Annotated in this window: 203 protein-coding genes, 3 tRNA genes, 1 other RNA gene and 8 pseudogenes (1 of these 215 only partly in view); 125 read left to right on the forward strand and 90 right to left on the reverse strand. The window is 63.9% G+C overall.

Annotated features, from left to right (window positions below):
- Positions 1-252 precede the first annotated feature (252 nt).
- On the forward strand, positions 253-1,521 hold the full coding sequence (locus QXZ94_RS30060; protein ID WP_315724534.1) for a serine hydrolase domain-containing protein: 1,269 nt from the start codon (positions 253-255) through the stop codon (positions 1,519-1,521).
- 3 nt (positions 1,522-1,524) lie between these two features.
- Complete coding sequence (locus QXZ94_RS30065) at positions 1,525-2,166, forward strand: glutathione S-transferase family protein (protein WP_315724535.1); 642 nt, start codon at positions 1,525-1,527, stop codon at positions 2,164-2,166.
- 330 nt (positions 2,167-2,496) lie between these two features.
- On the opposite strand, the gene QXZ94_RS30070 is transcribed toward QXZ94_RS30065, so the two are convergent.
- A complete protein-coding gene (locus QXZ94_RS30070) occupies positions 2,497-3,777 on the reverse strand; it encodes a TAXI family TRAP transporter solute-binding subunit (RefSeq protein WP_315724537.1) in 1,281 nt (426 codons plus the stop codon).
- A gap of 120 nt (positions 3,778-3,897) precedes the next feature.
- The gene (locus QXZ94_RS30075; protein ID WP_172109990.1) at positions 3,898-4,353 is read right to left on the reverse strand and encodes a DsrE family protein; all 456 of its coding nucleotides are present in this window, start codon (positions 4,351-4,353) and stop codon (positions 3,898-3,900) included.
- Positions 4,354-5,594: 1,241 nt separating this feature from the next.
- On the opposite strand from QXZ94_RS30075, the gene ssrS reads away from it, so the two are divergent.
- The 3 genes from ssrS to QXZ94_RS30090 all read left to right on the forward strand — a co-directional run bounded on the left by ssrS (position 5,595) and on the right by QXZ94_RS30090 (position 7,314).
- Positions 5,595-5,756: non-coding RNA, 6S RNA (gene ssrS, locus QXZ94_RS30080), on the forward strand.
- 150 nt (positions 5,757-5,906) lie between these two features.
- Entirely contained in the window at positions 5,907-6,488 is a 582-nt protein-coding gene (locus QXZ94_RS30085; RefSeq protein ID WP_315726615.1) for a 5-formyltetrahydrofolate cyclo-ligase, read from the forward strand.
- Position 6,489: 1 nt separating this feature from the next.
- Positions 6,490-7,314 carry a TIGR00282 family metallophosphoesterase gene (locus QXZ94_RS30090; RefSeq protein ID WP_315724541.1) on the forward strand — a complete coding sequence of 275 codons (825 nt, stop codon included), beginning with the start codon at positions 6,490-6,492 and terminating at the stop codon, positions 7,312-7,314.
- A 10-nt stretch (positions 7,315-7,324) separates the two neighbouring features.
- Here QXZ94_RS30090 and QXZ94_RS30095 read toward each other — a convergent pair whose 3' ends face one another.
- Together QXZ94_RS30095 and QXZ94_RS30100 are read right to left on the reverse strand one after the other, a co-directional pair.
- A complete protein-coding gene (locus QXZ94_RS30095) occupies positions 7,325-8,755 on the reverse strand; it encodes a methyl-accepting chemotaxis protein (protein WP_315724543.1) in 1,431 nt (476 codons plus the stop codon).
- A gap of 45 nt (positions 8,756-8,800) precedes the next feature.
- Positions 8,801-10,546: a methyl-accepting chemotaxis protein gene (locus tag QXZ94_RS30100; protein WP_315724545.1), complete on the reverse strand. Its 1,746-nt coding sequence runs from the start codon at positions 10,544-10,546 to the stop codon at positions 8,801-8,803.
- A 223-nt stretch (positions 10,547-10,769) separates the two neighbouring features.
- Here QXZ94_RS30100 and QXZ94_RS30105 point away from each other — a divergent pair, with 223 nt between their 5' ends.
- From QXZ94_RS30105 to ybgC, 7 genes are all read left to right on the forward strand, one after another.
- Complete coding sequence (locus QXZ94_RS30105) at positions 10,770-11,516, forward strand: YebC/PmpR family DNA-binding transcriptional regulator (protein ID WP_315724547.1); 747 nt, start codon at positions 10,770-10,772, stop codon at positions 11,514-11,516.
- Positions 11,517-11,600: 84 nt separating this feature from the next.
- The gene (gene ruvC / locus QXZ94_RS30110; protein WP_315724549.1) at positions 11,601-12,128 is read left to right on the forward strand and encodes a crossover junction endodeoxyribonuclease RuvC; all 528 of its coding nucleotides are present in this window, start codon (positions 11,601-11,603) and stop codon (positions 12,126-12,128) included.
- Positions 12,125-12,742: a Holliday junction branch migration protein RuvA gene (gene ruvA, locus QXZ94_RS30115; RefSeq protein ID WP_315724551.1), complete on the forward strand. Its 618-nt coding sequence runs from the start codon at positions 12,125-12,127 to the stop codon at positions 12,740-12,742. Before ruvC ends, ruvA begins: the two co-directional genes overlap by 4 nt.
- A 46-nt stretch (positions 12,743-12,788) precedes the next feature.
- On the forward strand, positions 12,789-13,208 hold the full coding sequence (locus QXZ94_RS30120) for a cytidine deaminase (protein WP_315724553.1): 420 nt from the start codon (positions 12,789-12,791) through the stop codon (positions 13,206-13,208).
- Positions 13,205-14,254 carry a Holliday junction branch migration DNA helicase RuvB gene (gene ruvB / locus QXZ94_RS30125; RefSeq protein WP_315724555.1) on the forward strand — a complete coding sequence of 350 codons (1,050 nt, stop codon included), beginning with the start codon at positions 13,205-13,207 and terminating at the stop codon, positions 14,252-14,254. Before QXZ94_RS30120 ends, ruvB begins: the two co-directional genes overlap by 4 nt.
- Positions 14,255-14,337: 83 nt before the next feature.
- Positions 14,338-15,258: a metallophosphoesterase gene (locus QXZ94_RS30130; RefSeq protein WP_315724557.1), complete on the forward strand. Its 921-nt coding sequence runs from the start codon at positions 14,338-14,340 to the stop codon at positions 15,256-15,258.
- Positions 15,259-15,318: 60 nt separating this feature from the next.
- The gene (ybgC, locus tag QXZ94_RS30135; RefSeq protein ID WP_315724559.1) at positions 15,319-15,768 is read left to right on the forward strand and encodes a tol-pal system-associated acyl-CoA thioesterase; all 450 of its coding nucleotides are present in this window, start codon (positions 15,319-15,321) and stop codon (positions 15,766-15,768) included.
- A gap of 4 nt (positions 15,769-15,772) precedes the next feature.
- Here ybgC and QXZ94_RS30140 read toward each other — a convergent pair whose 3' ends face one another.
- Positions 15,773-20,563 carry a DUF3320 domain-containing protein gene (locus QXZ94_RS30140; protein ID WP_315724561.1) on the reverse strand — a complete coding sequence of 1,597 codons (4,791 nt, stop codon included), beginning with the start codon at positions 20,561-20,563 and terminating at the stop codon, positions 15,773-15,775.
- A 132-nt stretch (positions 20,564-20,695) separates the two neighbouring features.
- Entirely contained in the window at positions 20,696-21,340 is a 645-nt protein-coding gene (locus tag QXZ94_RS30145; RefSeq protein ID WP_315724563.1) for a glutathione binding-like protein, read from the reverse strand.
- A 90-nt stretch (positions 21,341-21,430) separates the two neighbouring features.
- On the opposite strand from QXZ94_RS30145, the gene QXZ94_RS30150 reads away from it, so the two are divergent.
- The gene (locus QXZ94_RS30150) at positions 21,431-22,117 is read left to right on the forward strand and encodes a TetR/AcrR family transcriptional regulator (RefSeq protein ID WP_315724565.1); all 687 of its coding nucleotides are present in this window, start codon (positions 21,431-21,433) and stop codon (positions 22,115-22,117) included.
- Here the strand turns inward: QXZ94_RS30150 and QXZ94_RS30155 are convergent.
- Positions 22,104-23,069: a glyoxylate/hydroxypyruvate reductase A gene (locus QXZ94_RS30155; RefSeq protein ID WP_315724567.1), complete on the reverse strand. Its 966-nt coding sequence runs from the start codon at positions 23,067-23,069 to the stop codon at positions 22,104-22,106. The genes QXZ94_RS30150 and QXZ94_RS30155 overlap by 14 nt on opposite strands.
- A 90-nt stretch (positions 23,070-23,159) precedes the next feature.
- On the opposite strand from QXZ94_RS30155, the gene QXZ94_RS30160 reads away from it, so the two are divergent.
- From QXZ94_RS30160 to QXZ94_RS30180, 5 genes are all read left to right on the forward strand, one after another.
- A complete protein-coding gene (locus QXZ94_RS30160) occupies positions 23,160-23,480 on the forward strand; it encodes a hypothetical protein (protein WP_315724569.1) in 321 nt (106 codons plus the stop codon).
- A 100-nt stretch (positions 23,481-23,580) separates the two neighbouring features.
- Positions 23,581-23,949, forward strand: coding sequence for a YciI family protein (locus tag QXZ94_RS30165; RefSeq protein ID WP_172109975.1), 369 nt, complete (start codon positions 23,581-23,583; stop codon positions 23,947-23,949).
- Positions 23,946-25,217: an RNA polymerase sigma factor gene (locus QXZ94_RS30170; protein ID WP_315724571.1), complete on the forward strand. Its 1,272-nt coding sequence runs from the start codon at positions 23,946-23,948 to the stop codon at positions 25,215-25,217. Before QXZ94_RS30165 ends, QXZ94_RS30170 begins: the two co-directional genes overlap by 4 nt.
- Positions 25,218-25,355: 138 nt before the next feature.
- On the forward strand, positions 25,356-25,724 hold the full coding sequence (locus QXZ94_RS30175; protein WP_315726617.1) for a DoxX family protein: 369 nt from the start codon (positions 25,356-25,358) through the stop codon (positions 25,722-25,724).
- Positions 25,725-25,754: 30 nt separating this feature from the next.
- Positions 25,755-26,174, forward strand: coding sequence for a VOC family protein (locus tag QXZ94_RS30180; RefSeq protein WP_315724573.1), 420 nt, complete (start codon positions 25,755-25,757; stop codon positions 26,172-26,174).
- Between the two features lie 5 nt (positions 26,175-26,179).
- Here QXZ94_RS30180 and QXZ94_RS30185 read toward each other — a convergent pair whose 3' ends face one another.
- The gene (locus tag QXZ94_RS30185) at positions 26,180-26,626 is read right to left on the reverse strand and encodes a hypothetical protein (protein WP_315724575.1); all 447 of its coding nucleotides are present in this window, start codon (positions 26,624-26,626) and stop codon (positions 26,180-26,182) included.
- Between the two features lie 7 nt (positions 26,627-26,633).
- Positions 26,634-27,431, reverse strand: coding sequence for an SDR family oxidoreductase (locus QXZ94_RS30190; RefSeq protein ID WP_315724577.1), 798 nt, complete (start codon positions 27,429-27,431; stop codon positions 26,634-26,636).
- Positions 27,432-28,382: 951 nt separating this feature from the next.
- On the opposite strand from QXZ94_RS30190, the gene QXZ94_RS30195 reads away from it, so the two are divergent.
- Entirely contained in the window at positions 28,383-29,681 is a 1,299-nt protein-coding gene (locus tag QXZ94_RS30195) for a hypothetical protein (RefSeq protein WP_315724579.1), read from the forward strand.
- 54 nt (positions 29,682-29,735) lie between these two features.
- Here the strand turns inward: QXZ94_RS30195 and QXZ94_RS30200 are convergent, their stop codons facing one another.
- Positions 29,736-30,254, reverse strand: coding sequence for a helix-turn-helix domain-containing protein (locus tag QXZ94_RS30200; protein ID WP_315724581.1), 519 nt, complete (start codon positions 30,252-30,254; stop codon positions 29,736-29,738).
- 106 nt (positions 30,255-30,360) lie between these two features.
- Here QXZ94_RS30200 and QXZ94_RS30205 point away from each other — a divergent pair, with 106 nt between their 5' ends.
- From QXZ94_RS30205 to QXZ94_RS30225, 5 genes and pseudogenes are all read left to right on the forward strand, one after another.
- Positions 30,361-30,912, forward strand: a complete 552-nt coding sequence (locus QXZ94_RS30205) for a dihydrofolate reductase family protein (RefSeq protein ID WP_315724583.1) — start codon at positions 30,361-30,363, stop codon at positions 30,910-30,912.
- A gap of 499 nt (positions 30,913-31,411) precedes the next feature.
- Positions 31,412-32,068 (forward strand): glutathione S-transferase family protein, encoded by a 657-nt coding sequence (locus QXZ94_RS30210; protein ID WP_315724585.1) that lies wholly within the window; start codon positions 31,412-31,414, stop codon positions 32,066-32,068.
- 110 nt (positions 32,069-32,178) lie between these two features.
- The gene (locus tag QXZ94_RS30215; RefSeq protein ID WP_315724587.1) at positions 32,179-32,592 is read left to right on the forward strand and encodes a YciI family protein; all 414 of its coding nucleotides are present in this window, start codon (positions 32,179-32,181) and stop codon (positions 32,590-32,592) included.
- A gap of 33 nt (positions 32,593-32,625) precedes the next feature.
- A pseudogene (locus tag QXZ94_RS30220) lies at positions 32,626-33,033 on the forward strand (YciI family protein); the annotation flags it as partial.
- Between the two features lie 39 nt (positions 33,034-33,072).
- Positions 33,073-33,441, forward strand: coding sequence for a hypothetical protein (locus tag QXZ94_RS30225; protein WP_315726619.1), 369 nt, complete (start codon positions 33,073-33,075; stop codon positions 33,439-33,441).
- 96 nt (positions 33,442-33,537) lie between these two features.
- On the opposite strand, the gene QXZ94_RS30230 is transcribed toward QXZ94_RS30225, so the two are convergent.
- A complete protein-coding gene (locus tag QXZ94_RS30230; protein WP_315724589.1) occupies positions 33,538-33,939 on the reverse strand; it encodes a DUF1398 domain-containing protein in 402 nt (133 codons plus the stop codon).
- Positions 33,940-33,987: 48 nt separating this feature from the next.
- Positions 33,988-34,440, reverse strand: a complete 453-nt coding sequence (locus QXZ94_RS30235) for a MarR family transcriptional regulator (RefSeq protein WP_315724591.1) — start codon at positions 34,438-34,440, stop codon at positions 33,988-33,990.
- Between the two features lie 141 nt (positions 34,441-34,581).
- Between QXZ94_RS30235 and QXZ94_RS30240 the strand changes: the two genes are divergently transcribed.
- From QXZ94_RS30240 to ftsH, 12 genes are all read left to right on the forward strand, one after another.
- Positions 34,582-35,307 carry a TetR/AcrR family transcriptional regulator gene (locus QXZ94_RS30240; protein ID WP_315724593.1) on the forward strand — a complete coding sequence of 242 codons (726 nt, stop codon included), beginning with the start codon at positions 34,582-34,584 and terminating at the stop codon, positions 35,305-35,307.
- Positions 35,308-35,436: 129 nt separating this feature from the next.
- A complete protein-coding gene (locus QXZ94_RS30245; protein WP_172184993.1) occupies positions 35,437-35,922 on the forward strand; it encodes a DUF2852 domain-containing protein in 486 nt (161 codons plus the stop codon).
- Positions 35,923-36,378: 456 nt separating this feature from the next.
- Entirely contained in the window at positions 36,379-37,053 is a 675-nt protein-coding gene (gene tolQ / locus QXZ94_RS30250) for a protein TolQ (RefSeq protein ID WP_050886856.1), read from the forward strand.
- A gap of 39 nt (positions 37,054-37,092) precedes the next feature.
- Positions 37,093-37,572, forward strand: coding sequence for an ExbD/TolR family protein (locus tag QXZ94_RS30255; protein WP_172109961.1), 480 nt, complete (start codon positions 37,093-37,095; stop codon positions 37,570-37,572).
- Positions 37,569-38,588, forward strand: a complete 1,020-nt coding sequence (locus QXZ94_RS30260) for a protein TolA (RefSeq protein WP_315724598.1) — start codon at positions 37,569-37,571, stop codon at positions 38,586-38,588. The genes QXZ94_RS30255 and QXZ94_RS30260 overlap by 4 nt, the downstream gene beginning before the upstream one ends.
- A gap of 26 nt (positions 38,589-38,614) precedes the next feature.
- Complete coding sequence (gene tolB, locus QXZ94_RS30265) at positions 38,615-39,949, forward strand: Tol-Pal system beta propeller repeat protein TolB (RefSeq protein ID WP_409998776.1); 1,335 nt, start codon at positions 38,615-38,617, stop codon at positions 39,947-39,949.
- Positions 39,950-40,200: 251 nt separating this feature from the next.
- Positions 40,201-42,540, forward strand: coding sequence for a putative bifunctional diguanylate cyclase/phosphodiesterase (locus tag QXZ94_RS30270; protein ID WP_315724602.1), 2,340 nt, complete (start codon positions 40,201-40,203; stop codon positions 42,538-42,540).
- Positions 42,541-42,825: 285 nt separating this feature from the next.
- Positions 42,826-43,548 (forward strand): N-acyl amino acid synthase FeeM domain-containing protein, encoded by a 723-nt coding sequence (locus QXZ94_RS30275; RefSeq protein WP_315724604.1) that lies wholly within the window; start codon positions 42,826-42,828, stop codon positions 43,546-43,548.
- Positions 43,549-43,857: 309 nt separating this feature from the next.
- The gene (gene pal / locus QXZ94_RS30280; protein WP_172133860.1) at positions 43,858-44,352 is read left to right on the forward strand and encodes a peptidoglycan-associated lipoprotein Pal; all 495 of its coding nucleotides are present in this window, start codon (positions 43,858-43,860) and stop codon (positions 44,350-44,352) included.
- A gap of 187 nt (positions 44,353-44,539) precedes the next feature.
- Positions 44,540-45,580: a tol-pal system protein YbgF gene (gene ybgF, locus QXZ94_RS30285; protein ID WP_315726621.1), complete on the forward strand. Its 1,041-nt coding sequence runs from the start codon at positions 44,540-44,542 to the stop codon at positions 45,578-45,580.
- A 103-nt stretch (positions 45,581-45,683) separates the two neighbouring features.
- A complete protein-coding gene (tilS, locus tag QXZ94_RS30290; RefSeq protein WP_315726622.1) occupies positions 45,684-46,787 on the forward strand; it encodes a tRNA lysidine(34) synthetase TilS in 1,104 nt (367 codons plus the stop codon).
- A 223-nt stretch (positions 46,788-47,010) separates the two neighbouring features.
- A complete protein-coding gene (gene ftsH / locus QXZ94_RS30295) occupies positions 47,011-48,933 on the forward strand; it encodes an ATP-dependent zinc metalloprotease FtsH (RefSeq protein WP_315724606.1) in 1,923 nt (640 codons plus the stop codon).
- Between the two features lie 136 nt (positions 48,934-49,069).
- Here ftsH and QXZ94_RS30300 read toward each other — a convergent pair whose 3' ends face one another.
- Positions 49,070-50,269 (reverse strand): alpha/beta hydrolase family protein, encoded by a 1,200-nt coding sequence (locus QXZ94_RS30300; RefSeq protein WP_315724608.1) that lies wholly within the window; start codon positions 50,267-50,269, stop codon positions 49,070-49,072.
- A 189-nt stretch (positions 50,270-50,458) separates the two neighbouring features.
- Between QXZ94_RS30300 and QXZ94_RS30305 the strand changes: the two genes are divergently transcribed.
- The 3 genes from QXZ94_RS30305 (at position 50,459) to QXZ94_RS30315 (ending at position 54,340) form a co-directional block, all read left to right on the forward strand.
- Complete coding sequence (locus QXZ94_RS30305; RefSeq protein WP_315724610.1) at positions 50,459-51,685, forward strand: glycosyltransferase family 87 protein; 1,227 nt, start codon at positions 50,459-50,461, stop codon at positions 51,683-51,685.
- A gap of 161 nt (positions 51,686-51,846) precedes the next feature.
- Positions 51,847-52,521: a TetR/AcrR family transcriptional regulator gene (locus QXZ94_RS30310; RefSeq protein ID WP_006612221.1), complete on the forward strand. Its 675-nt coding sequence runs from the start codon at positions 51,847-51,849 to the stop codon at positions 52,519-52,521.
- 208 nt (positions 52,522-52,729) lie between these two features.
- Positions 52,730-54,340 (forward strand): glycosyltransferase family 87 protein, encoded by a 1,611-nt coding sequence (locus QXZ94_RS30315; protein ID WP_315724612.1) that lies wholly within the window; start codon positions 52,730-52,732, stop codon positions 54,338-54,340.
- Between the two features lie 5 nt (positions 54,341-54,345).
- Here the strand turns inward: QXZ94_RS30315 and pyk are convergent, their stop codons facing one another.
- Entirely contained in the window at positions 54,346-55,782 is a 1,437-nt protein-coding gene (gene pyk / locus QXZ94_RS30320; protein WP_315724614.1) for a pyruvate kinase, read from the reverse strand.
- The gene (locus QXZ94_RS30325; RefSeq protein ID WP_172109949.1) at positions 55,779-56,372 is read right to left on the reverse strand and encodes a DUF1036 domain-containing protein; all 594 of its coding nucleotides are present in this window, start codon (positions 56,370-56,372) and stop codon (positions 55,779-55,781) included. The genes pyk and QXZ94_RS30325 overlap by 4 nt, the downstream gene beginning before the upstream one ends.
- A 194-nt stretch (positions 56,373-56,566) precedes the next feature.
- Between QXZ94_RS30325 and QXZ94_RS30330 the strand changes: the two genes are divergently transcribed.
- Positions 56,567-56,869 (forward strand): DUF1244 domain-containing protein, encoded by a 303-nt coding sequence (locus QXZ94_RS30330; RefSeq protein WP_315726624.1) that lies wholly within the window; start codon positions 56,567-56,569, stop codon positions 56,867-56,869.
- Positions 56,870-57,124: 255 nt separating this feature from the next.
- Positions 57,125-57,400 (forward strand): DUF2312 domain-containing protein, encoded by a 276-nt coding sequence (locus tag QXZ94_RS30335; protein WP_172109948.1) that lies wholly within the window; start codon positions 57,125-57,127, stop codon positions 57,398-57,400.
- A 111-nt stretch (positions 57,401-57,511) separates the two neighbouring features.
- On the opposite strand, the gene QXZ94_RS30340 is transcribed toward QXZ94_RS30335, so the two are convergent.
- The 3 genes from QXZ94_RS30340 to QXZ94_RS30350 form a co-directional block, all read right to left on the reverse strand.
- Positions 57,512-59,134: a DUF882 domain-containing protein gene (locus tag QXZ94_RS30340; RefSeq protein ID WP_315724617.1), complete on the reverse strand. Its 1,623-nt coding sequence runs from the start codon at positions 59,132-59,134 to the stop codon at positions 57,512-57,514.
- A gap of 271 nt (positions 59,135-59,405) precedes the next feature.
- Positions 59,406-61,526, reverse strand: coding sequence for a murein L,D-transpeptidase (locus QXZ94_RS30345; protein ID WP_315726626.1), 2,121 nt, complete (start codon positions 61,524-61,526; stop codon positions 59,406-59,408).
- A 324-nt stretch (positions 61,527-61,850) separates the two neighbouring features.
- On the reverse strand, positions 61,851-63,350 hold the full coding sequence (locus QXZ94_RS30350) for a sigma-54 dependent transcriptional regulator (RefSeq protein WP_315724619.1): 1,500 nt from the start codon (positions 63,348-63,350) through the stop codon (positions 61,851-61,853).
- A gap of 120 nt (positions 63,351-63,470) precedes the next feature.
- Between QXZ94_RS30350 and QXZ94_RS30355 the strand changes: the two genes are divergently transcribed.
- The 12 genes from QXZ94_RS30355 to QXZ94_RS30410 all read left to right on the forward strand — a co-directional run bounded on the left by QXZ94_RS30355 (position 63,471) and on the right by QXZ94_RS30410 (position 74,359).
- Complete coding sequence (locus tag QXZ94_RS30355; protein WP_315724622.1) at positions 63,471-65,450, forward strand: M3 family oligoendopeptidase; 1,980 nt, start codon at positions 63,471-63,473, stop codon at positions 65,448-65,450.
- 81 nt (positions 65,451-65,531) lie between these two features.
- The gene (locus QXZ94_RS30360; RefSeq protein ID WP_006612211.1) at positions 65,532-65,756 is read left to right on the forward strand and encodes an AbrB family transcriptional regulator; all 225 of its coding nucleotides are present in this window, start codon (positions 65,532-65,534) and stop codon (positions 65,754-65,756) included.
- Positions 65,753-66,169 carry a type II toxin-antitoxin system death-on-curing family toxin gene (locus QXZ94_RS30365; protein WP_315724625.1) on the forward strand — a complete coding sequence of 139 codons (417 nt, stop codon included), beginning with the start codon at positions 65,753-65,755 and terminating at the stop codon, positions 66,167-66,169. Before QXZ94_RS30360 ends, QXZ94_RS30365 begins: the two co-directional genes overlap by 4 nt.
- Positions 66,170-66,254: 85 nt before the next feature.
- Complete coding sequence (locus QXZ94_RS30370; RefSeq protein ID WP_172109943.1) at positions 66,255-66,407, forward strand: aa3-type cytochrome c oxidase subunit IV; 153 nt, start codon at positions 66,255-66,257, stop codon at positions 66,405-66,407.
- Between the two features lie 138 nt (positions 66,408-66,545).
- Positions 66,546-67,673: a Re/Si-specific NAD(P)(+) transhydrogenase subunit alpha gene (locus QXZ94_RS30375; RefSeq protein WP_315724627.1), complete on the forward strand. Its 1,128-nt coding sequence runs from the start codon at positions 66,546-66,548 to the stop codon at positions 67,671-67,673.
- A gap of 11 nt (positions 67,674-67,684) precedes the next feature.
- Complete coding sequence (locus QXZ94_RS30380; protein WP_172109941.1) at positions 67,685-68,002, forward strand: proton-translocating transhydrogenase family protein; 318 nt, start codon at positions 67,685-67,687, stop codon at positions 68,000-68,002.
- A 58-nt stretch (positions 68,003-68,060) separates the two neighbouring features.
- Positions 68,061-69,458: an NAD(P)(+) transhydrogenase (Re/Si-specific) subunit beta gene (locus tag QXZ94_RS30385; protein ID WP_315724631.1), complete on the forward strand. Its 1,398-nt coding sequence runs from the start codon at positions 68,061-68,063 to the stop codon at positions 69,456-69,458.
- An 18-nt stretch (positions 69,459-69,476) separates the two neighbouring features.
- Positions 69,477-70,277 (forward strand): alpha/beta hydrolase, encoded by an 801-nt coding sequence (locus QXZ94_RS30390; protein ID WP_315724633.1) that lies wholly within the window; start codon positions 69,477-69,479, stop codon positions 70,275-70,277.
- Between the two features lie 94 nt (positions 70,278-70,371).
- On the forward strand, positions 70,372-71,709 hold the full coding sequence (locus QXZ94_RS30395) for a sodium:proton antiporter (protein ID WP_315726629.1): 1,338 nt from the start codon (positions 70,372-70,374) through the stop codon (positions 71,707-71,709).
- 104 nt (positions 71,710-71,813) lie between these two features.
- Positions 71,814-72,911, forward strand: a complete 1,098-nt coding sequence (locus QXZ94_RS30400) for an ionic transporter y4hA (protein ID WP_315724634.1) — start codon at positions 71,814-71,816, stop codon at positions 72,909-72,911.
- A gap of 16 nt (positions 72,912-72,927) precedes the next feature.
- Positions 72,928-73,212 carry a cupin domain-containing protein gene (locus QXZ94_RS30405; RefSeq protein ID WP_315724635.1) on the forward strand — a complete coding sequence of 95 codons (285 nt, stop codon included), beginning with the start codon at positions 72,928-72,930 and terminating at the stop codon, positions 73,210-73,212.
- A 238-nt stretch (positions 73,213-73,450) separates the two neighbouring features.
- On the forward strand, positions 73,451-74,359 hold the full coding sequence (locus tag QXZ94_RS30410; protein ID WP_315724636.1) for a hypothetical protein: 909 nt from the start codon (positions 73,451-73,453) through the stop codon (positions 74,357-74,359).
- A 235-nt stretch (positions 74,360-74,594) separates the two neighbouring features.
- Here QXZ94_RS30410 and rpsU read toward each other — a convergent pair whose 3' ends face one another.
- The 3 genes from rpsU to purE all read right to left on the reverse strand — a co-directional run bounded on the left by rpsU (position 74,595) and on the right by purE (position 76,659).
- On the reverse strand, positions 74,595-74,897 hold the full coding sequence (gene rpsU, locus QXZ94_RS30415) for a 30S ribosomal protein S21 (RefSeq protein ID WP_006612200.1): 303 nt from the start codon (positions 74,895-74,897) through the stop codon (positions 74,595-74,597).
- 161 nt (positions 74,898-75,058) lie between these two features.
- Positions 75,059-76,174, reverse strand: a complete 1,116-nt coding sequence (locus QXZ94_RS30420) for a 5-(carboxyamino)imidazole ribonucleotide synthase (protein ID WP_315724637.1) — start codon at positions 76,172-76,174, stop codon at positions 75,059-75,061.
- Positions 76,171-76,659, reverse strand: coding sequence for a 5-(carboxyamino)imidazole ribonucleotide mutase (purE, locus tag QXZ94_RS30425; RefSeq protein WP_172133869.1), 489 nt, complete (start codon positions 76,657-76,659; stop codon positions 76,171-76,173). Before purE ends, QXZ94_RS30420 begins: the two co-directional genes overlap by 4 nt.
- 148 nt (positions 76,660-76,807) lie before the next feature.
- Here purE and QXZ94_RS30430 point away from each other — a divergent pair, with 148 nt between their 5' ends.
- Positions 76,808-77,476 carry a GGDEF domain-containing protein gene (locus QXZ94_RS30430; RefSeq protein WP_315724638.1) on the forward strand — a complete coding sequence of 223 codons (669 nt, stop codon included), beginning with the start codon at positions 76,808-76,810 and terminating at the stop codon, positions 77,474-77,476.
- Positions 77,477-77,506: 30 nt separating this feature from the next.
- Here QXZ94_RS30430 and QXZ94_RS30435 read toward each other — a convergent pair whose 3' ends face one another.
- The 3 genes from QXZ94_RS30435 to QXZ94_RS30445 all read right to left on the reverse strand — a co-directional run bounded on the left by QXZ94_RS30435 (position 77,507) and on the right by QXZ94_RS30445 (position 78,379).
- A complete protein-coding gene (locus QXZ94_RS30435) occupies positions 77,507-77,758 on the reverse strand; it encodes a hypothetical protein (protein WP_172133870.1) in 252 nt (83 codons plus the stop codon).
- 78 nt (positions 77,759-77,836) lie between these two features.
- A complete protein-coding gene (locus tag QXZ94_RS30440) occupies positions 77,837-78,049 on the reverse strand; it encodes a hypothetical protein (protein WP_315724640.1) in 213 nt (70 codons plus the stop codon).
- Positions 78,050-78,172: 123 nt separating this feature from the next.
- Positions 78,173-78,379, reverse strand: coding sequence for a YdcH family protein (locus tag QXZ94_RS30445; protein ID WP_009028242.1), 207 nt, complete (start codon positions 78,377-78,379; stop codon positions 78,173-78,175).
- A 292-nt stretch (positions 78,380-78,671) separates the two neighbouring features.
- On the opposite strand from QXZ94_RS30445, the gene QXZ94_RS30450 reads away from it, so the two are divergent.
- On the forward strand, positions 78,672-78,857 hold the full coding sequence (locus tag QXZ94_RS30450; RefSeq protein ID WP_083839074.1) for a YdcH family protein: 186 nt from the start codon (positions 78,672-78,674) through the stop codon (positions 78,855-78,857).
- A 167-nt stretch (positions 78,858-79,024) separates the two neighbouring features.
- Here the strand turns inward: QXZ94_RS30450 and QXZ94_RS30455 are convergent, their stop codons facing one another.
- A complete protein-coding gene (locus tag QXZ94_RS30455; RefSeq protein ID WP_315724644.1) occupies positions 79,025-80,128 on the reverse strand; it encodes an NAD(P)/FAD-dependent oxidoreductase in 1,104 nt (367 codons plus the stop codon).
- Between the two features lie 212 nt (positions 80,129-80,340).
- On the opposite strand from QXZ94_RS30455, the gene QXZ94_RS30460 reads away from it, so the two are divergent.
- From QXZ94_RS30460 to QXZ94_RS30480, 5 genes are all read left to right on the forward strand, one after another.
- The gene (locus QXZ94_RS30460) at positions 80,341-83,049 is read left to right on the forward strand and encodes an EAL domain-containing protein (protein ID WP_172109931.1); all 2,709 of its coding nucleotides are present in this window, start codon (positions 80,341-80,343) and stop codon (positions 83,047-83,049) included.
- 131 nt (positions 83,050-83,180) lie between these two features.
- Complete coding sequence (locus QXZ94_RS30465) at positions 83,181-84,731, forward strand: glycerol-3-phosphate dehydrogenase (RefSeq protein ID WP_315724646.1); 1,551 nt, start codon at positions 83,181-83,183, stop codon at positions 84,729-84,731.
- 60 nt (positions 84,732-84,791) lie between these two features.
- Positions 84,792-85,958: an ABC transporter ATP-binding protein gene (locus QXZ94_RS30470; RefSeq protein ID WP_315724648.1), complete on the forward strand. Its 1,167-nt coding sequence runs from the start codon at positions 84,792-84,794 to the stop codon at positions 85,956-85,958.
- Complete coding sequence (locus QXZ94_RS30475; RefSeq protein ID WP_315724650.1) at positions 85,955-86,869, forward strand: ABC transporter permease; 915 nt, start codon at positions 85,955-85,957, stop codon at positions 86,867-86,869. The genes QXZ94_RS30470 and QXZ94_RS30475 overlap by 4 nt, the downstream gene beginning before the upstream one ends.
- Entirely contained in the window at positions 86,869-87,684 is an 816-nt protein-coding gene (locus QXZ94_RS30480; RefSeq protein ID WP_315724652.1) for an ABC transporter permease, read from the forward strand. The genes QXZ94_RS30475 and QXZ94_RS30480 overlap by 1 nt, the downstream gene beginning before the upstream one ends.
- A gap of 203 nt (positions 87,685-87,887) precedes the next feature.
- On the opposite strand, the gene QXZ94_RS30485 is transcribed toward QXZ94_RS30480, so the two are convergent.
- The 5 genes from QXZ94_RS30485 to QXZ94_RS30505 form a co-directional block, all read right to left on the reverse strand.
- Positions 87,888-88,874: an alpha/beta hydrolase family protein gene (locus tag QXZ94_RS30485; protein WP_315724654.1), complete on the reverse strand. Its 987-nt coding sequence runs from the start codon at positions 88,872-88,874 to the stop codon at positions 87,888-87,890.
- Positions 88,875-88,881: 7 nt separating this feature from the next.
- Positions 88,882-89,733: a carbohydrate ABC transporter permease gene (locus tag QXZ94_RS30490; RefSeq protein ID WP_315724656.1), complete on the reverse strand. Its 852-nt coding sequence runs from the start codon at positions 89,731-89,733 to the stop codon at positions 88,882-88,884.
- Positions 89,730-90,605, reverse strand: coding sequence for a sugar ABC transporter permease (locus tag QXZ94_RS30495; RefSeq protein WP_315724658.1), 876 nt, complete (start codon positions 90,603-90,605; stop codon positions 89,730-89,732). Before QXZ94_RS30495 ends, QXZ94_RS30490 begins: the two co-directional genes overlap by 4 nt.
- 117 nt (positions 90,606-90,722) lie before the next feature.
- Positions 90,723-92,102: an ABC transporter substrate-binding protein gene (locus QXZ94_RS30500; protein WP_172133876.1), complete on the reverse strand. Its 1,380-nt coding sequence runs from the start codon at positions 92,100-92,102 to the stop codon at positions 90,723-90,725.
- 141 nt (positions 92,103-92,243) lie between these two features.
- Positions 92,244-94,193 (reverse strand): AsmA family protein, encoded by a 1,950-nt coding sequence (locus tag QXZ94_RS30505; protein ID WP_315726631.1) that lies wholly within the window; start codon positions 94,191-94,193, stop codon positions 92,244-92,246.
- A 310-nt stretch (positions 94,194-94,503) separates the two neighbouring features.
- Between QXZ94_RS30505 and QXZ94_RS30510 the strand changes: the two genes are divergently transcribed.
- A complete protein-coding gene (locus QXZ94_RS30510) occupies positions 94,504-95,232 on the forward strand; it encodes a CoA transferase subunit A (protein WP_009030127.1) in 729 nt (242 codons plus the stop codon).
- Positions 95,232-95,882: a CoA transferase subunit B gene (locus QXZ94_RS30515; RefSeq protein ID WP_172109922.1), complete on the forward strand. Its 651-nt coding sequence runs from the start codon at positions 95,232-95,234 to the stop codon at positions 95,880-95,882. Before QXZ94_RS30510 ends, QXZ94_RS30515 begins: the two co-directional genes overlap by 1 nt.
- A 7-nt stretch (positions 95,883-95,889) precedes the next feature.
- Here QXZ94_RS30515 and QXZ94_RS30520 read toward each other — a convergent pair whose 3' ends face one another.
- The 4 genes from QXZ94_RS30520 to QXZ94_RS30535 all read right to left on the reverse strand — a co-directional run bounded on the left by QXZ94_RS30520 (position 95,890) and on the right by QXZ94_RS30535 (position 100,337).
- Complete coding sequence (locus tag QXZ94_RS30520; protein WP_315724665.1) at positions 95,890-97,605, reverse strand: hypothetical protein; 1,716 nt, start codon at positions 97,603-97,605, stop codon at positions 95,890-95,892.
- 169 nt (positions 97,606-97,774) lie between these two features.
- Positions 97,775-98,650 (reverse strand): SUMF1/EgtB/PvdO family nonheme iron enzyme, encoded by an 876-nt coding sequence (locus tag QXZ94_RS30525; RefSeq protein WP_315724667.1) that lies wholly within the window; start codon positions 98,648-98,650, stop codon positions 97,775-97,777.
- Positions 98,651-98,702: 52 nt separating this feature from the next.
- On the reverse strand, positions 98,703-99,797 hold the full coding sequence (gene nirK, locus QXZ94_RS30530) for a copper-containing nitrite reductase (RefSeq protein WP_315724669.1): 1,095 nt from the start codon (positions 99,795-99,797) through the stop codon (positions 98,703-98,705).
- 330 nt (positions 99,798-100,127) lie between these two features.
- Entirely contained in the window at positions 100,128-100,337 is a 210-nt protein-coding gene (locus QXZ94_RS30535) for a hypothetical protein (protein ID WP_172109918.1), read from the reverse strand.
- A gap of 200 nt (positions 100,338-100,537) precedes the next feature.
- Between QXZ94_RS30535 and hemN the strand changes: the two genes are divergently transcribed.
- Positions 100,538-101,890, forward strand: a complete 1,353-nt coding sequence (gene hemN, locus QXZ94_RS30540) for an oxygen-independent coproporphyrinogen III oxidase (protein ID WP_315724671.1) — start codon at positions 100,538-100,540, stop codon at positions 101,888-101,890.
- A 185-nt stretch (positions 101,891-102,075) separates the two neighbouring features.
- Positions 102,076-102,267 carry a DUF1858 domain-containing protein gene (locus QXZ94_RS30545; RefSeq protein ID WP_172109916.1) on the forward strand — a complete coding sequence of 64 codons (192 nt, stop codon included), beginning with the start codon at positions 102,076-102,078 and terminating at the stop codon, positions 102,265-102,267.
- Here QXZ94_RS30545 and QXZ94_RS30550 read toward each other — a convergent pair whose 3' ends face one another.
- On the reverse strand, positions 102,268-102,987 hold the full coding sequence (locus tag QXZ94_RS30550; RefSeq protein WP_315724674.1) for a Crp/Fnr family transcriptional regulator: 720 nt from the start codon (positions 102,985-102,987) through the stop codon (positions 102,268-102,270).
- 165 nt (positions 102,988-103,152) lie between these two features.
- Here QXZ94_RS30550 and QXZ94_RS30555 point away from each other — a divergent pair, with 165 nt between their 5' ends.
- Positions 103,153-104,364 carry an NnrS family protein gene (locus QXZ94_RS30555; RefSeq protein ID WP_315724675.1) on the forward strand — a complete coding sequence of 404 codons (1,212 nt, stop codon included), beginning with the start codon at positions 103,153-103,155 and terminating at the stop codon, positions 104,362-104,364.
- On the opposite strand, the gene QXZ94_RS30560 is transcribed toward QXZ94_RS30555, so the two are convergent.
- Entirely contained in the window at positions 104,349-107,858 is a 3,510-nt protein-coding gene (locus QXZ94_RS30560; RefSeq protein ID WP_315724678.1) for a PAS domain S-box protein, read from the reverse strand. The genes QXZ94_RS30555 and QXZ94_RS30560 overlap by 16 nt on opposite strands.
- A 318-nt stretch (positions 107,859-108,176) precedes the next feature.
- Between QXZ94_RS30560 and QXZ94_RS30565 the strand changes: the two genes are divergently transcribed.
- From QXZ94_RS30565 to QXZ94_RS30585, 5 genes are all read left to right on the forward strand, one after another.
- Complete coding sequence (locus QXZ94_RS30565) at positions 108,177-108,557, forward strand: phasin (protein WP_315724680.1); 381 nt, start codon at positions 108,177-108,179, stop codon at positions 108,555-108,557.
- A 245-nt stretch (positions 108,558-108,802) separates the two neighbouring features.
- Positions 108,803-109,237 (forward strand): phasin, encoded by a 435-nt coding sequence (locus tag QXZ94_RS30570; RefSeq protein WP_172133884.1) that lies wholly within the window; start codon positions 108,803-108,805, stop codon positions 109,235-109,237.
- A 261-nt stretch (positions 109,238-109,498) separates the two neighbouring features.
- Positions 109,499-109,575: transfer RNA gene (locus QXZ94_RS30575), tRNA-His, on the forward strand.
- Between the two features lie 138 nt (positions 109,576-109,713).
- Positions 109,714-109,899, forward strand: a complete 186-nt coding sequence (locus tag QXZ94_RS30580; RefSeq protein ID WP_315724683.1) for a hypothetical protein — start codon at positions 109,714-109,716, stop codon at positions 109,897-109,899.
- Positions 109,900-110,101: 202 nt separating this feature from the next.
- Positions 110,102-110,497 carry a hypothetical protein gene (locus tag QXZ94_RS30585; RefSeq protein ID WP_172185040.1) on the forward strand — a complete coding sequence of 132 codons (396 nt, stop codon included), beginning with the start codon at positions 110,102-110,104 and terminating at the stop codon, positions 110,495-110,497.
- Between the two features lie 217 nt (positions 110,498-110,714).
- Here the strand turns inward: QXZ94_RS30585 and QXZ94_RS30590 are convergent, their stop codons facing one another.
- Positions 110,715-110,954: a hypothetical protein gene (locus QXZ94_RS30590; protein WP_315724686.1), complete on the reverse strand. Its 240-nt coding sequence runs from the start codon at positions 110,952-110,954 to the stop codon at positions 110,715-110,717.
- 344 nt (positions 110,955-111,298) lie between these two features.
- Between QXZ94_RS30590 and QXZ94_RS30595 the strand changes: the two genes are divergently transcribed.
- Complete coding sequence (locus tag QXZ94_RS30595; RefSeq protein WP_315724688.1) at positions 111,299-111,637, forward strand: hypothetical protein; 339 nt, start codon at positions 111,299-111,301, stop codon at positions 111,635-111,637.
- Between the two features lie 231 nt (positions 111,638-111,868).
- The gene (locus QXZ94_RS30600; protein ID WP_172109907.1) at positions 111,869-112,546 is read left to right on the forward strand and encodes a ParA family protein; all 678 of its coding nucleotides are present in this window, start codon (positions 111,869-111,871) and stop codon (positions 112,544-112,546) included.
- A 124-nt stretch (positions 112,547-112,670) separates the two neighbouring features.
- On the opposite strand, the gene QXZ94_RS30605 is transcribed toward QXZ94_RS30600, so the two are convergent.
- The 4 genes from QXZ94_RS30605 to trxB form a co-directional block, all read right to left on the reverse strand.
- Complete coding sequence (locus QXZ94_RS30605) at positions 112,671-112,835, reverse strand: hypothetical protein (RefSeq protein ID WP_172109837.1); 165 nt, start codon at positions 112,833-112,835, stop codon at positions 112,671-112,673.
- A 153-nt stretch (positions 112,836-112,988) separates the two neighbouring features.
- A complete protein-coding gene (locus QXZ94_RS30610; protein ID WP_315724693.1) occupies positions 112,989-113,909 on the reverse strand; it encodes a 4-hydroxy-tetrahydrodipicolinate synthase in 921 nt (306 codons plus the stop codon).
- A 456-nt stretch (positions 113,910-114,365) separates the two neighbouring features.
- Positions 114,366-115,289: a LysR family transcriptional regulator gene (locus QXZ94_RS30615; protein ID WP_315724695.1), complete on the reverse strand. Its 924-nt coding sequence runs from the start codon at positions 115,287-115,289 to the stop codon at positions 114,366-114,368.
- Between the two features lie 7 nt (positions 115,290-115,296).
- Positions 115,297-116,262 carry a thioredoxin-disulfide reductase gene (trxB, locus tag QXZ94_RS30620; RefSeq protein WP_315724698.1) on the reverse strand — a complete coding sequence of 322 codons (966 nt, stop codon included), beginning with the start codon at positions 116,260-116,262 and terminating at the stop codon, positions 115,297-115,299.
- A 286-nt stretch (positions 116,263-116,548) separates the two neighbouring features.
- On the opposite strand from trxB, the gene QXZ94_RS30625 reads away from it, so the two are divergent.
- Complete coding sequence (locus tag QXZ94_RS30625; protein WP_315724700.1) at positions 116,549-117,028, forward strand: Lrp/AsnC family transcriptional regulator; 480 nt, start codon at positions 116,549-116,551, stop codon at positions 117,026-117,028.
- Between the two features lie 119 nt (positions 117,029-117,147).
- On the opposite strand, the gene QXZ94_RS30630 is transcribed toward QXZ94_RS30625, so the two are convergent.
- The 5 genes from QXZ94_RS30630 to QXZ94_RS30650 form a co-directional block, all read right to left on the reverse strand.
- Positions 117,148-117,552, reverse strand: coding sequence for a DoxX family protein (locus QXZ94_RS30630; protein ID WP_315724701.1), 405 nt, complete (start codon positions 117,550-117,552; stop codon positions 117,148-117,150).
- A gap of 249 nt (positions 117,553-117,801) precedes the next feature.
- Positions 117,802-118,278: a transcription elongation factor GreA gene (gene greA / locus QXZ94_RS30635; protein WP_172109902.1), complete on the reverse strand. Its 477-nt coding sequence runs from the start codon at positions 118,276-118,278 to the stop codon at positions 117,802-117,804.
- Positions 118,279-118,489: 211 nt separating this feature from the next.
- Complete coding sequence (gene carB, locus QXZ94_RS30640) at positions 118,490-121,954, reverse strand: carbamoyl-phosphate synthase large subunit (RefSeq protein WP_315724704.1); 3,465 nt, start codon at positions 121,952-121,954, stop codon at positions 118,490-118,492.
- A gap of 246 nt (positions 121,955-122,200) precedes the next feature.
- Positions 122,201-122,277 (reverse strand) — tRNA-OTHER (locus QXZ94_RS30645).
- A 95-nt stretch (positions 122,278-122,372) separates the two neighbouring features.
- Positions 122,373-123,077, reverse strand: coding sequence for a class I SAM-dependent methyltransferase (locus QXZ94_RS30650; protein ID WP_315724706.1), 705 nt, complete (start codon positions 123,075-123,077; stop codon positions 122,373-122,375).
- A 111-nt stretch (positions 123,078-123,188) separates the two neighbouring features.
- Between QXZ94_RS30650 and QXZ94_RS30655 the strand changes: the two genes are divergently transcribed.
- Entirely contained in the window at positions 123,189-123,716 is a 528-nt protein-coding gene (locus QXZ94_RS30655) for a DNA starvation/stationary phase protection protein (RefSeq protein ID WP_315724708.1), read from the forward strand.
- A gap of 104 nt (positions 123,717-123,820) precedes the next feature.
- On the opposite strand, the gene QXZ94_RS30660 is transcribed toward QXZ94_RS30655, so the two are convergent.
- From QXZ94_RS30660 to QXZ94_RS30675, 4 genes are all read right to left on the reverse strand, one after another.
- The gene (locus QXZ94_RS30660) at positions 123,821-124,615 is read right to left on the reverse strand and encodes a sulfite exporter TauE/SafE family protein (RefSeq protein ID WP_315724710.1); all 795 of its coding nucleotides are present in this window, start codon (positions 124,613-124,615) and stop codon (positions 123,821-123,823) included.
- Between the two features lie 91 nt (positions 124,616-124,706).
- A complete protein-coding gene (locus tag QXZ94_RS30665) occupies positions 124,707-125,600 on the reverse strand; it encodes an MBL fold metallo-hydrolase (RefSeq protein ID WP_315724712.1) in 894 nt (297 codons plus the stop codon).
- Positions 125,601-125,629: 29 nt separating this feature from the next.
- Positions 125,630-126,082, reverse strand: coding sequence for a YeeE/YedE family protein (locus tag QXZ94_RS30670; protein WP_315724714.1), 453 nt, complete (start codon positions 126,080-126,082; stop codon positions 125,630-125,632).
- 7 nt (positions 126,083-126,089) lie between these two features.
- A complete protein-coding gene (locus QXZ94_RS30675; RefSeq protein WP_315724716.1) occupies positions 126,090-126,512 on the reverse strand; it encodes a YeeE/YedE family protein in 423 nt (140 codons plus the stop codon).
- Between the two features lie 86 nt (positions 126,513-126,598).
- On the opposite strand from QXZ94_RS30675, the gene QXZ94_RS30680 reads away from it, so the two are divergent.
- The 3 genes from QXZ94_RS30680 (at position 126,599) to QXZ94_RS30690 (ending at position 129,894) form a co-directional block, all read left to right on the forward strand.
- Positions 126,599-126,925 carry a metalloregulator ArsR/SmtB family transcription factor gene (locus QXZ94_RS30680; RefSeq protein ID WP_315724718.1) on the forward strand — a complete coding sequence of 109 codons (327 nt, stop codon included), beginning with the start codon at positions 126,599-126,601 and terminating at the stop codon, positions 126,923-126,925.
- 167 nt (positions 126,926-127,092) lie between these two features.
- On the forward strand, positions 127,093-128,262 hold the full coding sequence (locus QXZ94_RS30685) for an ROK family transcriptional regulator (protein ID WP_315724721.1): 1,170 nt from the start codon (positions 127,093-127,095) through the stop codon (positions 128,260-128,262).
- 45 nt (positions 128,263-128,307) lie between these two features.
- Positions 128,308-129,894, forward strand: a complete 1,587-nt coding sequence (locus QXZ94_RS30690; RefSeq protein WP_315724723.1) for an ABC transporter substrate-binding protein — start codon at positions 128,308-128,310, stop codon at positions 129,892-129,894.
- Positions 129,895-129,903: 9 nt separating this feature from the next.
- Here the strand turns inward: QXZ94_RS30690 and QXZ94_RS30695 are convergent, their stop codons facing one another.
- Both QXZ94_RS30695 and carA read right to left on the reverse strand, forming a co-directional pair.
- A complete protein-coding gene (locus QXZ94_RS30695) occupies positions 129,904-130,398 on the reverse strand; it encodes a PaaI family thioesterase (protein ID WP_315724725.1) in 495 nt (164 codons plus the stop codon).
- A gap of 148 nt (positions 130,399-130,546) precedes the next feature.
- On the reverse strand, positions 130,547-131,743 hold the full coding sequence (gene carA / locus QXZ94_RS30700; RefSeq protein ID WP_315724727.1) for a glutamine-hydrolyzing carbamoyl-phosphate synthase small subunit: 1,197 nt from the start codon (positions 131,741-131,743) through the stop codon (positions 130,547-130,549).
- Between the two features lie 192 nt (positions 131,744-131,935).
- Between carA and QXZ94_RS30705 the strand changes: the two genes are divergently transcribed.
- The 4 genes from QXZ94_RS30705 to QXZ94_RS30720 all read left to right on the forward strand — a co-directional run bounded on the left by QXZ94_RS30705 (position 131,936) and on the right by QXZ94_RS30720 (position 135,622).
- Positions 131,936-132,391: a GatB/YqeY domain-containing protein gene (locus QXZ94_RS30705; protein ID WP_315724729.1), complete on the forward strand. Its 456-nt coding sequence runs from the start codon at positions 131,936-131,938 to the stop codon at positions 132,389-132,391.
- Positions 132,392-132,529: 138 nt separating this feature from the next.
- On the forward strand, positions 132,530-134,137 hold the full coding sequence (locus tag QXZ94_RS30710) for an acyl-CoA synthetase (protein ID WP_315724731.1): 1,608 nt from the start codon (positions 132,530-132,532) through the stop codon (positions 134,135-134,137).
- Positions 134,138-134,305: 168 nt separating this feature from the next.
- A complete protein-coding gene (locus tag QXZ94_RS30715) occupies positions 134,306-135,082 on the forward strand; it encodes a DUF2189 domain-containing protein (protein ID WP_315724733.1) in 777 nt (258 codons plus the stop codon).
- Positions 135,083-135,199: 117 nt separating this feature from the next.
- On the forward strand, positions 135,200-135,622 hold the full coding sequence (locus tag QXZ94_RS30720; RefSeq protein ID WP_315724735.1) for a hypothetical protein: 423 nt from the start codon (positions 135,200-135,202) through the stop codon (positions 135,620-135,622).
- A 6-nt stretch (positions 135,623-135,628) separates the two neighbouring features.
- Here the strand turns inward: QXZ94_RS30720 and QXZ94_RS30725 are convergent, their stop codons facing one another.
- Positions 135,629-136,165, reverse strand: coding sequence for an SRPBCC family protein (locus QXZ94_RS30725; RefSeq protein WP_315724737.1), 537 nt, complete (start codon positions 136,163-136,165; stop codon positions 135,629-135,631).
- The gene (locus QXZ94_RS30730; RefSeq protein WP_315724739.1) at positions 136,158-136,472 is read right to left on the reverse strand and encodes a metalloregulator ArsR/SmtB family transcription factor; all 315 of its coding nucleotides are present in this window, start codon (positions 136,470-136,472) and stop codon (positions 136,158-136,160) included. The genes QXZ94_RS30725 and QXZ94_RS30730 overlap by 8 nt, the downstream gene beginning before the upstream one ends.
- A 128-nt stretch (positions 136,473-136,600) precedes the next feature.
- On the opposite strand from QXZ94_RS30730, the gene QXZ94_RS30735 reads away from it, so the two are divergent.
- On the forward strand, positions 136,601-137,221 hold the full coding sequence (locus QXZ94_RS30735; RefSeq protein WP_172109885.1) for a LysE family translocator: 621 nt from the start codon (positions 136,601-136,603) through the stop codon (positions 137,219-137,221).
- Positions 137,222-137,502: 281 nt separating this feature from the next.
- On the opposite strand, the gene QXZ94_RS30740 is transcribed toward QXZ94_RS30735, so the two are convergent.
- Together QXZ94_RS30740 and QXZ94_RS30745 are read right to left on the reverse strand one after the other, a co-directional pair.
- Positions 137,503-138,339, reverse strand: coding sequence for a PhzF family phenazine biosynthesis protein (locus QXZ94_RS30740; protein ID WP_315724742.1), 837 nt, complete (start codon positions 138,337-138,339; stop codon positions 137,503-137,505).
- A gap of 25 nt (positions 138,340-138,364) precedes the next feature.
- Entirely contained in the window at positions 138,365-138,508 is a 144-nt protein-coding gene (locus QXZ94_RS30745; protein ID WP_172109882.1) for a DUF1127 domain-containing protein, read from the reverse strand.
- A gap of 86 nt (positions 138,509-138,594) precedes the next feature.
- Between QXZ94_RS30745 and QXZ94_RS30750 the strand changes: the two genes are divergently transcribed.
- Complete coding sequence (locus QXZ94_RS30750) at positions 138,595-140,004, forward strand: PLP-dependent aminotransferase family protein (protein WP_315724745.1); 1,410 nt, start codon at positions 138,595-138,597, stop codon at positions 140,002-140,004.
- Between the two features lie 4 nt (positions 140,005-140,008).
- On the opposite strand, the gene QXZ94_RS30755 is transcribed toward QXZ94_RS30750, so the two are convergent.
- The gene (locus tag QXZ94_RS30755) at positions 140,009-140,812 is read right to left on the reverse strand and encodes an N-formylglutamate amidohydrolase (RefSeq protein WP_315724747.1); all 804 of its coding nucleotides are present in this window, start codon (positions 140,810-140,812) and stop codon (positions 140,009-140,011) included.
- 17 nt (positions 140,813-140,829) lie between these two features.
- Positions 140,830-141,063, reverse strand: a complete 234-nt coding sequence (locus QXZ94_RS30760; RefSeq protein WP_315724748.1) for a hypothetical protein — start codon at positions 141,061-141,063, stop codon at positions 140,830-140,832.
- Here QXZ94_RS30760 and QXZ94_RS30765 point away from each other — a divergent pair.
- The 5 genes from QXZ94_RS30765 (at position 141,053) to QXZ94_RS30785 (ending at position 149,639) form a co-directional block, all read left to right on the forward strand.
- The gene (locus QXZ94_RS30765; protein WP_315724750.1) at positions 141,053-141,877 is read left to right on the forward strand and encodes a transglutaminase family protein; all 825 of its coding nucleotides are present in this window, start codon (positions 141,053-141,055) and stop codon (positions 141,875-141,877) included. The two genes, QXZ94_RS30760 and QXZ94_RS30765, sit on opposite strands and share 11 nt — an antisense overlap.
- 35 nt (positions 141,878-141,912) lie before the next feature.
- Complete coding sequence (locus QXZ94_RS30770; protein ID WP_315724752.1) at positions 141,913-142,323, forward strand: gamma-glutamylcyclotransferase family protein; 411 nt, start codon at positions 141,913-141,915, stop codon at positions 142,321-142,323.
- Between the two features lie 263 nt (positions 142,324-142,586).
- Positions 142,587-144,593, forward strand: coding sequence for a DNA primase (dnaG, locus tag QXZ94_RS30775; RefSeq protein ID WP_315724754.1), 2,007 nt, complete (start codon positions 142,587-142,589; stop codon positions 144,591-144,593).
- A gap of 407 nt (positions 144,594-145,000) precedes the next feature.
- Entirely contained in the window at positions 145,001-147,109 is a 2,109-nt protein-coding gene (gene rpoD / locus QXZ94_RS30780; RefSeq protein ID WP_315724756.1) for an RNA polymerase sigma factor RpoD, read from the forward strand.
- Positions 147,110-147,452: 343 nt separating this feature from the next.
- Complete coding sequence (locus QXZ94_RS30785; protein WP_315724758.1) at positions 147,453-149,639, forward strand: tetratricopeptide repeat protein; 2,187 nt, start codon at positions 147,453-147,455, stop codon at positions 149,637-149,639.
- A gap of 113 nt (positions 149,640-149,752) precedes the next feature.
- Here QXZ94_RS30785 and QXZ94_RS30790 read toward each other — a convergent pair whose 3' ends face one another.
- The gene (locus QXZ94_RS30790) at positions 149,753-149,989 is read right to left on the reverse strand and encodes a hypothetical protein (protein WP_006613601.1); all 237 of its coding nucleotides are present in this window, start codon (positions 149,987-149,989) and stop codon (positions 149,753-149,755) included.
- 240 nt (positions 149,990-150,229) lie between these two features.
- Here QXZ94_RS30790 and QXZ94_RS30795 point away from each other — a divergent pair, with 240 nt between their 5' ends.
- Positions 150,230-150,604 carry a thiol-disulfide oxidoreductase DCC family protein gene (locus QXZ94_RS30795; RefSeq protein ID WP_315726633.1) on the forward strand — a complete coding sequence of 125 codons (375 nt, stop codon included), beginning with the start codon at positions 150,230-150,232 and terminating at the stop codon, positions 150,602-150,604.
- Between the two features lie 20 nt (positions 150,605-150,624).
- On the opposite strand, the gene QXZ94_RS30800 is transcribed toward QXZ94_RS30795, so the two are convergent.
- The 3 genes from QXZ94_RS30800 to QXZ94_RS30810 all read right to left on the reverse strand — a co-directional run bounded on the left by QXZ94_RS30800 (position 150,625) and on the right by QXZ94_RS30810 (position 152,930).
- Positions 150,625-150,945, reverse strand: coding sequence for a hypothetical protein (locus QXZ94_RS30800; protein WP_315724760.1), 321 nt, complete (start codon positions 150,943-150,945; stop codon positions 150,625-150,627).
- Positions 150,946-151,387: 442 nt separating this feature from the next.
- Complete coding sequence (locus QXZ94_RS30805; RefSeq protein ID WP_315724762.1) at positions 151,388-151,900, reverse strand: hypothetical protein; 513 nt, start codon at positions 151,898-151,900, stop codon at positions 151,388-151,390.
- Between the two features lie 91 nt (positions 151,901-151,991).
- Complete coding sequence (locus tag QXZ94_RS30810; RefSeq protein WP_315726634.1) at positions 151,992-152,930, reverse strand: OmpA family protein; 939 nt, start codon at positions 152,928-152,930, stop codon at positions 151,992-151,994.
- A gap of 269 nt (positions 152,931-153,199) precedes the next feature.
- On the opposite strand from QXZ94_RS30810, the gene QXZ94_RS30815 reads away from it, so the two are divergent.
- Entirely contained in the window at positions 153,200-154,006 is an 807-nt protein-coding gene (locus QXZ94_RS30815) for a lytic murein transglycosylase (RefSeq protein WP_315724764.1), read from the forward strand.
- Positions 154,007-154,508: 502 nt separating this feature from the next.
- Here the strand turns inward: QXZ94_RS30815 and QXZ94_RS30820 are convergent.
- Positions 154,509-155,345: an SDR family NAD(P)-dependent oxidoreductase gene (locus QXZ94_RS30820; protein WP_315724766.1), complete on the reverse strand. Its 837-nt coding sequence runs from the start codon at positions 155,343-155,345 to the stop codon at positions 154,509-154,511.
- 156 nt (positions 155,346-155,501) lie between these two features.
- Here QXZ94_RS30820 and QXZ94_RS30825 point away from each other — a divergent pair, with 156 nt between their 5' ends.
- Positions 155,502-155,906 (forward strand): response regulator, encoded by a 405-nt coding sequence (locus tag QXZ94_RS30825; protein WP_315724768.1) that lies wholly within the window; start codon positions 155,502-155,504, stop codon positions 155,904-155,906.
- A 139-nt stretch (positions 155,907-156,045) separates the two neighbouring features.
- On the opposite strand, the gene QXZ94_RS30830 is transcribed toward QXZ94_RS30825, so the two are convergent.
- On the reverse strand, positions 156,046-156,192 hold the full coding sequence (locus tag QXZ94_RS30830) for a hypothetical protein (RefSeq protein WP_315724770.1): 147 nt from the start codon (positions 156,190-156,192) through the stop codon (positions 156,046-156,048).
- 305 nt (positions 156,193-156,497) lie between these two features.
- On the opposite strand from QXZ94_RS30830, the gene QXZ94_RS30835 reads away from it, so the two are divergent.
- The gene (locus tag QXZ94_RS30835) at positions 156,498-157,727 is read left to right on the forward strand and encodes a diguanylate cyclase (protein ID WP_315724772.1); all 1,230 of its coding nucleotides are present in this window, start codon (positions 156,498-156,500) and stop codon (positions 157,725-157,727) included.
- Positions 157,728-157,746: 19 nt separating this feature from the next.
- Positions 157,747-158,373, forward strand: a complete 627-nt coding sequence (locus QXZ94_RS30840) for an N-acetylmuramoyl-L-alanine amidase (protein ID WP_315724774.1) — start codon at positions 157,747-157,749, stop codon at positions 158,371-158,373.
- Between the two features lie 75 nt (positions 158,374-158,448).
- Here QXZ94_RS30840 and rpoH read toward each other — a convergent pair whose 3' ends face one another.
- Together rpoH and QXZ94_RS30850 are read right to left on the reverse strand one after the other, a co-directional pair.
- Positions 158,449-159,348: an RNA polymerase sigma factor RpoH gene (gene rpoH / locus QXZ94_RS30845; protein ID WP_009029015.1), complete on the reverse strand. Its 900-nt coding sequence runs from the start codon at positions 159,346-159,348 to the stop codon at positions 158,449-158,451.
- 219 nt (positions 159,349-159,567) lie between these two features.
- Positions 159,568-160,563: an RluA family pseudouridine synthase gene (locus QXZ94_RS30850; RefSeq protein WP_315724779.1), complete on the reverse strand. Its 996-nt coding sequence runs from the start codon at positions 160,561-160,563 to the stop codon at positions 159,568-159,570.
- 31 nt (positions 160,564-160,594) lie between these two features.
- Between QXZ94_RS30850 and QXZ94_RS30855 the strand changes: the two genes are divergently transcribed.
- The 3 genes from QXZ94_RS30855 to QXZ94_RS30865 all read left to right on the forward strand — a co-directional run bounded on the left by QXZ94_RS30855 (position 160,595) and on the right by QXZ94_RS30865 (position 161,951).
- Positions 160,595-160,933, forward strand: a complete 339-nt coding sequence (locus QXZ94_RS30855; protein WP_315724781.1) for a hypothetical protein — start codon at positions 160,595-160,597, stop codon at positions 160,931-160,933.
- A 323-nt stretch (positions 160,934-161,256) separates the two neighbouring features.
- The gene (locus QXZ94_RS30860) at positions 161,257-161,781 is read left to right on the forward strand and encodes a DUF2846 domain-containing protein (RefSeq protein WP_315724783.1); all 525 of its coding nucleotides are present in this window, start codon (positions 161,257-161,259) and stop codon (positions 161,779-161,781) included.
- 95 nt (positions 161,782-161,876) lie between these two features.
- A tRNA-Glu gene (locus QXZ94_RS30865) sits at positions 161,877-161,951 on the forward strand.
- Positions 161,952-162,140: 189 nt separating this feature from the next.
- Here the strand turns inward: QXZ94_RS30865 and QXZ94_RS30870 are convergent.
- Positions 162,141-163,103 (reverse strand): annotated as a pseudogene (locus QXZ94_RS30870) (tyrosine-type recombinase/integrase); the annotation flags it as partial.
- A 752-nt stretch (positions 163,104-163,855) separates the two neighbouring features.
- Between QXZ94_RS30870 and QXZ94_RS30875 the strand changes: the two are divergent.
- On the forward strand, positions 163,856-164,089 hold the full coding sequence (locus QXZ94_RS30875) for a helix-turn-helix transcriptional regulator (protein WP_315724785.1): 234 nt from the start codon (positions 163,856-163,858) through the stop codon (positions 164,087-164,089).
- Between the two features lie 530 nt (positions 164,090-164,619).
- Here the strand turns inward: QXZ94_RS30875 and QXZ94_RS30880 are convergent.
- Complete coding sequence (locus tag QXZ94_RS30880) at positions 164,620-166,002, reverse strand: GSU2403 family nucleotidyltransferase fold protein (protein ID WP_315724787.1); 1,383 nt, start codon at positions 166,000-166,002, stop codon at positions 164,620-164,622.
- A gap of 1,011 nt (positions 166,003-167,013) precedes the next feature.
- Between QXZ94_RS30880 and QXZ94_RS30885 the strand changes: the two genes are divergently transcribed.
- Positions 167,014-168,225 (forward strand): SIR2 family protein, encoded by a 1,212-nt coding sequence (locus QXZ94_RS30885; RefSeq protein ID WP_315724789.1) that lies wholly within the window; start codon positions 167,014-167,016, stop codon positions 168,223-168,225.
- On the forward strand, positions 168,215-169,924 hold the full coding sequence (locus tag QXZ94_RS30890; RefSeq protein WP_315724791.1) for an ATP-binding protein: 1,710 nt from the start codon (positions 168,215-168,217) through the stop codon (positions 169,922-169,924). The genes QXZ94_RS30885 and QXZ94_RS30890 overlap by 11 nt, the downstream gene beginning before the upstream one ends.
- A gap of 122 nt (positions 169,925-170,046) precedes the next feature.
- On the opposite strand, the pseudogene QXZ94_RS30895 reads toward QXZ94_RS30890, so the two are convergent.
- From QXZ94_RS30895 to tnpB (QXZ94_RS34455), 3 genes and pseudogenes are all read right to left on the reverse strand, one after another.
- Positions 170,047-170,781: pseudogene (locus tag QXZ94_RS30895) on the reverse strand (IS66 family transposase).
- A 38-nt stretch (positions 170,782-170,819) separates the two neighbouring features.
- On the reverse strand, positions 170,820-171,311 hold the full coding sequence (locus tag QXZ94_RS30900) for an IS66 family transposase zinc-finger binding domain-containing protein (RefSeq protein WP_315724792.1): 492 nt from the start codon (positions 171,309-171,311) through the stop codon (positions 170,820-170,822).
- Between the two features lie 69 nt (positions 171,312-171,380).
- A complete protein-coding gene (gene tnpB, locus QXZ94_RS34455; protein WP_409998777.1) occupies positions 171,381-171,605 on the reverse strand; it encodes an IS66 family insertion sequence element accessory protein TnpB in 225 nt (74 codons plus the stop codon).
- Positions 171,606-173,132: 1,527 nt separating this feature from the next.
- Between tnpB (QXZ94_RS34455) and QXZ94_RS30910 the strand changes: the two genes are divergently transcribed.
- The 3 genes from QXZ94_RS30910 (at position 173,133) to QXZ94_RS30920 (ending at position 176,300) form a co-directional block, all read left to right on the forward strand.
- Positions 173,133-173,756 carry a hypothetical protein gene (locus QXZ94_RS30910; protein ID WP_315724794.1) on the forward strand — a complete coding sequence of 208 codons (624 nt, stop codon included), beginning with the start codon at positions 173,133-173,135 and terminating at the stop codon, positions 173,754-173,756.
- A 639-nt stretch (positions 173,757-174,395) separates the two neighbouring features.
- The gene (locus tag QXZ94_RS30915) at positions 174,396-175,412 is read left to right on the forward strand and encodes a metallo-hydrolase/oxidoreductase (RefSeq protein ID WP_315724797.1); all 1,017 of its coding nucleotides are present in this window, start codon (positions 174,396-174,398) and stop codon (positions 175,410-175,412) included.
- Between the two features lie 420 nt (positions 175,413-175,832).
- Positions 175,833-176,300 (forward strand): hypothetical protein, encoded by a 468-nt coding sequence (locus QXZ94_RS30920; protein ID WP_315724799.1) that lies wholly within the window; start codon positions 175,833-175,835, stop codon positions 176,298-176,300.
- On the opposite strand, the gene QXZ94_RS30925 is transcribed toward QXZ94_RS30920, so the two are convergent.
- Genes QXZ94_RS30925 through QXZ94_RS30935 form a run of 3 tightly spaced genes read right to left on the reverse strand, consistent with a single transcriptional unit; the run spans position 176,266 to position 180,819 of the window.
- Positions 176,266-176,940, reverse strand: a complete 675-nt coding sequence (locus QXZ94_RS30925; protein ID WP_315724801.1) for a hypothetical protein — start codon at positions 176,938-176,940, stop codon at positions 176,266-176,268. The genes QXZ94_RS30920 and QXZ94_RS30925 overlap by 35 nt on opposite strands.
- A gap of 15 nt (positions 176,941-176,955) precedes the next feature.
- Positions 176,956-177,867 carry a hypothetical protein gene (locus tag QXZ94_RS30930; protein WP_315724803.1) on the reverse strand — a complete coding sequence of 304 codons (912 nt, stop codon included), beginning with the start codon at positions 177,865-177,867 and terminating at the stop codon, positions 176,956-176,958.
- A gap of 21 nt (positions 177,868-177,888) precedes the next feature.
- Positions 177,889-180,819 carry a patatin-like phospholipase family protein gene (locus tag QXZ94_RS30935; RefSeq protein WP_315724805.1) on the reverse strand — a complete coding sequence of 977 codons (2,931 nt, stop codon included), beginning with the start codon at positions 180,817-180,819 and terminating at the stop codon, positions 177,889-177,891.
- A gap of 309 nt (positions 180,820-181,128) precedes the next feature.
- Here QXZ94_RS30935 and QXZ94_RS30940 point away from each other — a divergent pair, with 309 nt between their 5' ends.
- The 5 genes from QXZ94_RS30940 to QXZ94_RS30960 all read left to right on the forward strand — a co-directional run bounded on the left by QXZ94_RS30940 (position 181,129) and on the right by QXZ94_RS30960 (position 197,459).
- Positions 181,129-188,604, forward strand: a complete 7,476-nt coding sequence (locus tag QXZ94_RS30940) for a hypothetical protein (RefSeq protein ID WP_315724807.1) — start codon at positions 181,129-181,131, stop codon at positions 188,602-188,604.
- A 22-nt stretch (positions 188,605-188,626) separates the two neighbouring features.
- Positions 188,627-195,202: a hypothetical protein gene (locus QXZ94_RS30945; protein ID WP_315724809.1), complete on the forward strand. Its 6,576-nt coding sequence runs from the start codon at positions 188,627-188,629 to the stop codon at positions 195,200-195,202.
- A gap of 31 nt (positions 195,203-195,233) precedes the next feature.
- Positions 195,234-196,193 carry a hypothetical protein gene (locus tag QXZ94_RS30950; RefSeq protein WP_315724811.1) on the forward strand — a complete coding sequence of 320 codons (960 nt, stop codon included), beginning with the start codon at positions 195,234-195,236 and terminating at the stop codon, positions 196,191-196,193.
- Positions 196,194-196,257: 64 nt separating this feature from the next.
- Positions 196,258-196,908 carry a hypothetical protein gene (locus QXZ94_RS30955; protein ID WP_315724813.1) on the forward strand — a complete coding sequence of 217 codons (651 nt, stop codon included), beginning with the start codon at positions 196,258-196,260 and terminating at the stop codon, positions 196,906-196,908.
- Positions 196,909-197,261: 353 nt separating this feature from the next.
- The gene (locus QXZ94_RS30960; RefSeq protein ID WP_315724815.1) at positions 197,262-197,459 is read left to right on the forward strand and encodes a hypothetical protein; all 198 of its coding nucleotides are present in this window, start codon (positions 197,262-197,264) and stop codon (positions 197,457-197,459) included.
- A gap of 96 nt (positions 197,460-197,555) precedes the next feature.
- Here QXZ94_RS30960 and QXZ94_RS34460 read toward each other — a convergent pair whose 3' ends face one another.
- Together QXZ94_RS34460 and QXZ94_RS34465 are read right to left on the reverse strand one after the other, a co-directional pair.
- Positions 197,556-197,669: a hypothetical protein gene (locus QXZ94_RS34460; RefSeq protein WP_409998812.1), complete on the reverse strand. Its 114-nt coding sequence runs from the start codon at positions 197,667-197,669 to the stop codon at positions 197,556-197,558.
- Between the two features lie 197 nt (positions 197,670-197,866).
- Positions 197,867-198,106: pseudogene (locus QXZ94_RS34465) on the reverse strand (transposase); the annotation flags it as partial.
- 278 nt (positions 198,107-198,384) lie between these two features.
- On the opposite strand from QXZ94_RS34465, the gene QXZ94_RS30970 reads away from it, so the two are divergent.
- The 4 genes and pseudogenes from QXZ94_RS30970 to QXZ94_RS30985 all read left to right on the forward strand — a co-directional run bounded on the left by QXZ94_RS30970 (position 198,385) and on the right by QXZ94_RS30985 (position 201,801).
- On the forward strand, positions 198,385-199,251 hold the full coding sequence (locus QXZ94_RS30970) for a hypothetical protein (protein WP_315724817.1): 867 nt from the start codon (positions 198,385-198,387) through the stop codon (positions 199,249-199,251).
- 131 nt (positions 199,252-199,382) lie between these two features.
- Positions 199,383-199,532, forward strand: a pseudogene (locus QXZ94_RS30975) (ATP-binding protein); the annotation flags it as partial.
- 782 nt (positions 199,533-200,314) lie between these two features.
- Positions 200,315-200,824, forward strand: a complete 510-nt coding sequence (locus tag QXZ94_RS30980) for a DUF4365 domain-containing protein (RefSeq protein WP_315724819.1) — start codon at positions 200,315-200,317, stop codon at positions 200,822-200,824.
- Positions 200,821-201,801: a response regulator transcription factor gene (locus QXZ94_RS30985; RefSeq protein WP_315724821.1), complete on the forward strand. Its 981-nt coding sequence runs from the start codon at positions 200,821-200,823 to the stop codon at positions 201,799-201,801. Before QXZ94_RS30980 ends, QXZ94_RS30985 begins: the two co-directional genes overlap by 4 nt.
- Positions 201,802-201,900: 99 nt before the next feature.
- Here the strand turns inward: QXZ94_RS30985 and QXZ94_RS30990 are convergent, their stop codons facing one another.
- From QXZ94_RS30990 to tnpB (QXZ94_RS31000), 3 genes and pseudogenes are all read right to left on the reverse strand, one after another.
- Positions 201,901-202,452, reverse strand: a complete 552-nt coding sequence (locus QXZ94_RS30990) for an IS66 family transposase zinc-finger binding domain-containing protein (RefSeq protein ID WP_315726638.1) — start codon at positions 202,450-202,452, stop codon at positions 201,901-201,903.
- A gap of 4 nt (positions 202,453-202,456) precedes the next feature.
- Positions 202,457-202,690 (reverse strand): annotated as a pseudogene (locus QXZ94_RS30995) (transposase domain-containing protein); the annotation flags it as partial.
- A gap of 69 nt (positions 202,691-202,759) precedes the next feature.
- Entirely contained in the window at positions 202,760-202,984 is a 225-nt protein-coding gene (tnpB, locus tag QXZ94_RS31000; RefSeq protein ID WP_244440832.1) for a transposase, read from the reverse strand.
- A 92-nt stretch (positions 202,985-203,076) separates the two neighbouring features.
- On the opposite strand from tnpB (QXZ94_RS31000), the gene QXZ94_RS31005 reads away from it, so the two are divergent.
- Positions 203,077-203,403, forward strand: coding sequence for a hypothetical protein (locus QXZ94_RS31005; RefSeq protein WP_315724823.1), 327 nt, complete (start codon positions 203,077-203,079; stop codon positions 203,401-203,403).
- Here QXZ94_RS31005 and tnpA (QXZ94_RS31010) read toward each other — a convergent pair.
- The 6 genes and pseudogenes from tnpA (QXZ94_RS31010) to QXZ94_RS31030 form a co-directional block, all read right to left on the reverse strand.
- Positions 203,400-203,783 carry an IS66 family insertion sequence element accessory protein TnpA gene (tnpA, locus tag QXZ94_RS31010; protein WP_015669081.1) on the reverse strand — a complete coding sequence of 128 codons (384 nt, stop codon included), beginning with the start codon at positions 203,781-203,783 and terminating at the stop codon, positions 203,400-203,402. The genes QXZ94_RS31005 and tnpA (QXZ94_RS31010) overlap by 4 nt on opposite strands.
- An 86-nt stretch (positions 203,784-203,869) precedes the next feature.
- Positions 203,870-203,923, reverse strand: a pseudogene (locus tag QXZ94_RS34470) (hypothetical protein); the annotation flags it as partial.
- 163 nt (positions 203,924-204,086) lie between these two features.
- The gene (tnpC, locus tag QXZ94_RS31015; protein WP_315724826.1) at positions 204,087-205,613 is read right to left on the reverse strand and encodes an IS66 family transposase; all 1,527 of its coding nucleotides are present in this window, start codon (positions 205,611-205,613) and stop codon (positions 204,087-204,089) included.
- 69 nt (positions 205,614-205,682) lie between these two features.
- On the reverse strand, positions 205,683-206,036 hold the full coding sequence (gene tnpB, locus QXZ94_RS31020; protein WP_315724828.1) for an IS66 family insertion sequence element accessory protein TnpB: 354 nt from the start codon (positions 206,034-206,036) through the stop codon (positions 205,683-205,685).
- Positions 206,033-206,929 carry an IS66-like element accessory protein TnpA gene (gene tnpA / locus QXZ94_RS31025; protein WP_315724830.1) on the reverse strand — a complete coding sequence of 299 codons (897 nt, stop codon included), beginning with the start codon at positions 206,927-206,929 and terminating at the stop codon, positions 206,033-206,035. The genes tnpB (QXZ94_RS31020) and tnpA (QXZ94_RS31025) overlap by 4 nt, the downstream gene beginning before the upstream one ends.
- A gap of 429 nt (positions 206,930-207,358) precedes the next feature.
- Complete coding sequence (locus QXZ94_RS31030) at positions 207,359-208,285, reverse strand: 3'-5' exonuclease (RefSeq protein WP_315724832.1); 927 nt, start codon at positions 208,283-208,285, stop codon at positions 207,359-207,361.
- 199 nt (positions 208,286-208,484) lie between these two features.
- Between QXZ94_RS31030 and QXZ94_RS31035 the strand changes: the two genes are divergently transcribed.
- Genes QXZ94_RS31035 through QXZ94_RS31045 form a run of 3 tightly spaced genes read left to right on the forward strand, consistent with a single transcriptional unit; the run spans position 208,485 to position 210,349 of the window.
- Entirely contained in the window at positions 208,485-209,414 is a 930-nt protein-coding gene (locus tag QXZ94_RS31035; RefSeq protein ID WP_315724834.1) for a Ku protein, read from the forward strand.
- Positions 209,411-209,737: a hypothetical protein gene (locus QXZ94_RS31040; protein WP_315724836.1), complete on the forward strand. Its 327-nt coding sequence runs from the start codon at positions 209,411-209,413 to the stop codon at positions 209,735-209,737. The genes QXZ94_RS31035 and QXZ94_RS31040 overlap by 4 nt, the downstream gene beginning before the upstream one ends.
- 6 nt (positions 209,738-209,743) lie before the next feature.
- Positions 209,744-210,349 (forward strand): cell envelope biogenesis protein TolA, encoded by a 606-nt coding sequence (locus QXZ94_RS31045; protein ID WP_315724837.1) that lies wholly within the window; start codon positions 209,744-209,746, stop codon positions 210,347-210,349.
- Between the two features lie 10 nt (positions 210,350-210,359).
- Here QXZ94_RS31045 and QXZ94_RS31050 read toward each other — a convergent pair whose 3' ends face one another.
- On the reverse strand, positions 210,360-210,623 hold the full coding sequence (locus QXZ94_RS31050) for a hypothetical protein (RefSeq protein ID WP_315724839.1): 264 nt from the start codon (positions 210,621-210,623) through the stop codon (positions 210,360-210,362).
- 242 nt (positions 210,624-210,865) lie between these two features.
- Here QXZ94_RS31050 and QXZ94_RS31055 point away from each other — a divergent pair, with 242 nt between their 5' ends.
- Both QXZ94_RS31055 and QXZ94_RS31060 read left to right on the forward strand, forming a co-directional pair.
- On the forward strand, positions 210,866-211,720 hold the full coding sequence (locus QXZ94_RS31055; protein ID WP_315724841.1) for a DUF3883 domain-containing protein: 855 nt from the start codon (positions 210,866-210,868) through the stop codon (positions 211,718-211,720).
- Positions 211,721-211,817: 97 nt separating this feature from the next.
- Entirely contained in the window at positions 211,818-212,162 is a 345-nt protein-coding gene (locus tag QXZ94_RS31060) for a KTSC domain-containing protein (protein WP_315724843.1), read from the forward strand.
- Positions 212,163-212,182: 20 nt separating this feature from the next.
- On the opposite strand, the gene QXZ94_RS31065 is transcribed toward QXZ94_RS31060, so the two are convergent.
- The 3 genes and pseudogenes from QXZ94_RS31065 to QXZ94_RS31075 form a co-directional block, all read right to left on the reverse strand.
- Positions 212,183-212,917, reverse strand: a complete 735-nt coding sequence (locus QXZ94_RS31065; protein ID WP_315724845.1) for an SOS response-associated peptidase — start codon at positions 212,915-212,917, stop codon at positions 212,183-212,185.
- A 2-nt stretch (positions 212,918-212,919) separates the two neighbouring features.
- The gene (locus QXZ94_RS31070; RefSeq protein WP_315724847.1) at positions 212,920-213,369 is read right to left on the reverse strand and encodes a hypothetical protein; all 450 of its coding nucleotides are present in this window, start codon (positions 213,367-213,369) and stop codon (positions 212,920-212,922) included.
- Positions 213,370-213,379: 10 nt separating this feature from the next.
- Positions 213,380-213,785, reverse strand: a pseudogene (locus QXZ94_RS31075) (hypothetical protein).
- 562 nt (positions 213,786-214,347) lie between these two features.
- Between QXZ94_RS31075 and QXZ94_RS31080 the strand changes: the two are divergent.
- The 8 genes from QXZ94_RS31080 to QXZ94_RS31115 all read left to right on the forward strand — a co-directional run bounded on the left by QXZ94_RS31080 (position 214,348) and on the right by QXZ94_RS31115 (position 225,571).
- Entirely contained in the window at positions 214,348-214,731 is a 384-nt protein-coding gene (locus QXZ94_RS31080) for a helix-turn-helix transcriptional regulator (RefSeq protein ID WP_315724849.1), read from the forward strand.
- Between the two features lie 154 nt (positions 214,732-214,885).
- Positions 214,886-215,083 (forward strand): hypothetical protein, encoded by a 198-nt coding sequence (locus QXZ94_RS31085; RefSeq protein ID WP_315724851.1) that lies wholly within the window; start codon positions 214,886-214,888, stop codon positions 215,081-215,083.
- A gap of 865 nt (positions 215,084-215,948) precedes the next feature.
- Positions 215,949-217,028 (forward strand): SDR family oxidoreductase, encoded by a 1,080-nt coding sequence (locus tag QXZ94_RS31090; RefSeq protein ID WP_315724853.1) that lies wholly within the window; start codon positions 215,949-215,951, stop codon positions 217,026-217,028.
- A 3-nt stretch (positions 217,029-217,031) separates the two neighbouring features.
- Positions 217,032-217,787: a hypothetical protein gene (locus tag QXZ94_RS31095; protein ID WP_315724855.1), complete on the forward strand. Its 756-nt coding sequence runs from the start codon at positions 217,032-217,034 to the stop codon at positions 217,785-217,787.
- An 85-nt stretch (positions 217,788-217,872) separates the two neighbouring features.
- Entirely contained in the window at positions 217,873-220,602 is a 2,730-nt protein-coding gene (locus tag QXZ94_RS31100) for a phosphoenolpyruvate synthase (RefSeq protein WP_315724857.1), read from the forward strand.
- Between the two features lie 19 nt (positions 220,603-220,621).
- Positions 220,622-222,304 (forward strand): nucleotidyltransferase domain-containing protein, encoded by a 1,683-nt coding sequence (locus QXZ94_RS31105; RefSeq protein WP_315724859.1) that lies wholly within the window; start codon positions 220,622-220,624, stop codon positions 222,302-222,304.
- A gap of 525 nt (positions 222,305-222,829) precedes the next feature.
- Positions 222,830-224,095: an MFS transporter gene (locus QXZ94_RS31110; RefSeq protein ID WP_315724861.1), complete on the forward strand. Its 1,266-nt coding sequence runs from the start codon at positions 222,830-222,832 to the stop codon at positions 224,093-224,095.
- A gap of 102 nt (positions 224,096-224,197) precedes the next feature.
- The gene (locus QXZ94_RS31115) at positions 224,198-225,571 is read left to right on the forward strand and encodes a cytochrome P450 (protein WP_315724863.1); all 1,374 of its coding nucleotides are present in this window, start codon (positions 224,198-224,200) and stop codon (positions 225,569-225,571) included.
- 278 nt (positions 225,572-225,849) lie between these two features.
- Here QXZ94_RS31115 and QXZ94_RS31120 read toward each other — a convergent pair whose 3' ends face one another.
- Positions 225,850-225,945: the 3' portion of a thioesterase family protein gene (locus QXZ94_RS31120; protein WP_315724865.1), read on the reverse strand. 687 nt of this gene lie beyond the right edge of the window; only the last 96 of its 783 coding nucleotides appear in the window; its start codon lies off the right edge, out of view; its stop codon occupies positions 225,850-225,852.

The raw sequence follows: 225,945 nt of genomic DNA on the forward strand, positions 1-225,945 counted from the left end.
GCGAACGCCGGGACCCAGACCGCGTGATCTGTCGAGGGACGTGGCTGCCAGTTGTCGCGCTGGTTGGCTGCCAGCATGAACGAGCCAGTGAGATGGCGTCACCTTGTGCAGCCGCGAACGTGATCATCCGCGACGTGATCGTGTTGCGAGCGCTTGTCGTTCGCTGCAGTCTAGCCTACTCCTTGCCCCAAGCGAACCTGTTCGAAATCCGGCGCCGACAAGCGGGATCGAGTTCGCGTCAGGGAGGTGTTCTTGAACAAGCTCATTCTCGCGGCGGCCGCCGCAGCCTTCACCGCGCTCGCCACGCCGCTCGCCGCCGCGCCGCTGCCCGAAGCCAAGCCCGACGAGGTCGGCTTCTCGCAGGCAGGCCTGACGCGCATGGATGACTTCTTCGCGCGCGAGATCGCGGCGAAGCGGGTGCCCGGCGCCGTCGTGGCGATCGCGCGCGACGGCAAGCTGGTGCACTACAAGGCCTATGGCCAGCTCGATCCGGTCAAGGGCACGCCGATGCCGCTCGACGCGATCTTCGCCCTCGCGTCGATGACCAAGCCGATGGCCGCGGTGGCCGGGCTGACCCTGATGGAACAGGGACGGTTGCCGCTGCAGGCCAAGCTCGCCGACTATTATCCGGCTTTTGCCGATATGAAGGTGGGCGTGACGCAGGAGGCCGGATCGCTGCTGCTGACGTCGCAGATCAGGCCGATCCTGATCCACGATCTCTATCGCCACACCTCGGGCCTGATGTATGGCGGCCGGCCCGACAGCTCGAGCGCCGTGGCGCGGCTCTATCCCGACGGCACGGCACCGGCGATCGAGGGCGACACGCAGGCCTTCATCGAGCGCATCACCAAGCTGCCGCTGGCGCATCAGCCGGGCACGCAGTTCGAATACGGCTTCTCGATCGACGTGCTCGGTGCGGTGGTCGAGAAGGTCGCAGAGCAGCGGCTCGGCGAATATCTTGCCAACAATGTCTGGAAGCCGCTCGGCATGGTCGATGCGACCTTCGCGCCGACAGACGCGCAGCGGCCGCGGCTGGCGCGGCCGTTTCCGAACGATCCGCTCACCGGCAAGCCGCAGGCGATCAAGCTGTTGGACACGCCGCTCAAATCGGATTGCGGCGGTGCCTGCGCGTTCGCGACCATCGGCGACTATGTCCGCTTCGGCCAGATGCTGCTGAACGGCGGCGAGCTCGACGGTGCGCGCATCCTGAGTCCGAAGACCGTGCATCACATGACCTCCAACCATCTCGGCCCCGAGATCAAGAACACCGTCGCCAATGTCGAGCCGCATCGCGCCGGCTTCAGCTTCGGGCTGAGCGTCGCCGTGCGCGTCAGCGAGGGATTGTCGGCGGTGCCCGGCAATCCCGGCGAGTTCAGCTGGAACGGCGCCTATGGCACGCAGTTCTTCTGCGATCCCAAGGAGCGGCTCGTGGTAGTGGTTGGCACGGCCGCGCCGGGCGACCTGCGCAAATATTATCGCGAGCAGGTGCAGGACATCGTCTACGGCGCCATGGTCAAGTAGCGCATGCTGACCGTTCATCACCTCGGAAAATCCCAATCCGAACGTATCGTCTGGCTCTGCGAGGAGCTGGAGATCCCGTATGAGTTGAAATGCTACGCGCGCGACGCCAGGACGATCCTGGCGCCGGCGGAGTACAAGGCGCTGCATCCGATCGGCGCTGCGCCCGTCATCACCGACGGCGAGCTGGTGCTCGCGGAGTCCGGCGCTGTCGTCGACTACATCATCGCGAAATACGGCCAGGGGCGCTTACGGCCCGGGCCCGCCGACCCCAGCTTCGCGCCGTTCCTGTATTGGTTTCATTTCGCCAACGGCACCTTGCAGGCGGCGATGGGGCGGCTGATGATCCTGAACCGGCTCAATCTGCCGGACGACAACGCCATGCTCGGCGCGATGCGCGCGCGGCTCGACCGCGCGTTCGCGCTCGTAGAGGCGCGTTGCGGTGAATCGGACTATCTCGCAGGCGACACGCTGACGGCGGCCGATATCATGACGGTGTTCTCACTCACTACCATGCGCTACTTCCTGCCCTACGATCTCGCGCCATACCCCAACATCCGCACATATCTGTCGCGCATCGCCGCACGCTCCGCCTATCAGCGGGCGATGGCGAAGGGGGATCCGGGGATGGCGTTGTTGTTGAGCTGATCTGCAGGACGTTCGTTGGACGAAGAGTCCAGCGGCTTGCTCGGTGCAAACCTCTCCCCGCCCTTTGTGGGGAGAGGTCGGATTGCGTAGCAATCCGGGTGAGGGGCATGGCACGCGCGGAGCCCAGGCTGAAGTGCATCGGACGGGCAGGATGGATCAGCGTCGCGCAACTGGCTGCACCTCCCGTGCGGCTGCCCCTCACCCCAACCCTCTCCCCGTGAAGAACGGGGCGAGGGAGCAGACTGCCCGAGCGGCGAGAGATCGTCTCACTCAACCATTATCGACTGATGAGTTGGAGGCCCGTCCCGTAACCCTTCGGGGGGGGGCTCCTCACCTCTGCCGCTTCCGGCTCCATTCCAGGAACGAGCGATACAGCTCCTCCTTCTCCGCCTTCGACGGCGGCGCCTTGGCCTGCGAGGCCAGGAACGCCTCGAAGCGCTCCTGCTGGGTCAGGCCGCCGGTCGCGGCCGGCGGCAGGCCGATGTCGGCTTCCTTCTTCATGCGCTCCAGCACGGTCTCGACATAGGGGTAGCGCTGCCAGCCCGGCACCTGGGCCTCGAGATTGAGGTCCTTCCAGCCGGGGTGGAACGGCGGCTGCTGCAGCCGGGCGAGGTTGGTGAACAGCGTGTCGACGAAGCGGTTGACGCGGTCGGCGCGGTCGCTGCCCGGCTTCCAATTGTACACGGCGAGCACCGAGGGGACCGCGATCGTCTCGACCGCCGTGTCGGGCGCCACCAGCCCCGGATAGGTCTCGGGCTTGATGCTGGTCGGATAGTAGAAATCCGAGAATTGCTGCGTGTAGGGCACGGGCACGAAGTGGAATCCGGGATCGGCCTTCTTGCCGCTGAACAGCTCGCCGGGCTTGGACGCGACATACACCATCGCCGCGATCTCGCCCTTGTGCAGCTTCTCCAGCGCCACCGGGCCGCCGACCGCGACCGGCTCGATGTCGATGCCGAGGCGCCGGAAGATCAGCGGTCCGGTATGCGCAGCCGCCACGCCCGCCGTGCCCACTGCGATCTTCTGCCCCTTCAGGTCCTGCAGCGTCTTGAACTCCTCGCGCGCATAGATGTGCACGTCGGAGATGAAGAAGCGCAGCACATAGCGGATGCGGTCGTTGATGTTGGAAAGGCCGGCCTGCTTGGCATAGAAGTCGAACGCGTCGGCATAGGTGATCGCGACGTCGACGCCGCGCAGATAGAGCAGGTCGGCGATGTTCGACGTGGTGCCGCGCGTCACCATCGGGATCAGGCGCATGTTGTCGCCGTCATCCATCGTTCGCGCCATTTCGCTGGCGAAGCGCACGAAGCCGCCGTCGGGCAGACCGGCGGCGAGGCCGACGGTCCACTGGTTCATGCGCGCCTTGATCGCGGCTTCGTCGGACGCGCTGCGTGGCTCGGGCGCGCGCGCCTCCGACATGCGCGGTTCGGCGCGCCGCTCGGGCGCGCGCGCCGGCCTGATGGAGAGCGGCGTCGTCGGCGGCTCCGGGGTCAGCGCCTGGGCGAATTCCAGTGGCCGTCCTTCGGCCAGCGCCGCGCCTTGGCAGATGAGCAGGACGGCAGAGATCGATGCCAGCGCCATCAGCGCTGGGCCAGCGAGCGTTCGACGCATGACAGTAGTCCCCCGATCGCGTCTGCCAGCGCGTCCCCACGAGCAGACTGATTAAACCGCGTCAATCTAAGGTCGTGCTCTATTGAGCCCTAAACCTGGCGGATTTGGGGCGGCGACTACTTAAGGTTTCAGATAGCTCCAGCCGCTCTCTTGCAGCTCCATCAGCCTGACGGCGCCCGAAGGCACGAGGCTCGCTTCGGCAACGATCGCGATCGGATGCCCCTCGCGCTTCTCCATGCCGCGCTTGGTGATGTTGCAGGCGGAGAACTTGATCTTGGCGGGAAAGCTGAGCTCGGCGATCTGCTTCAGCCGGTCCTTCACCGGCGAGGTATCCTCGCGCAGCATGTTCAGACCGGGCCCGTAGGTGACGAGCTCGATCTCGACCTCCTCGCCCTTTTCCTTGAACGTCTCCATGATGTTGGTGGCGTTGTTCAGCGCCAGATTCATGATCGCCGGATCGTTCTGATCGACCTGGATCGAGACGCGGTGAATCTTGACGTCGGCCGCGAGGCTCGCGCCCCCCGACGCAATCAGCAGCGCGCAGGCGGCCGTGAGAGTTTTCAGATCGAAACGCATGCCAGGACTCCGATGGACGCAAACAGGAATGCACGATACCAGATATTGGATGTGGGCGTGATCTGCCACAACCCTTGCTTCCAACCGATGGGCCCCAATCATGGCGAGACTATGCGCTGACGGCGCGAGCCCGCCGCGCGAGGGTCGCGATGATGCCGGCTCGTCATCACGCGCGATGGGCCCGGACCGGGAATCTTGTGTGGGCCACCGCCGTTGCAAGGCTCACCGCTGTCGTCCCGGCGAACGCCGGGACCCATAGCCACCGCTGTTAGTTGGCTGCGCTCGATGACTGCCGTTGTGCCCATTGATGGATCCCGCGGTATGGATCCCGGCGTTCGCCGGGATGACGACGGAATGTCGGGATGCGTCACGGCCAATCGATGCACGCGACTCCTGGCAGCACGACACGACGGGCCATCCGCGCATGGGCCTCATGCGCAAACTGCCCGTCGCGTTACGATGTCGCAGGCTGCTTCACTTGTCTCGTCGGGCAAATCAAGCCGATGCTCCGCTCGTCCTGGTGCCGCATGAGGGGCGTGTCGCGACCGTCACGAGACGTGGGCAGTGGGATGCGATGGGCGTGTGTCGACGCAGCGTGAAGCGATTCGCGCGGACGAACGGCGGGACACGACCGGTCAAGTCGCGTGGTCCCGACACCCCGAAGCTGGTGTCCCCCGCGCAACGCGCGTGAGCGCGCTGTGCGACATGGTGGCCAACAAGCCCGGCGCACCAGGGAGAGCGCGAAGCAGCCGTTCAACCGTCGCGCAGGGAAGGCCGGGTGTTTCCGGCTGCACCTGTGGTACCTGCCGCCTGCATTTTTTCTCGCAGGCGGGCCATGGGCGTCAGCCGACGCCCGGCCTTCCCTGCGCCCTCTGTTTCGAAGGGGGCGAACCGTCGAAAAACTCGGACGCCAAGCGCCGCGAGGATGCGAAGCCATGCGTGTTTTGACCTGTTCTGTCGTCGTGGTCAGCTCGGCCCTCACCTCGCCACAACCGTCATCGCCCGCGCAGGCGGGCGATCCAGTACGCCGAGGCCTTTCGGCTCAATCACTGCTGCCGCGGCGTACTGGGTCGCCCGGTCCCGTCTTCGCCTTCGGCTTCGACGCGGCCGCGAATGGACAGGGCGCGCCGAAGCTTCAGCGAAGGCGGCGAGCCGGGCGACGACACCGAGTGGTTGGCCAAGTCTTGCCTTATCCACGTCCGCCGCTGGCAAAATCACTGGGCCATGGTTACATTGCCCCTGCGAGGCTGCGACGCGCGTCCGGAACCAACATATCCCCGGGGCCTTATCGATCCTTTAGGGAACTGTCCCTGGCCAGGTCCGTGGACCTGGACATATGGTGCCCACCTACTTTCGTAGGGAACTCCGGGATCGAGCGTTTCAACGGCGATTGCGGCTTCGCGCTTGTTTCCCCTGCGTCTCTGTTCTGCTCCTCCGTTCTCCTGCCTCTCCGTCTCCTTCGTCTGTCCCCTTCGGTTGCCGACCTGCTACGTTTCTGCAACGTTGAAGTGCCCGCGTCCGCGCGCTCTGAACGGAGGTCCCGTCGCATGCCGATGAAGGCCGCTCAGCACACCAAGCAGCAACTGCGGGCTGCGGCGCTCGCCGCGCGCGACGCCCTGAGCGAGGAGGCGCGCAGCGCCGCCGCGCAGGCCATTGCCGCGCGCGGGCTGCCGTTTGCGCTGGAGGCCGGCACGGTGGTCTCCGGCTACGCGCCGATCCGCAACGAGCTCGATCCGATGCCGCTGATGCTGGCGCTGGCCGCGCAGGGGGCGCGGCTGGCGCTGCCGGTCATCCTGGCGCGCGGCCATTCGCTCTCGTTTCGGGCCTGGTCGCCGGGCGACCGGCTGACGCTGGGTGCGCTCGGCATCCCCGAGCCGTCGCCGGTTGCGGCCGAGCTGGTCCCTCAGGTCATGCTGGTGCCGCTCGCCGCGTTTGACCGCACCGGTCATCGCATCGGCTATGGCGGCGGCTACTACGACTACACCTTCTCGCACTTGCGCAAAGCACACCACGTCACCGGGGTCGGCCTCGGCTTCGCCGTGCAGGAAACCGAGGCGATCCCGGCCTTGGCCCACGACGCGGCGCTGGATTATGTGCTAACCGAGCGTGAGACCTTGGATTTTCGGAGCCATTGAGTTGCGCATTCTCTTCGTCGGCGACGTCGTCGGCCGGGCCGGCCGCAGCGCCGTCTCGGACCATCTTCCAGGCCTGATCCGCGACTGGGCGCTCGATCTCGTCATCGTCAATGGCGAGAACGCGGCCGGCGGATTCGGCATCACCGAGGCGATCTATCAGGAGCTGGTCGATGCCGGCGCCGACGCGGTGACGCTCGGCAACCACTCGTGGGATCAGCGCGAGGCGCTGGTGTTCATCGAGCGCGCGCCGCGCCTGGTGCGGCCTGCGAACTATCCGGCGGGTACGCCCGGCCGCGGCGCGGCGCTGGTCGAGGCCAAGAACGGCGCCCGCGCGCTCGTGGTGAACGTGCTTGGCCGTGTGTTCATGACGCCGTTCGACGATCCGTTTGCCGCCATCGGCCGCGAGCTCGACGCCTGTCCGTTGCGCGAGGCGGCGGATGCCGTCGTGGTCGACGTGCATTGCGAGGCCTCCAGCGAGAAGCAGGGCCTCGGTCATTTCTGCGACGGCCGCGCCAGCCTCGTCGTCGGCACCCATACCCACGTGCCCACGGCCGATCACCAGATCCTGCCCGGCGGCACCGCCTACATGACGGACGCCGGCATGACCGGGGACTATGATTCGATCATCGGCATGCAGAAGGACGAGCCGCTGCGCCGCTTCCAGTCGGGCATCCCCTCGGCGCGCTTCGAGCCGGCGATGGGCGAGGCGACCCTGAGCGGCGTCGCGGTCGAGACCGACGATGCGACCGGGCTCGCCGAGCGGATCGCGCCGGTGCGCATCGGCGGCCGGCTGTCGCAAACCAAGCCGACATTCTGGGGAGCCTGAGGAGAGCGGGTCAGGCCTTGATGCGGAAACCCATGCGGAACGCGCCCCAATGGCGGCCCTTGATGAAGATCGGTGCGGACAGGTCCTTCATCAGCACGAACTGCCCACCGCCCATGTCGCGGCGGTAGGTCTGCAGCAGGAACGGCTTGTTGCTGGCGGCGGCGACCTTCTTCACCGCGCGGTCCTCGAACAGCCGGCGGTTGCGGCAGTTGGCGTTGTTCCAGACCGGGTCGGGTCCCTGCGGCTTGCGGTAGTTCGGATTGTGCGTCGGCAGGTATCCGCCGCGCGCCCAGGCGACGCAGAACACGATGCGCGGGTCGCTGCCCTGGATCGGGTCCTGGATGGCGGGCAGCACGCGGTCGGTGAACTCGACGTAGCGGGTGAGATATTGCTTCGGGTTGGTGCCGGGAATCTCGCGGTAGCTCTCGTCCATCAGGTCGGCGAGCGTGATCTCGCCGCGGTCGACCGCCGCCTCGAACACAGCCGAGATCTGCCGTGCGGTCTCGACGACGGTGCGGATCAGCGGCGCATCGGCGGTCTCGACGCCGCTCTCGGCGATCAGTCCGATCAAGGCTTCGGAATGGTCGAGCAGCTTGGCGATGCGGCCGTCGGCCTGCTTGAGCTCGATCGAGGACTGGTCGACGCCCTTGGCGAGTTCGGCGAGCTCGCTGATGACGGCGTCGCAATGCGCCAGATTGGAGGTCGCGGCCTTGGCCACGCCGTCGATCTCCTGCCCGACGCTGGTGAAGCCGTCCTGGACGCGGACGATGATGCCGCCGATCTGCTGGGCGCCTTCGCCCGCGGTCTTGGCGCGCGAGGAGGCCTGGCCGCTCTCTCCGAGCAGGCTCTTCACCTGCGAATCCAGCCCGCGCAGGGTGTCGCCGATCTGCTGCGTCGCCTGCCGCGTCGCCTCGGCGAGCGACTTCACCTCGCTGGCGACGACGGCGAAGCCGCGGCCGGCGCTGCCGGCGCGAGCGGCCTCGATGGTCGCGTTCAGCGCCAGCAGATTGGTCTGCTTGGCGATCGCCTCGATCGCGACCGAGACCTTGGCGACCTGCGACAGCGCATCGCCGACCGAGCCCAGCCGCTGCTCGATGCGCTCGACCGAGTCGACCAGCTCGGAGATGTGCTGCACCGCGGTTTCCACCACGCTGCGCGACTGCGCGATGTCGCCGACCGCGGCGGAGGTGGCCGTCTGCACCGCCTGCGAGGCGGTGGCGATGTCGTGATTGGCCGCCACCATCGTCTTGGCGGTCGCCTGCAGATGGCCGAAACGCTGCGACTGGTAGCTGACGCGGTTGGCGACCTCCTGGACGTTGCCGGCGACGTCGGCGAGCTCGACGCCGAGCCCGCCGATGCGGTCGGCGATCTCGTCCATCAGCCGTTCGGCGCCGGAGCGCGCATCGTGACTTTCCAGAATGGCGCGTTGTGCGACAGACATGTTCGGGCTCCCGGGCGTCAAGAATTCAGCAGGTCACCGCACGGCTCACAATTTGTAGGCGGTGCGGAAGCCGCCCCAGTGCCGGCCGCGAACGCGGATCGGCACGTCGATTTCGCGCATCATGACGGTGTTGCCGTTGCCCATGTCGCGTGCGTAGCTCTGGATCAGATAAGGCCGCTGGTTGCGGCCCGCCGCGAGCCCGGCCGGATCGTTGAAGATGCGGCGGTTGCGGCTGTTGGCGGTGTTGAAGGCGACATCGCCCGGCCGCTGCGGATGCGAGTAGATTTTGTTGTGTACCGGCAGATAGCCGTTGCGGTCGATCGCCACGCAGAACGCCATTCGCTGATCCCTGGCCAGGAAGGCCTCCTGGAACGACGGCAGCGCGCGTTCGGCCCAGTCGAGAATCCGGCTGCGGTGCTGCTGCGGATTGGTGCCGGGGATCTCGACATAGTTGGTGTCGAACATGTCCTCCAGCCTGATCTCGCCACGGGCGAGGGCGCTCTCGAACATCCGGTTCAGCTCGGTGCCGGCCTCCATGGCGCGGGTGACGAACTCGTTGTTCTCCTCGTGCAGCGCCCAGAGCTTGTCCTCGATCTTCTCGCGCAGCTCGGCTCCGGGCGCGTCGAACCGCGCCTGGGCGCCGGCCTTGACCTGCTCGGTGATCCGCAAGCGGCAGGGACCGACATCCTCCAGCACGGCGTCGAACTGCGCGTTGACGGCAAGGCGGCCGGCCTCCGGACCGCTGATCAGGACGCCGTCCTTGGAAATCTCGTAGACCTGAGCCGTAACCGCGCGTCCGCCGCTCTTGATGTCGAGCTTGAGATGGCACGGCAGGCGCTCGTCCCCGCTTCGCGCGGTGCGGTCGCCCTGGCGCAACAGCACGGCGCAGCGCGCCTTCAGCTTCTGGGCATACATCGTCACCGCGCGGCCGGCGCTGGTGACGCGCTCGCCATAGCTTTCCGCCTGCTGGGTGGCGCTGCCGATATCGGCGGCGCTGTCGACCACCGACGAGATGAACTGCGACGCCTGGGCGGCATTGTCAGACATCTCGCCGGTGGTCTGGTTCTGCTCGGCGACCGCGCCGTTGACGTTGGTGAAGACGGGGCGGATCGCCTCGATCGCCTGGGCGATGCGGTGGACCGCGTCAGCCGAGCCGGCGGCGTCCTTCTGCAGCGCCTCGATCTTGCGGGTGATCTCCTCGGTGGCATTCTGGGTCTGCACCGCCAGCGCCTTGACCTCGGTGGCGACCACCGCGAAGCCGCGGCCGGCCTCGCCGGCACGGGCGGCCTCGATGGTCGAGTTCAGCGCGAGCAGGGTGGTTTGACGCGCGATCTGGGAGATCAGGTTGACGACGTTGCCGATCGCGGCGGAGGATTCGCGCAGACGGTCGACATTCTCGCGCGCCTCGCGGGCGGCGGCGCTGGCCAGGTCGGCGAGCTGGCCGGCGTCCTCGACCTGGGCCCGGATGCCATGGGCGGATTGAGTCACCTTCTCGGCGGCCTGGGCAAACGTCGTGGCCGTTCCCTGCGCGGCGCTGCTGCGTCCGCTCAAAGCATCGGCGCGCTGGCGGATGTCGGTCAGTGTTCCCGCCGTCGCCTCGGCGCCACTCGCGACAGCGTTCGCGGCCCGCTCCAGCTGGCGGATCATGCCGCCGAGCTCGAGCTCCAGGAGATCGAGAATGGCCTTGGCCGAATCATCCGGCGCAGCCGGCGGCTCAGGCGCGGCGACCGGCTTTGGCTCGGCCACCGGTTCGGACGCCGGGGCACGTCTCGCAAACAAACCAAACGCCATTGGGGTGGCCCCCCGGTCGTGCGTGAAAAGGTGCAGAAGCCCGGCATCCTTGCACTTGACAGTGAAGCCATGGTTAACATTTGCCTTATGGGACAAGGCGGCGGGGATCCCCGGGGACCGCTCACCCCCTTGAAACCACCCCAAATCTTTGATTTTGACGATTCCCGGCCTATAAGGCCGCGCTTCCCGCAACTGACCTCCAGACGATTACAAGAGACCTCGCATGGCCGGCCATTCCCAATTCAAGAACATCATGCATCGCAAGGGCCGGCAGGATGCGATGAAGTCCAAGCTGTTCGGCAAGCTGGCGCGCGAAATCACCGTCGCCGCCAAGCTCGGCACGCCGGATCCGGCGATGAACCCGCGCCTGCGCGCCGCCGTGGTCGCCGCCCGCGCCGAGAACATGCCGAAGGACAATATCGAGCGCGCCATCAAGAAGGCGCTCGGCGGTGAAGGCGAGAACTACGCCGAGATCCGCTACGAGGGTTATGGCCCAGGCGGCGTCGCCGTCATCGTCGAGGCGCTGACCGACAACCGCAACCGCGCCGCCTCCGACATCCGCTCCTACTTCACCAAGTCCGGCGGCAACCTCGGCGAAACCGGCTCGGTCTCGTTCATGTTCGACCGCGTCGGCATCATCGAGTTCGAGCGCAGCGTCGCCTCCGATGACGCCGTGCTGGACGCCGCGATCGAGGCCGGCGCCGACGACGTGATCTCGGGCGAGGGCGGCCACGAGGTCTATGCCTCGCCGGACAGTTTTCACGAGGTCGCCAAGAACCTCGAGGCCAAGTTCGGCGAGCCGCGCAAGGCGGCGCTGACCTGGAAGCCGCAGAACACGGTCGCAGTCGATGACGAGACCGGCGAGAAGCTGGTGAAGCTGATGGACCTGCTCAACGAGCACGACGACGTCCAGAACGTCTACGCCAATTTCGAGATCTCGGACGCGCTGATGGCGAAGATGGGCGGTTGACGGACGGTTAACCATTTGGCGGCCTGGGCGGCCGGCTGTTCCGTTTATGTTTCCTCCGGGGCGGCGCGAGGCTATCTCTAACCCATGAAAGCCCAGCCGATTCGCTCAGCCGTCCGCATCATCGGGATCGATCCCGGCCTCCGCCGCACCGGCTGGGGCGTGATCGAGAGCGAGGGCAACCGGCTGATCTATGTCGGCTGCGGCTCGGTCGAGCCGCCCGACGATTTGCCGCTGGCCAACCGGCTCCTGGCGATTCACGAGGGGCTCGCCAAGATCCTGAACGACTTCCAGCCGCTGGAAGCCGCGGTCGAGCAGACCTTCGTCAACAAGGACGGCGTCGCGACCCTGAAGCTCGGCCAGGCCCGCGGCATCGCCATGCTGGCGCCGGCGATGTTCGGAATTTCGGTCGCCGAATATGCCCCCAACCAGGTCAAGAAGACCGTGGTCGGAGCGGGCCATGCCGACAAGGGGCAGATCGCGGTGATGCTGAAGATCCTGCTGCCCAAGGCCGAGCCGCCCTCGGCCGACGCGGCCGATGCGCTGGCCATCGCCATCACCCACGCCCATCACCGCCAGGGTCAGGCGCTGCGCATGAAGGTGGCCGGCCTATGATCGGCAAGCTCAAGGGTCTGATCGACTCCACCACCGAGGATTTCGTTATCCTCGATGTCGGCGGCGTCGGCTACCAGGTGCACTGCTCGGCGCGTACCCTGCAGGCCTTGCCGTCACCGGGGGAAGCCGCCACATTATCGATCGAGACCTATGTGCGCGAGGACCAGATCAAGCTGTTCGGTTTTCGCTCGGATGTCGAACGGGAATGGTTTCGTCTTTTGCAGACCGTGCAAGGCGTCGGCGCCAAGGTCGCTCTTGCCGTGCTTGGCACCTTGCCGCCGGCCGATCTCGCCAACGCGATCGCGCTGCGCGACAAGGCCGCGGTGGCGCGCACGCCGGGCGTCGGGCCGAAGGTCGCCGAGCGCATCGTCACCGAGTTGAAGGACAAGGCGCCGGCTTTTGCCGACGTCGACCCGGGCGTGGTGCGCCTGTCGGGCGCGATCGAGGAATCCCGCGCGCCGCGGCCGATCGCGGATGCGATCTCCGCGCTCATCAATCTCGGCTACGGCCAGCCGCAAGCGGCCGCCGCGATCGCTGCCGCTTCGCGTGCCGCCGGCGACAAGGCCGAGACCGCGCAACTCATCCGCCTCGGCCTCAAGGAGCTGGCGAAATAGCCGCGCGCCGCTGTGACGGGAGCGCAGAAGGACAAACATCTCGACCATGGTGACCAAGAAGGACAAGGAGCTGATCGAGGCGGCGACTTTGGCGGTGAAGAACCGCTACCGCAACGATTGGCAGGAGGTCGGCGCGGCCATGCGCACCCGCGACGGCCGCATCATCACCGGCGTCAACATCGACGCTTATCTCGGCCGCAATGCCGTCTGCGCCGAAGCCATCGCGATCGGCCGCGCCATCACCGAGTTCGGCGATCACGGCATCGAGACCATCGTCGCGGTGCGCCATCCCAAGCCCGGTGAGCCCGGCGAGGTCGCGGTGGTCTCGCCTTGCGGCACCTGCCGCGAGCTGATCCATGACTATGATGCCAAGGCGCGCGTCATCGTGCCGTCCAACGGCAAGGGGCCTGCGGCGGTTACCATCGGCGAGCTGCTGCCGAACAAATACCGGCGCGGCAACGAATGAAGCCGCCCGCGCGCATGGTCAGTCCGGAGCGGCGCTCCGACGATGTCGGGGACACCGCGCTGCGTCCGCAGCAATTGTCGGAGTTCGTCGGCCAGCAGCAGGCGCGCGCCAATCTGTCGATCTTCATCGAGGCGGCGCGCAAGCGCGGCGAGGCGCTCGACCATGTGCTGTTCGTCGGCCCGCCCGGTCTCGGCAAGACGACGTTGGCGCAGATCGTCGCCCGCGAGCTCGGCGTCGGTTTTCGCGCGACCTCGGGGCCCGTGATTGCCAAGGCCGGCGATCTCGCGGCGCTGCTCACCAATCTCGAAGAGCGCGACGTGCTGTTCATCGACGAGATTCATCGCCTCAGCCCCGCGGTCGAGGAAGTGCTCTATCCGGCGATGGAGGATTTCCAGCTCGACCTCATCATCGGCGAGGGCCCGGCCGCGCGCTCTGTCAAGATCGATCTGTCGAAGTTCACGCTGGTCGGCGCGACGACACGCGCCGGCCTGCTGACCAATCCGCTGCGCGATCGCTTCGGCATTCCGATCCGGCTGAACTTCTACACGGTGGAAGAACTGGAAGGCATCGTGACGCGCGGCGCCCGCGTGCTGGGTGTCGGCATGACGCCTGATGGCGCCAACGAGATCGCCCGCCGCGCCCGCGGTACGCCGCGCATCGCCGGCCGGCTGCTGCGCCGTGTGCGCGACTTCGCCTCCGCCGCTGACGCCAGCGCGATCGATCGTGCCATTGCCGATCACGCGCTCAGCGCGCTGGAGGTCGATGCCGCGGGACTGGACGCCATGGACCGGCGTTATCTCTCGACCATCGCGCTGAACTACGGGGGCGGGCCGGTTGGCGTCGAGACGATGGCGGCGGCGCTGTCGGAGCCGCGCGATGCCATCGAGGACATCATCGAGCCCTATCTGATCCAATGCGGCTATCTGCAGCGCACCCCGCGCGGACGGCTGTTGACCTCGCATGCCTTCAAGCATCTCGGCATGGCCGAGCCCGCGAACCGTGATCCCAGCCAGATCGGCCTGTTCGGCAATGACGACGATGATTAACGAATCTGCTGACAATCTGCACAGACGCACCCGAAATCGGTTGCAATGAGCGGGGAAAAGGATTGCGTGCGAGGAGTTCGTCCATGCTGTCACGCCGCCGCTTTCTGAAATTCTCCGGCGCGTTCGCCGCCACCGGTTTTTCCACCGCCACCTACGGCGTCGGCATCGAGCCGCTCCGCCTCGGAGTCACCGACTACCACGTTCGCCCGCGCAATTGGCCGGCCGGTTTGAAGCTGAAGATCGCGGCGATCGCGGACATCCACGCCTGCGATCCCTGGATGTCGCTGGCGCATATCGACGGCATCGTCCAGCGAACCAATGCGCTGAAGCCGGACCTGATCGTCCTGCTCGGCGACTACGTGGCCGGCCACCGCCATCATCTCGGCCGGATCGACGCCGCCGAGTGGGCGCCGGTGCTCGGCGGCCTCAAGGCGCCGCTCGGAGTCCACGCCATTCTCGGCAATCACGATTACTGGGACGACAGGACGGTGCAGCGCGACGGCCATGGCGCGCCATACGCCCAGAAGGCGCTCGAGGCTGCTGGCATCCCGGTCTATGAGAACGAGGTCGTCCGACTCACCAAGGATGGACATGCCTTCTGGCTGGCCGGACTCGGAGATCAACTCGCCTACATGGCCGCGCGGCGGTTTCGCCCGGTGCCGCGGATCGGCATTGATGATCTCGCAGGCACGCTACGCAAGGTCACGGACGGTGCGCCGGTCATCTTGCTGGCGCATGAGCCTGACGTGGCATTGCGCGTCCCGTCGCGGGTCTCGCTGCAACTGTCCGGTCATACGCATGGTGGCCAGGTGCGCGTGCTCGGCTGGTCGCCCGCCGTGCCGGCCCGCAACGGAGTCGACCTTGCTTATGGCCATATCCGCACGCAATGCGACGTGATCGTCTCCGGCGGTCTCGGCTGCAGCCTGATGCCCGTGCGGATCGGGATGCCACCGGAGATCGTGCAGGTCACGGTCGGCGGGGAACCGATGGAGGTGACCTCTTGAGCTTGCGCTCGCGGCTCACTTGCGCGAAACGATCGCATTTCCGGCGATCGAGGAATTCCAGTGACCCAACCCCATCTCGACGGCGAGATCCGCGACGGCCGCCACCACATGCAGGTGCGCGTCTACTACGAGGACACCGATTTTTCAGGCATCGTCTACCACGCCAACTACCTCCGCTTCATGGAGCGCGGCCGCACCAACCATCTGCGGCTGATGGGCGCCGAGCAGCATGCGCTGTTTGCGGAGGCTGCCACCGAAGCGCCGGGCTTCGCCTTCGTGGTCCGCTCGATGACGCTCGACTTCCTTCGGCCGGCGCGGATGGACGATGTGCTCGACGTCGTGACATGGCCGATCGCGGTCAAGGGTGCGTCGATCACGCTGGCGCAGGAGGTGCGGCGGGCTGAGGAGGTGCTCGTCAAGGCCGATGTCCGGGTTGCCTTCATCAGCGGCGGCAGGGCGCAGCCCATTCCGAAGGCGCTGCGCGAGTTGATGAAGGCGGACCTCGCCTAATCGGTCAGGCCGGCGCGGCCGGCGAGATCTCCGGAGGCTTGCTCAGCCGTTCGCCGTCGCGGCGCAGACGTCCCGCTTCGAGAAGATCCTTGAGACCGTCCTGTACGACCTCGCGCAGCTGGGCGCTGGTCGATCCGAAGCCGAACAGCCGGACGACCGCCTGGATCAGCTGGTCCTCCTCTGCGCCGAAATTCTGCTCCACCACCTGCATGATGGCCGTCTTGATCTCCTCCGGCGGCAACATCTCGGGCTTGCGCAGCGTCGACGATTGCACCTCCTCGCGGTTTCGGACAACGATCATCTGGCTCGGGACCGAGTAGAACGGACCTCCGGCGATCTGGCCCTTCGCCACCGCCGCGTTCAACGCCGCTTTCACCGCGTCGCGAATGCGATTGCCGGCGCGGGCGAGGCCCCAGGCCGATCGGATCCGGACGATGATTTCCGATTCATGCACCGGCCCCTCGACGGCGACGATCTCGACGACGTGCCGCGTCATGTTGGAGAGTGACGTCTCGTGCGGCTCGACCTCACGCCGCACCCGCAGCTTCGCCTCCTCGTAAGCAACAGCTGCCGGCGCCTGTGCGACAATCTCCAGGGGCCGGGACTCGGTCTGCTCTGGCGGCGGTTCGGCCGGCTTGGCCGGTGGTTCGGGCTGCGCCTCGGCGGCGCCTTGGTCGACCTCGCGCCAATGCGCCTTCGCGGCGTCAATCGCGCGCAGCACCTTCTCGGTCTCCTCCTTGGGGCGGAGAAACCAGTCCGTCGACCAGATCCGATGCAGCACCCAGCCATGCGCTTCCAGCACGTTCTGCCGCAGCCGATCGCGATCCCGCGCCGAGCGAGAGGCGTGATATTGCGCGCCGTCGCATTCGATGCCGAGCACGAAGCGGCCGGGCTTCTCAGGGTCGACGATCGCAAGATCGACGAAGAAGCCAGCGGTGCCGATCTGCGTCTTCACATCATGGCCTAGCGCCCGCAGCCTGGCAGCGACCTGCTCCTCGAAGACGGAGTCGGGATCGCGACCTGTCTCCTGCGCGATGCCGAGCTGGCCGGTCTGTGCGAAGGTCAGGAATGTCTTCAGCGCCGCGATGCCGTGACCCTTGGCGCGCGACAGGTCGATGTCGTCGCCGGTGATCGATGAGAAAACCTCGCAGCGCAGCTTGGCACGGGAGATGAGCACATTCAGGCGGCGTTCGCCTCCGTCCGAGTTCAGCGGGCCGAAGCTCATCGAAACGAAGCCTTCCTTCGTCTTGCCGTAGCCGATCGAGATGAAGATGACGTCGCGCTCGTCGCCCTGAATGTTCTCGAGGTTCTTGACGAAGAACGGTTCGCTCGTGCCACGGGAGAAGAACTCCTCCGTGTCGGGGTTCTCCTTGCGCAGGATTTCGAGCTGATCCTGAATGGCCTGGCGCTGTGCCACCGAGAAGGTCGCGACTCCCAGGCTTCGTTCCGGGGTCTCCCTCGCATGGCGCATGACGGCCTCGGCCACGAGGCGTGCCTCCCTGGGGTTGGTCCGGCTGCTGCCGCGCTCGTAATGCGCATCGGGGTTGTAGTTGAATTTCAGCCCCATGCCCGCCACGGCGTCATAAGGGCTCGGCACGATGAACAGTCGGTTGTCGTAGAACTGCTTGTTCGACACCGCGATCAGCGATTGGTGCTTGCTGCGATAGTGCCAGTTCAGCATGCGATGCGACAGGCCCTTGGCCAGGCAGAGGTCGAGGATGCTCTCGGCGTCCTTCACCTGGAAGGTCGGCTGATCCTCGTCCTCGGTGTCGTCGTCATCATTGCCGGTCAGCTTCGCGAAGAAGCGCGTCGGCGGCAATTGCCGCTCGTCGCCGACCACCACCATCTGCCGGCAGCGCGCGACCGCGCCGAGCGCGTCGACCGGCTCGATCTGCGAGGCCTCGTCGACGACGAGCAGGTCGAATGCGATCGCGCCGGGCTTCAGGAACTGGGCCACCGACAGCGGGCTCATCAGGAAGATCGGCTTGATCTGCTGAATGACCGGACCCGCACGCTCCAGCAATTGGCGGATCGGCAGGTGATTGCGCTTCTTGGCGAGCTCGCCATTGAGCACGCCGAGCGGGCCGATGCCGCCGGCATTGCGCGGCAGCGCCGCGGCATGCTCATAGGCGATCTGGTCGCGGGCAAGCTGCATGCGCTCGACGTCGAGCTTGCGGAAGCCATCGACCAGCCGGTCATGCGATTCGCCGTCGAATCGCTTGAGCTGCGGATGCTGGGCGAAGATCACGCTGCGCATGGCGTCGTAATAGGAATTATCGAAGGTTTGCTCCAGGGCATCGCCCGGCAGCGAGCCATCCAGCGCACGATCGATCAGCGCCGCGAGGCCATCCGCACGGGCGAGGCGGACGCGCTCCATGAACGCGATCCAGCGGGTCAGGCGCTCGGTGGAGTTCAGCCACTCGGAGAGTGTCTGCGACAGCTCGCCGAGCCGCAGCTGATCGGCTGCGTCGAGCGGGATGCGGCCGGGCTCCAACTGCAGGAATTCGATCAGATGCCGAAGGCCCGAGCTCAGGCTCGCGAGATCGCTCCTGAATTGATCGATCGTTTGCCTGTCGTCAGAGGATAGCGTGAGAGTCGCCAGGCGTTGACGTACGTCCTTGATCGCTGACGGTTTCGGGAAGGCGCTCCACCAGGCCGTCAGCTTTGCAAGAGCATCCCAGTCCGACTGCTCCTTCTGCCACGCGGTTCCAAAGGCCGCGCGGCCGGCACTCTCCACCTCCTCGAAGGATTTGCGCGCGGCTTGCGCGGCGATGAGACCGTCGATCAGCAGAAGCCGCTGATCGAGCGGCTTCGGCATCGGCACCTTCAGGTACGAAGCCAGCAGCGCCATCTGTCCGCGATAGCCGGCGCTGAGAAAGCGCAGCCAGGAACCGCCTTTCTCCGCGATCACCTTGCGGCAATCGACCATCGAGGCCTCCCAGGCGGACTCGACGAAGGCGGATTCGAATGCGGCCTTCAGCTTGGCGTAGCGGAGTCCCTTGTCGACGATGTCGGCAACATCTTGCGGCCGGCTCCAGATCGGGTCGCAGAAGGCTGTCTTGTCGCATTCGGGCATCGCGGCTGTGGCTTCGGCGAAGGCCAGCAGTCCGACAGCGTCAGCGAACGTGACCGGTGGCGGCTCTTCGAGCCGTGTACTCACGCGCGCGGCGCCTGCGGTGGCTCGGCCGAGAACGCTTGCGACGTCGTCCAGCGATGTCCGTAGCTCCGCCATCTCGGCCGGATCGAGCGCGTCACGGCCGACGCCGCGCCACGGGTGCAGATGAGGTGCCCCATCGGCTGCAATCCGCTCGGCGAGCTCTGCGATCAGCTCGCGTCGCCGCTCCAGGTTCAGCGGCGTCCAGGAGGGGGCGCCCTGCAATGGAAGTGCCGGCTGTGTGGAGGTCTCGCCGCAACGCACGAGATGGCCGAGCAACCGGAACGGTGTGAGCTCGCTCGGCCGATGCGGCTGGTGCATCATGTCTGCGTGCTGGTTGAGACTGTCGCGGCTGTCGGTCAGGCGTTGCACCAGGGTTGCCTCGGCACGCGGCGCTTGAGCCGCAGCCGATTTGCAGCGCCTCAGCTCCTCGAGCAGGACGCGCTTGTTCGCCTTGTTGGAGTGCAGTTCGAGCGCGAGGGATCCGAGACCTACGGCTTTCAGCCGCCGATGCACGACGTCGAGCGCCGCCATCTTCTCGGCCACGAACAGCACCGTCTTCCCCTCGGCCGCAGCCGAGGCGATGATGTTGGTAATGGTCTGCGACTTGCCGGTGCCCGGCGGTCCCTTGACGACGAGATCGCGGCCGCGGACGACTTCCTCGATCACCACGGCCTGCGACGAATCCGCGTCGACGACGTGGCTCATCGCGATCGGCTGGATCACGGGATCGATCTTGCCGTTCTCGGCAACGATCGGCGCGGACGCTTCGAAGCCGTTCTGCAGCAGCGCCGTGATCAGCGGATGGCGGTCCAGCGCGCCGTCTGACGGCCAGTTCTCCGGATCGAGGTCGCGATACATCAGGAACTTCGAGAAGGAGAAGAAGCCGAGGACGATCGCGTCCGTCTTCACCTCCCATCCCTTCTTGTTCGCGACCGTCTCGGCGACTCCGGCCAGATATCCCGCGATATCGACATCGTCCTCGTCGCCGAAATCCGCGAGCTTCAATCCGAACTCGGCGTCGAGCTTGGCCTGCAGGGACAAATTCGGCGAGGGTGGCTCGGCGCGCGAGACCAGATGAAACCGATCAGCCGCGCTGCTGCGTTCGAGTCGCACGGGTAGCAGCACGAGCGGCGCGAAGCGCTCGGTGTCCGACTTGTCGTCCTCGAACCATTTCAGCAGTCCGAAGGCGAGATAGAGGATGTTGACGCCTTGTTCCTCCTCCAGCGTGCGCGCGTCGTACCAGATGTCGAGGAGGCGTTTCTGCAATGCCTCGGATGACAGGCGGGTCCGAAGGCGCGTGTCGGCTGGCCGAGGCTGTGGCTCCGAGACGTTGTCGGTCTGTCTTGTACTCGCAGGCGGCGCGCTGGGTTCAGGCAGCGGGAGAGCCGGAGCGGTGTCCGGCGCCTCCGCAGGCCGTTCCCCCTTGTCTGCAGGCATGTCCGCCATTGTGGGGAGGAACGTGAAGCGCTTGCCTTCCCCGAGCAGCTCGAACAACGTCGCCGAGCGTGCGCCGACGATGTCGATGGTGCGGATGGTCTTGGTCTTGAGCGGGATGTGCACGAGCCGGTTGCGCGTGCCCAGATCGAGCAGCGCGCGCCGGTCCGCCAGCAATCGGTCTCTCACGGATGTGCTTGCCACGTGCAATCCTCCTGCGATTCGAGGATTGCAACTCGACGTCTCCGCGGTCAAGCATCCGATACCGAGGCGCCACGTTGATGCGCAGTCTCGTCCCCTCGATCGCTCTGCAGAGGAGGCGAGACAGGCATGCAGCTACGCCGCCGCCTTGTGCCGTGCGAGTTCCGCCTTGTAGAGCACGAACTCCTCGGCGATGGCGCGTGCGATCGTTGGCCGTGCACGCAGACGTTCGTAATAGGCCTTCACTGTCGGCCATTTGGCGAGCTCGACGGGCGGGGTCGCCATGGTCCAATTGATCACCGTCACCAGGTAGGCGTCAGCGACGGTGAAATGATCGAGGAGATACTCTCGGCCCTGCAGATGCTTCTCGAGATGATCGAGCCGCGACAGATTCTTCTTCAGAACGTGCGTCTTCATCTCGTCGGGCGCGGTCTTGTCGAGGATGGGAATGAACAGGCCCTTGTGCAGCTCGGTGCCGATGAAGCAGAGCCATTGATGCAGCCGGCTACGGTCCATGCCGGGGCCGGTGCCGAGCTTCGCCGCGGGAAAGCGGTCTGCGACATATTGAAGGATTGCGGCGTTCTCGGTCAGCAGCTCGCCGTCGTCGGTGCGCAGGGTCGGAACGAGGCCGAGCGGATTCACTGCGCGAAAATCCGCACCATCGTCGAGGACGTTCTTGGTCTTGGGATCCACCTCGAGATAATTCGCCTCTGCACCCGCTTCATAGAGCGCGATGCGGGTGGCGAGCGAGCAGGCGAGCGGCGAGAAATACAGGTCCATGGACGTCTCCCTGGGCTCCGCGACGGGAGCTTCGATTGATTTTTATACTGTCTCGCATAATATAGAGATGGTCAAGGAATTTAGTGCGAAATGGTACAAAAAAAGAAGAGGCCGCAAGGCGGCGCTTCCGGCGAGAAGAATGCGGCGCCTGCCGAGCCGAAGCGGCGCGGACGGCCGCGGGCCTATGAACCGGACGTGGCGCTCGGCAAGGCGCTCGATCTCTTTCGATCGACCGGCTTTGCGGCGACATCGCTGGATGATCTCAGCGCCGCGACGGGCATGAACCGGCCGAGCCTCTACGGCGCGTTCGGCGACAAGCGCGAGCTCTACATCAAGAGCTACCAGCGCTACCGCGACAACGCCCGTGCCGTCATGGGCGGGATCTTTCGCGACGAGCGGCCGGTGCGGGAGCAATTGCAGAAGATCTTCGCAGCCGCGCTCGACATCTATCTCTCCGGCGAGGAGGGACCGCGTGGCTGCTTTACGGTGATGACCGCGGGCTCGGAGGCGGTCGCCGACCCCGACATCCGCGCCATGGTGCAGAACGCGCTGACCGAGCTGGACAAGGCGTTCGCGCAGTGCTTCCGCCGCGCCAAGGACAAGGGGGAGTTGCCCGACAGCGCCGACCCCCTCGTATTGGCGCAACTCGCCTCGGCGACGGTCCACTCGATTGCGGTCCGGGCCCGGGCGCGGGTCCCGCGCCAGGAGCTGGAGGCGATCGTCGCCGGCGCGATCGATGTGATGGTGGGTCGAAAAGAGCCCCTCAGTACCCCCTGACGCGATCGACGAGGTTGCGCAACGCGCCGCCGGATTCGAAGGTCGCGATCTGCTCGGCGACATAGCGCGAGATCGCGTCGGCGTCGGTGTCGGCGGCATTGTGCGGTGTCAGCACCACCTTCGGATGGGTCCAGAACGGGCTGTCGGCCGGCAGCGGCTCCTGGCCGAACACGTCGAGCGACACTCCGCCCAGCGTACCCTCGTCCAGACAGGCGAGGATGTCGGCCTCGTTCTGCAGGCCGCCGCGGCCGGCATTGATCATGACGGGCGCGCCGAGCGGCGAGCTGCGCCGCAGCTTTGCGAACATCTTGCGGTCGAGAATGCCGCGGGTGTCCGGCGTCAGCGGCAGCAGCGACACCAAGATGTCGGTCCGCGCCAGGAACGCATCGAGCTGCGCCGCACCGTGAAAGCACTCGATGCCGTTGGCCTGCTTCTCGCTGCGGCTCCAACCTGCGACCTGAAAGCCGAGCCGCTTGAGCACCTCGGCTGCATCGATCCCGAGCGTGCCCAGTCCGAGAATGCCGACGCCGATCGCGGCGGCGGGCCACTGATATTTCGGTGCCCAGCGCTTCGCGCGCTGCGATTCGCGCAGATAGAGCTCCTGTCGATGATGCATCAGCACGTGCAGCACGACCCATTCGGTCATCCGCTGCGTGAGGTCGTCGACCGCGACCCGGACCAGCGGCAGGCTCGGCAGCGTCTTGTCGGCCATCAGTGCATCGACGCCGGCGCCGAGATTGAAGATGACGCGCAGGTTCGGAAAGCCCGCGAGTTCGCCGGGGACCGGTTTCCACACGGCGGCGTAGTGCACGTCGGCGGGGTCGAGGCCCGCATCGGGCAGCAGCACGACGGGACGGTCGCCGCAGACATCGTCGAAACGCGCCTTCCAGCGCTGTGGCGACCAGTTGTCGGTGCCGCCATGGATCAGGAGCGCCAGCGCGCCTTTGGTCATCGGAGGATCCTCGAGCTTTGAGTGACCTGTCCCACATACCAGATCGCGCGGGCAGGCCAATCTCCGCTCCATCAACACGGAGATAACGCCATGCGCAAATTCCTTCTCGCGACCGCATTGATCATCGCGTCGGCCGCGGCCCAGGCCCAGACCATCGATGTCGGCTCGATCCTGTCGGCCAACGGCATTTCCATCGGCAAAGGCGGCGGGCAGACGCAGGCCGCCGGTCAGCAGGGTGGTGCCGCGCCGGGGACGGCGCAAGGGGCCGGCAACCCCGGCGGTCAGAGCGCTGCAGGGCAGGGGCAAGGCCAGTCGCAGCAACGGCAGGCCGGGCGCGGCAAACAGCCGCGCGAGAGCGCCCAGGAGACGCGTGCGCGCAACATCGCGGCCAAGTACGGCATCTCCTGGTAGGCGGGTCGTTCCTGCCGGCGGAACCTCGCGAAAATTCTTCGCCGGCCTGTCGGCTCCGGGCATACTCCGCCGTCTTGAAGACGAAGGGAGATGTCTGCCGATGCTGTACGCGCTGCTTTGCTATCACGACGAGGATGTCGTCTGCGCCTGGAGCAAGGACCAGGATGCCGCGGTCATGGCCAAGCTCGCGGTGATCCAGGAGAAGCTCGCCAGTCAGGGGCGGCTCGGGCCGGTGGCCCGGCTGCTGCCGACCACGGCCGCGACGACGCTGCGCAAGGAGGATCCACCGCTCGTCATCGACGGCCCCTACGCCGAGACCAAGGAGCAGCTGCTCGGCTTCTACCTCGTCGATTGCGCCAATCTCGACGAGGCGCTCGAGGTCGCGCGCGAGCTCGGCGAGGCCAATCCCGGCGGCTCCTACGAGATCCGTCCCGTCGGCACGTTCAGGCCCGGCGGAGCGCTGGCATGAGCGATGCGGCCTGGATCGACGCGGCCCTGACATCAGCACGTCCCCAGGCCGTCGGCGCATTGCTGCGCTATTTTCGCGACCTCGACGCGGCGGAGGAGGCGTTCCAGAACGCTTGCCTGCGTGCGCTCAAGAGCTGGCCGCAGAACGGTCCGCCGCGCGATCCCGCGGCGTGGCTGATCATGGTCGGCCGCAATGCGGGAATCGACGATGTCCGGCGCGTCCGCCGCGAGCAGCCGCTGCCGGAGGACGAGGCGATCTCCGATCTCGACGACGCCGAGAGCGCCATCGCCGACAGGCTCGACGGCTCGCATTATCGCGACGACATCCTTCGTCTGCTATTCATCTGCTGCCACAAGGAGCTGCCCGCGACGCAGCAGATCGCGCTGGCGCTGCGCGTGGTGTCCGGCCTGACGGTCAAGCAGATCGCGCGCGCCTTCCTGGTCAGTGAGGCCGCGATGGAGCAGCGCATCACCCGGGCCAAGGCGCGGGTGGCGCAGGCCAACGTGCCGTTCGAGACGCCGGGCGCGGTCGAGCGCTCCGAGCGCCTGCTGGCGGTCGCTGCCATGATCTATCTGATCTTCAACGAGGGCTATTCCGCCAGCGGCGAGACCGCGGAGCTGCGCAAGCCGTTGTCGGAGGAGGCGATCCGGCTGGCGCGGCTGCTGCTGCGGCTGTTTCCGGGCGAGCCCGAGATCATGGGGCTGACGGCGCTGCTGCTGTTGCAGCATGCCCGCACCGAAGCCCGCTTCGATGCGGAGGGACTGCCGATCCTGCTGGAGGACCAGGACCGCACGCTGTGGAATCAGCCGATGATCGCGGAAGGCCTGGCGCTGATCGACAAGGCGATGCGGCATCGGCGCAGCGGTCCTTACCAGATCCAGGCTGCGATCGCGGCGCTGCATGCGCGCGCGGCCAAGCCCGACGAGACCGATTGGACCCAGATCGACCTGTTGTATGGCGCGCTCGAAGTGGTGCAGCCGTCGCCGGTGGTGACGCTCAACCGCGCCGTGGCCGTCTCCAAGGTGCGCGGCGCCCAGGCCGCGCTCGACCTGATCGCGCCGCTCGAGACGCGGCTGGCCAACTATTTCTATTTCTTCGGCGTGCGCGGCGCGCTCTTGATGCAGCTCGGGCGCAATGACGAGGCCCGGACGGCGTTCGACCGCGCCATCGCGCTGGCGCACAGCTCGGCGGAGGCTGCGCATATCCGCATGCAGCTCGACCGGCTGATGCGCGACAGCGCGACCGTGCAGGTCCGGGCGAACCCGTAACGGGCGCCTGAGGACCGGCTCGAAATTTTTTGCACCATTGTCGGATGCGCGATAGGTCCGTCGTCCTTGGAACAGCATCACTGAGGGGAGCCTGGAATGTCGATGATCACCCTGGACCAGCCGGTCTCGCGCGCCGAGTTGTGGGGCGGCCGCATCCTGAGCGGGCTGGTCATCCTGTTCCTGCTGTTCGACGGCGCGATCAAGCTCATCCCGCTCGGTGTCGTCACTCAGACCATGGATCAGATGGGCTATGGCGGCAGCGACGGCATGGCGCGCGCGCTCGGGCTGCTCACGCTGCTCTGCACCGCGCTCTATGCGCTGCCGGCGACCTCGCTGCTCGGCGCGATCCTGCTCACTGGCTATCTCGGCGGCGCTATCGCCTCGCATGTCCGCATCGGCAGTCCGCTGTTCAGCCACGTGCTGTTCGGTCTCTATCTCGGGCTGATGGTGTGGGGCGGATTGTGGCTGCGCGACCGCCGCCTGCGCGCGCTGCTGCCGCTGCGCTGAGATGTGACGGGTTCAACCAAGGAGGATGACATGATCTGCCCCTATCTCACCTTCAACGGCGACTGCGAGCAGGCCCTCAAGCATTATGGCGAGGTGCTCGGCGCCAAGGTCGACATGATGATGCGCTATGGCGAGGCTCCGCCGGAGATGCCGTCCGCGCCGGAGCACAAGGACAGGATCATGCATGTCCGCTTCTCGATCGGCGGGAGTGTCGTGATGGCCTCCGACTCGCCGCCCGAATATTATCAAGGCAAGCCGCACGGCATCTCGGTCTCGCTGCAGATCGCAGATCCGGCCGAGGCCGAACGCAAGTTCAAGGCGCTGCTCGAAGGTGGTGCCATCACCATGCCGTTCGGCCAGACCTTCTGGTCCAAGGGCTTCGGCATGGGAGTCGACCGCTTCGGCATTCCCTGGATGATCAACTCCCCGGCTGACGGCTACGAGGCCTGAGGCCGCTAGCGGCAGGAGGCGTACATCGCCTTGAGCTCGCGCCCGCGCAACAGCAGAAGCCGCGACGTCAGGCCGCCGCGGCGCTCGATCCAGCTGCGCACCGGAGTGGGGTAGGTCTGCAGCACCAGCTTCGACGCCTCGGGCTCGGCATAGACGCGGCCGCGCCGGTCGATCGAACGGGCGGCGTGAAAGCCGAGCGAGGCGCGCCGCGTCACGCAGATGCGCTCCTCCGGCACGACGCTCAGCACCAGCGTGCAGGCCGACAAACAAGGGCCGTCGATCACGACGCGCTCGCCGGATGCGCGCACCTTCTCGAACAAGGCGAGGAACGGTCCGACCTCGCCGCCCGGCGAGGAGATGATGCGGACATCGGCACGCGCCAGCATGGTCGCGATCGCCCACAAGGCGATCGCGAGCAGCAGGGTCAGGATGATGCGCACTCGGCTCGGCATCGTCGTCTCATGCGTTCCTGCGTTGACCGCGCAACGTCGGCAGCCCGATTCCGGCGGCATCGAATCCACCGTCCACGGCCAGCACCTGCCCGGTGATGTAGCTCGATCGCTCGGAGCTGAGGAAGAAGATGGCTTCCGCGAGCTCCTCTTCAAGCCCGTAGCGGTTGAGCGGAATGGCATCGTGATAGTCGGCGCGGATCTCCGGCGTATGCACCGCCTTGGCCATCGCGGTCTCGACCGGACCTGGTGCCACCGCGTTGACGCGAATGCCGGCCGAGGCGAGTTCGACCGCGAGCTGCTTGGTCAGATGCGCGAGCGCCGCCTTGCTGGTGCCGTAGGCCGAGCGCAGCGTCGAGGCACGCACGGCTGAGATCGAGGTGATGTTGACGATCGCGCCGCCGTGCTCGCGCATCAACGGCACCGCCGCCCGCGTACACAGGAACGGCCCGGTCAGGTTGACGTCGAGGATGCGCTGCCAGTCGGTCTCGCTGGTTTCCATGATCGGCGCGAAGCGGGCGACGCCGGCATTGTTCACCAGCGCATCGAGGCGGCCGAACCGTCCGTTGATGCGCTCCAGGGCGTCGGCCACCATCGCCGCATCCGAGACGTCGCAATGCAGCGCGAGGGTTCGCTGGGGGCAGTTGAGCGCTGACGTGGCATCGTCGAGCAGCTTCGTCTCGATGTCGAGCAGCGCCACGCGCCAGCCCTCGTCCAGAAATCTCTTGGCGGTCGCCAGTCCGATGCCGCGCGCCGCCCCGGTGATCAGGGCGACCTTTTCGCTCGTCGTCGTCGGTAATTCCGTCACGGCAATCGGCTCCCTTGGCCGGCGGCCCGGCTCTTGCTCTTGTGGTTGCTAATACGGCCTTCCTAACGCGTGGTTCCTAACACGCGCGGTGCGGAGCCGCTGTGAAGGCCGTCACATTTGTCAGTGTGCGTTCAATCCAGCTCCGCCCCCCAGCGCAGCGAAGATCGCGGCCCTTGTCAAACAGCCAGGGGTAGTAACAGGCGCGCCGGTTCGCGTTCTCGCGGCGCGGCAGCGTCCGAGTCTTGTCGGTATCGGTGTCCCTCGCAATCGGAGGGAGCAGGGAAGGCCGGGAGCTCGCCGCCCCCATGGCCCCCGTGCGGAAAGAGTGCACGGGGCAGGAACCACAGGTTCGGCTGGGACATCCCGGCCCTCCCTGCGCGACGGTCTGACGGCTTATACGTGCTCTCCCCGGGGACCGGCTGTCTTGCCCCCGTTTTTGCCACAATGCGCACACGCACCGGACACGGCATCAGCGTCGGGATGCCAGGACCACACGATTTCGCCGTACGCGCCACGTTGTTCGTCTGCGTGTCCTCTTCTGAGCATGATCTTGTCGGAAAGCTGTGGCGCAATGGGCGTCGACAGCCTCCGGTTCCGAATCATGCTCCACGCTGCAACATCGACGCGTCCACCGCATCCCGCTCCCAACGTTCGTGACGACCGCGAAACGTCCCTCTCGATCGGCAGCAGGACATGGTTAAGAGACCAGATATTCTGGAAAAACGAAACGAGAAAATTTTTGCGGGAAGGACTGGACAGAGGTGATCGGCTTGAAAGTCTTCACGAAAAAAGCTCTGTGGCGCAGCGTGGAAGCGGTCGGAGCAGAGCCTTCGGGAAAGCTTTCCGTGGGGCATGCGACGGTCACGCCGCGGGTTGATTTGCCCGTCGGGTCGGCCTTTGGACGAATCCTGAACCCGTAGCGTAGAGTTTAAGAGTCTCGGTAGAATCGACATGGGCGGTCAGGTCATCAGCCACCGAATCATACCTTCCTTCCAAAGCACCGAGCCCCAGGCGCTGCCGGGCGGCTTGCTGCGCGCGCGGCGCGCGCTGCTGCTGTCCTGCGTCGTGCTCGGCCTTGCGGCGACCGGGGCTGTCTCGGCGGAGGTTCCGGCCGCGGCAAAACCCGCAGCCACGGAGCAGGCCGCCTCACCGCCACAGCCATCGCAATCGCAGACGTCGCAATCGCAGACGTCGCAGTCGCAGCCTGCACAATCCCAGCCGCCGCAGTCGCCGCCTCCGCAACAGGCGTTGCAGAAAACGGAGCCTGAGACGGTGGGACGGCCGGCGGAAGCGCCGACGCAGGGGCCCAAGGTCGTCCTGCCGTCGAGCGACCCGGCCAAGCCGGCCACGGCCGAGCGCAAGACCGACTCGCGCACCGCCGGCCGCGACACCAAGGATGGCAAGGACGCCAAGAACCTGTCGGTCCCGCAGCGGGTGCTGCCGGCCGACGTGGCGCAGATGATCGGCCGCAAGATCTGGCTCAATGAAGCCGGCGGCCGGCGCGACGCCATCACGTCGTGGAATGCCGGTGAGCAATTCGCCTCGCTCGGGATCGGCCATTTCATCTGGTACCCCGTCACGGCGAAGCCGCCGTTCGAGGAGGGCTTCCCGGGGCTGGTCGCGTTTCTGCGCAAGGGCAAGACGCCGCTCCCGGCCTGGCTCGACAAGAACCCGGTCCCGCCTTGTCCGTGGAACAGCCGGGCCGAGTTCAAGAAGAATTTCAACTCGCCGCAGATGCGCCAGTTGCGGCAGTTCCTGCTCGATACGATCGCCGAGCAGACGCAGTTCCTGGTGGCGCGCGCGCAGGGCGCGATGGACAAGATCCTGGCCAACACGCCCGACGGTGCCGAGCGCGAGCACATCGTCGCGCAATATTCGCGCGTCGTGCGCGCCTCCGACGACCTCTATCCGCTGATCGACTACATCAATTTCAAGGGCGAGGGCACCAATCCCGCCGAGACCGCGGTCGACAAGGAAACCGGACAGCGTCAGGGCTGGGGTCTCAAGCAGGTGCTGCTCAAGATGAACGGCACCACCACCGAGCCGAAGGCCGTCCTCGCGGAATATTCCGACGCCGTGCAGGTCGTCCTGCAGCAGCGGGTTCGCAACCTGCCCTCCAACCGCGTCTGGGAGGCAGGCTGGCTGCGCCGCGCCGAGACCTACCGCCGCCCGATTGCACAGCTCGAGCAGGTGCCCGAGCGACCGATGCGGAAATCATCGCGCTATAGGGCCGACAACACGCCGTTCTGAGGAAGATCGACCGGCGCGAGCCATTCGATCCACGCGGCTCGGCGCCGCTGCGAATCAGGTGTTGGACGTCCCGGCTTTGTTGGCGGCGACGATCTTCTGATACGCCGCCTGCAGCCGCTCGCCGACGCTTGGTCCAGCCTTCCTGCGCTTTTTCACGCCGAGATGAAGCTCGCGCAGCTCGTCCATGAACTCGGCCCACATCCTGGGCCCGCCTTCCATCAACAGCTTGGCGCGGATACCGAGCTCCTCCGACACCGGCAGATATTTGTATCCCCAGCCGGCCATCTGCGCGAGGATCGGCAACAGCTCGATGCCCTGCTCGGTCAGGGAGTAGATCCCCTTCTGCTTATGGCTCGGATCATCCTCACGGCTGATGATGCCGGCCGCGAGCAGCGTCTTCAGCCGGTCGGCCAGAATGTTCGAGGAGATGCCTTCCTCCGAGCCGGCGAGCAGCTCGCGATAGTGCCGGCGATTCCCGAACATCAGGTCGCGGATGATCAGCAGGCTCCATTTGTCGCCGACCACTTCGAGCGTGAGGTTGATCGGGCAGCCGGAGCGCTGAACGTCTGACATTGAAAACTCATCGGCGGAGTCGCGAATAACCGCTTGCAATATCGCATCGGTCCCGGCATTCTCAAACTGCTTGCAAAATGAAAGCAGTTAGGGAGGCGTGCTGCCGATGGCCAGGCTGGTGTTGTGGAACATGATGACGCTCGACGGCATGGTCGCGGGCGCGAACGGCGACATCTCCTGGCATGAGGACGTCTGGGGGCCCGAGCTGGAGCAGTTCTCCGAGGCGCAGCTGCAGGAGGCGGGCGGGCTGCTGTTCGGGCGGGTGACCTATGATCTGATGGCCGGCTATTGGCCAAAGGAGAGCGGCGTCATCGCCGACTTCATGAACCGCGTGCCGAAATACGTCGCATCACGTTCGCTCTCGCGCCTGGAATGGTCGAACGCGCATCTGCTGGCCCCGGATCTTGCCGCCGACGTGGACCGGCTGAAGAAGGGCAGCGTCAAGGATCTCTTCCTGTTCGGCAGCGCCGACCTCGCCTCAACGCTCATCGCGCATGATCTGATCGACGAGTTTCGCCTGGCGATCAATCCGTGCGTGCTCGGCGGCGGTGCGCCGCTGTTCAAGCCGGGGCAGGCGATGAAGCTCCGGCTGATCGACAGTCGCGCGCTGTCCAGCGGCGTCGTGATCGTGCGCTATGTTCCCGTGCGGGAGGTGTGAGCTTATGTCGGAGCGCGCGCGTCGCCTCCGATGCGAGAATACCGTGTCATTGAGACGCGACTGTCGCGCGGCGCACCCGCGTCCCTCGCCCCGCTCGCGGCAGCGCGATCGCCTTTGCCGAATTGGTCGCCAATTAGTTACTCCCGTCATGCCTGGGCTTTGTCCCGGGCATCCACGTCGTTCCGAGTGCGCAAGGCGACGTGGATGGCCGAGACAGGCGCGGCCATGACGACGTGGAAACAGACGGGCGCCACATGCAGAGCGCCACATGCAGTCGACACATGCGAGAGCTCTACCGCTTGCGAGGGCAGGTCGGATTGCCTTGCAAAACGTGATCCGGGTGAGGGGGACAGGTGTCTGGCCATTTGCACCATCCGTGCGTCTGCCCCTCACCCCAACCCTCTCATCCTAACAACGGGGAGAGGGAGCGCTCCGTCCTCCGTGTGGGAGCGGAGGCTCAAGCGAAGCTGTTCTGCGATGTCTTCATCAGGAGCGAACGATGTCTCTCACCCTTTATTACCATCCCCTGTCGTCATTCTGCTGGAAGGTGCTGATCGCGCTGTATGAGAACGACGTTCCGTTCACGCCGAAGCTGATCAACCTCGGCGATGCGGACGAGCGCGCGGCGTTCTTGAAGCTGTGGCCGGTCGGCAAGTTTCCGGTGCTGCGCGACGAGCAAAGCCGGCGCACGATCCCGGAGTCGAGCATCATCATCGAATATCTCGACCAACACTTTGCGGGTGCGACGCGCTTCATTCCTGAAGAGATCGATCTGGCGCTGCAGACGCGGCTGCGCGATCGCTTTCTCGATCTTTATCTGCACATGCCGACTCAGGCCGTCGTGTTCGACCGCCTGCGGCCGAGCGACGCCCGCGATCCGCTCGGCGTCGCCGATGCCCGTGCCCGGCTGCGCACATCCTACGCGATGCTGGAGGCCGAGCTGCCGCGGGACGGTTGGGCGATGGGTGAGCGGTTCACGCTTGCGGATTGCGCGGCGCTGCCGGCGCTGTTCTATGCCGACAAGGTGGAGCCTTTCGGTGATGAGCTGGCCACGGTGCGGGCTTATCTCGACCGTCTCAAGGCACGGCGGTCGGTGTCGCGGGTGCTCGCCGAGGCCGAGCCCTATTTCCACATGTTCCCGCAGGAGCCGGGCTGAGCCTGAGACTTCCAAAATAATCGCCGTGTCGTGTCGGCGGCACCGGGACCGGATCGTCTTACTGATGAGGGCAGGGGCCATCCTGCCCGACAGCATCAGGGAGAGTGACCATGCGGTTCATGGTGATCGTGAAGGCGACCAAGGATACGGAAGCCGGCATCCTGCCCACCACCGAGGAATTCGCCGCGATGGGCCGGTTCAACGAGGAACTGGTCAAGGCCGGCATGATGGAGGCGGGCGAAGGCCTGCATCCGACCGCCAAGGGTGCGCGGATCGACTTCTCGCAGGGCGAGGCGCGCGTGATGCGCGGTCCATTCGATCTTTCCGGCGATCTCGCCGCCGGCTTCTGGATCCTCAAGGCCGGCTCGCTCGACGCGGTGATCGAGCACATGAAGCGGGCGCCGTTTCCGAGCGGTCAGATCGAGATTCGCCGGGTCTATGCAGCCGAGGATTTCGGCGAGGCGTTCACGCCGGAACTGCGCGAGCAGGAGGAGCGGCTGCGGGCCCAGGGTTCGCAGCGCTGAATGAAGCCGACTCGATCAGGAAGGGAGAACGTGATGCGTTTCATGATGCTGATGATCCCGCTCGGCTATGAAAGCGCGCCGCCGGATGTGCAGCTCGATCCGGAGCGGGTCGCGGCGATGATGCGCTACAACGAGGCATTGAAGGATGCCGGCGTGCTGATCACGCTGGAAGGGCTGCATCCGCCGTCGATGGGTGCCCGAGTCTCGTTCGCAGGCGGCAAACCTGTGGTGACCGATGGCCCGTTCGCCGAGGCCAAGGAGGTGCTCGGCGGCTATTGGATGATTGAGGTGGCCTCGCGCGAGGAGGCGATCGCCTGGGCCAGGCAATGTCCGGCGTCGGACAACGAGATCATCGAGATTCGGCAGGTCCAGGAGATGACGGACTTTTCCGAAGAGGTGCAGCAGGCGGCGGCGGGCTTTGCCGAGCTGCCGCATGCCGGCCGGGCCGGATCATCCATTTCACAGCAGGAGGGAAGCGCAATGAGCGACAACAGCAACACCTATCTCGCGATCTTTCTCGGCAGCCGGACCAGCCCGGCCTGGAAGGCCTGGGATGCGCTGTCGGACGCGGATCGGCATACGCGTGAGCGGGAGGGCATGGCCGCGTGGCACGCCTGGGTCGACACCCACAAGGACGCCGTCGTCGCGATGGGCGGGCCGCTCGGCAAGACCAAGCGGGTCGGCCCGGACGGCATCAACGACATCACCAACCAGATGGCCGGCTTCACGGTCATCCGCGCCGCCTCGCATGAGGACGCCGCGAAGATGTTCGTGAACCATCCGCATTTTACGATCTTCCCCGGCGAGCGCGTCGAGATCATGCCGGTGATGCCGATTCCGGGTGGCTAGGCGGACGTGCGCGGATCGCGTGGCTGACGCCGCGCGATCCACCGCATCCGTTGCGATGAGCCGATTGGAGCGTTTGGCCGCGCTCGTCCGCTCATGTCAGTTGGGAAAATGCTCGACATGAGTCTCGGCGGAGCGGCCGAAATAGAGTACGCGGCGGCCGAGAAACGATACGACGTAGCCTGCGCAGCCGGCAGCTTTCGCCTTCTCGCTGAAGGCCGCGTAGCTGTAGTCGGCTGGATTGGTCTGCGCCCATCGGACGAGGTGCCCGATCACGGGAGCATCGAATGTGGATGCGACGCGTTCGACCGTCGGTCGCATCGCGAGTGTGACATGATCGCCGTCGGGCAAATACCAGGTCTGCGTGTTGCAGCGATAATCGACCGCGTAGCTTTCGAAGCCGGCTGCCATCAGCCGGCCCACGATGTCTGAAAAGCTGAGGCTTCCGTCATGGGCGGCATCGAGACAGGTCCTGGCGACGGCAATCTGGTCCGCGTCCATGTCGGCATCCTTTTTCCGAAACGATCGAGTTGAGTGGGCGGGTGACGTTCAGTCCACCGGCATGACCTTCAGGCCGCGGCTCTCGGCGAGGGCTTTAAGGATGCGACGGAGCATGTCGTGGTCCTCCTTCGCCAGCATGCCGAAATAGGCGGTGTCGTTGTCGTCGGCCAGGATTGCCAGCACCGGCACCTTGGCCTTTCCTTCGGCCGTCAGGGAGAGACGGTGCGCGCGCCGATCCCCGGGCGTCTCGGTCCTAATGATCAGACCCTTCATCAGCAGGCGGTCGGCAAGCTTGCTGATCGCGCCCTTGGTCATCCCCATCAGGCCAGCGAGAACCGAGGGGGACATCGGGTCCTGATCATAGAGCGTCCGCATGAACGCCCACTCCGCGACGGTCACGCCCTGTCTTGCCACCTTCCGGGCGAAGTCCTGCGACACCGCATTGGAGACCATGCGAAGCCAGAACCCGGTGTGATCGGCAAGCTGAGAGACGGCAAGCATAAGAGATCCTATGGTTGACTAGGAAACTATCCCCTACTTGTTTCCTAGTCAACTGTTTGCAGGCCTTCGAGTCGCTATTCCGGTGCACGTCGAAAACTCGCGCTGGCTTCTTTTCACCCCGCTCATGTAAAAGCCCTTCACATGAGCTGGCGCAAGGAAGAGCGCCGCGCCGAGCGCGGCTATCATCACGGCAACCTGAAGGAGGCGCTGCTGCAGGCGGCGCTCGACCTGATCGCGCAGAAGGGGGCCGCCGGCTTCACCTTCGCCGACGCCGCGCGCATGGCCGGCGTCAGCCCGGCCGCGCCGTACCGGCATTTCCGAGATCGCGACGAATTGCTGTCCAGCATCGCCCAGCGCGGCTTCGAGCAGTTCGAGTCGCAACTGTCGGCGGCGTGGGATGACGGCCGTCCCGATACGGTCACGGCGTTCGAGCGTGTCGGCAAGGCCTATCTCGCCTTCGCCCGTTCGGAGCCGGCATTCTATTCGGCGATGTTCGAATCCGGCGTGCCGGCGGATTCCACGGCGGGTCTCATGGCGGCCGGAGAGCGCGCTTTCGGCGTGATCCGCGCCGCGGCGGAGCGGCTGGCGGCGCTGGCGCCGCCGGGCGTGCCGCGGCCGCCGGCGATGATGATGGCGCTGCACATCTGGTCGATGGCGCACGGCATTGCCTCGCTGTTCGCGCGCGGCGATGCCGCCCGGCGCAAGCTGCCGATGTCGCCGGAGGAGCTGCTGGAAGCCGAGGTGCTGATCTATCTGCGCGGGCTGGGCTTCCCCACCGACCGCCGGCCGGCGCCGGCGTCGGGTGCAGAACCTCCGCCGCTGCCGGAGGACGACAAGCCGGCGGGCCCGTGGGGCCGGCCGAAATAAGGTTCAAGCAAACGCGAAAAATAATTCGGGCGGCGCGTCAGGCGGCCGCCTTGACAAAATCCCGGGTTGGTCTAGCTATGTAAATGTTATTTACATTCACACGGCATGGCGCCGCGAATGGAGAGGGAGATGGCCTACACCGCAGATGTCAATCGATGGCGCGGTTCGGAGGAGGAGCAGAGGTATCGGCCCCGCATGATGGAGTCGCCCTGGCATCCCGGCTGGATCGCCGTGACCGTGCTCGGCTTCATCATTTGGTGGCCGATCGGACTTGCCCTTCTCTTTTTCACACTCGGGAGCAGAAAGATGGCGTGCTGGAACGGCGGTGATCGCTGGTCGAACAAGATGGAGCGGATGCAGTGGAAGATGGACCGCATGCGCGACAAGATGGAGCGCCGCGGCTTCGGCTTCGGGTTCGCGCAGCCGGCCTCGAGCGGCAACCGCGCCTTCGATGAGTACCGCATGGAGACCCTGCGGCGCCTGGAGGAGGAGCAGCAGGAGTTCCGGGACTTCCTGACCCGCCTGCGCCACGCCAAGGACAAGGAAGAGTTCGACGCGTTCATGGCCCAGCACAAGCCGCGCCCGACGCCGCCGAACGACCAGCCGCAGAGCTGATCGCCTGCCGATCCTGACGCCGCAGGGCTTTCAGCCCCGCCCTGACGGCACGAGACGCCCGCTTGCGGTTCCCCGCTGGCGGGCGTTTTGCGTTTGCCCGGGTATCGCCGACCTGCGGCGGCTCGCCGCTGCCTGCACGGCCATGATCCGGCAAGGCCCTGATCACAAAGGCTCTATCTGGCTGGCCCGGCTGGACCTTTGACCTCGGTAGAACTCCGCGGTAACCCCGCCTTAACCCCGGAGGGGGTTTGGTTAAGGGGCGCTTACGGGCGCCGGAGCCCTTGTTTTGACACGTTGGCGGAGGAAGCAGGCCACTTGTGGCTTCGGCGGGCCTCTTAAAGCGATCAGTTCAGGGTTTTCTTGCGTAGGCGCAGTGCGCCGCGACGGCATCCGCCGTGGAACGGCAGATGCATGGTCCCGGGGTGCCCGGGATGGTTGGTTGAGAGGATACTGCGGATGGAAGGCGACTTCTCCCTGATCGCGCTGTTCTGGCAGGCGCATTGGGTCGTGAAGGGCGTGATGCTCGGCCTCATCACCTGTTCGGTCTGGGTGTGGGCGATCGCGATCGACAAGCTGTTCCTCTATTCCCGGACGCGCCGCTCGATGGACCGCTTTGAGCAGGCGTTCTGGTCCGGCGAGTCGATCGAGGAGCTGTATCGGGTGCTCTCGGCCAAGCCGACGCAGTCGATGGCGGCCTGTTTCGTGGCGGCGATGCGCGAGTGGAAGCGCTCGTTCGAGGGCCACGCGCGCTCCTTTGCCGGGCTGCAGATGCGGATCGAGAAGGTGATGAACGTCTCGATCGCCCGCGAGGTCGAGCGGCTGGAGCGCCGGCTCCTCGTGCTGGCCACGGTCGGTTCCGCCGGCCCCTTCGTCGGCCTGTTCGGCACCGTCTGGGGCATCATGACGAGCTTCCAGGCCATCGCCGGCTCGAAGAACACGTCGCTGGCCGTGGTCGCGCCGGGCATCGCGGAGGCGCTGTTCGCCACCGCCATCGGCCTGATCGCGGCCATTCCGGCGACGATTTTCTACAACAAGTTCTCTTCCGAGGTGAACCGGCAGGCGCAGCGGCTGGAAGGCTTCGCGGATGAATTTTCGGCCATCCTGTCCCGTCAGATCGACGAGCGGGGATGAGGGCAGGTATAGTGGCGTCGTGATCGTGAGCACCAGAACATGGGCATGAGCATGGGAAGCGCGTCCGGCGGCGGTGGTCGCCGCGGTCGGCGCAAGGCACCGGTGATGTCGGAGATCAACGTCACGCCGATGGTCGACGTCATGCTGGTGCTGCTGATCATCTTCATGGTCGCGGCGCCCCTGCTCACCGTGAACATCCAGGTCGACCTGCCGCAGGCGCAGGGTGGTTCGGCGTCGACCGCCGATGCCAAGCCGCCGCTCGAGGTCACCGTGAAGAAGACCGGCGGCGGTTGCGCCTCCAAGGTCGACGTCTATCTCGGCGAGACCCCGATTGCGATCGGCGAGCTCGGACCCAAGATCAAGGCGATGAAGGACGCCGGCGCCGGCGGCGCCGACAACGTCGTCAAGATCCGTGGCGACCGCGATGCCTGCTATTCCGACATGATGAAGGTGCTGGGCCTGGCGCGCGACGCCGGCTATCGCGCCAGCATCGTCGTGCTGCCGGAACAGGGCTCATGACGGCGAAAGACCTCATCCGGTTCGCTCGTACGCGCAAGGGCACGGTCCTCTCCGTGGCCTTGCACGTGCTCGTGCTGGGCTGGGGTCTGTTCAGCTTCTCCGCGCGCTCGATGGTGGCGCCGCCGGAGGATCTGGTGCCGGTCGACGTGATCTCGGAGGACAATACGTCCAAGGCCAAGGCCGGCGCGCTGACCGGCAAGAAGGAGGTCGCCAAGCTCCTGGCCGACAAGATCGGTGAGAAGAAGCCGACCGAAGACATCGTCGGCAAGGTTGATCCGAAGCCGGTCACCGAGACTGACGCCGCGCCGACGCCGCAGCCCAAGCCGGAAAAGCCGGTCGAGAAGAAACCCGACCCGCCGAAGCCGGTCGAGAAGCAGCCGGACACGCCCAAGCCGGTGGCCGAGAAGAAGCCGGAGCCGCCCAAGCCCGCGCCCGCCGAGAAGCCGAAGCCCGAGGAGAAGAAGCCTGACCCGTTCAATCCGGATCAGATCGCCAGCGTGCTGAACAAGGACAAGCCGAAGCAGCCGCCGAAGCCGCAGCAGACCGCGGCCGCCACGCCGGAGCCGCCGAAGCACAAGAGCGAACGCAAGTTCGACGCCGAGAAGATGGCGAGCCTGATCAATCAGAAGGATCCGACGCGGCAGGCGGTGACGGGAACGGAGCTCAATGCGAATGCGGCGCTCGGCTCGACGCGTGGCATGGCCGACAACAACATCGCGAGCTGGAGCGGGGCGTTCCAGACCGCGGTGCGACGTTGTTTCGGCTTTCCCTATAACGGTCAGGATGCGGACCTGTATGAGGCCGACATCGACATTCCGATGCGACTTGACGGAACTGTCGCGGGCGAGCCGAAGATTGTCGCAGTACGGGGACCGTCTCGGACGGTCGCCATGGCGATGGCTGAGAGCGCGAGGCGCGCCATCATCCAATGTCAGACTTACTCCTTCCTTCCAAAAGGCCAGTATGAATCGTGGAAGCTGATTCAGCTCCAGTTTGGTCTGAAAGATGCACGATGATTTCGAAATTCGGCTCCAAGGTTCCCATGCACTCAATTGCTAGAGTATCACGCCGCGGCTTCATCGCGGGTGCCGGCACGGCTGCAGCAGCTCTCGGATGGTCGGCTGCGCTGGCGCAGGACAAACGTCTGCGCATCGATCCAACCGATTTCAAGCCGATCCCGATCGCGATTCCGCCCTTCGTGCCGGGCGGTCCCGGAGATGCCGACGTCGCCAACGGCATCTCGCAGGTCATCACCAACAATCTCAAGCGCAGCGGCTACTTTGCGCCGCTCGATCCCGCCGCGTTCGCCGAGCGCATCACCAATTTCGATCAGGTGCCGCAGTTCGCGAGCTGGAAGCCGCTCAGCGTCCAGGGGCTGCTGACCGGCCGCGCCACCCGCCAGGGCGATGGACGGCTGAAGGCCGAGTTCAGGCTGTGGGACGTCAATTCGGGGCAGCAGTCGGCAGCCCAGCAATACGTCACCGCGCCGGAATATTGGCGGCGGATCGCCCACATCATCTCGGACCAGATCTACACCACCCTGCTCGGCGAGAAGGGCTATTTCGACAGCCGCGTCGTCTTCGTCGACGAGAGCGGGCCCTCGGATCGCCGCGTCAAGCGGCTGGCGCTGATGGACCAGGACGGCGCCAATGTGCGCTATCTGACGCGCGGCGCCGACCTCGTGCTGACGCCGCGCTTCTCGCCGTCGAGCCAGGAAATCACCTATATGGAGTTCGGGCAGGGCGACCCGAAGGTCTATCTGTTCAACATCGAGACCGGCCAGCGCGAGATCGTCGGCAATTTTCCGGGCATGTCGTTCTCGCCGCGCTTCTCGCCGGATGGCCAGCGCATCATCCTGAGCCTGCAGCAGGGCGGCAATTCCAATCTGTTCGTGATGGACCTGCGCTCGCGCACCACGACCCGCCTGACCGACACGCCGGCGATCGACACCTCGCCGTGCTACTCGCCCGACGGCAGCCAGATCTGCTTCGAGAGCGATCGCGGCGGCAAGCCGCAGATCTACGTGATGTCGGCCAGTGGCGGCGGCGCGCAGCGCATCTCGTTCGGCGAGGGCAGCTACTCGACGCCGGTGTGGTCGCCGCGCGGCGACTACATCGCCTTCACCAAGCAGGGCGGCGGCCAGTTCGCAATCGGCATCATGAAGACCGACGGCTCGGGCGAGCGCATCCTCACCTCCGGCTTCCACAATGAGGGCCCGACCTTCGCGCCCAACGGCCGCGTGCTGATGTTCTTCCGTGATCCCGGCGGTACCGCCGGCCCGTCCCTCTACACCATCGACGTCTCCGGTCGCTTCGAGCAGAAGGTGCCGACGCCGGGCTACGCGTCGGATCCAGCGTGGTCGCCGCTATTGTCGTAACCCGAAGGCGGGCCCGCTCCGGCGTGCTCACGCTTCGGTGGACATGATTTTTCGAGTCGCGCGATGCGTGTTGTTGGAAAAATTGGAACCATTCGTTGCAGGAACTGGGTAGGGTTTGCCTAGTTTGCTGAATTTTCGGCGGTTTTTGTGTGCTCCTGCGCTGCGGCAACGCTCCGCTAACGATGTTCCCTCAGAAAGACTTCACCTGCGAACGGTAATGTTTGCGCACCGAACAGGACGCGTGCGCACGAATGCAGCTTGCTAGTCAAAACGGAGAAGACGATCGAAAGTTGTCGCCTGCGATCCAGGCGGCTCTCGTCGACTCTCTCTTCCAGGATCCCGGCCCGATGTTTGCCGGCGCACTCTGCGCCGCCATCGCCGCCGTCATGACCGCCGTCAAGAGCGGTGATGCCAACCTATGGCCCTGCGCGGTCATACTCATCGTCGTCGGCGCGCTCCGCTCGCTCGACATGCGCTATTACCGCCATCTGTGCGATGCCGGGCGGCTCACCCAGGAAGCCGTGGCGCGCTGGGAGATCCGCTATCAGATCGGCGCGATGCTCTATGCGGTCGTGCTCGGGGTATGGTGCGTCGTCGCTGTCGCCGACAATGGTGATCCGGTCGTCCACCTGATCGCGATCTCGGTCACGCTCTGCTACATGTCCGCCGGCGCCGGCCGCACCTATGGCCGGCCCTGGATCTTTCACGTCCAGATCCTGCTCGCCTGCGGGCCGCTTGCGCTGGCGCTCGCGCTGCACGGCAGTCCCTATTACATGGGGATGGCGGCGTTCTGCGTACTGTTCTTCCTGTCGCTGAAGCACATCTCGACCAATCTGCAGCGCATCTTCGTGCAGGCCTTCGTGGCGCGCGAAGGCGAGGCTGCGCTGGCCAAGCAGTTCGACACGGCGCTGAACAACATGCCGCACGGTCTGTGCATGTTCCGCCCGGACGGACGCCTCGCGGTGATGAACCATCGCTTCGGCCAGATGATGGGCCTGCCGGAGGACACGCTGCAGCGTGACGGCAAGGCGGCCGACATCATCAATGCCTGCGTCATCTCCGGGACGATCTCGGCCTCGAGCGGCCGGATGATTCTGTCCGAGATCGAGAACACCAAGACGCACAACATCATCACCAGCGACCCCGACGTGGTGCGCGACCGCTCGCTGTCCTGGACCTTCCAGCCGATGGCGGATGGCGGCGCAGTGGTCCTGCTCGAGGACATCACCGAGCGGCAGAATGCCGAGGCGAGGATCTCGCACCTGGCGCGCTATGACGAGCTCACGACCTTGCCGAACCGGGTCAGCTTCCGTGACGAGATCGAGCGCCTGCTCAAGATTCCGCAACGCCATGGCGAGTTGTCGGCACTGCTGTTCGTCGATCTCGATCGCTTCAAGCAGGTCAACGACACGCTCGGCCATCCCTGCGGCGACCAGCTGCTCTGCGCCGTCTCCGAGCGGCTGCGCGACATGCTCAGGCCTGAGGATTTCGTCGCGCGCTTCGGCGGCGACGAGTTCGTCGTGTTCCAGCGCAACATCCGTTCCAACGACGACGCCGCCGTGCTGGCGCGGCGCATCGTCGATCAGCTGAGCGAACGCTACAAGATCGACAATCACCTGGTCGAGATCGGCGCCAGCGTCGGCATCGCCATGACGGCGCCGGGGATCAGCGCCGACACGCTGCTCAAGAACGCCGACATGGCGCTCTACCGGGCGAAGGCGGAGGGACGGGGCACCTTCTGCTTCTTCCGCGACGAGCTCGCCCAGACCGTCGAAGCGCGCCGCATCCTCGAGCTCGACCTGCGCAAGGCGCTGGCCAATGAGGAGTTCGAGCTGTTCTATCAGCCGCTGGTCAATCTCAAATCCGGCAAGATCTCGACCTGCGAGGCGCTGTTGCGCTGGAACCATCCGGTGCGCGGCACGGTGTCGCCGGTCGACATCATCCCGGTTGCCGAGGACATGGGCCTGATCGTCGATCTCGGCCGCTGGATCCTGCGCAAGGCCTGCCTGGAATGCATGAAGTGGCCGGAGGCGGTGAGCGTCGCGGTCAACTTCTCCCCGCAGCAGTTCCATCAGCGCGACGTGCTGAGCGAGGTGCGCTACGCCCTCGAAGTGTCGGGCCTGCCGCCGCACCGCCTGGAGATCGAGATCACCGAATCCTCCTTGTTGCGCAACACGCAGCTGACCCACGACGTGCTGTCGCAGCTGCACATGCTCGGCGTCAGGATCTCGCTCGACGACTTCGGCACCGGCTATTCGAGCCTCAGCTATCTGCACAACTTCCCGCTGGAGAAGGTCAAGATCGACCGCTCGTTCCTCGAGGGCATCGACAGTGACCGGCCGCTTACGCTGCTGCGCGGCGTCGCCCGGCTGTCGGCTGATCTCGGTATGTCGGTCGTCGTCGAAGGCATCGAGACCAACGAGCAGCTGGAGCTGATCAGCGTCGACGGCACCGTCACTGAAGCTCAGGGCTATCTGTTCAGCCGCCCGGTGCCCGCAGTGCGCATTCGTCAGCTCCTGAACGCCTCTCACGGGCGGCGATCCGCGGATGAGCCGATCCCGGCCCTTGCCGCCACGCGCTCGATCGCCTGATCTGCCCTGAGCTCAGGGCATGGCTGCGGCTGCAGCCATGCAGGACAACCGCACGTCGTATCATGCGAGGGCAGCGGGCGCGTATGCCAAGCGAATTCGTTTCGTATTGATACGCAGCTGATCTGAAGCGATCCTCTCCCGTCATGTCGCTCCCCCCGTAAGTCACGGTTGCGGCACCGGGATTCTACGTGCCGTTAACTGTGTACCGCCGAAAGCTTTGCATCCGAATTAACGCGCTGTTAATCTCACAACTGCTCGCAGGAGTTGTGTGAAAAGGGGTTGCGAATGAAGTCGGCGGCTAGAGTGACTGCCGTTGCTGATCAGAAGTTGGATGCGCTCGAGAACGTGGACTATCGGCTGGCTCTGACTGCTGAGGACAAGGACGAGATCTATCGGCTGCGCTACCGGGCCTATCTGCGCGAAGGCGCCATCCTCCCCTCGGCCAGCGAGCGCGTCACCGACGAGTACGATGATCTCCCCAACAGCTTCATCTTCGGCGTCTACGTCAATGGCGAGCTCTACAGCTCGATCCGCATCAGCGTGCTGAATTCGCAGTGGCGCAAGTCGTTGTCGTCGGACATGTTCGCCGACCTGCTGCATCCCGAGCTCGATCGCGGCAAGGTGATCATCGACCCGACGCGGTTCGTCGCCGACTATGAGAAGGCCCGGCTGTTTCCGGCGCTTCCTTACGTGACGGTGCGGCTCGGCTACGTCGCCTGCGCTCATTTCCACGCGGACATCGGCCTCGCCAACGTGCGGCCGGAACATCGTGCCTTCTACAAGAAGGTGTTCCTGCAGGAACCCTGGGGTGAGCCGCGGCTCTACTCCGGCCTGACCAAGCCGGTCGGCCTCGTGGCGGCGCACTATCCCAGGATCCGCGACCGTGTGTTCCAGCGCTTCCCGTTCATGCGCTCCAGCGCCTTCGAACGGCGGATGCTGTTCGATCGTCCGACGCCGGACGCCTTCTCTGATTCGTTTCGCATTCAGCCGGTCGCCAAAGCCGGCTGACCACGTCTGATTTGACCAAGACGGCGCCGATCGTTCCCAAGATGAACGGGCGCAGGGGCGGGCGCGCAGCCCGTTTCGCGGCTTTGACGCAAAAATCAGCGAAAAAGCGCCGTGCTGCAGGCGCGCGGCCGCTTGCCTTCACCCTGGCGCCACATTTACAACCCATTAACCATCGCGGTCGCTTTTTCGGGTTTCGTTAGCATTTGACGGGGTTCGGCAAGACCCCATCAAGGTTGACGGAACGTTCGCTTAACCATCGCCCTGTAGACCGGATGGCAGTCTAAGAACGTGAGCGTGGAGGCTCCCGGAATGAAATATCAGATGCGTATCCTCCAGGGATTGAAGTTGGCCGCCGTGCTCGCGGTCGCGCTGTCGATGGGCGCGTGCGCCAACAAGAATCTCACCGGGGCAGATGGTGCGATGGCAAGCGCTGCGACTCCAGGCAGCCAGCAGGATTTCGTCGTGAACGTCGGCGATCGCGTCTTCTTCGAGAGCGACCAGACCGATCTGACGCCGCAGGCGATCGCGACCCTGGAAAAGCAGGCGCAGTGGCTGCAGAGCTATCCGCGCTACAGCTTCACGATCGAAGGCCACGCCGATGAGCGCGGCACCCGCGAGTACAACATTGCGCTCGGCGCGCGCCGCGCGCAGTCGGTCCGCAATTTCCTGGCCTCGCGCGGCATCGATCAGGGGCGGATGCGCACCATCTCCTACGGCAAGGAGCGGCCGGTCGCGGTCTGTAACGACATCTCGTGCTGGTCGCAGAACCGGCGCGCGGTCACCGTGCTGAACGCCAGTTCATAAAGCTGAACGGATTGTTTGCTGACGAAGCCGGCGTCGCCACCGACGCCGGCTTCGTTGTTTTGTCTTCATTGTTTTGTCTTCGCTCGAACGTCATTTGTCTGTATGGCCGTTCTGACGTAGAGCCTCGCGTTCAGGGTTATTATTTCCAACGTCTCGCCGATCCGGTTGTCAGGGCAACATGTCGTTCATGTTTCTTTCCAGGAGCGTCGCCGCGGTTCTCGCAGCGCTCGTCGTTTTCTCGTGCCAGGCCTTGTCGTCGCGGGCGCTCGCCCAGGTCGACGACGACCCTGAGATCCGCATTCAGCGGCTCGAAAACCAGCTCCGGCAACTGACCGGGCAGAACGAGGAGCTGCAATATCGCAACCGCCAGCTCGAGGAGCGGCTGCGGCAGCTGCAGAGCGGGGCCCAGCCAACCGCGCCTGCACCCCAGCCAAGCGCGGCAGCGCCGCCAACCCAGCTCTCTCCCGGCTACGGGCAGCCGGCTCAGCCCGCCTATGGCCAGCCGCAATACGGTCAACAGCAGCAGGCCTATCCGCAGCAGCAGCCAGGCTATGCGCCGCCGCAGGCCGCGGCTCCCGCACCGATCGCCCAGGACCCGCCAGCCGCAGGCGTCGGCGTCCGCCGCCGCGGTGATGCGTTCGACCCCACTCAGAACCCGGCTGCGCCGGGCGCACCGCAGGCGCTCGGCGGCGGCCCGCTGCCGATCCAGCCCGGCGGCGGCCAGCCCGTCGGTCGTCCCGCCGCCGACCCCGCAATGTCCGCCAACACCGCAGGTGGCCGCTATCCGCAGGGCGCGCCGGTCGCTGCGCCGGGCGCCGGCGGCCTCGAGACCGCGCCGCCGCGGCAGACGCCGCGCGACGAATACGATCTCGGCATCGGCTACATGCAGCGCCGCGACTATGCGCTGGCCGAGCAGACCATGCGCAATTTCACCCAGAAATATCCCAACGATCCGATGATCGGCGACGCGCAATACTGGCTTGGCGAGAGCTTGTACCAGCGCCAGCAATACCGCGATGCCGCCGAGATCTTCCTCGCCGTAACGACCAAGCACGACAAGTCGTCGAAGGCGGCGGACGCGCTGCTGCGGCTCGGTCAGTCGCTGGCGGCCCTGAAGGAGAAGGAGGCGGCCTGCGCCGCGTTCGGCGAGGTGACACGCAAATATCCGCGCGCGTCGGCCGGCGTGAAGAGCACGGTCGACCGCGAGCAGAAGCGGGTGAAGTGCTGACGGCGACCTCGCGCGGCGGTGCCATCCGGAGCGTCGACCGGCGGGCATGTCCGCCGCTGCCGGAGTTTGTTGTTCCGGCGTCCCGCGCCTAATGTCCGCTGCCATGGCAGCAAGCAAGACCGCGCAGGACCAAGCTTCCGAGGACGGCGATCCGATCTCCGCAGCCGAAGCCGAGCGCCTGTTCGCACCGCTCGCCACTGCGCCAGCGCTCGTGCTTGCCGTCTCCGGCGGGCCCGATTCGATGGCGCTGATGTGGCTGGCGGCGCGATGGCGCGAAGCGCGGACCGACGGCCCGCGTCTTGTCGCGGTCACGGTGGACCATGGTCTGCGCCCCGAGGCGCGGCGGGAAGCGCAGATGGTCAAGCAGATCGCGCGGCAGCTCGGGATGGCGCATCGGACGTTGCGCTGGAGGGATGAGAAGCCGGCGGCCGGAATTCCCGAAGCGGCGCGCCGGGCGAGATACCGCCTGCTGGCAGCGGCGGCGCGCCGGGCCGGCGCCAGCCATGTCGTCACGGCCCACACACGCGATGACCAGGCAGAGACCGTGCTGATGCGGCTGCTGCGCGGCAGCGGCATCGCCGGGCTCGCGGCCATGGCGGCGATCAGCGAGCGCGACGGCATGCTCCTGGCGCGGCCGTTGCTCGCGCTGCCCAAGGCCCGCCTCGTGGCGACGCTTCGCTCCGCCGGCGTCCTGTTTGCCGACGATCCGACCAATCGCGACCTCGCGTATACGCGGCCCCGTCTGCGGGCGCTGATGCCGGCTCTGGCTGCCGAGGGTGGCGATGCGCGGACGCTGGCGACGCTCGCCGCCCGCCTCGGCCGCGCCAATGCCGCGATCGAGCTCATGGTCGATGGCGCCGAGAAGCACGTCACGCTGCTCGGGGCTGGCGCCCGCGCCGGCGGGCCGGATCAGGGACAGATGTTCGAGCCGCGCGCCTTTGTCGCACTCCCGGCGGAAATCAGGCTGCGCCTGCTGATGCGCGCCATCAATCGGGTGGGAACCGAAGGTCCAGTGGAACTCGGCAAGGCGGAAGCCCTGCTCGATCGCCTGGACCGGACTCTTGCGGGGACCGGAGGCGGTGGTACGCCGACGTCGGGCAGGCTAAAACAGACGCTGGCAGGTGCGCTGGTAAGCACGACGCGCGATGCGATCCGGATCACTCCCGCGCCGCCTCGGCGACCGCGCGGGACCTCGGGCGGACGATAGGTTTCGCGGACCCTTAACCACCTGCCTCGGCGGCGCTTTCCCGCGCCATTTTTTAAGCGGGAATCGGGCTAGGATGCGTTAAATAGTCCTGTCTGGTTCCCTTGGCATTGGTGCGAGTGGTACCTAGATTACGAAGCGGTCGACCGGGGGATTCCCTCGTGGCTACCCAGGGATGAGTCCGAGGATAGACGGCCGCGATCCGCGCGACCACGAAGGAAAATCGATGAACGCCAATCTGCGCAATTTCGCCCTTTGGGTCATTATTGTCCTGTTGCTGTTGGCGCTGTTCACACTGTTTCAGAATCCGGGGCAACGTGCGTCCTCGACCGACATCAACTTCTCGCAGCTGCTGACCGAGGTTGATCAAGGCAACGTGCGCGACGTCGTGATTCAGGGGCCGGAGATTCACGGCACCTTCAAGAACGGCTCGTCGTTCCAGACCTACGCGCCGAGCGATCCGAATCTCGTCAAGCGTCTGTACGACGCCAAGGTCAACATCCAGGCCAAGCCGCCGGGCGACAACGTGCCGTGGTTCGTGTCGCTGCTGGTCTCCTGGCTGCCGTTCATCGCGCTGATCGGCGTCTGGATCTTCCTGTCGCGGCAGATGCAGGGCGGCGCCGGCAAGGCGATGGGCTTCGGCAAGTCGCGGGCGAAGATGCTGACCGAGGCGCATGGCCGTGTGACGTTCGAGGACGTCGCGGGCGTGGACGAGGCCAAGCAGGATTTGCAGGAGATCGTCGAATTCCTGCGCGACCCCGGCAAGTTTCAGCGGCTCGGCGGCCGCATCCCGCGCGGCGTGCTGCTGGTCGGCCCTCCCGGCACCGGCAAGACGCTGATCGCGCGCGCCGTCGCCGGCGAAGCCAACGTGCCGTTCTTCACCATCTCGGGCTCGGACTTCGTCGAGATGTTCGTCGGCGTCGGTGCCAGCCGCGTCCGCGACATGTTCGAGCAGGCCAAGAAGAACGCGCCCTGCATCATCTTCATTGACGAAATCGACGCCGTCGGCCGTCATCGCGGCGCCGGCCTCGGCGGCGGCAATGACGAGCGTGAGCAGACCCTCAACCAGCTGCTGGTCGAGATGGACGGCTTCGAGGCCAATGAGGGCGTGATCCTGATCGCCGCCACCAACCGGCCCGACGTGCTCGACCCGGCCCTGATGCGTCCCGGCCGCTTCGACCGCCAGGTCGTGGTGTCCAACCCGGACATCATGGGTCGCGAACAGATCCTGAAGGTCCATGTCCGCAAGGTGCCGCTGGCGCCGGATGTCAACCTCAAGACGATCGCGCGCGGCACGCCCGGCTTCTCGGGCGCCGACCTGATGAACCTCGTCAACGAAGCCGCGCTGACCGCCGCCCGCCGCAACAAGCGGATGGTGACGCAGGCCGAGTTCGAGGAGGCCAAGGACAAGGTGCTGATGGGCGCCGAGCGCCGCTCGATGGTCATGACCGAGGAAGAGAAGATGCTGACCGCCTATCACGAGGCGGGCCATGCGATCGTCGGCCTCAATGTCCCGAGCCACGACCCGATCCACAAGGCGACCATCATTCCGCGCGGCCGTGCGCTCGGCATGGTGCAGTCGCTGCCCGAGGCCGACCGTCACTCGCATACCCGCGAATGGTGCGTGTCGAAGCTCGCGATGATGTTCGGCGGCCGCGAGGCCGAGGTGCAGAAGTTCGGCGCGGAGAAGGTGACGAACGGCGCCACCGGCGACATCCAGCAGGCCACCAACCTCGCCCGGGCGATGGTGATGGAATGGGGCATGTCCGACAAGCTCGGCCGCGTCCGCTACCAGAGCAATGAGCAGGAGGTATTCCTGGGTCATTCGGTGGCGCGCTCGACCAACATTTCGGACGATACGGCGCGCCTGATCGACTCCGAGATCCGCGGCCTGATCGAGGCCGGCGAGCTCGAGGCACGGCGGATCATCACCGAGAAGCGCGAAGATTGGGAGACCATCGCCCAGGCGCTGCTCGAATACGAGACGCTGACCGGCGAGGAGATCCTCGATCTGCTCAAGGGCAAGAAGCCGAACCGCGAGTCGGCGATTGAGCCGTCGACCCCGCGTGCCTCGGCCGTGCCGCCGGCCGGCAAGCCACGTCCGCGGCCCGATCCGGATCCCGGCCTGGAGCCGCAGCCCCAGGCATAGGACGGGGCAGGGGATCAGCTTCCCTCGCGGTGCAAGATCAACGAGAACCAAGCGATGGCCCGGCTACAGCCGGGCTTTTCGTTGTCTGCGGATGGATGGCATGTTCAACCATCCGGCGAAGGGTGTCGCTTGCTGGTCAGGGCTTGTCGAACCAGGCCTTCCATTGCGGAACGGCGGTCGCGAACGTGCCGCGATGACTGGTCGGTCCGGTCGACACCGCCTCTACCTTGGTGTTGCCCGCGCCGATCGCCTGCTGGTAGGTCATCGCCAATCGGCCGAGGCCGGTCGAGATCGCCTCGTCGGTCTCGCCATAATAGTTGCGCACCGGCGTCTTGATGATCCAGCGATAGGCCTGGGTCTGCGCGACCAGGCGGCCATAGGCCGACGCCGCGAAATATTGCGCGTCGAAATACTCCGGCTTCAGCAGCTTGTGCAGATCGGTCGGGACATCGGCGACGTTGAAGGGCTCGCGCATATAGGCCTTGCGGGCGACCTCGTAATAGGTGTCGCTGATCACCGAGCGCGCCAGGCCCGGCACGGCGTAGTAGTTCTCGAAGGCGAACGCCGACAGGATGAACAGCGAGTTGACCCAGGAGGCGTCGTTGCTGCGCGGGAAGCTGAGGAAGCCGTTGAGTGCGACGAACACGTCCACCGGCGCGCTTGCCGTCGCCGCCGCTGCGACCGGCACGCCGGCGCTTTCGAGCTTCTCCAGATAGGCCATGGTCACGAAGCCGCCCTGCGACCAGCCGGCGATCGACAGTCTGGTGGCCGTCAGGTGCATATCGTTCAGCACGGCCCGGCTTGCGCGCAGCATGTCATAGGTCGCCTGCTGATGGCTGCCCTTGACCATGTAGCCTTCCGGCTCGCTCGAGGTCCCCATGCCGAAATAGTCGGCGCCGATCACCAGATAGCCCTGGCCCGCGAACTGCGCGATCATCAACTGCGTCTCGGGTGACTGCTCCGGGAACGAGGGCACCTCCTGTTTGCCGTAAACCGTGCCGTGCTGATACGACACCATCGGCAGACTCGTGTCGCTGATCTCGGGCACGGCCAGCAGTCCCGTCGCGCTGATCGGCTTGTTGCCGCGTTCGGGGACGACGGACGCGTAGGTCACGCGGTAGAGCCGGACGGCGTTGCGGGCCGGGGTGTAGCTGACCGTGATGCCGGCGAATTTCGGCGTGTCCACGGTCAGGATCTTGTTCAGCCGCTCCACGTCCCAGCGCGCCAGGTACTCGTAGGAGACATCTGACGTGACGCGTACCGCGGCCTTGTCCTGGGCGGAGCCTGCCGCCGGCCAGGCCAGGCAGAGCGCGAGGGCGATGATGATTCGAAGCATGGGCTTGAGAACTCCTGCGTGGCCGACCGTCAGTTGCGCCGGAGCTCTTTGCTACAGAGCGCGCGTAAATAATCGGTACGGCCGGCATCGTCCGCGTCTGCCAGGGCAAGCCCCGCTTAAGCCTTCTTCAAGCCTCCAGGCCTATGTCTCGACGGGAAATGCGCCCGGGTTGGCGCGGGCGAGGGTCAGATGGCCGACGATTTGGATGCCGCCGCGATCTCATCGCAGCGTCGTGCTGTTCCGGCGAGCCTGTTTGCCGTGTGCTTCGCGCTCGCCTGCATCAATGCGGCCTTCTTCCCCTCCGGGCTGCTGTCCGGCATCTGGATCTGGGGTGCGGACGGGCTCGGCATCCCCACCGATTTCGTCAACGTCTGGGCGGCCGGCAAGCTCGCCCTGCAGGGCCAGCCGGCGCTGGCGTGGGATTGGGACGTGCAGCGGCAGATCGAGCTCGATCTCCTGCGGCAGGATTTCCCGGGCTACTTCGCCTGGCACTACCCGCCGCCATTCCTGTTCGTCGCGGCGTTTCTGGCGCAGTTTCCCTACATCGTCGCGTTCGCCGGCTGGGCCTATGCGAGCTTCATTCCGTATGCGCTGGTCATGCGCGCGATCGTCGGCCGCGGCTTCGGCCTCGTGCTCGCGGCCGGCTTTCCGGCGCTGTTCTCCAACACCCTGGTGGGTCAGAACGGCTGTCTGACTGCGGCTCTCGTCGGCGGCACGCTGTATTGGCTGCCAGTGCGGCCGGTGCTGGCTGGCATCTGCCTCGGGCTTCTGACCTACAAGCCGCAATACGGTCTGCTGTTTCCGGTTGTGCTGATCGCCACGCAGCGCTGGACCGCCTTCGTCTCGGCGAGCGTGACCGCCATGGTGCTGGCGCTCGCGTCGTGGCTGGCGTTCGGGCTCGAGAGCTGGCAGGCCTTCATCCACTGGATGCCGGTGTTCTCGCAGGCCTTCCTGACCGAGGGCAAGGCGACCTGGTGGAAGCTGCAGAGCCTGTTCTCGCTGGTACGCTATTTCGGTGGCTCGGAGGCGCTCGGCTGGGCCTTCCAATGGGTGCTGACGGCTGCGGTCGCGGTGGTGCTGGTGATGCTGTGGCGCAGCCCGGTGCGCTACTCGCTGAAGGCGGCGGCGCTCGCCGTCGGGCTGCTGCTGACCACCCCCTATCTGTTCATGTACGACATGATGGTGCAGGCGATCGCGGTGGCGTGGCTGGTGCGGATCGGGCTCGGCGAAGGATTCCGTCGCTACGAGCTGCCCGTGCTCGGCTGCATCGCGGCGCTCCAGATCACCTTCATGCTCACCGGCATTCCCCTCGGCCTGGTCGCCAATTTGATGACGGGCGCCCTGGTGCTGGCCAGGGCCGGAACATGGTGGCGGCGGCAGCCGCTGCCTTCAGAGACCGTGCTCGCTGCGGCCTGACCGTGCCGCTGCCGTAGCGGAGGGGCATGATTCCCCTTGTCTTCTTTCCTGAACAAGTGTTCAGTTCTTCTGAGCCATTTGCGAGGATGGATCCTCCAAAAACACTGAACCAGCGTTCGCCGGGCGTTTCCTGGACGAACGCGTCCGGGACGAGAAACGCCATGGTCTACCGGCGAACCCATCAGGTCGTGAAGCGGCTGGCGGCCCGCCGCAGCGCGATTCTCGCCGCTGCCCGCGAAGCCGCGGCCGAAGGGGGCATGTCGGCCGTTCAGATCGCCCCCGTCGCGGTCCGCGCCAACGTCGCTGCCGGAACCGTCTACCGGTATTTTCCCTCCAAGGCCGATCTGATCTCCGAGCTGATCGCCGAGGTCTCGCGTGACGAGCTGACGGCGGTCCGGCGTGCCGCCGACGCGGCGCCTGGTCCGTCCTCGGCGCTGGCCGCGGCGGTCTCCACGGTCGCCGTCCACGTCCTGTCCCAGCGCAAGCTCGCCTGGGGCATTCTGGCCGAGCCGGTCGACGTCGACGTGACGGCGTCGCGCATCGCCAGCCGCCGCGAGATCGTCGGCGAGATCGCCTCGCGCATCGACGCGGCCGTCCGTGCCGGCCATCTTCCGGCGCAGGACACTCAGCTGGCGGCGACTGCACTGCTCGGCGCGCTGCACGAGGCCCTGGTCGGGCCGCTCGCGACCGACACGCTGGACGATCCCGCCAAGCTCCGGGACACCGTGCAGGCGGTCACCTTGCTGGCGCTGCGCGCGGTCGGTGTGATGGATGCCCGCGCCCGCGGCCTCGTGGTGCAGGCCGTGCTGCCGGTCAAGAGCCTGGTCGGCGCCTGAAGCATGATCCGGAAAACTGCGCAGCGGTTTTCCGAAAACATCATGCGCAAACGACAATCTGGAGCGCGATGACGATTCGCCCTGATCTCATCGCGCTTTAGCGCCGCGGCCGGCTGCGCTTAAGCAAGGATTCACGCCTCGCCGCCATGGTCGGGGGCGGCGCCGGGACGGCTGCCGCGGCTGCAATCCCAGGCGCATCTCACGACCGATGTCGATCGCACGCAAACAACTGGCGATGCCGCTCGTGATCGCCGGATCGGCGGGCGCCGGTGCCCTCTATGCCTATGTCGCCGGCGAGGACATCAACTGGGATTGGCAGAACTACCACGAGTATGCGGGGGTCGCGCTCGTCCAAGGCCGCTTCGATGTCGACGCCGCGCCCGGCGGCTTTCAGAGCTTCCTCAATCCGCTGATCTACCTGCTGCCCTATCTGCTCCGCCACGGACTGCCGGCGCCGTGGTGGGGATTGGCCCTCGGCGCGCTGCACGGGCTGAATCTCGCGCTCATCTGGTGGATCACGCGGGTGCTGCTCGGACGGACCGCCGATGCCGTCACGATCGCCGCGGCCGTGACCATTGCAGCTTTCAGTCCCATGGCCCTGTCCGAGGTCGGCACCAGCTTCGCCGACATCCTGACCGCGATCCCGATCCTTGCCGGGGTCGGGCTGATATTCAGCGATGACGACGAGCGTGGCCGGCGCTTCGTGCTGGCGGGACTGCTGATCGGCGCCGCCACCGGGCTGAAGCTCACCAACGCCACCTTGTTGATCGGCGCCGGAGTGTCGCTACTGCTGGTCGCCAGGCCGTTGCGCGCCATCCTCGGCTTTGCCGCGGGCAGCGCGCTCGCCGGCATCGTCACGGCCGGGCCGTGGGCGCTGAAGATGGCGCGCGATTTCGGCAGTCCGCTCTATCCGTTCTACAATTCGATCTTCCGCTCGCCGGACGCGCCGCTGGGCTCGATCGCGGATACGCGCTTCATGCCGCAAGGCGTGCTCGATGCGCTTGCCTATCCGTTCTACTGGGCGATCGGCCGGCACCCCTCGTCGGAATCGCCGTTCCGCGATCCGCGCTTTGCCGTCGTCATCCTGCTGCTGATGGCGGTCATCGTCACCGGCCTGTGGCAAAGGCGCGAGGTGCTGTCGCTGCGCGACCGGCGCTTCATCGTCTTCGGCTGGGTCAGCTATGCCCTGTGGATGCAGGCGTTCTCGATCCAGCGCTATCTGATTCCGCTCGAGCTGTTGGCGGCGCCGCTGATCGTGCTGCTGCTGACGCGCCTGATCGATGCATGGCGTGAACGGGGCGCGCCGGAGGGGCCGTCGCGAGGCGTGCAAGCCGTCACCGTCGCCAGCGCGCTGGCCATTGCGCTCGCCTCGCAGCCCAGCGACTGGACGCGCAGGCCGTGGTCCGATCCGTATCAGCCGCGGCTTGCGGCGGCCCTGCAGCGGCCGGCGGCGTTCCTGATGCTGCACAAGCCGCTCGGCTACCTCGTCCCGCTGCTGCCGGCCGGCTCGCGCTTCTATCAGCTGTCGGAGATCGTGGTCCCGATCGTCCCGGGAGGTGTGCTCGACCGCCGCATCCGCAGCGGCCTGTCCGAGCCGCTGCCCGGCGGCATCTGGGCCTTGTACTTCGCCAACAGCCGGGCGGACTATCCGCCGCGGCTCGAGCTGCTGGCCGACTACGATCTCAGGATCGACGAGTCCCGCCGTTGTGAGCACATTCCAGGCGTCGACGGCACCGACATCATGGCCTGTCCGGTCGTGCCCGGCGCGATCTCTGCGGCGCCGACTGCAGGCCTGAAGCCGGGCAGCAGGGCCGACTGATCAGCTCAGAGGCTGGCCTCGCTGGACGGCCCGACATAGGCGATGCGCACCATGTTGGTCGTGCCGGGCGTGCCGAGCGGCACGCCGGCGACCACGATGACCCGTTGGCCGGCGCGGACGAAGCCGTCGCGGAAGGCGATCGCGCCGGCGCGCTCGACCATGTCGTCCTGGTCGCGCGCATCTTCCGCCACCACGCAATGCACGCCCCAGACCACCGACAATCGTCGTCCGGTCGCCAGATTGGGCGTGATCGCGACCACCGGTGGCTTCGGCCGCTCACGCGCGACGCGGATCGCGGTCGAGCCTGACGACGTCCAGCAGATGATGGTCGGCAGATCGAGGTTCTCGGCAATCTGGCGTGCGGCTTCCGCGATGGCGTCGCCCGCCGTCGACTCCGGCTCGGGGCGCTGAGCTGCGATCACCGAGCGGTAGACGACGTCGCGTTCGACCTCCTCGCCGATCCGGTTCATGGTCGAGACCGCTTCGACCGGATATTTGCCGGCAGCCGATTCGGCCGACAGCATGATGGCGTCGGCGCCTTCGTAGACCGCCGTGGCGACGTCGGAGACCTCGGCGCGCGTCGGCACCGGCGACTGGATCATCGATTCCAGCATCTGCGTCGCGACCACGACCGGCTTGCCGGCGCGGCGCGCCAGCCGCGTCATCTGCTTCTGCAGGCCCGGGACCCGCTCCAGCGGCAGTTCGACGCCGAGATCGCCGCGCGCCACCATCAGCGCATCGGAGACGTCGACGATGTCGTTGAGCCGGTCGATGGCCTGCGGCTTCTCGATCTTGGACATCACGGCGGCGCGGCCGCGGATGATCTTCTTGGCCTCCAGAACGTCGTCGGCGCGCTGCACGAAGGACAGCGCGATCCAGTCGATGCCGATGTTCAGCGCCGCTTCGAGATCGGCCCGGTCTTTCGGGGTCATCGCCGACACCGGCAGATCGGTATCGGGCAGGCTGACGCCCTTGCGGTCCGACATCTTGCCGCCGATCACGACGCGCGTGACCGCGCGGGTTGGCGAGGTCTCCTCGGCGATCAGGCGCACCTTGCCGTCATCCAGCAGCAGGGCGTGGCCCGGCTGCAGGGCTGCCAGGATTTCCGGATGCGGCAGGTGAACCCGCGTCGCATCGCCCGGCGTCTTGTCGGAATCGAGCACGAAGCTCTGGCCGTTGTTCAGCTGCACCGGACCGCCGGCAAAGGTGCCGACCCGCAGTTTCGGTCCCTGCAGATCGACCAGGATGCCGATCGGCCGGCCGTAGCTCGCTTCGACGCTGCGGATCGTGGTGACCAGCTCCCGCAGCTTGTCGTGCGGGGTATGGCTCATGTTGATCCGGAAAATATCGGCCCCGGCCTCGAACAGCTTGCGAATCATCGCGCTGTCCGAGGAGGCGGGACCGAGCGTGGCGAGGATCTTGATGCGGCGCAGGCGTCTCATGGCTTGGGTGCTTGCCCCGAGGGCAGGCCGGAACCTGCGGGCGGCGTGCCCTGCGGGCCGTTGGGCAGACCAGGCATGTTGCCGCCCGGGCCAAGGGTGCCGGGAATGCCGGGCACACGCTGCTGCGCCGGCTGCTCATTGGCTTCGGTCAGCTGCACCGTCCAGGCGCGCTGGTCACCCGTGTCGACCTCGAAGAAGCCGGTACGGTCGAAGCCGCGGGCTAGGCAATTATCCGTGCCCTTGATGGTGAACTCCTTGTCGCGCGAGCACATGAAGGCCTGACCCGACCATTCACCGCCACGGTCATAATCCAGCGCGTAGATGTAGTAGTAGCGCGCGACGAGGGTGCCCTTGAGTAGGGTTTCGCAACTGCGAGAGGAAACGTTCCACCAGCCTTCGGTGGTCCAGCCCTCCGCATCCTTGTAGCCGAGGGCGATCCCGACCCGGCTGGAGGTGTTGTTGCAAAGCCGGAAGTCGGCTGCGGCAGGGCTCGATGACAGACAGAGCGCGACGAGCCCAAGCAGCGAAAGCAGTCCGAAACCGGGGCGGCGGGGAATGCGATGCAAGATGGAGGAGGTTTCAGGGATCATTGCGCGACGCTATATCAAACGATGATTGATGTCGCGCGACTTGGCTGCGGCTGTCAACGGCAAGGCGATTTCGTGGCGAGGCGGATGCGGTCGAGCGCTCGCGCCGATGAAGGTGCTGCGATATGGCCAAACCTGCGACGATGCCGCATCCTTTAGCAGACAACCGCCCCGGCGCGGAACAGGGAACCAAAGTGATGACTAAGCACAGCACCACCCGGACCGAACTCGAAGCTGCCGCCTTCCGCAGGCTGGTGGAGCATCTGCGAACGAGAACCGATGTTCAGAACATCGACCTGATGAATCTGGCCGGGTTCTGCCGCAACTGCCTGTCCAATTGGCTGAAGGACGCGGCGGACGCCAAGGGAGTGCCGATGACCAGGGATGAGAGCCGCGAGGCGGTCTATGGCATGCCTTATGACGAGTGGAAGGCGAAGCACCAGCGCGAAGCGAGCGCGGAGCAGCTCGAGGCCATGAAGAAGGTGCACCCGGGCCATTGATGCTCGGCGAAGGCGAGGCGCGACGAAGGCTTCGCGCCTGCGAATCGTGCGCTGCGCAGGATGACGGCCCAAACGCAAGCCGCGCGGCCGGCTTGCAGACGCTTCAGACGGTGCAGCCCAACAACATGTGGGCGCACTGTGGATGAGGGCGATGTCAGCTTGACGCAGGGCACGCCAGCTTTGAGGGTCGCGGCCAACACGCGCGCCCTGCCGGGCGCCTTCCTCGGACACATCAGTTCCACTCAGGAGTATCAGATGGCTACCCCCGCCGCCGCGAAGGACGACGACTCGCCCGCGACCCGCTTCGCCGTAGATCAGCTCAAATCGATCATTGAGCGCATCGAGCGGCTGGAGGAGGAGAAGAAGGCCATCTCTGAGGACATCAAGGACGTCTATGCCGAGAGCAAGGGCAACGGCTTCGACGTCAAGGCGCTGCGCACGATCATCCGGCTGCGCAAGCAGGACCCGAATGAGCGCCAGGAAGAAGAGAGCATTCTCGAGACCTACATGCAGGCGCTCGGCATGCTCTGACCGGTCGGTCGGTGAACGGGCTGATCCTGCCCTGACGTCGAATGCCCCCGCGCGCGATCGCCCGGGGGCATTCGTTTCAAGGACGTCAGGTGCGGGGCGTGCAGGCTTCGATCAGCGCAACGCTGCTGCGCGCATCGTGAACGATTTGGTTTCGAGCTTGATGATCGCGGGTCCGGTGAACTGGTCGTAGCTCAATCCCGGGGTCGGATCGGCGGCGAAGCTCATGGCCAGCGCGATCTGCGGCTTGACGAAGTAGCTGCGCATGACGGTCAGATCCGGATCGCCCATTTTCGTGACCGACATCGACGACGAAGCGCTCGGCGTCAGCATGATCGCGCGCATCCAGGTCGAATCGGGACCCTTGGAGGCCGCGAGCCGCGTTGCCATGGTGATCAATCCGTCCTGACCTTGCCCGCTTTTGGCGGCCGGCTCCGGGGCGGGAGCTGCACTGCGGGTCGCAGGACGGGAGTTGCGGACGGGGATCGCCGTCGTCGCCGTGCCGTTGCCACGCTCGGCAGGGGCGGGAGCGAAGGCCATGGCCTGCATCAGGCTCGCGGTTTGCGCCTGGTCGATCGCCGACAGCGCCCGCCGCGCTGTGATGGCGGCGACCTGCTCGGGCGTGGCCTGCTTGGGCGTCGAGGGGTTGTCACCCCAGAAGCCGCGCGAATTGATGATGTCGGCGACGCTTTGCGGTGCGCCGTCCCGCGGCACACCGGAGATCGCGCTCGTGGTCTCTGCCTTCGCCTCCGGCTTGGCGGCCATGGGCTGCGCGACCTGCGAATCAGCCGACGCCAGCTGCAGGGCGTTTGCGATCTTGCCGCGAGCCGTCGATGGCCTGTTGTCCGCGGAGCGGTCGGCGCTCCGATTGTCCTTGTCGGCGGCTTTGGCGGTCAGCGAGGCGGTCTGGACCGGCTTGGTCTCAGCCTTGCTCTCGCTCTCGCCCGACTCCTCGTCATCCTCGCTCGGACGTCCGCGGAACAGGCGGGCAAACAGGTTGGAGCGGCCGGATGACGCATCGTCGCCTGGACCGCGCTTCTCGATCTCGGCCTTGGCGACCTCATAGCCCTTGAGCGGCACGCCGTTGCTCGGGACATGCACGGTCTTGCCGTCCGGGAAGACCCGCGCCAACTGGTCGGCGGTCATGCGCGGCCAGTGGCGGATGTTGCCGGTGTCGAGGTGAACGAAGGGCGAGCCGGAGGTCGGATAGAAGCCGACGCCGCCGCGTTGCAGCCGCAGACCGGCGTAGCGGATCTGCTCGAGCGGCACGCCGGGAATATAGAAATCCATGGCGTGGCCGAGCATGTGCTGGCTGTGGCGGGCCACCCCGGAATGCGCCGAGCGGCGGCGCAGCATCGAATTCGTGGCGGGGGATCGGTACGACGAGATGATCTGGATCGGCTGCTTGCCGTCGACGTCGCGATAGACCTCCCAGAGGATGTCGAACAGCCGGCGGTCCATGACCGTCGAATCCTGGGTGCGCCAGTCGCGCAGGAAGTGGTTGAGCTTCTTCAGCGCGTCTTCGTCGTAGCGGCCTTCGCGCTTGAAGGTGACCGTCAGGTCTTCGCCGGAATGGGTGTGATGGAAGGACAGGGTGCGTGTTTCGTTGAGCGCTTCTGCGTCACGGACGGTGCCCGCTCCCAGCAGCAGGAGCAGGGAAGCGAGGCCGTAGCGGCAGACGGCGTTCCAGCCCGCTCTGGGCAGCGAACGCGATTGGCGCGCGAAAACAGACAGCAAGATGCAGCCCACCCCGTCGACGAGCGTTTACTCAGATACCCTCTTGCGGCCCGTCCGGCGGAAGAGAGAGGAAACGCTTACCTAAGGCGGGATGGTTAAAGGATACTCACCGACCCGCCCCCCAATTACCCTTAACATATACTCTTGAGTGTGGCGAAAAAGAGCCATCGAATCGTGGTTGATCATTGTGGTTAACCCAAAGCAAAGGCCCCGCCGGTGGGCGAGGCCTTTGATCTCAAAACGAAAATTTGGGTCGTGATCGGCGGCCCGATCAGCGCGTGAACACCCGGCGCGACGGGCGTCCGACCGGAGCAGGCGGCGTCGGTTGTCCACCGCCGCCGAACAGCCGTTCGAAGAAGTTCGGGCCGGATGAGCCGGAGGAGAAGCTGTTGTCGCTGACATTGACCGCGTTCGGCAGCGGACCCTTCGGCCGTGAATAGTTCGGCTGGGCGTGGGCGACGACGTTCTCGAGATCCTTGCCGCGGCTGTTCTTGAGGATCGAGATCATGGCGGCGTCGCGACCATAGACGTCCTTGCGGAATTGCAGCTTGCCGGCGTCGTCGACGAAGGCGGTCTGGTAGGTGATGTTGACCGGGATCGGCGTCGGGAATTTCAAGTCGATCTCGCTCCGCCCATACATGCTGCGGATGCGCTCGGGGGTGTAGCGCTCGTTCGGCATCGCGATGTTGAGCAGCACCGATGCGTATTGATCCGGATACTGCACGCGCATGCAGCCATGGCTGAAGGCGCGCTCGTCACGGGCGAACAGGTTCTTGTCCGGCGTGTCGTGCTGATAGACCAGGAACTTGTTCGGGAAGTTGAAGCGGATGCGGCCGAGCGCATTGGCCTCGCCAGGCGGCTGCGAGATGTGGATCGAGCCGTCGCGGGCGCGCTCGAGCTTGAGGCCCATGCGATCGAGCACGGTCGGATCCTGCTGCAGCGCCGGCAGATACTCGTTGTAGATGATCGACGGCGGCACGTTCCAGGTCGGGTTGACCGTGATGAACTTCATCGTCTCGCTGAGCAGCGGCGTCGCGTGCTGGCCGGGCTTGCCGGTCACGACGCGGGTGGTCCACACCTGCGCTCCGCGCTGCATGACCTTCAGCGTGTAGTCGGGAACGTTGAGGATCACATAGGCGTCGCCGAGCGACGGTGCGCCGAGATCGCGCGGCAGCCAGCGCCAGCGCTCCATGTTGACGATGACGGTGTCGATCTGCTTGTCCCGCTTCGGCGTATTCAGCGCCTTGACGGTGCGGTCGTCGAGCACGCCGGTCGGCTTGAGGTCGACGCTCGCCTGGAATTTACGCACCGCGGCCGCGACCTTGGCGTCATAGCGGATGTCGTCGGCGTTCTCGGTGAGGCCGAGCTTGGCGCGCAGCTTCGGCACGCGCGGATCGGACATCTGCGCCTCGGCCTCCGGCGCGTTCTTGCCGCGCGCGGGGGTGTATTTCAGCGGTTCGCCATCGTCGATGAGGACGGAGGGCCCATCCGCGCCGCCGCGCAACTCGGCGAGCTTGGCCTTCAGCAGCTTGTAGAGCTTGTGCGGCGGGTTGTAGCCCTCGAGCGCCGCCGACGCATCCTTGGCGGTGGTGACGTTGGCCAGCACCTCGTTCGGGTCGATCGGATGCTCGGGATACTGGATGTCCGCCGACACCTGCGACCAATGCATGCGGCCGCTCTGCGCCTGCCGCGCATAGTCCATCATGCTCTCGGTGAGCTTGAGGTCGGCTTCGGCCAGTGCGTCCGGCGCCGAGCCTGCGGCGGCAAAGTCCGGCACCGGATAGTCGGCGGGATTGAGGCCGTCGGAGGCCGCATCCTTCAGGCGCGCGATCACGCCCTTGGCCGCGGCGGTCAGGTTGCCGCCCTGGGTCCAGATCGGCGCGTAGTCGCGGCCGGTGTAGAACTTCTCGACGGCGGCGCGTTCGGCCTTGCGGTCGAAATACTTCGTTGCCTTGGTCGCGATCAGGTCACGCAGACGATCGGCGACCGGCTGGTCGGCGGCGGGAACGGTGCTGGCGGTCTTGGCCGGTTCAGGCGCAGGAGCGGTCGCAGTCGCAGGGGCCGCGGCGGGCGGCGGTGAGACAACGGTCTTCGCCGGATCGGCCGCGGGCACCGCCGCAGAGTCGAGCGGCTTTGTGGTCGGTTCGGACGGCTTGGCCTGGGCAGGCGAGACGGTGGCGGTGGTGTCGGGCTTGAAATCGCTGGCGGTCGGCGGCGGCACGTTGGCCGGCTCAGGGAACGGGATCGCCGCATCGATGGCCAGTTCGGCAGCATTGTTGCGAGGGGCGTCGCCCTGGGCGAGGGCCGAGGTCGCGGACACCGCGAGGAAGGTTGCCGCGACAGCCATCAGCACGCGGTCATATCCGCCACGGTTGGTCACACAATCTCGCATCATCAATCCCTCGAATGATCTGTCCCGCCAGGAACAGGGTCGGTAACAAGGTCGATCGCTGCCCGCCAGTTCCGGCTCAAGCACCGCTCGTGAGAATGGATCTCGCCGGTACGCAATGATTCACGCCCAAACGATACCCAAGCCCCTTTTCTGCGGCCAGCGCCACACGGGACAACTCACGACAAACTGACTCTTGGGAAACCCCGGCCAAACCGATCGTGCGTTTGTGCCACGCGTTTTTTCCTTTGTCTGTCACCGCAAGGCAACGGTTCAGATGTTCCAGTATTGCCGAGCCTTGCGGCGTTTTTCGGACAGCGGCGATCATCAGAGCGGCGGCGATTCCGTCGAAGGCGTCTCGCCATTGGCCTCGTCGAGCTTGCGGTACAGCGTCGAGCGTCCGATTTTGAGACGCCGCGCCACCTCGGACATCTGGCCGCGATAATGGGCGATGGAGAAGCGGATGATCTCGTGCTCCATCTCCTCCAGCGGGCGCACGTCGCCGCTCGCGGTCAGCATCGCCAGGCTGCCATGCGAGGGCAGGGGCGAGGGAGCAATGGGTACTTCGCTACCCGGCACCATGGCGGGCAGCGCCGGATGGAGTGGGCGCTCCACCGTCAGCGCCGGCAATGAATCCACCGGCGGCGCGTGGGTCGGGATGAGCGGGAAATCGGTCACGCCGAGCTGGTCGGTCTCGCTCATGACGACGGCACGATAGACGGCGTTCTCGAGCTGACGGATGTTGCCGGGCCAATCCAGCCGGGTCAGATAGGCGACGGCTTCGCCGCTGATGCCTGAAACGGCCCGGTTCTCCTCGGCGGCGAAGCGCGCGAGAAAATGCCGCAGCAGGTGCGGGATGTCCTCGCGGCGGGCGCGCAAGGGCGGGACCGTCAGCGGCAGCACGTGGAGGCGGTAGAACAGATCCTCGCGGAAATGACCGTCCTTGACGCGGTCGAGCAGGCGGCGATTGGTCGCCGAGATGATGCGGACATCGACCTTGACCGGCTTGCGGCCGCCGACCGCCTCGACGGCGCCCTCCTGCAGCGCGCGCAGCAGCTTGACCTGGGCGGTGAGCGGCAGCTCCGAGACCTCGTCGAGGAACAGCGTGCCGCCATGGGCTTCGACGAACTTGCCCATGTGACGCTCGGTCGCGCCGGTGAATGCGCCCTTCTCGTGGCCGAAAAGAATCGACTCCACCAGATTGTCCGGGATCGCGCCGCAATTGACCGCGACGAAGGGCCTCGTCTTGCGCTCGCTGGTGCCGTGGATGGCGCGGGCGAACAGCTCCTTGCCGACGCCCGACTCGCCCTCGATGAGAACGGGAATAGACGACGCCGCAGCCTTCTCGGCGATGCGCAGGATCGGCGCCATCGCTTCGGCACGGGTGATGATGTCGGCGAAGGTCAGCCGCCCCTCGCGGCTGTGCCGGATACGCTGCAATTCGCCTTTCAGCGCCGATGTATTCAGCGCGTTGCGTAAGGACACCTGAAGCCGCTCGATGCCGACGGGCTTGACCACGAAGTCCTGGGCGCCCGCGCGCATTGCCGAGACGACGTTGTCGATGCCGCCGTGTGCGGTCTGCACGATCACCGGAATCGAGATCCCGGCCTCGCGCATCTTCGAGAGCACCCCCATGCCGTCGAGGCCAGGCATCACGAGATCCAGGACGATGGCGTCGATCGGGGCGGCATCGGGATTGGTCAGCTTCTCGATGACGGCGTCGCCGGTCTCGACGACGACCGCCTCGTAGCCGCATTTTTGAACCATGTTCTCCACCAGCCGGCGCTGAACCGGATCATCATCGGCAATCAAAATGCTGGCAGCCATGGCTTTCCTTGCACGCTACGACTATCTGTCTCGAATCGGGGCACTCTCGCCGACGCCGATTAACGCAACCTTAAACCTCGCTGATCGGGATAAACGTTCGAACAACAGGTTACCCATCCGATGACCTCGCGCGCCTCTTCCGCCCTTCGCAAGCCCACCAGATCCGCTCCTCCTTCCAAAGCCGCCAAGGCCAAGCCGGCTAGCAAGCCGGCCAAGAAGCCTGCTGCCAAAACCTCGAAGCCCGCCGCCGCCAAATCCTTGCGTGGCGCTGCGGCCAAATCGTCTGCCAAGCCGGCGAAGAAGACGGTCGCGGCCAAGACGGGAATCGGAGCGCTGCCCGAATGGAATCTCGGCGACCTCTATATGGGCATCGACGCGCCGGAGATCGCTCACGATCTCGCGAAGATGGATTCCGAATGCGTCGCGTTTGAGACCGACTACAAGGGCAAGCTCGCCGAGCACGTCGCACGCGAGGATGGCGGCGAATGGCTCGCAGGCGCGGTGCGGCGTTATGAGGCGATCGACGATCTCGCGGGGCGGCTCGGCTCGTTCGCGGGTCTCGCGCACGCCGGCGACAGCGTCGATCCGGCGATTTCCAAATTTTACGGCGACATCTCGGAGCGGCTGACGGCTGCGTCGACTCATCTGCTGTTCTTCGCGCTCGAACTCAACCGCATCGATGACGCCGTGATCGCACGCGCGATGGAGACGCCTGCGCTCGGCCACTACCGTCCCTGGATCGAGGATCTGCGCAAGGACAAGCCGTATCAGCTCGAAGACCGTGTCGAGCAGCTGTTCCACGAGAAGTCGCAGACCGGCTATTCCGCCTGGAACCGGCTGTTCGACCAGACCATCGCCGGTCTGCGCTTCCAGGTCGGGGGCAAGGAGCTCGCGATCGAGCCGACCTTGAACTTCCTGCAGGATCGCGACGGCGCCAAGCGCAAGGCCGCCGCCGAGGCGCTCGCCAAGACCTTCAAGGCCAATGAGCGCACCTTCGCGCTGATCACCAACACGCTCGCCAAGGACAAGGACATTTCGGACCGCTGGCGCGGGTTTCAGGATGTCGCGGACTCCCGCCATCTCAACAACCGCGTCGAGCGCGAGGTGGTCGATGCGCTGGTCTCCTCGGTCCGCGCGGCCTACCCGAAGCTGTCGCATCGCTACTACAAGCTCAAGGCGCGCTGGTTCAAAAAGAAGAAGCTCGCGCATTGGGACCGGAACGCGCCGCTGCCGTTCGCCGCCAATGCGACCATCGCCTGGCCCGAAGCCAAGAGCATGGTGCTGACGGCCTATCGCGGCTTCTCGCCTGAGATGGCTGACATCGCGCAGCGCTTCTTCGATCAGAGCTGGATCGATGCGCCGGTGCGTCCGGGCAAGGCGCCGGGCGCGTTCTCGCATCCGACCACGCCGTCGGCGCATCCCTATGTGCTGATGAACTACCAGGGCAAGCCGCGCGACGTGATGACGCTCGCGCACGAGCTCGGCCATGGCGTGCACCAGGTGCTGGCGGCCAAGAACGGCGCGCTGATGGCGCCGACGCCGTTGACGCTCGCCGAGACGGCGAGCGTGTTCGGCGAGATGCTGACGTTCAAGCGGCTGTTGTCGGAGACCCGCGACGCCAGGCAGCGCCAGGCGCTGCTCGCCGGCAAGGTCGAGGACATGATCAACACGGTGGTGCGGCAGATCGCGTTCTATTCGTTCGAGCGCGCCGTGCACACCGAGCGCAAGAATGGCGAGCTCACCGCCGAGCGGCTCGGCCAGCTCTGGCTGTCGGTGCAGACCGAGAGCCTCGGCGAGGCGATCGAGATCAAGCCGGGCTACGAGAACTTCTGGATGTACATCCCGCACTTCATCCATTCGCCGTTCTACGTCTACGCCTATGCGTTCGGCGACTGCCTCGTGAACTCGCTCTACGCCGTCTACGAGCACGCCGTCGACGGCTTCGCCGAGCGCTATCTGGCGATGCTCTCGGCCGGCGGCACCAAGCATTATTCCGAGCTGCTCAGGCCGTTCGGCCTGGACGCCAAGGATCCCAAATTCTGGGACGGCGGCCTGTCGGTCATCGCGGGCATGATCGACGAGCTGGAGGCGATGGGGTAGGAGCGTAAAACATTTGTTGAACGAAACGAGAGAGGCGCGTTATACATCTGTATAACGCGCCTCTCTTCCGTGGATTGACCCATGAAGATCGAAATCAAGAAGATCGGCAATTCCGACGGTCTGCTGTTGCCCCGCGAACTGATGCAGCGGCTCGATCTCAAGCGCGGGCAGCAGTTGCACATCGTGGAACTGCCCGGTGGCGGGTTCCAGGCGCTGCCCTATGATCCGGATTTCGAGCGGACGATGGAGATCGCCGACGAGCTCATGGATGAGTATCGCGACACGCTTGCGGCACTCGCCAAATGAGCGAGCAGCGGGAGCCGCTGCGGATCACCTATGAGCAGGCCGTCGCGATCCACGCACGTCAGCTGCGCCGGTTCGGCGGCGCACCGGGGCTGCGCGACGAAGGCATGCTGCGCTCTGCTCTGGAACGGCCCGTCAACAAATGGAGCTACGAGCAGGCTACGCTGCCCGAGCTGGCCGCAGCCTACGCATTTGGCTTGGCCAAGAACCACGCTTTCGTCGACGGTAGCAAGCGCATCGCGTTTATGGCGATGATGACGTTTCTGCGCAGAAACGACATCGCGTTTGCGCCGGACCCGGCTCAGGCCACTGCCATGATCCTCGCCCTCGCCGCCGGCGAGGTCAGCGAGGCCAGCCTGACGCGATGGATTCGCGACAATTGGCCGGGCCAATCAGGCGATCGGAAAAACCGATAAAACTCTCTGGCATACCTGCCGTTGCCCTTGCATTGGCTTTGAGGTATGCGACCTTAACAAAGCAATTTTTCTCTGGGGGACCCCGATGGCAAACCATGGCGAGATCGCCTACTCGACGGCGGACGGCAATGACTATGTGGCGCATGAGGCCACCTATGAGGGCTTCATCAAGCTGGTGAAGTACGGAACGATCGGCGTCGCCCTCATCGTCATCTTGATGGCTATTTTCCTCGTTTAGTGTCGCTATGGGCCCGCCGGCATCCCGCCGGCGGGCCTTCAGCCGACTGCCGCAGCCGACCGCTGGACCGGCGTCACGCTGAAGCCCATGGACGTCCCGCCCTTTTAAGCTCGCGCGCGCATCCGCGCCGGAGGCCTCATGAAGATTGCCGTCGCCAAGGAAATCGATCCGCAGGAGCCGCGGGTCGCCGCCTCTCCCGACACGGTGAAGAAGTTCAAGGCGTTGGGTGCCGAGATCGCGGTCGAGCCCGGCGCCGGCATCAAGTCGGGCCTGCCGGATTCGGAATTCACGGCGGCGGGCGCAACGGTGAGTGCTGACGCGCTCAAGGACGCCGACATCATCATCAAGGTGAAGCGGCCGGAAGCTGCCGAGCTCGCGAACTACCGGCGCGGGGCGCTGGTGTTCGCGATCATGGATCCCTACGGCAACGACGCCGCGCTGAAGGCGATGGCCGATGCCGGCATTGCCTCGTTCGCGATGGAGCTGATGCCGCGCATCACCCGCGCCCAGGTGATGGACGTGCTGTCCAGCCAGGCGAACCTCGCCGGCTACCGCGCCGTCATCGAAGGCGCCGAGGCGTTCGGCCGTGCCTTCCCGATGATGATGACCGCGGCGGGCACCGTGCCGGCGACCAAGGTCTTCGTGATGGGCGTCGGCGTCGCGGGGCTCCAGGCCATCGCGACGGCGCGCCGTCTCGGCGCCATCGTCTCGGCGACCGACGTTCGCCCGGCCACCAAGGAGCAGGTGGAAAGCCTCGGCGCCAAGTTCCTCGCGGTCGAGGACGAGGAGTTCAAGAACGCCCAGACCGCCGGCGGCTATGCCAAGGAAATGTCGAAAGAGTACCAGGCCAAGCAGGCCGCTCTGACGGCGGAACACATCAAGAAGCAGGACGTCATCATCACGACCGCGCTGATCCCGGGCCGCCCGGCGCCGCGCCTCGTCACCATGGAGATGGTGAAGTCGATGCGTCCGGGCTCGGTGCTGGTCGACCTCGCGGTCGAGCGCGGCGGCAACATCGAAGGCGTCAAGCTCGGCGAGACAGTCGAGATCGACGGCGTCAAGATCATCGGCTACCCCAATCTCGCCGGCCGGGTCGCAGCTTCGGCCTCCGGCCTCTACGCGCGCAACCTGTTCTCCTTCATCGAGACGATGATCGACAAGAAGGAAAAGACGTTGGCGGTGAATTGGGACGACGAACTGGTCAAGGCCACGGCTTTGACAAAGGACGGCGCCATCATCCACCCGAACTTCCAGCCGAAGGCTTAAGGAGCAGAGCCATGGAACATGTCGTCCAAGCCGTCGACCCGTTCGTCTTCCGGCTGTCGATCTTCGTCCTCGCTGTTTTCGTCGGCTATTTCGTCGTCTGGTCGGTGACGCCGGCGCTGCACACGCCGCTGATGTCGGTGACCAATGCGATCTCCTCGGTGATCGTGGTCGGCGCGCTGCTCGCGGTCGGCGTTCCCATGCTGTCGAGCGGCAGCGGTCTGGCGCGGGCCTTCGGTTTCGTCGCGCTGATCTTCGCCTGCGTGAACATCTTCGGAGGCTTCCTCGTCACCCAGCGCATGCTCGCGATGTACAAGAAGAAGTCCAAATAACAACGTCGCTTAACAACGCCGCACGACGCGGGATGACAGGCATAACGGGGCATCTGCAATGAACGCCAATCTGTCGGCACTCCTCTATCTCGTGGCAGGTGTGCTGTTCATCCTGTCGCTCCGCGGGCTGTCGAGTCCCGCCTCGAGCCGCCAGGGCAATTTCTTCGGCATGGCCGGCATGGCGATCGCGGTCGCCACCACCCTGGCCGGCCATCCACCCGCGGATGCGGTCGCGTGGATTCTGGTGATCCTCGGCGTCGCCATCGGCGGCGGCATCGGTGCAGTCATTGCGCGCCGGGTGCCGATGACGTCGATGCCCGAGCTCGTCGCCGCGTTCCACTCGCTGGTCGGCATGGCCGCGGTGCTGGTCGCCGCCGGCGCCTTCTTCGCGCCTGAAGCTTTCGACATCGGTACGCCCGGCAACATCCATCCGCAGAGCCTGGTCGAGATGTCGCTCGGCGTCGCCATCGGCGCGCTGACTTTCACCGGCTCGGTCATCGCCTTCCTCAAGCTGTCGGGGCGCATGAGCGGTGCGCCGATCATGCTGCCGGCGCGTCATCTCATCAACATCGCGCTGGCCGTTGCGCTGGTCTTCTTCGTCGTGCGGCTGGTGATGACCGGCGGCGGCTTCGACTTCCTGATGGTCACGGTTCTGGCGCTGGCGCTCGGCGTGCTCATGATCATTCCGATCGGCGGCGCCGACATGCCGGTCGTGATCTCGATGCTGAACTCCTACTCCGGCTGGGCCGCCGCCGGCATCGGCTTCACGCTCGGCAATTCGGCGCTGATCATCACCGGCGCGCTGGTCGGTTCGTCCGGCGCGATCCTGTCCTACATCATGTGCCACGCGATGAACCGGTCCTTCATCTCGGTCATCCTCGGCGGCTTCGGCGGCGAGACGGCTGCGGCGGGCGGCGGCACGGGTGAGCAGAAGCCGGCCAAGCTCGGCTCGGCCGACGACGCGGCCTTCATCATGAAGAACGCATCCAAGGTCATCATCGTCCCCGGCTACGGCATGGCGGTCGCGCAGGCGCAGCATGCGCTGCGCGAGATGGCGGACAGTCTGAAGAAGGAAGGCGTCGAGGTGAAGTACGCCATCCACCCGGTCGCGGGCCGCATGCCCGGTCACATGAACGTGCTGCTCGCCGAAGCCAACGTGCCCTATGATGAGGTGTTCGAGCTCGAGGACATCAACTCGGAGTTCGCCCAGGCCGACGTCGCGTTCGTGATCGGCGCCAACGACGTCACCAACCCCGCGGCCGAGGAGGACAAGACCTCGCCGATCTACGGCATGCCCGTGCTGCAGGTCTGGAAGGCCGGCACCGTGATGTTCATCAAGCGCTCGCTCGCCTCGGGCTACGCCGGCATCGACAATCCGTTGTTCTATCGCGACAACACGATGATGCTGCTCGGCGACGCCAAGAAGATGACCGAGAACATCGTCAAGGGCATGTAGGCGATCCTGTCGGGAGTCATGGTCGTCCTGAAATGGCTCCTGATCGTCGTTGTGGCGATCTACGCCACCGTGCTGGCGGTGCTGTTCGTGCGCCAGCGTGCGATGCTGTTTCCGATCCCTGCGGTCGGCCGCACGGCGCCGGACGCCGCCGATTTTCCGCAGGCTGAAGAGCATGTGCTGACGTCGGCGGACGGTGAGAAGGTCCTCGTCTGGCATGTGCCGGCGCAGCCCGGCCGCAAGGTCGTGCTGTACTTCCCCGGCAATGGCGATTTCCTCGCCGGAGTGGTCTCACGCTTCAAGGCACTCACGGCCGACGGCACTGGCCTGGTCGCACTGTCCTACCGTGGCTATGCCGGCTCGACGGGGAGTCCGAGCGAGCCGGGGCTGCTTCAGGATGCCACAGCCGCCTATGCCTTCACGCGGGAGCACTACGAGGCGCAGCGCATCGTCGCGTGGGGCTTCTCGCTCGGCAGCGGCGTCGCGACCGCTGTCGCGGCAGAGCAGCCGCTCGCGAAACTGATCCTCGAAGCGCCGTATACGTCGACCGTCGACGTCGCCTCCGACATGCTCAAGGTGGTTCCCGTCAGCCTGCTGATGCGCGACCGCTTCCATTCCGACCAGCGCATCACCAAGGTGCACGTGCCGCTGCTGATCATGCACGGCGCGAAGGATCCCGGGATTCCGATCCGCTTCGGGGAACGCTTGTTCGCACTTGCGCATGACCCCAAGCGCTTCGTACGGTTTCCCGACGGCGGACATAATGATTTGGATTTTTTTGGTGCGACTGAGACAGCCAAGAGCTTCATCGACGGCCCCTGATGTCCGTGCGGCGCGCTGGCCGGCAGTGGTCGCCGTCCTGGTCGTTGCTGGTCTGCCGATGCAGGCGATGGCCGCCGAACTGAACGGCGCCGCGATGACCTGGCCCTTCGCCTTGCCGTTCGCCGGATTGCTGCTGTCGATCGCCCTTGGCCCGCTGCTGTTTGCCGGCTTCTGGCATCACCACTACGGAAAGATCGCCGCGGCATGGGCTCTGGTCACGCTCGCGGCCTTGACCTGGAATGCCGGGCCTGGCACGGCGCTCGCTGCCTTCGTCCATGCATTGCTCGCCGAATATCTCAGCTTCATCGTGCTGCTGTTCGCGCTGTACACGGTGGCGGGCGGCATCCTGGTGACCGGCGACATCAAGGGCACGCCGACGACCAACACGGCCATCCTCGCGCTCGGCACGATCATCGCGAGCGTCGTCGGCACCACGGGCGCCGCGATGATCCTGGTGCGCCCCCTGATCCGCGCCAATCTGACGCGGTCCCACAATGTGCATGTGCTGGTGTTCTTCATCATCCTCGCTGCCAATGTCGGCGGCGCGCTCAGTCCACTCGGCGATCCGCCGTTGTTCGTCGGCTTTCTGCGCGGCGTCGACTTCTTCTGGACCACACGCAATCTCTGGCTGCAGACGGCGATCGTCGCCGGCCTGCTGCTCGTGATCTTCGCCGCGATCGACGCATGGCGCTTCCGTCAGGAGAGGCCCCCGGCGGAAGCGTCCGGAACGAAGCAGCCGGTGCGCGTCCGCGGGCTCATCAACGTCGTCCTGATCGCCGCGATCGTCGCAAACACGTTGGTGTCCGCAACATGGAAGCCGGGCGTCTCCTTCGACGTCTACGGCACCCATCTCGAGCTGCAGAACCTCGTCCGCGACGTCATCCTCGTGACCATTGCCGGCCTGTCGCTGTGGCTCACGCCGGACGAGCACCGCGAGGCCAACGGCTTCAATTGGGAGCCGATCCGCGAGGTCGCAAAGCTGTTCGCGGCGATCTTCACGGCGATCGTCCCGGTCATCGCCATGCTGAACGCGGGCCACGACGGCTCGTTCGGCTGGCTGCTGAACGCCGTGACGACGCCCTCCGGTGCGCCACGGGAGGTGGCCTATTTCTGGTTCACCGGCCTGATGTCCGCGTTCCTCGACAATGCTCCGACCTATCTGCTGTTCTTCGAACTCGCCGGCGGCGATCCCAAGGTCCTGATGGCCCAGCTCGGAGGGACGCTCGCGGCGATCTCGATGGGCGCGGTGTACATGGGAGCGCTCACCTATATCGGAAATGCGCCGAACTTCATGGTGGCGGCGATCGCCAATGAGCGGGGCATCAAGATGCCGAGCTTCTTCGGCTACATGCTGCGAGCCGGCGTGGTCCTGATTCCGCTGTTCGTGCTGTTGACCTTGCTGCCGATTCATCCGCTGCTCAGTGCCAACTAGCGCGCAGCGCATGCGTTGGCGCGATCTTGAGCTCGCCTGTCCGGGCCAGTGACGAGCGCCTCGCCGTCACGCATAGTCGTCTGCGACAAATCGGAGCGCGAATCATGAGCGTGGAGGCTGCGGCGCCCGCATCATCGGTGATCTTCCCGGGCTTGGCGGTGGCGCTGGTCGCGGGCGTGACGGTGACGCACTACGATTTCACACCCTCGGCGGCTGGCATGGTCTTCGCCGCGGTGCTGCTCGTCATCCTGTTCGGCACGGTGTTCGCGGCCGTGCATCACGCCGAGGTGATCGCGCATGAAATCGGTGAGCCCTTCGGCACGCTGCTCCTGACCCTGGCGGTGACGGTTATCGAGGTGGCACTGATCGCCACCATCATGCTCGGCGACAAGGCGGCGCCGGCTCTGGCGCGCGATACCGTGTTTGCGGTCGTGATGATCGTCTGCAACGGGCTGGTCGGCATCTGCATCTTCATCGGCGGCCTGCGCTATCGCGAGCAGGACGTCCTGGTCTCCGGCGCCAATCTGTATCTCAGCGTGCTGTTCACGATGGCGACGATTACGCTGGTGCTGCCGAACTATACGCTGACGGCGCCTGGACCGGTCTTCTCGGCGGCACAACTGGCCTTCGTCAGCGTGGTCACGATCCTGCTCTATGCCGTGTTCCTCTACACCCAGACCACGCGCCATCGGGACTATTTCGTCGGCAGTGCGACGGGGTTCAGCGATGACGATGTCCGGCTGCCGCGCGCGAAGCTCCTTCTCAGCATCGGGCTGCTGCTGGTGGCGCTGCTCGCGGTCGTGCTGCTGGCGAAGAAGTTCTCCCTGGTGGTCGACGCCGGCGTCGCGGCCACCGGCTCGCCACCCGCCGTCGCCGGCGTGCTCGTGGCGTTGTTGATCCTGCTGCCGGAGAGCGTCGCCGCGATCTCGGCCGCCCGCGCCAACGATCTGCAGAAGAGCATCAACCTCGCGCTCGGCTCCTCGCTTGCCACCATCGGCCTGACGATCCCCGCGGTAGCGGTCGCCGCCTATGCGCTCGACAAGCAGCTCGTGCTCGGCCTGGACGCGCAAGGCATGGTGCTGCTCGTCCTGACCTTCGTTTTGAGCATGCTGACCTTCGGTACCGGCAGGACGAACATCCTGTTCGGGCTGGTGCACATGGTGGTGTTCGCGATATTCCTCTTCCTGCTCTTCGTACCCTGACTTGAGAGAGATCCCCATGCTGAGCGCCCAGTCCGACGTCCAGGTCGATACGCCCGAGGTCCGCGTCACCGAATGGCGGCTGGCGCCGGGCAGTGCGACGGGCCGGCACGTCCACGAGATGGATTATGTGATCGTGCCGGTGACCGCGGGAGAGATGACGATCGTGGCGCCATCGGGCGACCGCTCGAAGGCGCAGCTCGCGGTCGGGAAATCTTATTTCCGCAAGGCAGGCGTCGAACACGATGTGCTGAACGAGACCGGTTCCGAGATCGTTTTCCTCGAAGTTGAGCTGAAGCCCTAACCATTTGTTTACCGGCATGCCGCTGATTGTGGTATCTCAAGCCGGTGATCCGGAAAGCTGCGGCGGCGCCCGAGCGGTCTCGGATTGCAGCACGGCTCCGGTCTCAAAGGCTTTCAGGAAAACGACTATTCGCGGTTTGCCCGCGCGCATCTTGCGCGGTTAGGAGCCGCGGAGAGTGGGGAATGGTCCCTTAATTGTGCCTCAAAGTTCCCGCAAATACCGCGCGGGAGTGGTCAGCATGCTGAAATATCTCACCAAGTTTGCCCTGGAGATCATCCCGTCGGTGGTCGCCACCATCGTCGGGGCTTACATCGTCAACCACTACATCAATACCAAGCCAGACTCGCCCCCTTCGACGGTGGCGGCGGTGGCATCGGCCGCCTATGCCAAGTTGACGGGCTCCAAAGCTGAGGCCAAGGGCGACGCTCCCAAATCTCTCGACAAGTCCGCCGACGGGGCCAAGGTCGAAACCAAGGCTGGTGCCAAGCCGGCCGAAACATCGGCCGACGTGTCCAACATCCCGGCACCGGGCATCAAGGCAAAGGGCGTGTCCGAGAAGTCGCTGGCCGACAAGGCCGCTGAGAAGGCGGTCGAGGTGAAGCCGACCGAGACCGCGAGTCTGCCGGCCGAGACGCCGCGCCATCCGGTCTCACCGCGCGAGAAGATCATGTCCCGCAACGCGCCAGCGGAGGCGCCGGCGGCCCCGCAGGAGGATCGCCGCGACGCTGCCGATCTCGCCCGCGCCGCCATCGAACGGTTGCGTGCCAATGAAGGCAAGACGGCAGGCGAGAGAGCTGCCGAAAAGCCATCCCAGGTCGATCCGGCGCGCGAGATGCCGCGCATCGTGACTGCGGCGCCGCAGGTGGCTCCGGTGCGTCCGCTGCCGCCACCGATATCGGTCTCTGCGCCGCCCAACGATCAGAGCGTGCTTGCCACCAACGCACCGGGCGTGGCGCCCTCCTACACGGGATCCGTGCAGCCGGATGGCCGCCCGACGCCGCCGGCCGAAATCCCGGTCAGCCAGTTGCGCCCGCTCGACCTGCGGGCCGACAGGGCCGATCCGTCGATCAAGGACCAGATGTCCAGCGTGGCGAAGGACATGATGTCGGCGGCCAAGTCGGTGTTCCACTCGGTGCTGCCCAAGTAGCTCATCGTAGCTCATCCGGTCGATCCTGATCACAATGCAAGAGCGGCGGCCGTCGGGGCCGCCGCTTTTTGCTGTCGGTGATGTCACGGCGGCAGCCGGCCGTTTGCAAGACCAAGCGCGAACTCGGCGGCTGGCTGGATGGTCGGAAGAGGGGGGGCGATCCGGCCAACGCGCAAAGCAAAAGCGCGAGCCGTGGGCCCGCGCTTTCAAATGTCGCCAGATGTATGTGCAGAGATCAGCGCGGCGCGCCAGGGCGGGCGCCTGCGCCCGGACCACGACCGGCGCCACGGTCACCGCCGGCGCCAGCACCGAACACCGGCTTCGGCTTCATCGGCAGCAGACCTTCGCGCTGCAGCTTCTTGCGGGCCAGCTTGCGCGCACGGCGCACGGCTTCGGCCTTCTCGCGGGCTTTCTTCTCAGAGGGCTTCTCGTAATGGCCGCGGAGCTTCATCTCGCGGAAAATGCCCTCACGCTGCATCTTCTTCTTGAGCGCCTTGAGGGCTTGATCGACATTGTTATCGCGAACGAGAACCTGCACGCGGCATCCTCTTTCTCAGTCTATCGGTTTGAAATCGGCTGAAAGTCAGGGCCGGCAAATGGCCTCGCCCTTAACCTTGAGGGCGCCCGTGTATCAGACAACCTCGTTGCTGTCCACCCGCTGACGGGCTCTTAACGGCAAGTTTAATGCGGCGGGCCTGCTTAATTTCGACCTTGCCGGGGAGGAAGAGGCCATACCTGGGTGACGTGCCCCATCTTGCGGCCCGGGCGCGCGGCTCCCTTGCCGTAGAGGTGCACGGTTGCCCCGGGAACGGTGAGCCATTGCTCGTAGCCGTCGATCTCGTCGCCGATCAGATTGGTCATGGTGACGTGACCGTGGCGCAGCGGCTTGCCGAGCGGCCAGCCGGCGATCGCCCGGATGTGCTGCTCGAATTGCGAGATCGATGCGCCGTCGAGGGTCCAGTGGCCGGAATTGTGCACCCTCGGGGCGATTTCGTTGACCAGAACGCCGGGGTTGGGCCCGCCGGAGACGACGAACATCTCGACCGCCAGGACCCCGACATAGTCGAGCGCGGTGGCGATCCGGCTGGCGATGTCCCGGGCCTCGTCGGCGAGCGCGTCCGGAATGGCGGCCGGCGCCCGCGATACTTTCAGGATGTGGTCGCGATGTTCGTTCTCGGTGACGTCGAAACACTCGACCTGGCCGTCGGCGGCGCGCGCCGCGACCACGGAAATCTCGCGCTCGAATGGCACGAAAGCCTCGAGGATTGCCGATTTGGTGCCGAGTTCGGCCCAGATCCGCTCGAGGTCGTCACCAGGGCGAATCTTGACCTGGCCCTTGCCGTCATAGCCGAAACGCCGCGTCTTCAGGACGGACGGCTGCCCGATCCGCAACACCGCCTCGCGCAGCGTGGCGAGCGAGGATATGTCGGCGTAATTGGCGGTGCGGATGCCGAGCGAGGTGACGAAATCCTTCTCGATCAACCGATCCTGCGTGGTCTCGAGCGCCGAACGGCTCGGCAGCACCGGACGCCTTGCGGCCAGCACCATGGCCGCCGCCGAAGGAACGTTCTCGAATTCATAGGTTACGACGTCGACGTCGTTGGCAAACAGCTCCAGCGCCTCCACGTCGGCATATTCCGCGCAGGTGGCGTTGAGGACCACGTCGAATGCCGGCGAGTCCGGGTCCGGCGAGAACACCTGGCAGCGCAGCCCGAGCCGTGCCGCGGCAAGGGCCAGCATGCGACCCAGCTGGCCGCCGCCGAGAATGCCGATGGTGTCGCCGGGCTTGAGCTTGACCCGATTCGATCCGGTCACGCCGCGCCCTCCGGACGTTCAGCGATCGCGTTGGTCTGGGCTTGGCGCCACGCCGCAAGTCGATCGGCCAGCGCCGAGTCCGACAACGCCAGCACGCTGGCCGCCAGCAGCGCTGCATTGATGGCGCCGGATTTGCCGATGGCAAGTGTTCCCACGGGAATACCGGCGGGCATCTGCACGATCGAATAAAGCGAATCGAGCCCCGATAGCGCCTTGGACTCGACGGGGACGCCGAACACCGGCAGCTCGGTGAGCGATGCGGTCATGCCCGGGAGATGGGCTGCGCCGCCTGCGCCGGCGATCACGACCTTGAAGCCGGCTGCCTTGGCGCCCCGGGCAAAGGCATACAGGCGATCCGGAGTGCGGTGCGCCGAGACGATGCGAGCGTCATAGCTCACGCCCAGCGCACCGAGCGTTTCGGCGGCATGGCGCATGGTATCCCAGTCCGACTGGCTTCCCATGATGATGGCGATCGGGGCGGTCATGACCTCAATTCTTCTCGGGAATCCATCAGCATGGGCCGGAGTATAGGATCGGTCCCGACAGCGGCAAGCCATGGCATGGAGGTGTGAATGGACTATCCTGTCTTGGTTAAAGCCGGCAAGTCCAAACCTCGGCGCGGCAGGGAATGGGATGAAAAAGAAGCGCATCAAGAAGGCGGGACCGGCCGGTAAGCGCGGAACCCGCTACCGCAGCAGGGTTTCACGGGGACGCTCGCCGCGGGTAGATCCCGCACCGGCGGGGGCCCGGCAGACCATCCGGCGTCTCAAGGCCGAGCTCGCCGCCGCGCAGGCCCGGATCGCAGAGCTCACAGCCACCGCCGAGCGTGACTTCCTGCTCGACATCTTCAACCGCCGTGGCTTCGCCCGTGAGCTTCACCGCTCGATCGCATTCATCAAGCGCTATGACGCGACCGGTGCCCTGGTCGTGCTCGACGTCGACCGCCTGAAGCCGATCAACGATACTTACGGCCATGCCGCTGGTGATGAGGTCCTGAAAGCCGTTGCGCGCGTTCTCAGCGAGGAGGTGCGGTCCTCCGACGTCATCGGGCGGCTCGGCGGCGATGAGTTCGGCGTCCTGCTGTGGCACCTCAGCGAGACCGATGCGCGGGTGAAGGCAGCCGCGCTCGAGGAGGCAATCGACCGCTTGAGCTTCACCTTCGGCGATCAGATCGTGCGCGCGGGCGCCTCTGCCGGGGTGGCCCTGCTCGACAAGCGCGTCAACCCGGTGCGCGCGTTGGAGGAAGCCGATCGCGCGATGTACATCCGCAAGGCGCAGAGGCGGCACGAGGTCCGCTCCTGACGGGGGGAAGATTGGCGGCCACGCGCGCGATCACAGCTCGCCGAGGTCGTCGGGCAGCTCGCCGAATTTGTGCAGCAGCCGCGCGTCGCTGAACTCGCCCATCAATGGATCACCGCTGCGGCTGAAGGCGATGGCGCCGATGTTGTCCGGCAAGCGCGACATCGCCTCGGCGCGACGAAGGGCCGCCGTCGAGCTCTGGCATTCCTCGGCCGCCCCGGCGATCAGTGTGCCCAGCTCGTCCCGCCTGAAGGGCATGGCGACGTAATAGGTGACATCGGGCATTGCACGCTCCTTGCTCCTTCGAAGCTCCTGGCAAGTGCAGTCGCGCTCGTTGCGGAAGCCCTCGAACTCGTCGGAGGCCTACGCCGCATTGCTCTGCGCGTCGTCCGAGGCCGTGTTCGGCATGCAGCCGCACGAGATCGCGGCGCGCAACTCCTGCAGCTCGAGCTCGAGATATTCATTCGCCATGATCAGTGCCTTGATGGTGGAACGCAGATTGCCATCGCACATCGCGATGGCCTGATCGCAGGCCTGTTCGTAAAGACGATCATGGGGAGAGAAGGGAGCGGGCATCAGAACCATCCTGAGTGTTCGAGGGCGCGCGGAGTTGGTTCTGAGTGTTCTTGATTTGTTCCTGTCTGTCAAGATATCCGTTCGAGGCCGACGTGAAAACGACAAGAGCGCTGACGCTTCGCGTCAGGCGATGATGTCAGGCGTAATCTGGTCTTCGATGAAGGCGATCCGATCGCGTAGCAGGAGCTTCCGCTTCTTCAGTCGTTGCAGCCGCAACAGATCGGGTGCGGGCGATTGATGTAACGCGTCAATCGCCGCATCGAGGTCGCGGTGCTCCTGCTGCAGGCGCGCGAGTTCGGCCTGCAGTTCGCGCTCGTCTTGGTCAGCCATGATCTATGATAGCAAAAAAACGGAAGGAAGTGGGAAGCCTCGCGAAAGGCGGGCGTAAATATTGCGCTTGCGAAGCGTCATACGCAAGCCGCGAACGCCATCATCTCTGCAGCTGTCCCGTGAATTTCGGGTTGGCGCCGGCGCAAGATTCGTCCGCATCTGCTCACGCTTCGTTACACACGGCGCTCAAATTTGCATGTGCGGTCTTTTGGCCCCATCGACAGGTCAAGCGACTTGTGTACACTCATTAGCCCTGGTCGAATCTCAGGTTCACCTACCAAGGAGGTTTCGAATGGCCATTCAGGCGCATCTCGTTGAACTGGAGCGTAAGCATAAAGTTCTTGAAAACGAATTGCATGAAGCTCTCCTGCATCCATCGACTGACGATCTACGAATTGCCGAGCTGAAGCGACGTAAGTTGATGGTGAAGGATGAGATCGAGCGCTTGAGGCAGGTTACCACCGAAACGCTTCACTGATATGTGACGACAATCCCCGCAAACTTCCGACTGCAAGTCCGTGCGCACTGGGATGGCCGCGAGCTCCATCCCAGGCGCAGCTTCGATGACAGTTGAGGCGCAACCGATCGCTTCTCTGGCGCCGGACATCGCCGGCGCTGCGCTTCGCGTCTCACGCGCGGATCGCGTCAGTCTGCGGTGAGATCGACGACATGGGCGGCGATCGCAAGCGATGACGTGAGCCCGGGCGATTCGATTCCGAACAAATTGATCAGTCCCATCACGCCGTGGTCGCGCGGGCCCTGGATGACGAAGTCCTGCGATGCCACCGCGGGTGGTACGATCTTCGGACGGATGCCCGAATAGCTCGGCATCAGTGCGCCATCAGGCAGCGTCGGCCAGTATTTGCGGATTGCCGGATAGAAGCGTTCGGCGCGCGCCGGATCGACCGTGTAGTCGATGGTTTCGATCCATTCGACATCGGGACCGAAGCGGGCCTGGCCGGCCATGTCGAGCGTGAGATGCACGCCGAGTCCGCCGGGCTCCGGCACCGGGTAGATCAGCCGGCTGAACGGGGCCTTGGCGCTGCAGCTGAAGTAATTGCCCTTCGCGAGATAGGCCGTGGGCACCAGCTCCGGCGGCATGCCGTCGATCAGGCGGGCCACCGCCGGCGCGCTCAGGCCGGCCGCATTGACCAGAAGCTCGCAGGATAGCGTCATCGGCTGCTCGCCGCCGGCCTCGATCTCGATCGTCCCGTCCGCCGCCTTGGCGCGCAGCAGCGGGGTGTGGAACGCCAGGGCGCCGCCGGCATCCTCGATCTCGCCGCGCAGCGACAACATGAAGGCATGGCTGTCGAGAATTCCGGTCGAGGGCGACAGCAGGGCCGCCTCGCACGCCAGTGCCGGCTCCATGGCGCGGGCCTCGGAGCCCGTCAGCAGCCGCATGCCTTCGACGCCGTTCGCCTCGGCATGGGCGCGGATGCCCTGCAGCTTCTCGGTCTCGGCCGCATTGGTGGCGACGATCAGCTTGCCGCAATTGCGGTAGGGAACGCCGTGCTCGTCGCAATAACGGTAGAGCATCCGCTTGCCGTCGACGCAGAAGCGGGCCATCAGGCTGCCGGCCTTGTAGTAGATGCCGGCGTGGATCACTTCGCTGTTGCGAGACGAGGTCACGGTGCCGATGTCCTCGGCGGCCTCGAGAACGATGACTTCTCGGCCGGCCTTGGCCAGCTGGCGGGCGACGGCGAGCCCGACGACACCGGCTCCCACGACGACGCAATCGACCTTATCCATTCGGGTTCCTGAGACGATCTGGCGAAGTCACGGTCTTCTGCAATCCCTGGTGGGCGGAACCCCGGTCCAGAGCACGTCGCAGCTTAGCAATCCGTTCATCATAGGAGGTCATTGCGTGAATTTGCTTCGTCTTTTTCGAAGTTTGCGGAAACCGTTTACCTGATCCCAACGGGTCAAGCCAGAGACTGTCATCCGAATACCGCGGGTGATTGATGGCAGGCAAGAATTGGCAGGCGAGCGACCGAAACGCGTTTCGTGCGCGTGTCGTTGCGGCCCCGATGGCCGCCATGGCCACGCTGACGGCTGCCTTGCCGGGGCGTGCGTGGGCGGCTTCGTCTGATTTCTCTCCCTCGAGCTATCTCGGCACCGTCGAGCCGGACGTGCTGTGGAAGGTGCTGATCGGGGGCATCGTCGTCTGCGCTTTCCTGGCCTCGGTCCTGATCTGGATCCATTCGGCATTGCGGCGCACCAAACGGGCGCAGCTGCGGCGTAACGTTTTCATCAGCTCCGCCCTGAACAATCTGAGCCAGGGACTGATGCTGACCGACGCTGCCAACCGCGTCGTCTTCTACAACCAGCGCTTCCTTGAGATCTACGGCATGAGCCGGGCCGACATTCCGCCCGGTTGCACCGGCCGGGATCTGGTCGAGTTGCGGCGGCAGCGCGGCCTGCTTCATCTGACGGTCGAGGACTATGCGCGCCAGGCGCGGGAGCCGGACGGGTGTCTGACCGAGCTGCCCGGCGGTCGTGTGGTGCGCGCACAGATCTTCCGCCTTCCGACCGGCGGATCGATCGGCATCCACGAAGACTGTACTGTGCAGCACCGGCTGGAGCGCGAGCTCGCCTCGACCAAGCAGTTCCTGGAATCGGTGGTCGATCAGGTCCCCGTCTGCGTCGCAGCCAAGAACATCGACGACGGCCGCTACATCTTTGCCAACCGGGCGTTCGAGCAGTTCTCGCAGGTGCCGCGGGATCAGATCATCGGACGGCGCCCGAGCGACCTGTTCGGCGACGCGACGGCGGCCGACATCGCGGCTGCCGACCGCGAAGCGATGCTGGCGCCCGGCACCACCTACTGCAGCGAGCTGGTCGTTCAACGCGGCGACGACAAGCGCATCCTGGAAGCCCATCGCGTCGTTGCCCGCAATGAGAAGAACGAACCGCAATTCCTCATCGCGCTGTTCGACGACGCCACCGAGCGGCGGTCGCTGAGCCGCGAGCTGGAGAACAGCAAGAAGTTCCTGGAGCTGGTCGTCGACAACATTCCGGTGTCGCTGATCGTCGAAAGCGTCGATGACGGCCGCTATCTGCTCGCCAACCGCAGTGCCGAGATCATCCTCAATCGCAAGCGCGAGGATGCGACGGGCCTGACCGCCGCCGATATCTTCAATCCCCGTGAAGCGCGGCTGATCATTGCCCGCGACGAGGCCGCCATCAAGAAGCGCAGCCTGCTGACCGAGGAGCATCCGATCTCGACCAAGGACGGCCTGCGGCTGTTCCTGACCCGGCGCGTGACGGTGCTGGGCGATGCGGGCGAGCCGCAATATCTGATCAAGACCTATGAGGACGTGACCGACCGGCGCCAGACCGAATCGCGGATGGCGCACATGGCCTATCATGACGGCCTCACCGACCTGCCGAACCGCGCCGCCTTCCTGCAGGCGTTGAGCCAGATGATCGAGGCCTGTGCCGACACGGACGAAGAGTTCGCGGTGCTGAACGTGGACCTCAAGGGCCTGAAGGACGTCAATGACGTGTTCGGCCATGCCATCGGCGACAAGCTCCTGATCGAGGTCGCCCGCCGCGTCCATCATGTCGCCCGCGGCGGCGTGGTGGCACGTCTGTCCGGCGACGAATTCGGGCTGATCATCGACGGCAAGCAGCCGGAGGCGGGCAGGGCGCTGGCCGACCAACTGGCCGAGGCGATCGCCGTCGAGTTCCAGATCGACGGCAAGTCGATCCGCACTGCGCTCACCACCGGCATCTCGGTGTTTCCGCACAATGGTTCGGATCCGGCTTCGCTGCTCGCAAATGCCGGCGCCGCGCTGTTCCGTGCCAAGGCGAAGGCGCGCGGCAGCATCACCTTCTACGAGCCCGAGATGGACCAGCAGATCCGCGATCGTCGCGTGCTGCATCAGGAGCTGTCGGTCGCGATCAAGCATGGCGAGCTGTCGCTGTACTTCCAGCCGCAGGCGAGCTCGGGCCGCACCGTCGACTCCAGCGAGATCATCGGCTTCGAGGCGCTGGCGCGCTGGCATCATCCCGTCCGCGGCTTCGTGCCGCCGAGCGATTTCATTCCGCTCGCCGAAGAGAGCGGTCTGATCGTCGAGATGGGCGAGTGGATCCTGCGCCAGGCCTGCCGCGAGGCGGCCTCCTGGCCGAAGCCGCTGCAGATCGCGGTCAATCTCTCTCCGGCCCAGTTCGTCCATGGCGATCTGGTTGCGCTGGTGCATTCGATCCTGCTCGAGACCGGGCTGTCGCCCGGCCGGCTCGAGCTCGAGATCACCGAGGGCGTGCTGATCGAGGATTTCGACCGCGGTGTCGCGCTGCTGCGCCGGCTGAAGGCGCTCGGCGTGCGCGTGTCGATGGACGATTTCGGCAGCGGCTACTCGTCCCTCAGCTATCTGCAGGCCTTCCCGTTCGACAAGATCAAGATCGACCGCGCCTTCGTGATGAATCTCGGCCGCAACCCGCAATCGGCGGCGATCATTCGTGCGGTCATCGGTCTCGGACACGGCATGAACATGTCGATCGTGGCCGAAGGCGTCGAGACCCAGGAGCAACTCGGCTTCCTCGCCGAGCAGGGCTGCGACTCGGTCCAGGGCTATCTGCTCGGCAAGCCGCTGCCGATCGCCAAATATGACGGCGTCGTCGGCCGTGCTCATGACGACGTCGTGGCCACCGTTCGCAAGACCGGCTGACCGTACGAGCCCGGTCAGAGGCGATCGCGCAACAGCACGAATTTATCCGCCGACGTTGCTGCCACGCCGCTACGAGAATCATCGGCGCAGGTCTACGCTCGTTCGTCCTGACACGCTCGAAGACGTTGCGTATGGCGGACTACGATCTTGCGATCATCGGTGGTGGCCTGAACGGCGTCAGCCTGGCGCGCGACGCGGCCGGCCGTGGCTTGCGTGTCATCCTGATCGAGCAGGGCGATCTCGGCGGCGCCGCTTCGTCGGCCACGTCCCGGCTGGTGCATGGCGATCTCGCCGCGCTGGAGCGCCGGAGCTTCCTGCGCGTGCGCAGATCGCTCGCCGAACGTGACGTCTGGCTCGCGACAGCGCCGCATCTGGTACGCCCGGTCCGCTTCGTGATTCCGGCTCATGCTGATGAGCGTCCGCATTGGCAGCTGCGTGCCGGACTGTGGCTGTACGACCGGCTCGCCGCGCGCAAGCGGCTGCCTGCCGCGACGACGCTCGATGTGACGCATCATCCGGTCGGCGACGCGCTGAAGCGTCCGATCGGCACCGCGTTCGAATATTCCGACTGCGTCGTCGACGATTCCCGCCTGGTCGTGCTGACGGCGCTCGATGCCGCCGAGCGGGGCGCCGCGATCAGAACCGGCGCACGCTGCATCCGCGCCGACCGCGACCGCATCTGGCGCCTGGCCATCATCGATCGCGGGCATCGCCGCATCGTCACCTCCCGTGCCCTGGCCAACGCGACCGGCGCCTGGAGCGTCTCGACCGCGGAGACCGTGCTGCGCCAGCCGCCGCCCCGGGTGGCCGCGCGGCAGGTGAGCCAGATCGTGGTGCCCCGGCTGTTCGAGGTCGACGCCGTCTACGTGTTCCAGAACGCGGATGGGCGGCTGATCTTCGCCCAGCCCTATGAGCACGACTTCACGCTGATCGGCACCGTGGCTCATGGCTTCCGAGGCGATCCGGCCGTGGTCGCGACGGCGGCGCCCGACGTCATTTATCTCTGCAAGGCAGCCAACCGCTATTTCCGCGCGGACATCCAGCCCGCCGACGTCGTCAGAACCGTGTCCGGCGCCAACATGATGGTGCTGCGCGGTGATGTGGGGGCACGGCTGGAGACGGTCGTGAGCCTCGATGCCAGCCGGCAGATGGCGCCGCTGCTGACCATGTGCGGCGGCGATGTCACCACCGTCCGCCGGCGCGCGGAGCAGGCGGTGTCCCGGCTCGCCAGATTCTGTCCGATGTCGCCGGGCTGGACGGCCAGGGCACCGCTGCCCGGCGGCGATTTCGATTGGGATCGCTTCGAGGATCTCGTCGACGACGTGCGGGATCGCTGGCGTTTTCTCGGTGACGCCGAGGCACGGCGGCTGGTCGCCGCCTACGGCACCCGGTCCAGGGAGATTCTCGGCGGGGCCAAGAGCCGGGCCGATCTCGGTCAGGCCTTCGGATCGCAGCTGACCGCCGCGGAGGTCCGCTATCTCGTGACCAGGGAATGGGCACGGTTTCCGGATGACGTGCTGTGGCGGCGGAGCAAACTCGGCCTGAGCGTCTCGGCAGCCGAGCGCGATGCGCTGGCCGCGTTCATGGCCACCGCAACCGCCGCACAGACCACGCCGCCCGCGCGCGAGGTGGACGGGGATAGTCCGGCCCGTGCGGTTGAGCTGCAGTCGATCGGCGGCTAGCTTGCCCGCGCCGCGCCGCTGTGAGCCGGCAGGGTGATTTGACTGGACATGGCTCTGGACATGGCTGACGACATCGCGACCCCGGAGCCCGCTGCCGAGCCGGCGCCATCGCCGGAACCCCGTCCTGATCCCCAGCCGCCGATCCTGCGGATCGAGAACGTCGTGAAGACCTTCGGCAGCTTCCGCGCGGTCGACGGGGTCTCGCTCGACATCCGCGCTGGCGAGTTCTTCGCGCTGCTCGGCCCGAGCGGCTGCGGCAAGACCACGCTGTTGCGCATGCTGGCCGGCTTCGAGACGCCGGATGAAGGGCGCATCCTGCTGTCGGGTGAGGACATCGCGCAGGTTCTGCCGCACGAGCGGCCCGTCAACATGATGTTCCAGAATTACGCGCTGTTCCCGCATCTGAATGTGCGCGACAACATTGCCTTCGGCCTCCGCCGCGCCGGCATGCCACGCGCCGAGATCGCCACCCGCGTCGCGGAGATGGTGGCACTGGTCCGGCTCGAAGGGCTGGAGAAGCGCAAGCCCGATCAGCTCTCTGGCGGCCAGAAGCAGCGCGTGGCGCTGGCGCGCTCGCTGGCGCGCCGGCCGCAGGTGCTGCTGCTCGACGAGCCGATGGCCGCGCTCGACAGGAAGTTGCGCGAGAGCACGCAGTTCGAGCTGATGGAGCTGCAGCGCAGGCTCGGCATGACCTTCATCATCGTCACCCACGACCAGGAGGAGGCGATGACCGTGGCGAGCCGCATCGGCGTCATGAACGCGGGAAAGCTCGAGCAGGTCGCCGTGCCGCGCCGCCTCTATGAGGAGCCGGCCTCGCGCTGGGTGGCGCAGTTCGTTGGCGACATCAATCTGTTCGAGGGCGAGGTGACCGCGCGGGAGCCGCACCGGCTCAGGGTCAGCACGACGACCGCCGGCGAGCTGGTGGCGGCGCAGCCCGTTGCTCCGATCAACGAGAGCAAGGTCGCTGTCGCGATCCGTCCCGAGAAGATCCGCCTTGCGCTCCGCCGGCCCGCGGGCGACGCCGCCGCGATCAATTGCGTCGAGGGGATCATCTCCGATGCGAGCTATCTCGGCGGCAAGACCGTGTACAAGATCAGGCTCGATGGGGGCGCCGCCGTTCACGCCGCGCAGACCAACACCGCGCGACTCGATGCCGACGGCTATGGGCTGAACCAGCGCGTCGTGGCCTGGTTCACCCCCGACGATTGCGTGGTGCTGGAGCGATGAGCGCGCGCCGCATCTTCTCGCGTCCGGCGCGTTTCGCGGCGATTGCGCCCTATGTCTGGATGACGCTGTTCTTCCTGGTGCCGTTCCTCTTCGTTCTCAAGATCAGCCTGTCGCAGACCGCGATCGCGCAGCCGCCCTATACGCCGGTGTTCTCGCTGGCGGAGGGCTGGTCGTCGCTCCGCGACGCCTTCGCCGCGTTGTCGCTCGACAATTTCCGCCTGCTGCTCTCCGACGATCTCTATCTCGCGTCCTATCTGCGCAGCGTCGTTGTTGCTCTCACATCGACGGCGATCCTGCTGCTGATCGGCTATCCCATCGCCTATGGCATGGCGCGGCTGCCCAGGCGCTGGCAGGGCATCGCGATGATGCTGGTCATCATCCCGTTCTGGACCTCGTTCCTGATCCGCATCTATGCCTGGGTCAACATCCTCCAGCATGACGGCCTGCTGAACCAGATCCTGCTCGCGCTGCACCTGGTGTCGACGCCGGTGGTGTGGCTGTCGACCGACAGCGCGATGTATGTCGGCATCGTCTACTCCTATCTGCCGTTCATGATCCTGCCGCTGTTCGCGACCTTGACCAAGCTGGAGCCGGCGCTTGAGGAGGCCGCCGCCGACCTCGGCGCCTCGCCGCGCGAGATCTTCTGGCTGGTGACGTTTCCGCTGTCGCTGCCCGGCGTCGGCGCCGGCAGCCTGCTGTGCTTCATCCCGATCGTCGGCGAATTCGTCATTCCCGACCTGCTCGCCGGCTCCAAGTCGCTGATGATCGGCCAGACGCTGTGGCTCGAATTCTTCACCAACAAGGACTGGCCGGTGGCCTCCAGCATCGCCGTGGTGCTGCTCGTCGTCCTGCTGCTCCCGCTCCTGCTCTACGACCGGCTGCAACGCCGGCAGCTGGAAGAGAGCCGGTGATGGCGGCAAAATCCTCACGCCTGTCGCGCTTCAACATCGCCTCGCTCGCGCTCGGGTTCGCCTTCCTCTATCTGCCGATCCTGATCCTGGTCATCTACTCGTTCAACGCCTCGCGGCTGGTGACGGTGTGGGGCGGCTGGTCGCTGCGCTGGTATCACGAGTTCTTCAACGACCGCGCCATGATCGACGCGGCCTGGATGAGCCTGCGCGTCGGCGCGACGTCGGCCACGGTGGCGACGGTGCTCGGCACGCTGGCGGCCGTGGCGCTGTCGCGCGGCGAGGGGTTCCGCGGGCGCATGCTGTTCTCCGGCATGCTGTATGCGCCGCTGGTGATGCCCGAGGTGATCACCGGCCTGTCGCTGTTGTTGCTGTTCGTGGCGCTGGAGGCGGAACGCGGCTTCTGGACCGTCACGATCGCCCACACCACGCTGACGATGTGCTTCGTGGCGGTGGTCGTCCAGTCGCGGCTGGTCTCGCTCGACCGCAGTCTCGAAGAGGCCGCGATGGATCTCGGTTGCGATCCGGTCCGCGCCTTCGTGATGGTCACGCTGCCGCTGATCGCGCCGGCCGTGCTCGCTGGCTGGATGCTGGCGTTCACGTTGTCGCTCGACGATCTCGTGATCGCGAGCTTCACCACTGGCCCGGGCTCTGCGACCCTGCCGATCCGGATCTATTCGGAGGTGCGGCTCGGTGTGAAGCCGGAGATCAACGCGATCTGTACGCTGGTGATCGGGCTGATCGCGGTGGTCATCGTGATCGCTTCGTTGGCGTCGAAACTGTCGAGTGACCGGGGTGAGAGCGCGGCCCCGCTTTAGGCACCTATGGCCGCGTCATCACAGCCGTCATCGCCCGGCTTGACCGGGCGATCCATTACGCCGAGACGCCTGTGAGTCCGCCGAGAGGCCGCGGCGTACTGGATGCCCGCCTACGCGGGCATGACAGCTGAGGTTGCGGGGCCCTGCTGCGTTCACACGAGCGCAACTCGCGAAGATGATCACGAGTGCTGTCGCAGCGTCGATCAGCGCGCGAACAGCTTCAAGGCGGCGGCGACCACCGCGCGGTGGATTGATCCGCGATCGACCGATGCCGGATCGACGCAACTGGCGGGATCGGAACTGCGGCCGAGTTCGGTGCTCTCGGGCAGGAAAACGTAGTGGCCGGCCTCATCAGCGACGATGTCGAGCGTGCTGTGCGGCAATCGTTCCTGCAGCCAGCGCGCCGACGGCAGCAGCGCGTCGGCGCCGCCGACCATGATGTGCGTCGGCACGCGGATCGCGGCGACGCTCTCCTCCGAGAAACCCTGCACCGAGCGGCCCGGCGCCAGCAGCAGCGCCGCCTTGATGCGCGGGTCGTGATACGACGCCGACATCCGGCCCCATGAGTCGCGGAAGATCTGGCTCTCGGCCATCAGGCGCGGCAGATGATCGGCGAGATCCGGAAACTCGCGCGGGCCGCGGCCGAGATTGGCGCCGGGCTCGAACGGCGAGCGGATCATGATGGCGCCGAGCAGGGCGGTGGCCGTGACGCCGCCGAGCGAATAGCCGACCGCGAGGATGCGATCGAGATCGATGCGGCCTGTAAAGTCAGGATGAGTGACGAGGTGGTCGATCAGCACCGAGATGTCGCGCGGCCGTTCCCACGAGCAGAGAAAGCCTTCGGCGCGGAACGGTGCGGCATTGTTGTTGCCGTGATGGTTGATCCCGACCGCGATGAAGCCGTGGCTGGCCAGCTCGCGCGCCAGCCATTCGACCTGCAGGCCGTTGCAGCCGGTGCCGTGCGAGTAGACCACGAGCGGATATCGACCATTGCCGGCCAGCGGCGCGTTCAGCGCAGCAGGTCCTGACTTGAACCAGCCCTGCGGCCACGGGGCAATCGGAAGCGCGGCCTCGATGGCGCCGTCCGCGGCCGGGTACCATGCGAACCAGTCGATCGGGCGCGGGCGGTCGCCATCCCAGCTCGGCCGCGCGGCATCCGCGAACCGACCCTGACGAAATCCGACCTTCATCGTTCCATCACGACTTCACGGCGCCCGCAGTCAGCCCGCCCACCATGTAGCGCTTGAAGGCGTAATACACGGCGGCCGGTGGCAGCGCGTAGATGAAGCCGGTGGTCATCAGGAGCTCCCACGGCGAATCGTCGGCGGCGAGGAAGTTGCCGAGCGCAACGGGCAGCGTGATCTCCTTGTCGTTCGACAGCAGCAGGAACGCGTAGAGGTACTCGTTCCAGGCCAGCAGCACCGCATAGGTGCCGATTGCGACCAGCGAGGGCATCATCAACGGCACGTAGACGAGCCGGAAGATCTGCAACGGGCTCGCGCCGTCCATGACGGCCGCCTCGTCCAGCTCGACCGGGAGCTTGTCGGAGGCCTGCTTCAGCACCCAGATCGCGTAGGGCGACGCGATCGTCACCATCGCCAGGATCAACGACCAGTCGTTGTTGAGCAGGCCGTATTTGCCCATGGTGCGATACATCGGCACTGCAAGGAACGCAGCCGGAATGAAATAGGTGAACAGCGCGAGGTTCATCACCACGCGGCTGCCGGGCACGCGCAGACGCGAGATCGCATAGGCGGCGCATGTTGCGATCACCAGGGTCAAGGCGCCGACGGCCACGGCGATCACGACAGAGTTGCCGAACTGGAGCCAGAAGTCGCGCAGGAAGTAATGCTGCTGGTGAAACACGATCGAGAAGTTGTGCAGGGTCGGATGGTCCGGCCACAGCTTGCCCGAGAACGCGTCCTCCTTGGGCGAGATCGCGAACAGGAACATGTGATAGATCGGAATCATCGTCCAGATGAAGACGGGGATGCCGATCAGCAACAGCCGGGCTTCGGTCCCGACTTCGCGCAGGGTGGGGAGCTTCATCGCGACAACCGCTTCATCATGAAATAGACCAGGGGGAGCACCAGCGGCATCGCGCAGACGATCGAGGCCATCGCGAGGCTGAGCTGGTCGAGCCGGAGATAGCGGATGCCGAGCGTCGAGAGGACGTGGGTCAGATCGGCCGGTCCGCCGCCGGTCAACAGATAGACGCTGTTGAAGTCACCCAGCGTCCAGATCATCGAGAGCAGCGTGCAGGTGATGTAGAGCGTCTGCATCGACGGCCAGGTGATGAAGCGGAACTTCTGCCACCAGGTCGCGCCGTCGACCTCGGCAGCCTCGAACAGATCGTGCGAGATCGCCAGCCGTCCGGTCATCAGGATCAGCGTCCAGAACGGCAGCGACTTCCAGATGTGCATGCCGATGGCCATCGCCAGCGCGACCGTTGGGTCGTTCAGCCAGTTCGGGCCGTCCTCGCCGGTGAACTTGAAGATCAGCTGGTTGATCACGCCCCATTCGGGATTGAGCATGAAGCGGACCGACAGGATGGTCGGGATCGACGGCACCGCCCAGGGCAGGATGAAGATCACCGACAGCCATTTGATCCAGCCGCGCTGCTGGATGAAGAAGCCGGACAGGAACAGTGCGATCAGCATCTTCAGATTGATGCCGACCAGCAGGAAAATGAGCGTGTTGACGGCGGCGCGCGCGAAGATCGGATCGTTGAACAGCGCGACGTAGCTGGCCGGATCTCGCGCCAGCCACAGGCCGTAGCCGACAGGATAGACGACGAAGGCCAGAAAGATCAGCAGGTAGGGCGCGAGCATGACGATGCCCCACACCTGTGACGGTGTCAGCAGCACCGGACGCGGCGCTTCCGCGAGCGCGGAATCGGAAGCTGAGAGCGTGATCGCCATGGTCGTTTCTTCCCGGGTCGTCTTGTCCCGCCTATCGCCAAACCGGCCGCAGACGCTGCGGCCGGCACGTGTTGTCGTTCGTCAGGATCTCAGGCTAGTGCATCGCGTTGCGAGTGACTAGCCGGCGACTTCCTTGAGGCGGGCGATCAGTTCGTCGACGGCCTTCTCGACCGGCACCTTCTCGCTGACCACGCGGTTCATCGCCTTCGCCCAGACGTTCTCATTGTTGAGAATCGTGAACTTGTAGTTCTTGGTGAAGTCGAACGGCGTCGTGCCACCCGTGAACTGGGTGTAGACGGCCTTGCGATGGCGGTCGGCCTGCCAGAACGGGCTCTGCTGGCTTGCCGTGGTCACCGGGAACCAGCGGCCGAGCGCGCCCTCGATATAGGGCCGCAGGTTCTCCTCCTGCATCAGGAATTTGATGAACTCCTTGGCCTGCGCCTTGTTCTTCGCGTTGCTGAAGATGAGACCGGTCTTGACGTCGGAGCGGTACTTGATCGGCGTGCCATCGGGCTTGTTGGGGAAGGACGCGGTGATGATGTCCTCCTCATAGGCCTTCTTGCCGGCCGCGCGCTGCTCGGGGGTCAGCGCCGGGTTGGTGGAGTCCTCGAACCATTTGGCTGCGATCGAGATCGTGAAATTGTGGGTCATCACGATCGTCTTGTTGTGGAAGGCGACGTTGTTGTCGGGATCCTTCCAGGTCGTCGAGGACGGCGGCGTGCAGCCCTTGATGTAGGTGTCGGTATAGTCCTTCATCGCCTTGATGAGACCGTCGCGCACCTTGGGATCGTCGACCAGCAGCTTGCCGTCGTCGTCGACCAGCTTGACGTTGTAGGCGTCCATGAAGGTGTAGAACGACTGGAACGAGTCGGTGGATTCCACGCCCATCGGCTGGCCGACACCATACATGCGCTGGCCGGTCGCCTTGCGAACTGCCGGCTGCACCTTGTCGCACCAGAACGTCCAATAGTCTTCCCACTTGGTCGGGATGTCGCTCTGCTTGAAGCCGGCCTTGTCCAGCAGGTCGCCCCAGATCTGGACGTGCATGCTCTGCTGCTTCAGCGGGAAGCCGTAATAGGCCTTCTTCTTGGTGACGTTGTTGAAGAGATAGGCGGTCTCGAGCGTGTTCGGAGCGAAGGCCGACTTCATCGGCTCCAGGATGTCGGTGAGGTCCTCGAGCTTGCCTTCATAGGCCCACTTGCCCTGGGCCTGGACGTCGTAGGTGTCGGCATAGGCCACGTCGGGCACGGTACCGGAATCGAGCGCGGCGACCGTCTTCGGGATCATGTCCTGGATCGCATATTGCGACAGCTCGACCTTGATGCCGGTCTTGGCTTCGAACTTCTTGACGACGTTGAGCAGCGCATCGTCCTCGGACTTGTAGAAGCCCTTGCTCCACCAGATCGTGATGGTGTCCTGAGCGACGGCCGGTGCTGCAGCGCAAAACAGCCCGGCGGCGACTGCGATTGAAAGCGCACCCATTCCCCTGGATTTCACATGTCTCTCCCTGATCCGCCGATCTTGCTTGATCGGTTGCGCGGACACTAACCCAGGGGCACGGCGTGATCCAGAAGTAATATATCAGACATAGGTCGCGACTGCGGCAGTGCTTCTCCGCCTTTCCACGATGAGATCAGATCAGTTCTGCTTTGTGGAACTGTCGCCCGCCGGCGCATCGGCTTGCGGGGCGTTGTCCGGCTGCGCCGGCCGCAGTCCGCCGCCGGTGAAGCGCTCGAGCACGGAGCGCACGGCATCGCGCGTCTTGCGATCCTTGACGGCGTCGAGCAGAGGGGCGGCGGCCGGAGCACGGCGGATCAGGCTCTCCGGATCGGGAAAGATCAGCGGATCTTCCCAGGGGCCCTGCACGACGAACGGCAGCTCGAAGCCGTTATTGCCATTGCCGGCCGACAACAGGCTGGCCACACCCTTGAAGTCGTATTCGCGGCTCGGCACCGACGCCGTGCCGGTCATGGTGATGCGTGCGGTCGGGCTCTCCACCCTGATGTCCTCGGCGGTGGCGACACCGTCCGCGAACCTCACAGCGATCGTCAGCGAGTCGTAGGGCGTCGAGCCGGTGCGGAAATTGCCGCCGCGCGACAGCGGGCTGCGCTCGAGACGCTTCAGCAGCTGCTCGACGTTGAAGCCGGAGATCGCGCCGTCGCGGCCCTGCAGATTGGCGCTGCCGTCCAGCGACTGCGCGAGCCCGAACGGGCTCGAGCCGGAGGCGGTCAGCGACACGTTGAGATTGCCACGCCCGGACAGCGACGAGATGCCGAACATCTCATTGGCGCAGGCCTGCAGATCGACGTCGTTGAACTGCAGCTCGGCCTTCACGTCGGCGACCGTGTCCGCACGGGCGATTCCAAACGAGCCCCGCACGACGCCGCCATACATCTGCGCTTCGCCGACGGAGAGAGCGAGCACGCCGTTGCGCAAATTGGCGCCGAAGGCGGTGCGTCCGAGCTTCGACGAGCCGACCGTGACCTTTGCGGCCGATAGCCGCATGTCGAGGTCCGTCGTGGACAGCGCCTTGAGGTCGAACAGCTGGCGATTCCAGTCGCGCGCGCCGTTGGCGAGCAGCCGGAACGTCGAGATGTAGGGGGTGAAGTCGAGCGCATCGGCCGCAAGCGTCGCCTGCAGCGCCTGCCGACCGTTGTTGGCGTAGGTCATCACGCCCTCGGCCGTGTTGCCGTCGAGCTCGACATTGACATTGGTGAGCGCGATCGAGGCGCCCACGACATTGGCGCGCGCACGGAGCGCAAAGCGGCCGAAGCCGCCGCCGCCGAGCGGCGTCTGCCCGGTCCAGCGCAGCGCGTCGCGCAGCGATGGGCTGTCGACCGTCAGCGTGCCTTCCATCAGCGCGCTGGTGCGGTTTGCAACCGTGCCGTCGAAGGCGACCTTCAAAGGCGGGCTGGCAAGGCGCATCTTCAGCCCGGACCGGTCTCCCGACAGTGCCGCCAGGAAATCGCTGACGCTGATCGAGCCCTCGATGCGCTGGCCGCGCCAATCGAATTGCCCGGTCGCGGCGAACGAGCGCGAGATCGAGGGCCAGGCCAGCGACAGGTCGATGTCGTCGAGCCGCTCGGTCGCATGATGGCTGTTGTCCTCATAGACCAGGATGCCGTCCTGAATGCGGATCTCGGAGAACGACATCTGACTGTCGGGGCCGGGGCGCATGGTGCGCGCGATGGTCTCGATGAACGGCGTCCAGTTGCTGTTGCCGTCGGCTTCGCGGGTGACGTTGATCTGCGGCCGCAGCATCATGACGTCGGCGATCTCGAAACGCTGCAGCAGCAGTGGCAGGAGTTGCAGATTGGCGGTCAGAACATCGACGCGCAATGCCGGGTCGGCGGTGCCGCTGCCTTTCAGGCCGACATCGTGGAAGGATACGTAGCTGCCGGGGAACAAGGAGACGTCGATGTGTCCCTTGACGACCAGCTCGAGACCCGTCACGGCGCGGATCTGGGTCTCGACGGCGTGCCGAAGTGCCTCACGATTGACCAGCCAGGAGCTCGCGAGCAGGCCCACGAACGCGATCCCGAGCAGCACCGCAATCGGTGTGCCGAGCCGCCTCATTCCTTGGGCCATGGTCACGGACATGTCCTGGAGTCGTCGGATCGCTGTTTACTGGGGATGGGCAGGGCGCGCCGAAAACCCTTGCCAACATCAACAACTTGATGCGTTTTCTTGACGCTTTCAAGGCCGCGCCGCCGGTGTGGCCGGATTGCGGCGAAGCCTGCGGATCCCGTCCCCCGGATCATTCCGGAGCCGCGGGTGGCTCCGACAGCTAACGCACGATCTGCACGTTGGGAAGGCATCATTGACGCATTGCGAAGATTTCGCCTAATAATCCGATCGATATCCGCGCGGTCGCCGCTCTGCATCAGGTCATTCCCGTATGAACAAGGTCTATCCGGACGCCAAATCCGCCCTTGCGGGCCTTCTCAAGGACGGCATGACCATCATGTCCGGCGGGTTCGGCCTTTGCGGCATCGCAGAAACCCTGTCTGACGCCATTCGCGAGTCCGGGGTGAAGAACCTCACCGTCATCTCCAACAATGCCGGCGTCGACGGCATCGGCCTCAGCCGGCTGCTGGAGACGCGGCAGATCAAGAAGATGATCTCGTCCTATGTCGGCGAGAATAAGCTGTTCGCACAGCAATATCTGGCTGGCGAGCTGGAGCTGGAATTCTGCCCGCAAGGCACCCTGGCCGAGCGCATCCGCGCCGGCGGCGCGGGCATCCCGGCCTTCTTCACCAAGACCGGCGTCGGCACGCTGGTCGCCGAAGGCAAGGAAGTGCGCGAATTCGACGGCGAGAAATACCTGATGGAGCGCGGCCTGTTCGCCGACCTCGCGATCGTGCATGCCTGGAAGGGCGACACTGCCGGAAACCTCGTCTACCGGAAGACCGCGCGAAACTTCAATCCGATGATGGCCACGGCGGCCAAGGTCACGGTCGCGGAGGTCGAGCATCTCTTGCCGGCCGGCCAGATCGATCCCGACCACATCCACACGCCGGGCATCTTCGTGAAGCGAATCATCCAGGTTGGAACCGCGCTCAAGCGCATCGAGCAGCGCACCGTGCGCAAACGTGAAGCCGCCGCTGCAGCCGGGGAGGAAGTCTGATGGCCTGGACGCGAGAGCAGATGGCGGCACGCGCCGCCAAGGAGCTGCGGGACGGTTACTACGTCAATCTCGGCATCGGCATTCCGACGCTGGTCTCCAACTACATCCCGCCGGGCGTCGACGTCGCGCTGCAGAGCGAGAACGGCATGCTCGGCATGGGTCCGTTCCCCTATGAGGGCGAGGAGGATCCCGACCTCATCAATGCCGGCAAGCAGACCGTGACCGAGCTGCCGATCACCAGCTATTTCTCCTCGGCGGATTCGTTCGCGATGGTCCGCGGCGGACACATCGATCTCTCCATCCTCGGCGCCATGCAGGTGGCCCAGAACGGCGACCTCGCCAACTGGATGATCCCGGGCAAGATGGTCAAGGGCATGGGCGGCGCGATGGATCTCGTCGCCGGCGTCAAGCGCGTGGTCGTCGTGATGGAGCACAGCGCCAAGGACGGACCGAAGCTGCTCAAGCAGTGCAATCTGCCGCTGACGGGCGAGCGCGTGGTCGACATGGTCGTGACGGATCTTGCGGTGTTCACCATCGACAAGCACGGCAATGACGGAATGGCGCTGATCGAGCTCGCCGACGGCGTGACGCTCGACGAGGTCAAGGCCAAGACCGAAGCCGAATTCCGGGTCGCGCTGAAGAACACCTGAGGCGCGACTACCAGCGCCGGCACAGCATTTCCGCGACCTTGACCGCAAGCCGGCAGGCTGCGTTGTGCCGCGGGCTCGCGTGAGCCTGTGGCGGCGTCAGGCTATGGACCGCCAGACAGGGCACGCCGCGGCCGAGGCAGATCAGTCCCATGACATAAGCCGTGCCGTCCGCCGCGAGGGCGCCCGGAAACGCCGCCGAGACATCGGCGTCGGTCCCTTCGTCATTGCGCGTGACCGTCGTCCCCTCGAAGAACACGCCGATCTCGTCGAGCATGGCCTGCGCCGATTCATGCGCGAGACGACAGAGCTCCGGATCGGCCGGGATCATCATGCCCCCCTCATGGGGAAAGGGCGGCTCGGCGATGCTGAGCGCGTCCCGCACTTGGATGTCGATCCGAAACGGCGCCAACGAGGCCGCGATGACCAGATCGCCCGCGCCGGCGCCGACGAAACGGACGCCGTGGCCGGCTTGCGCGAGGGCCGGCCCCAGGGCCTGCGCACGTGCCGGCATGATCACCCAACGTGCGCCATGCTCCTCGACCGCGACGGCCGTGGCGCTCGCCACCTCGGTCATCGATCGCCCCAGGCAGATGACGGCATGGAAGCACGAATGCCGGATGATCGCCCGCGCGGCGTTGCGCTGCTCGATCAGCGTGCCCGGCCCCATCGCCTGGATCAGGCCTTCGATGTCATCGGGCGTCTCCACCACGAAGCCGACGGTATGCGCCTTGGCATGGAGGAAGCGCAGCGCGTCGAGCATGGCGTTGATGGCGGCCTTGTCGCGGTCGTCGAGCTGCGGCCATAGCGCATCGAGCACGTCGAGGGAGGCCTCGATGCTGGCGCCGATCACGCCCTGACCGAGCGGGCGTCCGGGCGTCTCGCAGCGATAGAGCTCCTCCAGCGATTGCAGGACGGTTCGGCGATCCTTGATCGCGCCGGCGCCCTGCAGGATGCGGGCGAGAACGAGCGCCCGCTTGGCGGGCTCGAGCGGCACGGCCAGCCAAGCGAAATCCGCCAGCTCCGCCGCCTGTTCGCTCGCTGCGCGCTGAAATTCGCCGACGACCTGACCATAATGCCAGCTGAGCTGCCAGGGCGTCACTTGCCGGCCGCGATACCTGCCGCGCTCGATGCGTTCGAGCGCCTGGGCCTGCAGCTCGTGGCGCAGATCCGGATCGAAGCCGGATGCGCGCGTGTCCAGCAGCCGATGGGCACGCGTCGCGACCGCCGGGCCAAACCACTCCTGATCAGCATCGCCGACCGAAAGGCCGCTGGGCATGCGGATGTGCACGGTCCTGCGAAACTGGTCGAGCTCGCGCTTGGCGACTTGCGCCGCCGTGGCGGAGACCGTCTGCACCTCGCAGAAGGCATCGACCACGCCGGCCCAGTCCCAGAAATCATCGCCGTAGAACGGAATGCGGTATTGGCGACTCGCGACGATCCGCGCGCAGACCTCCTCGATCGCCGGCGTTACGCGATCGAGAATGTCGCGTCGCGCGAGCGCAGGGTCCGCAAGACACTGATGAACGACGCGTGCGGCGTTCGCGTTCACCACGTGCCAGTCCCGCGCGGCGAATTTCGGCGACGTCCGCAGATATTCCAGGGCGTCGATGAGGCAGCGTCCGGCCAGCGCGCGTGGTGAATTGTCGTCGAACCAGCTGGTGTTGCCGATTCCGTACCCATGCAGGTCGGACGTGAAGAAGACCGGCGGATGTCGAGAAACCACACTCGCCTCCTGGTCCGCTCATCGCGTCTCTCAACTGCAATTGTCTAACGTTTGTAGCTCGATCTTCGCAACCGAAAGTTGATATTGGGTGACTGTCAATTGTGCCAGTGTCAGGGCACCGCCAAGCGCGCCCATTGGACGCTCAGCGCAAGCCGGAGGGGTCTCGCCGTCAGATGCTGACGGCGCCGAGCAGCCGGCCGAGACGACGCGCCATGCTGCGGCCCCATCCAGGCTGCTCGCGGACCAGCCGGAAGCCCAGATTGGCCGGTGGCTTGCCCGAGGCGCATCCGCCGGCGCGCGCATCGCGGATGAAGTCGGTCACGTAGGCCCGGTGCGCGCCTTCCGCGAGGCGAACGCCGCAATTGCTGACGGTCTTGATGACGCGTCCGGCATCGTCCTGCACCTTGCGTGTGAAGCAGGTCGAGGTCCATTCCCAGACATTCCCCGCGAGATCGGCAACGCCGTGCTCGTTGTTGCCGAAGCCGCCGAAACGGCGGGTCTCGGATTCGTCGGGCAAGGCGGCTTCCCGTTCGTAGCGCGCGATCCAGCGCCGCGACGGGTCAGTGTCGTCGATTGCGACGCCATCGTCCTTGAAACGGCTACCGGCCGCATGAGCCCACTCGGTGTCCGTCGGCAGGCGATAGCGATCGCCGGTCTTGCGCGAGAGCCATTCTGCATAAGCGACGGCATCGTGCCAGCTCACCTGCACGGCTGGACGGTCGATGGCGATGGGGACATCGCGGTCGAGCGCGCGGCAGGCGCGAGCTTCGACACAGGTGTGATAGTCGGCGGCGCTGACCTGGTTGGTCATGATCGTCAGCGGACGATCGAAGCGGACCGTCGCGACGGGCGCCTCGGCGGGGCGGCCGTTGCGCAGATGGTCGCCGGAATCGCGATAGCTCACTACGCCCGGTGCAATCTCGGTGAGGGCTGGAGTGCCGCCGGCGGGGTTTGGGAGGCTCGTGAGGAGGGGCGCCATCGCCGTCGGGCCGGCCAGTCCGACGATGCAGGCGAGGGTGAGCTTGATCTTGAAGGCGAGCAGCATGGCAGCACATCGAGGCGAGCGGGGGCCGGACGGGCCGGCCCCCTTGGGCTGATCAGTTGGTCGATCCGGTGGGGATATCCGCCGGGGCTTTCACCTGCGTCATCAGGTCGTCGTTCCACTTGCCTTCGACCTTGAAATGCGCGGTGGCGCCGAGATTGGCCGCCTCGATCAGATTGTGGGTGACATAGGCGTAGATGCCGGGCTGCAGAAATTTGTAGAGCGCGGCACCCGCCGAGCCACCACGGATGAACCAGGTCTCGAGTCCGGTCTCCGGCGCATTGGAGAACTTGCCGGTCTCCCAGACATAGTCGCCATGACCGCCGATCAGATGCGGGCGGCTGTCGCGGTTGGCCTGCGAGTGCACGATCAGCACGTTCTCGCCGACATTGGCCGTCAGCGCGTCCTTGCCGGTCAGCGCGCCCGCCTTGCCGTTGAACACGACGTGGGTCGGCGTCAGCTTGCGCATGACCTCCTCGGTGTCGGTATAGGCCTCGCCGGGCGAATCGTAGGATTTGAAATTGCCCTTCTCGTCGCGCGGCACATAGAGGTCCTGCTCGCCGATGTAGTAGACGCGATCGTAGCGCAGCGCATGGCCGCGGCCGTCATTGAGGCCGTCGCGCGGCAGCACCATCACGGCGCCGTTCATGCCGGAGACGACGTGCCAGGGGATCATCGGTCCGCCCGGGGCGCAGTGATAGACGAACACGCCGGTGCGCGTCGCCTTCCAGCGCAGCACCACCTGCTCACCCGGATTGACCAGGGTCAGTGCGCCGCCGCCGAGCGCGCCGGTTGCGGAGTGGAAGTCGATGTTGTGCGGCATGGTGTTGGTCGCCGGATTGACCAGCGTCACCTCGACATAGTCGCCCTCGTGAACGACCATCAGCGGACCCGGCATCGAGCCGTTGAACGTCATGGCCTGGAAGGTGGTGCCCTTCTCGTCGATCACCATCTTCTTCTCCTGGACCACGAGCTTGAACTCCATGATCTTCGGTCCCTGCTTGGTGGCCTGCTCGTGCGCATGCACGAACGGCGGGGCCACCAGATCGACCTTCTGGCGCGGCAGCTTGAGGTCGTCGGCAACGGCGGGAGCCGCAAGCATCATCGCGGCGATGGCTGCACTGAGCAGGGCGGTGCGGCGGGTCAACATGGATCGCTCCTTCATTGGATCTGTTGTAGTGCCGCAAACAGCATGCGCCTGTTGGAACCCGGCTTGTTTGTGCTGCAACAAGCAAGTTAGCAATTGCGGAACGGTCGGAGGAGCGCGCGCAGATGATGCCGGCGCAGGCGCACTCGGGGCCGCGAATGCGTGGCATCGGGAGGCCCGATCGAGACGATGATGATTTATCGGCAGTACGCGCGCCTACTCGCGCGCGCGATCGCCGCGCGGCCCCGGTGCGATGCCGTGAACGGACGAGCATCATGGAAGACGCCGATAGCGCGAAGCGCGCCATTCGTCGCGATTGGTCTGGGGAGATCGTCAGCTCATCCAGCGGACCGCCAGCAGCACGACGAAGGCCACTGCGGCTGCCACGCAGAAGAGCGTTGTCAGGAACATCGCGACGTTGCCGAGCAGCCCGGCGGGCGTCTGGTCGTCGCGGAAGGACTCGAAGCCGTCGGATTGGGGAATGTGGCCGCGAATGCTGGCGAGGAGAGCGAAGGAGCGGATGAGCAGTTGCAGAGCTTCCATTGCGGATTCCTCGAATCGTCAATGGGTTGATGATGATGCGAAATAGTCCGGCCACTTTGAGGAAGCGCAAAGTCCAGCACGAAAGCCGGCGTTCTACTGGAATCTTCACGGGCTCTGCCGGCCGCCGCTTTGAGAAAGCTCAAGGTCGCGCCTGTTGCCTTGTGCCAAGAACGTCCGAACCCAAGGTGGACAGGCAGGACATGAGACCAGATCTCGCGGCATGCTACGGACAAGAGCGCCTCCCGCGCTACACCAGCTATCCCACGGCGCCGCATTTCTCCGCTGCGGTCGGGCCATCGACCTATGCGGAATGGTTGCGCGCCATCCCGGCGAGCGCGACGGCATCCCTGTACCTGCATGTGCCGTTCTGCCGATCGATGTGCTGGTATTGCGGCTGCAACACCATGGTGGCCAAGCGCGACGAGCCGATCGCGGTCTATGAATCGGCGCTGCGCTGCGAGATCGATATGGTGTCGCGCCAGATCGGCCGGCGTCTTCCGGTCGGCCACATTCACTTCGGCGGCGGCACGCCCACCATCATGGCGCCGGAGTCGTTGATCGATCTGGTCGGCTCGCTGCGTCATTCGTTCTTCGTGCTGCCCTCGGCCGAGATCGCCATCGAGATCGATCCGCGCACGCTGACGCCTGACATGATCGATGCGCTGGGGGTCAGCGGGGTCAACCGGGCGAGCCTGGGGGTGCAGAGCTTCGATCCGCTGGTGCAGAAGGCAATCAATCGGGTGCAGAGCTTCGAGCAGACCGCGGCGGCGACGATTGGGCTGCGCAGGGCCGGTGTTGCCGGGGTCAATTTCGACCTGATCTACGGGCTGCCGCATCAGACCGTCTTCTCCTGTCTGGACACTGTCCGGCGCGCCATCGATCTGCGTCCCGATCGGCTGTCCGTGTTCGGCTATGCGCACGTCCCCACGTTCAAGACGCACCAGCGCAAGATCCAGGATTCGTCCCTGCCCGACAGCCTGGAGCGGTACGATCAGGCGTGCGCGATCGGCGAGGCGCTGAAGGAAGCCGGCTACGTCCAGATCGGGCTCGATCATTTCGCGTTGCCGACCGACCCGATGACGATTGCCTTCCGTGAGGGCCGGCTGCACCGCAATTTCCAGGGCTATACAACGGACGCCAACGACCTCCTGATCGGCTTCGGCGCCTCGGCGATCGGACAGCTGCCGCAGGGCTACGTCCAGAATGCACCGCAGGTTCGTGCCTATGAGGGGCAGATCGCATCCGGCAGCCTCGCCACGGTGAAAGGCTATGGCCTGACCGATGACGATCGCCTGCGGGCCGACATCATCGAGCGCATCATGTGCGACTATGGCGTCGACCTCGACGTGATCTGCACGCGGCATGGCATCGAGACCGATGCGATGCTGCAATCGGCGCCGCGGCTGCAGTCGCTGATCTCCGATGGCGTGGTCGAGCTCAACGGCAGCGCGCTGGCGGTGACCGAGCATTCGCGGTTCCTGGTGCGCAGCGTGGCCGCGGCGTTCGACGCGCATCTCGACGCCTCGAAGCAGCTGCACAGCCGGGCGGTCTAAAGCGCGATGAGATCAGGATGAATCGTCATCGCGCTTTAGGTTGTTGTTTGCGCATGATCTTTTCGGAAAACCGCTGCGCACTTTTCCGGATCATGCTTTAGCCCGCCGCACGACGCGGTGCTTGTGCCGCGACAAAGACGTTCGACGGGCTACGGGCTACCATTCGCTTTCGAATGGAGGCGCGCATGCCCATCACCTTTGATGAACTGGTCGACGATCTCATGCGGCGCAAGCCGGAGACGATCGGCGTCTTTCTCGCGTTTCAGATGCGATGCGTCGGCTGCCCGATCGCCTGCTTTCACAATGTCGCCGATGCCTGTCGCGAGCACGGCGTCGAGCCCGACGCATTCCTCTCGGCGCTGTCCGCCTGCACGTGATCAGGAGCGCGACGACGCGCTGTCGCCGGAGTTCTGTTCGGCCAGCAGCACGATCTTGTGCGGTTCACGGAGCACGATCTTCTGACGGCCGCTCTCGACGAGGCCGAGCTGCTCCCAGCCAGAGAGGATGCGGCTGACCGTATGCAGCGTGGTGCCGGTCATCTGCGCGATGTCCTGCCTGCTGATCGGAAAGTCGATCTGCACGCCGTGATCGAGCTTGCGTCCCGCCTGGTTGGCGAGCCGCAGCAGCGCATGCGCGATGCGCTGCTCGACCTGCTGCGTCGACATCTCGATCACGCGCGCATGGGTTTCCTGCAGCCGCTGGCCGACGGTCTGCAGCGTATTTGCCGCCAGCGACGGGAACCTCGCGACCAGCCGCGGCCAGGCGGCGGACGGCCAGGCCAGCACGATGCTGTCGTCGACGGCGGTGGCCGTCGCCGGATAATGCTGCAGGCCGATCGCGGGGGCGACGCCGAAGGTGTCGCCGGGCACGACATAGCGGACCACGATCTGGTCGCCGGTCGGCGTGGTCTTGGTGGCGCGGACATGGCCGTGCAGCAGCAGGAAGAACGAGCTCGCATCCGCGCCCTGCTCGAACACCGCGGCGTTGCGGGGCACGCGAATCGAACGGGCCTCCCGCAGCACCTCGGTAAGATCCTCGTTGGAGAGCCCCGCAAACAGCGGCAGATGCGCGACCAGCGAGCGGTCGATGGAAGCCATGATGTTCTCCGGGCCGGGCGCGGCGACATTCGCGCCGCTCAATAACACGTTTTCGCGATCCGTCGGAAGTTTGTGCTGGCGCAATCCGCCGCGAGCCGTCCGCAACTACGTGTGGGAGGCGCCGTCATCGGCGCGGTTCCCGTCGAGCATCGAGCGAGCATGCACATGGCCATTCCGCGCAACTATCAGGGCTTGACCGTTCTCGCCAACGGGTTCCGTCCGTTCTTCCTGCTCGGTGCGATCCAGGCCGCGCTGGCGATCCTGGTCTGGCTGCCGGCCTATTACGGCGAGTTGACGCTGAGCTCGGCGTTCACGCCGCGCGACTGGCACGTGCATGAGATGCTCTATGGCTATCTGCCGGCCATCGTCACCGGCTTTCTGTTCACGGCGATTCCGAACTGGACCGGACGGCTGCCGATCCGCGGCCTGCCGCTGCTGACGCTCGTCACCGTGTGGCTGGCGGGGCGGATTGCCGTGACGCTGTCTGCCTTCGCTCCGTGGTGGGCGGCGCTGCTGATCGATGCAAGCTTCCTGCTGCTGGTCGTCCTTGCCGCGGCACGCGAGATCGTGGCGGGGCGAAATTGGCGCAATCTGCCGGTCGTCGCGGTCGTCGGCGTGCTGTGCGCCGGCAACATCGCGTTTCACCTCGAGGTGCATCTGCGCGGCTCGGCCGATGATGCGATCCGCGTCGGCGTCGCCGTCATCGTGCTGCTGCTCGCCTTGATCGGCGGCCGCATCACGCCGAGCTTCACGCGCAACTGGCTGGTCAAGCACAATCCCGGCCGGCTTCCGGCCCCGTTCGGCCGCTTCGACATGGCCGTCGTGGTCATCAGTGCGCTGAGCTTGTTGAGCTGGATCGTCGTGCCCGACAGCGCCGCGACCGGGCTCGCACTGGCCGCGGCCGGCATGCTGCACGCGGTGCGGCTGGCGCGCTGGGCTGGCGATCGCACGCTGCGTGAACGGCTGCTGGTGATCCTGCATGTCGGCTACGCCTTCGTGCCGCTCGGCTTCCTGATCAATGCGGCGGCGAGCTTCGGATGGGTGCTGCCGAGCGCCGGGCTGCATGCCTGGATGGTCGGCGCCGCCGGAATCATGACGCTCGCGGTGATGACCCGCGCCACGCTCGGCCACACCGGCCAGGCGCTGACCGCCTCGGCCGCCACGCAGGTGATCTATCTCGGGATCATCGTGGCGGCGGTCACGCGGGTCTGTGCCGTGCTGGTGCCGGCGCATGCGGGAGCGCTGCTGCACGTTGCGGCCTTCGCCTGGATCATCGCCTTCTCCGGCTTTGCCCTGGCGTTCGGTCCGCTGCTGCTGGGTCTCAGGCTGCGTGCGCTCGCGGTCCGCTCGACGGGATCGGCTCAGCCGGTGCTCTGATTGCGGGCGACCGCGCGCGAGAACACCACCTCCATGAGCGTGCCGGATTTCGGCGCCGCCTTGACGTGAAACTGCGCCCGGTTGGCTTCGACCAGCGCCTTGGTCAGCGACAGGCTGAGACCCGCGGCCTCGGAGCTCAGCTCGGCGCCGGCCGTCGCACGGAACGGCTCGAGCGCCGCAGCGACGGCCTGATCATTCAACCCATGACCGGTGTCGCGCACGCGCAGCACCACCTCACCGAAATCCGACAGCGCGGTCGAGACGATGACCTGGCCGCCGGCATTGGCCAGCGAGATCGAGGCCGAGATCAGGTTCATGGCGATCTGGCGCAGCGCCCTGGTGTCGGCGATGACGGGCGGAACCGTCTGCGACAGCGAGGTGCGGATGATGATGCGGGCGCGGTTGGCCTGCGGCTGCATCACCGCAACGCAGCTCTCGACCAGCTCGTTCAGATTCTGCGTGGTGAAGGCCAGCTCGAGCTTTCCGGTCTCGATGCGCGACAGCTCGAGCAGATCGTCGATCAGGGACACCACGCGTTCGCCGGAGGTGCGGATGTCCTTCATGTATTCGGCGTAGCGCGCGTTGCCGAGCGTGCCGAAGCGCTCGCCGATCATGACCTCGGCAAAGCCGATGATGGCGTTCAGCGGCGCGCGCACCTCTTGGCTGATCCGCGCCAGCATGTCGGCCTTGGCATTGGCCGCCCGGTCGGCGACGCGCCGGGCCTGCAGCAGCTCGCTTTCGCCGCGGCGCAGCTGCGACAGATCGCGGAACACGGCGAAGAAGTTCGGACCGTCGGTCCGGGTCCGGCCGATCGTCATCGAGAGCGGGATCGCGCCGCCCTGGGCGACCTTGCCGAGCACCTCGCGGCCCTGATCCAGCATGCTGGCGGCGCCGGACTGCTGCACGCAGTCGAGATAGTCCACCACCAGCCGCGCGCTCTCCGGCGCGAACAGCTCGATCAGATTGCGGCGGACCAGCTCCGCTCCGTCGTAGCCGAACAGGGCCTCGGCGCTGCGATTGCAGGCGTGGATGTTGCCGCCGGCATCGAACATCAGGATGCCTTCGGCCGTGACGTCGAGGATGGCGGCCAGGTCTTCGGCTTCGGCATGACCGACGGCCGGAGGCGGGGCGACCACGAGTGCGGGCGGCGCGGACGGCGGCGGAGCCGGCGCTGGCGCGGCTTCGGCGGCAGAAGGAAGAGCTGCCGCCGGGCCCGGCGCCGGTGCGAAGATCAGCGCATGCGCGCTGTCGCCGTCCCAGGTGATCGTGAACAGCCGCGCCTCGGCCTTGATCTCCTCGCTGGAGGAGCCGTCGGCGGCCGAGATCGTCACCGGCGTGCCTGCTTCGGATCTGCCCGTGGCGGATGGCGCGCCGGGCTCGACATAGAGGGCATCGAGCCCGCCGGCCTGCTCCAGCGTCGGCAGGTCCGCATAGCCCATCTGCTTGAAGAAGGCCGGATTGGCGTAGAGCAGCCGGTCGAGCCGATAGATCAGCATGCCGGTCGGCAGCAGATCGAGCAGGATCCGGTCGCGCTGGCTGTCGCCCTGGGCCGGCGGCGCTTCGGGCGTCAGCCAGTCCGTCTGGAGGGCGGCGCCGTGCTCGGTCGCGACGTCGCTCGCCGGCGGCGCATCCGGATGCTGTGCTGGACCAAACGGATCACTCATGCGCGGGGCCGCTTCGAACGTGGAGCCGGGAACATCGGCCGGCATGCTGCGGATTTCACCTTCGAGCCGGGCCGACAACTGGCGCGCAAGTTCATGAAACGCATTGTTCTCCACCGGCGTCAGCGCCGGAAGCTTGGCCTCGCCCGGGGCGCGGAACGGCACGACGTTCCCCGCCGCCTCCAAGCCGACGCCATCGACGTGGGAGGCGTCCGTGACAGCGGAAGCATCACGCGCCGGCACGGTGATGTTGTCCTGGTGCGGCGGCGCATCTGCGGCCGGCGCATGGTCGGATTGGGCATCGTCCGAGAGAGCCTCGGCGGCGGAGGCGACATCGGCTCCGTCCGCTTGCCCGGCATCGGCCATGTTCATCTCGGCCGCAGCCGCCCACCGCGTTTCCAACCGGTCCAACGCCTCGAGGTCGCGGCAGACGCCGAAGCCGCGATAGCCCGCATGGCTCTTGTCCTCGGCGAGGACGGGAAGTCCCGACAGCTCCACGGCCAGCCGCTCGCCATGCCCCGCAGGCCAGGTGACGACGAGCCCGCTCCAGGTTTCCCGGGTCTCGATGGCCGCGGCGACACGCCCATCCAGATCGAGCCCGAGCGCCGCCGCAAGGTCGTGCCAGGGCCGGCCCAGTTGCGCGGCGCCGGATGCGCCGATCAGGCGGGCGAACTCGTCGGAGCCGAGCGAGAACCGTCCCTCGGCATCCATCTGCCACGAAAACCGCAGCGGATGACGGCGGCCGCGTCCGGACGGATCGCCGGCCGCGCCGCCGACGCTGTCCTCCGGGGCGTGCTGCATCGAGGACGCAGCCGTTCCGGCAACGTCGGGAGCACAGGCAACCTCGCTCTCCGCGGCAGTCGAAGCGACCTGCGCTTCGCTGGAGGAGAGCGGTGCTGGTCCGAAGTCGGATGGATGCATGTCGGTCGTCGTCTGCGATGCGAGCGGCTCGAACAACTCGGCTTCGGCGGGGTCGTCGATCAGCAGGAACTCGGCCGGAGCTTCGTTGGACAGCGCAGGGGCTTCGTAGTCGGTCTGGCGTTCGGTCATTTCATCCATCGAAGGAGCAGGCAGAGTCTCGGCCGTATCCGCGAGATCCGCGGACGCTGATGCCGGGGCGGCATCTGCGGTGAGCTCTGCATCAGGCGTCGGCACCGGGCTCGGCGCGTCCAACTCATCGGGCGGGGCCGGTAGCGGCACGGCGACCAGTCCGGTCTGACTGCCACTGCCGATCCGGTAGAGGGTTGCGCGCGCGCTGCCGAGCAAAACCTCGGCGGCTCCATCGGCCAGCGCCGCGTTGCGGATCGCGGCGAATCGCGGATCGCTCAGATCGTGCATGCCGAACAGGTCGCGGCCGGCCGTGCTGATGCCGGCGAACTGACCGTCCTGGGTAAACGCGATCAGCGCATGCGCGCTGCCGTCCACCAGCCGTTTCAGTCGATCCGTCAGCGGGAAGCTGCGGCCGCCGCTGTCGGTGCTGGCGATCAGCACCGCGTGCCTGCCGTCGGGCAGTTCGATTCGGGCGCAGCCGCAGGTCGCCAGCGTGCCGAGCGGCGCGCCGAAGCCGCGCAGACGTTCGAGCCGCAGCGCGCCATTCTCGGGCAGCCGCCGGCCCAATTGCGCGATCTGGCGGCGATGCTGATCGGCGGGACCAAACGTCTTGGCGATCAGCGCCGGCACATTGGTCGCTCCGAGGGCGCGGGCGCCGACCGCATTCGCCCACAGTACGCGGCTCCCATCGGCCGACCAGAGCCACGCCGGCAGCGCGCCCGCGGCATGGACGGCCAGCCGGGGATCGCTGAGGGCGTGCAATTCGAGATCGGCGTGGGTCATGGGCGACGACGGCGAACGGCTCTTGTGGCGTTGATCGGCTGCCGGAGGTGGCAGCGTTAAGAATTCGTTACTATCGCGCGTTTTGAGGGCAGAGGTCCACGGCCGGGCCGGGCTGTGGTCCTGCTAAAGCTTGGATAACCTTAATGTGTTCCTCGGGCGCTCAGGAGGCACCGAACCGGCGGCGAAAGTCCGGGTTGGACGTTGGAAGCGCGGCCGGGCGGTCAGGATGATGGGCAGATGGGCCGAAGCCGCAGTCGCCCGGCCCGATCCAGGCCGGGGCGATGCCAGGGCCGTTACAGGCATCGGATGGAGGGATTCATGACCGAGGACGGGCGCCGATTCGAAATTCCGAAGGACATGCGGGCCATGGCCGAAGCCGGCTTCGACCAGGCGCGCCAGACGTTCGAGAAGTTCCTGGCCGGCGCTGAAGCGACCGCCGGCTCGCTCGAAGAGCGCGGCGCAACCGTGCGTGCGGGCGCGAAGGACATCGGGGCGAGGGTGCTGCAATACGCTGAGAAGAACGTGCAGTCGTCGCTGGACTATGCCCAGTCGCTGGTTCACGCCAAGGATCTCCCCGAGGTGCTCAAGCTGCACAGCCAGTTCGTCCAGGGCCAGATGCGCTCATTGGCCGAGCAGGCCGGCGACATCGGCCAAGCGTTCAGCAAGGCGGCCCTCGACGCCACCAAGCCGAAAGCGTGAGGTTTTGGAGGTGCTGTTGCGTTGTGGCTCGTCACACGCACCGGTGGAGATGGCATTCGGCTCGCCCCCGGGGCGCGACAAACAGTTCCTGATAGTGGAATTTCCGTTGCGTTGCACAAATTCGACACGATATAGCTCTACGCGAGGTTGTTACTCACCTCCCAGGGGCGGTTCCTCTGCGTGATCCGAAGTGACTTCCCGATTGCCGGGGCGGTCCAGTCTCAATGTTTCGAAGGATGCATGCCATGACCAATGCCACCGATCCTTTCTCCGCGTCGATCATCCCGTTCGAGGTTCCCGAACAGGTGCGCGCATTCGCCGAAAAAGGCGTGTCGCAGGCCCGCGAGAACTACGCCAAGTTCAAGGACGCCGCAGAGACCCACAATTCGGCCATCGAGGCCTTCTTCGCCAATGCCAGCAAGGGCGCCGGCGCCTACTCCTCCAAGGTGATGGAGTTCACCAAGGCCAACACGACGGCCTCGCTCGACTTCGCCCAGGAGTTGTTCGGCGTGAAGTCGCCGACCGAGGCGATGGAGCTGTGGACCGGCTTCGCCCGCAAGCAGTTCGAGGCCTTCACCGCCCAGGCCAAGGAGCTCGGCGAACTCGGCCAGAAGGTCGCCACCGAGACGGTCGAGCCGATCAAGGAAAGCGCCACCAAGCTGTTCAAGCCGGCGGCCTAAAGTCCACGGCCTGAGCCCCGCTTGGCGTCCTGAGGCGCCAGCGGATGGCCGCGAATCCCGAGCCTGGCGCGCTACGCGTCCGGGCTCGATCCTATGAGAGCCCGCATTTCGGGCAGGCTCCGAATCCGCTCACAAAGGTGGCAAAAAACGCCGGGGAGGCGGGCGACTTTATCCGTTCTCGGACTTGCCAAATCCCCCCGTTGCACCTAGTTTCCGGCCCGTTCGGGCGCCCCCTCTCGCGGGGCTCTGCCCGTTTCGGATGCAGTTGTAGCTCAGTTGGTTAGAGCGCCTGTCTGTGGAACAGGAGGTCGGTGGTTCGAGCCCACCCAACTGTACCAAATCCCGACATATCCATCGTTTGCATCACCACTAGGTTCGTCCGATCTTGCGACGCAACGAACGTCGGGGGCTGCCGATGAGCTCCGTGGCTGGCGCGGTGCAAATGGGCGCCAAGCGATCTCTGATCCCGAGGACGCATGATGGATTCGAAGTCGGCCGCAGTATTCAAGCAGCATGTCGAGCGGTCCATAGAGCAATTGTCGCTCGCGCTCACGCTTGCCGAAGAAGCCTGTGAAGACCAAGAATTTCTGAGACTGAAGGGGACAGTCGGCGATGTCATTGCTCGGCTGGACGCCATGCTTCAATGTTGTAGGGCGGATTAGCGCCAGCGTAATCCGCCATCTCGAGCAAGATATTCGCGACGACCGTTGTTCCTGCCAGCGCCCTTGAGCAGCCTCTGCCCCATCCATCTCACGGTCTTGACGATGAAACGGCGGATCACGCCGCGCTGATCCGCCCTACGCGCTGACGCATTTGAGGCCATCGTATTAGGATGCCGATCTTCGCCAAGAGACCGGAGCCAACGTGCCGACGTATTTTCCAATCGATGCGGGCGTGAGCTTTGCGTGCGATGACAGCGATCTTCTCGCCGTGAACTGGCAACGGGATCATCTCTCGGCAGATTTCATCCTTCCGGGCGCGGAGAAGCGCGCGCTCCGCGTTCACTTCAACGACGCCACCATCGTCCGTCTCCTCGACGAATTTCCGCTCAGCACCGAGGCGGACACAAAGCCGGAGGGGCTGGCCTCACGCCATTTCGCCTATCGTGTCGAGGGCTCCGTGTTTGCGGAGACGCAATCGGAAGCTTGGAAGTTGAATTTTCATCCTGCCAGCCACTATCGCTTCATCACGGGATGGGGATGCATGGACGTGCTCTCCAAAGCACCGCCTCGCTTTGAAGTCGTTGATCTCGATCTCTGATTAGTATCCGCGTGGGGCCGAAGGCAATCTGCCTGTTTGGGCCGCTTGCTTGTTCGCTAACCTCAAAGACCGGACTCCGCGTCATTTTCCGGTTTTCAGAATAATTCTTGACGCCGCCCCCAAATCAGTGGTCTTATCCGCGCATCCCGTCCCAAGCGAAGGGGCGTACGCGCGGTCGTCACGATACGTGGGGCGGGGATGCGGTGGCCGTGGTGGATCAGGCGCTGTTGCGCGACGACTGATCGATTGCGGACGATGAAGTCGTGTGGTCCTGGCCTCTCGTCGCTGAGGTCAAGTCCGGCAGCGTTGCCTGACGGCGCGCGCGGGCGATGGGGGCAAGAACGCCGATCCCCAGGGAGATCACGTATAAGTCGTAAGCCCATCGCGCAGGGAATGCCGGATGCTCGGCTGAACCTGTGGTGACTGCCGCCTGCTTTTCTTGTTGCAGGCGGGCCATGGGTGAGGCCTTCACCCGGCATTCCCTGCGCCCTCGCGTTGGTCGGGGGCCGTCGACGAAAAACTCGGGCGGATGGCGCCGCGAGGCCGCGAGCGCGTGTCCGTGCTGCCGGTGAAGGTGTGATGTACGCATTGTGATGTACGGATGGTGTCTCGGCCGGTTTGCGTCCCCTGCCGTCACGCATCGGCCGGAGGAGCAGCAGCATCGAGGACGCGCTGGAGATCAATCCATCAGCGGTCCAACCGGGCGTCGCCGGTTCGGCGTCAGGGGCGTGAAGCCGCACGCGCGCGGCTTGCGGATTCGTGGGTGTTGCAACTAGTGTCGCTGAACCGGAGGAGGGCACGATGAGGGGCGTCCTGTTGGCACTGGTCGGAGCGGCGCTGCCGGTCCTGACGATGGTTCCAGTTTCCGCGTATGCGTATACCGCCGAGCAGGAGCAGGCGTGCACCGGCGACGCCTTTCGGCTGTGTAGTTCCGACATTCCCAACGTCGACCGCGTCACCGCCTGCATGGTCCGGCGCAAGGCCGAGCTGTCGCCGCCATGCCGCGCCCAGTTCGGACCGCCGCCGCGCCAGGCGGCAGCGCGTGCCGATAGGCCGATGAGCATTCGCCCGCCGGCAACCAAGAAGCCGGTCGATGCGCGCGCGGGCAAGACGAAGAAGACGCGGCCGGATGAAACCTGACGCGCCGATGCGCACCGCGTCGTGCAGCTTCAGCCTGCAATCACATGCGGTGAAGACCGGATGTTGCCGAAGAAAGCGACACCATCGACTGCATTTTCTGCTGACGGTGTGACTCAAAAACCAATGCGTTTCAGCAATCAGGAGTTACGCCTCGTCAATCGCTAAATTTATCTTCCGCGAATCAGTCCGCTGATTCATTTTCGCGACCGGGGTCAATCTGGAGGCCAAGGTATGAACGTTATTGTTTTCGCATCGCGTAAGGGCGGTTCAGGCAAGAGCACCCTGGCCGCCCATCTCGCTGCGCAGATCAAGGCGAGCAAGTCTTGCCTGCTCATCGATGCCGACCCTCAGGGGTCACTGACGCTTTGGCACAAGCTGCGGGGCACCAACGAGCCGCCGATCAAGACCGCCGTGAACTCGGTGAGCGCGATCGTGTCCGCGGCCCGCCGTGACGGCGTCGAGTGGGTGCTGATCGATACGCCGCCGACGATCTCGGCCGTGGTCGAGGATGCGATCAAGAACGCGACCATGGTGATCATCCCTGCCCGCCCGGGCGTGTTCGACGTCAACGCGGTGCAGGAGACGATCCAGACCTGCCGCGCCGCGCGCAAGCCGTATGCGGTCGTCCTCAACGGCGCTCCGGCGCGCCGCGACGACGCCGAGAGCCCGATCGTGACCATTGCCCGCGAGGCGCTGGCCAAGTTCAAGGCGCCGGTGTGGGGCGGACAGATCACCAACCGCGCCGATCTCTTGATGGCGCTGGGCCAGGGCGAGGGCGTGCGCGAGTATTATGCGGAGGGTCGTGCTGCGGCCGAGATCGCGCGGCTGTGGGCGGCGATCGAGCGTTCGGTGAGGGCGATTCGCGGGACCGTCTCGGCGAATGGGGCCATGCACAAGCAGGCCGCCTGATCGCAATCGTTGCAATGAGGCATCGACGCGCGGTGTTCCGCGCGTTTTTCGCGCCGGATCCGATCGTTGTGATCGCAGCGATCGGGCAGGCCGCGAGGCGGCCACGCCCGCGCGGGACGCGAGGTCAGGCGACCATCAGCAGATAGAATGCAATCGCCGGCGTCAAAGTCAGGATCACCGACCAGATCCCGACCGCCCAGATGATGTCCTCGACGCTAAATCCCTGACGTTCAGGGAATGCATGATCCTGAAAAGCCACGACGCCCCCGCGCTCTTTGGTTTTCAACATTCATAGCGGAACATCTTTAAACAGCAGGTTGCGGACTGCGCGGCTTTTGATCGCCTCTGTTAGTTCGGATTAACTCTGCTGCCTCATGCAGGCGCGCCGTCATTCCGGGTTCGAGCCTGCGGCCCGCCCCGGAATGACGCTGGTCGCGACGGCTCAGGCGACGCGGCCTTGCGTGGCGGACCGGCGGCGTTCGATCTCCAGATCGAGCCGAGCGGCGAGCTCGTCTCCCACCTCCACCATCGGCAGTCGCATCTCGGCGCTGGCGATCAGGCCGGTCCGCGCCAGCCAGTACTTTGCCGGGGCCGGGCTCGGCTCGGTGAACAGCAGGCGCGTGAGATCCTCCACCTGCGCCCAGCATGCTGCCGCGGCGTCATGGCGGCCGGCCTTCACGTGATCGAGAATGGCCGCAAAATTGGTCGTCTCCAGATGCGCGGAGAGCAGGATGGCGCCGTCGGCGCCGGCCTGCAAGGCGTCGAAGCTCTGGGCGTCCTCCCCAGTCAGAACTTGAAAGCCGGCAGGCCGGCGCGCGATCAGGTCGCGGGTCTGCATCCGGTTGGCGCAGCAATCCTTCAGCCCCGCGATGGCCGGATGCGCAGCGAGCTGGAGCAGCGTCGCATTGTCGAGTCCCACCGCCGAGCGATAGGGAATGTTGTAGAGCACGATCGGATGGGCGGCGCGATCGGCCAAGGCGGTGAAGTGCGCCAGCAGTCCGCGCTGTGACGGGCGCACGTAAGGCGGGCTCGAGATCAGATAGAAGTCGATCGACCACGACGCCGTTCGATCGAGCGCCTCGATCAGATCGGCCGTCGCCACGCCCCCGATGCCGAGGCAGATCGGTAGCGGCCGGCCGATGGCGTCCAGCTCATCGCGGACCACGCTGACGAGACGCGCGCGCTCGTCCCATGACAGCGCCAATCCTTCGCCGGAGGTCGCGCCGAGCACGAGGCCATCGATGGGCTTGGCGGCGTAGTGTCGGATCAGATGACGCAACGATCCTTCGTCGAGCGCGCCGTCGCAAAAGGGCGTGATCAGCGGCAGCCAGAGTCCTTGCAGTCGCGTTCTGGGGGCGGTCATGGTCCATCTCCTTGGGTGTCGTGAGCCGGAGACGGGACATGAAAAAGCCCCGTCCTTGCGGCGGGGCTTGGTGAGGCGGCGGTGAACTCTCGAGAGGTTCTAGCGCGCGCGTCCACGGCTCCCCGGAAGGGGAGCTTTTTTCGACGACAGCTTGGCGTACGAAAATGCGGACATGCGTCCTACATGCGCGGCGCCGCTCAGACTGTCAACGTCGCAACATCAGCGAGGCGGATACAAAGGGAAAAACCGAGCAAAAAAATAGCCGGGCCCAATGAGCCCGGCTGGAGGTATTGGCCAACGCGGCCGACACAATCACCTTCCAAGAGGGATTTCTGAGCGTCCGCGCCACTGGAGGAGGGGGACAATGCGCAACGCCGACGCTCAGCACAGAAACAGTATGGTCTTCGTCGCGGCCCTGCAGCAAGCAGGGGTGCCGCATGTCAGACATGCACAATATCAGGCTGGCCAGCGCTGTGCTTTGCTCACGACAAAGTCACGGAACACCTGAACCCGCGCGACCGTTTTCAATTCCTCGGGATAGACGAAGTAGGTGTCGAGCTGGATCGAGTCGGACTCGCCGAACAGCTGCACGAGGCGACTGTTCTCTTCGACGAGATAGTCGGGCAGCGCGGCGATGCCGAGGCCCTGCTGACAGGCACGTACGAGACCGAGGATGTTGTTGACGCGGAAATAGGCCTCGCGCGGACCGGAGCCGTTGCGGCCGGCATCGACCAGCCAGCTGCGGTTCTGCAGGTGCGGAGCGACCTGGCCGTCGGCGAGCATGATGATGCGATGATCGTCGAGCTCGTCGAGGGTGCGGGGCGTGCCGAAACGCTTCACATATTCCGGCGAGCAGTAGGCGTGGAAGCTGATCGCGAACAGCTTGCGCTGGATCAGGTCCGGCTGTGTCGGCTTCCGCGTGCGAATCGCGACGTCAGCCTCGCGCATCGACAGATCCAGCTCTTCGTCGGTGACGATCAGCGAGATCCGGATCTCCGGATACATGGCAGTGAATTCGCCGAGCCGCGGAATCAGCCAGTTGATGCCGACGCCGGGTGTGGTCGTGATCTTGAGGTCGCCGCTGGGACGCTCACGGCTGTCGGTGAGCTTGGCGCGCGCCGCCTGCAACTGCATGAAGACGTCGTGCGCCGTCCGGAACAGCAGGTCGCCCTGCTCGGTGAGGATCAGGCCGCGTGCATGGCGATGGAACAGCGAGACCGCGAGCTCCTGCTCCAGCGCGCTGACCTGGCGCGAGACTGCCGATTGCGACAGCCCGAGCTGCTCCCCGGCATGCGTGAAGCTGCCAGCTTCCGCCGCTGCGTGAAACACCTTCAGCTTGTCCCAATCCATGTCCTTAAATCCATCCCGTGATCGTGGCATCGTCAGTTCATTCCGCAGCGGCGCGTTCGCTCGCGGCATGGGCGAGGAAGCGTTCGGCTTCGAGGGCCGCCATGCAGCCCATGCCGGCGGCGGTGATCGCCTGCCGATAGGTTTCGTCGGCGACGTCGCCGGCGGCGAACACGCCGGGGACCGAGGTCGCGGTCGAGCCGGGCACCACCTCGACATAGCCGGACGGCTTCAGCTTCAACTGACCTGCCACCAGCTCCGTGGCTGGCGCATGGCCGATCGCCACGAACACGCCGTCGGCAGGTAGCTCGGTCAGCGCGCCGGTCTTGACGTTCTTCAGCCGGACATGGGTCACCTTCGACGGCGCGCTGGCGCCGCAGATTTCGTCGAGCGCGCTGTCCCACACGACCTTGATCTTGGGATGCTTGAACAGGCGCTCCTGCAGGATGCGCTCGGCGCGGAAATGATCGCGCCGGTGCACGACCGTGACGGTGGAGGCGAAATTGGTCAGGAACAGCGCCTCCTCGACCGCGGTATTGCCGCCGCCGACCACGATGACCTCCTTGCCGCGATAGAAGAAGCCGTCGCAGGTGGCGCAGGCCGACACGCCGAAGCCCTTGAACGTCTCCTCCGACGGCAACCCCAGCCAGCGCGCCTGGGCGCCGGTGGCGAGGATGACGGTCTCCGCCAGATAGACGTCGCCGGAATCGCAGGTCAGTCGGAACGGGCGCTGTCCCAGCTCGAGCTTGGTCACGAGGTCCGTCTTGATCTGGGCGCCGACATGCGTCGCCTGCTTCTCCATCTGCTCCATCAGCCAGGGGCCCTGGATGACGTCGGCAAAGCCCGGATAGTTCTCGACGTCGGTGGTGATGGTGAGCTGTCCGCCGGGTTGGATGCCCTGAATCAGGACCGGCTCCAGCATCGCTCGTGCCGCGTAGATCGCCGCCGTGTAGCCGGCAGGGCCGGAACCGATGATGACAACTTTGGCATGGATCGGAGCTTGCATGGGGTCGATGACTCGCTGGAAAAGGGAGGATTGACGACGCAGCGAGCGGAATGCGTGGACCAAACGCCCCCGAAGCCCCATCGAAAATGTCAAATCCAAGTCTAAGCCATCTGGCAAGCTATGCAAGAATTGCAACGCATCTCGGCGAATTTTCCCTTCACGACCCGGTCAACAGGGGAAATCTAGAGTAATAAAATTGCGCAAATTGACCGGTGTGCGCTAAGAGAGTTGCCATCCGCCCGGGGGCCGTGCCTCCCGCAAGTTCCCGCCAGACCCCGCTCCCCCTGTGTCCAAGAATCTTGACGAGATCGATCTCAAAATCCTGAGCGAGATCCAGGCCGATGGCCGGATCACCAATGTCGAATTGGCCAAGCGGGTCGGCATCTCGCCGCCGCCCTGCCTGCGCCGCGTTCGCACCCTGGAGGAGGAAGGCTACATCACCGGCTATCGCGGCCTGCTCGACCCGCGCAAGCTCGGCTTCGACGTCACCGTGTTTGCCGCGGTCCACCTGTCGAGCCAAGCGGATGCCGACCTGAAGGCGTTCGAGGAGTTCGTCCGCGCCGAGCCGCTGGTGCGGGAATGCTGGATGCTGTCGGGCGAGGTGGACTTCATCCTGAAATGCGTCGCGCCTGACATGGCGACCTTCCAGGAATTCGTCACGCATCTGACGGCGGCGCCGCACGTGCGCAACGTGCGGACGTCGCTGGTGCTGCACAATTCGAAGTATGAGGCGGCGGTGCCGCTCGAGGTCAAGGGACGCGGCTAAGCCCGCTGTCATTCCGGGGCAGCCCCATAAGGGGCTGAACCCGGAATCTCGAGATCGCACACTCAATTCGGGATTCCGGGTTCGATGCTGGCGCATCGCCCGGGAATGACGACGTGAGATCAGGACTTCTTGCGCAGCAGCGCGTCCAGGCTGATCGGCCCGCCGCCGGCTGTCGCCAGATACAGGCACGAGAAGCAGAACGCGATCGCCGCAGTGCCGTTGTTCAGCAGCGGCAGCCAGACCGGCTCGCCGGTCTTGAACATGTGGCCGAGGAAGTAGGCGAAGGCCATCTGGCCCGAGAGGATGAACGCGACGGGCCGCGTGAGCAGACCGACCATCAGCAACGCGCCGAGCACCAGCTCGATCATGCCGGCCGTGTAGATCAGCGGCGGGACGTTCGCGAAATACGGAATCACCGGAAACTTGAAGATCTTGGCCACGCCATACTGAAACAGCAGCAGGCCGGTGATGAAGCGAAACAGGCTGAGCGCAGCCGGTTGCCATTTCGAGAGCATCTGCTCCATGTCTGATCATCCCCCAATGAAAACATCATGATGTAAGCGAACGCCGCGCCGATCCGAGCGGCACTGTTCGCCCGTCCTGCACTAGCTCATTACCTAAACCCCGTCACCGCAATGAATCTTCCGGTCCCGAGGAATTGACCGCATGCTGCCGAACGGCCCTCGCCCTCGGGATCCTCCAAAACGAGGAAGGGCCGCGCCTTCGCGCAGCCCTGTTGCTCGGCCTCTGGTGGACAATCTAACGTCAGCGCCTCAGCGCCATTCCACCTTGGCGATCTCGTAGGACTTGGCGCCGCCGGGCGCCATGACCTCTACGGTGGTGCCCATCTTCTTGCCGATCAAGGCGCGCGCCAGCGGCGACGTGATCGAGATCCGGCCCTTCTTGGCATCGGCCTCGACCTCGCCGACGATCTGCCAGACCGTCTTCTTCTCGGTGTCCTCGTCGATCAGGGTCACCGTCGCGCCAAACTTGATCGTATCGCCGGAGAGCTTGGCGACATCGATGATGTCGGCGCGGGCGAGCTTGTCCTCGAGCTCGGCGATGCGGCCCTCATTGTGCGACTGCTCTTCCTTGGCGGCATGGTATTCCGCGTTCTCCGACAGGTCGCCATGCGAGCGCGCCTCGGCGATGTGCTCGATGATGCGCGGGCGGTCCACCGACTGGCGCTGCTTCAGCTCGTTCTCGAGCGCGGCGTAGCCGCCCGCGGTCATAGGAACCTTTTCGACCATCTCTTCTCGTCCTTCAGTCGTGCGGACAAAGCGTGCGCACGATCAGCATCTTCAGAATAGGCCTTCGCGGCTCAAAGCAAAGCCGAAAAGCCGGGCCATGCCGACCCGTCAAAGGCCGGACCAACATCGAACAAGGCGGCGAGTTCCTGCCGAGATGGCTTATTGCCGATTGTTGCCAACCGCTTAGCGGGCTCTCGCCCGCGCGACGCGATTAGTTTTCGGAAAAGTAACTCTGCAAGGTGCGGACCTCAAGGTCTCCCCCGAGATAGGCACGGATACCTTGCGCAGCCGCCACGGCACCCGAAAGAGTGGTGTAATACGGCACTTTATGCAAGAGGGCAGCGCGCCGCAGCGAGCGGCTGTCGGCCAGGGCCTGCGGACCTTCAGTGGTGTTGAAGACCAGCTGGATGTCGCCATTGGTGATGGCGTCCACGATGTGCGGCCTGCCTTCCAGCACCTTGTTGATCTTCTCGGCCGGGACGCCCTGATCGACCAGGAAGCGCTGAGTGCCGGAGGTCGCGACCACCTTGAAGCCGTGCTCGTGCAGCATGCGCACCACCTCGGTGATTCGGGCCTTGTCGCTCTCGCGCACCGAGACGAACACCGTACCCTTGCGCGGCACGCGTGTGCCGCCGCCGAGCTGGCTCTTGGCGAAGGCGACCGCGAAGGAGCGGTCGATGCCCATCACCTCGCCGGTCGAGCGCATCTCCGGGCCGAGCACCGTGTCGACGCCGGGGAAGCGGGCGAACGGGAAGACCGACTCCTTGACACCGACATGCTTGAGCGCGCGCTTGGTCAGGCCGAAATCAGCGAGCTTTTCGCCCGCCATGATTCGGGCCGCGATCTTGGCGACCGGCGTGCCGACCACCTTGGCGACGAAGGGCACCGTACGCGAGGCGCGCGGATTGACCTCCAGCACGTAGATGGCCCCGTCCTTGATCGCATATTGCACGTTCATCAGGCCGACGACATCGAGCCCGAGCGCGAGCTCGCGGGTCTGCCGCTCCAGCTCGGCAATGGTGGCCTCGTCGAGCGAGTGCGGCGGCAGCGAGCAAGCCGAATCGCCCGAGTGGATGCCGGCTTCCTCGATGTGCTCCATGATGCCGACGATGAAGGTGTCCTTGCCGTCGGAAAGACAGTCGACGTCGATTTCGGTGGCATCCGACAGATAGCGGTCGAACAGCAGCGGGTTCTTGCCGAGCACCGTGTTGATCTGGCCGGTCTTGTCGTTCGGATAGCGCGCCTTGACGTCGGCCGGCACCAGCTCGGGCAGGGTACCGAGCAGGTAGTCGCTGAGCTGGTTGTCCTCGCGGATGATCTGCATCGCGCGGCCGCCCAGCACGTAGGATGGACGCACCACCAGCGGCAGGCCGAGATCGGCCGCCACCAGGCGCGCCTGCTCGACCGAATAGGCGATGCCGTTCTTCGGCTGCTTCAGATGCAGCTTGTCGAGGATGCGCTTGAAGCGGTCACGGTCCTCGGCGAGGTCGATGGCTTCCGGCGAGGTGCCGAGAATCGGCACCTCTGCGGCTTCCAGTGCGCGCGCGAGCTTCAGCGGCGTCTGGCCGCCGAACTGCACGATGACGCCGTGGACGGTGCCGTTCTTGCGCTCGGTGGCGATGATCTCGAGCACGTCCTCCGCGGTGAGCGGCTCGAAATACAGCCGGTCGGCGGTGTCGTAGTCGGTCGACACCGTCTCCGGATTGCAGTTGACCATGATGGTCTCGTAGCCGGCATCGGCCAGCGCGAAACAGGCATGGCAGCAGCAATAGTCGAACTCGATGCCCTGGCCGATCCGGTTCGGGCCGCCGCCGAGAATGATCACTTTCTTCTTGTCGGACGGGGCGCTCTCGTCGCCGAGTGCGCCGGCAAACGGCGTCTCATAGCTCGAATACATGTAGGCGGTGGGCGAGGCGAACTCCGCCGCGCAGGTGTCGATGCGCTTGAACGCCGGACGGACATCGAGCGCGTGCCGTTTGGCGGCGACCTCGGCTTCGGTGCTGTTGGCGAGCACCGCGAGCCGCGCGTCCGAGAAGCCCATCGCCTTCAGCGTGCGCATTCCGCTCGCATTCGGCGGCAGGCCGTGACGGCGGACCTTGTCCTCCATCTCGACGATGCCGCGCATCTGCGCCAGGAACCAGGGATCGATCTTGCAGGAGTTGAAGATGTCCTCGTCCGTCCAGCCGAGCCGCATCGCCTGCGCCACCTGCAGCAGGCGGTTCGGCGTCGGCGTGCCCAGGGCGGCGCGGATTGCGTTCTTGTCGTCGCCGCGGCCGAGACCTTCGATGTCGATCTCGTCCAGGCCGGTGAGACCCGTCTCCAGGCCGCGCAGCGCTTTCTGCAGGCTCTCCTGGAAGGTGCGGCCGATCGCCATGACCTCGCCGACCGACTTCATCGATGTCGTCAAGGTGGTCGAGGCGCCCGGGAATTTCTCGAAGGCGAAGCGCGGGATCTTGGTCACGACGTAGTCGATGGTCGGCTCGAACGAGGCCGGCGTCGCGCCGCCGGTGATGTCGTTGGCGATCTCGTCCAGCGTGTAGCCGACCGCGAGCTTGGCGGCGACCTTGGCGATCGGGAAGCCGGTCGCCTTCGACGCCAGCGCCGAGGAGCGCGACACGCGCGGATTCATCTCGATCACGACCATGCGGCCGTCGGCGGGGTTGACGCCGAACTGCACGTTGGAGCCGCCGGTCTCGACGCCGATCTCGCGCAGCACCGCCAGCGAGGCGTCGCGCATGATCTGATATTCCTTGTCGGTGAGCGTCAGCGCCGGCGCGACGGTGATCGAGTCGCCGGTGTGCACGCCCATCGGATCGAGGTTCTCGATCGAGCAGACGATGATGCAGTTGTCCTTCTTGTCGCGGACGACCTCCATCTCGTACTCCTTCCACCCGAGCACCGACTCTTCGATCAGCACTTCGTTGGTGGGCGAGGCGTCGAGACCGCGCTCGATGATGTCGAGATATTCTTCCTTGTTGTAGGCGATGCCGCCGCCGGTGCCGCCCATCGTGAAGGAGGGACGGATGATGGCGGGCAGGCCGATCTCGGACAGCGCCATCAGCGCCTGGCCGAGCGCGTGCTCCTGGTACCGCTTGCGGCGCTCGTTCTCGCCGAGCGTCCATTGCCGGTCGAGCTCGTCGCGCTCGGCGCCCGACAGCTTCTCGCGCTCGGCGTAGTACTTGTCGCGGTACTGCTTCTTCAGCGCGGAGGCGTTGGCGAGCCGCGACTTCGGCGTCTGCAGCCCGATCTTCTCCATGGCGTTGCGGAACAGCTGGCGGTCCTCGGCCTTGTCGATCGCGTCAGCCGTGGCGCCGATCATCTCGACGTCGAACTTCTCCAGCGTGCCCTGCCGGCGCAGCGACAGCGCGCAGTTCAGCGCGGTCTGCCCGCCCATGGTCGGCAGCAGCGCGAAGCCGCCGGGGATGACGTGACGTTCCTTCTCGATGATCTTGGCGACGATCTCGGGCGTGATCGGCTCGATGTAGGTCGCATCGGCCAATTCCGGATCGGTCATGATCGTGGCCGGATTGGAATTGACGAGGACGACGCGGTAGCCCTCCTCCTTGAGCGCCTTTACCGCCTGCGTGCCCGAATAGTCGAATTCGCAGGCCTGGCCGATCACGATCGGACCGGCGCCAATGATCAGGATGGTCGAGATGTCAGTGCGTTTCGGCATTCAAGCTCACGGGCAAGAAACGGCAGAGAATTGGGCACAAAAAAAGGGCGCGCGTGCCGCGCGTCCCCCACAGGCCCAGGGAAGGCCAAGGCGCGACCAGTGCTCGCGCGCGAGCGGTCTTTAGACCAGTTTCCTCTGAGCGAAAAGGGTTTTGGGCCGAAATCAACGGCCAATTTGGCCGGGACGGGCGGAAGCCGGCCCGTGAGCGCTGGCTTGCCGAGCCGAAGCTGCGAAAGCCGCGAAGGCTGGAGGCCCGGCCTGGACTTGAACCAGGTTCAAGAGCGTTGCACCGCTCTTCGCGTCGTAGCTTCCGCCACCGGGCCGGGGGCGATCTTACCTCTCACGGCGGCGTGAACCAGCCCGTGTTTCAGTTAACCCTAATCCAATTGCCGGATGTTCGGTTCCAGCGGGCGGGAGGTCAGGCGGTTCCCGTCGCCGGACGTGCCACGAAGGTCATCCGCCACGGATTGTGGCCGATGTTCTTGGGCGCGCGGACGGCAATCAGACCGGCCCTCTTCAGCCGCGCCAGGATGTCGGCCTCGCTATAGCGCTGCAGGCCGACCTTGGTCCGCAGCTGCCGGTAATCGGACAGCGCGGTGGCGACCAGGCCGACCAGCGCATCCTTGAGGAAGCCGTCCCGCGCGGCGAACCTCAGCAATGCAAGCACGTCTCGCCCCATCCCGACGTCCGGGCGCAGCACGTCGCCGAGCACGAATTGCCCCGACGGCTTCAGCAGCCGCCGGATCACCGCCAGCGCGGCATCGAAGTCGGCCTCGCTCATATATTGCGCGACCGAGTTCATGACGATGAGGTCGATCGAGCCTTCTTGCATGTTGCGCAGCTCATCCAGCGAGCGCACGCGGATCTTGGTGTTAGGGGCGAAGCGGGCGATCAGCCGGCCACGCACGCCCGGCGCCGGCTCGGCCAGGATCAGCGTCATGCAGGCGTCCGCGACCTTGGCGGCCGACAAGGCCTCGCCGCAGGAATAATCGAGCACGACGGCATCAGCCGACGGAATATAGCCGACGATGTCGCGCGCGATCCCCTGGAAGTGCAGGTCGCGATGCAGCTTGCTCGCATAGATCGTGTGCGTGGAATCGTAGTAATCGATCCAATCGTCCATGGCGGCGGGTTCCGGCAAACACAGTTCCTTGATGGGAACTTGAAGGGTCAGCGAGCGTTAACGGGTCCGATCACCCGTGTCCATTGCTGGTTCTAACAGGAAGGTTCAGCCGTGAGTAAAGCAAAGACAGACAAGACCGCCCCCGAGCTCGATACGCCGACCGATCTGTCGCCCGACGCCGTGAACAAGATTTCGACAGCTTTGAACACGCTGCTTGCCGACGCCTTCGCGCTGTATCTGAAGACCAAGAATTTCCATTGGCACGTCAGCGGCCGGCACTTTCACGACTATCACGAGATGCTCGACGAGCAGTCGGATGCGATCTTCGCCACCACGGACCAACTGGCCGAGCGGGTGCGCAAGCTCGGCGGCACCACGATCAAATCGATCAGCCAGATCAGCAAGCTGCAGACCATCAAGGACAACAACGAGGAGTATGTGCCGCCGGGCGAGATGCTGCGGGAGTTGATGGAGGACAACAAGCACATCGCGGCCTCGATGCGGAAGGCGCATGAGGTGTGCGACGACAATGACGACCCGGCGACCGCGGGATTGCTGGAAAACTTCATCGACGAGACCGAGCGGCGCACCTGGTTCTTGTTCGAAGCGAGCCGCCAGGAAGGCAGCAACGCGGCGTGAACTGACCGCAGGATGCGATCTGAGCGACGCGCTGCGACGACGTGGCGCGTCTCTTTTCGGTTTGGCCCGCGTGTTCGCCTGGGCGTCGTCGATTGGGTGCGGTGCTAGCCGGCCCCGCTCAATGCGATCACGCTGCGGTAGATCATGTAGGCTGCCACCGCAAAGACCATCGTGGCGAAAACCTTGTTCAAGGTGCCGCGCGTTCCTGACAGGCGAGCTGCAAGCCTCGCGCCGGCAAGGCCGCCGGCGATGCCGGCGACCAGAAAGATCGCCGCCAGGGCCCAGTCGACCAGTCCCGACAACGCGTAATTGGTGGCCGTCGTCAGGCCGAAGGCGGTGACGGAGACGAGCGACGAGCCGATCGCATAGAGGATCGGCATGCCCGTCGCGAACATCAGGGCCGGCACGATCAGGAAGCCACCGCCAATCCCGAAGAAGCCGGACAACGTTCCCGTGCCGAAGCCGAATGCCAGCAGCGGCCACAAATTGTCGCGTGAGAGCTTGACGTCCAGATGGCCGTCGCCGCCGCGTTTGCGCAGCATCAGGAGCCCGATGACGATCATCACCAGGGCGAACAGCAGCAGCAGCTTCTGGCCGTCGACCATTTTGCCCAGGGTCGACCCTGCGAAGGCGCCGATCACACCGGTGGCCGCGAACACCAGCGCGCACGGCCATTTGACGTTGCCGGAACGGGCATGATTGGCGAGGTTGGCGGCCGCGTTGATCGCTACCGCGACCGCGCTGGTGCCGATTGCGACATGCGGATTGGCGACGCCGACCAGATAGACCATCAGCGGCACGGCAAGGACGGATCCGCCGCCCCCGATGAGGCCGAGCGTGAACCCGACCAGCGAGCCGGATAGCGAGCCGAGCGCAAGCTCGGCACCGGAAAAGGTCATGGAAGGAATGCTCCGCCGGAACGTGTCCGGCGCTCGATGGAGGGGGCTGCGGGCCCGGTGGAGGGCCCCGTGCGAAGATCGGTGCGCGTCGTCAAAGCGCGTTGAGCGGGACCTTCAGGAAGCGGCGTCCGCTCTCGTCGGCGCTCGGCAATTGCCCCGCTTTCATGTTCACCTGCAGCGAGGGAATGATCAGCTTGGGCATGTCCAGTGTGCGGTCGCGTGCCTCCCGCGCCGCGACGAACTCATCCTCGGTGATGCCATCGCGCGCATGGATGTTATGCGCGCGCTGTTCGGCGACGGTCGTCTCCCAGCGGATGTCGCGGCCGTTGGGGCCATAGTCGTGGCACATGAACAGCCGTGTCGCAGCGGGCAACTCCAGCACCCGGCGGATCGAGCGATACAGCGTGCGCGCATCGCCGCCGGGGAAATCGGCGCGCGCCGAGCCGCCGTCCGGCATGAACAGGGTGTCGCCGACGAATGCGGCGTCGCCGATCACATGGGTCATGCAGGCCGGCGTGTGTCCCGGCGTATGCATGGCGAACGCGGTCATGCCGCCGATCTGGTAGGTGTCGCCATCCTGGAACAGCCGGTCGAACTGGCTGCCGTCGCGCTGGAATTCAGTGCCCTCGTTGAAGATCTTGCCGAAGGTCTCCTGCACGACCCTGATATTGTCGCCGATGCCGATCTTGCCGCCCAGCTTTGACTGGATGTACGGCGCCGCCGACAGATGATCGGCATGAACATGCGTCTCGATCAGCCATTCCAGATGCCATCCGCGCTCCTTAATCAGGCTGACGATCTTGTCCGCCGAGAGCGGCGCGATGCGGCCGGACGCATAATCGATGTCCATCACGGAATCGATCACGGCGCAGGCGGACGAGTTCGGGTCCTTCACCACATAGCTGACGGTGTTGGTGGCCGGATCGAAGAACGGCGTGATGTCGGGCTTCACCGACAGATCGACCGGATGCGGAATGCTGGACATTTGAACCTCCGTCGAAGACCGTTTCTTGTTCATTCTGAAGCAGCAGTGGAGTGCGACGGCTGGCGGCTCGCGAGCAGGCGCGCCGCGGCCATTCCGATCAGCATGGCGACCACGAACAGCACGATCGCAGGCGAGCCGTAGCCGAGCGCCACGAAGGCCGGGCCCGGGCAGATGCCGGCGAGGCCCCAGCCGATGCCGAAGATGGCGGGGCCGATCGCGATCCGCCAATCCAGCGTCTGCGAGGGCGGCAGATGGAAGCGATCGTCGAGGACAGGCCGCTGGCGCCTGAAGATGAGCCGGAAGCCGACGAAAGTCACCGCCACGGCGCCCGCCATGACGAAGATGAGACTAGGATCCCAGCCGCCGGAGCGGATCGCGGCAAGGTCGAGAAAGTCCAGCACCTTCTCAGGATTGGACATTCCCGACAGCAGCAGGCCAAGTCCAAAAACGAGTCCGACGACGAACTGGGTGAGAACGGTCATGTCAGCCTCACATCACGTGACGTGCAAGGAACGTGGTCGCGACCGCAGTCACCATGAACACCAGCGTGGCCACCATCGACCGCGGCGACAGGCTGGCCAATCCGCACACCCCGTGGCCGGAGGTACAGCCGTTGCCCAGCACCGCGCCAAAGCCGACCAGCAGCCCGGCCGCCACCAGATCGACCGTGCCGGCCTCGAGATTGAGGGGCGGCAGGCCGCCGGCCAGGAGGCGGACGACCAGGGCGGCGGTGACCAGACCCAGAATGAAGGCAAAGCGGCCGGCGATCGCGCCGTTCCAGGGCGGCAGCAGGCGTGCGGCGATCCCGCTGACGCCGGCGATTCGGCCGGTCAGACCCATCATCATCACGGCGGAAGCGCCAATCAGAGCGCCACCCGTGAGCGCCGCTATGAATGTATACTCGCTGATCATCGTTCTCGGGCTCCCGGCAGTCTGCACATTGCAATTGGATGTTATGTGCATTATTGCTTATATGCGAAAATAGAGAAGTAACAATCATGACAACGCGTGTCGCTCGCAAGTCCGGGGTCGCCCTGGTAGCGGGCCTTGAAGAAAAAGCCGAAGAGGCCGCGCGCCTGCTCACGGCCATGGCGAACCCGAAGCGGCTCATGGTGCTGTGCAACCTGATCGAGGGCGAACGGGCGGTCGGGGAACTGGCCGAACAAGTGGGCTTGCGCCAGGCGGCGCTGTCGCAACATCTCGCCATGATGCGCGCGCTCGACCTGGTCGCGACGCGGCGCGAGGGCCAGACGATCTATTACCGGCTGGCGAGCCATGAGGTCCGTGAGATCCTGCAGACGCTGTACCGCCTGTATTGCGCCTGATCGGCGCGCCGGCCGTGCGTCCCAGCCCGCGCACTCTGGTTGGAGGCAGATGGTCGCCGAGAGGCCCGTCATCCGGTCCGCCGGCTCGTCTGGATGTCGTGCCGATTGACAGCGTCATGCCCGCTGAATAGCATTCTTACAATAAGTAAGAATGATGGGGAAGCGGGGTGCGGCTCATCCGCAGTCGGCGTGATACGCGATCTGCAGTCCTTGGTTACCTCTGGTGCTCCGGTGGCTCGTTCCGGCCGGATCTGGCGCAGGGGGTCGCGCTCACCGAAGCCAGCATCTCGCGCATCATCGGCGATCTGAAGGCCGAGGGCGTCATTGAGGAGACGCGGCGCCCGGCGCCCTACCGCGGCGGCCCGAGCCAGTTCGTCACATTGAGCAATCAGATTCGCGTCGCAGCGATCGAGATCTCCAACAACAGTCTGTACTCCGCCGTCGGCACGCTGGCCGGCGAAACGCTGTACTCTCAGCGATACGATCTTCCCGACGGCCTCGGCGCCGCCGATGTCGCGGCGACGATGACCCGGGCCGTCTGCGATCTCGCCGGCTGGGCCAAGCAGCGCGGCATCGCCCTGGAGCAACTCGCCGTCTCGATCCCGGGCTATGATCCCGATCTGCGCACCAGTCCCATCGTTGCAGTGGACGTCGCGCGGCTCGACGACCTCCTGCAGCGCGAGCTTCCGGAGACGCCGGCACGGTTGACCAATTCGATGGTCGCGCGTGCCGTCGGGCATCGGCTGGAGATGGGAACGGGCGTTCTCGGCGGCTCGTATTTCTTCGTGTTCGTCGGCCATGGCGTCGGCGCGGCCATCGTCGACGAACTGGCCGAGAGCGGCGATGTCGAAACCTGCGAAATCGGCCATGTCGTGATCGATCCAGGCGGGGCTCTCTGCCGATGCGGGCACGCCGGCTGTCTCGAAACCTATGTGTCTACCGTCGCGCTGGCGGACATTCTCGTGGTGCAGGAAAGCGAACTGATCAACCGCGGCGACCGTTGGCCTCACGACTACCGCATCTCCGCGCCGGCGCGGGCCGAGATCAGGGCCCGCCTGGGACGGCTGGGCCTCGCGATCGGTAACGCGCTCAATCTCAATCGGCAGCGGAACGTCGTCATCGCCGGATGGCCGGGGTCTCTGCCGGCGGAGGATCGCGCCAACGTCCTGGAATCCATCGGCCAGTCACGCCTGGGCGGCCTGCAAGGCACCGCGCTCACCTTCTCCCCTGCGAGCCTGGGGCGCGAGCCGGTCTCCGGGATGGCGCTGGCCGCCTTCTCCTTCATCCGGCGCAGCGGCGAGCGTCGCGCGCAGGATCGGCACTTGATCTCAAGCTAACACACGTCGGCAGCGCACGTCCGACGATCACGGGAGGGAATGATGATGAAACGACATCGAGCTTTGCTGCGCCAGGTTCTGGCAGGCGCCGTTCTCTGCCTGGCCGCCACGTTGCCGGCGACCTCCGGACGTGCCGATACCGTCCTGAAGGTCAAGCCCTCGGGCGACCTCAAGGTGCTCGACCCGACCATTGCCGCGGATTCGATCGCGCGCAATTTCGGCTACATGATCTACGACACGCTGTTCACCGTCGACGACAAGCTCCAGGTCAAGCCGCAGATGGTCGACAGCTGGACCAACTCCGATGACCGCAAGATCTGGACCTTCAAGCTGCGCGACGGGCTGAAGTTCGGCGACGGTGCGAGCGTGACGTCGGAGGACGTCGTCGCCTCGCTCAAGCGCTGGAGCCAGGCCGATGCGATGGGGCAGATGCTCAATGCCCACGGCGCCTCGTGGGAGGTCGTCGACGCCAGGACGTTCAGCCTGACGCTGAAGGAGCCCTGGGGCTTCGTGCTCGATGCGCTCGCCAAGCCCGGCGCTCCCGTGCCCTTCATCGTCCCGGCCCGGGTCATCGCCGCAACCGCTGCGGGCCAGCCGCTTGCGGACCAGACCGGCTCGGGCCCATTCGTCTTCAAGAAGGATGAGTGGGTGCCCGGCTCGAAGCTCGTCTTCGTCAAGAACCCGCATTACGTGCCGCGCACCGAGCCGGCGGCGGGGCTTTCAGGCGGCAAGGTCGTCAAGTTCGATCGCGTCGAATGGCTGATCATTCCGGACCAGCAGACCGCGCTCGACGCGTTGAAGAAGGGCGAGCTGGATATCGCCGAGGACATTCCGACCGATCTCGTTCCGGTGGCGAAGGCCGGCAAGAACGTGGTCGTGTCCAACCAGGACGAGATCGGCGTGGCGCAGCAGATCCGGCTGAACTCGATCCAGCCGCCATTCGACAATCCCGCCATCCGCCGCGCTGCGCTGCTCGCCGTGAATCCGCAGGACTACATCGAGGCCTGGGGCGGCGGCGACGGCGGGCTGATCAAGGCCTGCAGGTCGTTCTACATCTGCGCCTCGCCCTACTACACGGAGGCCGGCTTCCCCTCGTTCGATCTGGAGAAGGCGAAGACGCTGCTGCGCGAGAGCGGCTATGACGGCACGCCGGTCGTGATCCTCGACGCTTCGGAGAACGCCCAGATCCATCCGGCGAGCCTGGTCGCGGAGCAGCAGCTCAAGGCGGCCGGCTTCAAGGTCGACGTGCAGGCGATGGACTGGGCGACCGTCGTCAGCCGCCGCGCCAAGAAGGAGCCGGTCGGGCAGGGCGGCTGGTCGATCTTCATCTCCGGTCCCGGCGGCCTCGACATGATGCTGCCGATCAGCCATCTCGGCCTGCGCTCGAACTGCGACAAGGCCTGGTTCGGCTGGCCGTGCGATGCCGAGATCGAGAAGCTGCGCGCCGCGTTCGGCGACTCCGCCGACATCGCCGAGCGCAAGGCGCTGGCCGAGCAGATCCAGCAGCGCGCCGTGCAGACCGTGCCGTATATCCCGATCGCGGTGGCCTATCAGTTCCGCGCAGCCCGCTCGGATCTCACCGGCATCCTCAATCCGCCGGCGCCGGTGTACTGGAACGTGTCCCGCAAATGAGGCGGTGGGCTAGCCCTTCGGCAGCTCGAACACCAGGCAGGTGGTGGTGGCGTGCGCCAGCAGCCGCCCCTGCGTGTCGACGATGCGCGCTTCGGCCGTCGCGGCGCGGCGGCCGAAGGACAACGTCTTGCCCTCCGTCCGCACCACGCCCGTTGCCTCGGTCATCGCCTTGACGAAGGAGATCTTGAACTCGAGCGTGGTGTAGCCGCTGCCCTGCGGACAGCGCGTCTGCACGGCAAGCCCCATCGCCGAATCCAGCAGGATCGCGGCATAGCCGCCGTGCACCGAGCCGATCGGATTGTAGTGCCGCAAGCCGGGCACGCTGTGCATCACGACGTGGCCCGGCTCCGCGGTGCAGTCGAACGGCTCGACCGTCTGCATGATCGGCGGCTGCGGCAGCGTCCCCGCAAAGACGCTGCGCACGAAATCGAGCCCGGGCATCGAGGCCAGCACCTCAACCGGTACCACGCCGAATTCGATCCCAGGTACGACCGCTTCGCTCATGTCATGTTCTCCATATAAATGATGACCATCATACAAAGAAGGCAGCCGCAGCGCGAGCGCAAAACGATGCGGCGTCATCACGATGCCAGGGGCGAAAAAAATGCCCGGGAGCGACCCGGGCATTCGATATGCCTCAGTCCGCGCGGCGTCACGCCGCGCTGCGCTTCTTCTCGCGCATCAGCTCGGCGAAGCGCTGGAACAGATAGTGCGAGTCGCGCGGGCCGGGCGAGGCTTCCGGGTGGTACTGCACCGAGAACACCGGCTTGCCCTCCAGCGCGATGCCGCAGTTCGAGCCGTCGAACAGCGAGATGTGGGTCTGCGTCGCACCCGACGGCAACGTGTCCTGATCGACCGCGAAACCGTGGTTCATCGAGGTGATCTCGACCTTGCCGGTGGTCTCGTCCTTGACCGGATGGTTGGCGCCGTGATGGCCCTGATGCATCTTCTTGGTCTTGGCGCCGACCGCCAGGCCGAGCATCTGGTGGCCGAGGCAGATGCCGAAGGTCGGCGTGCCCGAGGCGATCACCTGCTGGATGACGGGCACGGCATATTTGCCGGTCGCGGCGGGATCGCCCGGGCCGTTGGACAGGAACACGCCGTCCGGCTTCATCGCCATGATGTCCTCGGCCGAGGTCGTCGCCGGCACCACCGTCACCTTGCAGCCGACGCCCGCGAGCAGCCGCAGGATGTTGCGCTTGATGCCGTAGTCGATGGCGACGACGTTGAACTCCGGCTTCGCCTGCTGGCCAAAGCCCTCGTTCCAGACCCAGGGGGTCTCGTCCCAGGTGAAGCGCTGCGCCGAGGTGACCATCGGCACGAGGTCCATGCCTTCCAGTCCCGGCCACTCGCGCGCTTCCTTCTTCAGGGCGTCGAGATCGAATGTGCCGGTCTTCGAATGCGCAATCACCGCATTCGGCATCCCCTTGGAGCGGATCAGCGCCGTCAAGGCGCGGGTATCGATGCCCGACAGGCCGATGATGCCGCGGGCGCGCAGCCACTGGTCGAGATCGCGGGTGGCGCGGTAGTTCGAGGGATCGGTGATCGCGGTGCGCAGGATCACACCGCGCGCGCCCGGCGTCGCCGCCATGTTCACCGTCTCGATATCCTCGTCGTTGGTGCCGACGTTACCGATATGCGGGAAGGTGAAGGTGATGAGCTGGCCGGCATAGGAGGGATCGGTCAGGATCTCCTCATAGCCGGTCATCGCGGTGTTGAAGCAGACCTCGCCCACGGCGTGGCCTTCGGCGCCGAGGCCGTAGCCTTCCAGCACCGTTCCATCGGCGAGCACGAGGAGCGCGGTCGGTTTATGGTCCGGCCAGGCGGCGTCATTATCGATGTGTGTCATGAGGCCCCTACATAGTGGGGCAAGCGCCCGGCGTCAAAGCGGGAAGCGGCCGATTCACACGCGATTTCGGTCAATTTGCGCGGAGAATGGCCCATTTTCAGCATCGGCGACCGGAACGGATGCGGAACCGAGTTGTTTCGCGGGGACGAACCGCCTAGACCAGCCGCCAACGGAATTGACGAGGGCGAGATCATGCTGCGCGACGACATCAACAATGCGGTCAAGGAGGCGATGAAGGCCAAGGACGAGCGCAAGCTCTCCACCCTTCGCATGGTCAACTCGACCCTGAAGAACGCCGACATCGCCGCGCGCGGCGAGGGCAAGCCGCCGCTGACCGACGCCGATGTGCTCGCGGTGCTGCAGAAGATGATCAAGCAGCGCCAGGAATCGGTCGAACTGTACGAAAAGGGTGGCCGTGCCGAGCTCGCCGCCGGCGAGCGCGAGGAGATCGCGGTCATCTCGGCGTACCTGCCGAAGCAGATGAGCGACGACGAGGTGAAGTCGGCGATTTCAGCCGCGGTGGCCGAGACCGGCGCCGCCGGGATGAAGGACATGGGCAAGGTGATCGCCGTGCTGAAGGCGAAGTACACGGGACAGATGGATTTCGCCAAGGCGAGCGCCCTGGTGAAGGCGGCGTTGACAGGCTGAGCCTGTTGCCGCCGATTTGAGAACCACGACCGCCACATCGCCATGCCCGGGCTTGTCCCGGGCATCCACGTCTTTAAGACTGCACGAGCAGAAAGACGTGGATGGCCGGGACAAGCCCGGCCATGACGGAGAAAAACAGTGCTCAAGGAAACGTCCGACTACAATCAGCTCTATCGCAACTTCCGTTGGGACATCCCAGCTCAATTTAACATCGCCGGCGCGACCTGCGATCGCCACGCCGACGGCTCGGGCCGCCTGGCGCTGATCGTCGTCGAGGAGGATGGCGCCGCCCGCCGTGTGTCGTTCGACGAGCTGCGCGACTATTCCTGCCGGTTCGCCAATGTGCTGAAGGCCGACGGCCTCGCGCAGGGCGACCGCGTCGCGGTGTTCCTGTCGCAATCCCTGGAACTCCCGATCGTCCATCTCGCCGCCTTCCGCGCCGGGCTGGTCTCCGTGCCGCTGTTCACGCTGTTCGGCGAGGACGCGCTGCAATTCCGCCTGCAGAACTCCGGCGCCAAGGTCGTGGTCACCGACGCCGTGGGCCTCGCGAAGCTCGCGCGCATTCGGGACCGCCTGCCGGAGTTGAAGACGATCTATGTCACCGATGGCGGCGGCACCGGCGGGCGGCCGTTCTGGCCGACGCTGGAGCGCGCCTCCGACCAATTCCCGACCGTGGCGACGTCGAGCGACGATCCAGCGATCATCATCTACACCTCGGGCACGACCGGAAACCCCAAGGGGGCGCTGCACGCCCATCGCGTGCTGCTCGGGCACTTACCGAATGTCGAGATGGTGCACGGCTTCCTGCCGAAGCCCGGCGACGTGATGTGGACGCCGGCGGACTGGGCCTGGATCGGCGGGCTGTTCGATGCGCTGTTTCCGGCCTGGTATCACGCCGTACCCGTGGTGGGCTATCGCGCCAGGAAATTCGTGCCGCAGGCTGCGATGCAGCTGATGGCGGACTATCAGGTGCGCAACGTGTTCCTGCCGCCCACCGCGCTCAAGCTGATGCGGCAGGCGAACGTCAAGCACGACGGCGTCAAGCTCCGCAGCATCCTCACCGGCGGCGAGTCGCTCGGCGCCGAGCTGCTCGACTGGGTGCGTGCCACCTTCGGCATCGACGCGCACGAGATCTACGGCCAGACCGAATGCAATCTCGTCGTCGGCAACAACGCTAAGCTGTTCCCGATCCGCCCGGGCTCGATGGGCAAGGCGACGCCGGGCTTCGAGGTGCTGATCGTCAACGACAGCGGCGAGGAGCTGCCGCGCGGCGAGAGAGGCATCATCGGCGTGCGTCAGCCCAATCCCTGCACCATGATCGAATATTGGCGCAATCCCGAGGCGACGGCCAAGAAGTTCGCACGTGACGTGCTGCTCACCGGCGATCTCGGCACTCAGGATGAGGATGGCTATTTCTGGTACGCGAGCCGCGAGGACGACGTCATCACCTCCGCCGGCTACCGCATCGGCCCGGCCGAGATCGAGGACACGCTGCTCAAGCATCCCGCGGTGGCGCTCGCGGCCGTGGTCGGTATTCCCGACCCGGTGCGCACCGAAGCCGTGAAGGCATGGATCGTGCTGCGGCCGGGCTTCGTTGCAAATGACACGCTATCGCGAGAGATCCAGGACTTCGTCAAGGTGAAGCTGGCGGCCCATGAATATCCAAGACACGTCGAATTCACCGACAGCCTGCCGATGACGGCGACCGGCAAGGTGTTGCGGCGGGAGTTGCGGGCGCGGGGGTAGGGGGTAATAATCTCCGCTTGAGTCTCGGCCATGACGGTGAAGGCAGGCGAGCGCACGGCGATCGTCAGGCGCAATCGCCTTCACGCCCCTGCCTACAAGTTGAAATTGAAATCCCCGGCCTCCCGCTGTTAGCATCCCCCCAACAAAGACAGTTTGGAGGGACCGCCGATGACTGCATCCGTCTCGGGACGAACCGATCCCGTGGTGCGCCGCATCACCACGGCCGACATTGCCGAAGCCCTGACGCAGGGCTTGCGGGACTTCCAGGCGCAGCCGCTGTTTGGCCTTGCTTTCGGCCTGCTCTACGTGCTCGGCGGCATCAGCATCGTGCTGTGCGTGACCGCTTTCGGTATGGTCTATCTTGCCTATCCGCTTGCCGCAGGTTTCGCGCTGATCGGCCCGTTTGTCGCGATCGGTCTCTACGAAGTCAGCCGCCGCCGCGAGCTCGGGCAGCCGATCTCCTATGGCGCCATTCTGCGCACGGTCACCTCGCGCGGCGAGATCGGCTGGATGGCGTTCGTTACCGTGTTCTTCTTCGTGCTCTGGATGTACCAGATCAGGCTGCTGATTGCGCTCCTGCTCGGGCTCAACGCCTCCTTCTCCAGCATCAAGGAATTCATGACGGTGGTGCTGACCACCAATGAGGGTCTGCTGTTTCTCGCGATCGGCAATCTCGACGGCGCGGCGCTGTCGCTGGTGCTGTTCTCGCTGACGGTGGTGTCGTTTCCGCTGCTGCTCGACCGCGACGTCGATTTCGTCACCGCGATGATCACCAGCGTGCGCGCGGTCGTGACCAGTCCAGGGCCGATGATCGGCTGGGCTGCGGTCATCACCGTGCTGCTGATCGTCTCGGCGCTGCCATACTTTCTCGGCCTGCTGGTAACCGTCCCCGTGCTCGGCCACGCGACATGGCATCTCTATCGCCGGATCGTTGCGCCGGCCTGACGGAACAGCAGGTCGGACGAAGGTTGCATGGCCGACGAACGCGCCGCCGCGTAGACTTGGTGCAAAGCGCGGCGGGCCGTCAGCTGTCCCGCCAGTGCAAACCACCGGGGAAGGATGATGCCAGACAACATCGCCTTGTTCGCGACCATCATCCTGCTGCTGCCGATGTTCTATCTGCTGCTGGCCGCGCCGGCTTTTCTGCTGGTGCGGCTCGACATCGTGCCGGTGACGCGGCTGCTGCGCGGCATGTTCGACTCCTACTTTGTGGCTTTGGCCATCGCCGGCGGCATCGGTATGCTCGCCGTGCTGGCCGACGGACGACCCGGTCTGGCGTTCGGCATCGGGCTGATTGCCGGCTTCGCGCTGCTATCGCGCCGCTGGTTCCTGGAGCGGATGGATGCGCGCATCCGCGACCGCGACGCCGGAGACGCGAAGGCCATTCGCCGGCTGCGCTGGCTGCACTGGGCCGGCATGTTCAGCAACGCGGTCCAGGTCGGCGGCGTGCTGGCATGCATCCCGCAGATCGCTGCGGTGTCTTAGGCTCGGCTAACCGGGCAACGCGACGCCCAGCGCCTTCAAGGCCGCAAGCATGCGCGCCGGCGGCGACGTCTTCACGGCGAGTGGCTTCCCTGTTTCCAGCAGGCTCTTGAGGCTCGACAGGATCGTCGGCCAGCCTTGGCGCCCGCCAGATAGAATGTCGTCCGACAGCGGCCGCTCATGCGCTTCGGTCATCGTGAGACGGACGGCCTCGCCGGCTGCTTCGATCTCGTAGGTGACCAGCGTGCGGCCGAGCGCCTCCACGAGGCCGGGCCAGTTGACGTCCCAGGTGATGGTCAGCCGATGCGGCGGCTCGCAGACGATCACCTCGCCGCTGATGTGCTCGGACCCGTCGGGCGCACGGACGATGAAGGCGCCGCCGGCGCGTAGGTCCGCCTCGACGGCGAATCCGAAAAAATATCGCCGGCTGTACTCCGCCGAGGTCAGCGCCTCCCAAACCTTCTCCGGGCTGGCGGCGATGTAGATGGTGTAGACGGTCTCCGGCTTGAACTTGGAGATGTCGACCGCGCGGCTCGTCTCAGTCATCGCCTTCCTCCAATCGCTTCTTCAATTCGTCGAGCGCGACCAGCTTCGCCCGCTCGAATTTCCTGATCCAACGTTCGCCGATCTGATGAATCGGCACCGGATTGAGGAAATGCAGCTTCTCGCGGCCGTGCCGGCGCGTCGTCACCAGGTTGGCCGTCTCCAGGATCGTCAGATGCTTGGTCACGGCCTGCCGCGTCATGGCGAGGCCGTCGCAGAGTTCGGTCAGGGTCTGGCCGTTCCGCGCATGCAGCCGGTCGAGCAGCGCCCGCCGCGACGTATCCGCCAGCGCCTTGAAGACCTCGTCCATGGGGCGACGATACGCAACTAAATGGTTGCATGTCAACTCCTGCGATGTCCGGCGCGATCGCCATACCGCGCTTCCATCGGCCGGCGCGTCATGCATTAGTCGTCACGTCACTCGCATAGAGGCGCCTCATGTCCCTGCAAGTCTATCTCGCCTTCATCGCCGCCTGCATCGGCCTCGCGCTGCTGCCTGGCCCCGTCGTCACGCTCCTGATCGCCAACGGGTTGCGCCATGGAACGCGCGCCGCGCTGATCAATATCGCCGGCGTCCAGACGGGGCTCGCGATTGCCATCGGCATCGTCGCGATGGGCCTGACGACGCTGATGGCCACGATGGGCTACTGGTTCGAATGGGTGCGCCTGATCGGTGCCGCCTATCTGGTGTGGCTCGGCATCCAGCTGATCCGCTCGCCGGTCGAAGGCATCGCCGAAGGCGAGGCGCCGCCTCCGCCGCCGCGCGGCGGCTTCTTCCTGCAGGGCCTGCTGGTGCTGCTGTCCAACCCGAAGGTGATGGTGTTTTTCGGCGCCTTCCTGCCGCAGTTCATGGACATGAGCCGGGATCACGTGCCGCAGGTCGCGCTGCTCGGCGTCACCTTCATGGTGGTCGCGGGCCTGACCGATGCGGTCTACGCGCTGCTCGCCGGGCGCGCGCGAAAGCTGTTCTCGGCCAGGCGCACCCGCCTGGTGTCGCGCATCTCCGGCGGCTTCATGATCGGCGGCGGCGTCTGGTTGGCGCTGACGCGGGCGCGGTGAGGCTGTCCTAACGAGTTCGTCTCTTGAGCCGCCAGCCTGTCTGTTGCTGTCCTTCGAAACGCCTGCCTTCCGCGGGCTTTTCGGCGTGGACTTCATAAGCCTGTCCTCCCGCCGCACGTCGATGCGCCAAGAGTGCTTCCTGCGTCATTGCGAGCGCAGCGAAGCAATCCAGGGCTCCGCACACCACCCCTGGATTGCTTCGCTGAACTCGCAATGACGGAGATGGCGCGAAGTGCCGGGCGGGCTGCAACCAGCCCGAGGTTCACAGGCTGCCACCGCCGCTACAGGCTGATCGTCCCTTTCACCGCCGGCGCGACGTCGCCGCCGATCCAGATCGTGTCGCCGTCCTGCGCGACGTTGACGCGGCCGGCGCGGCCGAGGACGGTGCCCTGAGCGGCGACATATTGCTTCGGAGCAATTCCGGCACCGATCAACCATTGCGCCAGACTTGCATTGAGGCTGCCCGTGACGGGGTCCTCGACGCCGCTCCAGGTGAAGGCACGGACCTCGAACTGGGCGTCGTGTCCATCGCGCGCAGCGTCCCACGGCGCGACCACGCCGATCGGCTGCTGCGACAGGGCCGACATATTGAAACGGATGTTGAGCAGATCCTGGCGCGACTCGATCAGCACGCCGATCCAGCCCGGACCATTGTCGGCCCACTGCACGGCGCGCATTGCCTCTGGCTTGATGCCGAGCGCGGCCGCGATCTTGGCTGTGAGTTCGGCATCGACGGGGCCGGAGCGGCGCAGCGGCGGCGCTGCGAAAGCGAGGCGATCGCCGTCACGCTTGATGCGCACGAGGCCCGCGCCGCATTCCTGCACCACATGCTCGCCTTTCGGCCGGCCGCCGAGCGCCAGCCAGACGTGGGCCGAGCCGAGCGTCGGATGGCCCGCAAAAGGCAGCTCGCGCTGGGGCGTGAAGATGCGCACGCGGTAATCAGCGCCCGGATCCTGGGCACGCGACAGGAAGGTCGTCTCGGACAGGTTGGTCCAGTTGGCGATCGCTTGCATCGCCGCCTCGTCGAGGCCGTCGGCCTCGGCGATCACGGCAAGCGGGTTGCCCTTGAACGGGACCGCGGAGAACACGTCGACTTGTTGAAACGGAAGCGTCGGCATTGCGGTGTTCTCCTGGAGGTCCTGCTCAGTCGCGCCAGAACGGCTTGTTGGCTTCCTCATGAACGACGGTCGGATCGAGCCCGCAGTCGCGCATCTGCTCGGAGTCGAGCAGCGCGAGCTCCGAACGCCAGAACAGACGCTGCAGCCACAGCTGGGGGACCTGGAGCAAATTGCTCTTTCCGTGGGCAACTTGCGGAGTTGCCCAACGCTGCGCCAGGGAATATGCCATGAATCACCTATTGGTCTTCGATTGCGTTGTTCGAAGAGCAATCGCGCAGTACATATCTCGGTGCAATCGAAACATTGCTCTCGGTGCAATATAGCATGAATGCTTCGTATACGACCCTGGTGGACGACATCGCCGAGGACATCGCGCAGGGCCGGCTGAAGGCCGGCGACCGGCTGCCGCCGCAGCGCCAGTTCGCCTATGAGCGGGGAATTGCCGCATCCACGGCAGCCCGCGTCTATGCCGAATTATTGCGCAGGGGTCTCGTGGTCGGCGAGGTCGGCCGTGGCACCTTCGTCGCCGGTGAGCCGGTGCCGGTGCCGTCCTCGTTGCGGCTCGAGCCGTTCGACGGCCGCATCGACCTCGAGTTCAATTTTCCGACGCTGCCCGATCAGGCGGCCATGATCGCGAAATCGATGACGGTCTGGCAGCGGCCCGAGAAGCTCGCGCCGGTGCTGGCCCCGATCACGCAGCGCCGCCTGATCGAGGCCGGACGCACCGCCGCGGCGTTCTTCGCCGGGGAGCGCTGGCGTCCGCGTGCGGAGAACTTCGTGTTCGCCGGCAGCGGCCGGCAATCGCTGGCGGCGGCGATCTCGGCCCTGGTGCCGGTCGGTGGCCGACTCGGCGTCGAGGCCGTGACCTATCCGATGATCAAGGGCATCGCCGCGCGGCTCGGCGTCACTCTGGTGCCGCTGGCGATGGACGCCGAGGGCATTCGCCCGGACGCGCTGACCAAGGCGCATCGCACCAGCGCGTTGAACGCGATCTACATCCAGCCGGTCATGCAGAACCCGCTGGGACTGACCATGAGCGAAGCGCGGCGGGAAGAGATCGTGCGGCTCGTGCGCAAGCACGATCTGATGATCATCGAGGATCTCGTCTACGGCTTCCTCAGCGATCAGGTCTCGCTGGCTGCGCAGGCCGAGGAGCGCGTCATCATCGTCGACAGCCTCGCCAAGCGCCTGGCGCCGGGCATTGCCGTCGGCTTTCTCTATGTGCCCTCGCATCTGCGCGAGAAGTTCGCCGCAACCGTGCGCACCGGCGCATGGTCGGTGACCTCGCTCGCATTGGCAGCCGGCATGGGGCTGCTCGCCGACGGCACGGCGGCCGAGATCACCCGGCGCAAGCGCGCCGATGCCGTGGTGCGGCAGGCGATCGTCGCCGAATGTCTCGCGGGCCATCGCATCGACGCCGACCCACGCTCCTATCACGTCTGGCTGCATCTGCCGGAGGGCTGGCGCGCCGAGGCGCTGACGGCCGCGGCCGCGCGCGCGGGCATCGCGATCACGCCGGCGAGCGCCTTCGCGGTGGCGCATGGCCATTCACCCAATGCTGTCAGGCTCGCGCTCGGCCTGCCCAGCCACGACGACCTGCGTACGGCGCTGTGGCGGCTCGCCGGCCTGCTGTCGCATCACGACGCGTCGGACATGACGGAATAGGCTGCTAAGCGAGCCCCTTGCCGCGCAGTTCGACTTCGATCTCGCCGAGGATGCGGATCAGCCGCTCGGCCCAGCGTTGCTGGCCCTCGGGCTCTGCGATCTCGTTCTGCCGGATCTCGATGCCGGAATTGATCAGGCCGCGGCCCTCGCCGTGCACCGGAATGGTGTAGTCGGTGTTGTCACCGACGGCGTAGGGCTGGTTGTCGCCGACGACGAGGTCCGGCTCTGCGCGCAACGCCTTCAACAGCAGCGGCGGCAGCACCTTGTCGTGCTGATACAGCGTGCCGATGTGCCAGGGCCGCGCAATCCCCGCATACACAGGCGTGAAGCTGTGCAGCGAAACGAGGACGGTCGGGCGTCCCGCTTGCTTGCGCGCATCGAGCACGGCGGTGATGCGGTCGTGATAGGGAGCGAAGATCGCGCGGCGCCGCAGCTCGGCGTCCTCGTGCGTCAGGCCCTCGTTGCCGGGAATCGTGGTCCGTTCGCTGATCATCGGAATCGCGTTCGGCGCCTGCGGCCAGCGGTTGCAGTCGATCACGAGGCGTGAATAGCGCTGCGCCAGCAGATGCGCATCGAGCGCGCGCGACACTTGCTCCGCGACGGCGGCGATGCCGATGTCCCAGGCGATGTGCCGCTCCAGCTCGCTCTCGTCGAGGCCAAGATCGCCGAGCGCGCGCGGCAGCAGCCTGCCGTAATGGTCGCAGGTGAAGACCAGTGCCGAGGCGCCATCGGCGTTCTGCTCGTAGACCGGCGGAACTTCGTCGCCTTGAAGGAGTCTTGCTGTATCGGTCGCGTCGGGAAGCTTCATGATCAATTGCTGCTCATTCAGGCGGCATGACGAACTGCAATTGAGCAGAGGTGAATCTGGATTGCATGGCCGAAAACCGCGATGATGATTCGATGACGATGCCGATCCTGAGAGGCGATCACAAGGCCTGAAATCGCCGGATCCGGCCGCTTCTGTGGGAAGCGCCGCATGGTGCCGGCGCGGCCGATCTGCTGAAACCGATGAACACGCCGCGAGGCAGACAGGCGCAAGGGGGAATCGATGGAGATCAAGGTCGGGTTCGAGATCGCCTACACAGCGCCTGCGGCGACGCCCATGGTGATCATGCTGTCGATCCATCCGTCGCGTCTTCCCGACATCGTCGGCACCGAGACGATCGCGACCGAGCCCAGCGTGCCGATCAAGTTCTACAATGACAGCTTCGGCAATCTGTGCGGACGGCTGGTGGCGCCGGCCGGCGGCGTCACCTTCCACGGCAGCGCCATCGTGCGCGATTCCGGATTGCCCGATATCGTCGATCCCTCGGCGCAGCAGATGCCGATCGATCAACTGCCGGACGAGCTGCTGCTCTACCTGATGCCGAGCCGCTATTGCGAGACCGACAAGCTCACCGACATTGCCTGGTCGCTGTTCGGCAATGCGCCGGCGGGCTGGGCGCGTGTGCAGGCGATCTGCGACTTCGTCCACAAGCATGTCAGCTTCGGCTACGAGCACGCCCATCACATGAAATCGGCACATGACGTCTATCAGCAGCGCACCGGCGTCTGCCGCGACTTCGCGCATCTGGCGCTGACCCTGTGCCGCTGCATGGGCATTCCGGCGCGGTACTGCACAGGATACATGGGCGACATCGGCATTCCGCCGGAGCCTTATCCGATGGACTTCTCCGGCTGGTTTCAGGTCTATCTCTCCGGCCAGTGGTACACCTTCGATGCCCGCCACAACGTGCCGCGCATGGGTCGCATCCTGATGGCGACCGGGCGCGACGCCGCCGACGTCGCGCTGTCGACCTCGTTCGGCCGGATGACCTTGACCAAATTCCACGTCGTGAGCGACGAGATCGTGCCCGCCCGCGGCGCGGCGTAGCTGGCCTTGCCGCGCCGGGACGGTTATGCAGGGCCATGAGCTCCGATCCGACCACCGATCTCCTGTTCGTCTACGGCACCTTGATGCGCGGCTTCGACCATCCGATGGCGCGGCTGCTGTCGGCCAATTCCGATTTCGTCGCTGAGGCGCACTGCCGCGGCCGGCTCTACCGCATCCAGCATTATCCCGGCCTCGTGCTGTCGGAGGATGCAAACGATGTGGTTCACGGCGAGCTGTTCCGGCTGCACCAGCCCGCGCCGATGCTGCGCGAGTTCGACATGTACGAAGCCTGCGGCGAGGGTTTTCAGCAGCCGACCGAATATCTGCGCCAGCGTTTGCGCGTCACGCTTGCGGATGGCTCGGTCCGCGAGGCCTGGACCTACGTCTACAACTGGCCGGTGGACGAAGCCGCCCGCATCACTTCCGGACGCTTCCTGGCGCCTTAGTCTCCGCCGTCATTCCGGGACATCGCGTAGCGATGGGCCCGGAATCCATAACCACGAACCGCACGGAGGCACGCAGGCGGCGCGGCCGTCGCGCCTCACGACCGCTCGTGGCTATGGATTCCGGGCTCGCCCTGCGGGCGCCCCGGAATGACGGCGGAGAGAGCACAGGCTGTGAATAGCCCGGACAAGGCCGAGGAAGTTCACATTTCGTACACGGCTGCCTATATGCGTAAGTCCACCCACACAGGACCACCCCGCCGCCCATGGCTCGCTTCACGCCCGAATTCCTCGATGAGCTGCGCGCCCGGCTTCCGGTGTCGGATGTCGTCGGCAAGCGCGTGAAGCTCAAGAAGGCCGGGCGCGAATGGAAGGGGCTGTCGCCGTTCCAGCAGGAGAAGACGCCGTCCTTCTACGTCAACGACCAGAAGGGGTTTTATCACGACTTCTCCTCCGGCAAGCACGGCAACATCTTCGACTTCGTGATGGAGACCGAGGGCTGCAGCTTCCCGGAAGCCGTCGAGCGATTGGCGGGCATCGCCGGCCTGGCGCTGCCGGTGGCGACGCCGGACGCGGCGCGCGAGGCGCGGCAGCGCAAGACGCTGTATGACGTGATGGAGCTGGCGGCGAAATTCTTCGCCGACACGCTGGCTTCCAGGCATGGCGCCCGCGCCCGCGGCTATCTCGCCGATCGGGCCATCCTGCCGCAGACGCAGCTCCAGTTCCGGCTCGGCTATGCGCCGCCGGACCGCTTCGCGTTGAAGGAATATCTCGGTGCCCAGGGCGTGCCCGTGAACGACATGGTCGAGGCCGGTTTGCTGGTCGGCGGCGACGACATCCCGGTGCCCTACGATCGCTTCCGCGACCGCGTGATGTTCCCGATCACCGATCTCCGCAACCGCGTCATCGCCTTCGGCGGCCGCGCGATGCAGAAGGACGTGCCGGCGAAATATCTCAACTCGCCGGAGACGCCGCTCTTCCACAAGGGTGACAACCTCTACAATCTCCCAGCCGCCCGCCAGGCCGCGCACAACGGCGCGCCGATGATCGTGGTCGAGGGCTATGTCGACGTCATCGCGCTGGTCGCGGCCGGCTTTGCCGGCGCCGTGGCGCCGCTCGGCACCGCGCTGACCGAGAGCCAGCTCGCGCTGATCTGGAAGATGGTCGACGAGCCGATCCTCTGCTTCGACGGCGACCGCGCCGGCCAGAAGGCGGCCCATCGCGCCGCCGATATCGCGCTGCCGCTGCTCAAGCCCGGCAAGAGCCTGCGCTTCGCCCTGCTGCCCGAGGGCCAGGACCCCGACGACCTCGTCCGCACCGGCGGCCGCGGCGCCGTCGAGGAGGTGCTCAAGATCGCAAAACCGCTCGCCGAGGTGATCTGGTCGCGCGAGATCGAGGGCGGCAGCTTCACCACCCCGGAGCGGCGCGCCGCGCTGGAGGCGCGAATCGGCCAGCTCACCGGCGGCATCGCCGACGAGGTGGTACGCCGCTACTACAAGCAGGACCTCAGCGACCGGCTGTACCGGGCCTTCGCCCCTGACGGCGGCAGGGGCTTCGGCCGCGGCTACGGTGCCGAATCAGGACGCCGGTTTGTCCCCCGCGGTCCCGGTTCCGGACAGCAGGGACGGTTATCCACAGGGGGCGGCCGTCGCGGCGGGCCGCCATCCACAGGCCTGGCGATGTCCCGCGGGCCCTACCAGGTGGCGAGCCCGCAGCTCGCGATGAGCCCGATCATGCGCGGCCAGCGCTCGGCGATCTCGCGCCGCGAGGCGCTGATCCTGCAGTGCCTGATCAACCATCCCTGGATCCTGCACGACCACCTCGAGGAGGTCGCAGCGCTGGAACTCGCCCATCCCGAGGCGCATAAGCTGCGCGCCGCCATCATCGCCGCCTTCGCCCACGACCATCACCATTCGCCGGACCCGGACGAGCAGGCCGAGAAGATGCGCGCCGACCTCGAAAAGGGGGGCTTTTCCGAGCTTTTTCAAAGAGTTGAGCGGGCGATCACGACTGCGGCGGTGTGGGCCGCGAAGCCCGGGGCCGCCCGCGATGACGTTCTTGCGACCTGGCACCAGCTCGTCGCCTTGCATCGGCAATGGCACTCCTTACTTAGGGAATTGAAGGATGCCGAGCTGGCCTTGGGCGAGGAGCCGAGCGAGCCGAACATGGGCTGGTTGAGGGACGTGAAGGCCAGGATGGCCGAGATGGACGGCACCGAAGCGCTGATCGAAGGCTTCGGGGAACTGTCCGGGCGTACCAACCGCAACGTGTGAAAATCGGGCCCGGCGCCCTGTCATGGACGAGCACATTTCGGCCTGGTCCGCCCGAGCGGTCTCGGGGCCGCGCGAAAAGACTCGCCAAATCCATGGTTTGGCTGCAAAAACAGGGTTAATCGAAGTTTAAGAGGTCCGGGGCATTTTCTGCAAGTGATGGGTTGGTTTCGCTGTCGGATACCACGCCGGTAATTGGGCGCCGGATTCGATTGCAAAACCGGTATCGCTTTTGCAAGAAACGCGCGCCGGTCCAAAACGGGACGACACCAGCGACAGACCTTTGGGGTGGCGACGTCAGTGTGCGCCGCCCTTTCCGCGTCGAGAACAGTTTGAGTAGAGCAGGCGGGCGCCGCGATGCCAAGGGCTACGATGCCACGGGCGAAGCGGGCGCGTTTCGGGAGCAATGAATGGCCACGAAGGCAAAGACGCTGCAGGTGAAGGACAAGGAAAAGGACGACAAGGCCGCGGACGCTCCCGAAAAGGACTCCGCCGACGCGCCTTCGCCGTTGCTCGACCTGTCGGACGCCGCCGTCAAGAAGATGATCAAGCAGGCCAAGAAGCGCGGCTTCGTGACCTTTGATCAGCTCAACGAAGTGCTGCCTTCCGACACCACCTCGCCGGAACAGATCGAAGACATCATGTCGATGCTGTCAGACATGGGCATCAACGTGACCGAGGCCGAGGAGGCCGACGAGTCCGAGGAGAAGGACGACGGCGAGGACGAGACCGACAACGAGCTCGTCGAGATCACGCAGAAGGCCGTCACCGAGGTCAAGAAGTCGGAGCCCGGCGAGCGCACCGACGATCCCGTTCGCATGTATCTGCGCGAAATGGGCACCGTCGAGCTGCTCTCGCGCGAGGGCGAAATCGCGATCGCCAAGCGCATCGAGGCCGGCCGCGAGGCGATGATCGCAGGGCTCTGCGAGAGCCCGCTGACCTTCCAGGCCATCATCATCTGGCGCGACGAGCTCAACGAAGGCAAGATCTTCCTTCGCGACATCATCGATCTCGAAGCCACCTATGCCGGCCCTGAAGCCAAGGGCGGCATGAACCCGCAGATCGCAGCGCCCGCCAATGGCGAAGGTGCCGCGGCCGAGGGCGGCGAGATCCAGGCGGCGGTCGCGCCGCCGGCAGCGCCGCAGCAGGCGACGCCGTTCCGTGCCGCGCCGAACGGCGCGCCGGCCGAAGAGAAGGATCCGGGCGAGGCGGCGGCCGAAGCCGACATGGACGACGACGAGTTCGAGAACCAGATGTCGCTCGCGGCCATCGAGGCCGAGCTGAAGCCGAAGGTCGTCGAGACCTTCGACAAGATCGCGTCCGAGTACAAGAAGCTGCGCCGCCTGCAGGAGCAGGACATCGCCAACCAGCTGCAGAGCGAGTCGCTGTCGCCCTCGCAGGAGCGCAAGTACAAGAAGCTCAAGGACGAGATCATCGTCGAGGTGAAGTCGCTGCGCCTCAACCAGGCCCGCATCGACTCGCTCGTCGAGCAGCTCTACGACATCAACAAGAAGCTGGTCTCGTTCGAGAGCCGGCTGATGCGTCTCGCCGACTCCCACGGCGTCGCCCGCGAGGACTTCCTGCGCAACTACCAGGGTTCGGAGCTCGATCCGCGCTGGCTGAACCGCGTCTCGAAGCTCTCGGCCAAGGGCTGGAAGAACTTCGTCCATTACGAGAAGGACCGCATCAAGGATTTGCGCCAGGAGGTGCAGTCGCTGGCGGCCCTCACCGGTCTCGAGATCGGCGAGTTCCGCAAGATCGTGCACTCCGTGCAGAAGGGCGAGCGCGAGGCCCGTCAGGCCAAGAAGGAGATGGTGGAAGCCAACCTCCGGCTCGTGATCTCGATCGCCAAGAAGTACACCAACCGCGGCCTGCAGTTCCTCGACCTGATCCAGGAAGGCAACATCGGCCTGATGAAGGCGGTCGACAAGTTCGAGTACCGCCGCGGCTACAAGTTCTCGACCTACGCCACCTGGTGGATCCGGCAGGCGATCACCCGCTCGATCGCCGACCAGGCCCGCACCATCCGCATCCCCGTGCACATGATCGAGACGATCAACAAGATCGTCCGCACCTCGCGCCAGATGCTGAACGAGATCGGCCGCGAGCCGACGCCCGAGGAGCTCGCCGAAAAGCTCGGCATGCCTCTGGAGAAGGTGCGCAAGGTCCTCAAGATCGCCAAGGAGCCGCTGTCGCTCGAGACGCCGGTGGGCGACGAAGAGGACAGCCATCTCGGCGACTTCATCGAGGACAAGAACGCGATTCTGCCGATCGACGCCGCCATCCAGTCGAACCTGCGCGAGACGACGACGCGTGTGCTGGCCTCGCTCACCCCGCGCGAAGAGCGCGTGCTCCGCATGCGCTTCGGCATCGGCATGAACACCGATCATACGCTGGAAGAGGTCGGCCAGCAGTTCTCGGTCACGCGCGAACGCATCCGTCAGATCGAGGCGAAGGCGCTGCGCAAGCTGAAGCATCCGTCGCGGTCGCGGAAGCTGCGGTCGTTCCTGGACAACTGATCGCTTACCCCCAGTTGTCATTGCCGGGCTTGACCCGGCAATCCATCAGACCAGGACGGCGGACCGAAAGGTTCGCCGTTTTTGCTTGCGGCTCGTGAAGGCCAGGGGGGCCCAGCCTGCGCACTGGAGCTGGTCCCATGACGGCGACCGACGTGGAGCCGACTGCGCTGCGGAAGGGCGCATGATCGTATTGCCCCCGCAAATCCCGCAGAAACATGGTCAATGAATTGTTTACGCTTCTCATCGAAGCTCCGGCGGGCGACCGAATGACGCTCGCATTCCGGCACTCTGCCCCGTCGTGACAGAACATGGCGATGGCGGCTGATACCTGGACGTTTTCAGCATGCAGCCAGCCTTGCGGAAAGGCGATGAGATCGCCGACCTGTTCGCCCAAGCGAGTGCGTTTCACCGCTCCGGCGATCTGGTCAAGGCCAAGGCCGGGTACACGAAGATCCTCAAGAAGCGGCCGAACCATTTCGGCGCGCTCTATATGTTTGGACTGTCCGAACACCAGAGCAATAATTCGGTCGCGGCCGAGCGTCTTCTGAAGCGGGCGCTGCTGGTCGAGCCGCAATCCGTCGAGGCGCGCTATGCGCGGGCGGTCGTCCTGTCCGCGCTGCAGCGGGACGGCGAGGCCCTGGCCGGCTTCGACGGTCTTCTCGCCTTGAAGCCGGAGTTTTTCGACGCGCATCTGGAACGCGGCAAGCTGTTGTCACGACGCCAGCGTTTCGCGGAAGCGGTCGTCAGTTTCGACAACGCCATCCGGATCGAGCCGCAGCGACTGGACGTGTTGATGAACCAGGGCGAGGCGCTGCACTATCTCGGCCGGTTCGCCGACGCGATCGCGTGCTACGATCGGATTCTCGCGGCGAATCCCACGCATCTGGCCGCCCTGATCAATCGGGGCTGCGCGTTCAAGGATCTGCGTCGATCCGATGATGCGATCGCCGAATTCAACCGGGCGCTGGCGCTTTCGCCCGACGACACGACGGCGCTGATCAATCGCGGCGAGACGTTCCTCACGCTCAAGCGCAACGACGACGCGCTTTCTGATTTCGACCGGGTGATCGCGCTCGATCCGCAATTTGCACTGGGCTGGCTCGGCCGCGCCAACGTCTTGATGCTGAACAAGCGGGTGAGCGAGGCGCTGGACGCCTGCCGGCGCGCGGTTGCGATCGAGCCGAACTCCGCGAAAGCGCTGAGCCAGATCGGTCAATGTCATGCGTTGCTGGGCGATGCGGAGGTCGCGGTCGCGCTTTTCGATCGCGCGCTCGCGATCGACCCGGCCGACGAAATCGCGCTGGCGAACCGCATCTTCTCGTTGGACTTCTGCGATGTCGGCTATGCCGAGCACCAGGCGGCCCGAGCGGAGTGGTGGCGCCGGATCGGATCCAGGATCGCAGAGATGCATCCGCCTGATCACACCAATGATCTCGACCCTCACAGACGGATCGTCGTGGGATACGTGTCGGGCGACTTCAAGGAGCATTCCGCCGCCCGCACGATCCGGCCCGTGCTGCAGAGCCACGACAAATCTCGGGTCGAGGTGATCTGCTATTCGAACTCACCGGTCCAGGACGAGATCACGGAGACGTTCCGGGCGGTTGCCGATCGATGGCGCGACGTGATGCAATGGTCCGACGATCAGCTCACGGAGTGCATCCGGGCCGACCAGGTCGACATTCTCGTCGACCTGTCGGGACACTCTCGCGGCAATCGGCTGGGCACCTTCGCGCGCAAGCCGGCCCCCATCCAGGTCACCGCCTGGGGCCATGCGACCGGCACAGGCTTGGCGACGATGGACTACCTGTTTGGCGATCCGGTCATGGCGCCGCTCGAGGTGCGTCACCTGTTCACGGAGCAGGTCTATGATCTGCCGTGCCTGATCATCATCGAGCCGCCTCCTTCTGGGCTGCGCAGTCCCGAGGCGCCGGTGACGTCCAATGGTCATGTGACTTACGGCGCGTTCACCAGGGCGAACCGATTGTCCAGCGCCGTCATCGACGTCTGGGCCCGCATCCTGCGTGCCGACGTCACCGCCCGATTGCTGGTCAAGGATTATCTGCTCGGCGACGCCGCGATCCAGGCCAGGCTGCTGGCCGACTTCGCCGCGCGCGGCATCACGCCGGATCGCATCGACCTGCTCGGCCCGACCTCCCGCGACGAGCATCTGGCCGCCCACCGGCTCATCGACATCTGGCTCGATCCATTTCCCAATGGCGGCGGCGTCTCGGCCTGGGAAGCCCTGCACATGGGGGTGCCGGTCGTGTCGAAGCTCGGCAACGGGATGTGCAGCCGGGCCGGCGGCGCGATCCTGTCGGCGATCGGCCTGGCCGACTGGGTCGCCACGACTGATGATGAGTATGTGGAGATCGCGTTACGGTCGACGCCGGACCGGCTCAGCACGCTCCGCCACCAGCTTCCCGACCTGATCGCCGCACGCTGTGGTCCGTCCATCTACACAAGAGACGTCGAAGCGGCCTATCGCACGATGTGGCAGACCTATTGCCGCAGCCGACAAGCCCGATAAGGAGCGCTCATCGAGAAGCGGGGAGCCAATCGATCGTGCCGCAGACGCAGCGGCTGTGACTGCGCCCTCGCCCCTTGCGCTTGCGCGCTTTGCCCGCTCCTACGGCAGCTGAGCTACTTCTTCTTCGCTCCAACCCGTTCCAGCGACTTGATCGCCAGCGGCGGGCGGCCGGACTTCTCGGCGATGTCGCGGTCCTGCTCCATGATGAAGCCGCGCGCGGGTTCGTCGCCGTCGAGGCCGCCGAGGAGCTCGGCCGGGACGCGGCGGTTGGAGCGCTGCGAGCCGTCCTCATAGGTGACGTTGAAGAAGGCGAATTCGCCTTTGGGATTGGAGCCGGGTTTTTTCGCCATGAGGGCGCTTTACGGCGGCGGAGGCGGTCCGGTCAATGCCGGAAAATGCTTATCCGCTGCCCGAATTTGACTTTTTCGTCATATGGTTTTCGTGGAATCGGCAAGCTGGCCAAGCGGGCAGGGGCCGGCCGGCGGCGTCCGAAACTCCTCGATTTTGCCGGATGAAAGTGCGTTCATCGCGGACGTCTCACGCCGCCGCGAATGCAGCCCATCATCCAGCCCGTCATCCAGCCCATGTCGATGCCGCAACTCACCATCTGGTACAACACGCGCTGCCCGGTCTGCGACGCCGGCATCGACTGGCAGCGCAACAAGCTGCTGGCGCTGGTCAAGTCGGGCCGCGTCGCCTTCAAGGACATCAACGAGCAGCCGGAGGCGCTGGCCGCGTTCGGCGCCGACGTCGACGACGTCCGCCGCCGCCTGCATGCGACCGACGAGGAGGGACAGCTGATCACCGGCGCCGACGTCGCGCTGCTGCTGTGGAAGCTGACGCCGGGCGAAAGCTGGCTCGCCACGCTGTTCGGCAACCGCCTGACGCGGCCACTGACGCGGTTCGGCTACGACCGCTTCGCGGACGGGCTGTTCGCCTGGAACAAGTGGAAAGGGCATTGGTGAGGCGTGTGCACGCTTAGGCCCTACCGCCTCCGCACCGTCACCCGCGCGGGCGCCCGCGTGCCGCCGCGCGGCGCATCGTCATCGTCGCTGCGGCCGAGCGCCATGATGGCGGTGCCCATCGCGGTCGAGCCGAAGGTGACGAAGAACGAGCCGAGCAAGAGACCGATGGCGACGCCGGGCGAATGGTCGGCGAAGATCAGGTGACGCAGGCCCCAGGGATCGAGCAGCAGCAATCCGCCGACCAGCACCACGGCCATGCCGAGGCCGAGCGCGAGGTTGATCGCGAGCAGGCGGAACAGCGGGACCTGGAGCAGACGGCGTGGTTGCTGGCTAGGTTGCATCGGCGATCTCCCGAGGGATCGTGAACGATCAGCGCAAGCGTAGCACCGATCACGCCCCGCTCAAGGCCGGAGCCGCCCGGAGCGGACATGGCTGTGGCGCGGTGAAGGCGGATCGTTTTGGGACAGCGGGCATGAGTGGTCGGCGCAAGGCGGCGGGTCGTCGTCTGAGTCCCTCATCTCGGAAGAGCTGTCATCCCCAACTGTGCGCATGATGCCCTGCGATGCACTCTCCTTTCGTCATTCCGGGGCGCGCGCAGGGCGAGCCCGGAATCCATAACCACGACTGTGTGTCTGGCGAATGCTGGAGCGGCAGCCGTGCCTCATCACGGCCGCTCGTGGCTATGGCTTCCGGGCTCGCCCTTCGGGCGCCCCGGAATGACGAAGCAAGGCGAGAGCGCTCGCCGTTCAATGAGGGACCTGAACCGACCAGTGGCCTCGGCCCTCACGCCGCTTCGCCCTCGGCGACGCCGTGCTGCTTGGCGATCACGCCCTGCCACACGCTGGCGATGGCGCGCTGCGTTTCCGGCGCGATCAGGCAATGGCCCTCGTGGTCGAAGCCGCAGAAGCGCGCCGACGGATCGTGCCGGGTCTCGATCAGCGCCTTGTTGATCATCTCCAGCGAGGCCATCACCTGGCCGATGTTCTGCAGTCGGGTGTGATGCAGGATGTCGATCAGCCGGTAGATCATCACGGGCGGCTGGCCCAGCGCGATGCCCGGGCGGCCGAACTCGAAGAACACGTTCATCGCCGGCAGCACGCCCTGGATCTGCGCCAGGATCTTGGCCGCATCGTCATTGGTGCAGGCGACGAGATGCGCGCCCTGCACCGGCAGGCTGGGCGCCGGCGGCGTCTCCGGGCCGAGCCCGAGCCCCGATAACACCTGATGCTCGATCCAGCGTCGCACCTCCGGTGGCGCCGAGCGGATCTGGTCGGCGGTCAGCGTAATCCCGATCATGGCGTCGTCTCCATTTTGGCCGCGGAGCTTAGGGAGCCGTGATGGCACTGTCTTGACGAGGATCAAGCGGCCGCGACTGCGCGCCACCGTCTCAGGGCGCCACCAGCTCGACCCGGCGGTTGAGCGCGCGGCCCGCATCCGTGGCATTGCTGCCGACCGGGGCGAGCAGGCCGACGCCCGCGGTGCGCAACCGCGCCGGCGCAACCCGGTAGCTGCGCGACAGCTCTGCGGCGACGGCCTCGGCGCGGCGCCGCGACAGATCGAGATTGTAGTCGTAGCTGCCCTGGTTGTCGGTGTGGCCGACGATGAAGACGTTGAGCTGCGGCTGGCCGCCGAGCAGTTGCGCGATCTGCTCCAGGGTCGGCCGGCTCTCCGGCTTCAGGGTCGCCTTGTCGGTATCGAAATAGATGCCGTAGAGCGCGATGTGGCCCTTGTCGCCGAGGCCCTTCGCCATCTCGGCGGCGCTGACCATCTTGTTCTCCATCGCGCCGAGCTCGGCGATGGTGAGCTGCGCGGTGATCTGCTGATTGTTCTGGCTGACCAGGAGGCTGGCATAGGTCTCGCGCCCGCCGGCGGTCTTGCGGCCGGCAAAGTAGCGGTAGTCGAAGCCGTCGACCCACATCTGCGGCACCGGCAGCAGGTCGATCGCCTCGGTAAAGGGAATGCCGCCGCAGGCATCGGTGTCGCAGGCGATGAGCGTCTCGAAACCCGCCTTGGCGAGCTGGCTCTCGAAATTGCGCGACACTTCCAGGATCGAGGGACCGGGCGCGGTGCGATAGGCAATGCGGGTGATGCGGCCTTCCAGGCGCCGCTCATCGGTCGCCTTGTCGGCCTTGAACGGCGCTGCCTGCACGCGCACCGCATCGAAATCCTTGGCGACATAGCCGGTGATCACGCTGCCGGCGAAACGGCCGATGCCCGGAACATCCCTTGCGCCCGCGACATCGCCGGGCTGGGCGGTTGCGGGCGTGTGGAAGACGAGAGCGGTGAGGAGGACCGCTTGCACCAGTGCACCGAGCCGGAACGTCATTCTCATGGGGACCTCTGACAGATGGCGGGCCAACGCCGGCATGGTTGAGGCGCGGGACGTCGACGGGTACGGCGCGCAACGCGCCGCTGAAGACGGGGTGCCTTGCATGAGTGCCGGCGAGGACGCGTTGAGTTCAAACAGGATGACGGACCCGCGTCGCGCGATGGCGATCCTTGCCGGCTGGCCTGCCACCGCCAAATCGGGCATTGTGCCTGCGTCTCGGCGCCGTCCTGCCATCATCATGCTCTCATGCAGGGACCTCTCTCCTCATGCTGTGTTTTCGATCTCTCGTCATTGCCGCCATCCTCTTCTTTGCCTCGCCTGCCTTCGCTGCGCGTTGCGGCGGCGACTTCAACACCTTCATCGCGAGCTTCTCCGCGGAGGCGCAGAGCGCCGGCGTGTCGGGCGGCGTGATCAGCCAGGCGTTGTCGGGCGTGACGCTCGATCCGGCCGTGCTCGCCTTCGATCGCCGCCAGCGCTACACCTTCAACAAGAGTTTCGAGCAGTACGTCTCGACCCGCGTCGGCGCCGGACGCATCAATGGCGGCCGGGCGATGCTGCAGCGGCACGCGGCGCTGCTGTCGAAGATCGAGCAGCAATACGGCGTGCCGCGGCAGATCCTGGTCGCGATCTGGGGGCTGGAGACCGATTTCGGCAAGGGCGACATGGGCAAGCTGCCCGTGATCCGCACGCTTGCGACGCTGGCGCATGATTGCCGTCGCACCGAACTGTTCCAGGGCGAACTGATGGCCGCGCTGAAGATCGTCCAGCGCGGCGATCTCACCCTGCGCGACCTCGTGGGCGCCTTCGCCGGCGAAATCGGCCAGACCCAGTTCCTGCCGTCCTCCTACATCAAATACGGCGTCGACTTCGACGGCGACGGCCGCGTCGATCTCCGCCATTCCACCGCCGACGTGCTGGCCTCCACCGCCAACCTGCTGAAGACCAACGGCTTCAAGATGGGCCAGCCCTATGACGAGGGCTCGGCGAACTTCGACGCAATGCGCGAGTGGAACAGGGCGGTGATCTACCGCAAGACCATCGGCTACTACGCCGATCAGTTGGTGGGACGATAGGGGGCATCTCTCGATCGTCTCACCGCGAATGGTGTTTTTAGTCGGGCAAATCAGCCGCACATTTCCTGATGTCCCGGCCCGCCGGAGGGGCGTTTCGCGATCGTCACGAGGCGTGGGCCGTTGGATGCGATGGGCGTAGAGCTCCGCAGCGTGGCCAAGGCCGCGCCGACGAACGGAGCGATGCGCACGCCGAAATCGTGGCGTCCCGACACCCCGACGCTGGTGTCCCGCGCAACGCGCGCAAGCGCGTTGTCGCGCATGGTGGCCAACAAGCCCGGCGCACCAGGGAGACCACGTATAAGGCGTCAGACCATCGCGCAGGGAGGGCCGGGTCTGTCCGGCTGAACCTGTGGTAACCGCCGCGTGCATTTTCTTTCGCACGCGGGCCGCAGGCCTCAGCCGAGGCCTGGCTCTCCCTGCGCCCTCCCTCTTAAGGAGGGCGACGAATGGCACAACTCGGACGCTTCACGCGCCGCGAGGCTTTCTTCGCTCCACCGCAGGTTCACGCGTCCTTGGCGGCCGCCTTCTCCAGCCGCTTCGCCATCACCTTCCAATAGGTGCCGGGCATGAACCGCTGCAACAGATCCATGAAGCGCGCATCGCCGCCGATCAGGATGCGCGGCTCGTTGCGCTCGATGCCCGCGATGATGCGCAGCGCCGCGTCGCGCGGGCTGGTTTTCGCAAGCCGCTCGAAGCGTTCGATCGACTGCACGCGGCGCGCATTGTCGGTCATGCCGTGGCCGGCGCGGGCGTTGCGCGCGATCGCGGTGGCCACGCCGCCGGGATGCACGACCGAAAGCCTGACCGGGCTGTTCGCCATCGCAAGCTCATGACGCAGGCTCTCGGAGAATCCGCGCACCGCGAACTTCGCCGCCGCATAGGCCGACTGGCCGGGCGGCGCGATGATGCCGAAGATCGAGGACAGGTTGACGACATGCGCCTCGCTTTGGCGCGACAGATGCGGCAGGAAGGCGCGGGTGCCGTGCACGACGCCCCAGAAATTGATGTTGAACAGCCACTCCATCTCGGCCTGGTCGATCTCGGTGAACCCGCCGAACAGCGCGACGCCGGCATTGTTGATGACGATGTTGAGGGACGGATGCGCGGCCGTCGCGGCATCGGCGAATTGCGCGATGGCCAGGGGATCGCTGACGTCGAGCCGGTGGGTGGTGACCTTGCGGCCGCGGGATGCGAGCTCGGCCGCGACACTGGCCAGCCCCGCTTCGTCGCGGTCGGCGAGCGCGAGGTCGCAGCCGCGCCCCGCCAGTTCCAGCGCCAGCGCCCGGCCGATGCCGCCGGCCGCGCCCGTCACCGCCGCCGCTCCGTGAAGTGCCGTCATCGTGGTGTCCTCCCCCCTGATGGTTCGCTCGCATGGGCCGGTTCCAAAAGTCTTGTGCGTATTGCGTCACTTTTTCGCATTGGAACCGAACCATCCGGCGGCTTTGCTTTTAACCCACGTGGCTTTTTGGGAAGACAGATTCTTGGAGGTATTTGCATGGGACAGTCGCAGCCCTTTCGCGCAACGGCGCTGATCGTGGAGGACGATCCGGCCCAGCGTGAGATGATCGCTTTGTTGCTCGAGGAGAGCGACTACGATGTCATCGCGTGCGAGAGCGCCGAGGCGGCCGAGCTGGTCCTGAACAAGCCGGGCCATCGCGTCGTGCTGCTGATGACGGACGTCAATCTTGCCGGCCGCATGAGCGGCGTCGAGCTCGCGCACATCGCCCGCGCGCGTCACCCCCACATCAACATCGTGGTCACCTCGGGACGGCCGCTGTCGCAACCCTTGCCCGGCAATGCCAAGTTCTGGAGCAAGCCATGGGCGCCGCTCGACGTGCTGCGCGAGGCCGAGGTGACGCTGGAGCGTGCGCCGGAGCTGCAGCGGAGGCTCGGGGAATAGGAAGGTCGTCACTCCTTGACGGCCTGGGTCGCTGATCCCATTTCTGAAAGCGCGAAGAGCGGGGAATCGCGGGGTGAGGCGGAGGACGCGGCATCAGCAGAGACCGGGTGGAAGCCGCGCTCCCACCCGGGGAGTGCAACTACTTCTTCTTGGCGGCCTTCTTGGTCTTCTTCGCCGCTTTCTTGGTCGCCTTCGCGGCCTTCTTCGCCTTCTTCGCCATGGAATCCTCGTCAGGAGTTGATGGATTGCAACGCGACTTCGAGGCTCGCTGGCGCAGGCCAGCCATGCATCAGCCTCGGGACGCAATCCCAGCAGATTCGCGAAGCTCTGCCTTACGCCGTCACCAGGGCACCTGCGCTTATCCACAGCTCGCTGCACTCAGCAGCACCACGCGGGCCCGACGCGCGGTGCGGCGCGGTTAACGCCGGGCAAATGATGTCTTCATTGATTCAAAACCAAGGCGCAATCTTGGTTGCGCAATTGAGGAAGCATTAAGTGCGCGGCGCTCATGTTACCGCGAACCACAGGGAAGGTCATGAGCGCTGCGTTATTGATCATTGAGGACAGGACTCGTGACGTCCTGCGGCCGGGATGTTGAACGTTCCGACGCTGTGGACGGCCTTCGTGGTCAACTTCCTCGCACTGGGCCTGATCTGGGCCTATGTGATGCGCAGCTATCCCAACCTGGTTTCGGCCCGCTATTGGACGGCCTCGGCCTTCATGTGTGCGCCGGCCGCGCTGTTCGCGCTGGGCCGGTTCTATTTCGGCTCGTTCGCGCCGCTGCTCGCCGGCGGCTCGCTGATGACGTTTGCGATCTGCCTTGCGGCAATGGGAGTGGAGCGCTTCTATGGCCGGAAGGCCTCCTGGCGGCTGAGCCTTATCGTCGTCGGTCTGACCTGTGCGTCGATCGCGTTCTTCTTCTACGCCTACGACAGCAGCCCGCTGCGCATCCTGTGCTACTCGCTCGGGCAGGCCGTTCCGATGGCCATGATCGCGCGGCTGGTGCTGGACTCGCGCCATGGGCCGGTCAATCCGGGCGCCCGGCTGGCCGGCCTGCTGTCGCTCCTGATCATCGCCGTCTTCGCCGCCCGGCCCATCGCGACCCTGATGGGCGCCGATTTCAATTTCAGCCATTCCACCATCGGCCAGGCGGCTGCAGTGCTGCTGCTGATCTTCCTGTCGATGTCGCTGAATTTCGGATTTCTGCTGATGGCGGTGGACCGGCTGCGCAACGAGGTCGCCGATCTCGCGCTGCTTGACGATCTCACCGGCGTCGCCAACCGTCGTCACCTGATGCAGAGGCTCACCGAGGAATGCGCACGGGCGGAGCGGTCGGGACAGCCGTTTGCGCTGCTGGTGATCGATCTCGACGGCTTCAAGCTCATCAACGACACCCATGGCCATGCGGCCGGCGACGCCTGCCTGCAGCACTTCACGCTGATGGCGCAGACCCGGCTGCGGCCCGGCGACATGCTGGCCCGCACCGGCGGCGACGAGTTCTGCATCCTGCTGCCGTCCTCGTCGCTGCGCGAGGGCGCGATGATCGCGCGGCGCATTCTGCAGGTCTGCCGCGACGACGCGGAAGCCTGTGCCGGCGCGGACGTTCCGATCGAGGTCTCCATCGGCGTCGCCGAGTGGACGCCGGATGTCGGCGCGTTCCCGGACCGGGTGATGGCGCGGGCGGACCAGGCGCTCTATGCGGCCAAGAAGGACGGCAAGAACGGCTTTGCGGTCTATCAGAACGACACGCCGGCGCTGGCGCCGGATCAGGTCGAGGCGATCGTCACATCCCAGCCCCGGCAGGATGCCGCGGCGGAGTAGTCGGTGCTATCGTTCGGCCATGAGGCCGGTCTCGAACTCTCTCCAGGCAGCGCTCGCGCTGCTTCTCCTTCTCTCCCAGCCGGCGAGGGCCGAGGACCTCACTACGCTCGCCCGCTCGTCGGGCACGCCGGACGTTCCCGGCCTGAAGATGGTCTGGCTGGCGCCGTGGGGCGAGCCGGCCAAGGCCCATCCCTGGACCAACATCATCGTCCACCAGACCGAGGGTCCGGCCGGATCGGCGAAGGCCGGCGCGCTGGCGCAGGCCAAGAACCCGAAGAGGCGCGGCGTCACCCTGTGGGTGGAAACCGACGGCACCGTGTATTGGGCGGTACCGGAAACCCTGGTCACGCTGCATGGCGACGGCGCCAATCGCAACGACAACCGCTATATCGACAACGGCCCGACCTACCGCAAGGTCGTGCGCGACAATTCCATCGGCGTGGAGTTCGCCGGCAACTATCCCGACGTCACTGCGCCCCCGACGCAAGCCCAGATCGCCGCGTGGCGGATTCTCTCGAAGCTGCTCCGGCTGCGCTATCAGATCCCGCGGGAGCGGATCTATGCGCACAACTGGATCGACTACAAGGACGCCCGCTATTGCGAGGGCTGTGCGCTCGCCGAGCTCGCGCGCGCCATGCCGGACTGATCCCACATAACAAGAAGCCGGCGTCTCCGCCGGCTCCGATCGCATCAAAACCACCTTCAAGCGAAAGCCGCGCCGTTAATGCGCGGCCTCCAGCGCCGCCGCCTCCTGCTTGGCGATGGCGCCCTTGACGGCGGACTGCACCTTCTCGAACGCGCGCACCTCGATCTGGCGAACGCGCTCGCGCGACACGCCGAACTCGGCGGCGAGATCCTCGAGCGTCATCGGCTCGTCGGCCAGGCGCCGCGCCTCGAAGATGCGGCGCTCCCTGGCGTTGAGCACGCCGATCGCGCCGTTCAGCGCCTGCCGGCGGTGGTCGTACTCCTCGTGCTCGGCCATGATGGCTTCCTGGTTGGGCGAGGTATCGACCAGCCAGTCCTGCCATTCGCCCGCTTCGCCGTCGTCGCGGATCGGCGCGTTCAGCGAGGCGTCGCCGCCGAGGCGGCGGTTCATGTCGACCACGTCCTGATCGGTCACGCCGAGGCGCTTCGCGATCAGCTTGACCTGATCCGGATGCAGATCGCCTTCATCCAGCGCCGAGATCTTGCTCTTGGCCTTGCGCAGGTTGAAGAACAGCTTCTTCTGGTTCGCGGTGGTGCCCATCTTCACGAGCGACCACGAACGCAGGATGTACTCTTGTATCGACGCCTTGATCCACCACATGGCGTAGGTGGCGAGGCGAAAGCCCTTCTCGGGCTCGAACCTCTTCACCGCCTGCATCAGGCCGACATTGCCTTCCGACACCACTTCGGATATCGGCAGGCCGTAGCCGCGATAGCCCATGGCGATCTTGGCCACGAGCCTGAGGTGGCTGGTCACGAGTTTATGTGCTGCGTCGCTGTCGTCATGCTCGCGCCAACGCTTGGCGAGCATGTACTCCTCCTGCGGTTCCAGCATCGGGAACTTGCGGATCTCGGAGAGGTAGCGAGCAAGTCCGGATTCTCCGTTGAGAACCGGGAGTGTAGCTGTACGGGCCATCGAGCGCCCTCCAGTTGGTTCAGGCCCCCGATAGCGGCGGGCCAGGCAAAGCGGTCGCTTGGTTAAAGCCGGCCGGTTTGCGACGTTCCATGCGTCGACCATTCGACGCAGGCGCAACATACACCAAAATTCGCCCTCCGTGGAAGGATTCCGGGGGTCACGACCCCGTGTGGCCGCATTAAGTTTTTGACATGCTTGTATTTTTCTGAACGGCCTGCGTCATACCGCCGCTCGCAGGGCCTCCCCCAGGAGAGAAAGATCCTCCGGAAGCTCCGATTCCCAGCGCATGATTTCTCCGGTCCGCGGGTGCTCGATGACCAGGAGATAGGCATGCAGCGCCTGCCGTCCCAACGATTCGAGCGCCGCCCGCGCCCTGGGCGCCAGCTGGTTCGCCTTGGTCTTGAAATGCGGGCCGTAGACGGCGTCGCCCATCAGCGGGTGCCCGAGATGCGCCAGATGCACGCGGATCTGGTGGGTGCGTCCGGTCTCGAGATGGCAGGCGATCAGCGACGCCACCGGCTTGCCGTCGCGGCCGGTAAAACTCTCCATCACCTCGTAATGGGTGATGGCCTCGCGCCCCCGCGGCCGCACCGCCATCTTGTCGCGCGCATGCGGATGGCGGTCGATGGCCGCGTTGATGGTGCCATGCGGCCGGTGCGGCAGGCCCCAGGCGAAGGCGAGATAGCCGCGCTCCATCGCGCCGGTGCGGCCGTGATCGGCGAACTGCGCGCTCAGCGAGGCGTGGGCGTGGTCGTTCTTGGCGACCACCATCAGCCCCGTGGTGTCCTTGTCCAGCCGGTGCACGATGCCCGGCCGCTTGACCCCGCCGATGCCGGAAAGACTGGCGCCGCAATGCGCGATCAGCGCGTTCACCAGCGTGCCGCTCTCGTGCCCGGCGGCGGGGTGCACCACCAGGCCCGCGGGCTTGTCGATGACGATGATGTCGTCGTCCTCGTAGACGATTGTCAGCGGGATCGCCTCGGCGGCGGGCTCGGCCGGGACGGCTTCGGGCACGTCGATTGTGATCGTGTCGCCGGCCGTGACGTGATAAGCGGGGTCCCGCACCGCCGCCGCGCCAAGGCTCCCTTTAATAAGCGACACCTGTCCGGCCAGGATCAGCGCCTTCAGCCGGGACCGCGACAGCTCCGGCAGCCTGGCTGCGAGCACGCGATCGAGCCGCGGCGAGCCTTCGTCGCCGGCGACAATGACCGTCATCAGACCGTGGGATTGTGAAGTCGAGATGTCCATGAACTCTACCGTTGCGCCCGAGCCGTCCTCGCCCGAGCAGGCCCAGCTGATGGCGCGGCTGCGGCGCATGATGATGATCGCGGGCGTGACCACCTCGATCGCGATCGCCGTGCTCCTGGTCGCCATCGGCTACCGCCTTTTCCGCGGCGAGGGAAGCACAGCTTCAGGCCCGGACCTCACCGCCATGCTCCCGAAGGGCGCCCGCATCGTCTCCACCGGCACCGCCGGCGACCGCCTGGCCGTTACGCTGGATGTGGGGGGCACCACCGAGATCCGCACCTTCGACGCCAAAACCCTCAAACCCACCGGCCGCCTCCGCTTCGCGGTGGAGCCGTAAGGGCAGGGGCGGAGCCCATCCTCCCGCCGCCGCCGTCCTTCGAGACGACTTGCCCCCGATGCGCCGCCTTGGTGCCGGACCCTCATGGTGAGGAGGCGCGCGCCCATCGGCGCGTGAGAGCAAACCGACCCACGTTCGCGCGCCGTCTCGAACCATGAGGCCCGAGCTGGGGCCTTGCCCTTCGAGACGCCCGCATGGCGCGGGCTCCTCAGGGCGAGGAGGAAAAACCCGCGCATCCCTCCGCCTCTGCCACTCCCGGTATCATTGTCCCCCGGTTCCATCTCTGCTCTAAACCCCTCCGGGGAACTCTGGAGTGGGGTGGAATGACCGGACATCTTTCGCGCGCGCTGAGCCTGCTCGCCGCGGCGCTGCTGCTGACCGCCTGCGCCGGCTCGTCGGCGCTGGAATCGCAGACCAAGCAGCGCGACGGCCGGATGGCGCGGCTGTATTTCCTGCGCGAGAAGGGCCTCGTTGGCGCCATGGGCGGCACCGCTGCGACCGCCGAGATCAAGATCGACGACAAATCCGTCGGCGTGCTGCGCAATGGCTATTACCTGTTCGTCGACCGTCCCGCGGGCACCCACACCCTCTCGGTTCAGAGCGGGATTTCGACGGCCTACGACACCGAGGTGCAGGTGCAGGCCGGACAGGTCTATTATTTCAGTCTGGGGATCACGCCCTATGGTCCGCCCGGCCAGGTGCTGTTGAACCAGGCCTTCATCGGCGGCGGCCACGGTGAGCTGCTGGAGCCCAAGTCGAGGTTCACCTCGGCCATGGCCGGCACCGTGATCTATCGGATGGACCCCGCCGCCGGCGCCTCGCTGATGGCCCGGCTCCAGGCGCCGTGAGGCCGGCACCGACAACCGTTCCGCAACGTCGGCTATGAAAATTGCATCTGCCGTCTTGCGGCGCGGCGATTTCGAGGCTATGCGGTTCACCTCACGCTCCCTTCGTCTAGCGGTTAGGACGCGGCCCTCTCAAGGCTGAAACAGGGGTTCGATTCCCCTAGGGAGCGCCAGTTCTGCCTTTCCCCCGCTGATTTCTTTGAGCTTTTGGTCGGTTTTCCCAAACCGGCGGATTGCGTTTGGGGAAAGTCGTTCGCCTTGTGTCCTTCAAGGCGCGCCAGAGCATCGACGGCAAGGCTCGCCTGGTCAGCCTCCTCGGTGTATCGCTCAGCCTCTGCAAGAGTGGTGTGGCCAAGCACGGACATGATCATCTTTGCCGTCGCGCCAGCCTCCGCCAGGCGGCGGCCGGTAGCCTTCCGCAGGCCGTGCGGCTGACAACCAAGCGGCAGGCCTGCGTCAGTAATCGCATCCCGCATCCATTGGCTGAAGCCGTCAACGCTGAAGGACTGGCCGTAGGCGGTCGTGATGATCGTCACGTGGTCACGCTTTGCGACGGCCAAGGCCGAAAGCAGGTCACGGTGGAGCGGAATTAACAATCGCCGTCCTGTCTTTTGCTGCGCGACGGCGATTCTATTCTCGGGCGTGATGTGGGACCATGCCATGCGGACCACGTCGGATCGTCGTTGGCCCGTGTTCAGGAACAGTTCGAAAGCCAGCCGCTGTTTGGTTTCCAGAGGCCACTTCTTGCGGAAAAGCTCGATCTCGTCCTCGGTCCAAGATCTGATGCGCTGAAGCTTGGGTCGCTTTATCCCGAGTGACGGATCGTGCTTGATCCATCCGATGTTGATTGCGTGACGGATCAGAATGCGAAGTTTCTTGAGAGTATCGAGAGCCGCGCCGGGCCGGTCGGCGAACGGCTGAAGAATGCCGGTGATGATGCGCTCGCGAGAAAGTCCAGCGACGGTCCGATGCCCGTGCTCGATTCTGAGGGCCTCGAGGCGTCTGCCGTACCCCTCCTTGCTGGTCTTTCGAAGGCCGATGTACTCCGAGCTTCGCATGTAAGAGGCGATCAGCGCGGAGATTGTGCCCTGAACGGGAGAGCGGATTTCGGGTCTCGACGTTGTCACCTGACCTAGAAGGGCGCTTTGGTAGGCTGACATGAACTCAGGGCTGGTCGGGTCATCTGGCAGGCGAATGCGCCGTCCCTTGCCACGCCGAAATGACAGGTACGTATGCCCCTTGACGTGATTGCGCTCAACGTATGGCGGCAACCTTCGAGGCATCGACATCGCTCCACGTCTCGTCAAGGCCAGGATCATTGCCATCTGAAGGCAGCAGATCAATGGCAGTGTCCAGTTCTCGGACGTCCCATGCTTTCCGGCGTTCACCTAGGATTTTGGGCCTTGGCATAGTGCCTGCTCGCACCATTTGATCAAAGACGTTGGCGGAAACGCAGATGTAGGCGGCTGCCGCCTCGCGAGTAATGAGCCGCGGCTTTAGTGATGACGGGAGAGCCGTCTGCCTTGGCATCGATCGGATACCCTTTCCGAAGCCCTGTGCACCTGCCGGAAAAACGCCGGAGGAGGTGTCTAGGCTTTGGATCGGGTAAGAGTGAAGGCCTTTCCGTCCTTCGGAAGCGTCATCGCGCTACCGGAAGCAAAAGGGTCGGTTCACGGGTTCTATCGCGGGTGCTCATCGTCAGCTTTCGAGGCGTCATTCTGCTCGGACATGAGGAGCTCGGAGACGCGAGAAACAGCGTCCGAGTGACTGCGAATCATCCCGCTCCACGTTCTGCTCTCCCGCGTCTCGCCGCGAAGTGGACCTCCCAAAATCGTGGTGATGAAGCCGCAGACCGGGGCGGCGGACACGGTGCGCTCGCACGCTAAGCTTGCGACTGTAATGACCACGTTGCCATGTTCTATCGCGGTCACTGCCACGGCACGACCCTGCGAATTTGGTTCGGCGAAACGACCTTGCGACACAGAACCTCCTCTTAGGCCGATCAGGCGTTACATACTTTAGTGGATACATACTATAGTTGATAAAAACCATGCGCGCAATGGGCTGACTTCTGCCCATGGACATGCGTCGGTTGGTTGGCCGCAACGTTCTGCGGATCCGAAAAAGCAAAGACATGACTCAGGAGCGGCTGGCGGAAGTCTCTGGCTTCAGTCAACAGTACATCAGCGGCTTGGAGAAGGGTCAGCGAAACCCAACGGTCGTCACGATTTACGAGCTATCGGTCGCACTTGATGTGGACTATCTCGACTTATTGAAGCCCGACGCTCAGTCGAAGAGAGAAAAGGAATAGCGATCTCTGCAACAGCTCCCCACACCGAGAATGCGAAGCACAGCGTAGGTGTCCCATTTGACGCCGTTTCCTGACCACGGTACGGCCGGGTATTGGTTTGAACGAGAAGGGGATCGCAATCGGGAGCAGCGCGGTAGGTTCGGCGGCGGCACGACGATCTACCCCTATCCTGATTTGTGCGGTCTGTCCGTGTTTGAAAGGATCGGCTCTCCCGGGCATAAAGAATGCCTCGTCCGTACCGCGACCAAGTTCAGAAACCTTGATGATTGCGTGGCTGGGCAGTCTCTCTGCAAAGACGTTAGTTAAGTCGATCCATTTGATTGCAGATTCTGCAGATCATAGCTCTCGGCCCTTCCACCATCGCTGCTAACGACGCCTGGCTTGCTGGCCGGCCTGTTCTTTCCCCGCCGAAGGGCAACGATCGAAGGAGGCCCATTCCGGTGGCTCAATTGAGTCCGGATCCTAGACGAGCGGGGCATGTCGTGGTCAATGGCGTTACGCGAGGTTGGTCGGTAAATGGGAATGACAATCTACTTCCGCTTTGGATTTGCGGGGCGCTTTGCTGTCTCTCCGTTCGCCAGCGCCTCCTGGGAGAAGCGCTCGACGTCGGACGTCTTGACCAAGATCGCTCCAGGTTCCTCAATGGGAGCGGACAGATATTTGGCGCGTGCGATCGCCTCAATCCTAGACCTGTTGTTGAGGAAAGCCTCGAGCCGGCCCGCTTTTCCTAGTCCGTCACTGCCGAAATGATCGTCCAAGGCCTCGCGGCTGATCGCGCAGTTGACCCGACTGCCGAGCGCTTTGCCGGCAAAGGTCACGACGTCGCGGCTGGAGTCGTAGCGAGCAGGAGGATTGTCGAAGGACAACTCGATCCCGGGAACGATTGAACGGGGCATGCCAATCACATCGAGCACCGCATCTCGCACGGAAGCATCCAGCAAACCAAACCCATCGAGCATGAGCTGACGCCATTTGGGACCCCGGTCATAGGCCTCCTCCCAAGCAAGCTTCAGATCATGCGGACGCTTCTCAGCAAGAGCTGTAAAAAGTATTTCGGCTTGATGCAGGTCCTTGTCGCGTTTTGCGAATCCCTCAGGGCGTCGACGCGAAATGATCAGTTTGTGGACGGCATATCGGGCTGGTGCCGGCACATGCACGTAAATGCCGGCGCCATGCAGGACGACCGCCGGTTCAGGATCGCGGATTAGGAAATCGAGGAAATGCAGTGGTTGAGCGTCTGTTTGGAGCGCTGGTAGCTTTTGTGGACGTCCCATTTCCTTATGATCATCAGATGTGAGAAAATCAACCCGTAGACCGCCCGCAGCCGAGTAGCTTGTCGCGCGACGACCATCGACGACATTGGATACTGGGCGAAAGCTCTTGTTGACCTCCTTGAGGACGTCGAGCACGGGGGCGGTGCGGTCGCCCACGGCGACCGAAACGTTGGTGAACTGCGCGATGTCGATGTCCATCGTAATTGTGCTAGCGGACGGCAAGCGGAGGCCTAGCATCGCGGCGTAGGTCTGATAGGCAACAGTCCCAACAAGTACGCCCCGAAGACGAAAGACGCCGGCGCGAGCGAGAGCTGCAATGATTTCGCCGATCTCGGGGACAGGACGAGGTAGGCCTAGTGAGCGTACAAGGGTGGAGACAAGCGCTCGACGCTCGCGCTCGTCTACGCGAATTTCCTTGTGGCGCTCTATCTTTTCTAAAAGTTCGGGCGTCTCGGGTCCGACATAGCGTTGGGACCGTTCGGAGCCGATGCCGGTTTGGAAATACCAGTACTTGCGGTGATTGACGATCTTGGAGGTGAAAGCGCCGTCTTCCGCGAAAGCTTCCTGGAAGGCAGCGTTGGCAGTGCGCTCGAGGAGCTCGGCATAGGTCGTCTGGGCAACCAAGGAAGGGACCGGCATAGTCGTTTCCAGAGTTTATACTCAATGTTGCAGGTTGAGTATAAGGGGGACGGCGCCCCTCGTCCAGTGATTTATACTCATTTTGCAAAATGAGTATAGTCATATTGCTCGGGATTTCGGTGAGATCTTTCCGCGCTTTCATCAAGGCAGCAGTCTGCAGCCACGTACCCAAGCTGGCGAAGGGCGGTCGATCACGACCCGGTCGCTGCGCGATCTTGGGAAGACGCTGCCGGCGATCACTCAGGGAGTGATTCAGTTTTGGAGGACGCATTCCAGAATTTTCGCTGCGTCTTGAGCAATTTTCAGGAAGACGTTCCGTAAGCAGGCTGAACTCTCAACTGATGGGGAGTGCTGTTCACTCGCAAGTTCTCTCAGATAACGGAGTGGGACGAGGAGCGATACGAGAGGCTGTTCAGAAGTCCGAGTATCACGTCCTTTTGGCCGGAAGACTTAATGCTCGAACTCACCCGGCCGCAAATCCTATCGCTGGCCGAATCAGGCAGCGTCTCTTGCGCAGCTACAGACTCAAGGAGGGGCGGTTCGCGATCGAGTCTGGACCTCTAGAGGGACTTTAGTTCACTCGTGCTGCAGTACAGTTCGGAGGAACGCAAGGTGGAGATGATCTATGCGTGTCTATCGCAATTTTCACCAAGAGGACAGGCCGAGCTTGCCACTTTGGGCAGGAGACCGAGCCCTAATATATCCGCGTGGGGGCGAACCGGCCAGCCTGCTACAGCTGGCAAGCCGGACAATGGGGCGGACGGAGCATCCTCATCTGGGATGATGAGGCCGACCGCAGCGCGACCCATGAGTCTCGCTTATTGAACGCCCGATTTAGATCAGTCGAATACAGATTGGTGCGGTGCTGCCGCAGAAAGCCGGGTGCCCTAGCACATCGGCCCTGCGTCATCCTCTTCCGCGTCATAGACGATTGTGTTGCGCCCTTAATGCAGGCAAAGATAGCATTCGTCCGCGATACCGTAGAGCATGACGTAACTTTAGAGTTTGGTGATGAAAATCAAAAGCGTCCAGACAGGTGGCGGCTGGGTTGAAATAGACGCTTCTGCGGCCGGTCCGAATGATCAAGACCCGGGGCTTGCCGATGTTCGACGGGTGATGTCCGGCGCTGTGCGCGCGCAGAATCTGGTTATTCTTGCGGGTCTTGGAACATCGCTCTGCGTGACAGATGGCACCCGCAGACTAGCGCCGACTATGGCTGACCTCCTTGCTCACATAAAAGAGGCGTTCAACGAACTTGATAGCGCTGACGCGAAGTTCAAAGGGCGGGGCGGCCGGTGGTCTCACTTTCTGACGCTCTCCAATGTGCAACCGGACAACGGCGATCTTGAGTACATACTTTCACGCGCAAAAGTCGCTTCGGACTTTCTACTGGCTTCGCAAGCGGCAGAAGTCTCCGATCTGTTGGCTATTGCCGAAGGCGTCATCAGAGATAAGGTCGACTTTTTGTCCAGCGACACCGATTTGTCGAAGCACGAAGCTTTTCTAAGGCGGGTCGCCCGACGATCGGCGCGCCGTTCTCGTGTCAAGCTGTTTACTACAAACTATGACCGTTGCTTCGAGCAGGCCGCGCAAAGGTCTGGATTCGTTGTAGTGGACGGTTTTGCATTTGCGAGTGAGGCGATATTCGACTCCTCGCAGTTTTCGTTCGACGTCGTACGTAGAACGTCGGGCGAAGAGAAATCTGATTTCATCGAGAACTTGTTCCACCTCCATAAGCTTCATGGATCTATCGACTGGGAGTTTGACAAGAAAGCTGGGCAAGTCGTTAAAAAGGTAGGAACTAAAGCGCCGCTTCTGATCTATCCGCAGTCGACGAAATACGAGATGGCGTTTAGCCAGCCATACATCGAAATGATGGGAACTTTTCAGACGGCCCTTAGAATACCGAATACTACGCTCCTGATTGCAGGGTTCGGTTTTAATGACAAGCATATTGCCGAGCCGATACTTGGCGCGTTCAAAGGTAATCTTGCGTTGAATATCGTTATCGCCGATCCCAATGCGGAATCACTCAGCGCGGCTGGCGGGAACAAATACATTCGGGCCTTTGGCGAGCTAATTGATAATGGTGATGGCCGTACTGCGCTCGTCGCTGCAAGGTTTGAGGATCTGATCTCGGTCATCCCCGATGCAATGGCTGAGACAGAACTCGAACGTCACAATGAGCGCGTACGGAGAATGGGGGCGTCTCTTGGCAAGTGATTTTGCTAGCCCGTTCGAACGTTCGCGCTATCTGGGTTCCGTTTCGCTCGCCTCTCCGTCGATTGTGCGGGTCAATATGCCCTTTGCGACCGAAGTTGCGCCTTCGCAATATGCCGGACATCGTGTTACGCGAGGTCAGGTGGGCGAGTTCGTCGTTATCGAATCCTATGCGGCAGCTGTCATTGGGCGGATCGTCGAGATCCAGCTGCCCGATCGAGACCGCCTTAGCGTAGAGCCCGAGCGGAGGGAAGGCGATGAAGTGGCGAATCCTATTGGAATCGTCCGGCTCCTAGGCTCCGTTGACCTAAATTTCTCGAAGTCGAGCCGAGGCATCGCGGAAGTGCCCCGGATCGGTGACTATGTCTATCTAGCACATCCGGACTTCATGCGATTTGTGATTGCCGCGACGCAGGGCGCCGCCGCAGATCCCATCATCGTCGGACATCTGCGCGGCGCTCCTGAGACGGGCATCGCGCTATCGCCGGCCTCGCTGTTCGGTAGGCACTGCGCCGTGTTGGGATCGACAGGAGGAGGGAAGAGCTGGTCGACGGCGCGACTCATCGAGCAAATTTCCGCGCGCAAGGGTAAAGTTATGCTGCTCGATCCTACGGGCGAATATCACTCCTTGAGTGACATGGCGCAGCACGTCCATTTGGGCGGCCAAAGAGGTGGCGCCGACGATCTCCGACGCTTCGTCTCGTTTCCCTACCGGCACCTTAATGAGATCGATGTCTTTGCGATCCTTCAACCCAGTCCGGGTGTGCAGGCGCCGAAATTGAGAGACGCGCTCACCAGTCTAAAACTTGTTCAGATTGAACCTGCTCTGGCGGATGCCGACGGCTACCTGATTAAATTGAACGCAGCAAAGCAACCAATTAATAGAGCGTTGTTGAAGCACGATGCCGCAATCCGAGCGCCATCGGCAAATTATGACATCACCAGGTTGAGTCGGCAAATACTGCACGAGTGTGTCCTTCCTATGGGCTCGAGCAAATCGCATTTCGGGGCGGTCCACGATTTTTCTCACAGCGGGTGCGTCACTCTCTGTATGCGCGTGGAAAGCGCAGTGAATTCTCCCCATCTCGCGCCAATATTCTCGCCACCGGCTTACATGGAAGACCTTACCGACGTTATCAGATCCTTCATGATGAACGAAAGCACGTCGGTTCTTCGTATCTCCCTGCAGTATTTGGCGTTCGAGCATCATACCCGTGAGCTCGTTGTGAATGCGATTGGTAGGCATCTTCTCGGCATGGCGCGCGACGGGGCCTTCAATAGAACGCCGCTTGTGGTGGCGCTGGACGAGGCGCATCAGTTTTTAAGCAAGACGGTAGGTGATGACGTTAACAAAGTGCAGCTCGACGCCTTTGGCCTGATTGCCAAGGAAGGACGAAAATATGGACTCACATGTCTGTTGGCGACCCAACGCCCGCGCGATATTCCAGAAGATGTTTTGAGCCAAGTTGGCATGTTTGTCGTTCATCGTCTGATCAACGAGCGTGACCAGGCCGTGGTCGTGAATGCGAGCGGCGTACTGGACGGTTCCGCCGCCGTCTTCCTCGCTAACCTGCGAGATGGAGAGGCGTTGGTCGTCGGCGGTGACTCGATAATGCCGCTGCCGATCATGATGACGCCCCCAGTGCGGCGTCCACATCTGCCGGATGTGGAGCGGAAGACGTGGCTTCATGGAGCAGACTAGTTGTCCGCCTCGCAATAGCTTGGCGGCGCCAGGAGTAGCATGGGGACAATAGGAACGCTTAGGCTGCGGTCGTAAAAATTGTTGCCGTTTCCTGTCTGCTCGACAACGGCGCAGATTGCGACTCAGCGTGGCCGCCGTTCAGGAATCGTGTCAAGCCATGCCAACGCAAGAGCGCATAGCGGATCGCCTCGGCAAGCGTGCTGCGGCCGGAAACCAGGCGGAGCTGTGCGTCGAGAGACGTTCCGCACGTCGACGATTGGCCTGGAGAACGTCCTGCGTTCGGCAGGTTGGTACGCAGGCGACTGGCCGCGGATGCGCGACTCGATCGCTAAGAGCTCTCCGATCCGGCGCAGGGCTTCTGTTGCCACAGGAGACGCCGTGGCTTCGGCCACATCGTAGTTGTCGCGTCGCGAGTGGCTCGATCAAGCTGCGAGCATGATTCCCTCTTCGTCGGCGAGTCGCTCGACGCCAGCCTATCCGTCGACATGCAGGACGTCGTCGAAGGTAGCAAGGTCTGCGGCTGGTTGCTCGGCCTTGCGGTCGGGTGCGAACAGGTAGATGGCGGTCGGAAGTTCGGGTGCGCTCCACGGCCGCTGCTCGCGGGCGTACACCCAAATCCGTCCCGTCTTGGTTCGTCTGCGGCCAGGATCAAGCACCGGGATCGGCGTGTCATCGGCAAAGAGATGGTGGGAGGCGAACATGTTCTTGCACAGCCGTTCGTGCAAGGCCTCGAGCCACCAGCATGCGCCGCCAACCCAGCCTGCGAGCGTCGAGCGGCAGAGATCGACGCCATGACGGTTGAACATCTGCGACTGCCGATAGAGCGGAATGTGATCGCAGTATTTGCTGATCAACACGTGCGCGAGCAGCGCCGACGTCGCCAGACCGCCAGCGATCAACCGCTCCGGCGCGCCGCTTGCACAACCTTGTTGCAGGCTCGGCAGGTGTATTTGGGTCGGGTTGTGCGCACGACGCGAAGCTGAGGTGGTACCCAATCCAGCATCTCGCTGACGCTCTCGCCAATCAGATGGAGAGCGCCGCCACAGCAGCCACGGACCCGGTCTTGCACGTCGAGCAGAACGTCTTCGCGTGGCAGATGATCGGGCAGCGGACGGCGTCGCGGCGGAGATTTGGCTTCCGGCGTGACCTTCGGTTGCGCTTCATCGATGGGGCCGATGTCGCCGTCGAGATCCTCCAGACCGAGTGCAAGCTGATCGGGGTCGATGCGGTCGGAGCTGCGGCCGAACTGCATTCGCTGCAGCTGTTTGATGATGGACTTGAGATGCTCGATCTCGGTGTCGCGATGGTCGATCGCAGCGGCAATGTCGCGCACCAAGCGCTGCAGAAGCTCAGGATCGGATGGGAGATTGGTGAGATCGAGCCGCATGTCCGATGGTGCTCGAACCGGCTTCCTCGTAGAAGAATCGGAACTCAGTTCAGCACTACATTTTGCAGATCATCCTGCAATCGCGGGCTTCCATACGCGTCCTGGCGTGCGCCAGTCGATGCCTTCGATCAGCATCGCCAGCTGCGCCGGCGTGAGCGTGATCGAGCCATCATAACCCGCCATCACCGGCCACACGAAGCCGCCCTGGTCGATGCGTTTGGTGAACAGACAAAGCCCGTTGCCCTCCCAGAACAGGACCTTCGGGATCGATGCCCTTTTTGCCGCGGAAGGCAAACAGATGGCCGGAGAACGGATCCTTCTTCAGCGTGTCCTGCACCAGCATTGCAAGGTCTCCATGCCCTTGCGCATGTCGGTGTAGCCGAGCGCCAAGTGCACCTTCACGCCTGCAGGGACGAACATCATTGCGCTTCATCTCCGCTTTCAATCTGCGCCCGCACCGCATCCGGATCGCTGTCGGATGGAGCGAAGAAGCAGGGGAACGGGCACCGGGCAGGCGTTGATATGCTCGGGTTCGGAACAGGTGAAGCTGCCTTTGTCGTACCGGCAGTCGTCGTAGGCCCAATAAGCTCGCAGTTTGGGGCAGGAAGGGGCATGCCTGAGGCTGGTCTCGATATCAGCCCAGGTCGCAATGCCGTGTTTTTCGATGTAGTGCTGGGCTACTTGGTCCGAGATTCCTTGGTAGCTGAAAGCGGTCACGAGCCAATCGAAGATCGGTGGGGTGCGACCGGCCGTCACGGCGCTTAATAGCCCGTCTTGTCGCGCCTCGGCGTCTACGTCGTCGAGGAACGATACTGAGCCAGCGACCGCACAAACCGTACTGACCAATTTTACGGCGCGGACCCAGGCGCCCGCTGATCTCTGTGCGTGGACGGTTTGGCGCGGTCGAAGCGCTCGCGTGACTGTGCTCATGGCAGCTAGCGCTCATCTTTAGATCATCCGAATTACTTCTCGCTGAGCGTCGCTGTCGCCATCAATGTAGCGCTGTGTTGTCTGAATCGAGCGATGTCCCGCCAGCAACTGAACATCCCGCAGGGATCCACCAGCTTTGTGCACTACGCCAGCTGCTCGCGTGATAATGTCCGACGGCCTGAATACGACGAACAGCCGTCAAAGCCAAGCGCCTCGTAGGCCCGGCTAAACCAGACGACGATGCTCATTGTGTCATCGCGCCACCGCGCTCGGATCGGACGATCGGACGATCGGGCCTCGGCCATCGCAGAGTCGGCGTGCTTCGAACAGACTATCTCGAAGATCGGCATGGAGGGGAATTGATCGGCCGCCGCGCATCTTTGCGATCCTGTCCTGCAGCTCGATGGTGCTGCCGACTTCGCCGCTAGGCCCGAGCACCATATCCCACGTCAATTTGGCGATCTGGGCCGCGCGAAGGCCGGCCTTAACGAGAGCAAGACAATCAGGCGGTTGCGAAGCGGATGCCGAGAGCGTTCGGCGAAAAACAGGAGATCGTCGATGTGATCGGTCGATAGAACCTTAGCCTGCTGCCTGCCATGTCGCGTCAAATCGATTGAGACGCGATTCTAGACCAATTGAGTCTGCGCGCAATGAATTTCTCGCGTGGCTCAGGCTTATAAGGTTTTGGCAAAAAGCTCATCAGTAGCTAGAGCGGTGTGCGCTGACTGCTCATAGCGACTCGAGAGAGGCTTTCGACCTTCTCGGGTGCTCAGACCATTTGCACCTTTCCGAGACCGTCGCAGCGTGTCTCCAAAAGCCAGACTTGTAAATGATACCCGAAGCGTCCCGCTTCCCTTCTCGAAACGAGAAGCCATTTACAGGAGAGAACCCGTGAAGAAAATATTCGTCGACCTGTTCACCTTCGAGGTTGCGCGCGCTCTGCATAGAGATTTATCTGGAATAAGCGATGGTGATAGCATTCCGTCGAAGCGGCATGCGTTAGTCGCAACGATCTCTGCTCTGAACGACTTAGGTTTTCTTATCTCTGAGTATCCCGACGGCGCAATATGGTTTTGCTTTAGTCCGAAAGCAAAGGACTTGGATCAATTTGGGAGCGTCCCGGACGAAAAATTGGAGGAGCTAATTTCGCACGAGATTGGGTTCAAGCTAAAAAGGTCGGAAGTGTCGCGCTCACTTGAGCTGTCTAAGCAGTATCGCGACGATCTTGACGATGGTGCGGTGCGAAGCAGCTGGAGAGGAGTAGGCGCGATAATTGACGGAATACTAAGAGGCGATCTTCGCCTATTGGGTCCTGAGGTAGAAGATGGATTAATCCTTCAGGATCTTACTCGCTCCACACCAGAGGAAGGCCATTTTCAGTGGTTCTCGTTACGCAAGCCAGACAAGCGGCCCTCTCTAGTGGATATTGAAAGTCCGAAAGTCATCAAGGGACGACCAGTTCGGATCGCCATAGGAACCGCGGCAGCACGTCGGAACACGGACGGAAATTTGTAACCTTGGGCGCTCCGACGGGTAACGAATAGACACCATTGTGGTCCTCAAGTCACCGCGGATGAGCTGTGATGAGCCATCCGCGGTGCATCGTTTCTATGAACGGAAGTGATCTGGGCGAAATCCGCCGTCGCCGAGCTGTGCGGACAAGTACTATCAACTAGTAAGATCTTCAGAGAAAGCTCATCGGTTCGCAACTGGATAGGTTTGATAGAAAGCTTGCCAGTTCTAGCTTCGCCGTATCAGAACATCGAGATTAGTTTTCGCTCGGACACACTTTCTGATTGCACTAGGCGCAGTTTTGGAACTAGGCTGAGAGCAAATGGTCATGAATCAAACCTGGCGGACGTTCCCGGTCCACTTGCATGGTTTGCGATTGCTGGGTCGATCCCAATGGCGCTGGTTCCGTATGGTCTTCACTTGGATCTTCCTGAAAAGGTTGTAGCCAGACTAAGCAGAATCGATGGGTCTGGTGAAGGTCGTTCTAGAATTTCTTACGAATTCGACGCGTTGGGTCGACATATTTCCGTAGAGAAGCATGCTGGGTGTCTTAGCTCAGGAGAGGTAGGGCCAGGCATCGAAGCCTTACGAGTATTAACGACTTCCAATCGGTTTGCGGCAGTCTGCGGGAACGAGCCCGAAGTGGGCGATTGGTTTGTTTTTTCGTTTGTGGACAAGAAGCCGAAGCACGGAGGATTGCCGGTTTGGCGCGCGCCGCTCGGCGAGGATGGCTTCGTAGATCTCGCTCGAACTTGGATAGGGCAAGGCGAAAAGATCTCCGACGATCGAGAGCCCCATCGGCCACCGCGGTCGCTTGGGGCAGCCGCGCTGTCGGACCATACCTGGGCGCAAGGCATTAAGGCCGCGTCTGTCTTCCCGGCTGGAGCTATCAAGAGCCGCACGGTGTTGAAGAAGATCCTTGAGGCACCGACCAACATTCGACGGATCAGTGTTCGCGACGTTGGTCAAGCTAGCTATGCCTGCCTGCGCTCGTTCGGGGGGTCTGTTGAGCTCTTTTACGACGTAGGATGGCCTCTCCCTTTTAACAGAAGAACCGAACCAAAGCGTTTCTTCCCCGATCTGGGGCGCGCGCCGGTGGTGATCTCTCACTGGGATTGGGATCATCTATGCTTTTGCTTGAAGAAAATCGGAAGATATCTTTTAGAGTGCAATTGGATTGCCCCGGTTCAGAAGTTGGGTCCCGGAGCTGCGCGGATAGCGCATATGCTGCACAAAAAAGGACGCCTCTACTCGTGGAAGGGTTCGGCAGTTTCCTTTGGCGTTGGGAGGATTGGGTATTGCTCGGCAACACCGAGCGACGCTAACAATTCAGGTCTAGCATTGAAGATCCAGCTTTCATCGAAAGCTTCGGTCTTGCTTGTCGGAGATGCCGATTATCAATTCTTACCCAGCGCGCTCTCTGGTAAACTTGATGGCTTGGTCGTAACCCACCATGGCGCAAGATTTGGTGGCTCGCTTAGCTCGGTACCTCAACCTACGACCAAGAACTCCAAGTGCGTCATCTCGTTTGGTCGAGGAAATACCTACAAGCACCCTCATGCGGATTCGTTGCGACTGCATCGATCTGCAGGGTGGCAGCGAATCGAAACTACTGCCGGCTCGAAGTTCAAGTTTAGGTCAGATAAGCACTTCTACTAGGCTCAAACGTTGCGAAGCGAGATGAGGATCGCTAGGTCAGGGCAAAACTGTATTTTCTTGTCAGTTGGCCAGGACCTAAGTTTCATTTGGCACGCGCTCCGGCGCGTTCAATGTTATCACCGTGCTTGGATCGCTACCGAGCGTTTCATGCGTTCGAGATCAGGCCTCTTTCTTTGCGCGAGTGCGTGTTCGCGATGTCGCCGCTGGCGCTGCCGGCTTGTTGAGCTTGTCGATGCTGAGGAGCAGCTGCCGCGCGAACAGGCGGGCTGCCTGGAACGCATATCGCGTGGACGCGCGGCGCGTTCGTCAACTATCGCCCGCTCGACCGCTGCGAGGCCACAATCGTCGGCACCAAGAGACGGGCAGTCATCGCGGTCAACAGCCGGAGCCCTCCGGAGCGGCGCCGGTTCTCGCTCGCTCATGAGCTGGAGCATTGGCACACCACAAGGGCAGGATGCTGTTCTGCGGACGCCGGGACGTCTGCAACTTCGCCAACGGGCCGCTCGACCCGAGCGCCAGGCCGACGCGTTCGCTTCGGACCTGATTCTGCCGAACTATCTGCTCGGACCTCGCTTGCGTCGGATCAAGCGCCCTACGCTCGCGGCGGCGAGGGAGGTCGCCGAGGAGTATTCCGCGAGCCTGACGGCGACGCTCTTCAAGATGACCGTCCTGAATCGCTTTCCTATTATGATCGCCTGCTACAACAGGAAGAAGAGGCGCTGGTTCGAGAGATCTCCGATGAGTCAGCCTTGGTGGTTTCCCGTGGACTCGCTCGATCGCGCCACCTTCAGCGGCTTTTTTGGAGTCGAGGGGATGCCTCGTATCTTAAACGAAGGATTTCTCAAACTCCGACTCAAATCAGTTTGGATGCGCCGTAAAGCAAGTTGAGCAGAACCGCGCAGATTACGATCACCGCAATCGTATGTGGCGCCGGGAAGGTTGTTCTGGTGACTGCGCAGCGCGACAGCTTCAGTACCGCAAACACCAGGAAGACGGCGGCGAACGAGTAGATGAAGAATATCACGAAGCTCGACGGCAGAAGCAGCCTTGGATGATCGTTGCAGTTCAGTTTCTTACAAGCGCAGACGGCGATCTGGACGAGGTCGTCGGTGAGGCCAAAGGCGTAAGCGACGAGATAGGACGCGGCGAGCAGCGTTACCGTTGCCGTCCAGTGCGTGACTAGCGCGACTGACCATGTGCGGAGCCTTATTTCCCAGTTGTTACGCTCCATCTTCATAGGGAATATCAAGGCCATCACGTAGCTCACCAGCAGAACCAGCAGCATGCAGGCGGTAACCGAAACGACAATGGCCAGCCACTGGTTGGAGCGCATGCCGCCCGGAAAGCGCGTCAGTATGAAATACTGTAGAGGAACCGTTACCCAAACCCAGTTGATGATCCAGCGCTCCAGCTTCGGGTTGGAGACGATGGCGGCGTTCGGAAAGCGCACCGCTACGCTACCCAGCGTGACAGGCATAGGGGCCGGTGGCGGTAAGGGCGGCGTGCCCGCCTCGTTCGCAGGGGTCATCGAGGTCGATCCGGCTCAGTTCCGCCAAACGACAGATGGCATCATGCGTTCCCCCTTGGGCACGCGGTGAATGACAAAATCCGTGCGCACGGGCCGCCATGTGCGGGATTGCTCGATGGCATAGTCGTCGCGCCACCAATTGAAGACCTGGCCGCGCAGTGACGATACGGTCGGCCGCGGTGAATTGAAGCTGAAGCATGCTAAACCCGGCCCGTGTACATAGGCGAGTTCAGAAGACAGTCCGGCATATCGTCGCGACAAGGCGGCAGGCGATGCCACCGCACTCGGCATTGGGTCGATGTTGCGAGCTATCAGGCCCGTGGGGGGCGTGACATCGGGAAAACCATAGGCGCTGTGCAGCGGGCCAACCTTGCGCGCATCGTCGGTGCGAAAGCAATTGTTGCCGGCGTCGCTAATCTCGAAATGGAAATAGGTGCGCAGCCCCCGGTCCGGCCGGCGATCCTGCTCGTTATCGGCATGATGGTCAAAGTAGCGTCCGAGGGACACGTACCGGGTGTTGCGATCGAAATCCTCGAATGTGTCTCCCATAAATCCTCCCGCGTACCGTCCGGCGCGGCAGGAGGTCTGCACCTTCGGCCGATAAACGAGTGCTTCGTCCGAGCGCAGATCGGCGTCGGCCGTGGTCTGTGACCGGACGTGGTATGCCGCCTCCTGATTTTCGGCGATCGTGCGCGGGCCGGCAGTGGGAATGAAATAGAATCGCAAGTTGATGTCGTAGGCGAGGGGAGAGCCGTTTATAGGGACTGGCCTTTGACCTAGCCCCCGCTGCACATAGAGGCCTGGCGTGGCATTGGTGCTCGCCAGCTGCGCGCAGCCATCGTCCGACTGCGCCAGAAGTGCCGACGGCGCGCAGACCACGATCAATGCGGCAATGAGGGCGATGCAGTTTGATCTCGATTCGGTCACGGCGATCTCCGTTGGGTATGATCAATCCGGGTATTTGTCTGCAAAGGCGCCGAACAGATCGGCAATCTCCGTACCCTTGCCGATGTGGCTGGCTTTGAGCGCTTCGCCCATGACAAATGCGCCCAGTGCCCGGTAGGCCTCGAACTGCGTCTCGCCGAACCACTGGTTCGTCGTCGATTCGTGCGGGAACTCCGGATGGTCGTTGTGATAGGACATGACGGACGTCGGCTCGCTGCCATATATCCCGGGTTTCACGTAGAGCAGTAGGCCGTGCCGGAGCTCTTCCAGTTCGCGCCTGGCCTCGGGATCGGCCGCCGCCTCCATCGCCTTACGATCAGCCTCGGTTGCCGGATAGTAGATGTCGGCAAGCGCACAGCATTCGCCCTTGTAGGGCGATGACCGCTGGTTCGCTTCAAGCGGCGGGCGAAACTTGATGCACACGCCAAAATCGATGGACACTCGCCGGACCAGATTGCCAAGATCCTCATACCCATATTTGGGATCACAGCCTGCGTCGCTAACCAGGATGAACTTGCAGCCCCTGCGGATCATCTCGTAAACGCCGAGATTTTCGAAGTGGCCACCGTCCGAAAGATAGACGTAGCTGTCGTCTGCTGTCGTCAGTCCCATTGCCTCGCGATAGAGAGGGACGAAGGCAGGCCGCGGCCCGTTCTGCTGGAACGTCGTGCCGCCCTCTGGGCCCGGGTTACCGGCCCACATGCCGAGCCGCACGTTGAACATCGTCATCAGCACGCCGAGCGAGGCTGAGGAGTGATAGCCCATGTTCGGGCTCGCGGCGGCGCCCGAAATCGTCACCGCAGTCCCGAGCGACATGCCGCGGTTGTAGGTCGCCGCGGGGCGGAAGCAGCCCTGGAGGTTCTGCACGTCACCCTGATCCTCGCCGGCTTTCCTGGTCCACCACTTGTCGGCTGTGCCGATGGACAGCGGTGTCGCGAAGAATGACATTGCCTTGCGTTCCTGCAGCTGAAGCTCGCCCGAGGCCAGCGTGTTCAGCGCCATGTTGACGACGAGGAATTGTGGCGGCGGGTTCGGAACGTTGGGAGTAGGCTCGCCTTCGGTCGCAAGTGGGTTCGGCCAAATTTCGCACAGGCGAATATTGTCGTGGTCGTCGAGGTCGGTGAAGCTGTTGGCGGTTTCCTGGCGCTGCAGATGCGAAGCGCCGAGGAAGGCGCGGACCAGCCGGTTGCGATATACGTTGTGCAGCGAGAAGCGGTTGATGTTGATCAGATAGGCCGCGACGAGTCCTATGACGGCGAAAAGCAAGGCGATCGTGATGGTAAGGGCAGTCGCACAGCCGAGCTCCATGGAACCAGGCGTATGCAGGAGTGGCTGCCCAAGGGGGGGCGGCGGCGCGACGTCGGCGAAAAAGTAGCTTTTCGTCAAGGCTTCGCCGAACATGAGCTCATCGAACTTCCAGGAGATCAGCATTGCAAGGCTTGCCAGGAAGATCGGCGTTGCAGCGGCCAAAATCAGCCGATAGGTGGCCGCAGTCCAGGAATACACCTTCTCTTGCACGAGCGCTGCTGTCGACGGCGTCTTGCTGAACACAGCGATCAGGATCCCGGAAACTCCGCCGGCGGCGGCAATCATCTTGGGGCCGTAGGTCGGTGCGAAATTGTTGGTGAACCAGAAAACAAATTGCGATCCGAACAGCACCAGCGCGGTGGCGATCACATAGGTGCCGGCGATCAGCGCGTGATAACCCGCCGCGCGGGCAAGCCACTCGCGTTCAGCGTCGGACCACGGCGTGCTGCTGGTCATGCCCGTATAAACCAGTTCGCCGCAAAACAGGGCGGCTACGGCGAGCGGTGGGGTGAAGACAATGATTGCGACGTCGCGGTCGATCCAGTCTGGCCTAACCAGCGGGAACGCATAGATGGCTAGCGCCGCAACCAGACCCGTCGTCACGCCCATCGCCGTCACGCCCGCCGCGGTGAGCGCCACATAGCGCTTGGCGGTTTCTGTCGCGACCTGCGATTTGGTCGATCCACGCTTGGGAACCGATCCCGTCTCCTGCTCGCGCCGCTTGGCATCGCGCGCGAAGTAGAGCGCCACCAGCCATACGGTGAGACCGATCACGCCACCCGTTACGATCACGCTCCACAGCAAGTTCCGCCAGTTGAATTCGATCCCGCTGGTCAGAGTTGTCGCCGCGGCGAGCATCGCGACGAACGTGCCCGTCATCATCGGTATCAATTCATGCCGGGTGAACTGCAGGTCCTTTGAATCATCCGTTTCCCAGCCGGGGCGCTGACGTAGCGAATCGACCAGCGATATGCCGATCAGGGCCAGAGCGATGCTGGCCAGCAGCGCCGGCATGGCATGCAGCCAGAGGACCTTGTCCATGAGCCAGACACCCATCGCGCCTGCCTTGACGACAAGGATTGCCGTCACGACGAAGGGGAGGATGATCATCCAGTTGAGGAGCAGGTTGCGCGTGAACAGGGCGACCAGCGTCAGTGTGTCCGCGGAAAACAATCCCGAATGTGGCGTGAGGTAGCGGCTGTAGTTGCGCAAATGCGATAGCGGCGAAGACGCCGTTGGCGCGGCGGTGAGATCCAGCTCTTGTTCCACCGCGTCGTACTTGGTGCGCTGAACCCAGGCGGTGAGGAAGCCGCCGACATATCCGCCGCCGGAAACGGTGGAGAGATAGTCGAAGTGCTTGAGGAGCCGCTTGGTCGCCAGCGCCTGAATCACACCAAGTGCAAACGCTGCGCTGCGGATTCCACCGCCCGACAGGCACAGCGCAGAGAGCTGCAACTCCCGCTCGTCGCCGTCCTTGATCCGCGCGCCCACCAGCTCGCGGCGGCAGCGGATCCAATTCAACTCGTCTTTCTTGACGGATGCCCAATCCTGCGGGCTCGGCTCGTTCTTTTTTGCGAACGGCCAGAGATCGCCAACTTTAAATTTTTCTGTTAGCGGCTGATCCATCTCCTCCTCGTGCAGCAAGCACGGGCGCGGGGTGTATCGGTTTTGTTTCCCTGTCCTGCGCCAACGGGTGCGCCCGGCACAACCGACCAGCGTTGGTTAGTTCTGCAACTCTCAAGTGTCGCACGCCCCAAAACTTACAATCCACAATCAACCCATTCAAATCAGCAAAGCCCGAACAACGCAATTGACGCTCGCGGCTATGCGTTGACCTGGCGCAACTGCTTGCAACCAACATACGACCTGGGATAGTATTGCAAAATAATTCCATTGATGCAATTGATGGTTGATTGCGACCCTGGGGGCTGGGTCATGAGTGATAAAGTTACTGCGTTTCGATTATTTGGTGATTTCAACTGGCCGCCGTTACCGAAGGGACCATCGCTCGGATCCTCAGTATCTGGCGTTGTTGAAATTCACTATGTGCACGACGCAGCGACGAACAAGAACGTCGCGTGTGTACGCTGGCTGCCACGAACCGCGCTCGACACGTCTGCGGACGGTTCGCTATACGTGTCGACCGATTTTCCGGATCCGTCGACGATCGAGCATCTGGATGCGCTTAACGATGTGGAGCTGGCGCAGAGGCTGACCGACAGCAGCAAGCCCATCGCGTTTTGGGTCGGTGGCACAACACACCAGGGCGTTCGTCTTGCCTTTCGGGGGGCCTTCCTGCTGGACCAATTCCCGCTCAACGACAGCTCGAACTTCAATGCGGCGGATCTCAAGTCGCGCGACCCACTTCCCGACAGACGCTTTCCACTGGTCCGCTATATCAAGCTCGAAGAGAAGGACTATTACAGTCAACTGTTGGTCGGGCAGCCGACGACCGATTACCTGCGTCTGGATTTGGCGCTGCCCTCCGCGGTCCCGCAATTCAAGGGCCAGCAGGAGCCGTACTTTTTCCCGTTTTCGGCCTTGTACGAGCCGCACATCGCCGACGGCCGGCTTTCCAGAGACACTCCTGCCGCCATCAAGGTCTTTGTCGCCGGCCTGAGCGAACGTGGTTTCTCCACAGAGCAGGTCGATATTGGGCAAGGCAAGGCGATCGGTGACGTCAATTTTTGCAAGGATGGCAGCGCAGATGGATACGTCGCCTATCCGACCAAGAACAACAACCCCGCTTCGAACTTCTGGCCTTCTCAAATCGAAGTCGTATGCGACGCACTCGGGCGTGCCGGGTTCGCCGTCGATGGCCCGTTGGACGGCAAGATCTTCCTGGGCGCGGACAATGAGCGATCTCTGGGTCTGCGATTTGGCGGTCAATCCGGCTATGGGGTGGCTTACACCTATCGGCTGGGTCTTGGCTGGAACAATGTTGGGCTGGATCCCCAGCCGCCGAACCGGGCCTATGGCGACCTGGAGATGCGCGGCGGCCTATTCCTGCTGCGCTTCGGCGTTGCTCATACCGATTGGCTCGATACGCAATCGCGACATCTCTATATCGATTACGAGTTCCGCTTCTCGCTGGCTTCCTCGGCGATTTGGGCGTGGCGCGAAGGCGTAGCCGAAAGTGGACCTGTATCGAAGGCCCTTGTCCGCATCGGATTCACTCAATCGCTGGATTCCGATCCCGCCGACACCATCGGCGAGTCGATCAACCGCATTAACGCGCTGACGATCGGCGGATTGCTGAGGCGAACGGTCAAGGCGATGCGCCTTGCGCGGATCAGTCTTGGAAGTGTCACGCCCGAGCGTCCGCGGTCGTTCCTGCCGGAACTGCGGGTCAAGGACACCGGCGACAAGCAATTTGCGCTGCTTGCCTTGCTTCCTGTCACCCTGGATACGCATGGAGTGCTTTCCTGGGGCACTTTGCTTCCGAAAGTTGGCAAGGTGCAACGCTGGCAGAGGCCGGAATTCCGACTGAGCCTTGCCGACGACGGATATTATCCGCCGCGGCCAAAGGCGAGAGTCATTACGCTGGAGGCCAAACTATCCTTCTTCCGCCCCAGCGGCGGCACCTTCGATCCCGATCTTGATTTCGACCAGGCCTTTGACATCAACCTTGCACATGACGGCAACGCCACCTCGGGATCCCCCGCCGAGCGAGGCGTCATGTTCCGGATCGTGGCGCCGCCGGACGGCGGCACCAGGGCTTTCGACGGACAACTTGGCGGGTTGCGTCTGACCGGATTGACGTTGCCGTCGCCGACGTCTGAGTCCGGGAAGGACGTTGATTACGCCTTTCTCCGCATCGGTCGCAGGAAGCGGATCGATCCGATCCGGAAAGGTAACAGCCGCGAGATTTTCGACGCGGCCGATATCGACATCCGTTGGCGGATTGCGACCTCCAAGGTCGAGCCGATTGCGACGGACCGCAAGCGTGGCGACCGCACCGGTCGCGCGCAGCCGTTGCTGATCAATCTCAACGAATCCGCACAGGCTGTGACGGACAACAAGCCTTTTCTGATCGACATCAGAGAGACGTTGTCCGGCGAATCGGACTGGCGGCTGACGGTTCAACTGGTCGAACAGGATCAAAGCGTTTTCTCAGACGAAGCGGGCGGCGTTCTCGTGTCGACGGAGCCCTTTTCGCTTTTGAGATTCTATTCACGGCCGGCCGGTAGCAGGGGAGACGCCGGGAACAGTATCGTCGCGTCCTATGACAGCGACACCGGACAATGGCAATTCAAGCGAGTCTCCGACTATTTTCACTACGCGCTTCCGCCGCAATCGATCGGCGAGAGTATGGACAAGCCGCGACGGCTTGAAATTCACGATGCTGGCGATCCTGGCGCGGCCGGGTTCCTTCGACCTTATCCGGATTCGAGCACGCATCCGGACCCCGATGATCCCCAATACCCTCAGAGCGGTCTTCGCCGTCACGCGGTCGAATTCCGGCTTACGCCTTCGGCCGAACTCTGGGTCAGGTCGAGCGACGTGGAGCGCGGCTTTCTGCTGCCGGAATGGGCCACCTACGATATCTTCAGGCAGAAGTCGGAACTCGGGCTGGGCGCAGCGATCGATGCATTCCGAGCGGAGTTTCTCTACGGTTTGCCCGTCGGTGTCCTCACCAGCGACGAAACAGGCCCGGCGCGGCGTGCGCGCATTGCCGAGATCGAGGCACTGACCGGGCGTCCCGTCGCCGATTTCACCTCGTCGAATCCAAGTGCGACGCTGCGGGCCCGCTGGCAACAGCTGCGCGGCGCGATCGCGCGCCGGCAAGAGCGCCTCGAGCTTTGGGCCGACGATCCGCAAAGCAACATTCCCTTTGCGCCGGCCAGCTTCGAGAAGGGCGTCCGGTTCGCGCTGCGTGAAACGGCGTTGCACCGTCCGCCCGTTGCCGAACTCGATCCGCCGGTCACGGGCGACGGATCCTGGGCCGAATCCGCGGGTGCCGGCGTGCCCGGCGTGCCGCGCCTGCACAGCCGCGGGCTGAGCGGCGGGGCGCTGTGGCCGTTCGAATCCAGGAACGTCTTCCAATCGCTGCTCGACAATCCAGGCGCGACCGGAGGCAAGATCGAGAAGGTCGCATTCTCCGCGCTCGGTGGCGATGCCGATCAAAAGGCGGAATTCCGAAACGGCATCATCTCCATCATCAGCGAGACGCGAAACGGCTTCGTGCAGCGTCACAAAGTGGAAGTGCTGGGACGTATCGGCGTATTCTGGCATCGCGCCAAGCACGTTGTGGTGTACGAGAGAACCGTCAATCCGACGGCGCAGTTCACGCCGGAATACGGCTTCGAGACGCGAACGCGCAGGCCGGTGCTGCGCAAGGTGTCCGAATACGTCGAACTGCTGCAGCCCGAACGGTTTTATCCCGACAAGGAGGCGGCGGAGCTTCGCACCTCAGGATGCCTTCGATCGCTGCGCTTCAACAGCAAGATCATCAATGTCGACAGCGCGTGGAGCGAAGACGTTGCCGACTACGGCTGGAAGATTCCGCTCTGGAATCATCTCGGCGCCCGACAGCGGCCGCAGGTCTATCCGCGCCCCGATATCGCCTTCGTGACCCAGGCAGAAGGCGAGGGCGACGACCCGCTTGCCGCGCAGGAGTGCATTAATCCGGATAACCTGTACTTCTTCACGGACACCAAGACGAAGTCCAGCGACACGGACAGCTGGGTGCCGCGCAATTCGATCGACTGCGCCGATCTTCCGGCGCCGAGCCACGCCTGGCAGGCCGACAACTCGGATGACGGCAATTCGTCGACGGGTAACGATGCGCAGGCCCGGGCGAAGCGCATTCCGCGAGGTCACCATCGTTTCACATGGCGGCTTGCTCCGCCGGCGCGGCGGACCACGATCAATGGCGGGCGTTCCGCGACGCCGCTGTATGCCGCGCTGGATACGATCACCTTCATGCGGTCGGCGGCCGAGACGGATCCCCAGCTGAAGGCCGGCATCGCGCCATTTGCGCAACTGTCGATCGATGCAAAGCAACTGGGGAGCTATCCGGGATTCTGGAAGAAGGGAGAAAAGCTTGAGCCGGGCGCCATCGCCAGCGATGTCGCCACGTCGCTGGCCGAGTTCACAAATCTTATGCAGAAAAATCCGTCGTTTCCAACGGACGGCGCCGTCCAGCAAGCGATCCGGGACCGTGCTGCGGAGCTGAAGGGAAAATTAACCGCGCTGGCCGCGGACGACCGCCTGAAGAAGGCCAAGGAGACCGCCGACAAGATCAAGGAGGCGGTTTCAAAGGCCGGGAAATTGCCGGCTACTGGAAAGTCCATATGCGATAAATTCACCGACGATTACGCCGGCGCCCTGCAGCGCAAGAAGCTTATCTTGCTCGAGAATGTTCGTTCGGCGCAGCACGACGTGCTGGCCGAACTGGACCGCTTCAACGCGGATCCGACGCGGCTGCCCGACAAGGCGAAGTTGAAAGAATGGATCGTCAACTCCGCCGTGGAGGCGATCCGGCCGGTATTCGTGCAGGTTTCCGCCGACATCGGCAACGTCAAGCGGGCAGCCGAGTCGGGTCGTGCCGCCATCCGCGATTTTGCCCACGAATTGTCAGACGCCTTCGACAAGGCGGCTCGCGACATCGACACCTGCCGGCAATCCTACGACGATTCCAAGCCATGGTCGGAGGGACGCCTGCTCGAGCTGCAGCGGAAGATCAACACCGTACCGCAGCGGCTGGCGTTGAATTTGGGTCCGGCGATCGATGATGCGCATCGCCGCATGGCGATTGACGTTGGCGATATGGGCCAGGATATCGCAAATTTCGCGGCGCGCGCGCTGGGTCAACTCCAGGCCCAGAACTCGCAGTTTACCGGTGCATTGGCTAACGCAGAACTCGATATCGGAGGCCAGATCGGTGAGCTGGAAAGCCGGATCGACGGCGCGCATGACGGGCTCGTCAAGGGCAAGGCCGCACTGGAGAAGGCCAAGCAGGGCAAGAGTCCCGATATCGTCGCGAAAATCGATGAACTGATCAAGGCGGCGGACGCGATCAACGCCAAGGCTGTAGAGGTGAAGCAATCGGCGGAAGCTGCAAAAGCGGATTTGCACGCGTTCGCCGCGACATTGGCGGACACGCTTTCAAAGCTCGCCGCGGCAGTCCGCGACATCAGCGAGCAAGTCACCGCGTTCACACGCCAACTGGCCTCGGCCCTGCAGGACTTCCTGAAGGACGTTGCCGATACGATCAAGGGGGAGATCGGCGACGTCAGTGCCGCGCTGACCGACTTTGCAACGAAGCTGTCCGACAGCCTCGTGGCCGCGATCAAAGAGGCTGGTGCTTGGCCTGACGCTCTGGTGGGGGCCGTCCAGACCAAGTTGTGCGAGGCGCTGGGAGAAGGGCAGAAGGTCGTCAAACAGGGGTTCTCGGCGATCGACGATGTCGCCGCCGATCTCGATGATCGGCTGAGCAAGGTCAACAAGCTGGCCTCGCCGGACTATCTCGTCGATCAGGTTCTCAAGAAAGTGATCGACGACGCAGCGGTCAGCCTGCTCAACAAGGTTGATGACTCCTACTTCGCCGCCGTCGGCGAGACCGAGCAGGCAATCGAGGCGAAACGCGCCCAGCTTCGCAATCTTGTCAACGCGTATGAGCAGGAGTTCGAGAACAAGCTCGACCAAGTCGGTAATTCGGTCAAGGATGTCCAGAAGGAGATTCATGACGCGTGCGGGGAGATTGCCGGCGGGCTCGATCGGGCCGAAAAATATCTGACCGATGAAGCCAACAAGATCGTCAGCAAGGTCGAGCAGCAAGCCAAGCAGTTCGCGGATGATCTGGTTGACAAGCTGAACGACTACCTCAAGCCGGACAAGTACGGGGAACTGCTCACCCTCGCCGACAGGTTCGACAACGATATCCGCAAGGTTGGCAACGACTTTGCCCGCACGAGGGAACTGGCGGCCGGTTACGGCGAGCGCGTGCTGGACGCGGCGGCCAACGTCACTTCCGGCGGGGTGCTGGCGGCTCCCAACAACGTCCTCAAGCTCTACGCGGCGGTGGCCTCTGCGCCGGAAATGCCGAACCTCGACTATTCCCGCGAGCGGATCGGCTATTATTTCAAGCAAATCGACAACGTCATCAACACCACGCCGGTCGAGGCCTGGTTCGGCCGGATGGGTGATGCGCTGAAGGCGCTTGGACTGTCGCTGCCAGTCGACAAGATCGGCGACCGGCTGGTTCCGATCGACCTGTCCAAGCTCGACATCAGCCGCATCTTCCGCAACTTCGGCGGCGTCAAGCTCGACAAGCTGTTTCCCGGCTTCCGCATGCCGAGCGGCTCGGGGGACGGCATCCGGATTTCACATGCCTTCGACAAGAAGGCGTTCCGCGCCTGGGTGCAGATCGACGTCAACGTGCCGATCCCCGGACGCAATTCGATGTTCACGATCGGGCCATTCAAGCTCGACGCTGTCGACAGCAATTTCGTCGGGGCGGTACGGATCGAGGCGTCAAAGGACACCGATACCGTCGAACAGACCGGACATGCGCGGCTGGGCACGCGGCTGGAGGCGGTGATCGCCGGCGAGCAGATGGTCGCGTTCAGGGACGTCGGCATCGTGTTCGCGCGCGACAGCGGCCTGAAGGTCGAGTTCGATCCCAAGAAGATTGAACTGAGCGCGGTGTTCCAGTTCATCCAGAACACACTTGGCGCGATCTTCGGCGACCAAGTGGGCGGGCTTAAGATCGTCAAGCTCGGCGGCATTCCGATCGGCGTATCGCACGACTTCAGTCTTCCGCCGATGAGCCTGATGTTCGGTACCTCGGGCGTGACCAACATCCAGATATCCAACCATTTCGAGCTGGTGGCCTATCCCGACTTCATCATCTCCGACCGCTTCTCGCTGGCGAAGCCGGAACTTCCGTTCATTTTCTCGGTCTTCATCATTGGCGGCACTGGTTATCTCAGCGTCGAAGTCGAGTATCGGCCGTTCAAGAACGAGCTGATGGTCACGGTCGAGGCGGCGGCCGGCGGATCGGCGTCGCTCGGCTTCGCCTTCGCCGGCTGCACCGGTTCGGTGATGATCACCATCAGCGTTGCGCTGACCTATCGCAAGCTCATAGGACATTCGGGCGGCGGTTTGACGATCTCGCTGGTGGTGCTGATTGCCGGCAATGTCGACATTCTTGGCATCGCTACCGTCTACATTGGCATCATGCTGCGCCTGTCCTATCGCGACACCGGCGACATCGACGCGTATGGCACGCTGATCGTCAGCTTGCGGATCACCAGGTTCTTCAAGATTACGGTGCGCCGCGACGTGACGTATCACATGAGCGGCGGCCGCAGCACGACGACAACGTCGGGCAGCACCAAGGTCGAGAGTCCGGTCATCGAAGAGGCGGCCAACAAGGTAAGGAAATTGGCTGGTGGTCAGCACTAGTCACTGAGTAGGCGGGGGCAACGTGGGCGATACCATCATCTGCATGGCGGAACAGGAGCCGGCCGGGTTCCATGTCAACGCGGCAGCGGCATCGATACGCCTTGCCTTCGAGGTTGCCGGAAAGGTCGTCCCGGCTGACAGCGATCAGGATCGGGCAAAGAAGGAGCAGGAAGCGGGCGCGGCGTTCGGGAAATTCCTTGCCGGGCTGAAGGACGTACATTTCAAGGCCTACAAGATCGGCCAGAACACGATTGACGCCTACGCCGCCAGCATCACCGAACCGCCAGCTTTCGATGCGCCGACGTCATCCCGCCTCTTCGACTGGCTCAGTGCCAGATCCGCGGAGGCCATGAAGGCAAACGACAAGAAGGCGTTTTTCGCGGCCCCGGCGCCCGGCAGTTCGAACGTGATCGAAAGCCAGGTCGGCGCCACAGAGACGATGTTCGGCGCAAGCACCTGGACTGCGCCGCTGCCGCACAAACTGGGTCTTGCCCATGTCGTCCGGATAAAGCCGGACGTCCAGGAGGCGTTGCCGGATCTGCTGATCGTTCCGTATTTCGGCAGCGCGACGTTGGGAAACAGCTATTCCGTCACGAAGCAAACGGATCCTGAATCCGGCGAATCGACCTATGAGTTCAAGTACAATCCTTACGACGGTACGGACAGCGGCGTCGAGGTGACGTGCCGGTCCTCGCGCGTCGTGCCGATCGCACCAGATACGACCAGCCTGATCGACAACGATAGCGGCTTCCTTTACGGCGATCCGGAGGGCGAAAATATCCACCGCGCGATCGTGCGGGTCGAGCAACGGGGCGGTTCGCAGTTGGCGACTTTCCCGGCTGTCCTTCACATGGCATGGCCGTGGAAGGATGATCGCTCTGACAAGCCCGAGCCGATCGATGATCTGCGGTTCTTCAGGCGGATGGTCTGGCGCGCCGTGACGGCCCTGGTCGTCGCGCTCGATCCCATTCTGATCGCGCTGAGAACGCCGGGCAATAACCGGCGGGAGGGGCCGCTGCTTTCCGCCTTGTTCGATCAATTGACGGGCGTGTTGGGGAAGGAGGTAGACGCCTACAACAAGCACAACCCGGATCATCCGCTCGAAGTGCCGGACAATGCAGCGCTGCTGGCGGTGTTACGGGGCGCAATCGCCGCACTTCCGCTTTACAGTGATGGAGACCCGCCGGCGAGTTGGAGCGAAACGCTCAAATTCGTCTTCGAACTCGACGAGACGACGTCGGAGCCCGGCCAAACGCCGCTTCTGATGACACTTCTGAAGAATCTCTATGCTTCCGAGCCGGATCAAAACAAGACGATAGGCGAATTGAGAGCGGTGTTCGCCAAGCCGACCCAGACAACGGCTGATCCGCCGCAACCAATTCCTCTCTACGACCTCGAACTGCGGGACGGTACGCTGTACAACCGGCTGAACGCCGGTCTGGGGAAAATCGCCGACGCGCTGGCGGGCGAAGGACCGATCGAGCGGCTGATCACCCGGGTCTTGCAGTGCCGCGGACAGGCTGGCTCGTTCGACCAACGCATCACTCAGGGTCTCAAGACGCTGTTGCCGCCGCTCGTGCCGGGCAATCCGACCGACGTCAACTCGCAGAAGCTGGCGGCGGACGTCCGGGCCGCGTTTGAAAAGGTTCTGGCAGGTCAGTTCAACGGCGCCGAAGCCGTCCGGCAGGCATGCGGCGTTATCTACGTCGACGCCTTGCTGAGGAAAAAATGGCCTGACAAGGTCAGCGATCTCGAACAGTTGCTGGTCAAGAGCGATCTGTTTCACGACCGGCTCCTGGCGAACGATCTCTCTGGCAATCCGCTTGGAGAGGTGCTCAAGATCCTGACCAACCCTGCGCGCAATCTCATCGACGGCGCGGATCTCGACCGCTGGACCACACCGATGTTTGCGGACGTGGTGGCTGAGCTGTTTGCGGAAAAACCCGCGAACAGGTTCGTGCCGACCGCCGCACCGTTGCCGCTGCCATTGCAGATCACGGTCGATCAAAGCACGGCATCGCTGGATACCTTCAACAGCCAGTTCGGCGGCGTAGGCCTGCTGATTCGGCGGATCGACCAGGTCGCTGAAAAAGGTCTGGATCAGGGCTGGGCCTATACCAGCCTTGCAGAGCTGACGCTGACCAAGACAAAGCCCGCGCAGGCGCCCGACATCCCAATGGCGCTGGAGCCGTTGCTGCCGGGCGAAATCGACGGACGGCGTCAGCTGTTTCTCGAATATGCGGGACTGCCGTTCACCACGGCTGCGTTCGCGGACACTTTGCCGGCGACGCAGTCCGCAAAGGGCGACGCTGCTCCATTCTATACGATGGACTTCCCGGCAACGCCGCTGCCGAAAACCTTGCCGCGCCTCGCCTATGGCCGAGAATTCGACGTGGTCGGGCATGTCGTCAGCAAGGGAGGGGTTTTGCCATACCCCTTGCAGAAATCCGACGACGCGCCCTGGCTCCCCAAGGCGACTATTGATTTGAGCCACGTCACGGGCAGTCAGGGTTCGCGCACTCTGCTGCAGAATTTCAGGCATTGCCGGACGACGTCCATCGGCCGGACCCTGATCAGGGAAACCGAGAAATCGGCGTCGCTGATCGGCGCCTCCATCGAAAACACCCGTCCGCTCTCGGTCGACTACCCCCGCATCGGATTTGCTTCCGAGTCGAGCGCATCCCGCTTTCTCGACATCATGCGCAACAGCGACGGCAGCGGTTCGATTGCGATCCCGCCCAAGGACATGTCCGCGAGCCTCAAGATCAAGGACATCCTGCTGTGGGGCGAGGACCATGAGCTGGTGCTGGGTTTCCATCGCATGCCGACAGCGCTGGCTGACGACAAGCCGCTCACCTCCGTCACGCTCTCAAGCGGATCAAAGCGGGTCATCGACGACCTCGATATCGTGCTGTCGGAGGCCGAGCGGGATTCCGACAAGCCTGATGCGGTCATCCTCAACTTCAGGCTGGCCGTGCTGGTGGACGGCACAAAAGTTCTTGATCAGGTCGTGTCGTACGGGTTTGCAACACGATCGATCTGGCTGCGCCTTTCGCTTGAAGCGGCTTCTTCCTCCTGTGCGGTCAGCCTGGCCGATCCCGCGTCCGAGATGAGAGGCAGCGCGGTCGCATCGCGCCCGATGCCGGAAAATCTGCTGTTGATCGGCAACGGCGCCAAGGAAATGCAGCACAACGGTCCGATCCTCGCTGATCTTGTTTTTCCGCGCGTAGGCCTTCTCGATTTCGAGCGTTGGCTCAACAACGATGATTTGCGCAGCAAGACGTATGGAGGTCACGACAAGCTTGTCGAGGAATTCCGCATTGCGCTTTCAGCCGCCTACAGCGTTCGCCTGGTCAATAGCCGTCTCGCAATGTTGCTGGACCGGTTGCCCGACCTCGCGGTCGCCGGCTTGCGTCTCGAACTCACGCCGCTCGATTCACTGCGGGGGGCGCCGGCAGACGAAGCCCAATCAGGCCCGTTGTGGGCGGGACAACGGGTTCTCGACATTCCGGCACGGTTGCTCGGCGACCGTTTGTACGATGCGGCGTCGGGAATTCCGGGCGTAGACCGGCAGACCGGCAAGGGCGTCGTCGGCGCAATCGGAGAGTTGCTCGAGAAGCTGAACGACGGATTTTCGCGCCGCATCAGTATTTCCTGTTCGGGAAAGGCGCTTTCGATCACTGAATCCAGCGGTGTGATTCAGATCAGGATTCCCGAGGGAGTTTGCGCGCGATTGACGGCCCGCCCGCTGGTAAATGCAGGGTACTTTGCCGAACAGGACGACCATCCTCCCGTTATCGATCCGCGACTTCTGCAATATTCAGCTGGAAGCCTGGTCGACAATCCAGGCGCCGTCGGCGAATTGCGAACGCAGTACGAATTGTTCGATGGCGCCACGTTGAATCTGGAAGCCATGGTGGGGCCGATCGTCATTGCCGCCGACGATTCCGAGCGTCCCTGGCTGGCGGTTCTCCACAAGCGGGACAAGAACAACAAGAAGGAGCGGAACGACTGGGCGGACATTGTCGCTGAAGCCTTCCAGCATCGCGCGATCGGCACCTCGCGGGCTTACGATGTGTGTCTGGCGCCCCAAAATCTGAAGAAGCCGTGGCAGTGGCGTCAGCTTGCCTATGTCGATATCCAGACCCAGCGGTGGCGGTTCACCGGCCGTCCCATCTATAATTGGATTGAAGCGCGCAAACCCAAAGTGACGGGAGCTTTTTCCAAACCTCTCGAAGAGGGCCATGACGAGCCTTCGTTCCCTGGACAGCTCGCGGCATTCGAAAGCGAGGCGTTCGCCGATCGCGCGGACATCGACGCCGAGGTCAATACGGTAACCCTGCTTCCCGTACCTGCGGTATCGACGATCCTGAATACGATCTGGGAGAAACCGTCGGCGACGCTGTTCCGGCACCGCTTCGTCGTCCGGTCACGCTATGCGGGGGCGATGGCCGATCCCGGCCATCGGGAAACCAACGCATGGCGCGACACCACCGATGACGGTCCCGCGAACTGGTTCCGCATCGCCATGCTGGCGGACCGCTCACGCTTGCAGTTGACGCGGCCGCAATTGCGGGCGCTGATTCCCCTGACATCCGCGCCGAACGAGCCCGGGACGATCGGCCCGTCGCCGCCGGTCCTGGCGGTGCTGCAGGAGCATCCCTTCGAGCATGGCGGGCTGGCGGATCGCATCAGCGCTGAGATCCGCACCGGTTTCAGCTACGCCTTTTCGCCCGCTCCGTCGGGCAAGCCCGAGGACGCGCGAGTCGATCCGCATGATGCGCGCAAGGAGGTTGGTCCTTCGCCAGCCGTGACCTATCAGAGCTTGCCGCAGGCCGACGCGCTGGCGCTGGTCCTGCCGGCCGAAGGACCGGTCGGGTTGACCTTCGACAGCGACGCCGTTGCCGCACCGGCATTCCCGAACGCGATGTATGTGCTGCAGCCAAGCAGCCTCAAGGAGTCGCTGAAGCCTGTGCCTTCGGACATGGAAGAGCACTTCCTTTCCGTCGCGCTGCGGCGATACCTGGATACCGAATGGCTTCGCCCGGAAGCCCCGCCGGAACAGCCATCGACAACCGGAGCTGCCTCGGCGATCCCGCCGGCAGCGATCCCGCTCGATCAGTGCTGTTGGATCACGCTGCAAGCCAATGGCGCGGGAAGGCTCACGCTCAAGCCTGGATTCGGGAAGGCTATCGAAATCTGCTCCTTCAAATTGGAGCACGGCTTCGTCTCGGGCTTTGTGGCCGCGCGCGCTATCGATTCGACGGTGGCGGACGATGCGCAGGTGAAAGAGCTCGAGTTGTTCAGGATCGCAGAGAGCGGGCGCCAGTTCGCGCTACTCCACGTGCCGCTTGAGGAGAAGCGCTTCTCGTTGTCCATCTTTGCCCTGCCGTCAGATCGAGCCGACTATGCCAGGCAGCTGTCCGGAAGCGGCAATCGTCCGTTGCCATTGGCGAGCTTCGACTGGTCGCTTCCCAAGCAGCCGCATCAAAATCCTTACGGGACCAAGCCCGACAAGGCGCTCGATCCAGAGCTGTCCTGCAGCGGCGTGGAGAGTATCTCGCTCACCAGCGCAAGCGCGCTGACCAGCATGAACTGGACCCGGATCAACCGCGATTTTGATCGTGTTCACATCGCCTACGCCTACGGCCAAAGCGCGATTCCTGTTTCGAATCTCGTGCTGGATCGGGACGACGATACCCTCACGATTGGGGCGGTCGTCGACGGCAAGATCAATCCCGACGTCTGGATTCGTCCAAAGCAATGGATCGAACCGGCGCCATTGGAGATGCAACGGCACGTCGCGCTGCTGGAGACGTGGCGGGACGAACGATTCGGCAGCCCGGTTGAGGAGTTCAAGTCGCTGCGCCGCTTGCGCGGCAAGAAGGGCCTCTCGATCGGCGACAAGCCGCCGGACGGCGTATCGCACCTCGTACGGGTCGTGGAATTCGAGACGCCGGCGCGGATCATCGGCTATCTGCCTGACGCCGCCGCAGCCGCAGCGGTGCCCGTCACCAATCGCGGCGGCTTCTTCGATTTTCGAGCGCTTGGCATTGAACCTCCGCCCGCAAAGGGCCCTTCCATTTCGTTGTTCATGCGACTGATCACGAGTTCCATGACCAGGAGCGGCTTCAAGAAACTCACGCTGCAGATCGGGATGAATGCGTCGAACAAGACGTTGCTCGATTTCGAGCGCAAAGGCAGCCCAGGCAATGTGATGGGATTCCTGCTCGGAATGACCAACACGGCCGAAAATGAGTGGACCACCACGACCTCCATCATGTTCGACGACGGCACGGTCAGCGAACCGCAGGCGAAGAAGCTCAGCGGTGATGCCTTCAAGGATCCCGACGGCTTGCGGCTGTCGATCGCAGGTCTCGACGACGGGAAAAAGGCCGAGGGCTGGCTGGAGGTATCCATGCTGGCGGACGCGGCCGATCCGGACAGCGTCAATTTCGATTGGTTCTTCACCGGCAAACCGTCGGCGCCGGGCGACGCGGTAAGGCCTGCAGCGCTGAGCAAGATGATCGAAGCCCAGGCGAGGATTATCGCGATTTCCCCGCCGGCCGTCGTTTCCGGCGCGGGGCTCGGGAGCTAGTCAGTTACATTTCGATTGGAGGACACAAGTGATGTCCAGAATTTCCGCCTTTTTGTCCAGCCTCCTGATAGCCGGTTTGATGGTCACTGTGCCGTCCGCGGCGAGGTCTGCCGATCCGGAGAAGAAAACACTCGAGCAGGGACAGCTCCTTTGGATCGACGCGGTCGTGGCGAGCAAGCTGCCTGCGACCGCGGAGGTGATCGATGTGAAAAACACCAATCCCAATGCCGGTACGGCGAAAGCCTCGGACGACAAGAAGAAGGTGAGCTATCTCGCCTCGAAGGATAATCAGGGACTCGACCTCGTCAGCTACAAGGTCAAGGACACGGTTTCCGGTCAGGAGTTCACCGGTCAGGTCGAGATAACCGTTACCGCCCCACAGCGCATCACCACGCTGGACTACGGTCGTGTCGCGGGCGTGCTGGGCATCATCCTGGTTCTGGCAACCGTCCTGGAAATCGGTCTGGCAACGATCTTCAGCTGGAAATATTTTGAAGACAATCTGCAGGGCAGGGGCTTGCGAACGCCGATTGCCGTTGGCGTCTCGATCTTTTTCGTCTGGTACTACAAGCTGGATGTCATCTCCGACCTGTTGAGCTCGTTCACGGACAGCGCCGGATCATTCGGAAAGACGCTCCCCGGCTATATCATCACGTCCTTCATCGTCGCCGGCGGCAGCGGGACGGTCAACAAGCTGTTCGCGGCGCTCGGTCTGCGGTCGCCGACCGGTGATAAATCCGGCCAGCTCGTCGTCAACCTGACGCGGCAGAAGGTAGCGGAAAATGCCGCCGTCAGCGTCAGTATCGATGGCGTCATCGTCGGGACGATGACCGCAAACAGGTTCCCGGGCGGAACCGACAAATACTCGTTGTCGCTCGGTTCGCACACCATCGACCTCAAGGCCACTGATCAGAGCGGCGCGTCGGTCAGCGCGCAACAGACGGTGAGCGTTGCGGCCGGCGCAGATGCGGTCGTTTCGATGGTTTTGTGAAGCAGGCTTGTCGTCGATCACGTGAAAATTTGTCAAAGCTTTGGGTTGAAGCGGGAGAAGTTTGATGGCTGAAAAGGATGACGAGGCTGCGGCCTGGACCAATTGCAAGAACATCGCCAGCGCCGCGGTCAAGTTCAACAACGGCTTTCTGGGGCTGCGCAAGAACGGTAGCGACACCGCCAAGCTAGGTGACACGGACGTGCAGCGCTTTGTCGATCTTGTCCGCGCCGTTTCCTGGGTCGAGAGCAAGCATGGTACGGGCGTCGGGGAAAAGCCGAAGGTCGATCCCATGCAATGCGGAAATCCGGGCGATGTCTGGTGGAAGGAACTGACCGGTCAGTTGACCTCCGTCGACCGCTTTGTCAGGGGGCCCGGCTTGACGCCGAACTACGACGCGAACGAGCTGCCGGACGCGGCGGCCGCCGCAACCGGCTTCGAGCCGAAAGCCGATCTCAAGAAGCTCGGAGCCGACGTGAAGAAGGGGCACAATGCGGCCGGCTTCGCCGTCGAACACAGTTTTTACTGGGCAGTGCCGATCCTGATTCACAAGACCAACAAGGCGGCAGGGGACAAGACGTACCAGTGCAGCGGCCTGTCCAGGAGCCGCCTTATCGCCGGAGCGGTCAGTTACAATGGCGGAGGTGACAGCAACTACCAGACGAAGATCGAGCATGCCCTCGATCTGTTTGGAGGACTGCCAGTCCTCATTGCCTGACTTGGATGCCATTCACATTGGACTAGTTACGAACTGGCGCGCTCATTCGAAGGGAGGCAAATGTTGGACGAAAATGATGCTATTGCTACTCAGACGAGTTATTCGAGAGCCAAAGTCAATCGCCGCTCGCGGTACGATTCGTTCGGCTACTCTCCCGAATTAAGAAAGTGGCTACTGATGGCATCGATGCCATAGAGGCGTTCTGCCGACTGATAATGTTTCGCACGAAGCGGTGTCAGTTCGTCGACTCAAAAAATTCGGCAAACTAAGATCAGGAGAATGGAGTGAACTACGCGTGTTTTGAGCCCCATACGGTCTACGTAAATGGGGGAAAACAGATTAAGGACATAACAGTGTCGATTGTCGATAAGTGTGGAGGAAAGACGTCCATCTACGTCGTCAATCCGAGCGGCGCCCATGTCTTTGACAAGGAGTTGTCCTCGCCGGGACAAGTTGCTTTATCCGTCGATCCAGGTCATGAGGTTCATGTCTTCTGCAACGGTGGTAATGACCAGCAGAGTGTGTGCGGCATTACCGTCGATGCCGGTTAAGGTAGGTCGCAAAAATGGAGCCCGTTGGCTGGCTAAAAGCAAATCGTTAAACTGGAGGCAGTTTCGCTGACTGATGAGCAAGACAGTGAAATCTTATCAGTTCGCCAGCGGCGAGGGCTGCCTTAACTTAATGGCATTCTCGGCCAAATTGTTGTTCCATGAAACTCCATCATGGCGCAAGAATGTGAAGAGGCGTTCGCGGTTTCGCAGAAGTCGTTGCTGGAGGGCTTTAGAGGCCTCAGAATCGTAAACTCACTCCGCAACTGCATCAAAAAAATATCTGCGGCTTTGATGTGCGTCTGTAGGTGACGCTGTTTGAGGCCGTGCTGGTCAATGGTAGTGACAATTGATCTCAACAAGACACCGAATGGCCCCGTAATGGACTGAACCCGCTGGTCGAACGGATTGCCGAGAATGGCCCGGTTCAAATCCCGCATCAGGTGAATAAGGCAACGCTGCTGCAAGCAAGGCAGTCCGTCGTAAGCAGAGAAGAAGTCGGAGACAAGCACGCCTTTAAAATTTCGCAGCATCTGCCGCAGAAAACCACCCTCGCGCGAGCTGCGGAACATGTATATTGTCGCTGAGTTGCTTGCGAGCACCCATACGTACCCCTCACCGTCCTTCAGCTTGATCTCGGTTTCGTCGATGTGCGGCCGACTTCATATTTTCAGGGGAAGCAGAGAAAGCTTTGCGGCGTTCCTGGAAGGAATGGCTCGCGGAGTTGTGCCTCGCTCTACTGTAGTCGAGAGCATACCCATAGCCAATTTGGACGAACTCCCCTGCCCGGACTATAGCGATTACTTTGGCCAAGTTACCGACAAGCTGTCGGAAGAGTTTCGCGCGGGTTGTTGGATCTCATACGGCAAACAAGGTCGCCGCGGAACTGGAGCGTTTGTCGGGAACGTGGAAGGTCGACAAGATTTGCATGACCGACAATATCGCTTCACTTCAGCATCACCACGACCTGTTTCCGTTGCTCGGCAAGATGGAGCGATCCCTCGACATTATCTTTGAGTTCAAGCCTACATCAAAGCTGACCGACCTGGAGAGATTGGGCCGCGCGGGAGTCCGTACCGTTCAGATGGGGATCGAGACCCTATCAACGCGCTTGTTGCATCTCTTGAGCAAAGGAGGTTCGGCTCGCCAGAACATATTGGCATTACGCAATGCGCCGATATGCGGAGTCCAGGTAATCTGGAATTTCCTCCATCGTATCCTGAAAGAAGAGGAGGCTGATTACGAGCGCATGATCAGCTTGACCCCTGCCATCGTGCATCTCGAGCCCCCGCGTGCAGTTATCGCGGTATCCATGGATCGCTTCAGTCCGCTCTTTGATCAACCTGCCAGCTACGGCATTACAAACATGAGACCCAAAAGCGTCTATGCCGGGACATATCCAGCGCGAGCCGACTTGATGAACCTCGCTTATCATTTCGACGGCGATTACCCAGCGTGTGATGACGCTGCGTCAGGTGTTTTGGGGCGTATCTTTGCAGAGATCGATCGGTGGAGAAAATGTTGGGACGGCCCAGAACGCCCACGGCTCACGATAATTCCGCTTGAGGAGGAATTTCTGCTCATTGACACGCGCCAACAAGGCAATGCGGTGTTTCTTCCATTGAACCATGCTGAGGCGCGGTTTGCCCTCCTCGGTCGAGAAGAGAATAATAGGGCCCGTGATTTTTGCGTGGACCACGGGCTGGTCATAGAAATTGACGGCAGTCTCGTGCCGGTTGCGGTCGCCGACAGCGTGACAACGGCAAGGCTGGAAGCCTCCGTGATGGACGGATAAGCAATCGTCCATGGGACGCCTCGGAGTGCTGGCCCGATGCGGTTGAAGCACGAAGCTGTTGCGGCACCAGTCTTCTCATTTTTGGATCGCGCTTCTGAGTTGTTGCTCGGCCGTGCATTGTGGGCGCAGACGTCGCCAGCCAGCTTCCCGTCGACCAGTGGCTGATCGGCGATCCCACTTATGCCGACGCCGTCCGCTATCGCCTGGTCCATAACGCCCACCGGATCGACCTCAAGGGCGAGAGCCCGAAGCGGACCCGCAAGCCCGGCCGCAAGGCCTAAGCCAGTGGCGCTGTGGAGCCGCTGCGCTTGGACAACGCCAACGGCGTTGCCGGCATGCCCAGCAGAAGCAGCAATACAAGAAAGCAAGAACAACGAGTCGCGATTCAGGATTGACCCCGCGGCTTCGCCGATGGCAGAAAACAGACGGTTAGAAGGCCTCCCGCCCGGGGCATCAAATCGGAATGGTGGGCGAGATCATCTCGGAATCCTGGGCGAGATCAAATCCGACCCTCCGGGCGAGATCGTCGGAATGGGCGGGCCTGCCTACTTCGCGGAGCCAACCGCGATCAAGCGCGATGAAATCGCGGCCCACGAGTTGTTAGCTGGTCGAGATGCTGCGCGCGCGATCCCTTCCGGCGGCGGGGCACGCGCGTTCCGCCCACTTGAAGGATGTCGTGAGCCGATTTGAAATCCTCTAGCAAAGCTGGGCCCGTCTCGCCGCGATGACGATGTAGCTTATGTTCGTGGTTTGCCGCTCAAGATCATTCGGCGGCCGGATCAACTTGACTGCTACAGCCTTCTTCCAGACACTCCACCCCTTACGGGTGAGGTGAGCCGGCAGAGAGGCTTTTGACCTTGCCCTCGGGTATAATCCAGTTTGAAGTTCGTTCTGGCCCCAACGAGAACCAGAGCATGAAGCGTAGCTGCTTTACGGAAGAGGCCCAAAAACTCTAGTTATGGAGGGTCCAGAGTTCGGTCTCACTGCAAACGCCTTGAAGTCGCTCATTTCACGAGATAAAATGAGACTTGTTTGATGTATCTGACACTTGAGAGTTTTGACTATGAATTTGCCTGCATCTCATTTGATTGATGAATTGGCGGCCAGCTTTATCCAGGCAACGGCTGCGGTTGCGGGCTGCACCATCTCTGTGCAGCGAAAGGATTACGGTATCGATGTTACGTTGAGAGGGGTTGAGAAGTCCGACTCTGGGTATTTCGAGACCGGCTTTCCAGTCGATCTTCAGATCAAGGCGACTACGACCGCCAAATTCCAGAATGATGCGGTGATATTCGACCTCAAAGTAAGCAACTACGATAAGATCGCGCGACGGAAGCCTCGATCAGCACCATATTATCTCGTCCTGGTTTGCTTCGAAACGGCGCAAGAAGGATGGTGTCGAATATCGGATCAAGATCTCACGCTAGGAGCGAGGGCTTATTGGTGGTCGACCGACACGGCGAAGCCGGAGAATAGATCTTCGGCGCGGATCAGAATTCCTATTGATCAGCGCCTGAATAGGGAGGCAATTGAGAGCATGATCACGGCTGCGGAAGCGAGGTATGTCTCGTGATAGAGGTCGACCAGGCGGCGAGCTTGGCATCTGATCTGGATGCGAGAAGAGTTGTTAAGTATTTGCGCAGAACAGGTTGGAGCGTTGACAACTCAAAAATTGAGGGGGTGGTAATTGCATCGAGGCAAGTGAGTGGTGCTGCAAGATCAATTCGATTTCCGATCCCGATCGACGGCGGCTTCGGCGATCAAGCAGACCGCATCGCGGATGCCCTTCGAACACTTTCCGCTATCGAGCGTCGACCCGTTAGCAGAATTGCTGTCGACATTGCGGGAATAAGTGATGAGGAAGATAGCCTCTTCCACAGTGCTGAGCGTGAATCGGTTGATAGCGCGTCGCGCGTGATCTTTCTTCTGGCGATGGAGAAGAGCGCGCGAGATAGCCTTTCGGGATTTCTGTTCAGTCTGGGGTATGATGTGCGCAGCTTCAGGGAAGAAGCGGAACTGCTGGACGCGTTCAGGCGCAAAGCCCCTGCCTGTATCGTTATCGCGTCTGATCATTCGGGCGAACCCGGGAGCCAAATTGTTCGACAGCTCCGCGAAGCTAATTTTCCTTCTCCAGTTATCACGCTTTCAGATGCAGCGGGATCGATTGAAGCGATAGTAACCTTCCGCCGTTGGGCGCGCCCCTATATCCACATTTTTTCTTCTGACGAGAGAATGGAGAGCAAGCTTGAGCGCGCGATCGAGTCCGTCGTGCATGGAAGCACTGGCCAGCGGCATTCGGTGCCTCAGGGTGAGCTTCTTACCCGGCGCGAAAAGGAGGTTCTCATGGAGTTGGCGAGCGGTCGAAGCAACAAGGCGATTGCAAGCGCCTTGGTTATGGCAGAACGTACCGTCAAGTTGCACGTAAAAAACGTGCTCAGAAAGCTGCACGCAAAAAATAGAACTGAGGCAGCTTGGTTTGGAAATGTACTCAGGTGGGAAAAGACTACGGCGGATGATCTAATGCAGGACAACGGCCGGAGTTCTGATTAGATATCTTAGCTTATTAGTCAACTACTCCCCAGAAAGTAGGCGGCGGGATGACCCGGCAACTGTTTGAAGTCATTTCAGTTGACCCGAAATTCGGCCCAGTCAGATTGCGAGTGAGCTGTCGCTGGGCGCGGCAACACTCACGTGTAGTGAGCGACTATGGTAGAGCAGCGGCGGTCGCAGCTGTGTTCTTACTGTGCTGCCGGCTGATCTGTGAGCGTCCGGCCGCTGCACATCCGTCCTTGCGATCCGGAGCGAACAGGTAGATTGCCGCCGGAGGGTCGGCGCCGCTCCAGGGCCGTTGCTCGCACGCGTACACACAGAGCCGTCCTGTCTTGGTTCGTCCGCGGCCGCTAGCGAGCATCGGGATCGGCGTGTCACGAGCAGCGGGGGCGTCGCCAGGCCACCGGCGATCGATCGTTCCGGCGCGCCGGCTTGCACCACGATGTTGCAGGCTCGGCAGGCGTAATTTAGGACGGGTTGTACACACAACGCGAAGCTGGGCAGCACCCAATCCAGCGTCTCGCTGACGCTCTCGCCGATCAGATGAAGAGCACCGCCACAGCAGCTGCAGACCCGGTCCTGGACGTCGAGCAGAACGTCTTCGTGGCAGACGATCGGGCAGCGCACGACGTCGCGGCGGAGATTCGGCATCCGGTGTGACCTTCGGTTGCGCTTCTTCGGCGCGGCCAATGTCGCCGTCGAGATCCTGCAGACCGAATGCAAGCTGGTCGGGATCGATGCGCTCGGAGCTGCGGCCGAACTGCATTCGCTGCAGCTTTTTGATGATGGACTTGAGACGCTCGATCTCGGTGTCGCGATGGTCGATCGCAGCAGCAATGTCGCGCACCAGGCGCTGCAGAAGCTCAGGATCGGTGAGATCGAGCTGCATGTCCAATGGTGCTCGAACACGCTGATTCGTAGAAGAATCGCAACTCAGTTCAGCACCAGTGTTTGCGGATCATCCTGCAATCGCAGTCTTCCATACGCGTTCTGGCGCGCGCCTGTCGATGCCTTCGATCAGCATCGCGAGCTGCGCCGGCGTGAGAGTGATCGAGCCATCATAGCCGCCATAACCGCGGCCACACGAAGCCGCCCTGGTCGATGCGTTGAACAGACAAAGCCCGTTTCCGTCCCAGAACACGACCTTCAAGATCGATGCCTTCTTGCCGCGGAAGGGAAACAGATGACCGGAGAACGGATCCTCCTTGAGCGTTTCCTGGACCGTATCGCAAGGCCGTCCGTGCCCTTGCGCATGTCGGTGTAGCCGAGTGCCAGGTGCACCTTCACGTCTGCATCTCCGCTTTCGATCTGCGCCCGCACCTCATCCGGATCGCTGCCACCGGGAGCGAAGACACGCCGTCCATCATGGAGGTCGATGGCCATCATGTCCTCCGGTGGACGCACGAGATCGCGCAGGGCGCGTGCGGCGGGCATGTCGTCGGGCAGCACAACACGGGCGAGCTTGGAGCGCTTCTTTTGCGCGATGCCGAACTGCGCGCGCCAGCGGAACAGCAGCCCGGTGACGATCCCATTCTTGCGGCGACGGCAGAGACCTTGGCGCCCGGCAGCTCGGTCTCCCTGGCAATTGCGAGCTTCTCCTAGTCGCTGAAGAAGCGCCGGGTAGGCATTTTGGGTGCGGCCGGATCGCCGATCTCGGCGGCAGTTAAGCGGCTTTCGGGCTGTGAGTTCCTGGCACCAGTGCTAACGGCGGGACGGGCGGAGGGATGAAGGTGGTCGCGCCAGTCGATCGTCACCTCGCCGGCGGCCAGTCGGTCGCGCCATTTGCGCAGCGAATGCGGCGACAGCTGCATCGCCGCGGAGTAGGCGCGGAGCTCCATTCCGCTCCAGTTTAGTGCCTCGACATGCATCGCCCAGAATGCCTGAGACGCCCGGTTGCGCACATCCGAGGTGACCGTGAACCTGCGCTGCTTCTGCTTTCGGAGCGCCTTTTCTCGCTCTTCCCGGGCGCGCTCGCGGCGCAATTCCGCCTATAATTCTCAAGCTTAAGCGCAGTCTCGTTGCCGGCCAACCGGTTCAGCCAACGCCGTAGCGTGTTCTCGGTCAGACGTTGTTGCTGGCAGTATCTGCGGATCCCGAGACCGCTGCGACGCCACGTTTCGATGTGGAGCGACCACCATTCGCGGCGCGCTTTGTTCTCGAAATGTTTAGATTCTCCAAAGCAGCAGAGAGTCCGAAATGGAACGACAACACACGAGGGGGAAGGTGTGCAGAGACCGGACGGTTACCAGGCGACGTTCCGTAAGCGTCCGGCCGCTGCACATGCCTCAGGTCTTGACATGATCAGTCAGCTTCCAGCTCCACGGCAGCAATTCGTCGAGGCGATTGACGGGATGTCCGTCGACCATCTGCTGCAGGATGTCCCGGATGTAAGCATAGGGCTCGACGTCGTTCAGCTTGCACGTCGTGATCAGCGAGCTGACCACTGCCCATCGTTGGCCGCCACCATCGCTACCGGCGAACAGGTGGTTCTTGCGGCCGAGGGTGACGGGGCGGATGGCGCGCTCGACCGGATTGGTGTCGAGCTCGACGCGGCCATCGTTCAGGAAGCGAGTCAGGCCGTGCCAGCGCGAGAGCGCATAGCGGATCGCTTCAGCGAGCGTGCTGCGGCCGGAGACCAGGCAGAGCTGCGCATCGAGCCAGACGTTCAGCGCGTCGACGATCGGTTTGGAGAAGGTCCTGCGTTCGGCAAGACGGTAGTCAGGCGATTGGCCGCGGATGCGCGCCTCGATCGCATAGAGCTCGCCGATCCGGCGCAGGGCTTCTGTTGCCACGGGAGACGCGGTGGCTTCGGCCACATCGTAGAACTTGCGTCGCGAATGGCTCCAACACGCCGCGAGCGTGATGCCCTCCTTGTCGGCCAATTGCTCGAAGCCGGCATATCCGTCGACATGCAGGATGCCCTTGAAGGCGGCAAGATGTGCGACCGGTCGCTCGGCCTTGCGGTCGGGTGCAAACAGGTAGATGGCCGCCGGAGGTTCGGGTCCGCTCCACGGCCGTTGCTCGCGCGCGTACACCCAGAGCCGTCCCGTCTTGGTTCGCCCACGGCCAGGATCGAGTACCGGGATCGGCGTGTCATCGGCAAAGAGATGGTTGGAGGCGAACGCGTTCTTGCACAACCGTTCGTGCAAGGCTTCGAGCCACCAGCATGCGCCGCCAACCCAGCCTGCAAGCGTCGAGCGGCAGAGATCGGCGCCATGACGGTCGAAGATCTGCGACTGCCGATAGAGCGGAAGGTGATCGCAGTACTTGCTAATCAACACCTGCGCGAGCAACGCCGGCGTCGCCAGACCGCCAGCGATCAACCGCTCCGGCGCGCCGGCTTGCACGACCTTGTTGCAGGCTCGGCAGGCGTATTTGGGTCTGGTTGTGCGCACGACGCGAAGCTGCGCCGGTACCCAATCCAGCATCTCGCTGACGCTCTCGCCGATCAGATGGAGAGCTCCACCACAGCAGCCACAAACCCGGTCTTGCACGTCGAGCAGAACGTCCTCGCGTGGCAGATGATCGGGCAGCGGACGGCGTCGCGGCGAAGAGTTGGCTTCCGGTGTGAACTTCGGCTGCGCTGCCTCGACGCGGCCAATGTCGCTGTCGAGATCCTCCAGACCGAGTGCAAGCTGGTCGGGGTCGATGCGCTCGGAGCTGCGGCCGAACTGCATTCGCTGCAGCTGTTTGATGATGGACTTGAGACGATCGATCTCGGTGTCGCGGTGATCGATGGCTGCCGCGATGTCACGCACCAGGCGCTGCAGAAGCTCAGGATCGGATGGGAGATTGGTGAGATCGAGCTGCATGTCCGATGGTACTCGAACATGCTGATTCGTAGAAGAATCGTAGCTCAGTTCATCACCAGTTTTTGTCGATCATCCTGCAATCGCCGGTTTCCAGATGCGCTCTGGCGCGCGCCAGTCGATGCCTTCGATCAGCATCGCGAGCTGCGCCGGGGTGAGCGTGATCGAGCCATCATAGCCCGCCATCACTGGCCATACGAAGCCGCCCTGGTCGATGCGTTTCGTGAACAGGCACAGCCCGTTTCCATCCCAGAACAGGACCTTCAGGATCGATGCCTTCTTGCCGCGGAAGGCAAACAGATGACCGGAGAACGGATCTTTCTTCAGCGTTTCCTGGACCAGCATTGCAAGACCGTCCATGCCCTTGCGCATGTCGGTGTAGCCGAGCGCCAGGTGCACTTTCACGCCCGCTGGAACGAACATCATGATGCTGTCTCTCCGCTTTCGATCTGCGCTCGCACGGCGTCCGGATCGCTGCCGGCCGGAGCGAAGACACGCCGCCCGTCAGCGAGGTCGACGGCCATCATGCCCTCCGGTGGACGCACGAGATCGCGCAGGGCGCGTGCGGCCGGCATGTCGTCGGGCAGCACGACACGGGCGAGCTTGGATCGCTTCTTTTGCGCGATGCCGAACTGCGCGCGCCAGCGGAACAGCAGCCCGGTGACAATCCCATGCTTGCGCGCGACGGCAGAGACCTTGGCGCCCGGCAGCTCAGTCTCCCTGGCGATCGCGAGCTTCTCCTCGTCGCTGAAGAAGCGCCGGGCCGGCGTTTTGGGCGCGGTCGGATCGCCGATTTCCGCGGCTGTCAAGTGGCGTTCGGGCTGTGAGTTCCTAGCACTAGTGCTAACGGCGGGACGGGCGGAGGGATGAAGATGGGCGCGCCAGTCGATCGTGACCTCGCCGGCCGCCAGTCGGTCGCGCCATTTGCGCAGCGAATGCGGCGACAACTGCATCGCCGCGGCATAGGCGCGGAGCTCCATTCCGCTCCAGTTCAGCGCCTCGACATGCATCGCCCAGAACGCCTGGGACGCCCGATTGCGTACATCCGAGGTGATCGTGAACCTGCGCTGCTTCTGCTTTCGGAGCGCCTTTTCTCGCTCTTCCCGGGCGCGCTCGCGGCGCAATTCCGTCTGATATTTCTCGAGCTTAAGCGAGGTCTCGTTGCCGGCCAGCCGCTTCAGCCAACGCCGCAACGTGTTCTCGGTGAGACGTTGTTGTTGGCAGTATTTGCGGATTCCGAGGCCGCTTCGACGCCATGCCTCGATGTGCAGCGACCACCATTCGCGTCGGGCTTTGTTCTCGAAATGTTTGGGTCCCACCGGAGAATCTCCACAGCAGCAGAGAGCCCGAAATGGAACGACAACACACGAGGGGGAAGGTGTGCAGGAACCGGACGCTTACGACGTTCCAGGGCCAGGGCAAGATAAAAGCGGCTCGCCGGTTGAACAGCAAGCCATTGACATGGCTTGCTTTCAACCGTGCCGTTCGGTCGGAGCGCGTGCTGCGCTCGCAGTTTCTGCGAACTGAATCAAAGCGATCCGTGGCACTCATCATAGTACAGCGGGCTCAAGCGTAGAGTATCGAAAGTCGCTTGAATCCCTCGCTTGAAAAGACCAAGCGTGATCAGGACCTGCTTGCACCTCGTATTCTCGTGCGAGTTCTCTGCCCTCTTGGAAGGCTCTTTGTTTTGCAAAGACAGTTCTCTGTTTCTTTGCGCCCATTGGACGGGCCACCGGCCGCCGTTCCTCTCAGCCACGATTCGAAAATCGTTCGAACGCGGTCAGGCGCTGCAGCCGGGGTTCGACGTCGCAGAGATAGACCTCCTCTCTGAGAAAGGCGATCTCGGCGTCGATGGCGGATTGCTGGATGTCGATATACCAGGACTTCGGCCGGCCATCGGTGCCGTCGGCCCACCGGTAGCCGCGCTTCTTCAGGGTATCCTTGAGGCCGAAGGGAGACTGCTCTGCCCACACCCTCATGATCGGCTTGCGCGCGGTCTGGAGGAGGGCAGCCAATGCCGGGGCCCCCGTCGTCGGCAGGACGAAATCCAGGACCTCGAGCAGAGCGTGGCAGTCGTCAACGGCGCGATGGGCCTGGTGGAAGAATCCGGCGCCGTGCAGAAGATATCCCAGCTGCGCGCCGGCAAAACCGTGTGAGCGCCAGTCGACCTCGGTCGCGCTGCAGCCCCAGGCCTTACGCTCGAAAATCGGCCAGTAGCGCTCGGCGAACCGACGGTCGAAGGCCGCGTTGTGGGCGATGACGATGGCCGCGCCGGCGACGAACGCCGACACCGCGTCCGGATCGATACGCTGTCCGGCGACCATCTCGTCGGTGATGCCGGTGAGCGCCGTCACGTCGGCGGAGATGGGGCGGCTGGGTTCGTGGAAGGCGGAGAAGACGCTCCTGACGCCGACGATGCGACCTTCCCGGGTGTAGTCGAATGACAGCATGCCGAGTTCGATGATCTCGTCCCGGGAGTGGTCGAGGCCGGTGGTCTCGGTGTCCAGCAGGACGGCCGTCCTGACCTCCTCTCCGATGGGGGCAGGGGAGGAGGCTCGGGGGACAAGCCTTCGCAGCACCCGGTAATCGGGCGATTGGGCGAGGGCATCTGCCATGGCCGCCAAGTCGGCAGCCTCGTCAAAATGGTGTCGGTGGATTCGCGGCGCGGCAGTCATGACGCGCCACCATACCCAAGCAAATGACCACCAGGTATCGGAGAGTCAGGCGATTCACGGCCATTTTCGGCCCATCTGCCGCCGCAAGGGCTGTGCGAAGAGGATCGCCTGATCTGCCGATTTTGATCGGCCGCCATGTCGGAACCCGGCGCTGTCATTCGTCTTGAATCTGGACCGTTGAAACCGGAGTTCCGCGTACATGGCCCCCCGCGCCAACTGGAAAGGCTTCCTGCGCCTGTCGCTCGTCACCTGCCCGGTGGCCCTCTACCCGGCCACGTCCGAGTCCGAGAAGATCAGCTTCAACCAGCTAAACCGGACGACGGGTCACCGGATCAAGTACGTCAAGGTCGATGCCGACACCGGTGAGGAGGTCCCCAACGAGGACATCGTCAAGGGCTATGAGCTCGAGAAGGGCAAGTACATCGAGGTCTCGAAGGAAGAGCTCGAGGAGATCGCCCTGGAGTCCACGCGCACGATCGAGATCGACGAGTTCGTCGACAAGACCGACATCGACCCGCGCTACCTGATCCGCCCCTACTATCTGCGCCCGGACGGCAAGGTCGGCCATGACGCCTTCGCGGTGATCCGTGAGACCATCCGTGAGATGAACAAGGTCGCGATTGGCCGGATCGTGCTCACGAACCGCGAGCACATCATCGCGCTGGAGCCGATGGACAAGGGTCTGGTCGGCACTCTGCTGCGATACCCTTATGAGGTGCGGTCGGAGCAGGAGTATTTCGAAGAGATTCAGGACGTGAAGATCACGAAGGACATGCTCGACCTCGCCCGGCACATCGTGAACCAGAAGGCGGGGACGTTCACGCCGGAGAAGTTCGAGGACCACTATGAAACCGCGCTGGTCGACCTGATCAACCAGAAGCGTGCGGGCAAGACGATCCGCCCGAAGGACCGGCCGAAGGGGGAGAACGTGGTCGATCTGATGGAGGCGCTGCGCCGCTCGGTCGGGCAGCAAGCGCAGCCTTCGGAGGCGGCCAAGCCCGCGAAGAAGCCGAAGAAAGCTGCTACCGGCCAGAAGGAGATGTTGATGCCGATCGCCGGCAAGAAGGCTGCCGCCAAGGAGACACCGGCGAAAAAGCCAGCCGCCGGCCGTCAACGGAAATCCGCTTGAAGCATCCCGTAACTCCGGACGGGCGCTACTTCGTGGTCCGCGGGCGCCTTTGGCGAATGGCTGATCCGAGGCTTGGAGAGACCGAGCGCTCCGATCTGACGCGCCAGCTAATGTCGGCCAGGCGCGCCGTTCGAGCGGCCAAGATGGCGGAGGACCCTAAGGACGAAGCCGCGGCACACCGCGCCGTGGACCAGGCCAAGAGAGCGCTGGGGGAGCGGGGGCCGGTCTGGTGGACGGACGGCTCGCCCGATTTCAACCGCCACATGGCGAAGAACACGCCTTACGCCACATGGTACGCTGAAGTCTCACGATCGTGCAGGTAACCTCCCGTGCCACGTAAGCTGAAGACCTATCAGACCTCGCTCGGATTTTACGATCTCGCGATCGCTGCGCCGTCCATGAAGGCCGCGCTCGAAGCGTGGGGCGCCGGCAGCAATCTTTTCCATCAGGGAGCGGCCAAGGAGACCGACGATCCGGATATCGTCGCCGCGACCTTGGCGAAGCCAGGCGCGGTGCTGAAACGCCCGGCCGGGTCGAGCGGCCGCTTCGCCGAGCATGCCGACCTGCCTGACCTAGACGACGGGTCCGCCAGCGCGAAAAGAAAGCGGCCTCCCGCAGCGAAGAAGAGGACGGCTCCCGCGCTCAGCGTCGAAGGGGCGCGCAAAGCCGCCGCGGAGTTCGAGCGCGAGCAGAAGAAGCGCGAGGCCGAACGGCGCAGGGAAGAGGCGGCGCGGGAGAAGGAGCGGGCAAGACGCGAGAAGCTGGTCGCAAAAGCCCAGGCGGGTCTGGAGCTCGCGCAGCGGCAGCATGAGGACCGTTCGGAAGCTCTCGAAACCGAGCGGCGCGATCTGGAGAAACGGATTGAAGCCGAGGACGCGCGCTGGGCGGCCGAGCGGGAAAAGCTACAGGATGCGCTGCACCGGGCACGGAGCTAGCTCTGTGGCGCTATTCCGGCGGGCACTCCGGACAGCTGTCTCCCAGCGAACCGAGGACATCGAGGATCTCTGCGACGGCTTCGTTGGCCGTAATGTCGTCCGGATGATCCTGACGGGCGATCTCGACCGCGCGATGGCGAGCGTGCGGGTCCATCCGGTCCTTCGCCCAGCCGTGCTCCTCGCATTCGTGGATAGCGCCGGCTTCTTGGAGGACATGGATGGCCCAACCCCGCAGACTTCGAATTCCAGCTCGTCGTTCGGTCGTCGTCAGCATAGAAATCACTCCACCCGCACGAATCCTTCCGCCCGCCTCATCGTTCCGTGCGGCTAGCGAGCATCAGGGATTCGAATCTGGCGATGCTGACCTGGAGCCAGGCTGACATGTGCGGGCGGGCCTCTATCGAGGAGATCGAATCGCACTGAGGCCGACTCAAAAACACAGCCGCCAAGGGCGCCTTGGTGAATTGCGGATCTAAAGGTCCATGGTAGGATTCTAGTGGGCACGGGAAGCGATCGGTGAATACCAAAGGCTCGGCGCAAGGATCCAAGGGAACTGACTGGACAGCCGAGCAGGTTGCCGTCGTGGTCGCAAACTACTTCGCGCTTCTCGAGAAGGAGCGCGCCGGCGTGAAGCTTAACAAGGCCGATTTGTACCGCAGACTGGCACCAGAGGTGGGCCGCTCCGAGAAATCGATCGAATGGAAACTTCGGAACGTATCCGCGGTCCTGGACGAGCTTGGGATCGCCTGGGTCTCTGGGCTGGTGCCCGCGCATAATTACCAGGATTCCCTAGTGGAGGTAGTAGAGATCCAGTTAGAACAACATCCGCAGGTTCTCACTAACCCGACGTCGGTGACGCCGCGTTTTACGCCTGCGGGAGCGCCTGTCTTGGTCCCACCACCTGCGTTCCTGAATTCAGACATGCAGGACCGTCATCCGGTGCTGCAGCGCCTGGTCCGGAAATACGACCCGGCGGCGAGGGACGAGCTCAACCGCTCCCTGGGGCGCGCCGGCGAGGAAATGGTGTTCAAGTTCGAATTTGATCGGCTCTGCCGGGCTGGCCGGCGGGATCTCGCCAAGGAAATGGATTGGCCCGCAGATCGCGGCGAAGATCATCGAGGCTATGACGTGCGATCTTTCGAACCGCACGGCGAGGAGCGGTTACTCGAGATTAAAACCACAAACGGGCACGCGCGGACTCGATTCTGGTTGTCGCGCACCCAGTACGAAGTTGCGGCTCAGAACCCGTCGACTTACCGCGTCCGGCGAGTATATCATTTCCAGAACGGCGTTCAGATGTTTGACGTCAAGCCACCACTCGACGCCAGTCTAGAACTCATACCGGACAAGTACGCAGCGGTGCCCCGGTAAACTATATCGCGGTGCGGCATACTCCAGCCTAAGGTGCCGGCTGAGCACCGACGTGGAGGACGAACTAGCACCTGACGTCTAAAGGGGGAGGTCCTGGATGTATAGGGTCGCCGTAGTGATCGCAGCTTCTTTGGCCGGCGCCAGCTGGGCGATGGCGGAAGTCATCGACGTCAAATACTATGGCAAGCTAGATCTCGCGCCGTTTTCCTGCACCGAAGTCACACGGAGCAGTCTCGTCAACCGCGCGTGTTACGACAAGTCCCAGCAGTTCATGGTGGTGCAGCTGAGGTCGGTATACTACGCATACTGCGAGATGCCTCCAGCGACATTCGAGGCATTTTTGGCTGCGCCATCCATGGGTCAATTCTACAACGCGAACATCAAGGGCTCCGGATCGGACGGGCCGTATGATTGTCGTACGCACCGCGCGCCCAAGTACTAGGTGCGCGTGTCGACAAACGCCTACGCTCCGCCGCCGGTGTCCTCCTTGAGGCCGCGAGCAACGATTCGAAGCGCGCCGTCCGGAAGGGGCCGCTGCAGCGCCTTGGCCTCGTCCCATGGCGCGCGCATCCAAACGTCGTATTCCTCTGCCGTAGTCAGGATCACGGGCATCGCCTTCGGATGGACGGCGGCGACCTCGGCGTTCGGCTGGCAGGTGAGGAAGCCGTAGACGTCGATCGTGACCTCGCCTTCCTTAGCTTTGCGAACCGACGTCCAGTTCGTCCAAAGGCCGGCGAACGCCAGCATGGGCCGGGTCTCGTCCGTGGCGAACCACACCGGCACCTTCTTGCCGTCGATGGTGTCGTACTCGGAAAAGCTGGTGAACGGCACCAGGCACCGATTCTCTAGGCTAAGCCAGCGCTTCCAGTGCGCGCTGGTGACGTTCCTGATGTTGGTCGTCCCGCTGTCCGGCTCCAGGCGCAGTAGCTCCTTGAAGTCGACGGCGTTGCCCTTGGCCTCGAGTTTCTCGGCGCGCTTCTTCGTCGCGTCCATGAGCGCCTTGGCCGACGAGGGCATGCCCCAGCGAGCCATTGCGAGCTCGAGGCCGGCGGTCGAGCTGCGGACGATCGGCGCCGGATAGTCGGGAAAGATGCCGGGCATGGACGGCAGATTGCCGGTTCGGTCGTTCCCCTGCGGCACCCCAAAAAGCCGCCGTATCGCGTCGGCGTTCTTGGTCATCGAGTATAGGTTGCACATCGTCAGGTCTCCGGAGCGGCCTGGCGAGGGCGCTGCGCCAACTGTAACAGTATCGCCGGCGGCCGGCGATTGGCCGCTGCACACCGGCTGCACCGGAGCCGGCCGGCTAGGTCGTGGACGAAAGTGGTCGGCGGATGATGAAGGGCGGTCAGGTCGACGTCCCGCCGCGCCTTACACCGGGAGCACTCAATCTTCAGCCACGGGTAACCGCCGCTGATCGCCTGGTCGATCGCCGGCGACGGGTCGACCGGGCCGCCGTTGGCCCACATGCGTTCGTTCCAGCTTTCGCAGAGAAGCTTGTCGGCTTTCCGGATCAGCGCCTCGCCCTCGGCCCGCGCGTCGGCGGCCTGCTCGGCGAGGATGGTCGTCAAAGCCCGGGCCCGGCCGAGCTCCTTCTGCAGCGCCTTTCGGTCGCCTCCACAGAGCGGCGCCGGGTGACGTTTAGGCGCCATTTGGACGTGGTCAGTGGAACGACGGCCAACAGCCGTTCTCTTCGTAGCGCCCAGTCCTATGGGTGCAGGTGTCGTCCAGGAGGCGTTGCCGGACCCCCCGCCAGACCGCCTCCGCACCGTAAAGGCGGAGGGCATCGGCCATTTGAATCTCGATGATCCGGCCGCACCGCTGGCAGTCAACCCGCAGCACGTGGCCGGGCACCCTGACTGAGCCGCAGTAACCGCTCGGAGGTGCCGGGGCCGGCTTGTCCGCCGTCGGCGCCCGCGGCCTCCAGGAGGGCTTGCCAGTATTCGTCAGGCAAATCGTCTCCCGGAGCCAGCCCGCGCACGGGAAGGCCCTCCCTGCCAACGCGGCGGGCCATATGCTCCATCTGTTTCCGTGTCGGCATACGCCAGCTGGCGGGGCCGTCGTCCATGCATATGAGAACATATCAAGGACATGCAGTCGGGTCCCCCTAAGAGTGCATCTAACGTGCCGTTTGGGTAACGGTCGTGGAAGGCCTTGCAGAACAACGATCCCGTCGTTTCCCAAACGGATTCTTAGTCCGGTGGTCGCCGGACGCGCGCTACGCGGTATCGAAGGCTCCGCGCCAGCTCCCGCCGCCCGGATGGGGCATTTCCAACCGCTCGAACACACCCAGTCCTGGATGAACCTTGAGGGCAAGGGCAGCTTGAGCACAGTTCGCGTAAGGCAGCACTAGCTCGCTTTGTAATTGAAGCTATCGGATAGCGCCTTGATGGCAATGATTGCCGACGCCAGCAACCTAGGAGAGACCATGAGGAGACAATCTTGGACGGTTCGAAAAGTCTCCCGACCCGGACTGGTTCAGGGGGGAGGGGCCTCGGCTTGCGATCGACTCTCCTTTAAGCGAGGAGGAGATGGTGTTATTGCCGTGCGGCGACTGACCTAGTAGCGAGACTTACTGATGCATTTTCGTACAATACTTGCCACGAGAGCTGGGTGAAGGGACACGCAGAATGGAAAGGGATGACGGCAGGGATGTTGACGTCGCGGTCGGCATCCGACTCCGCAATCTGAGACTGCGCAACAAGATGTCCCAGAATGATGTCGCGCACCATCTCAAGCTGACATTTCAGCAAGTACAAAAATACGAGACAGGCACGAGTCGTATCAGCGCCAGTCAGTTGTTTAAGCTTGCGAAGTTGTTCAAGGTGTCGGTCGAAACGTTCTTCACCGAATTCAACGGGAATGAATCGAAGAAGCCGCAGCAAGTGGTCAATCAGCTGACGGATCCTCATCTTCTGCGCTTGGTTGAGGCATATTCCAGCTTGAAAGATAGGAGACTCAAGTCTGTCATCTTGCAGCTGGCGGAAGAAATGGCCCGTTGCCAAATGAAGTGAAGGCTGTGGCTGCAAGCTCAGATGCTTCGATCGCCAGCTGCTGCCGGTGCGGGGGATCCTTCGGCAGGACAGGCAAGTATTTTGTGCATCTTCCTTTCAAAGACTGAACCGGCAATCCTACCTCAAACGATCGTGATGTTCTGCGGTATCGCCCATGACGAGTCCGCCGCGGACGATGCTTTCCTCGTTTGTGAAGGACGCACATAACGGCTTTGCCGAAAGCGGCGCGCGGCGCCTCCGGGTGACCTTCCCTCCAGACATGCTCCATGCCGCGTTTGATGTGGTGCAGGTCACAACAAGCAATGTAATTGCGCAGGACCAATCGGTCGTCGGTTTCGGCCGCGAAAGCTGACGACATTCAAAATCGCTTGACACCCTAAGATTGAGCGAGCAAAAATAATCACTCGCATAAAATGCGAGTAAACACGAGGTGCCGTGATGCAGCTGCACAGCGCGGATGCGGTAGGGTGCGGGAGTTTTGGCGCGCTTACCGAGGCGGTGGAAAGGGTCTTCTCGGGGGGGAAGGATTCTATCGGTCCAGCTGAATACGATGCTCTCGAGGCGGCCATCTCAGACGCCTCAGATCGAGCAGGGCGGCTTACGGATCTCCTGGGCGCGATCGCGCAGGCGATCAGAGAAGACAGGCTCGCCCGAGGAAACTCGCACCAGCACGCCCATGGATTTACAAAACTGGGGCTCTATCGATCATCCAAGAGCGGCTTCTCCATCCGGTTGCATATCTGGTGGTCCGGTATTCGCGCGTATGATGACTCTCCCCATGATCATCGATGGTCCTTTTATTCCAGGCTCTTGTCCGGCTCTCTGAGGATCCGAAATTTCGCCGAGCACCGGTCGACGACAAATCCGGAACCGGAGCAATGGTGTAAGTACCGATATCACGACGCGTCGGCCGATGGAGTGAAGCTTGTCGAGCCTGCCGGGCCAGCCATGCTTGGCCTCGCGTCGGAGTGTATCCTGCAGGCGGGATGCAGTCACACGCTAGCGCCAACCCAGCCGCATCAAGTATTTGGCCGCGACGGAGCGATCGCGGGAACGCTAGTAGTCACGGCGCCACCAACCAGAAGCTATTCGAACGTCTACCATAAAGCGCCGCGTAGCGAGAACCGGTATTCCTTTGCCGGACAACGCCTCAACAACGTTCAGGTAGCGCAACTAATCGAGAGATACTGTCAGTCCATCGAAGGTGGTCCACGATTATGAGAGTTCTCCTCACCGGGGTCACTGGTTTGATCGGCGCTGAGCTCGCCAAACGTCTGTGCTTACAGGGGCATACCGTGGTCGGTCTGAGCAGGCGCGACGCCCATCATCTGTTCTCGGGGCCAAGCGAACCATTTGCTCATAGCTACGTCGATGGCTATGACCGCGACGCGATCCGCCTTCTCCGGGGCGATGTTGCGGAACCTTCATTGGGAGTGAGCGACGACGTATATCGGCAGCTGGCAGAGCAGACGGATCTGATCGTTCATGCTGCGGCCATCACGGAATTCGGCCAACCGCCCGCAGCATATGAACGAGTCAACGTAGGGGGAACGCAACAGATACTCCGCATGGCGACAGGAGGGAGGAAGATCCCCGTCCTGTATGTCAGTACAGCCTATGTGTGCGGCTTCCTGAGGGGGAAAGTGTCGGAAGACAAGTTGCATCTGCCCCAACGGTTCGGAAATGCGTACGAAAAGAGCAAGTTCTTAGCCGAATCATACGTCCGTGCCGAAGCGCTCAGCGGTCTTCCCAGCATCATCGTCCGCCCAAGCATTGTTGTTGGGGCCTCTAACGATGGGCATATCCGCGAGTTCAAGAACATCTATCCGGCGCTAAAGGTACTGACCAGTGGAAAGGTCACCACAATTCCCGGCCAGCCGGCTGCAACGCTGGATCTGGTTCCATGGGATTATGTTTGCGACATCATCACCGGGATCCTTGCTGCACCCGAGCGGTCCTATGGATTGACGTTTCATGCTGTCGGCCGTCAGCCGTTGACCCTCCAGGACTTCAGCGACGTAATTGCTGAATATCCATCGCTCCGGATACCGCGGTTCGTTCCGCCGGAGAGCTTCGTGTTGGATGCTCTACCGCCCGTGGAGCAGCGGTACTATCGACGGCTCGTGAGTGTCTACGAATCCTATTTCGTCAGACAGCTCGAGTTCTCTTACGAGAATACGCGGCAACTCATGGGGGGTCATCGACCTCCCGCCGTCAAGCCGTTCCTCAGGAAGGTGCTGAATCACTGTATGAGCGTAGGATTTCTCAATGCCTCAGAAGCAGCTGTGGCGGAGTAGACATTGAGCATCCAGTCAACCAATGATGTCAACGGCAGACCTCGCGCGGAGCGGGATACAGTGGTTGACCACTCGCGATGGGGCCTTCGACTGCTAATCGACGGTCCCGACCTGAGCGGAAAGACGACCTTGGCGCAGCGGCTCAAGGAGGAGCTCGAAGAGCGCGGATGGAAGGTCGTCGCTGCAAAGGGACGGATCAATCCAGGCGCGACACCGGGGCTTCTGACCAAGTTCAACCCGAACAACCATCCGGATAGTGCGCTTCTCAACGCAGCATATATCGCAAACGCGCTATTCGACTGGTTCCGACTGAGAGATGCACCAGCTGGGACAATCTTCATAACCGAGGGATATGTTGATCGTAGCATCGCATACGGATTGGCAAGACGGTTGAGCTGGGTGGCCCGATTGGCAGCGCGGGCTTCAAGACTTTTTCCGGGATTCGATCTCGCGATCCTAGTAACGGCCGACCGGCCAACGCGTACGATGCGCATGTCGCTGCGCAGGCGTCCCTCGCGGATCGACAGCCGCGCAATTGAATCGCACTACCGTTTCCTTGCTGCTTATCGGGTTCTCTTCCGCCGACACGCAAATCGTGTCGCAATCGACACGTCGAAGGTATGCGTCGAATCTGCAGTCGAGATTGCTCTGCAGCAGGTGTTGAGTTGCCCAGGATATCGCTCAATCGCTCTAAGTATGAGAGCGACGCAGGTGGTTTCTGACCAGATCTTCCTCCCCATAGAAGGGCCTGACGGATAGACGAGGCGAGCCTGGCGGCGATAGAAACTGTCTACCAAATGTAGGGCTGTCCTTCGGCTCTCGGCATGAACAGCGGAATCATCGTATGGTGTGTGAAGTTCTGAACCGGCTTAGCCGATACGAGTCAATAGATGCGCTTGCTGGAGGTAAGGGACGAAGCCTCCACAAGCTCACCATGGCGGGGTTCAATGTCCCGCGCTGGGCTATCGTGCCATCCTCCGTCTGGGAGAGCGTCGCCACATCGAGCGGTCTCGCTAAGTCGATCGAGCGGATCCTGAGCACTGCAGAGGGCGACGATCTGAACGTCCGCTCCAGAAAAATTCAGGAGCTTATCGAGGCTGCGGACTGGGATCCCGCGATCGCGAGGGTGGTCCAATCCGCCTACGAGGACGTCGGTACACATGCCGTCGCGGTGCGATCATCGGGGGCGGACGAGGATGGATTGACGCATTCGCACGCCGGTCAGTACGAGTCATTTCTCAACGTAAAGGGGCTCGACGAGGTTTACATCGCGGTTAAGCGCTGTTGGGCCTCTAACTACTCGGGCCGGGCTCTTTCCTATCGTCGGGCGCTCGGACTCCAGTTGATCGGTCGACCAATGGCCGTCATTATCCAGAGAATGATCGATGCCGACGTCAGCGGAGTAGCATTCACGGCAAATCCGTCGACTGGATCGACTGACGAGATCGTCATCAGCGCTGTTCTCGGATTGGGAGAGGGACTTGTATCCGGGAAAATTGATGCCGATACATTTGTGGTCGATAAGGGAAATTACGTCACCAAGTCCACAACCATTGGTGAAAAGGCAGAGAAGGTCATCCTTGCGGCAGAAGGATCGGGGGTGATCACAAGCTTAACAGCAACCGGAAGCAATGGATGTGTGTGTTTGAGCGATGAGCTGGTCGCATCCATTGCTGAATTGGGGGCAGCCGCGGAAAATCTATATGGATGCCCTCAGGACCTCGAGTGGAGTGTCGCAGGAGGGGTGGTTCATCTCCTGCAATCGCGCCCGATTACGACGGTTGGCCTCGGGCGAAGAAACGGATTCGGCGCCCGCATATGGGAGAATTCCAACATCATCGAGAACTTTAGCGGCGTCACCTCACCGTTGACGTTCAGCTTTGCCCGGGACGTCTATCAACAGATCTACCTTGAATACGCCAGGTTGCTCGGGGTGCCGCGAGTGCAACTCGTACGGATGAACGAGTGGTTGCGGCATATGCTGGGCTATCATAACGGGCGTGTCTATTATGATCTCTTGAACTGGTACAGAATTGTCAGGCTAGTTCCGTTTTACAGTCTGAATCGTCGCATGCTCGATCTCGCGATCGGGGTAGAGACTCCGCTCCCTGAGAGCGTCGCGCTTCGGCTGGATCCGCTCTCGGAGGTGCGCGGCTGGCGGCATGTACTGATTCGCATCCAGAGCGCCGCGCGTTTCGGCTGGCATTTTACAACGATAGCACGACAGGTCAGGTCCTTTGTCGCCGAGTTTCATCGCCATCATTCGGCAGTGGCGAACTTACCGCTGAACGAGATGAGCGCGGAGTGCATACATAGGGAATTTTGCAAGGTACGGATCATCTTGCTCTCTCAGTGGGGTCGCATGATCCTGCTTGAGCAAAGCATTGGGTTAGCAATTGGCATACTCACGGTGCTCCTGAAGCGGTGGCTTCCGAATGGCGGACAGCGTCTTCTCTTCGATCTCCTGCGTCCAGCAGAGACACTGGACTCCATCCTACCAGTACAACGCCTCACGGAGCTAGCTCAGCAGATCCGGCAAACACCGGCGTTGGCTGCCGACATTCTCCAAGGCGACGAGCGCGAGGTCGATCATCGACTGCGGTCGAGCGACGATCCAAACATGCAGCGGCTCGTCAATGAGATCGACAAGTACATCGCCGAATTCGGAGATCGCAGCCTCAACGAACTGAAACTAGAGGAGCCGGATCTGAGAGAGAGGCCGGCTGCCTTTTTCGCAATGTTGCGGGCGCATCTTGCGGAGACGACGATGCGGCAGGCGGAGGATGCGCATGGGAGTATCGAGCACGCGCTGGCAAGCTTGTGGCCTTGGAAGCGATGGATCATTCGTATTGTTGCGAACAAGGCTACATCGTGCCTTGCTGCCCGGGAGCGAGTGAGGTTCTGCCGTACGCGAGCATTCGGATCCGTAAGGCGAATGGTCAAGGCAATCGGCAAAGATCTCGCCGATCGCCATCTGCTTATGCGGCCGGAAGATATTTTCATGGTCAGGCTTGAAGAGCTGCGAGACTGGGGAGACGGTGTGCTGACCCATGGGGATATCGTCCGTCTGATCGAGCATCGCAGTGCCCAGATCGCCGTATTCAAGCAGCTGGATGCACCGCCTAGATTCGTATCGGACGGCTATTTGGCCGCGTGCGATTATGCCCAGAGCGGGTGGTGTAGACCCGAGGAGGTCGACGTAATCGCGGCCGATCCAGGAACCGAGTTGAAGGGAACGCCCTGTGGCGGCGGACGGGTCTCGGGATTTGCGGCGGTCATCACCGAGCCGCTCAACGTTCCAGGAAAAATACTCGTAACGTACCGAACGGATCCCGGATGGTGCGCCGTGCTGCCGAGTGCTGTCGCCCTTCTCATCGAGCGGGGAAGTCCATTGACGCACGTTGCGATCGTCGCGAGAGAGCTGAATATCCCGACAATCATCCAGGTCAAAGACCTGACGCGATTGATTAGGACCGGTGCGAGGCTGGACGTCGATGGGGTCCGGGGGACGATTCTCGTAAACTCAAACCCGGTCGAGACGGTACGAGCGCCGGAAGGGCTTGCCTTAAGCTGACAATATCGGAAGTGTGGCGATGCAAAGTGTGCTCAGTATTGACCAGATCAGACGACTTCTAAGAGCGGTTCAGGACAGGTTCGAAGTGTCCGACACGTGCGGAATTGCGCTCGAAGGCTCTTTGGCTGAAGGTCTGGGGAACTCGAGCTCGGACGTGGACTTTCTCGTTATTGCCGACGAGGAGTTCGATTTCCCCGTGATCCCGACGCTTCTGTTCATCGACGGCTATCGAGTGGAGGTCCGCACGCGAAGCGCCTCGGAAATGAAGAGGCAACTTGCGAAAGTCGCCGAGGCAGCCCGACGTGGAAAGCGATCGATCCGGCAGTTGGACGAAGAGGATCTCGATCGATGCCAGCGCTTTCTGAGCGCGATCGATGTGCAAAATGAGGCCTACTTGTCCAGTGTTCGGCGCTTCCTACCGCGTAGCGTACTGGACGGCGTGATCGCTACGTGGCTTTCCGAACAGGCGCGTGACTCACTCCATTGTGCGGTCGCCATGGATACGCTGGGACTTCCAGCATCTGCGGTGAGTTGGGCGCAATCGGCTCTCACAGAGGCTGCCAAGAGCTGGCTTGCGCGTAAGGGCGACTGCTATCTTGCCAAAAAGTGGCTTTCGGAGCAATTGACCCGAACCGCTCCAGGTGATGAACTAACGAATAGTATTCTTGAATTAGAGACGCTTGCGCGATCGGGACTGGAGCCACGTGACTATCTGGAACGGGTGTTCGAGATTCTACGTCGATTGGGATTGGCAGGTAAGGACTTTGATGGTCGCAATCTCGTGCTTGAAAAGGCGGCGCATGTTACAACTTGGCAGCTTGGGGAACGCGTCCATCTATTGCGCAATAAGACCGAGTTGTTTGCGCTGAGCGCACAAGCGGCAGATACTTGGCGATCCTTACGGTTTGGAGGAAGCCTGTTAGAGCTGATCGACGGCGGGGAGAGACGGTCAGAGCAAGGAAGTGTCATCAGCCAGTTTCACGGGTTGGGGCTGGTCGAAATCGCTTGGCGCGGCGCTGGCGTCATTCGTCGAAGGAAAACGACAAATCTTCCTCCTTACATCCAATGGCCAGTGTTGTCGCCCGACGGATTGATTGTAGGAGATGATGCGCCATCTATTGTGCTGAGCGCTCTGCCTCCTTCGCGCTTCGCGGCCGCGGGTATGGCTCTACTGTACGTCAACATGGTGATTGAGAACGCCCGAGAGGATGCGCTCGGCGCAATGGACGGCGCTCAATGGCGGGTATTCGAACGATCCGTAAAGCGGATGTTGCGGTTTGCCTGCTTCGCCATGCTGAGCTCATATGGGATCAACCCTCTTCCTCCGGTGGAGGAAGTCTACGGGATCGTAGAAGAACTCAAGCAAGCTCCGCCCGCTCTGCGCGCGCATATAATCGAGTTCGAGCGGACGCTCCGGATCGAAGATAAGCAGTCGGCGTTATCGGCATTGCGACGGATGGACGCCATAGCTTCGGAGATGCGCCAAAACACCAAAGGAAGCGTGTTTCCGTCGTCATTCGAGTCGGCATCCGGATGGCAGCAAACGCTGAATATGGGGTTCGACTGGGCGAGACTCGGCGCGTTTCTTGATGCAAAGTTTCCACTTGAGCAGGCCCGTGATCTCATTCAATCCGGCAAAACTGCTCGGCCGATCGTCAAGCAGCCTGCTGATCGGAGTGGGGCACGCGGTCTCCCGTCATAGAGGGGCGGAAGGCGACATGCAGATGCGGCCGAATCGGTCTATTCGTGATCGTCGCGATGCCGCTTCCGGGTACATTGGTCCACACGGATTTGTCTACCGACCTCGACGATCGCCCGGTCAACCAAGTCGACAAAGATGTCAGCGTTGAAGCGAGAAATTCGTCCGGCTTGCACCTTTGCTTGGGCCAGCGTTCGAATCAGGTTTGTGAAAGGCGTAAGGTCAGCCCCGTCTTGTCTACTACGATCTCGCTCGACTTTCACCGATACGCGCATTGGTCATCCAGTAGCTGATCTGCGGCACTGAATTGATAGTCCGGGTACGATGGGAGATGGTCGGAAAGAGCAGTGCGTCCGCGAGGGCGCGTCTCCCGCAAGTTTTCTTGTTGCGCACAACCTCTATGCGTGACAGTATTATGATACGACGTGTGTGCGAGAAAAATCAAGAGAGCAGCACATGCAAGATCGACGTTTGCCGTGATCAGCCTTGAGTCAGGCATCGTCCCAAAGCCCTTGGGAGGGGGCTGCCATGGCGGGGACTAAAGCGACGCGCCAGGCGTCCATCAGTCAGATTGCCATATTTATGGCGATCGTCGTGGCGACCGTAGGTCAGACCTTCGTCTTTTCGGTCCTGCCTCCGATAGGGAGAAAGATCGGTATAGCGGATGTTCTCATCGCCTTGATCAGCGCGGGCTCCGCGCTGTTCTACACAATTGGTGCGCCCGTCCTGGGAGGCCTAACCGAACGTCTCGGCCGAAAGCCCTTCATTCTGGCCGGTCTGATTAGCGGCGTCGTAGCTAACGGTCTGTTCGGTCTCGTCGTTCAGCTCAGCTTTGACGGGTCAATCGCGACCAATACAACATATGCAGGTCTTGTATTTCTCAGACTTGCGCTGAGCGTATCTTGGGCTGGGATGTTTCCCGCAGCTCAGGCCCTTATAGCGGATACGACGCAGCCCGAGAGACGAACGGCCGCGTTCGCGTTGATCGGGGCAGCATTCAGTCTTGGGATGATATGTGGGCCGGCCATCGGGGCTGCTCTCTCGGTGTTCGGATTGGTCGCGCCATTTTACTGCGCGGCTGCGCTGCATCTTGTCCCGCTCGCGTTGACCTTGGTTGGCGTCTCAGAAACAGCACCAAACCGTTCTAGCACGCCAGGACGACGGTACGAGCCACCGCGGAATGGCGTAAGCGCTCGGCCGATACGCACCTTCCTCGTGATTGCCGTGTTCTACGCTTCGTGCTCGTCGCTCGTGCAGCAACTCATGGGATTTCGGTTGCAGGACGTATTCTTTCTGACTGAGGAGCAGACCGCGAGGTGGACAGGGGTGTTGTTAGTGGTGATGGCGAGCGCGATGCTGTCCGCCCAGTTCATAACCCGAGCGTGGATGAAGCGCACCCGAAAGGCAATCGAGGCGACGTTGTGGATGTTAGTCGCTGGAGGCGCCGTTGGAGCGCTGGCGGTAACAGTTCTGGCGACTTGGCCAGCTTCGTCGCTTTGGCTGCAGTCTGCCGCAATGGCGGCGTTAGGCCTGGGGCTTGGCCTGCTCATTCCAAGCGTTGGCGCTGCCATCAGCTTGATCGCTGGTGAAGGTGCCCAAGGGCGCGCAGCCGGCCTCTTCAGCTCGGCACAGGGCATTGGGTTTGTGATCGGTCCAGCGTTGGGTACGGTGATGTATGAATGGAGCCACACTGGCCCGTTCTGGATGGCATCTGCGCTTCTTGTAACGATCTCGGCAATCGCTTGGAGAACCGTCATGAATGCGCCCAATGTCGAGATGAGGCCGGTGTCGTGAAGTCGTCGAGCGATGTCGGTGCCGTCTGGCATTACTAAGGTGCGAGCGGGTTGACGTTGGGGTTGCATGCTCTTCCGTGAGTATGAGTCTCAGGAGACCTCTATGGTTACTCTGAATCCATCGGCATCCGGCCGTGCCGCCTTCAACAGGCCGATACTGGCGTCCCCGCTGTCGCTGATCAGGTTCATCAGGACAATTCAAGACAACGCGATCGCTCCGTACGATCAGGAGGCACTTGAGCAAGACTTGATCGAACGGAAGGTCTTGTGGTGGCGGTCGTTCCTTGTCAATGACCCCGCTGCGATAAAGCATGTCCTGTTAGACAATGCCCGCAACTATACAAAGGACGAGATTGCACGCAGGATTCTTGAGCCGGGCCTTGGACGTGGTCTGTTGACGAGCGAAGGTGAAACGTGGCGTAGAGATCGACATATAATGGCGTCGTCCTTTGATCGGCGCAGCATGCCCTCCTATGCTCCGGTCATGATTCACGCCGCTGAGTCGCTGATGGCGAAGTGGGAAGCGATACCAGAGGGTGGCTGCGTCGACGTTCATGAAGAAATGAAGGCGGTAACGCTGAAGATCATATGCCTGTCCATGTTCTCAACGGACTCGAGTGAGATCATGGACCTGGCGGACGAAGGTATAGCTCGCTATCAGCAGGCGGCTCGTCCTAGTCTGCTTGACTTGCTCGGAGCGCCCCGGTCGCTCACTGCAGCACGAAGAAGCAGGAGGCACCTCCTGGTTCTCTATGAAGCAATCGACAAACTGATCGCGAGGCGGATAGGAGGAGGTGACGTACGTCCGGACGATCTGCTTACACGAATGATTGAAGCGCGTGATTTGCAGACAGGCGCGGGCCTGAGCCCGCGGGAGCTACGAAATCAAGTTGTGACGATCTTCATGGCGGGACACGAGACAACGGCTCTTGCGCTTACATGGGCTTGGTATCTCCTCTCCCAGAATCGCGAACAAGAGGAAGAGCTGCACTCTGAGCTGCAGTCAGCACTCGGCGGGCGAGCGCCGACTTTCGATGATATCGTCAATTTGCGCTATACGCGGATGGTCATAGATGAGAGCATGAGGCTGTTCCCGCCGGCCCATACGCTCTCCCGAATGGCTTTGGGTGTTGACGTCTTGATGGGCCGTGAAGTGCCTGCAGGATCGACAATTTTCATCGTTCCTTGGTTGCTGCATCGACGTCCTTCAGTTTGGAGCGATCCTGAACGTTTCGATCCCGGTCGTTTCTCTCCAGAGAGATCCTCCCAACGTCATCGTTTCTCGTACATCCCGTTCGGAGCCGGACCGAGAATCTGCATTGGTATGGCTTTTGCGTTGACGGAAGCGGTGCTGTTGTTATCAGCGATCGCCCAACGCTATCGTATGCGTCTTGATCCAAGGCAGGTGGTTGAACCGCAGGGACTTATTACATTGCGCCCTCGGTACGGCATGAGGATGCAGCTGTTGCGAAGGTGAGCTAACGTTCACGGAACGATCGCGATTAGGTTTCGCGCACGACATGCGTTGATGGTTAACCAGGTTACAATGCGGCGGGGAGCTGATACATGTAATCGTCAGGTCACCATGGGCTCTGGCGGCGTGGGGCCAAGCACCCTTTGTGCACCGAGTGTCAGACCTGGTTGGGGCGAGGAAGCGACAGCCGGCCACTGAACGTAGGTAACGGGTGTACGGCCGAGTGTCTTTGAGGAGAACGTGGAGCCGTTTGCAAGACGTGTGCCTTGTCCCGAGCGGCTTCAGAGTTGTCGCGGTTCGATGAGGCAAGTTTGGGTCGCGCGGCCGAAATAGCCACGGGCGTCCGCCAATCGAGACGACGCGATCGCCGTACCGTG

Source organism: Bradyrhizobium sp. SZCCHNS2022 (assembly GCF_032377575.1).
Taxonomy (GTDB): Bacteria; Pseudomonadota; Alphaproteobacteria; order Rhizobiales; family Xanthobacteraceae; genus Bradyrhizobium; species Bradyrhizobium aeschynomenes.

What these genes read in the sequence shown, in the direction of transcription:
- QXZ94_RS30065 (WP_315724535.1), top strand. Translation starts at nt 1,525, where the DNA reads ATGCTGACCGTTCATCACCTCGGAAAATCCCAATCCGAACGTATCGTC.
- QXZ94_RS30070 (WP_315724537.1), bottom strand. Translation starts at nt 3,777, where the DNA reads ATGCGTCGAACGCTCGCTGGCCCAGCGCTGATGGCGCTGGCATCGATC.
- QXZ94_RS30075 (WP_172109990.1), bottom strand. Translation starts at nt 4,353, where the DNA reads ATGCGTTTCGATCTGAAAACTCTCACGGCCGCCTGCGCGCTGCTGATT.
- QXZ94_RS30085 (WP_315726615.1), top strand. Translation starts at nt 5,907, where the DNA reads ATGAAGGCCGCTCAGCACACCAAGCAGCAACTGCGGGCTGCGGCGCTC.
- QXZ94_RS30095 (WP_315724543.1), bottom strand. Translation starts at nt 8,755, where the DNA reads ATGTCTGTCGCACAACGCGCCATTCTGGAAAGTCACGATGCGCGCTCC.
- QXZ94_RS30100 (WP_315724545.1), bottom strand. Translation starts at nt 10,546, where the DNA reads ATGGCGTTTGGTTTGTTTGCGAGACGTGCCCCGGCGTCCGAACCGGTG.
- QXZ94_RS30105 (WP_315724547.1), top strand. Translation starts at nt 10,770, where the DNA reads ATGGCCGGCCATTCCCAATTCAAGAACATCATGCATCGCAAGGGCCGG.
- ruvC (WP_315724549.1), top strand. Translation starts at nt 11,601, where the DNA reads ATGAAAGCCCAGCCGATTCGCTCAGCCGTCCGCATCATCGGGATCGAT.
- ruvA (WP_315724551.1), top strand. Translation starts at nt 12,125, where the DNA reads ATGATCGGCAAGCTCAAGGGTCTGATCGACTCCACCACCGAGGATTTC.
- QXZ94_RS30120 (WP_315724553.1), top strand. Translation starts at nt 12,789, where the DNA reads ATGGTGACCAAGAAGGACAAGGAGCTGATCGAGGCGGCGACTTTGGCG.
- ruvB (WP_315724555.1), top strand. Translation starts at nt 13,205, where the DNA reads ATGAAGCCGCCCGCGCGCATGGTCAGTCCGGAGCGGCGCTCCGACGAT.
- QXZ94_RS30130 (WP_315724557.1), top strand. Translation starts at nt 14,338, where the DNA reads ATGCTGTCACGCCGCCGCTTTCTGAAATTCTCCGGCGCGTTCGCCGCC.
- QXZ94_RS30145 (WP_315724563.1), bottom strand. Translation starts at nt 21,340, where the DNA reads ATGGACCTGTATTTCTCGCCGCTCGCCTGCTCGCTCGCCACCCGCATC.
- QXZ94_RS30150 (WP_315724565.1), top strand. Translation starts at nt 21,431, where the DNA reads ATGGTACAAAAAAAGAAGAGGCCGCAAGGCGGCGCTTCCGGCGAGAAG.
- QXZ94_RS30155 (WP_315724567.1), bottom strand. Translation starts at nt 23,069, where the DNA reads ATGACCAAAGGCGCGCTGGCGCTCCTGATCCATGGCGGCACCGACAAC.
- QXZ94_RS30160 (WP_315724569.1), top strand. Translation starts at nt 23,160, where the DNA reads ATGCGCAAATTCCTTCTCGCGACCGCATTGATCATCGCGTCGGCCGCG.
- QXZ94_RS30165 (WP_172109975.1), top strand. Translation starts at nt 23,581, where the DNA reads ATGCTGTACGCGCTGCTTTGCTATCACGACGAGGATGTCGTCTGCGCC.
- QXZ94_RS30170 (WP_315724571.1), top strand. Translation starts at nt 23,946, where the DNA reads ATGAGCGATGCGGCCTGGATCGACGCGGCCCTGACATCAGCACGTCCC.
- QXZ94_RS30180 (WP_315724573.1), top strand. Translation starts at nt 25,755, where the DNA reads ATGATCTGCCCCTATCTCACCTTCAACGGCGACTGCGAGCAGGCCCTC.
- QXZ94_RS30185 (WP_315724575.1), bottom strand. Translation starts at nt 26,626, where the DNA reads ATGCCGAGCCGAGTGCGCATCATCCTGACCCTGCTGCTCGCGATCGCC.
- QXZ94_RS30195 (WP_315724579.1), top strand. Translation starts at nt 28,383, where the DNA reads ATGGGCGGTCAGGTCATCAGCCACCGAATCATACCTTCCTTCCAAAGC.
- QXZ94_RS30200 (WP_315724581.1), bottom strand. Translation starts at nt 30,254, where the DNA reads ATGTCAGACGTTCAGCGCTCCGGCTGCCCGATCAACCTCACGCTCGAA.
- QXZ94_RS30205 (WP_315724583.1), top strand. Translation starts at nt 30,361, where the DNA reads ATGGCCAGGCTGGTGTTGTGGAACATGATGACGCTCGACGGCATGGTC.
- QXZ94_RS30210 (WP_315724585.1), top strand. Translation starts at nt 31,412, where the DNA reads ATGTCTCTCACCCTTTATTACCATCCCCTGTCGTCATTCTGCTGGAAG.
- QXZ94_RS30215 (WP_315724587.1), top strand. Translation starts at nt 32,179, where the DNA reads ATGCGGTTCATGGTGATCGTGAAGGCGACCAAGGATACGGAAGCCGGC.
- QXZ94_RS30225 (WP_315726619.1), top strand. Translation starts at nt 33,073, where the DNA reads ATGAGCGACAACAGCAACACCTATCTCGCGATCTTTCTCGGCAGCCGG.
- QXZ94_RS30230 (WP_315724589.1), bottom strand. Translation starts at nt 33,939, where the DNA reads ATGGACGCGGACCAGATTGCCGTCGCCAGGACCTGTCTCGATGCCGCC.
- QXZ94_RS30235 (WP_315724591.1), bottom strand. Translation starts at nt 34,440, where the DNA reads ATGCTTGCCGTCTCTCAGCTTGCCGATCACACCGGGTTCTGGCTTCGC.
- QXZ94_RS30240 (WP_315724593.1), top strand. Translation starts at nt 34,582, where the DNA reads ATGAGCTGGCGCAAGGAAGAGCGCCGCGCCGAGCGCGGCTATCATCAC.
- QXZ94_RS30245 (WP_172184993.1), top strand. Translation starts at nt 35,437, where the DNA reads ATGGCCTACACCGCAGATGTCAATCGATGGCGCGGTTCGGAGGAGGAG.
- tolQ (WP_050886856.1), top strand. Translation starts at nt 36,379, where the DNA reads ATGGAAGGCGACTTCTCCCTGATCGCGCTGTTCTGGCAGGCGCATTGG.
- QXZ94_RS30255 (WP_172109961.1), top strand. Translation starts at nt 37,093, where the DNA reads ATGGGCATGAGCATGGGAAGCGCGTCCGGCGGCGGTGGTCGCCGCGGT.
- QXZ94_RS30260 (WP_315724598.1), top strand. Translation starts at nt 37,569, where the DNA reads ATGACGGCGAAAGACCTCATCCGGTTCGCTCGTACGCGCAAGGGCACG.
- tolB (WP_409998776.1), top strand. Translation starts at nt 38,615, where the DNA reads ATGCACTCAATTGCTAGAGTATCACGCCGCGGCTTCATCGCGGGTGCC.
- QXZ94_RS30270 (WP_315724602.1), top strand. Translation starts at nt 40,201, where the DNA reads ATGCAGCTTGCTAGTCAAAACGGAGAAGACGATCGAAAGTTGTCGCCT.
- QXZ94_RS30275 (WP_315724604.1), top strand. Translation starts at nt 42,826, where the DNA reads ATGAAGTCGGCGGCTAGAGTGACTGCCGTTGCTGATCAGAAGTTGGAT.
- pal (WP_172133860.1), top strand. Translation starts at nt 43,858, where the DNA reads ATGAAATATCAGATGCGTATCCTCCAGGGATTGAAGTTGGCCGCCGTG.
- ybgF (WP_315726621.1), top strand. Translation starts at nt 44,540, where the DNA reads ATGTTTCTTTCCAGGAGCGTCGCCGCGGTTCTCGCAGCGCTCGTCGTT.
- tilS (WP_315726622.1), top strand. Translation starts at nt 45,684, where the DNA reads ATGGCAGCAAGCAAGACCGCGCAGGACCAAGCTTCCGAGGACGGCGAT.
- ftsH (WP_315724606.1), top strand. Translation starts at nt 47,011, where the DNA reads ATGAACGCCAATCTGCGCAATTTCGCCCTTTGGGTCATTATTGTCCTG.
- QXZ94_RS30300 (WP_315724608.1), bottom strand. Translation starts at nt 50,269, where the DNA reads ATGCTTCGAATCATCATCGCCCTCGCGCTCTGCCTGGCCTGGCCGGCG.
- QXZ94_RS30305 (WP_315724610.1), top strand. Translation starts at nt 50,459, where the DNA reads ATGGCCGACGATTTGGATGCCGCCGCGATCTCATCGCAGCGTCGTGCT.
- QXZ94_RS30310 (WP_006612221.1), top strand. Translation starts at nt 51,847, where the DNA reads ATGGTCTACCGGCGAACCCATCAGGTCGTGAAGCGGCTGGCGGCCCGC.
- QXZ94_RS30315 (WP_315724612.1), top strand. Translation starts at nt 52,730, where the DNA reads ATGTCGATCGCACGCAAACAACTGGCGATGCCGCTCGTGATCGCCGGA.
- pyk (WP_315724614.1), bottom strand. Translation starts at nt 55,782, where the DNA reads ATGAGACGCCTGCGCCGCATCAAGATCCTCGCCACGCTCGGTCCCGCC.
- QXZ94_RS30325 (WP_172109949.1), bottom strand. Translation starts at nt 56,372, where the DNA reads ATGATCCCTGAAACCTCCTCCATCTTGCATCGCATTCCCCGCCGCCCC.
- QXZ94_RS30330 (WP_315726624.1), top strand. Translation starts at nt 56,567, where the DNA reads ATGACTAAGCACAGCACCACCCGGACCGAACTCGAAGCTGCCGCCTTC.
- QXZ94_RS30335 (WP_172109948.1), top strand. Translation starts at nt 57,125, where the DNA reads ATGGCTACCCCCGCCGCCGCGAAGGACGACGACTCGCCCGCGACCCGC.
- QXZ94_RS30345 (WP_315726626.1), bottom strand. Translation starts at nt 61,526, where the DNA reads ATGCGAGATTGTGTGACCAACCGTGGCGGATATGACCGCGTGCTGATG.
- QXZ94_RS30350 (WP_315724619.1), bottom strand. Translation starts at nt 63,350, where the DNA reads ATGGCTGCCAGCATTTTGATTGCCGATGATGATCCGGTTCAGCGCCGG.
- QXZ94_RS30355 (WP_315724622.1), top strand. Translation starts at nt 63,471, where the DNA reads ATGACCTCGCGCGCCTCTTCCGCCCTTCGCAAGCCCACCAGATCCGCT.
- QXZ94_RS30360 (WP_006612211.1), top strand. Translation starts at nt 65,532, where the DNA reads ATGAAGATCGAAATCAAGAAGATCGGCAATTCCGACGGTCTGCTGTTG.
- QXZ94_RS30365 (WP_315724625.1), top strand. Translation starts at nt 65,753, where the DNA reads ATGAGCGAGCAGCGGGAGCCGCTGCGGATCACCTATGAGCAGGCCGTC.
- QXZ94_RS30370 (WP_172109943.1), top strand. Translation starts at nt 66,255, where the DNA reads ATGGCAAACCATGGCGAGATCGCCTACTCGACGGCGGACGGCAATGAC.
- QXZ94_RS30375 (WP_315724627.1), top strand. Translation starts at nt 66,546, where the DNA reads ATGAAGATTGCCGTCGCCAAGGAAATCGATCCGCAGGAGCCGCGGGTC.
- QXZ94_RS30380 (WP_172109941.1), top strand. Translation starts at nt 67,685, where the DNA reads ATGGAACATGTCGTCCAAGCCGTCGACCCGTTCGTCTTCCGGCTGTCG.
- QXZ94_RS30385 (WP_315724631.1), top strand. Translation starts at nt 68,061, where the DNA reads ATGAACGCCAATCTGTCGGCACTCCTCTATCTCGTGGCAGGTGTGCTG.
- QXZ94_RS30390 (WP_315724633.1), top strand. Translation starts at nt 69,477, where the DNA reads ATGGTCGTCCTGAAATGGCTCCTGATCGTCGTTGTGGCGATCTACGCC.
- QXZ94_RS30395 (WP_315726629.1), top strand. Translation starts at nt 70,372, where the DNA reads ATGACCTGGCCCTTCGCCTTGCCGTTCGCCGGATTGCTGCTGTCGATC.
- QXZ94_RS30400 (WP_315724634.1), top strand. Translation starts at nt 71,814, where the DNA reads ATGAGCGTGGAGGCTGCGGCGCCCGCATCATCGGTGATCTTCCCGGGC.
- QXZ94_RS30405 (WP_315724635.1), top strand. Translation starts at nt 72,928, where the DNA reads ATGCTGAGCGCCCAGTCCGACGTCCAGGTCGATACGCCCGAGGTCCGC.
- QXZ94_RS30410 (WP_315724636.1), top strand. Translation starts at nt 73,451, where the DNA reads ATGCTGAAATATCTCACCAAGTTTGCCCTGGAGATCATCCCGTCGGTG.
- purE (WP_172133869.1), bottom strand. Translation starts at nt 76,659, where the DNA reads ATGACCGCCCCGATCGCCATCATCATGGGAAGCCAGTCGGACTGGGAT.
- QXZ94_RS30430 (WP_315724638.1), top strand. Translation starts at nt 76,808, where the DNA reads ATGAAAAAGAAGCGCATCAAGAAGGCGGGACCGGCCGGTAAGCGCGGA.
- QXZ94_RS30435 (WP_172133870.1), bottom strand. Translation starts at nt 77,758, where the DNA reads ATGCCCGATGTCACCTATTACGTCGCCATGCCCTTCAGGCGGGACGAG.
- QXZ94_RS30440 (WP_315724640.1), bottom strand. Translation starts at nt 78,049, where the DNA reads ATGCCCGCTCCCTTCTCTCCCCATGATCGTCTTTACGAACAGGCCTGC.
- QXZ94_RS30445 (WP_009028242.1), bottom strand. Translation starts at nt 78,379, where the DNA reads ATGGCTGACCAAGACGAGCGCGAACTGCAGGCCGAACTCGCGCGCCTG.
- QXZ94_RS30450 (WP_083839074.1), top strand. Translation starts at nt 78,672, where the DNA reads ATGGCCATTCAGGCGCATCTCGTTGAACTGGAGCGTAAGCATAAAGTT.
- QXZ94_RS30455 (WP_315724644.1), bottom strand. Translation starts at nt 80,128, where the DNA reads ATGGATAAGGTCGATTGCGTCGTCGTGGGAGCCGGTGTCGTCGGGCTC.
- QXZ94_RS30460 (WP_172109931.1), top strand. Translation starts at nt 80,341, where the DNA reads ATGGCAGGCAAGAATTGGCAGGCGAGCGACCGAAACGCGTTTCGTGCG.
- QXZ94_RS30465 (WP_315724646.1), top strand. Translation starts at nt 83,181, where the DNA reads ATGGCGGACTACGATCTTGCGATCATCGGTGGTGGCCTGAACGGCGTC.
- QXZ94_RS30470 (WP_315724648.1), top strand. Translation starts at nt 84,792, where the DNA reads ATGGCTGACGACATCGCGACCCCGGAGCCCGCTGCCGAGCCGGCGCCA.
- QXZ94_RS30475 (WP_315724650.1), top strand. Translation starts at nt 85,955, where the DNA reads ATGAGCGCGCGCCGCATCTTCTCGCGTCCGGCGCGTTTCGCGGCGATT.
- QXZ94_RS30480 (WP_315724652.1), top strand. Translation starts at nt 86,869, where the DNA reads ATGGCGGCAAAATCCTCACGCCTGTCGCGCTTCAACATCGCCTCGCTC.
- QXZ94_RS30485 (WP_315724654.1), bottom strand. Translation starts at nt 88,874, where the DNA reads ATGAAGGTCGGATTTCGTCAGGGTCGGTTCGCGGATGCCGCGCGGCCG.
- QXZ94_RS30490 (WP_315724656.1), bottom strand. Translation starts at nt 89,733, where the DNA reads ATGAAGCTCCCCACCCTGCGCGAAGTCGGGACCGAAGCCCGGCTGTTG.
- QXZ94_RS30495 (WP_315724658.1), bottom strand. Translation starts at nt 90,605, where the DNA reads ATGGCGATCACGCTCTCAGCTTCCGATTCCGCGCTCGCGGAAGCGCCG.
- QXZ94_RS30505 (WP_315726631.1), bottom strand. Translation starts at nt 94,193, where the DNA reads ATGGCCCAAGGAATGAGGCGGCTCGGCACACCGATTGCGGTGCTGCTC.
- QXZ94_RS30510 (WP_009030127.1), top strand. Translation starts at nt 94,504, where the DNA reads ATGAACAAGGTCTATCCGGACGCCAAATCCGCCCTTGCGGGCCTTCTC.
- QXZ94_RS30515 (WP_172109922.1), top strand. Translation starts at nt 95,232, where the DNA reads ATGGCCTGGACGCGAGAGCAGATGGCGGCACGCGCCGCCAAGGAGCTG.
- QXZ94_RS30525 (WP_315724667.1), bottom strand. Translation starts at nt 98,650, where the DNA reads ATGCTGCTCGCCTTCAAGATCAAGCTCACCCTCGCCTGCATCGTCGGA.
- nirK (WP_315724669.1), bottom strand. Translation starts at nt 99,797, where the DNA reads ATGTTGACCCGCCGCACCGCCCTGCTCAGTGCAGCCATCGCCGCGATG.
- QXZ94_RS30535 (WP_172109918.1), bottom strand. Translation starts at nt 100,337, where the DNA reads ATGGAAGCTCTGCAACTGCTCATCCGCTCCTTCGCTCTCCTCGCCAGC.
- hemN (WP_315724671.1), top strand. Translation starts at nt 100,538, where the DNA reads ATGAGACCAGATCTCGCGGCATGCTACGGACAAGAGCGCCTCCCGCGC.
- QXZ94_RS30545 (WP_172109916.1), top strand. Translation starts at nt 102,076, where the DNA reads ATGCCCATCACCTTTGATGAACTGGTCGACGATCTCATGCGGCGCAAG.
- QXZ94_RS30550 (WP_315724674.1), bottom strand. Translation starts at nt 102,987, where the DNA reads ATGGCTTCCATCGACCGCTCGCTGGTCGCGCATCTGCCGCTGTTTGCG.
- QXZ94_RS30555 (WP_315724675.1), top strand. Translation starts at nt 103,153, where the DNA reads ATGGCCATTCCGCGCAACTATCAGGGCTTGACCGTTCTCGCCAACGGG.
- QXZ94_RS30560 (WP_315724678.1), bottom strand. Translation starts at nt 107,858, where the DNA reads ATGACCCACGCCGATCTCGAATTGCACGCCCTCAGCGATCCCCGGCTG.
- QXZ94_RS30565 (WP_315724680.1), top strand. Translation starts at nt 108,177, where the DNA reads ATGACCGAGGACGGGCGCCGATTCGAAATTCCGAAGGACATGCGGGCC.
- QXZ94_RS30570 (WP_172133884.1), top strand. Translation starts at nt 108,803, where the DNA reads ATGACCAATGCCACCGATCCTTTCTCCGCGTCGATCATCCCGTTCGAG.
- QXZ94_RS30580 (WP_315724683.1), top strand. Translation starts at nt 109,714, where the DNA reads ATGATGGATTCGAAGTCGGCCGCAGTATTCAAGCAGCATGTCGAGCGG.
- QXZ94_RS30590 (WP_315724686.1), bottom strand. Translation starts at nt 110,954, where the DNA reads ATGGCCCGCCTGCAACAAGAAAAGCAGGCGGCAGTCACCACAGGTTCA.
- QXZ94_RS30595 (WP_315724688.1), top strand. Translation starts at nt 111,299, where the DNA reads ATGAGGGGCGTCCTGTTGGCACTGGTCGGAGCGGCGCTGCCGGTCCTG.
- QXZ94_RS30600 (WP_172109907.1), top strand. Translation starts at nt 111,869, where the DNA reads ATGAACGTTATTGTTTTCGCATCGCGTAAGGGCGGTTCAGGCAAGAGC.
- QXZ94_RS30605 (WP_172109837.1), bottom strand. Translation starts at nt 112,835, where the DNA reads ATGTTGAAAACCAAAGAGCGCGGGGGCGTCGTGGCTTTTCAGGATCAT.
- QXZ94_RS30610 (WP_315724693.1), bottom strand. Translation starts at nt 113,909, where the DNA reads ATGACCGCCCCCAGAACGCGACTGCAAGGACTCTGGCTGCCGCTGATC.
- QXZ94_RS30615 (WP_315724695.1), bottom strand. Translation starts at nt 115,289, where the DNA reads ATGCCACGATCACGGGATGGATTTAAGGACATGGATTGGGACAAGCTG.
- trxB (WP_315724698.1), bottom strand. Translation starts at nt 116,262, where the DNA reads ATGCAAGCTCCGATCCATGCCAAAGTTGTCATCATCGGTTCCGGCCCT.
- QXZ94_RS30630 (WP_315724701.1), bottom strand. Translation starts at nt 117,552, where the DNA reads ATGGAGCAGATGCTCTCGAAATGGCAACCGGCTGCGCTCAGCCTGTTT.
- greA (WP_172109902.1), bottom strand. Translation starts at nt 118,278, where the DNA reads ATGGTCGAAAAGGTTCCTATGACCGCGGGCGGCTACGCCGCGCTCGAG.
- carB (WP_315724704.1), bottom strand. Translation starts at nt 121,954, where the DNA reads ATGCCGAAACGCACTGACATCTCGACCATCCTGATCATTGGCGCCGGT.
- QXZ94_RS30650 (WP_315724706.1), bottom strand. Translation starts at nt 123,077, where the DNA reads ATGGACGATTGGATCGATTACTACGATTCCACGCACACGATCTATGCG.
- QXZ94_RS30660 (WP_315724710.1), bottom strand. Translation starts at nt 124,615, where the DNA reads ATGACCTTTTCCGGTGCCGAGCTTGCGCTCGGCTCGCTATCCGGCTCG.
- QXZ94_RS30665 (WP_315724712.1), bottom strand. Translation starts at nt 125,600, where the DNA reads ATGTCCAGCATTCCGCATCCGGTCGATCTGTCGGTGAAGCCCGACATC.
- QXZ94_RS30670 (WP_315724714.1), bottom strand. Translation starts at nt 126,082, where the DNA reads ATGACCGTTCTCACCCAGTTCGTCGTCGGACTCGTTTTTGGACTTGGC.
- QXZ94_RS30675 (WP_315724716.1), bottom strand. Translation starts at nt 126,512, where the DNA reads ATGATCAGCGAGTATACATTCATAGCGGCGCTCACGGGTGGCGCTCTG.
- QXZ94_RS30680 (WP_315724718.1), top strand. Translation starts at nt 126,599, where the DNA reads ATGACAACGCGTGTCGCTCGCAAGTCCGGGGTCGCCCTGGTAGCGGGC.
- QXZ94_RS30690 (WP_315724723.1), top strand. Translation starts at nt 128,308, where the DNA reads ATGAAACGACATCGAGCTTTGCTGCGCCAGGTTCTGGCAGGCGCCGTT.
- QXZ94_RS30695 (WP_315724725.1), bottom strand. Translation starts at nt 130,398, where the DNA reads ATGAGCGAAGCGGTCGTACCTGGGATCGAATTCGGCGTGGTACCGGTT.
- carA (WP_315724727.1), bottom strand. Translation starts at nt 131,743, where the DNA reads ATGACACACATCGATAATGACGCCGCCTGGCCGGACCATAAACCGACC.
- QXZ94_RS30705 (WP_315724729.1), top strand. Translation starts at nt 131,936, where the DNA reads ATGCTGCGCGACGACATCAACAATGCGGTCAAGGAGGCGATGAAGGCC.
- QXZ94_RS30715 (WP_315724733.1), top strand. Translation starts at nt 134,306, where the DNA reads ATGACTGCATCCGTCTCGGGACGAACCGATCCCGTGGTGCGCCGCATC.
- QXZ94_RS30720 (WP_315724735.1), top strand. Translation starts at nt 135,200, where the DNA reads ATGCCAGACAACATCGCCTTGTTCGCGACCATCATCCTGCTGCTGCCG.
- QXZ94_RS30725 (WP_315724737.1), bottom strand. Translation starts at nt 136,165, where the DNA reads ATGACTGAGACGAGCCGCGCGGTCGACATCTCCAAGTTCAAGCCGGAG.
- QXZ94_RS30730 (WP_315724739.1), bottom strand. Translation starts at nt 136,472, where the DNA reads ATGGACGAGGTCTTCAAGGCGCTGGCGGATACGTCGCGGCGGGCGCTG.
- QXZ94_RS30735 (WP_172109885.1), top strand. Translation starts at nt 136,601, where the DNA reads ATGTCCCTGCAAGTCTATCTCGCCTTCATCGCCGCCTGCATCGGCCTC.
- QXZ94_RS30740 (WP_315724742.1), bottom strand. Translation starts at nt 138,339, where the DNA reads ATGCCGACGCTTCCGTTTCAACAAGTCGACGTGTTCTCCGCGGTCCCG.
- QXZ94_RS30755 (WP_315724747.1), bottom strand. Translation starts at nt 140,812, where the DNA reads ATGAAGCTTCCCGACGCGACCGATACAGCAAGACTCCTTCAAGGCGAC.
- QXZ94_RS30765 (WP_315724750.1), top strand. Translation starts at nt 141,053, where the DNA reads ATGGAGATCAAGGTCGGGTTCGAGATCGCCTACACAGCGCCTGCGGCG.
- QXZ94_RS30770 (WP_315724752.1), top strand. Translation starts at nt 141,913, where the DNA reads ATGAGCTCCGATCCGACCACCGATCTCCTGTTCGTCTACGGCACCTTG.
- dnaG (WP_315724754.1), top strand. Translation starts at nt 142,587, where the DNA reads ATGGCTCGCTTCACGCCCGAATTCCTCGATGAGCTGCGCGCCCGGCTT.
- rpoD (WP_315724756.1), top strand. Translation starts at nt 145,001, where the DNA reads ATGGCCACGAAGGCAAAGACGCTGCAGGTGAAGGACAAGGAAAAGGAC.
- QXZ94_RS30785 (WP_315724758.1), top strand. Translation starts at nt 147,453, where the DNA reads ATGCAGCCAGCCTTGCGGAAAGGCGATGAGATCGCCGACCTGTTCGCC.
- QXZ94_RS30790 (WP_006613601.1), bottom strand. Translation starts at nt 149,989, where the DNA reads ATGGCGAAAAAACCCGGCTCCAATCCCAAAGGCGAATTCGCCTTCTTC.
- QXZ94_RS30795 (WP_315726633.1), top strand. Translation starts at nt 150,230, where the DNA reads ATGCCGCAACTCACCATCTGGTACAACACGCGCTGCCCGGTCTGCGAC.
- QXZ94_RS30800 (WP_315724760.1), bottom strand. Translation starts at nt 150,945, where the DNA reads ATGCAACCTAGCCAGCAACCACGCCGTCTGCTCCAGGTCCCGCTGTTC.
- QXZ94_RS30805 (WP_315724762.1), bottom strand. Translation starts at nt 151,900, where the DNA reads ATGATCGGGATTACGCTGACCGCCGACCAGATCCGCTCGGCGCCACCG.
- QXZ94_RS30810 (WP_315726634.1), bottom strand. Translation starts at nt 152,930, where the DNA reads ATGACGTTCCGGCTCGGTGCACTGGTGCAAGCGGTCCTCCTCACCGCT.
- QXZ94_RS30815 (WP_315724764.1), top strand. Translation starts at nt 153,200, where the DNA reads ATGCTGTGTTTTCGATCTCTCGTCATTGCCGCCATCCTCTTCTTTGCC.
- QXZ94_RS30820 (WP_315724766.1), bottom strand. Translation starts at nt 155,345, where the DNA reads ATGACGGCACTTCACGGAGCGGCGGCGGTGACGGGCGCGGCCGGCGGC.
- QXZ94_RS30825 (WP_315724768.1), top strand. Translation starts at nt 155,502, where the DNA reads ATGGGACAGTCGCAGCCCTTTCGCGCAACGGCGCTGATCGTGGAGGAC.
- QXZ94_RS30830 (WP_315724770.1), bottom strand. Translation starts at nt 156,192, where the DNA reads ATGGCTGGCCTGCGCCAGCGAGCCTCGAAGTCGCGTTGCAATCCATCA.
- QXZ94_RS30835 (WP_315724772.1), top strand. Translation starts at nt 156,498, where the DNA reads ATGTTGAACGTTCCGACGCTGTGGACGGCCTTCGTGGTCAACTTCCTC.
- QXZ94_RS30840 (WP_315724774.1), top strand. Translation starts at nt 157,747, where the DNA reads ATGAGGCCGGTCTCGAACTCTCTCCAGGCAGCGCTCGCGCTGCTTCTC.
- rpoH (WP_009029015.1), bottom strand. Translation starts at nt 159,348, where the DNA reads ATGGCCCGTACAGCTACACTCCCGGTTCTCAACGGAGAATCCGGACTT.
- QXZ94_RS30850 (WP_315724779.1), bottom strand. Translation starts at nt 160,563, where the DNA reads ATGACGGTCATTGTCGCCGGCGACGAAGGCTCGCCGCGGCTCGATCGC.
- QXZ94_RS30855 (WP_315724781.1), top strand. Translation starts at nt 160,595, where the DNA reads ATGAACTCTACCGTTGCGCCCGAGCCGTCCTCGCCCGAGCAGGCCCAG.
- QXZ94_RS30860 (WP_315724783.1), top strand. Translation starts at nt 161,257, where the DNA reads ATGACCGGACATCTTTCGCGCGCGCTGAGCCTGCTCGCCGCGGCGCTG.
- QXZ94_RS30875 (WP_315724785.1), top strand. Translation starts at nt 163,856, where the DNA reads ATGGACATGCGTCGGTTGGTTGGCCGCAACGTTCTGCGGATCCGAAAA.
- QXZ94_RS30880 (WP_315724787.1), bottom strand. Translation starts at nt 166,002, where the DNA reads ATGCCGGTCCCTTCCTTGGTTGCCCAGACGACCTATGCCGAGCTCCTC.
- QXZ94_RS30885 (WP_315724789.1), top strand. Translation starts at nt 167,014, where the DNA reads ATGAAAATCAAAAGCGTCCAGACAGGTGGCGGCTGGGTTGAAATAGAC.
- QXZ94_RS30900 (WP_315724792.1), bottom strand. Translation starts at nt 171,311, where the DNA reads ATGCGGCTCGATCTCACCAATCTCCCATCCGATCCTGAGCTTCTGCAG.
- QXZ94_RS30920 (WP_315724799.1), top strand. Translation starts at nt 175,833, where the DNA reads ATGAGCTGGAGCATTGGCACACCACAAGGGCAGGATGCTGTTCTGCGG.
- QXZ94_RS30925 (WP_315724801.1), bottom strand. Translation starts at nt 176,940, where the DNA reads ATGACCCCTGCGAACGAGGCGGGCACGCCGCCCTTACCGCCACCGGCC.
- QXZ94_RS30935 (WP_315724805.1), bottom strand. Translation starts at nt 180,819, where the DNA reads ATGGATCAGCCGCTAACAGAAAAATTTAAAGTTGGCGATCTCTGGCCG.
- QXZ94_RS30940 (WP_315724807.1), top strand. Translation starts at nt 181,129, where the DNA reads ATGAGTGATAAAGTTACTGCGTTTCGATTATTTGGTGATTTCAACTGG.
- QXZ94_RS30950 (WP_315724811.1), top strand. Translation starts at nt 195,234, where the DNA reads ATGTCCAGAATTTCCGCCTTTTTGTCCAGCCTCCTGATAGCCGGTTTG.
- QXZ94_RS30955 (WP_315724813.1), top strand. Translation starts at nt 196,258, where the DNA reads ATGGCTGAAAAGGATGACGAGGCTGCGGCCTGGACCAATTGCAAGAAC.
- QXZ94_RS30970 (WP_315724817.1), top strand. Translation starts at nt 198,385, where the DNA reads ATGACCGACAATATCGCTTCACTTCAGCATCACCACGACCTGTTTCCG.
- QXZ94_RS30980 (WP_315724819.1), top strand. Translation starts at nt 200,315, where the DNA reads ATGAATTTGCCTGCATCTCATTTGATTGATGAATTGGCGGCCAGCTTT.
- QXZ94_RS30990 (WP_315726638.1), bottom strand. Translation starts at nt 202,452, where the DNA reads ATGCCGAATCTCCGCCGCGACGTCGTGCGCTGCCCGATCGTCTGCCAC.
- tnpC (WP_315724826.1), bottom strand. Translation starts at nt 205,613, where the DNA reads ATGCAGCTCGATCTCACCAATCTCCCATCCGATCCTGAGCTTCTGCAG.
- tnpB (WP_315724828.1), bottom strand. Translation starts at nt 206,036, where the DNA reads ATGATGTTCGTTCCAGCGGGCGTGAAAGTGCACCTGGCGCTCGGCTAC.
- QXZ94_RS31030 (WP_315724832.1), bottom strand. Translation starts at nt 208,285, where the DNA reads ATGACTGCCGCGCCGCGAATCCACCGACACCATTTTGACGAGGCTGCC.
- QXZ94_RS31035 (WP_315724834.1), top strand. Translation starts at nt 208,485, where the DNA reads ATGGCCCCCCGCGCCAACTGGAAAGGCTTCCTGCGCCTGTCGCTCGTC.
- QXZ94_RS31050 (WP_315724839.1), bottom strand. Translation starts at nt 210,623, where the DNA reads ATGCTGACGACGACCGAACGACGAGCTGGAATTCGAAGTCTGCGGGGT.
- QXZ94_RS31060 (WP_315724843.1), top strand. Translation starts at nt 211,818, where the DNA reads ATGTATAGGGTCGCCGTAGTGATCGCAGCTTCTTTGGCCGGCGCCAGC.
- QXZ94_RS31065 (WP_315724845.1), bottom strand. Translation starts at nt 212,917, where the DNA reads ATGTGCAACCTATACTCGATGACCAAGAACGCCGACGCGATACGGCGG.
- QXZ94_RS31070 (WP_315724847.1), bottom strand. Translation starts at nt 213,369, where the DNA reads ATGGCGCCTAAACGTCACCCGGCGCCGCTCTGTGGAGGCGACCGAAAG.
- QXZ94_RS31080 (WP_315724849.1), top strand. Translation starts at nt 214,348, where the DNA reads ATGGAAAGGGATGACGGCAGGGATGTTGACGTCGCGGTCGGCATCCGA.
- QXZ94_RS31085 (WP_315724851.1), top strand. Translation starts at nt 214,886, where the DNA reads ATGACGAGTCCGCCGCGGACGATGCTTTCCTCGTTTGTGAAGGACGCA.
- QXZ94_RS31090 (WP_315724853.1), top strand. Translation starts at nt 215,949, where the DNA reads ATGAGAGTTCTCCTCACCGGGGTCACTGGTTTGATCGGCGCTGAGCTC.
- QXZ94_RS31100 (WP_315724857.1), top strand. Translation starts at nt 217,873, where the DNA reads ATGGTGTGTGAAGTTCTGAACCGGCTTAGCCGATACGAGTCAATAGAT.
- QXZ94_RS31105 (WP_315724859.1), top strand. Translation starts at nt 220,622, where the DNA reads ATGCAAAGTGTGCTCAGTATTGACCAGATCAGACGACTTCTAAGAGCG.
- QXZ94_RS31110 (WP_315724861.1), top strand. Translation starts at nt 222,830, where the DNA reads ATGGCGGGGACTAAAGCGACGCGCCAGGCGTCCATCAGTCAGATTGCC.
- QXZ94_RS31115 (WP_315724863.1), top strand. Translation starts at nt 224,198, where the DNA reads ATGGTTACTCTGAATCCATCGGCATCCGGCCGTGCCGCCTTCAACAGG.